Here is a 230686-nt window from a genome sequence, read left to right as displayed (position 1 = left end):
AAAGATGCTGATTTAGGTGAGTATTTTTCCTTTGCCCACCAAGAAGTGATCGTGGCAGAAGATTTTGATGAGGTGATCCAACAGCAAGACATTTTTCAAGTGATGCTAGGCTCAGGGAAAGAAGACTACGCCAAAGTGATGGCAAATACCACGGAGGCGAAAATCACCGCCTGGTGGGATCGCGCAGTCGATATTATTCCAGCCAGCAGTGGGAAAGGAAGCGGCATTGCCAAAATGCTGGCTTACTATGGCTTGGATAAATCTGAAGCCATTGCCTTTGGCGATGGCAACAATGACATTGAGATGCTGGAGGCAGTCGGCTGGGGTCTCGCAATGGCCAATGCTTCGGATGAGTTAAAAGCAATCGCCGATGAAGTGATCGGTCACGTAGCCGAGGAAGGCATTTATCATTACTGCTTAGAAAACGGGCTGCTGGGTGAAGTCGTGCAGTGATAGGCAATGCTTCAGTTGCTGTTGCCCGTTAAGAACATGCGCAGCCAGGATCGCTACTGCGTGTCTGTTTGATCAAATAAAAAAACTGTTTCCGAAGTGCATTAGAGAAACAGTTTTTTTTATATAGTTGTTTAGCAATGTGTAAGGTTTACAGCGCCTCCACTGCTTCGATCGCCTGATAGACTTTTTCGGGTGTGATCGCAGGATCGATCAAAATAAAGGTTTCTTCTTCTTTGACAGCATAGGTCAGAACCGAGGCGAAGTAATCCCGATCAAGGCGTGTCACGTGGAGATCCTTCAGCTTCATTGGCAAGTGCAAAGCTTCGTAAAATGGCCGTAATTCTTCAATCACATCAAAATTATTGGTATAGGCAAGCTGGACCCAAATGCAGTAGGCGACTTTATTGCCGTGCAAGACACTATGAGTCTCACTCAAATAAGACAAGCCGTCATGCAACGCATGCGCACCAGACGTGCGGCCAAATTCGACTGCAAAACCACCAACTTCGCCTGCCAAAGCAATGATCGCATCGGTGATGCGGGCAAAGGCGGGGGTCAGCTGCCCGACTTCTAGGTCTTTGACAGCTTGGATCGCATCGGCAATCAACAAGTCTTTGATCAAAAGAGCGCTTTGGAAACCTAGCCGTACTAAGGCAGTCTTGTCGTCTTCTGCCATGTTGCGGACGATGGCTTCCATTTCATAATATTTGGCTAACGTATCAGCGATCCCAGCGATAAAGTAATCAACGGGTGTGGCTAGTAAAAAACGGGTGTCGACGATCGTCATGTAGGCACCTTTTTTGGCATAGTCGATTTTACAAATCGTATGATCAGGGTAATAGGCGACGATCACCGGGGTGAAGGGTGCACAGTTGGAAACCAATGTAGGGATCACGATCAATTCTGCGCCAAGGGTTTGGGCGGTGATTTTTGCTGTATCAGCGACCTTGCCGCCGCCGATTGCCACCACGGCATCCGCTTGCTGGATCGCTTCAGCTAAGGCTTGCGCATTTTCATAACTCGATGATCCATCGTAGCGGTAGATCGGGTAGTCAAATGAATGGGGGTAATAGGCTGAAAACACATCGAATGACTGCTCCCCAGTGATCACAGCAACTTCTTGGAACTCACTTAAATACTCTGGCAAATCAGCTAAGACCCCATCGCCAGTAATATATCGATTAGGACCTGGACGGACTTCATTGGCTAACATCAAACAAACACTCCTTTATAATCGTCAGAATTTTCTAATCAGTGTATCGCGAAAATGCCCTGATTGTCAATTTCCTTTTGGCAAAAGAAACAGAAAACAGCCGATCTGCCTTGGGAGCAAATCGGCTGTTAATGATAAATCGGGAGGCATGCTCCAAAAATGTTAGGCCCAGTTTTGGCGAATAAAGCCAGCTCGACCGGAGCCTTCGCTATAAGCATTGTAATGGGCTGCATTTTTCTTGTAAAAATCTTGATGGTAGTCTTCTGCAGGATAAAAAGGTTCTGCTGGTTCGATCTTCGTTACGATCGGACGGTCAAAGCGGCCGCTAGCTTGCAACTGCGCCTTTGAATTTTCCGCAACCGCTTTTTGTTCTTCACTATTGTAAAAAATCACTGGACGATAGGAATCACCACGGTCGGCAAACTGACCAAACGCATCCGTGGGGTCTGTCTGCTGCCAATAGATGGCAACCAATTCTTCATAAGAGATGACCTCAGGATCAAAGGTGATCTCAACTGCTTCGGTGTGACCGGTGGTTCCTGTCGTTACTTGTTGGTAGGTTGGGTTAGGCACATGGCCGCCAGTAAAGCCAGAAACCACTTTGAGGATGCCTGGCTGCGAGTCAAAAGGTTTCACCATGCACCAAAAACAACCGCCAGCAAAAATTGCCGTATCTTTCATAGGTATTCCTCCTTTGCTTCTATGGTATGCTTCTAGTAGAGAAAAACAAGAGATATGCTTAGAAAACAGGGCAATGAAGAAAGGAAGTTTGCATGGAAAGTATTTTGATTTTACTTCGAGGTAATTCTGGCAGCGGCAAAACCACTATTGCCAGAGCTGTTCAACACATTTTCGGTGAGAAAGCAGTGTTGATTTCACAAGATGTTTTTCGCAGAGAAATTTTTTGTGTCAAAGATAGCCCCAATAATTTAGCAATCGGTTTGATGAAAGAAGCCGTCTTGTATGCGAAGGGGAAAGTGCCATTGGTACTTGTTAAAGGAATTTATTCTCGTGAAAAATACCAAGACTTTCTCGACTTTCTGATTCAACTCTTTCCCGAAAGTAATCTCGTTTATTATTTTGATCTTTCTTTTGAGGAAACGGTCAAAAGACATCAGACCCGAATGCAGCGAGACCATTTTTCCGAGGAGAACATGCGTGAATGGTGGCTTGAGCGTGACTTGCTTTTCCCGCAGGAGTCTTTAAAGGAAAGGCTGATTAAAGAAGGGCAAACGATAGCAGAAACGGTCAATCATATCATGGCTGACTATGAAGAAATAAGAAGGCGGGATTGACTGTGGCGCTAATCATTGAACAAGGAAACGAGCAAGAATTGGCTGCTTTAGAATCAGCGTTAACAGCGTATACAAAGCACCAAAAACCATTTACGCAAACAGAAACCTATCAGAGCTTCAGTTGTGTAATCAAAAAAGAGGGGATGGTGATTGCTGGTGGCATTGCCTATGCCTCGATGTATCACATCGGTTATCTTGACACCCTGTGGGTCAAAGCATCCGAGCGGGGGAAAGGGTATGGTAAGCAGATTCTTACTGCTCTTGAACAGCAGCTGAAAGCATTTGGCTGTGAAAATTGTCAGACGGCGACCTTTGATTTTCAAGCGCCTGATTTTTATCAGCGATTGGGCTATGATGAAATTGGGAGAATCGCCCATACGCAAAATCAGCTAACAGAAATTTTTCTAGTAAAGAAATTACATGATTGATTCCAAATTAATTCTCAAATAAACCTTTGAACAAGGAAAAAACCAATGAAAGAGAGGCACAACCAATGTTAGATAAATCAATTCCATATGCAGAAATCTGGATGAAGCGAGCGCACAAAAGCACACCGATCCAGCCTGTTCAATCCGATAACTATTCATTACGCAGCTACCAAGCAGGAGACGAAAGGCACTGGGCACGGATTGAAACATCCGTCGGAGAGTTTGACAATGAGGCCGAGGCATTGGCGTATTTTGAAAAAGAATTTATGCCTGAGCAAGCACAGCTAGGACAGCGAATGTTTTTTGCCCTTGATCAATCAGGTACACCGGTCGGTACGGCTACCGCTTGGAAAAAAGCCAAGCAAGATGGCACACCGGTTCCACTAGTCCATTGGGTAGCAGTAATGCCGCAAGCTCAACGTCAAGGGATCGCTCGCGGCTTGGTCACGCAAGTCGTTTCTGTCTTGGAGGCAGCCAACGAACCGATGTATCTTCATACGCAAACCTGGAGCCACGCAGCAATCACGCTGTATCAGCAGCTTGGTTTTGTGATCATTGCAACGGATATCAATGGGAATGAAAATCCAGAATATTCGCTGGCTTGTCAAGTATTGGCAAAAGTTGCTCAAAAAGCCAGAAACGAGTAAGAGATGGCGGCGGCAAAAAATCCGTTAATTTTTCGTAAAACTCTTGCGTAAAAGGCGGCAGGTGTCGAATTTAAGTCTGTAAAAATTCTCCTTTTTCAAGTATAATACCAAAGGAGTATGAGGAAGGATGGGCGAGATGGCACAGCTTTTTTTTAAATATGGCGCAATGAATAGTGGGAAAACGATCGAGATATTGAAAGTTGCTCACAACTATGAAGAACAAGACAAACCAGTCGTGATCATGACAAGTGGATTGGACACCAGAAGCGGTGTGGGAAATGTTTCGAGCCGCATCGGCTTAGAACGAGACGCGATCCCGATTTTTGATGAAACGGATCTGTTCCATTTGATCAAAGACCTCGGTTACAAACCTTATTGTATTTTGATCGACGAAGCACAGTTCCTAAAGAAGCATCACGTGCTGGCTTTCACCAAAATCGTGGACGAGTTAGGTATCCCTGTGATGGCCTTTGGTTTGAAAAATGATTTCCGCAATGAATTATTTGAAGGCTCAAAATACTTGTTGCTTTACGCAGATAAAATCGAAGAGATGAAAACCATCTGCTGGTTCTGTCATAAAAAAGCAACCATGAACTTGCACTATATCGACGGAAAACCCGTTTACGAGGGCGACCAAGTACAAATCGGCGGTAACGAAGCGTATTATCCTGTTTGCCGCAAACATTACTTTCACCCGGGAATGAAAAAAGAAGGAGAATAATCAATGTACGATCAGTTACAAGCAATCGAAGACCGTTACGAAGCATTAGGCGAATTACTAAGTGATCCAGCCGTGATCTCTGACACCAAACGCTTCATGCAGCTTTCAAAAGAAGAAGCCAATACACGGGAAACGGTGGAAGTCTACCGTCGTTACAAAGAAGTTGTTGAGGGAATCAAGGATACCGAAGAAATGCTTGGGGAAAACCTTGATGCGGAAATGGCAGAGATGGCCAAAGAAGAACTCTCTGACTTGAAAAAAGAAAAAGATGTTTTAGAAGAACGCATCAAAATCTTGTTATTGCCAAAAGATCCGAATGATGACAAAAACATCATCATGGAGATCCGTGGTGCAGCAGGCGGCGATGAAGCAGCCTTATTTGCTGGCGATCTTTTCAATATGTATCAAAAATATGCGGAAAACCAAGGCTGGAAAGTCGAAGTCATGGATGCCAACGTCACTGGGATCGGTGGGTACAAAGAAGTCATCATGATGATCACTGGCGACAACGTCTTTTCAAAATTGAAATATGAGAGCGGCGCCCACCGAGTGCAGCGGGTACCGTCTACCGAATCACAAGGCCGAATCCATACGTCTACGGCAACGGTCGTGGTTATGCCCGAAGCTGAAGAAGTCGAAATCGATATCGCAGACAAAGATATTCGGACCGATATTTACCATGCCTCTGGTGCTGGTGGTCAGCACGTCAACAAAACAGCTTCTGCTGTTCGTCTGACGCACTTGCCAACAGGGATCGCTGTTGCGATGCAAGATGAGCGTTCACAGCTGAAAAACCGTGAGAAAGCGATGAAAGTCTTGCGGGCACGGGTCTATGACCAAATGCAGCAAGAAGCACAAAGTGAATACGATGCAAACCGTAAATCAGCAGTGGGTACCGGCGATCGTTCTGAACGGATTCGCACCTATAACTTCCCGCAAAACCGCGTAACAGATCACCGTATCGGGTTGACTATTCAAAAATTGGATCAAATTTTAGCTGGAAAACTCGATGAAATTGTTGATGCACTGATCGTTTACGATCAAACATCAAAATTAGATGAGATGCAAAATGGCTAAAACCTATCGAGAAGTCCTTTCACGGGCTTCTTCTTTTTTAGAAACGAAAGGGCTGGACGGGTATGCGATCCAATACCTGTTTTTACAGCGAAAAAACTGGCAGCAACTCGATTGGCTGCTGCAGATGGACCAACCCATCTTAAGGGAAGATGAGGCACAGATCGCAGCAGATCTTGAACAGCTGTTGCAGCATGAACCACCGCAATATTTATTAGGGTATGAAGAATTTTATGGGCATCGCTTAAAAGTGACCCCTGCAACCTTGATCCCGCGTCCAGAAACCGAAGAGCTGGTGGAAAAGTGTTTGGCAAAATTACCAGCAGATCAGCCGCTGCGAGTCGTAGACATCGGCACAGGTACTGGAGCGATCGCCATTGCCTTGAAATTAGCACGTCCCCAGTGGGCCGTGAGTGCCGTGGATCTTTCAGCAGAGGCATTAGCCGTTGCTAAAGAAAATGCGGCAGCCTTAGGCGCGGAGATTCGCTTTTTCCAAGGAGATACCTTAGAGCCCGTGGCAGATCAGCAATGGGATCTGATCGTTTCCAACCCACCGTATATCAGCGCTGAAGAGTGGCCGCTGATGGATATCAGCGTAAGAGAAAAAGAGCCTAAAATGGCGCTTTTTGCACAAGAACAAGGATTGGCGATCTATAAGCAATTGGCACAGCAAGCACCGAATTGTTTGGCGCCTAACGGGCAAATGGCGCTAGAAATCGGCTTTCAGCAAGGATTAGCTGTTCAACAGCTTTTTGCAGCCGCTTTTCCCAACAAAGAAGTCACTGTAGTAAAAGATCTTGCGGGTCAAGACCGGATGGTGTTCGTCAGTCATCCACAAGAAGTGGATAAATAAATTTTTTTTGCTACAGAAAAATTGCAAAAACCTTATGAAATGAACGACTTCTAAATAAACCGAGTTATAAACAGGGTTATCCACACTTGACAAACGACTTATCCACAAAATGTGGAAAAGAAACGAGAAAATGTTGATAAGTGTGGAAACTTCTCAAAAAAGGATGTGGATAAATTGTGGAAACAAAAATTTTTGATCAAACACAGTTGAACGAAGCAGCAGCTATTTTAGCTGAGGGGGGATTGGTGGCGTTCCCGACGGAAACCGTCTATGGACTAGGGGCTAGCGCGCTTTTGCCCACGGCTGTTGCGCAAGTATATCAAGTCAAAGGGCGACCTAGTGACAACCCTTTGATCGTTCATATTGCCGAGCCAGAGCAGTTGGAACCGTTTGTGGATAACAAGCATCCTTTTGCTGATAAATTGATGGAAACTTTCTGGCCTGGGCCCTTAACCTTGATCTTTTCGATCAAAAAAGACAGTTTACCTAGCATTGTTACTGGCGGCTTATCCACAGCGGCGTTTCGGATGCCAAACAACACCAAGACGTTAGCGTTGATCAAAAAAGCCCAACAGCCATTGGTTGGCCCTAGCGCGAATACTTCTGGTAAACCAAGCCCAACATCAGCTGCGCATGTTCAGCATGATCTGGCAGGCAAAATCGCTGGCATCTTGGATGATGGGGTGACGCAGATCGGTGTCGAATCAACGGTCTTAGATTTGAGTGACCCAACGGCGCCGCCGATCATCTTACGTCCTGGTGCGATCTCTAAAGAACAGCTTGAAGCAGTTTTACAAACAAAAGTCCTCGTCGATCAGCACTTAGTAACAGAAAGTGAAGCACCCAAAGCGCCGGGCATGAAATACAAGCACTATGCACCGAATACCAACGTCATGATGGTCAATGACCAAGATTGGCCGGCAGCCATGGCTTGGGCAAAAGAACAGCAGTTTAAGGTAGGGGTTTTAGCTGGACCAACGATCGCCGAGCAAGTCCGCTTTGAAGCTGCAGCCATCTATTTATTTTTTGATGACAGTGTGGAAGCCGCGACAAAAGGGCTGTTTGCTGGTTTACGGGCGTTAGATGAATCGATTGCTGAGTTAGATGTCTTATTTGCACCCACGTTTCCAGAAAGCGGCTTAGGGGCTGCTTATATGAATCGGTTGAAAAAAGCTGCAAATCAAAGTTTCTTTCAAGAAAATTAGCAAAAAACCAGAATTCATTATAGGTAGCTTATGAAGAAATGTGATACAATGCTACCATTAAGGTAAAGGGGTGTTGTAAGCATGGATTATCAAACGTTTGATCCCGAATTGTGGCAAGCGATCGAAAAAGAAACGAATCGTCAACAAAACAATTTGGAATTGATTGCGTCTGAAAATATCGTTTCAGAAGGTGTAATGGCTGCGCAAGGTAGTATTTTGACAAATAAATACGCTGAGGGTTATCCAGGTCGTCGTTACTATGGCGGTTGTGAATTTGTTGATGTGGTAGAAAACTTAGCAATTGAACGGGCGAAAAGTATTTTCGGTGCGGCATATGCCAATGTTCAACCGCATTCTGGTTCTCAAGCCAACACAGCAGCTTATTTAGCGTTGATCGAAACAGGCGATACAGTATTAGGGATGGATCTTTCCGCAGGCGGTCATTTGACTCATGGCTCACCAGTGAATTTCAGCGGCAAGACCTATAATTTTGTTAGTTATGGTGTTGATCCTGCAACAGAAGTCATAGACTACAATGTCGTTCGTATTTTGGCGCGTAAGCATCAACCGAAACTGATCGTTGCTGGTGCCAGTGCTTACTCACGTACGATCGATTTTGCGAAGTTCCGTGAAATCGCTGATGAAGTTGGCGCAAAATTGATGGTGGATATGGCGCATATCGCTGGTTTAGTAGCGGCTGGTCTTCATCCAAACCCAGTTCCTTATGCGGACATCACGACTTCTACGACCCATAAAACATTACGCGGCCCTCGAGGCGGCTTGATTTTAACAAATGATGAAGACTTAGCGAAAAAAATCAATAGTGCCGTTTTCCCTGGTATCCAAGGCGGCCCATTAGAGCACGTGATCGCAGCGAAAGCTGTTGCTTTTAAAGAAGCACAAGATGAGTCGTTCAAAGAGTACTCTGAGCAAGTCATCCGCAATGCACAAGCAATGGCGAAAGTCTTCAACCAAGCACCACAAGCCCGCTTGGTCTCTGGTGCAACAGACAATCACCTATTATTGATCGATGTGCGCGGCTTTGATTTGAACGGCAAAGAAGCAGAAGTTTTGCTGGATCAAGTCAATATCACCGTCAATAAAAACTCGATTCCTTTCGAATCATTAAGTCCTTTCAAAACGAGTGGAATTCGCGTGGGGACACCAGCGATCACTAGTCGCGGCTTTAAAGAAGAAGATTGTGTCGAAGTGGCGAAATTGATCGTCAAAGTTTTAGAAAAACCAAATGATGAAGCCGTTTTGGCAGAAGTAGCGGCGCAAGTCAAAGAATTGACGGACAACTATCCACTTTATAAAAATAAATAAAAGGGGACTGTGACAGAAGTTAAGGTCAGACAAGACGTCTCACGCTTTTTTCCTGCGCTACAGCTCTTTGATCACCGAAAGTGAAAAAGGGGCTAGAATGAACGCAGAGGCGTGTTTCATGCCGTCTTGTCTCCTTCCTTCTAACGCAATCCTTTTTTTGAGGAAAAGCAGTATTGCCTGTGGCAGATGGTTGTAACAAGAGCCGATTTGCTTTAAAATAAGAGAAAAACCAAAGGAGATTTTTTTAAATGGGTAAATTTCAAGTAATCGATCACCCGCTGATCCAACACAAATTAACAATGATCCGCGACAAGAACTGTGGAACAAAGGTTTTCCGTGAAGTTGTTAATGAAATCGCAATGTTGATGGCGTATGAAGTGTCTCGCGACATGCCGCTTGAAGATCTAGTGATTGAAACACCAATTGAAGAATCAACACAAAAAACACTATCTGGTAAAAAGGTAGCGATCATTCCGATCCTGCGTGCAGGTCTAGGCATGGTTGATGGTATCCTTGAATTGATCCCAGCCGCAAAAGTTGGCCATATCGGGATGTACCGTGATGAAGAAACGCTAGAACCACACGAATACTTCGTAAAATTACCTGAAGATATCGATGAACGTCAATTATTTATCGTTGACCCAATGTTAGCTACGGGCGGTTCAGCGATCATGGCGATCGACGCACTGAAAAAACGCGGCGCTTCAAACATGAAATTCGTCTGCTTAGTTGCAGCACCAGAAGGCGTGAAAGCATTGCAAGATGCCCATCCAGATGTTGACATCTATACTGCAAATCTTGATGAACGCCTAAATGAACACGGCTATATCGTTCCTGGTTTGGGCGATGCCGGTGACCGTCTATTCGGTACAAAATAAATCAATACAAATAAGACAAAGGCAACTGAAGTTTTGCCTCGTCAATGATGCCATGGAAGAAGATCGACAGCCAAAACGGTTCGATCTTCTTCCATGGCTTTTTTTGAGCTTTTCATAAAATCAGACAATGAAAAAAGGAGAAAATCAACTGATTTTCTCCTTGCATTAAACGGGTTATAGTTTGGTTAATTGTTTGTAATTGATGATCAATACACCATTACTTTGCGAAACTAATTTCTGGTTTTCTGGGGTTTCGTTCAGCTCGACCACCGCAGAGTTTTTCAACTGCTTTGTGATGGTACCAGTTTGTTTCTTCCCATGGAACGTGAACATGACAGGAGTAGCGACCTCAAACGTTGAACCTTCTTGTGACGGGACAATTGTTGTTTCGAATTTACCAAATGTTGCCATGTAAAAACCTCCTTGATACTTCTATTATATCACAATTTTCGGAAAATTTCAGTAAGTAGATTTTTTTCAGCAGACCTCTTTACAAAACAACCGTTTTTGCATATAATTTTCTTTGTGCCATACAACGCCAGCTTAGCTCAGTTGGTAGAGCAACGCACTCGTAACGCGTAGGTCACAGGTTCGAATCCTGCAGCTGGCATAAGAAATGAAAAACCATGAATCTTCTTTTAGAGGATTCATGGTTTTTCTTTTGCATGCGATAAGTAATCTCAATTTTTCCTGGTTTACCCGGTAACTGTTTTTATTCGCCCATTAGCATTACATGGCATGTCCTATTTCGCACACGATTTTGATCGAAATCAACAAAATAGATATAGCCTACGGAACCGATCTCTAGCTTGCCGTTACTTAAAATAAAACTTTCGCTTGCACCGAAAAAACTCGAGCGAATATGTGCATCGCCGTTTAAAATCGTTGCTGGATCTGTTGGGTAGTTTGGATCGTCCAGACTCATCAAAAATTCTAAATGCTTTGGTCCAGGATAACGGTAATCGGTATTTTCTGATAACTCACGAGGAATAATCTTATCGAGAATTCGGTTTAAATCAACTTGAAGAAATTCATCTCCGTTAAAGTCTGTATCATGCATGTATTCTTCAAAGATAACCGAACAGGTCGTATGAGGAGACTGTACGAGACAGATTCCATTTGAAATTCCACTTTTTTCAACCATCGTTTTCACTTCTTCTGTGATGTTGTGGTAAGACACTCGATTCCCGTTAGAAGTTAACGTCAGTTGCTCTTTTAAAAATTTCACAGTGTTAATCCTCCTTTTTATACTTCACCGCTTGTTTGATCATTTCTGTAAGGGTTTGAACTGGATCTTCTGCTTGCACAATGCCGCTTGTCCCACCAGTGCCATCAGCCCCTGACGACAAAGCTTTTTCAACATCGGCAGCACTAGATATACCAGCTGCCTGCAGAATTAGGATTTCTGGATCAATTTCACGAACAACACGATTTGTTTCCGTCATGTATTGAAGATCACTGGTTTGTCCTGTCCCAATTAGTTCTGTTGGCTCGCAAACCATCACATCGGGTTTTAGGGAAGCTGCGGCTCTTGCTTCAGTCAATGAATTCGCACAAACAATTGTTAAAATACCCAATTCATTTGAGCGTTGCATCGCTTTAGTCAGTTCTTGCAATGTCATGGGGTGTTCAGCATGGTTTAAAAAGGTAGCTTCAGCTCCGGCTTCTGCCACTGCTTCGGGTAAAACATAGCCCATTCCACGACCAATTTCGATTCCGTCTAAATGTTGGACAGTGACGAATAAATGTGTTGTTGCCTGTTTAATTAAAGAAACGTCTGCATGCTGAACAGTAAATAGAATGTCGATGTCATACAAAGATGACAACTCATCAGCAGCTTTTGCCAATGCCAATGCTTGTTTTCCATAAAGATAGGCTTTGGGATTGATGACAAAGAATGGCGTTCTTAAAGTTCTTTTTTTCATTAGCTTTCTCCTTCACGATAAGGTTTGGTATGAAAGACTGTAAAATAGTGCTCGAGTGTCTTGGACATTCCATTGCTTGCTGAGTGAAGTAGATCGAAATAGTCATTTGGTTGATTTTTGTGAATTTCATTCATAGCAGCAGTGACGAAGTCCGTAAAAATATTTATTTTACGGATACCTTCTAAGGCACATTTTTCAAGGTTTTCATCGCCAGAAGAGGATCCGCCATGCAGAACAAGAGGAACATTGACGGCATGGTGAATTTCATTTAAAACGTCAAAATTTATTTTGGGTATCCCTTGATAATGTCCGTGAGAGGTGCCAATAGAAACTGCCAACGAATCAACACCGGTTAATTTGGCAAATGCAACAGCCTCAGAAGGTTCTGTGTAAATAGATTGACTATTTACGGCTGATTCCAGACTGTTTTCCGACCCAACGTGCCCGATTTCCGCTTCAACAACGACACCATTTTTATGAGCGTAATCGGCGATCTCCTTTGACCGACGGACATTTTCTTCGAATGACTCCTCAGAAGCGTCGATCATTACGGAAGTAAAACCTAAATGAATGGCTCTTTTGATGTCCTCTTCATCGGTACCGTGATCTAAGTGCAAAGCGATAGGTGTAGTGCTTTTTTTTGCTAAAAATTTTCCAATCATGGCAGCCTCTTCTAAAGTCAACATGTTCACATGAGATTGAGCGAAGGCCAATATCAAAGGTTTGTTCAAACTTTCAGCAGTTTCCGCGTATGTTCTTGCACTAGTTAAGTCGAAAAAATTTGCTGCGGGTAATGCATAATTGTGTTTTTCTGCATGTGCGAATAGTTCTTTTGTTGTGACCAACATAGGGCATTCTCCTTATTCTTTGATTTTCTTTTCGATTTCCGCGTACATTTCTTCTGTACCAATCCCTGTTAAGAGTGGCAGCCCCATAATTACGCGATCTTTGATTGAGTCTGGAACAACCGTTGTACTCACCACGATGTCATAGTTATCAATTTTATTCATCTCATCTGCCACTTTGGATTGATACAGTTTCACTTGATCAGTCATCCCTTTTTCTTTCAGCCATTCTTTTACCTTATTTGTTACAATTGTTGAAGTTGCAACACCTGTACCACACATAATCAGTAATTTTTTCATTATCATTTCCTCCTATTATTTCGATGTTTGTTTCTTGGGACGAATTTTATTTACATAAATCAATCCAAACAAAACAGAGACGCCAATTATGGCTAAACCGCCCCAGCTTAATATTTTGGTTAAGCCGACATAAAGGAATGTGGTCCATAAACCACCTTCAGCCATAGCAGTGATCATAGAGTTTCCTTGTAGATCAAAGTTTGCGGATCGAGCAGCAGTAGTGACAAGCGGTGCTGCCCACGAAGTAATATATAGAATGCTTACCATATAAATCGTTCCAGCAATTACTGTTCGAATAATGTTTCCTCCAAAAACAGCAGCCATCAAGCAAATCAGAAAGGGAATAGTTGCTAAATCACCAAAAGGCAAGGTCGTATTGCCTGGTAGAACTACGGCTAACAAAATAGTGATCGGAACTAAAAGCAATGAGGAAGATAGGACAGCTGGATGACCAACCGATAATGCTGCATCCATACCGATGTAAAGCTCTCTTCCAGGAAACCGTTTTTTGACGAATTCATTTGCAGATTCAGAAATAGGCGTTAGACCTTCCATCAGTAAAGCCACCATTTTGGGCATCAAAACCATCACAGCGCCTGTTTGGACGGCTAATTGACCGACACCTGCTGTGTCATATCCGGCAAGTATTCCCATGATGAGACCAATCAAAAAGCCCATAACAGTAGAGTCACCAAAGACACCAAATTTTTTCTGAATGGTTTCTGGATCTGCTTTCCAATCTTTTAGTCCTGGAATACGATCAAAGAGCCAATTCATCGGTAGTGCAAAGATGAATCCTGGTGCGGCGGTACCATGAGGAAAAGTAATATTAGGAAACCCGTAGAACTTATTAATGATCGGACCTAAAATATCTCCCATTAAAAGAATCATCATCAAATAGATGACGGTCGCCGCGATTCCCATTGCAAAATCTCCAGTGAGGGCATAAATCAGAGAAGAGATGAAGGCTGCGTGCCAAATATTCCAAATATCTACATTCAATACTTTGGTTAGCCCTAAAATGATGAGTAGAACATTTAGGACCACACCAATCGGAATCGCAAGACTTCCTAAAATCGTCCCGTAAGAAATTGCCGCTGCGGCAGGCCATCCGACATCAATCGTTGTCAGATTTAATCCTAAACGTTCAACCATATGCTGTGCTGCGGGACCCAAACTGCTGCTTAGAAGGTCAATCACCAAATTCAATCCAACAAACCCAACGCCAACAGTTAAAGCTGAAGTAAAAGCTTTGCTAGGTTTTGTCCCCAAAATTATTCCAAAAATAAAAATTAAAATCGGCAAAACAACGATTGAACCTAGATCAACGAACCACTGTAATGCATTTAACATAATTGTTCCTCCTTTTTATTGCAGTCCATTTCTTTCAATAATCGAAAGATACTCTTCTTTAGTCGTTACTGAGGATAAGGCATCCAAAACCCCGGGTGTTTGAAACATAGAGATAAGATTTTGCAGCATACCCAATTGCTCATGTGGTTCCTTCAGTGCAAGCATGAACAACAGGGATACATCGATTTTCTTTTCTTGTGAACCCATTTCAATAAATGAAAGGGGAGAGGCAAGTGACATAAAAGCGACTTGGGATCGTAAAACAAATTTGCTGTCCGTGTGTGGGATCGCTACCCCAATGCCGTTAATTTTTAAACCTGTAGGAAAGGTTTCTTCTCGCTGTACGATATTTTGATAGAACTGATCATTTACACAATGAGTTTTGATGAGTTCGTCTGCTAATAGTCGAAAAGCTTCCTCTTTTGTTTTAGAATCTTTTTCAAGTAACACGATTTGGTGATCAAAAAACATGATCAATTTCCTCCTCTTAACAATCTTTGATACAGTTCTTCTTGCGTTTGACTATTAACGATCCATTGAATTTCTTCGGCTGAGTTAAACAATCCGTAAATCGAAGCGATCAACTCTTTTGCCTCGATCATGTTTTCTTCAGCAATCGCAAGCAAAACAATTAGTTGGATTTTTGTGTCTCCCCAAGTAATTGGCGCATCGAGGGTGAGAAAAGCAAGTTTTGTTTCTTTCACTGTATGTGGATCAGCATGTGGAATGGCTACTCCCGTCTTTAAGCCAGTGCTTCCTAGTTCCTCTCGTTCAAATAGAGAATGCTTAAATTTTGTTGTAACAAGCTTTTTTTTCAGATAATCATCTGCTAAAAAATCCAGTACATCTTTTTTTGTTCGAAACTTTTTTTTGACGAAAAGGAAAGTAGGATCTAAATATTTTTGTAATAAAGTCGTTTTCTGGTATTTTTTTGAGTAAAAATTTTTCTCATTCTCATTAAGATTAGATATCTTTGCTGAGATTCTTCCTATTTCTTCGGTAGTAGGAAGCGGCGAAATATAAATAACTGGCGGTGCTGTAATGTCCAATGGAATAGTTGATATGATCAGATCAACAGTCTCAAGAGATGTACTGGCCAGTTTACTTAAAGGAATGATCTCCAATACGGTATCAGCCGCGATCGTCTGTTTGATACGGTTAAAAATCAACTCCGATGTAGCAAAACCTGATTGGCAAACAATTAGTATATGGTTAGTAATTTTTATCTTTTCAAAGGCTAACTGAAAATGGATCGTCAGAAAAGAAACTTCGTCTTCTGTTAATAAGATTTGAAATCGCTCCTCTAAATCTCCAATTGCATATTTGGTCAATGTATACATTGTTGAGTATTGTTTTTTGATACTTTTTATCAGTGGGTTTTTCAATAAAATGCCTGTCTTTGATCGATGGATCATGGGAACGATATGAGCCAATAATGTTTGCAGTAATAATTTATCTTGTGTCAGATCTGCGTTTAACATATGTGACATTTTTTGAATAATTTGTTTCGTACAATTTGTGATAGTAGATTCGTGAGGCTCATCCATTTGTCCAAAAGGTTCGATACCGTGTGCTAATAACAGGGAACATACATATTGAATATCTGTATCACTAAATTGAACAGGTAGTTGCTGTTGGATCATTTCAGAAAAATCAACCGCGATCATATAGAATTTCATTCGTCTAAGTTCGTCAAATACTAGATGCTCTTGTTTTTCAATGTGTTTATCTATAAGAAGTCTTGAAAGAAAAATTCGCAATGAAAGCTTCAAGGATTCAATAGAATAATTATTGACTGGATGGCCGATTGTTTGAGTCATATCTGAGACAAATTTCTTCGTTAAATCGAGTACCTTAGAGTCAAAGAGATTGTTGACCAAAAGATTTTCACTGGCTTTGGCGTCGGTATACTTCTCTAAAAAAGATTTGAATACGTTTTGAGTAGCAGATTCAACTGAGGTTAGTTTGAGTCCGCTTGTAGTCATTTTTGTAGATACGTGATGGAATCGACAGAAAGCAACGATTTCATCAACATCTTTCTTTATTGACTGGTTGCTAATATAAAAATATTCAGAGAATTCCTGATAGTGCATTGGCTTTGCTGAAAACAGATAGTTAGCGAAAATAAAGATTTTACGATAATTAGGCGAAAATAGTTCGAGTTTAGTCTCTTTTTTTGCTAACAATCGATATCCATTCTGTTTCGCTGATTCAGAACCAGATAAAAAGATTCCTTTTCTTGGTACTTTTTTGATAGCTAGTCCCGAATCTTTTAGTTTCTTTTCTAAAGTCGTTAAATTGTTATAAACTGTTTTTTGGGATACATTTAACTGCTTTTGAAAAAAAGAGGCAGGGCGAAACTCCTTTTGTTCTAATAGCAATTGCAACAGTAGCTGTTCTCGATTACTTAAAATCATTGGTTCACCTCCGGAAGCGCTTCCTTAATTGTATTCTAGTGAAATTATATGGTGGCGTAAATAACATTTCATTACCACATTAATGTGGTAAATACGATTGTCGTATATCAATTTATATTTTGTAAAAAGTAGTCATTTGTTGCTATTTATTTGAAACGGAAACTAGGCGGGGATCTATCATGGAGTTAAAGTTGCTTTATTCTGTTAGATAGAGCAAAGATTTATCAAAAATAAAGAAGAATACATAGAATAAGGTATTTGATTAATAAGAAGAATGGACGAATTCAGCGATTATTTCGTTGTAATTCTAAACAATTTTGGATTGTTTTTAACCCTCTTTTCCCGAAAATCATTAAAGTTTCTAAATTTTTTGTGAATGCTCATGGACAATCCTTTCTTTTCTCCTCAATTATCACTATAATGGATAAAGATTCTACAGAAGAGAGTGTGGACATGGAAAATTCACGAATAAAAACGAACGATAATCGAATTGACTACGGTGTGATTCTACCCGTATTTTTATTATGTCTGATTGGTTTGGCGTCCCTGTATGTGGCGCTGACACACGATCCGAATAATCCGAATATGCTGCGAATGTTAGGGTTTCAAGCTTTATGGTATGTGTTAGGCGTTGTTGCCGTGATCATTATCATGCAGATCAAATCAAAATGGCTCTGGAAATTGACGCCCTATATTTATGGGGCTGGGCTAGCCGTTATGCTGGCGCTGCTGAAATTTTACAACCGGACGATGGCTGCCTCGACAGGGTCGAAAAACTGGTTTAGTTTTGGTCCCTTTACCTTGCAACCTTCAGAATTGATGAAGATCGCCTATATCATGATGTTGGCGTTAGTCGTCACGCAGCACAATGTCAAGCATCGGGAACGGGATCTGAAAACAGATGGGTTACTGATTGCAAAAATGTTAGCCGTCACGATCCCAGTCCTGATCCTGATCACCTTACAAAATGACTTTGGTACGATGTTGGTCTTTCTAGCGATTTTCGGTGGGGTCTTCTTGATGTCAGGAATCTCATGGCGAATCATCGTGCCAGTGATTGCGGCATTTGTGATTCTCGGCGGTGGAACGATTTTCTTAGTGACTACCGATGTTGGTCGCGAGTTTCTGTACAATACAGGAATCTTTAAAGAATACCAATTCGCCCGTATCGATTCGTGGCTAGATCCTTTTCATGATACCCAAGGGCAATCCTTCCAATTGGCGTATGCTCTGATGGCGATCGCCTCTGGCGGGATGTTCGGGAAAGGATTTAATGTCAGCGATGTGTATGTACCAGTCCGAGAATCCGATATGATTTTTTCGGTGATCGGTGAGAATTTTGGGTTTATTGGCAGCGCGTTTGTCATTTTATTGTATTTTATTTTGATTTACCGAATGATCCGCGTATGTTTCGATACCAACAATGAATTTTATGCCTACTTGGCAACTGGGATCATTATGATGATTCTCTTCCATGTGTTTGAAAACATTGGCGCAAACATCGGTCTCTTACCGTTGACGGGGATTCCACTGCCGTTTATCAGCCAAGGAGGATCTGCCCTATTAAGCAATATGATTGGGATCGGTTTGATTTTATCGATGCGCTATCAAGCTGAGACCGCACCAAAAACACTTTAAGGAGTTCACATGATTACATTTTATTGGTACCCAAAATGCAGTACATGCCGAAATGCGAAGCGTTGGTTAGAAGAGCACGAGATTCCTTTTGAAGCGATCGATATGGTAGCTACACCGCCTCAACCGGAACAATTGCTGGCTTGGATCCAATCAAGCGAAGCACCGTTAACCCGTTTCTTTAACACAAGCGGCATGAAATACCGTGAATTGCAATTAAAAGAAAAAGTGCCGACCATGACTGCCCAAGACGCAGCCGATGTGCTGGCAACCGATGGTATGTTGATCAAGCGCCCACTGCTGGTTAGCGGCGACCGCTTTTTGATTAATGGATTTAAAGAAAATGAATATGAAGGAGTCTTACTAGAATCATGGAAAAGAAATGCTTAAGAAAAAAAGATAATTTGTGGGTTTTGTTTAACGGGAAAGAATATTGTGTCGGTTTAACAAAAGAAGCGCAAGAAGAACTTGGTGCGGTCACGTTTGCTTCGATTCAAAAAGCAGGAACTGCTTTAAAACAAGGAGAGACCCTTGTTGAGCTGGAAGCGGAAAAAGCAGTCAGTGAATTTCCAAGTCCATTGACGGGCGTGATTTCTTCCGTAAATGAAAAAATCGATCAATCGATTGATACCTTAAATGATGAAGACGAAATGAACGCTTGGCTGGTTAGCTTCAAAGAGGTTGACCCAAGTCAATTTGAAGCCTTGTAAGTCAAAGCTGTAAAAACGACTATTTTTTCAAAAAGAATTGACAGTCGGATAAGACGTTGCTATAATTTGCTCAATAAATGAATGCTTTGAAAAGAAGAGTACATGTTCTTAACGTACACAGAGAGCCCTGTTTGGTGCAAATGGGCAACGGAGAGAGGATGGAAGATGGTCTTTGAGCATGATAGGTGAGTGGAAACAAGCCTATCACGGGAGGCACCCGTTACAGTGCAGCAGTATGCGAAGCAATTCAAGTACTGAGCGAGGCTGTTGATGCGAATCGACAGTAAATCAAGGTGGTAACGCGGAAGTTGTGCTTTCGTCCTTTGTAACAGTATAATGTACAGAGGATGAAAGCTTTTTTTGTGTTTAACCAACCAAAGAGGAAAGATGGGAATAACATGGCATTAATCGAATTGTCGCATGTAAAAAAGTCATTCGGCAAAAAGCAAACGGCTGTCCACGCCGTCAATGATGTTTCACTGCAAGTGGAAAAAGGCGATATCTACGGAATCGTCGGTTACTCTGGTGCTGGGAAAAGTACATTAGTACGTTTGTTGAACGGCCTAGAATTGCCGACAGCAGGAGATGTAGTCATTAACGGTCAAAACATTTTGGCATTGAAAAACAAAGAATTGAGAAACTTCCGCAAAAAAATCGGCATGATTTTTCAGCACTTTAATCTTTTATGGTCTCGAACGGTGGCGGAAAACATTGAATTGCCATTGGAGTTGGCTGGCGTTGAAAAAGCAAAACGCCGTCAACGAGCGCAAGAGCTGATTAAATTAGTTGGGTTGGAAGGACGGGAGAATGCCTATCCGGCACAATTGTCTGGCGGACAAAAGCAAAGAGTCGGGATTGCTCGTGCACTAGCGAATGAACCAGAAATTTTGCTGTGTGATGAAGCAACGAGTGCGTTAGATCCACAAACAACAGAAGAAGTGTTGGATCTCTTGCTTTCCATCAATAAAAAATTGCATTTGACGATCGTCCTGATTACCCATGAAATGAACGTCATTCGCAAAATCTGCAATAAGGTCGCGGTGATGGAGCATGGGCAGATCGTGGAAGAAGGGTCAGTGCAATCGGTTTTCCGTAACCCACAGCAGGAAGTGACCAAACGTTTTGTTCAGCAAGATTTGGAGCCAGAAGAAGATGCTGAAGAATTACGGCAAGCCTTCTTACGAGAAAATCCGCAAGGGCATTTAGTGACCTTGACTTTTACACAAGACAACGCCAATGAACCAGTGATTTCACAAGCAATCCGTCGCTTCCAGATCGATGTCAATGTCGTTTACGGAAAGATCCAACAAACCAATGAGGGATCCTTTGGCGGCTTGACGGTTTTATTGACAGGTGAAGCAAGTGAGATCGAAAAAGCGATCGCCTTTTTCAAAGAGCAGCAAGTAGGCGTGGAGGTGATTGAACGTGGATAAGTCATTTGTAGAAACCTATTTTAATTTTGAAAAGGTCGACTGGGCCAATATGCAGCAAGCAACCCTAGACACCTTGTTTATGACTTTCTTCTCCATGGTTTTAGTGGTTGTGATCGGTTTACTTCTAGGATTGGCGCTTTATTCACTAGGGCGTAAACAAACAGCGGGAGCCAACATTTTCTATAACGTGGTTTCCATCATCAGTAACGCCTTTCGCTCAACGCCATTCATGATTTTGATGGTCTTGATCATTCCGTTTACAACGTTATTAGTCGGTTCGTTCCTAGGGGCAAAAGCAGCGATCCCAGCATTAGTTTTATCGGCGGCACCGTTTTATGCTCGGATGGTGGAAATTGCTTTTCGTGAAGTCAATCCTGGTGTGATTGAAGCAGCGGAAGCGATGGGCGCTAGCTACTGGGAGATCATTTATAAGATCGTGATTCCAGAAAGTGTTCCGGCATTGATTTCAGGGCTGACGGTCACAACAATCTCAATGATTGGTTATACTGCCATGGCAGGCGCGATCGGTGCCGGCGGGCTAGGCGCTTTGGCTTGGCAAGAAGGATTTCAACGTGGAAATTACACTGTTACGCTTGTTGCAACAGTGATTATTTTAATTATCGTTTTCATTATCCAAGGAATCGGCGATTTCCTTGCGAAAGCCACCGATAAACGGTAAATGAAACGAAGAACAAAAAGTGGAAAATATGGGAGGAAATGGATATGAAAAAGATTTTTGGTATTGCAACAACCTTATTGTTAACTGCCGCTTTAGCAGCTTGTGGGACAGGCTCAAATTCAGGAAGCTCTGACTCATCTGCGGCTGAGGGAGAATCAACAAAATTAGTGATCGGTGCATCAGTTACGCCTCATGCGGAAATTTTAGAACAAGCCAAACCTTTACTAGCAGAAGAAGGCATTGATCTTGAAATCAAAACCTTCGATGATTATGTGTTGCCAAACAAAGCATTGGAAAATGGCGATATCGATGCCAATTACTTCCAACACATTCCTTACTTGAACAAACAAATCGCAGACAATGGCTATGATTTTGTCAATGCTGGTGCGATCCATATCGAGCCAATGGGTCTTTACTCAAAACGAATCTCTGATATTTCAGAACTAGAAGATGGTGCAACGGTTCTTACTTCCACTTCTGAATCTGACTGGGGTCGTATCCTAACGATTTTACAAGATGCTGACTTGATCACTTTAAAAGACGGCGTTGATACAGAAACGGCAACCTTTGATGATATTGCTGAAAATCCGAAAAACTTAGAATTTAAACATGACGTCGATCCATCTCTTTTGGCGACTGCTTATCAAAACGACGAAGCAGACCTAATTGCCATCAATGCGAACTTCGCATTCGGGATCGATTTGAACCCAGCGGATGATTCTGTTTTATTAGAAGCGGATAATTCGCCTTATGTCAACGTGATCGCTGTCCGCAGTGGTGACGAAGATAGCGACAAAATCAAGAAATTGATCGAAGTGCTGCATTCAGACGAAATCAAAGACTTTGTGGAAGAGCAATGGCAAGGTTCAGTGAAAATCGTTGATGCTGACGCAAAATAATTCACTGCCAACTAAATGAACCTCAAAAGAGCGTGTCGCTACTTAAGCGGACGCTCTTTTTTTTGCGGAAAGGCAATGATCGGTTGGAAAAAAGAGAGCTCTTGCCAAATGCATTCATAGAGTAAGGGCAACTCGGGATGCTTTTTTAAGAGTTTTTCGTAATGGGGAAGCTGAGTCAAAAAAGCCTGGACCAAGCGTTGGGAACGTTCAGATAGGCAAGGATTTAGTGGCGGATAGACAAATAAATTGCCTTCCAGTAAGGCGCCCAAAAGATGGGCTTGGAAAATTTTCGACAAAAGCACTTCTAATGGCTGCTGGAGCGGATGCTCCGACAAAATCGGCGTGATGATTCGTCGCAAAAGGAAGGCTTCTTCTGTTGGCACATAAAAAGGCTCCAGTGTTAGCAGCTGTTGCCACAAAAATAAATAGCTGCGTTCACCAACTAAATAAAAACGCGGTACAAAACATGTTGGATAAACTTGCTGAGTAAACGTGGCGGGGGTGTTGGGATAAAAAGCGTTTGCGCGCAACTGATGAATCTGCTTCAGTTCTTGAAACGCTTGATTGGGGGAAAGCGTCGGGCTTGCTAAGAGGGTGAGTCGAAAAATCACATAACGCAGTTGCCGTTCATTGCCAGTAATCAAAGGAAAACTGCGACGGTCGATCCTTAGATGATAAGGTGCCAAAAAAAAGGAAAAGGACAAAAAGCGCCGATGCAAACTGGAGGGGCTCAGGTAATACCGCTTGTGGAGGTCCGCAAAGGAAATGGTCGGCATTTTTAACAGTAACAAGAGCAACTGATAGTTTGTACTTTTATTAAACAATGCAGCAAGCATTTCTGTATGGGGGAAGTTTTTGCTGGCTAGGGGCTGCTGCAAATCATGAAAGGCACGAATGTGTCCTTGCTGCACATCATAATGGAAGGAAGGGTCCTCGTTTAAACAACTGGACAGTAGCCGACGGATCGTTTTGACGGAAAGATTTTGGTCGGCAGCAGCTTTATTCAAAGGAAGGGGATTTTCGCTCAAGAGCATCGTGGACAGACGCAGCATTTGCATAATATCTTTTTCAAGGATATTTTTCAAAACCAGGCACCTCTTTCAGCTGAATTTTGCAACTGTCCTTATTATAAGGGAACTTCACACGTTATTTTAACACATAAAAAATAGTCAATAAAACGTAATAAAAAACGGGGGATTCATTGGTTGCTTCCTCGAACCCTGTATATTATAGAATTAAATGAGAGGAAGGAATCAAAAAAAACCACCTTTTAAAATAAAAAGGTGGTTTTTTATGTAAGTAACGTTATAAAAAGAGAAACACGAAGCGCTGTTAACGAGTCTCGCTAGGCAATAAAATCGTTTGCCGCTGCCCATCGTCATACACATAGACTTTTTGAGGATAGAGGTCGGAATAACGGTAAGGCAGATCAACGCCGAGTTCGATTTGACTTTGTGCTTGAGAAAAAAGCAGTGTGACACGACCGTGATTGTTTTGGACTTCAAAGGTGAGCAGATTTGTCAACGGAATAAACCCTTTTAAATCGAGATCGATGATTAACCAAATACTATCGATTAGTTCGCCAGGCAGTGTTTGAACAATCCCGCCAGAAGCGTAGCGGCTGCGGTGATCATCAAATGTTTCAAACATAAAAACCCCTCCTTCAAGTAGGCTTGCCAATAACATCAAATTTGTCTATTTATCATAATGAAGAACCGTCAAAAATGCAACTACTTCTGCTTTTCTTTTTGGTCAGCGACGCATTTTAACTATTTTCTTAAAAATTTGTTGGGTTGGCTGGACCAAGCTTTCCCATGGCGTCTTTCAGTGGAAAATAGTCAGTTGCAGCTCACCAGCTCTTCGTAAGAATGAAAAAGACTCTTAAAGGAAAAGCCCTTCAAGAGTCTTGCATTTCTTAGAAGTGTCTGTTGATTGAAGACGTGATCTTAAGAACGATGTTCTATGATTATTCTTCGTCTTCACCGATAACTGCTGGTTCAGCAGCTTCGCCAGCTTCTTCATCTTCAGAGATTTCTTGTGGTTCAGTAACCGCAACGATTTGTTCTTCTGGATCGGTCACGATCGTGTACTCGTCGTTCTTAGGCAGATCAGCCACTGTTAATGAATCGCCGATCTCTAATGACGTTACATCGATCTCAACACGTTCAGGCAATTTGTCTGGTGTTGCTGATACAACGACTGTATACAAGTTTTGTGCTAGAACACCACCAGCTTTGACACCAGCAGATTCGCCAATTAAGGTTACTTCTGCTTCTACTTCTGTTTCTTCATTCATATCGACAGATAGGAATTCAACGTGGGTTAAATTGCGTGTGAAGGTATCTGATTGATACTCTTTGATCAGTGTATTGACTTTTTTGCCTTCTAAACTGATCGTGATTACGGTATTCAATCCATTTTCACGCAAGATTTTTTCTAATTCTGCTGCATTGACAGCAATCGGTGTGCTTTCTACTTTGTACCCATTGACAATTGCAGGTACTTTTCCTTCGTGGCGCAACTTGTTCCGTAAAGAACGTGGGCGAACTTCTCTTTTCGTAACTTCTAATGATACTGACATAACTCAATTCCTCCTAAAATTTTCTCGTTAATAACGAGATTTTTTATGCAAATTTTGTTAACTCTGCACATTAAGTGGTACGTGAGTGAAAACACGCAAAAGGGCAGTTGTGTACACAACTGCCCCAGAAAGTTTTGGTTCAACTTTTCTCCACCAGGTCATAACGCTGTGTATGAGAAACTATATTTACTTTACTCTTTAACCTTACGCAAAAAGACAAAGAAAGTCAAATCATTTGAAATCCTGGCAGTTTCCTTTCGCTAGATCCTGAGCTATAATAGCCACTATGGAGAAAAATTTATGCGTTTAGATAAAGTGATCGAGCAACAATTGAATACTTCTCGGAAAGAGATGAAACGGTTGTTTCAGCAAGGAAAAGTCCTCGTGGACCAAAGGATTGAAGGGCGACCTGAGCGCAATGTCGATAGCGCCATCCATCAAATCATCGTTGCGGGTCGTCAGTTGGAGACGCAGGAACGCTATTATATCGTCAACAAGCCCAATGGTGTTGTTACAGCGAATGTTGATCAACAGCACCAGACAGTGATCGATTTGATTGCACCAAAGGACCAGCACCCAGATCTTTATGCCGTCGGTCGATTGGATCGGGACACGGAAGGGTTGGTATTAGTTACGACGAATGGTCAGTTAGGCTATGACTTGCTGCATCCCACCAAAAAGGTGACCAAGCGATATGAAGTGGTGGTCAATGACTTGGTGACTCCTGAAGATGTGGCGGCATTTGCCACAGGGATCACCTTTCATGGTGGTGTCACTTGCAAACCAGCTGCCCTAACGATCATCGATGCCCGAGCGGATCGTTCCTTTGTTTCGTTAGAAATTGCTGAAGGCAAGTTCCATCAAGTGAAAAAGATGTTTTTAGCCCGAGGGAAAAAAGTCATTCAGCTGAAACGAACAGCGATGGGTTCGCTAGTTCTACCAGATGATTTAGCAGTGGGGAGTTATCGCTCGCTGACGCAAGAAGAATTAAAAGGACTGGCGGCGCATTTCCGCTGAGAAAGAGGGAGAAAATGAAGTACAAAACATTATTATTTGATGTCGATGACACGATCCTCGACTTTCAAGATACCGAAGATCAAGCCTTAAAAGCACTATTTGAAGCTCATGGCTTGGAAATGACCCCAGAGCGCAAACAAAGCTATCAAACGATCAATCATGATTTGTGGCAGCAGTTTGAGCAAGGGAAAATCACGAGAGACCAAGTCATCAATGAGCGTTTCGGCTTGTTTTTTGAAACGCAAGGCATTCAGGTCGATAGTCCAGCAGTTGAATTGGCGTACCGAGAATTTCTAAATGAAGGACATAAACTGTTAGACAACAGTGATGAGGTCTTAGCGGAGTTGGCGCAGCATTTTGACCTATACGTGGTGACGAACGGGGTTTCTGAAACCCAATACCGCCGCTTGGAAGATGCCAAATTAAAGCCGTATTTTCGCGATATCTTTGTTTCAGAAGATACAGGGTATCAAAAACCAATGAAAGAATATTTTGACTATGTGTTTGCTCGCATACCAAACGTTAAAAAACAAGAAACAGTCATCATTGGCGATTCACTGACTTCAGATATCTTAGGCGGACAACTGGCAGGGATCGATACGATTTGGTTCAATCCAAAGAAAAAAAACAGTGGTGAGATTCAGCCTACTTATGAGATCGAACGTTTGCAGCAATTACTTCCTTTATTGCAGCACTGATTCCACAGAAACAGTAGTAATTTGCCAAATTTTCGCTATAATAGAACCAGTGTGAATTTTTTAAGATGAAAGAGGTTAATTGAATGACGAATGGCAAGCCCATTATTATTGGTGTGACAGGTGGATCAGGTAGTGGAAAAACAAGCGTGAGTCGGGCGATCTTTAATCATTTCCCCAATCATTCTATTATGATGCTTGAACAAGACTCCTACTATAAAGACCAAAGTGATCTGAGCTTTGAAGAACGGTTGAACACCAACTATGACCATCCTTTTGCATTTGATACTGATTTGTTGATCGATCACTTGCAACAACTGCTTGCATATCAAACGATCGAAAAACCCGTCTATGATTATGTCGCGCATACCCGCAGCGAAGCAACGATCATTCAAGAACCCAAAGAAGTCATTATCTTGGAAGGGATCTTGATTCTAGAAGATGAGCGATTGCGTAATTTAATGGATATTAAACTTTATGTTGATACAGACGATGATATTCGAATCATTCGCCGAATCAAACGTGACATGGAAGAACGTGGCCGGACATTGGATTCTGTGATCGAACAATACTTGACGGTGGTAAAACCGATGTATCATCAATTCATCGAACCGACCAAACGGTATGCCGATGTCATCGTACCAGAAGGCGGCGAAAACCACGTAGCCATCGATTTGATTACGACCAAAGTAGCGACCTTCTTATCCTAAGTTTTTTTATCCATCAATTGGAATGTTTCTATTTGAAAAGTAACAATTGATTCATGAAAAACTGCTGATAGGCACTCTTTCTTGAGAAATGCTTATCAGCAGTTTTAATTTTATAAAAAACAGTAGTATTCCGACTAGTTTTATGGTAAAGTAATCCTCATGCGACGAGTCGAGAAGGTCTAGCATTAGCTGACCAGATTGATAGCAGAGGCACACCGCGTAAGCAACCTACCGGATTTGTAGGGTGTCGGAATATTCCTTTTGTGGAGATAGGGTATTCTACTAGCAATAGTACTGTGAGTAAAGAAAGCTGTGAACATTTTTGTTCACAGCTTTTTTTTGTTCATTTAGGTGAGAGAACAGCGATAAATGGTGGAAGACTCTCCCCAAGGATGGTAGCCCGTTCCGATCGGTTCAAAAGCAAATTTCTCATAAAAAGTAGAAAGATCCGTACATAGATACAGAGAATCAAAACCAGCTCCAGCAGCACGTTGCTTGGCTGTTTCGATCAAAAGGCGGGCACCGCCTTGGCCACGCCACAAAGGGTCCACATACAAGGCGCAAAGCCAAGGGGTCAAATCCATCCGACTGATGAAGTCGTTGGGGATCAAGCCACCGCAGCCGATGATTTGATAACGTCCGTCTGCTGCGATTTCTTCGTTGACCAGCAGCAGCCATTGCGGCAAAGGATTTGCTGAAAAACTATGGGTCAGGCTATCCTCATAAACCATGAGGGAGTCGGGACCAGCCCACTGTTTTTTGAAGTAACGAATGGCTTCTGCTAAGTAGTCAGGGTGTTCTTTAAGGGTGATGACCTGCATTTGTTTTTCTCCTTTATCCTTCTTTAGGTAAACGAATCTGAAAAATAACCCCTCGTGGCTGCAAATCTTTGACCTGGATTTGTCCCTTGTGCTCTTCAACGATTTGCTTGGCGATCGCTAAGCCTAAACCATAGCCGCCGGTCTCTTTGGAGCGGGAACGATCCTCGCGGTAGAAGCGGTCAAAGATACGGGCTTTTTCTTCATCGGAAATGGCTGGTCCTGTGTTTTTGACCTCGATCAGCCATTGCTTGTTAGAAATCTCCGATAAGAGGGTGATTTTATCACCGCTACTCGTATATTTTAAGGCATTATCTAGGAGGATCACGAGGACTTGATGGATTTTCTTTTGGTCAAAGCAAGCGGTCGTTTTGGCAAAGTTTTCGACAACAAAGTGTTTTTGATCCAATTCGGCAATTTCTTTGAAAGGTTTGACTAAGTCATCGATAAAAGGAGCTAGCTCGATGGTTTCTTTTGTCAAAAGCAATTGATTGGAATCACTGCGGGCGATCGTCAGCAAATCCGCCGTTAATCCAGTCAGCCGCCGAGTTTCCGCTAACGCTTGTGCGATGCTTTCAGATTCTTCAATGATCGTATGATTGGGCTTGGTAAACAGGCGTTCCAGACTGTTTTGAATGATCGTCAATGGTGTGCGCAGCTCATGGGATGCATTTTCGACAAATTCCTGCTGTTTTTTCCAGGAGGCTAAAATGGGGCGCATGTTCAAGCTGGAAAGCAAATAGCTGATCCCGATCGAAAGAATCCAGAAAAAGATCATCGATAAAATCAAAATCGTTTGGAAATTGTTCATCGCATTTTTGATTTGGTTAGTGTTCGCCAAGACTTGGATATAGCCGACACCAGCATCATTTGTTGGTGCTTTGGTGGTGATCGAACGAAACAAAAGGGTCTCTTCTTCCTCTGACAAGGACTGATCCACCACTGAAAAAGATGTGATACTGTCTAAGTGGCTTGTATCTAAAGATAAACTTGCCAGTTGTGAAAAGCGGCCGCCCAAGGTCTGCTTGTTTAATATCTCACCGTCTTCAGACCAGAGAATCAACTGGGTATTGAAGCGATTGGTCCCAGGGATCTTTGGCATGGCACTATCTGGTGGCAATACCTCTAGATTGGATTGCGAAGCGCTGATCTCTGCTTGGATCAAGCGGGTATCTTTGACTGCTTGTTCCAAAGAAATGTCGGTTTGCCGATAAGCCGATTGGTTGAACAATTGGAGGACGATGGTTCCTAAAAGTAAGAAAACCAACGCAAAGGCACTGACATTTAGGAGAAAGGAGTGCAGCCGTTGTCTCTTAGAGCGTTCTTTATTCATAGACTAGGCTCCTTGCATAATATAGCCGACATTTCGCAACGTACGGATCTCTTTGTCGATCCCTGTCTGGCGCAAGTGTTTCCGCAGATTGCTCATATAGACTTCGACGACAGTCAAGGTCGTTTCTGAATCAAATCCCCAGATGCGATCAAAAATCTGTTCCTTAGTCAAAATAATGTTTCTATTTTGTAGAAAATAAAGCAGCAGCTCAAATTCTTTCCCTTGGATCGGCAAAAGCTGCCCTTGGTAACTGACCTCATTGGTGCCAAGGTTGCACAGCAATCCGTTATATTCCAGGGTATTTTCATTGAACAAACCTAAGGAGCGTTTTAGCAACGCTTTGATCCGCATCAATAATTCTTCCCGATAAAAAGGCTTGGTCAAATAATCATCTGCCCCTTTTTGAAAACCAGTCACTTTGTCTTCTAAGCCGTCTTTGGCTGTTAAAATCAGGACGGGTGTTTGGAGTCCTTTTTTTCTTAGGGCAGAAAGCACCTCATAACCGTTCATCTCTGGCATCATCAAGTCGAGAATAATCAAATCATAGATCCCCGTTTCTGCCTCGTATAAGCCTTCACTGCCATCATAGGCTTGTGTGACGTCACCGATCTCGCTGACGATTTCTTTCATATTATCAGATAATGTTTTGTCATCTTCGATCACTAATAGTTTAATCATGTTCCCACCTCTTTAAGGATAAGAATAGCACGAATAGCATAAAAAATGCTTAAAAAAACTGTTTTGCCTTAAGCTGCATTTAAGATAGCTGCCGTAAATTCAGTGCATGGATTTCAAGGGAGGAACATTTTTATGAAATTGAAAAAAGTCTTTCAAAGAAAAGAGACAAAATATTTAATAGCCAAGGAGCAATTTCCTGCATTTCTTGCTGAGCTTCAGCAAAGAATGGCGATCGATGAATATGGGCAGCACACGATTATGTCCTTGTATTACGATACCCACGATTACCGCTTTATTCGTCATTCGATGGACAAACCGAAATACAAAGAAAAATTTCGGGTCCGCAGCTATGGCATACCGACAGAGCAGCAGTTGATTTTTTTAGAGATCAAAAAGAAAGTCAATGGCGTGGTCTACAAACGCCGAGTCCCGATGCCCTATGCTGACTATTGCGGCTGGTTGCAAACAGGGGTCTTGCCGTCAATGGCAGAAGCACCACAAATCGCTGCAGAGATTCACTGGCTATTTAAGCAAAACCCAGACTTGCTGCCGAAAGTGTTGATTGCCTATGATCGCTTGTCGCTGTTTATTGATGATGATAGTGAATTTCGCGTGACATTCGACCAAAACATTCGCTTTCGCACCTATGATCTTATGTTAGGTTCTGGCAGTGAGGGGGCGCTGGTAGCACCTGAAATCGGGGTGTTGATGGAAGTGAAAGCCCTCGGCGCTTATCCGTTATGGTTTGTGGAGCTGTTGAACAAATACAGCGTGCGCAAAGGGAGCTTTTCGAAATATGCCCAAACGTATCAACGGCATTTGTTCAAGAAGGAGGAATGGTTACATGTTATCTAGTCTGTTTTCGGGCGATACGAGCACCCTGGAATGGCGTAGCTTATTGATCTGTATCGCCGCCTCATTGCTTTTAGGAATATTGGTAGCTGCGATCCATATGATCCGCAATGTCTACACAAAAAACTTCGTCATTACCTTGGCGGTCTTACCGATCCTCGTTCAATCCGTGATCATGCTAGTCAACGGCAATCTTGGCACAGGTGTGGCGATCTTAGGCGCCTTCAGTTTGATTCGTTTCCGCTCGGTTCCAGGAGGGTCTAGAGAGATCACCAGCGTCTTTTGGTCGATGGGGATCGGTCTGGCAACTGGGATGGGCTATGTCGGCTATGTCGTGATTTTTTCCATCATCGTGGCGCTTTTCTTGACCCTTTTATACACGGTGCCCTTTGGCGATCGACAAGCCACGAGTGAACGAGAACTGAAAGTCACGATTCCAGAAGATTTGGATTATCCGCAACTATTCGATGATCTCTTTGAAAAATATACGCATTCTGCCAAACTGACATCGGTTCGAACGACCACGATGGGGAGCTTATATGAGTTGCGTTATCAGTTGCTGTTAAAAGACCAAGCGCAAGAAAAACAAATCATTGATGAAGTTCGGGTTCGTAATGGCAATTTACCCGTTGTTTTAGGCAAGCTCACCGCTAACCGCGATGAGCTGTAGAAGGAGGAACCTCTTATGAAAAAACTCATTTATCCGCTCTTACTCTCATCGCTGCTCCTAGGCGCTTGTGGGCAAACCGATAAAACCGATAGTAGTAGCACGAGCAGCAGCTCCAGTTCTGCAGCGGCTGTTTCAGGTTCTGCCGCAGTGACCAACGTTGCAACGACTCTTGATGATGCTACGGACTATTATGGCAGTTACGAAGAAGAAGACGTGGATGCCTCCTACGATGAGGCGACCGCCACGCAACTTGAATTGAATGACGGCGATACGACGGCTGTTGATGGCGTTGCAGTGGAAGACCAAACGGTGACGATCACGCAAGCTGGTACTTATGTCGTCAGCGGTTCCTTAAGTAATGGTCAACTGGTTGTCAACGTCAATAAAGAAGAAAAAGTCCATCTGATCTTTGCGGGTGTCACGATCACCAATGAAGACGGGGCGGCAGTCGTCATCGAACAAGCAGAAAAAGTCATCACGACCTTAGCCAGTGATACGACAAATACTCTGATAGATGGCAGCAGCTACACCTTGGCGGAAGGTGAGACGGAACCAGATGCCGCTTTTTATAGTAAAGAAGATTTGTCCATCAACGGTGATGGAACGTTGGTTATCACAGGAAATTACAGCAACGGGCTGCGCAGCAAAGATGATTTGGTTTTAGCTGGTGGCACGATTGAGATCACAGCGAAAAACAATGCCATCAAAGGAAAAGATTCCGTGTCGATCTTGGCAGGGAACTACACACTGAACACCACTGAAGGAGATGGCATCCAAGCGAATAATTCGGAAGATGCGGAAAAAGGCTACGTTGCGATCGATGGCGGTACCTTTACGATCCAAAGTGGTCGTGACGGCATCCAAGCAGAAACGAATTTGAGCATCCAATCAGCCGATCTCACGATCAAAACGGCTGACGGGGCACAAAGCCAGTCGCTAGTGACGGATGAAAGCTACAAAGGATTGAAAGCTGGCGGTGTGATGACCATCAGCAGCGGTACCTTTGCGATCGATAGTGCAGATGATAGCCTGCATGCCAACGATACGATCAACATCACAGGTGGTACGATCACTGCCAGCAGTGGTGACGACGGCATACATGCGGACAATGAATTGACGATCTCCGATGGGACGATTGCTATCGAAGAATCCTATGAAGGACTAGAAGCAAGTGTGATCACGATTGCTGGTGGCACGACACACGTCGTGGCTAGCGATGACGGGATTAATGCCGGTGGTGGCAGTGATACGGAGGAAACCACTGGCCAATTTGGGCAAGACAGCTTTGGTGGCGGTCCTGGCGGTGGCGATACCGCAGATGACAGCAAACAAATCATAATCACTGGCGGGACGTTGGTGGTCGATGCCGAAGGGGATGGATTAGACAGTAACGGCAATGTCACCATGAGTGATGGGGTCGTCATCGTAAATGGTCCAACGACCGGTGGCAATGGCGCTTTGGATTATAACGGGACGTTTGAAATCACTGGCGGTGTCTTGTTGGCTGCTGGTACGACCGATATGGCCATGAATGTCAGTGGAGGAAGTCAACAGTCGATCGGGATCAGTTTCGATCAAACCCAAGCAGCAGAGACCCTTGTGACCTTAAAGGATAGTCAAGGACAGACGATCTTGTCCTATGCACCAAGTAAAAGCTACCAACATGTGGTTCTTTCTAGCCCAGATTTGACGGATAGCAGCTATACATTGGTCAGTGGGGGAACGAATGATGCGCAAGCTGTTTCTGGTTATTATGCTGGTGGGACCCTTAGTGATGGGACGGAATTAGGAACGTTGCCCGTCACGGAAACGATCGCTAACTTGACCCAATCAGGAGCGACAGCGACAACCAATCAAATGGGCGGCGGCTTTGGCCGTTAGTTGAAGGTTCATCGATCATTCCCTGGGGGTCATTAATAAAACGTGCAGATCGCAGAAGACAGCTGCGGTCTGTTCCAACGTTTTGAAAAATCAGGGGAAGATTTAAGTTCAATTTAAGCTAAGGTTCTTATAGTCGAAATACAATAATTTGCCATTCAGGAGGAACAAAGATGAATTTTTTGAAACGAGGTCTCCAAAGTTTATGGGCGAAAAAAGGCCGGAGCCTGTTGCTGATCGCCGTATTTTCTGCAATCTTGATTTTTGTATTGGCGGGTCTGACGATTCGCAGTGCGGCACTAGTAGCGACTGAAAATGCCCAGAAAAGTGTTGGCGCAACTGTGACGTTGCAAGCAAACCGCGAGCAGGCTTTTCAGCAAAGGAGCTCTTCTTCTGACAGCGATGACCAAAGCACCCGACCAGATCCAGGGAGTTTTCAATCGACACCAGTAGCGATTACTGATGCCCAAGCGATCGCCGATTTAGACGGGGTTGCTTCATATAGTTTTGAAGTCAGTACCTCGGCTGATGCCGTCAGCGGGATCGAACCGATCTCTAGCAGTGACTCCTCGACAGAGTCAGAAGCAACCGATAGCAGCGAGTCGGGGCAAATGGGCGGTATGCCAGGAGGTATGCCTGGTGGGAGTATGAGTACAGGTGATTTCCAAATCACTGGCGTATCAACCAGTGCGGCGTATACGACTTTTTCGGAAGGAACAGCGACGATCACGGATGGAGAAGGAATTACTTCTGAGGACGAAGGCACAAACCAAGTCTTGATTGAATCCTCACTAGCTGAAGCGAATGATTTAGCGGTCGGAGATACGTTTTCAATCACTGATGCAGAGGACAATGAAGTAGAAGTGATGGTCAAAGGAATCTATGAAACGAGTGAAGTTGGCAACAGCATGAGCCAAATGTTTAACTTTCTCAACCCAGCCAACACGATCACTGCCTCTTATACCCTTGCCAATACGTTGAGCGGCAATGAGGACACCATTGATTCAGCAACCTATACCTTGAGTGATCCGTCTGCGATGACAGCATTCGTGGAAGAAGCGGAAGGGTTGATCGATACAGAAACCTACAGCATTCAAACCAACGATCAAATGTATCAGTCGATGCTGACACCATTGAATAATGTCGCTAGCTTTGCAAAAAATATTATTGTGTTAGTTGCTGCTGCCGGTATCATTATTTTGACGTTGATCGTGATGATGTCGATTCGGGAACGTCGCTATGAGATTGGTGTATTGCTCTCTTTAGGCGAGTCACGGGCTAAAGTGATCCTACAGTTTTTCACAGAGATTTTTGTCTGTATGGTGTTTGCTTTAGGGATCGCGGCCGCTAGCGGCAATCTTGTCGGTAATGCCGTCGGAGAGCAATTATTGGCACAACAAACAGAGACAACGACTGATCAAGCAGCCACTGAAAACGCTGGTCCTGGAGGCGGGGAGATGCCGCAAATGGGCGGAAATCGTGGTGGTTCTTTCCCATCCTTCACCCAATCAGCAGAAGTGGAGTCCTTGGAGATCACCGTTTCCCCTCAACAAATTGGTTTATTGGCATTACTCGGTCTAGGGATCAGTTTTGGCTCGATCTTACTCTCTTCCGCGGGCATTTTGCGGTTGAATCCGAAAAAAATCTTGGTTTCTTAGGAGGAACGACATGACATTACGAACAGAACAATTAGGATATTGGTATCAAAGCGAAGCAGAAGCGCTGTTTCGTGACGTTGATTTGACCTTTGAACCTGGCAAGATGTATGCGATCTTAGGTTCCAGCGGATCGGGGAAAACAACTTTCCTGTCACTGATCACGGGCCTAGATACACCGAAAGAAGGAAAGATTTTCTACAATGAAGAAACGTTAGCAAAAATCGGATTGCGAGAATACCGCCGCAAAGATGTTTCCATCGTGTTCCAAGCGTATAATCTATTGCCTTATATGTCGGCACTGGACAATGTGATCACAGCCATGGCGATCGCGAAGTCGCAGCAAGCCGATAAAAAGGCCTATGCTTTAGCCAACTTAGCCAAAGTTGGCATCACGGAAGAGCTGGCACTGAAAAAAGTGACCCAATTATCGGGTGGGCAACAGCAGCGGGTCGCTATCGTTCGCGCGTTGTGCTGTGAACATGAGCTGATCGTAGCCGATGAACCGACTGGAAATTTGGATGAAACGACATCTAAAGAAATCGTCAAACTGTTTCAAGAAATTGCCCATGAGCAAAAAAAATGTATCATCTTAGTGACCCATGAACAAGAGGTAGCAAAGGCTTGCGATGTCGTTTATGAGCTAAAAGAACGAGCATTTTCTAGAATTGAAGGATAAGCTTTACTTATGGCAACTGCTAGTTAGTGAGACAAAGATCGTCATTCTTATCCCCTCATTGAGCAATACTGAAATGAAAATACTGCAAAGTCTGCTTGCATCTTCTAGGTGCTCCTCTTACAATAGAAGTAATTGTAAACGAAGAAATTTGTGAGAGGAGCAAGCAGATGCGGCTTTTTATTGACGGCGACGGTTCGCCGGTGAAAAATGAAGTGATCGAGCTGGCTCAGCAGTATCAGCTGCCGGTAGTAATCGTGACCAGTGTCGATCATTATACGACCAAAGACTATCCCGCCCACGTTCACTTTGTCTATGTCGACAAAGGCTCGGATCGCGCGGATTATGAAATCGTGAAGGAAATAGAACCCGGCGATTTTCTCGTCACCCAAGATTATGGCTTAGCTTCGTTAGTCTTGCCCAAAAAAGCACGAGTTTTTCACCATAACGGTATAGAGTATTTGCCAGAAACGATCGATTTTTTATTAGGTCAACGCTACTTAGGTGCGCAGATGCGTAAAGCAGGCAAGCGCACAAAAGGACCGAAGCCCTTTACGAAAGAGGATCGGGAAGCCTTCAAACGAATCTTTGAAAACGAATTGCGACAGATCCTTGCAAAATAAGCACCCTCAAGACCCAGCTTCTGCATGAACCACGGGAATTGAAGGTGCTTATTTATTTCTTGCGAAAACGATCATAGAAGTATTTGCTGACTAAAGCCACGATCGCGAAAAATGCTAAGGTATATCCGAAGATCCCCATCTGATGGACGAAGGCTCCTTGTTGCGGGCTGGCGACCACCAATAAGGAAGAGCCAAGGATGACCGCAGCTAGAATAATACCGATCACCAGTCGATTGACCATCTGATCAAAGCGATCCAATAGCTGTTTTTGTTCGCGGATCTCTAAATTTAACCGGTGTTTACCAGTGGCAAAAGTGTCTAAGACAGCCAAGGTCCGATCAGGAAGATGGCTAAGTGCCCGCAAGCTTTTTGCGGTTGCCAAGGCGCTTTTTTTCACCTCGTCTTCAATACTCAGCTGCTGTAAGAAATATTTTTGTGCAAAAGGCTGAGTGACTTCCATCATTGATAATTCGGGGTCTAAGGCTTTGATCACACCTTCCAAGGTGCCAAAAGCCTTAATCAGCAAGGTGATGTCTCGATGCATCTGCAGTTGGTTATCATGGCAGATTGTGATGACTTCCCCCATCACTTTTTGCAAGTCGATATCCTTTAGCGGCATATTATAGTAGTTTTCAACAAATTTTTGAAGATCCTGATAGAAGGCGACTTCATCAAAGGAACTGCCGCTGCTGTTGCACAAACGCAAGACAGCTTTGCCGACTTCTTGGGTGTCTTGGGTATACAAAGCAATCAATGCATCAGCTAAGCGACTGCGTAATGACTGATCCAAGTGTCCCATCATCCCAAAATCTAAGAAAATCACTTGGTAAGGCGGCATAACCGCTTCTTCTTGCCATTTCAATGAATAATCAACACCGCCGAGGACACCGACGCGCTGTTTGACTTGGAATGGTTTTGGTCGATTGGCTTGATCTGTGAAGACATGTAAAAAAAGATTGCCAGGATGCGGATCAGCGTGAAAGAAGCCATCTTCAAAGACTTGCTTCATAAAGTTTTCGACTAATAGCGTTCCCACTTGTTTTTTCACTGCTTTCACGGACTGATTGTCATAAACGATATCTTGATTGCTGCGGGTCAGCAAGCAGTTCAAACTTTCACCGGCCATGTAATCCATGACTAATACTTTTTGGGTGCACCATTCGGGATAAACTTTTGGCAATGCCAATTGCGGGTTTTGGTGATTGTTTCGGTAGAATTCCTGCGCATTTTTCATCTCTTGCAAAAAATTCGTTTCATTGGCAAGGGATCGTCTGACTTCGCTTAACACGCTTTTTAAATCCACCACATTGGCTTCTGGAATTGCACGAACTAACGGTAGAGCCTTTTCAAAAAGATCGAGATCTACTTGAATCGCCGCAATGATTCCCGGATGCTGCACTTTGACGATCACTTCTTTGCCGCTGATCAAGTTTGCTCGGTGGGCTTGTCCGATGGAAGCTGAGGCGACTGGGATTTCATCAAAAGCGGAAAAAACTTCCGTTAGTGGCTGCTGTAGTTCTGCTTCCAGCAGTGCTTTGACCTTGGGAAATGGATCGCTTTTGACATTGTCTTGTAACTGCTTGAAGGCATCAACGAAAGTGCTGGAAAGCAGGTCATTGCGGACCGAAAGCATCTGCCCGATTTTGATAAATGTTGGTCCTAATTCTTCAAACGCTTGACGCACCATTTCGGGATGCTGCTGTTTGCTGATATTTTGAACGACTTTGTATTTCAAAAAGACTTGAAGGATTTGTTTTAATCGTCCTTTTCTAGAAGGAGCAGTTTGTTCTGTCATAGGTCCCACCTCTTTAAACGTGCCGTGATATATTCATAGTACTGACAAAATGAAAAACATTCAACTAACGACTGTGTAAGCTTAAAGAAATTTCTGCAAGATTTAATGCCGGTTGGTCGATTTTGTGCTAAAATGTGGAAGACTTAGTTTGGTAGAATCAATGAATACAGGAGGAAATTCTTTTGAAAATCATTTTATTATACGGGGGACGCAGTGCAGAGCATGAGGTATCACTGTTATCCGCTTTTTCAGTTGTTAATGCTGTATATTATAATTACTACCAAGTTCAATTAGTAATGATCACTAAAGAAGGACGCTGGTTAAAAGGCCCATTATTGTCTGAGGCGCCAACGTCACCAGATACTTTGGCATTGACCAACGAAGAGACCAAAGGGGAAGAAATTTCACCTGGGGCAATCTATGAAAAAGACGCGATCGTCTTTCCATTGCTCCATGGACCAAACGGCGAAGACGGCACGATCCAAGGGTTTTTAGAAACCATCGGAATGCCTTATGTCGGTGCTGGTGTCTTGACTAGTGCCTGTGGGATGGACAAAATCATGACCAAGTACATCTTGCAAGCTGCGGGAATTCCGCAAGTTCCGTATGTACCAGTCTTGAAAAATGCGTGGAAAGAAAATCCGAAAAAGATTTTCGATCAATGCGAAGGCAGTCTACTTTATCCGATGTTTGTCAAACCAGCCAACATGGGATCAAGTGTCGGTATCTCGAAAGCCGAGAACCGCGAAGAACTGCAAAATGCGTTGCAAGAAGCGTATCGCTACGATACCCGAGCGATCGTTGAACAAGGAATCGAAGCCCGTGAGATCGAAGTCGCTGTTCTTGGAAACGAAGACGTGCGGACCACCATGCCGGGAGAAATCGTAAAAGATGTTGCGTTTTATGATTACAATTCCAAATACATTGACAACCGAATCGAGATGCAGATTCCTGCGCAAATTCCCGAAGAAACACAAGCCAAAGCCCAAGAGTTTGCGAAAAAAGCCTATACGATGTTAGGCGGCAGTGGATTGAGCCGTTGTGATTTCTTTTTGACCAATAAAAACGAGCTCTTTTTAAATGAGCTAAACACGATGCCGGGATTCACTGAATTCAGCATGTACCCATTGCTATGGGAAAAGACCGGATTGCCGTATGGTGATTTGATTGAAGAATTGATCCAATTAGGGATGAATCGTTTCAACCAAAGACGTTCTTTCTTGACGAATGTGGAAGAAGCAGAAGTTGAAGCAGAGAATGAAAAAGAAGCAGAATAAATAGCAGGAAGAAAGCCAGCTCAACTCAAGGAAAATACTTGAAGCGATCTTGTGCTTTCTTTTTTTGTAAAAAAGGAGCGAAACTGATGAATTTTACTGTAAAAGAAGCCGCTGCCGTATTTGGTCAGCCAATTGAAAATGAGACACCACTTGCCTCTGTGGAGTTTGACAGCCGTCTAATCAAAGAAAACAGTCTTTTTGTTCCCTTGGCGGGGACTCGGGATGGACATGAATTTGCCCAACAAGCCAAAGACAATGGTGCGATCGCGACATTGTGGAGTCATCCCACCATCCAACCACCGCAAGGCATCCTTGTGATACCCGTCAAGGATACTGTCAAAGCGTTCCAACAGTTAGCACGAGCCTACAAAGAAAAACTTGCGCCAAAAATCATCGCTATTACCGGAAGTAATGGGAAAACAACCACAAAAGATATGGTAGACGCGGTTATGGCACAAAAATACCAGACCTACAAAACTCAAGGTAACCATAACAATGAACTAGGCGTGCCTTTGACTATCTTGCATGCACCAGAAGATACGCAAGTGTTGATTTTAGAAATGGGAATGGACCATGCAGGAGAGATCGAAGTCCTTTCGCGCTTAGCAGAACCTGATGCAGCGGCGATCACTTTGATTGGCGAAGCCCACATTGAAAACTTAGGGTCCAGAGAAGGGATCGCCAAAGCCAAAATGGAGATCACCGCAGGATTGAAAAAAGACGGCTTCTTTATGATGCCGGCGGATGAACCATTGTTAGACCCCTTTGTTCCTAACTTGACGCAGCCCATTGAAACTTTTGGCTTAACAGAGGGAGATCTGCAAGGAGACATCGTAGAGGAATCGCAAGATCAAACGATTTTTACGGTAGCAGGTAAGACTTTTACCTTACCGGTATTAGGCGGTTATAATGTCAAAAATGCCTTGATCGCGATTGGTTTAGGACGTCATTTTGGTGTATCAAATGAAGCCATCAAGGAGGGCTTGGCGCATTTTCAATTAACGAAAAATCGGACCCAATGGGTGACTGCCGGTAATGGAGCAGCGATTTTGAGCGATATTTACAATGCCAATCCGACTGCCATGGGTCTCGTATTGGATAGTTTCCGCAAATTGCCGTTAGAAGGAAGACGGATCGCCGTATTGGCAGATATGCTTGAATTAGGACCAGATTCTGCACAAATGCACGAGCAGATGGCCGCACATTTAGATGACTCGTTCCAACTAGTTTTTCTTTATGGCAAAGAAATGCAAGCATTGCAAAAACGACTAGCTCAGTCACCACTTGCTGACAAGGTGCGCTATTTTGCGACAGATGAAAAACCACAACTGATCGCCTCCTTAAAGGAAACTTTAGAACCTTCCGACAGCTTGGTAATCAAAGGGAGCAATGGCATGGGCTTGAGCGAAGTCGTTGATGCACTAAAAGGAATGTAAAGCGGAGTTGAAATCTTGCTGAAACTTTCAAAACGTGTTATACTTATCTAACGCCGAAAGATGAAGCACAGAATGATTACTGTAAAAAACATTGACGTTTTGAGATAAAATGATGGCTGAGACAAACAACACTTGTTTTAGCCTTTTATAATGCCTTCGTGAAGCGGTTTTTCGGTACCGAGAGAAAGATAAGAGTAAATGGGACTACTCTTGTGTTTCTGAAGAACTAACCTACGCTTCGATGATAGAAAAACAGGCATCGAAAAGATGACCAGCCTAGGAGGATCCATTTGAAATTTAAAGATCTAGAATTATCCAACGAATTATTGACTTCTGTTGAGCGTGCCGGCTTTGAAGAAGCAACACCCATCCAAGAAGCAACGATTCCATTAGCCTTAGCAGGCAAAGACGTGATCGGTCAAGCACAGACCGGTACTGGTAAAACCGCCGCATTTGGTTTGCCAATGTTAGAAAAAATCGACCCAGCGAACCATCAACTACAAGGATTAGTGATTGCCCCAACCCGTGAATTAGCGATCCAAACCCAAGAAGAATTGTATCGTCTTGGTAAAGACAAAAAAATTCGCGTTCAAGCAGTTTACGGTGGAGCCGATATCGGCCGTCAAATCCGTCAATTAAAAGATCGTCCCCATATCGTAGTTGGTACGCCAGGACGTATGTTAGACCATATCAACCGCCACACCTTAAAATTAGGTACGGTTGAAACGCTTGTATTAGATGAAGCAGACGAAATGTTGAACATGGGCTTCTTGGAAGATATTGAAAAAATCATCAGCCAAGTGCCAGATGTTCGTCAAACGTTGCTATTTTCAGCAACAATGCCGCCAGCAATCAAAAATATCGGCGTGAAATTCATGAAAGAGCCTGAACATGTTCAAATCAAAGCCAAAGAAATGACCGCTGATTTGATTGATCAATATTATGTTCGCTCAAAAGATTATGAAAAATTCGATGTCATGACTCGTTTGTTGGATGTGCAATCACCAGAATTGACGATCGTTTTCGGTCGTACGAAACGTCGTGTTGATGAATTGGCACGTGGTTTAGAAGCTCGTGGCTACAAAGCTGAAGGCATTCATGGGGACCTTTCTCAACAAAAACGGATGAGCGTTTTACGTTCATTTAAGAGTGGTCAATTAGATATCTTAGTTGCCACAGACGTAGCAGCTCGCGGATTAGATATTTCTGGTGTTACACACGTTTACAACTACGATATCCCTCAAGATCCTGAAAGCTATGTTCACCGGATCGGACGTACAGGTCGTGCCGGAAAAGGCGGAATGTCAGTGACTTTCGTTACACCAAACGAAATGAGCTACTTGCATGTCATTGAAAACTTAACGAAAAAACGGATGACACCAATGCGCCCACCAACCGAAAAAGAAGCTTTTAAAGGTCAATTAGGTGCCGCAATCGAATCTGTTGAAACAAAATTGGATGAAAATGGTTTGGATAAATACTTGCAAGCAGCCGACGATCTTTTGGAACGTTATTCTGCACAAGATTTAGCAGCACTGCTTCTAAAAACAATGGCGAAAGATCCAGCTGATTTAGAACCAGTCAAAATTACACCAGAACGCCCATTACCTCAAGGAAAAAAATCATTCAATAAAAACGGACGTCGCAGCAATAACAGCAATGGCGGCAATCGTAACCGCAAAGAAAACGGTGGGAACCGTGGCGGCGGCAACGGCAATAAAGCCCGTGGTAACTATTCAAAAGATGGTGCCCGTAAAAACAATCGCCGTAGCAACGACAAAAAACGCGGTTTCGTTATCAGAAATAACCAAGACTAATTGAGTTTGTGGACCTTGTAAGGAAACTTGCAAGGTCTTTTTTATATAAAAAACAAATACGAGTGATTGAAAATCTTAATCTCCGTATAAACTCGTCAGATTTGAATGGTAATTCGCCATTTTTTTGGTAGAATGGTAACTAGCTAAACAAGGGCCAATTCCAATTTGGAAACCCCTATCTTAAGTAAAGGTAGCGAGAAGAATGATTAAAGGAATCGGGATCGATGCAGTCGAGCTGCCTCGAATGAAAGAATTAATTGAAAAAAAACCTCAGTTTATAACGCGTATTTTAACGGAGAAGGAAGCAAAATTATTTGCCCGTTTGCCCCTGAAACGTCAGGTAGAGTTCCTCGGGGGGCGCTATGCCTGCAAAGAAGCGTTCTCGAAAGCTTGGGGGACGGGGATCGGCAAAGTTTCTTTTCATGATATTGAAGTCTTGACCAATGAATTCGGTGCACCGATCGTTACCAAAGCACCGCACCCTTTAGAAAAAACGTTTGTCAGTATCACCCATACAAATGATACTGCCTTTGCACAAATTATCTTAGAATTATCGGATAGTGAGTAACCTGAGTGGAAGTCGTCACTTGGTGAAAAAACTACGATACTTTATGGACGAACAGCCGACTACATAAAACCAACTTAATTTGTTTGTCTGATCAAGCATTAGTAGAAAGAAGGAACTGGAAATGGTGGTTGCTTACCATAGACCAACGAAAGCGATTATTGATACGACCGCGATTACTGAAAACATCAAAAATGAGATTGCTCACTTACCAAGCGAGACGTTTCTTTTTGCGGTGGTAAAAGCCAATGGGTACGGACACGGAGCGGTACAAACTGCTCAAGCAGCCAAAGAAGGCGGTGCAGCCGGTTTTTGCGTTGCGACGATCGATGAGGCGATCGAATTGCGAGAAGCAGGAATCACTGACCCGCTGCTGATTTTAGGGGTTGTGAACGTGCAAGATATTCCCTTACTTGCAGAATACGATTTTTCTTTTCCAGTCGCTTCGATGGACTGGTTGGTAGAAGCCGGTACTTATTTGGAGGAGAATCCTGTAAAGACACCGCTTAAAGTACATGTCAAAGTGGATACCGGCATGGGGAGAATCGGTTTTTTGACCCCAGAAGAAGTGCTTCAAGCCGTTCTTTGGTTGGAAACTCATCCCACATTTGATTGGGAAGGAATCTTTACCCATTTCTCCACAGCCGATCAAGCTGATACAACTTATTGGGAAACACAGCACCAGCGGTTTAAAGAAGTCTTAACTGTTTTGCCTTATTTGCCGACATATATACATACAGGCAATAGCGCGACCTCCTTGTGGCACAAAGAGGCCGTTGGGAATATGGTCCGTTTTGGGATCGCGATGTATGGATTGAATCCGTCAGGTCATGCATTGAAGGAACCATTTTCCTTAAAACCAGCCCTTTCACTTGTTTCTGAACTGATCCAAGTGAAATTACTTGAAAAAGGAGCGGGGATTGGCTATGGTGAGACATATATCACGCCCCGTCAGGAATGGATCGGCACTGTGCCTATCGGTTATGCGGATGGCTGGTTACGAAAAATGCAAGGCTTCTCACTCTTAGTAGAAGGCGAACCTTGTGAAATCGTCGGTCGGGTGTGTATGGATCAACTGATGATTCGTTTGCCGCGAGCCTTTGCTGTCGGTACAACGGTCACGTTGATTGGTGAGAATCATGGGAAACGAATTACGATGCAGGATGTTGCAGACCAGTTAGAAACGATTCACTATGAAGTAGCGTGCACCCTCTCAGCAAGGGTTCCGCGAGAATATAAAAGTTAGGGTGGTCCTATGGTAAAAAGGGGAGATATTTATTTTGCCGATCTTTCACCAGTCGTTGGATCGGAGCAAGGCGGAATACGACCGGTCTTGATCATTCAAAATGACTTGGGCAATCACTTCAGTCCCACCGTGATCATTGCGGCGATCACGGCAAAAATGGCGAAGCCGAAATTACCAACCCACATTGGAATTTCCGCTTCTTGCACAGGGATTGGCAAAGACTCCGTCATTTTGATGGAACAGATCCGCACGATCGACAAAAGTCGGTTGAAAGAAAAAGTTTGTCATTTAGACGATAAAGTGATGTGTGAAGTCGATGCTGCTTTGATGATCAGTATTGGTGTGGAGCCGACCTTTGCTACATCAACGATCGAGGTGTAAAACAAGCAATGGGGTATGTAGTATTAATAGTAGTTGTCATTTTATTGATTCTCTTTACTTATAAACATATTCGCCGTTTTCTTTCAGAAACCAAAAAGCGCAACGAAACCATGGAACAAGGGTATTACCTTGTCAGTCATACATATGAAGAGAAACGGGAACAGACCCATTATTACGGCGTTTTTCAACAAGGAGACAAAGAACTGATATTAGAAATGTCACTCCATCTTTATTTACAGCTACAGCCACCGCAACGAGGGATGTTGACCGCCAAAGAAGGCCAAGTCCTTTCTTTTGAAGGGTGATCATGTGAAGAAAGCAATGCCCATGAGAGAGTATCTCTTCAAGGAAAAGCAAACAAGCAGGAAAGAGCTGCTCCATTTATTTCACAGGAGTTGGTTCATTCGCTGCTTGTTTTTTATGACTAAAATGTTTGTGAGAGCTATTTCAAGTAAGATGGCGTGATGGATGGGAACATTGAGCGTCGAAAAAAATGATCAACCAGCGCAGTAGAGCAACGGTTTCGCTTTGACAAACAACCAAGGTACGGTTGCTTTTCACAAAGAATTCAGTTATAGTATGTAGCGACTAGTTTGAAAAGAGGGAAAAAAGTGAACCCATCGATTTATGGACTTACCAAATCAGATCTATCTTTGTGGATAACTGAACAAAACGAAAAGAAATTTCGAGCCAACCAAGTGTGGGAGTGGCTCTATGAAAAACGAGTAACCAGCTTTGAAGAAATGACCAATTTACCGAAACCTTTGATTGAGAAACTGACGGCAGCCTTTGTGATCAATCCCCTGAAGCAGATGGTGGTACAAGAAGCCAGTGATGGGACCGTCAAGTATTTATTTCAATTGCCCGACAATCACATGATTGAAACGGTCTTGATGCGTCAAGAGTATGGCATGTCGGTTTGTGTGACAACCCAAGTCGGTTGCAACATCGGCTGTACCTTTTGTGCCAGTGGGTTATTAAAGAAACAGCGGGATTTAACGGCAGGCGAGATCGTGGCTCAAATCATGTTAGTACAACACTATTTTGATGAACGCAACGAGGGAGAACGGGTCTCTCACGTAGTCGTCATGGGGATCGGCGAACCCTTTGATAACTATGACAATGTGATGCATTTCTTGCAGATCATTAACGACCCAAAGGGTTTAGCGATCGGTGCGCGGCATATTACCGTGTCAACCAGCGGCTTAGCGCATAAAATCAAAGAGTTTGCGGAGAACGGCTTGCAAGTGAACCTAGCGATTTCGCTGCATGCCCCAAATAACGAAGTCAGAACCTCCATGATGCGGATCAATCGGAGCTTCCCGATTGAAAAACTGATGGCAGCGGTCGATTATTATTTAGAAAAAACCAATCGTCGCATCACGTTTGAGTATATCATGCTGGATCATGTCAACGACCGACCGGAACATGCCCGTCAGTTGGCAGCATTATTGAAGGATAAAAAGAAATTGTCTTACGTCAACTTGATTCCTTATAACCCAGTGAGTGAGCATGACCAATATGCTCGAAGTAAAAAAGCCGATGTGTTAGCTTTTTATGACATTTTAAAGAAAAACGGCATCAACTGTGTGATTCGTAAAGAACATGGGACAGATATCGACGCAGCATGCGGACAGCTGCGAAGCAAACAAATGAAAAAAGAAGCTTCTGCTTCTTAAACACAAAAAACCAAAAGAAGGACTGCACAAGCGCAGTTCTTCTTTTGGTTTTTTATTATCTAAGCAATTAAAAAACGCCTTAAAGAAAGCGTATTCCTGTAAAGAAAATTCAAAAAACATTGTTTTACAAGAAAAAAATAGATTATACTAAAAGCTGGTATTCATTAAAAATAACTTACTGTGAAAGGATGATTTGATGGAATGGATTAAATTAATTGGTATTCTAGTTATTTTAGTCGGCTTTTTGCTGAAGCTAGATACTATTGCTGTCGTAATCGTTGCTGGTTTTGTCACCGCGCTTGTGTCGGGGATTTCTGTTGTTGATTTTTTAACAATGTTAGGAGAAGCGTTTGTCAATAATCGACTCGTTACACTGTTCTTACTGACACTACCGATGGTCGGCTTGTCAGAACGTTTTGGCTTGAAGCAGCAAGCAGTCATATTGATTGAAAAGATCAAAGGCTTAACACCAGGGAAGTTCTTAAGCTTGTACTTGTTTATTCGAGAACTTGCTGGCTTTTTCTCTATTCGGATCCAAGGACATACACAATTTATCCGCCCGATCGTTAACCCGATGGCGCAAGCTGCTGGGGAAAACAAATTTGGGGAACTGGATGAAAAAGATCAGGAAAAAATCAAAGCTCGGGCTGCCGCTAACGAAAACTTCGGGAATTTCTTTGCGCAAAATACCTTTGTGGCTGCTTCTGGTGTGCTATTGATCGTAGGAACATTGCAATCTCTTGGCTACGATGTGGCAGCTAGTTCGATCGCGCAAGCCTCATTGCCGATCGCATTGATCGTCTTAGTCATTGCTACATTGTCGAACTTGCTCTTTGATCGTAAATTAGCAAAAAAATATGGCAAGAAGGAGGACAAATAGATGGAAGGAATCGTTAACGGATTACTGGAATTCTTTTATATCTTGATCGGATTGCTGTCGATCATGACGGCTGTACGGGTTTTTCGTGAAGCGGATCATCCCACCCGATTAGGCACCTCTGCTTTTTGGTTACTGCTAGGGATCGTCTTTGCTTTCGGGAATTTCTTGCCGTATCTTGTGGACGGTATTTTGATCGTTTTGATGGGCTGTTTGACCTTCTTCAAACAAGTGCAGATTGGTAAAATCGTGGACGTGGATGATGAAAAAGCAGAAGCATCGGCTAAACGGATCGGTAGTACGATCTTCGTGCCATGTATCAGCTTAGCATTGATCGCTGTGGTGATTTCTTATACACCATTAGGAGGCCAAGTTGGAATCGGGATCGCATCGATCTTAGCGCTCTTGTTGGCAGTCGTGTTGACTTCCGCTAAACCGAAAACAGTGCTGGACGATTCCGACCGGATGCTTCGTCAAGTCGGAACTGCCGGTATCTTGCCGCAGTTATTAGCAGCACTAGGTGTCATTTTTAACGCTGCTGGTGTCGGTGATGTGATTTCTCAAGGAATCTCTGGTGTCGTGCCAGAAGGCAATCGTTTTATCGGTGTCGTGGCTTACTGTTTAGGAATGATGATCTTTACTATGATCATGGGAAATGGCTTTGCGGCATTTACCGTTATTACCGCAGGCATCGGTGTACCTTTTGTGATGGCTCAAGGCGGCGACCCAGTCGTTGCTGGTGCGTTGGCTATGACCGCTGGTTTTTGTGGCACATTGCTGACTCCGATGGCAGCCAATTTCAACGCACTGCCAGTGGCCTTGTTAGAGATGAAAGACCCCAATGGTGTCATTAAAGCACAAGCCCCAATTGCTTTATTATTGTTAGTGATCCACATCGCTTTAATGTACTTTTGGGCATTTTAGTGGTAAAACAAAGAGGGAAGGATGATGGAAATGAAACTACTAATTACCGGATTTGATCCATTTGGCGGAGAAGCAATCAATCCTGCCTTAGAAGCAGTGAAATTACTGCCAGATACAATTCATGGTGCACAGATCGTGAAAGCAGAGATCCCTACTGTATTTGGGAAATCAGCAGCGATCGTCGCAGAGAAAATTGAAGAGATCCACCCAGATGTCGTTTTAAACATTGGCCAAGCGGGTGGACGGTTTGCCATCTCACCAGAACGAGTGGCGATCAATGTAGATGATGCCCGGATTCCTGATAACGAAGGCAATCAACCCGTCGATGAAGCGATCCAAACAGAAGGGAAGCCTGCTTACTTCACACAACTGCCGATCAAAGCAATGGTAGAAAACATGAAAAAAGCAGGAATACCGGCAGCCGTTTCTAATACTGCTGGAACCTTCGTCTGCAACCACATCATGTATCAAGTACAATACATGATCGATACAAAATACCCTGAAATGAAGGGTGGTTTTATCCACGTGCCGTTTATTCCTCAGCAAGTCGTCGATAAAGCAGGACAGCCTGCAATGAGCATCGAAGACATCGCCAAAGGATTGACTGCAGCGGTGGAAGCCATCGTTGATTATGCCGACAAAGAAGATCTAAAAGCAATTGGCGGCGCGATCCATTAATCATTGAAGGACATCCTTTCGGGGATGAAACAAATGTCTTTAAGGCGAGAAGACCTGATCAGCAAGCATGCGATCAGGTCTTTTTTTGGTCTGTTCTGATAAAAATCATTGGCGATTTCTGTATATTTACCCTTCTATCAGACATTTCTCATTTTGACGGATCAAATGAAAAAGAAAGACAGAAAATGAATGTAAGTTACATTTAACCATGTTTTTTTATTATTTTTTTTGCTTTATTTCTTATAAATAAAAAAAGGAAAAATAGCATTTAACGAATGTTTGATGAGAGTAAGGTAAGTAAATACCAAGAAAACTTTCTGTCAGAGGTGTTTTTTATCGAAAAAAGGATTGCTTTTTTAATAATTATTAATTAAAATCTTATCTAACTTCAGAAATCGCATGATTATTCTGAAAATTAATTCAATTAAGGGGTAGGACAGGATGAAGAATAAATGGGCCTATGGTTTAGTGGCTGTGTGTGGCGTGGCGTTAGCCGGTTGTACAACGGGCGGAACAAATAGTTCAAGCAATGACACAGCAGCAAGCGGTGACAGCAGTGCAGAACAAGTGTTTAACATAGTGGTTTCACAAGAAATGCCAAGTGCGGATCTCTCATTAGCAACCGATACGATCAGCTTCAGTGCATTGAACAATGTATATGAAGGACTGTATCGTTTGGATGCTGACAGTACACCACAACCTGCTGGTGCAGCTGAAGCAGCTGAAGTTAGCGAGGATGGACTGACTTACAAGATCAAATTACGTGAAGATGCGAAATGGTCAAATGGTGACCCTGTTACAGCAGCGGATTACGTCTATGGCTGGCAACGGACAGTCAAACCTGAAACAGCATCAGAATACGCGTATCTATTTTCACCAGTTAAGAACGCAGATGCCATCACAGCAGGCGATACGGATCCATCAGAGCTAGGCATCAAAGCAGTGGGGGATTATGAATTAGAAATCACCCTAGAAAAAGCAACACCTTACTTTGACTACTTATTAGCATTCCCATCCTTCTTCCCACAAAATCAAAAAGTGGTAGAAGAAAATGGCGATCAATATGCGTCAACCAGCGACAATGCCGTTTACAATGGACCATTTGTCTTGACTGGGTTTGATGGACCAGGAACGGATACGGAATGGGCTTATGAAAAGAACGACCAATATTGGGACAAAGATACTGTTAAATTACAAACGATCAACGTAAGCGTCGTGAAGGAATCCTCAACTGCCTTGAACCTTTTCCAAGATGGTCAAGCAGATGATGTCATCCTAACAGGTGAATTAGCGCAACAAATGGCTAACGATGAAGCCTTTGTTTCTCAACCAGAAGCAACGACTTCTTACCTAGAATTGAACCAACGTGATGAAGATTCACCTTTCCGTAACGAAAACTTACGTAAAGCGATCTCTTATGCGATCGACCGTGATGCCTTAGTGACATCGATCTTAGGGGATGGTTCGATTGCTTCAACTGGGTTGGTACCAGAAGGCATGACCTTCAGCCCTGGTGATCATACAGACTTCACGGAAGCAGCTGGCAGCGTCATTGAATACAATGAAGAACAAGCCAAAGAACATTGGGAAAAAGCCAAAGAAGAATTAGGGATCGATTCATTAGAATTTGATATCTTAGCTTCTGATACAGACTCAACGAAGAAAATCATTGAGTACTTGCAAGATACGATCGAAAAAACATTGGACGGTGTGAAAGTCACGTTAAGTCCAGTACCATTCTCTGTTCGTTTGGATCGTTCAAACGCTGGTGATTTTGATACAGTAATGGGCGGTTGGGGTGCTGACTATGCCGATGCAAGTAGCTTTACAGACTTGTTTACGACAGGCAATTCATACAACCGTGGGCAATGGAGTAACGAAGAATACGATGCAGCCGTTGAAGCAGCGGGTACAACCAATGCCAATGACCCTGACAAACGTTGGGAAGATCTAGTCAATGCAGAAAAAATCATTATGAATGAACAAGGTGTCATTCCAGTTTATCAAAAAGCGGAAGCACACTTACGTGCAACAAAAGTCAAAGGTGTTGTTGCTCACGCAGCGGGCGCACAATACGACTACAAGTGGACATCAATCGAATAATCACGAGTAGTTGACTTGAAATGCCGAAGAAAAGGCTGGGACAATTTCTTGTCTCAGCCTTTTGCTTCTCATTTCAATGAGTAAAACTATAAGAATGAAATTAACTAGTAGCAATCATTAAAAAGAGCAATGAAAGGAATAACAAGAAGACACCAGGCCATAACCAAAAGGCGTAGCTCTGTTTGCCGACTTGGGATAATTTCAGATAATCTGTTTTATTTTTGGAAAAAGCTTTCTTCATGGAGTATTGAAAATGGTCAAAGAAACCAGAAGCAAATACCCATAAAAAACCGCCAATGATCAAAAAGAACAGCGCCCACAAGAAAAGGGCATCTGAAAGAGCTGCTATGGAAAATTCATTTTTTATGGCTAACCATCCGCCAGAAATTGCGAGGCATAGGAGGGGTATGAGCCCACTACTTTTTTTTATTTTCATGATCTGACTCCTTTTTAATGATTCGTACTATGTTAATTTACATAATTATTGAATAGAAGTCAAAATACTTAAGGGGGAAACTGCGTGAACAGCTTTTTGAAATATTTATTGAAACGAGTGTTCTACATGGTCTTAACATTATGGCTGATTGCCACGATCACCTTTTTCTTGATGCAATTTTTGCCAGGAACACCATATACGAATGCTGAAAAATTAAGTCCAGAACAAATTGCCTTGCTAAATGAGCAAGCAGGATTGGACAAACCGATCATTACCCAATATTGGCTTTATTTGACCAATTTACTAAAAGGTGACTTTGGAATCTCTTTCCAATTTAAAAACCAGCCAGTAGCGAATTTATTATCAGGAAGAATCGGACCTTCACTGCAACTAGGGCTACAAGCGATCATCTTTGGTACGTTCTTTGGGATCATTTTAGGAACGATCTCTGCGATGAAACAAAATACTTGGATCGATACAACGTCTACCTTAGTGGCGATCTTAGGACGTTCGATCCCTAACTTTGTCTTTGCCGTGTTGCTGCAATACATTTTTGCCATCAAACTAGGGATCTTACCGATTGCTAAGTGGGAGACTTTTGCCAGCACGATCCTACCGACCGTCGCCTTGGCGATGTCGCCATTAGCGGATTCCGCCAGGTTTATTCGAACCGAGATGGTGGAAGTGCTGCATAGTGATTATGTCGAGTTGGCACGAGCAAAAGGGTTGAGCCGCTGGGAAATTGCCTTCAAGCATGGTTTGCGGAATAGTTTGATTCCGTTATTGACGCTGTTAGGACCGCTAGCTGTCGGTTTGATGACGGGTTCTCTTGTCGTAGAAAATATTTTTGCGATCCCAGGTATCGGTGAACAGTTCGTAAAATCAATCATGACCAATGACTATCCAACGATCATGGCGGTAACAATTCTTTATTCCGCGATGTTGGTCTTTGTTATTCTTGTTGTTGATATTTTATATGGAATCGTTGATCCGCGGATCCGAGTTTCAGAAGGGAGTCGTGGCTAATGGCAGAGAAACCTTACACAGCAAATGATGTTGCTGCCATCGATGCAGCCAAATTTCAACCGTTACAAAAAAATACCAATGAAGAGCGTGAAGCGATCGCAACCCCTTCATTAACGTTTTTCCAAGATTCATGGCGTCGTCTGAAAAAGAACAAAGCCGCTGTTTTCTCAATCATTTTGCTGCTGATCATTATCGCGATCTCAATCATTACGATTTTTGTCTCGCCACATGATCCAACTGCGCAAAATGTGACCTTTACAAATCTGCCGCCGAAAATTCCTGGTATCAACATCAATGGCTTAAACGGCTATGCGATGGTGGGAGGCGAGCTAGTAGATAAGTATGCAGCTGCCAATGTTCCTGACGGGACGTATTTCCTTTTAGGAACGGATGGCTTGGGTCGTGACCTACTGAGTCGTCTATTTGTAGGAACACGTATTTCCTTGTTGATCGCGTTTATCGCGGCAATGCTTGACATCATCTTTGGTGTAACCTATGGCCTGATCTCTGGTCTTTTAGGTGGACGGATCGATAATGTGATGCAACGTTTTCTAGAAATCTTATCTGGTATTCCCAACTTAGTGGTAATGATCTTGATGTTGGTGGTTTTTGAACCTGGGATCTTCTCGATCGTGGCAGCAATGGCGATCACTAACTGGATTCCAATGGCGCGGATCGTACGGGCCCAAACGATGAAACTAAAAGATCAAGAATTCGTTTTAGCCGCAACGACGCTGGGGGAAAGTCGCCTCAAGATTGCGATGAAACACGTATTACCGAATATTTCCAGCGTGATCATCGTACAAATGATGTTCAGTATCCCCTCGGCGATTTTCTTCGAGGCCTTCCTAAGCTTTATTGGGCTAGGATTAAAACCACCTTCAGCATCTTTAGGGATGTTACTAAGCGATGGCTACAAAACCTTCTTGTTCCTGCCTTACCAAATGTGGGTACCAGCTGTGACCTTGTCTGTGATTATGATTGGGTTCAACTTGCTGGCAGACGGTTTGCGTGATGCCTTTGATCCGAAAATGAAAGAGTGATTGCTATGAAAAAAGTCTTAGAAGTGAAAAACTTAGAAATTTCTTTTGACACCTTTGCTGGGAAAGTCCAAGCGATCCGCGATGTCAGTTTCGATCTATACAAAGGAGAAACCTTGGCGATCGTGGGCGAATCTGGGAGCGGCAAGTCCGTGACGACCCGCAGTATCATGGGGTTGTTAGCCAGCAATGCCAATGTCGATAATGGCCAGATCCTCTTCAATGGGACGGACATTTTGAAAAAATCCGAAAAAGAACTGCAAAAAATCCGTGGCAAGGAAATCGCCATGATTTTCCAAGATCCAATGACTTCATTGGACCCAACGATGCCGATTGGCAAGCAAGTGGCAGAATCATTGATGAAGCACAACAAAATCAGTAAAAAAGAAGGCTTGCGACAAGCGTTGGAACTATTGAACCTTGTCGGCATCCCGAATGCTGAGAAACGCTTGAAAAATTATCCGCATCAATTTTCTGGTGGTCAGCGGCAGCGGATCGTCATTGCGATCGCGTTGATCTGTTACCCGCAGATCTTGATTGCAGATGAACCAACGACTGCATTGGATGTAACGATCCAAGCACAAATCTTAGAGTTATTAAAAGATATCCAGAAGAAAATCAATTCGTCCATCGTCTTCATTACCCATGACTTAGGGGTCGTTGCCAATGTGGCGGATCGGGTGGCCGTGATGTACGGTGGGAAAATCGTCGAAGTGGGGACCGCAGAAGAGATCTTCTATAACCCACAACATCCATACACTTGGGGCTTGTTAGGTTCGATGCCGACGTTAGAAGGAACAGGCGATCGCTTGTACGCGATTCCTGGTTCACCTCCAGATTTGTTAGATCCGCCAACAGGTGATGCTTTTTATCCACGGAACGAGTTTGCCTTGCAGATCGATGCTGAACAGCAACCGCCATTCTTTGACGTCTCACCGACGCACAAAGCGGCCACTTGGCTGTTAGCGCCACAAGCACCGAAAGTGACTCCGCCGGATGAGATCTTGATTCGCTGGAAAAAATTCCAAGAAAAAAATACTCAGGCATCTGTCTAAAGGAGGAGAAACGGTTGGAAAAAGTTTTACTTGAAGTAAAGAATCTCAAACAATATTTTAACGTTGGCCGCAAAGACGAAGTCAAAGCCGTCGATGATATCTCCTTCCAAATCTATGAAGGAGAAACCTTTGGTCTAGTCGGTGAATCTGGAAGCGGAAAATCGACGACTGGACGGACGGTGATTCGCTTGAATAACCCTACCGGAGGCGAAGTTCTTTTTGATGGACAAGATGTTATGAAAATCAAAGGCAAGAAACCGCTGGCTGATTTTCGCCGGGAAGTTCAAATGGTCTTCCAAGATCCTTATGCTTCCTTGAATCCACGGATGAAAGTTCGGGACATTATTGCCGAAGGGATCGATATCAACGGATTAGCCAAAAATGAAAAAGAACGCAATGATCGGGTGGATGAACTTTTGCGAACGGTCGGACTAAACCCAAGTCACGGGACCCGTTATCCCCATGAATTTTCAGGTGGACAACGTCAGCGGATCGGGATCGCCCGCGCGTTAGCTGTCGATCCAAAATTCATCATCTGTGATGAACCGATCTCGGCATTGGATGTTTCGATCCAAGCCCAAGTCGTCAACTTGCTGCAAGATTTGCAAGAAGAACATAAATTGACGTACTTGTTTATCGCCCATGATTTATCGATGGTCAAACACATCAGCGATCGGATCGGCGTGATGCACAACGGCAAACTGCTAGAAGTAGGCACCAGCGATGAAATCTATCATTACGGGGTCCATCCGTATACTGAAAGTCTTTTATCAGCGATTCCGCTGCCAGATCCTGACCATGAGCGTCAACGCAAGCGGATCAAATACGTCAGCGAACCAAACGATAACCAAGAACGAGCAATGGAAGAGATCGCACCAGGACATTTCGTTTATGCCACGAAAAAAGAAGCCAAGATCTATCAAGAAAAGTTAGCACAAAAAAAGGGGAACTAGCGTCAAAGGTATAGGGAGTGTTAGGAGGAGATGAAACTGGGTGTTTTAAAAGCATACAAATTTCGGATCTATCCTAATGGACAGCAAAAACAGTTTTTCATCGAAACCTTCGGCTGTGTACGTTTTACGTACAATCAACTGCTGGAGGCAAAGATGGAGGAGCTGGCCAACAATGAAGCAAAGCAAGGGTTGACGCCAGCCAAACTAAAAAAGGAGTATCCTTTTTTGAAGGAGACCGATAGTTTGGCATTGGCGAATGCACAACGGAATCTGGACCGAGCGTTTCGAAATTACTTTCAAAAGCGGGCTGGCTTTCCAAAAATGAAAACCAAAAAAAGTATCTGGCAATCGTATACCACCAATAATCAGCAGCACACCATTTATTTTGAAGACGATCAAATCAAGCTGCCAAAGCTTAAAACATTGGTTCCCGTAAAAAAGCATCGGGCGATCAAAGGCAAGATCAAATCGGCAACGATCTCAGCAAAAAACAACGAAGAGTTTTACATCTCGATCCTTTGTTTGGAAGAGATCCCGCCATTGCCGAAGCAGCAAGCCTCTGTCGCTGTTGTTTATGATCCGCAGCAGTTGGTCAAAGCCAACCAGCCGATACCCATAACCTGTGAGCATGCCATCCAAACGAAGCAAAAGCTGACGCGAGCAGAACGCAAACTTCAGGTGAAAGCGACGGCGGTCAAACGGAAGAAAATCCTTTTGACCCAGGCGCGAAATTATCAGAAGCTAAAAGGAAAGGTCGCTCGCCTTTATCGTTTTCACTGCTGTCAAAAGCGGGAATTCATCGATCAAGTCAGCTACCATCTCGTAAAACAGTACGATACGATCTATTTGGAACAAATCGCAGAAGATACGGTTTTAAAAGCTGGTCATTACAGCATCAGTGATTGGCATCAATTCGTTCGCAAAATCCAGTACAAAGCGCAGTGGTACGGCAAAGAACTGCGGTTTGTCACGTTGGATACGCAGGACCAACAGAAGCTAGAACGGCTCTCAGGCGAAATGAGCAGCTGAGCCGCTTGAACTGGAAGGAACGCCAGGGATCGCCTAGGGTATAGAAAAAATCTTTCTGATTTTTGTTTCTAGGAACCACGTTCACTAATTATGATTAACCAGCAACCCCCTGCCAAACTACGGTCTGACAGGGGGTTGTATTTTTTTACATTTTGTCACCTAAAAATGCGTCATTTAAGCGATAGATCTTTGAGGGACGCCCGATGCCGACGGGCTTTTCGCCAACTTCCGTAAAATATTGGAGCATGGATTTTTTGAAGTTGGAATGATCGATCATTTTAAAATCGATCCCTAAAAACTTGGCGAATACTTTACGGGCTTCCGTGATCGTAAAGTCTTTGCCTAACACGAGCAGCACTTGTGGCTCGTGTTCCATCTTGTTGGCAACCCGTTTGAAAGCTTTGAGGATGATCGCGCTGTGGTCAAAAGCCAACGTATCTTTTCCAACAGAGGCGCCAGTCACTAGGTCAAGAATGATCTCGATCTCGCCGCTGGTCAAATAAATTTGATTGGCTTTTCTTTCTAAAGAGAACCAGCGTACTTGGTTCGCATCGTCACCGGCACTTAAGGGTTCTTCACCGATAAAAGCCAAATAGCTGACGGTTATCACCCAACCGCGAGGATCGCGATCTGGGGTGCTGAAGGTATGCAGCTGTTCGATGTTTTGCTTGGAGATGGTGACCCCGATCTCTTCTTGCGTCTCACGGATCACACTTTGCCCCGTCGATTCATTGGGATTGACGAAGCCTCCCGGCAATGCCCAAGAATTACGGAAAGGGTGGCCTTTTCTTTGGATCAGCGCAATTTTTAATTGTTCTTCTTCTTTGTTGTAACACATCAAAACCATATCGACGGTTACGGAAGGTTTCTCGTATTTCGGCTGATCTTGCGCCTGATACCATGTAAGAAACTCTGCTTCTGACGCTTCTTTTTCATAGTAGTGTTTTTCAGCTGATTTTGAGGTAAATTCTTTCATTGGTTTCTCCTGCCTTAGATAAAGTAAGTAGCTGAACGCGACGGTTTTCCTTAACGGAAAAAATAAGGAACGATCAAATTAAGGAAAAATAATGCGAGATAAAGCCAAGAAGATGGCGGGTGTTCTTTGAGTGCTGAATAGCCCCAAAGAGCGATCCAGAGCAAAAAAAGCACACGGAGGACTGCCACCGCTGTTGCAAAGAGCGCAGCATAATCATGGCTATTGAAGTACGCAAACAAAAAGGGGTAACTTGTGGTTGAAAAAAGCAAGTGTCCCACAGAAAGCACAGTTAAAAGCAAAAAATGCTGTTTGTTTTTTCGAGTCATAGCGTTCCTTTCTATAAGTGAAGTCTTCCTCATTATAGCAAAAGAAGCACCTGTTAATCAAAGACCGTCTGCAAGAAGCTTTTTCAGATCCTTTTTCTCAAAAAAAGCAATAAATGACTAGAAATGCTGCTGAAAAGGCACGAAATAGGTATACTAGAGGAAAGAAGGCGAGCCGCAGAGAATTCTTTCGAGAGGGGGAAAAGAGGTGAAGACGATCAAGTTTCTCGTTTTTCTATTACTGTTGTTGATCATTAGTGGCTGTACCGGTTTCCGTCAGCTGCAAGAGCAGCCGACGGATTTGATGGTTGGGCAAAGTGTCAATCGAAGCCCTGCCGATACGTTTATGGGGCCCCCATCCCCTCAACAAGCAACCCTTCGTCTGGAAGTGGAAACCAGCACAGCAACATCCGGACGCTTCAAACTGTACAATCATTCCGATCAGAGGGTGATCTACGACAACTATTTTGCAGTGGATGTTTTCGAGGGGGATGAATGGCGGGAGCTCCTTTTTAAAGAAGACGTGGTTTTTCAAGACATCGGTCATTATGCCTCTGCCCACAGTCAAACAACTTTACTAATCAATTGGTCGAAGTATTTTGGCACCTTGCCGAAAGGAACCTATCGCTTGATCAAAGAAGTGACGATTGAAGAAGAGGGACCACAAACGCTGATGGTAGAATCTATGATCGAATAAGCGCTAGTTGCCGCTTGTAAGACACAAAACGATCAGAAAAAAGAAGCAACTCCCTCACTAGCACCCTTTCTATCTAAGCAAGATTCTTCCCCTAGAACATTGAAGTGAACGGCTATCTGCGCTATGATAACTAGTAGAAAAGAAATGCTCAAATCTGCTGGTTTATTTGCTGCGTGTTAAGGACCAAAACGATTCCTTTGTTCCTTGTAGACCATGGAAAAAGGTCTTAGGTTATCCGCTTTTTTGATTAAAATTATAGCATTTTTGGGTTGCGAACTGTATACTACCTAAGTATACACTTTACTAGTGAAAAGGAGGACTTGCGTCCATGGCTGAAAAAGAAACATTCTATATTACGACGCCAATTTATTATCCAAGCGGCAAGCTGCATATCGGGAATTCTTACACGACGATCGCTTGTGATGCGGTAGCACGATACAAACGATTGATGGGCTTTGATGTCTTTTATTTGACGGGTGTCGATGAGCACGGTCAAAAAATCGAGAAAAAAGCAGAAGAACTTGGCGTAGATCCGCAAGAATACGTCGACAAAATGGCAGCTGACGTCAAGAAACTATGGAACACACTAGACATCAGTTACGATAAATTTATCCGCACAACGGATGATTACCATAAAAAAGCCGTTCAAAAAATCTTCCAGCAATTGCTTGATCAAGGAGATATCTATCTTGGTGAATATGAAGGGTGGTATTCCGTTTCTGATGAAGAATACTTTACTGAAACGCAATTAGCAGAAGTTTACCGAGATGAAGAAGGCAAAGTCATCGGCGGTAAAGCACCAAGCGGTCATGAGGTAGAATTGGTGAAGGAATCTTCTTATTTCTTCCGCATGAGCAAATATGCCGATCGTTTGGTTGAATACTATGATGAGCACCCAGAGTTCATTCAACCAGAATCACGTAAAAATGAAATGCTGAATAATTTCATCAAACCTGGCTTAGAAGACCTGGCTGTTTCCAGAACGACCTTTAAATGGGGTATCCCAGTCACTGCTAGTCCTGAACACGTGGTGTATGTGTGGATCGATGCGTTATCCAACTATATTACGGCATTAGGCTATGGCTCAGACGACGATTCCTTGTTCCAAAAATACTGGCCAGCTGACGTGCATATGGTTGGGAAAGAAATCGTGCGTTTCCATACGATCTATTGGCCAATCATGCTGATGGCATTAGACTTGCCATTACCGAAAAAAATCTTTGGCCATGGCTGGTTGATGATGAAAGACGGCAAGATGTCGAAATCTAAAGGCAATGTCGTTTATCCAGAAATGTTAGTGGAGCGCTACAGCTTAGATGCGTTGCGTTATTACCTCTTACGAGCGGTTCCTTTTGGCAGCGATGGTGTGTTTACACCAGAAGATTTCGTTTCTCGTTTGAACTACGATCTAGCCAATGATTTAGGAAACCTGTTGAATCGGACGATCGCTATGATCAATAAATATTGTGATGGCTTAGTGCCAGATTATGCCTCAAAAGTGACGCCTTTTGATAGCGAGCTGTCAACGACTGCTGCCAATGTTGTTGGTCGTTACCATGAAGCCATGGATAAAATGGAATTCAGTACGGCATTGTCAGAAGTATGGACGTTGATCTCCCGTGCCAACAAATACATTGACGAAACTCAACCATGGGTGTTAGCCAAAGAAGAAGAAAAGCGCGCGGAATTAAACAGTGTAATGGTTCATTTAGCGGAAAGCTTACGCATCGTTGCGATCTTATTGCAACCGGTGATGACAGAAACACCAGCCAATATTTTCCAACAATTAGGATTGGCTTCTGTTGCCATGGATCTGAAAGATTTACGCTTTGGTGAATTTCCAAGCGGCACGAAAGTCGTTGCCAAAGGCACACCGATTTTCCCTCGTTTGGAACTTGAAACAGAAGTAGCCTACATCCAAAAGAAAATGGCTGAAGGGACGCAAAGTCCAGAAGAAACAGTCAAATGGAATCCAGAAGAAACCACATTGCAATCCGAAAAAGCCGAGATCAAATACGAAGACTTCGACAAGATCGAATTAAAAGTGGCAGAAGTCGTTGACTGTCAAAAAGTCAAAGGCGCCGACAAGTTGCTGCAATTCCGCTTAGCTGCGGGAGATGATCAAGATCGTCAAATTTTATCGGGGATCGCTGAATTTTATCCAGAACCGCAAGATTTGATCGGTAAAAAAGTCGTGATCGTTGCTAACTTGAAACCGCGGAAAATGCGGGGACAAGTCAGCCAAGGAATGATCCTTTCAGCAGAAGACAATGACGGTCGTCTGCAAATCGTGGAAGCACCAAAAGGCATGCCAAACGGCTCGATCATCGCCTGATTCTTAGGAGAAATCCTTCTGCTAGTTTCAGCAAAATTAAAATTGCCAGACCTGAAAAGTTTTTGTATAATGTAGGTTATTGACATGAACATGAGGGAGTAATTGGCGGATTTTATCTGCGGCAGTATCACCATCCTGAAAGAAATTTCTGGTGCTGTCTTAAACAGTGAGACTTATGTATGCTTAGACAGTGCATACATAAGTCTATTTTTTTTCATATCATGTACAATAAAGGAAGAGTAAATATAAAAGGAGGAGAAACATGTCAGAAGAAAACAAAAAGGAACAGCTATCGCAGGCGTTTTATGCGCAAGAAGCGCAGCATGTTCTGGAAGAAATGCAAACAGATGCCAATGGATTAACGAACGATGAAGCACAAAAACGCTTATCTGAGTACGGTCCCAACGAATTAGAAGAAGGCAAAAAGAAATCGATGGTACAAAAATTCTTTGAACAATTCAAAGATTTGATGATCATTGTTTTGCTAGCGGCGGCGATTATCTCAGCAGTCGTTTCCCATGAAGTCGTGGACTCAATTATTATTTTAGCAGTTGTCATTATCAACGCGATCATGGGTGTCGTTCAAGAGGCGAAGGCGGAGCAAGCAATCGAAGCACTAAGAGAAATGTCTACACCAAATGCCAATGTGTTGCGTAATGGTCATACCGTCACCATCAAGAGCGATGAATTGGTGCCGGGGGATATTGTCCTATTAGAAGCTGGCGATGTCGTACCGGCAGATTTACGCCTTTTAGAAGCAAGTTCTTTAAAAATTGAAGAAGCTGCTTTGACCGGTGAGTCCGTACCAGTCGAAAAAGAATTGACCGTCATCGAAGGGACGGATGTCGGGATCGGCGATCGCGTCAATATGGCATATTCAAACAGTAATGTGACCTATGGCCGCGGCAAAGGGGTCGTGGTCAATACAGGGATGGGAACTGAAGTTGGGAAAATCGCTGGCATGCTGGCTAGCGCCCAAGAAACCGAAACACCGTTGAAGCGTAACTTAAATGAACTAGGAAAATTCCTGACGATCGCCATCATTATCATTGCAGTGATCATGTTCTTTGTTGGAACGATCTTTAACAATACGTCATGGGTCGACATGCTATTGACGTCGATCTCATTAGCAGTAGCGGCGATCCCAGAAGGGCTGCCAGCGATCGTAACGATCATCTTAGCCTTAGGTACGCAAGTAATGGCGAAACGAAATGCAGTGATCCGTAAATTGCCAGCGGTTGAAACCCTTGGGGCAACCGATATTATCGCTTCTGATAAAACTGGTACGTTGACGTTGAATCAAATGACCGTGGAAAAATTGTATGTCAATGACAAGCAACATGCTGCTTCAGAAGATATTCCGTTAGATAACATGGCATTAAAAGTCATGAACTTTGCCAATGATACAAAATTTGGTGAAGAAGGCAACTTGATCGGTGATCCGACCGAGACCGCATTGGTGCAATTCGGGATGGATCAAGGATTCCATGTGCGTGATCTTGTCAATCAAGAACCACGGGTAGCAGATCTGCCATTTGATTCTGACCGAAAACTTATGAGTACGATCCACCAACAAGAAGACGGTCGCTATTTAGTTGCTGTCAAAGGCGCACCAGATGTCTTGCTAGGCAGAACCTCAAAAGTATTATTGGACGGCCAAGAGCTGCCGATGACCAATGAAGAAAAAGAAAAAATCTTATTCAACAATACCGATATGGCAAAACAAGCACTGCGGGTATTGGGGATGGCCTACAAATATGTAGACCAAGTACCAGAAAACTTAGAATCAGAAATCGTCGAAAATGATTTGGTCTTTGCTGGCTTAGTCGGAATGATCGACCCAGAACGGGCAGAAGCAGCCGATGCGGTACGTTTAGCCAAAGAAGCTGGGATTCGTCCAATCATGATCACCGGAGACCACCGCGATACAGCTGAAGCCATTGCGGGACGTTTAGGGATCATCAAACCGGGCGATGATGATGCCGTCTTGACTGGCGCTGAACTCAATAAAATGAGCGAAGAAGAGTTTGCCCAAAAGGTAGCGAACTACTCAGTCTATGCACGGGTATCACCTGAACATAAAGTTCGGATCGTCAAAGCTTGGCAACAAGAAGGCAAAGTCGTTGCCATGACTGGTGACGGGGTCAACGATGCACCGTCACTGAAGCAAGCCGATATTGGTGTCGGCATGGGGATCACAGGTACCGAAGTTTCTAAAGGTGCTTCCGATATGGTCCTAGCAGATGACAACTTCGCTACGATCGTCGTAGCAGTGGAAGAAGGACGAAAAGTCTTCTCCAATATTCAAAAAGCGATTCAATACTTGCTAGCCGCTAACCTAGGGGAAGTTTTGACCTTGTTCTTAGCAACCTTGTGGGGTTGGGACTCGCTATTGCCGATCCACTTGCTTTGGATCAACCTAGTAACGGATACATTCCCAGCAATTGCTTTAGGAATGGAGCCTGCTGAAAAAGATCTAATGAAACATGCACCGCGGGGACGCAGTTCCAACTTCTTCTCTGGTGGTGTGATGAGCAGTATCATCTACCAAGGGATCTTAGAAGCGGCAACCGTGCTGTTCGTTTATTGGTCAGCGATCCAATGGCCCGTTCACAATACGTACGATGCGATCCATGCCGATGCCTTAACGATGGCCTTTGCCACGTTAGGATTGATGCAGTTGTTCCATGCCTTCAACGTCAAATCGATCCATCAGTCGCTCTTTAAAGTAGGGGCATTTAGAAACAAAGCCTTCAACTGGGCGATCCTGTTGTCCTTTGCGTTGATGCTGGTGATCTTCATCGTGCCAGGATTAAATGATATCTTCCGTGTTGCACACCTTGACTTGTATCAATGGGGCATCGTTTTAGGGGCCTCCTTTGCGATCATTCCAGTCGTTGAGATCGTCAAAGCGATCCAACGAGCAATGGGACGCAAATAAGCCAAAAATAAACGGAAAAACAATCAATGGTCTGCTGTCCTTCTCTCTGGGCAGCAGGCCTTTTTTTGCTGGCTTATTTTCGATAAACCCTGCGGCTGTTACTTGACCTTTTCATTTGCAGTAAGAAACGGTAAAATAGGAGATAATAACAAAGAAAGTAGGGGACCCACTGTGCGACCAAACTTAGGTTTTTATGTACAAACAATCAACGATCTTGTCAAAGAAACAGAAGCGATCGGGGAGAAAATGAATCCCAATTATGAAGAGATCCGCAAAGCGATCGACGAGAAGAAAGAAGCCGAGGTAACACCTGAGCGGCTAGCTGAGATTACCAGAATTTTTAAAGAAGGCACGGACAAATACCGCTTGATGCTGGAAAAAATCAGCAAATTACGTCCCCCAGCGAATGTGATGGGGATCCATAAAAAATTCGAGCGGGCGTATATGAAATATGTTGCTGGCTGTGATGAGATGATTTTGAGTCTCGATAACAAAATCGACCAAGAAGCCTTTGATGCGGCAGAAGCCAAGCAAGATGAAGCAACCGACGAAATTTCTTTTGCCATTCAACGGATGACGGCTTTATTGTTAAAAAAATGATAAACATTCAAGTTAAACAAGAGTTATTTAATTTAACTGTTATGTTTTTCACATGTAAAGTTTTTTTATCGGAGGTATAATGAATTCACAACCAACAACCTTTTTATTTTTCATTTTACTCCTTTTGCCATCAGGACTAACCAACCTGATGGTTTTTTTGTGTTTCAAGTGTTTTTTAATGAAACGTTTCCAGCAATAACGGGTTTAGTTTGTGAATAAAATATAAAGGAAAAGCAGCAGGGGGTACTGAACTTGCGCTTTTTTGCCGATCAATGCTATACTTAGGGCACTATTAAACGAAATGAGGGATCCTCCATTGAAAAATTAACCAATTTGTTGAAAGCTGCATGAAACTGTTCCTCCAAGGGGATAGTCTGCAGATTTTCAGGATTGGTTGACTTTTTCGATGGGGGATCTTTTTGTGTACCTCTAAAAACTGATTCTGAAAATAGCTTTAGGTCTACTCTATTCCGTGAATAGAGACGAGGTATATTTATGTCGAATATCAGTATTAATCATTTAACTTTTGGCTTTGACAGCCAGGAACGGTTGCTTTTTGAGGATGCCAACTTGAACCTTGATACACAATGGAAATTAGGGTTGATTGGTAGAAATGGTCGCGGCAAAACGACCTTGCTGCGTCTGCTGCTCAATGAATTGCCTTATAGCGGCTCGATCACCCATGAGCAGCAATTCGTTTATTTTCCCTTACCTGTCGCTGACGATAAGCAACTGACGCTTTTTGTTTTACAGGAATCTGGCGAATTTGAGCAGTGGCGTTTGGAACGGGAATTGAACCTGCTGCAGCTTGATCCAGAAGTTCTTTGGCGGCCCTTTGCCACTTTATCTGGCGGCGAGCAAACGAAAGTCCTGTTGGCGCGGTTGTTCGTTGATGAAGAGAATTTTCCTTTGATCGATGAACCAACCAACCATTTGGATGTGACCGCTCGCGAACATGTTGCCCGCTATTTGCAGCAAAAAACCGGGTTTATCGTTGTGAGCCATGATCGACAGTTTGTCGATGAAGTCGTCGATCATGTATTGGCGATCGAAAAAAGCCGCTTGGTGCTGTACAAAGGGAATTATTCAGTCTATGAGCTGCAAAAGCAGCAAAAAGATGCGTATGAGCAAGAACAAAACAGCAAGTTGAAAAAAGAAATCGGTCGTTTGAAGCAGACGGCAGCCGAGAAAGCGGAGTGGTCCCGAGGACGCGAACGGGACAAATTAGGGTCGCCGACCAAAAAAGGCAGCGGGGCAATCTATGATACGGGGGCGATCGGTGCCCGAGCGGCACGGACCATGAAGCGCTCGAAAGCGATCGTTAAACGGATGGAAGATCAAATTCAAGACAAGTCTGCGTTTTTAAAAGACATTGAGTGGATTGATCCTCTGAAAATGACTCCGCTTGTTAGCCATCATGATGTGTTGCTGGAAGCAGAGCATTTTCAGCTTGGCTATGAGCAGCCTTTGTTTAAACCGCTGACGTTTGCGATCCGTCAAAAAGAGCGCTTGGGGATTCAAGGGGCCAACGGATCTGGCAAGTCCAGTTTGATTGCGAGTATTTTAGGTACTTTCGATGGACAGCAGACTGGGACGATCAAAACAGCCCATGGGATCACCATCAGTTATGTCCGACAAAACTACGAGGACAACTGTGGGATGCTGACAGAATTTGCCCAAGAGCATGGCTTGAATTATCAAGATCTGCTAAATAACTTAAAAAAGCTTGGCTTGGAAAGAGCTGTCTTTCAAACGCCGATCCAGCAAATGAGCATGGGGCAGCGTAAACGCGTGGAACTAGCCAAATCATTAGCGACACCAGCAGAATTGTTTATCTGGGATGAACCGCTAAATTATTTGGACGTCTTCAATCAGAAGCAATTAGAGGAAGTGATCCATTTGGTGGAGCCTTCTATGCTAATCATTGAACACGACCGTTATTTTCTTGAGCAAGTTTCAACGAAATTGCTGACGCTGACGGGTGACTGAGGCGAAGGATAGAATGAAAAAGGATGATTGTTTTTTAAATAATCATCCTTTTTTTTGTTATTTTAAAAGAAGAAATACTGATGGTCTTAGTAAACAATTACTAAACGTGCTTTTGGACAAAAAGTCGCGTAAAAATAGTGTTAACATCAATGGATACTAAAGGATTGATAATTTTTACCCGTTTTTCATGAAAATTTTCTAAAAACGTTAAAATGTTCGTGTTTACTGGCTAGAAACTGCGTTGTTTGGCTCATTGTTTTCTCATTAAAAGGTAAATTAATTAAAAATTCTTTCATAATTCCCAATGATTTTTACAAAACATTTACAATAATGGTATCGAATAAAAACATTCGTTTGTTATGATTAAAATCGAATTTCTTTGAGCGTTTGACCGAAACATCAAGAGTTCGTTTTTTTTGTGACTTGAAATGCCAGTCAACTATTCGGAGGAAAAAGAGAAAATGGAGGGGCAGTTTTGATAGAAGTAGTCGGGTTGAAGAAGGTTTTCGATAATAAGTTTGAAGCCTTGAAAGCAGTAGATTTTACAATAGAAAAAGGCGATTTGGTTTGTTTGTTGGGACCAAGTGGTTGTGGGAAATCGACGATATTGAATTTGATCGCGGGGTTGTTGAGTCCCACCGATGGTGATATCCGCTTTAATGGTTCTTCCGTTGTTAAGACCGAGCCAAAAGACCGCAATATCGGGTTTGTTTTTCAGAATTATGCCCTTTATCCCCATATGACTGTTTTAGAAAATGTCATGTTTCCACTGACAGTCGGAGAGAAAAAGATCAAGAAAAACGAAGCACAGAAAATTGCTGAAAAGTTCATGAAACTGACCAATATTGAAGAGTTAAGTCAGAAAAAACCAGGAACCCTTTCTGGGGGACAGCAGCAACGGGTAGCGATCACGCGTGCCTTGGTGCAAAGTCCAGAAGTCTTACTACTGGATGAACCATTAAGTAACTTAGATGCCCGTTTGCGCTTGAAGATCCGTGAAGAGATCCGTCGGTTAGTCAAAGAAGTGGGCATCACCACGATCTTCGTGACCCATGACCAAGAAGAAGCTCTTTCTATCAGTGATAAGATCATCTTGATGAACGAGGGGATCATTCAACAAAATGATGATCCGCAAAATCTTTACTTAGAACCAAACAATCTTTTTGTAGCGAAATTCATCGGTAATCCAATCATCAACATCTTGCCAGTAGAAGTCAAAGATGGCCAAATGATCCATCCTGCCTTCACTGTACCAGTTGACCGTTTTACTGACCTTCGCTTCAAGAAACCATTAACAGACGGCCAATACACGTTAGGCATTCGTCCAGAAGATGTGCTGACCACCTTGCAAGCAGGTTTGTTCCAAACGGAAGTCAAGAGTGTGGAGCTGATCGGACGAGAACGAATCTTGAACTTTGATCTGGCTGACAAACATATGAAATCGATCGTTAGTATTGAAGAAATCATTGAAGAAGGCGCGCAAGTGTCATTTGATTTTCATTACAAAAAAGCCTTTATCTTTGATGAAAAAGGAGAGCGGGTCTACTAATGTTCAAAAAAAATTATAACCCTGAGAACCAACCGAAAGCATGGCTGTTTTTACTGCCTTCATTGGTCATTATTTTCTTATTCAGTGTATATCCGCTGTTTCGTTCCTTCATCATGAGTTTCCAAAAAGGAACCTTGATTAACCAACAGTATGCTGGGCTTGAGAACTATCAAAGGGTTTTAACGGACCCAGTCTTCTTTCGAGCACTGCAAAATACGGCGCTCTTTGCTTTTGCGGTCGTACCGATCGCGTTGATCCTTTCTTTAGCGATTGCGTGGATCATTTTTGAAAAAGTCAAATACAAAAGTTTTTTTGAAACGATCTTTTTTATGCCTTATGTCACGAGTACGATTGCCATCGGGATCGTGTTTCGCTACTTTTTCAATGGCTCTTACGGGATCATCAACTATTTGTTGAGTCTTGTCGGCATTCCACCAGTCAACTGGCTGGATAATGTCAATATGAGTATGACGACCTTGATCATCTTTGGCGTTTGGACGAGCCTCGCCTTCAACATTATTATCTTGTTGGCAGGAATGCGCAACATCGACAAAGAACACTACAAAATCGCAAAAATGTTTGGCGCCACCGATGGCGAGATTTTTCGGAAAATCACCTTTCCGCAGTTGATCCCGACTTTTGCCTTCTTGTTAACGGTCAATCTGATCAGTGCCTTTAAAGTCTATACTCAAGTATATGCCTTGTTTGGCGGACAGCCAGGGATCGCCCGCAGTGCAACCACGGCAGTCTTTTATATTTATGACAAATTCCATATCGCCGGACGTCCGGGGATTGCAATGGCGGCAACCGTGATCTTGTTCATCATTATTTTGCTCGTCACCTTTATCCAAAATAAACTTTTGAAGAAAGTGGGCGAATAAACGAATGAAAAAAATTGTCACGATTGTTTCGATGCTGTTTTTAGCAATTTTAGCAGTGATCACGCTGTTTCCCTTTGTCTATATGATTTTAGCTGGTCTAATGACCTACAGTGAAGCAACCAGTATTCCACCGACGATCATGCCAGAGTCTTTCCAGTGGAGCAACTACGGGGAAGTTTTTACCCGAGCACCGTTTTTACGCTACTTCTTTAATACGGTCTTCGTTTCCGCGGTGACGACTATCGCGACGCTGATCACTGCGATTCTAGCTGCCTTTGCATTGACTAGTCTTGAATTCAAATACAAACGGTTAGTTATCGGATTGATGATCTCGTTATTGATGGTTCCTTATGAATCGATCATTTTCACCAATTACAATACGATTGCGCGAATGGGCTTATTGAATACGTATAGTGCGTTGATCATTCCCTTTCTGACCAGTATTTTTTACATCTATTATTTAAACGGTTATTTACAAAGTATTTCTAATACCTTTTATAAGGCAGCCAAAATTGACGGTGCCAGCGACCTAGCTTATATCCGCCGAATTTTGATCCCCATGTCTAAACCAGCCTTGGTGACAGTCGGGATTCTGACGTTCATCTCTAGCTGGAATTCTTTCTTATGGCCGTTGTTAGTGACGAATGAGAAAAAATACCGTCTCTTAAATAATGGATTGGCTGCCTTTACCACAGAAAGCGGCAGCGATGTTCATTTACAGATGGCGGCAGCGACCTTGACCGTCATTCCAATTCTGATCATTTACTTGATCTTTAGAAAAGAAATTATCAAAGGAGTGGCTAAAGATGGCATCAAAGGATAAAACGACGATTACCTTTCATAGCGGGATCTTAACGATTGGAGGGACCGTCATCGAAGTTGCGTACAAAGATGCCCATATCTTTTTTGACTTCGGTTCGGAGTATCATCCAGAAACACCCTTACCAGATGAAGAATTACAAACGTTAGTTGCGCATCGCTGGATACCAGAACTGAAAAATGTCTACGATCCACGCTTAGATTACACGTACCAAGGAAGCGAAACGAAAGAATACCAAGAAACAGCAGTTTTTCTTTCCCACGCCCATCTGGATCATTCCAAGATGATCAACTTTTTAGACCCAAATATTCCTATGTACACCTTGAAGGAAACCAAAGCGATCCTCGAAGTGTTGAATCAAAAAGGGGACTTCTTGCTGCCCGTTCCTCATGAAGAAAAAAGCTTTGTCCGTGAATTGATCGGCTTAGAACCTCATGATGTGATTCGGGTCGGGGAAATCGAAGTCGAGATCATTCCAGTTGATCATGATGCGTACGGTGCGGCAGCTTTGTTGATTCGCACGCCAGATCATTTTATCGCTTATACCGGTGATTTGCGTTTGCATGGCTATCATCCAGAGCGTACCAAAGAATTCTGTCAGTTAGCCAAACACACGGATTTATTGATGATGGAAGGGGTCAGCATCAGCTTTCCAGAAAGAGAACCGGACCCCAAAGTGATCACAGTGGAAAGTGAAACAGAATTGATCGAGACCTTCGTGCGTTTGGTCAAAGAAAATCCCCAACGACAAATTACCTTCAATGGCTATCCAGCCAATGTCGAGCGCTTTATGGCGCTTGTTGAAGCCGCGCCGCGGACGGTTGTTTTAGAGGCGACGCAAGCTGCTTTGTTGAAAGAAATTTTCAATAAAGATGTACCGTTCTATACGATCGATGATCAAGTACCAGCGACTCTCGATCCAGCCTTCGCCATTTCTTATCAGGCATTATGTGCCGACACGAGCCAGTACCTTTGGCAAGCAGTCGCGCATTTTGAAAACTTGCAGACGGGTGGTTTGTATATTCACAGTGATGCGCAGCCGTTAGGCGATTTTGATCCAGCTTATCAAGTCTTTTTGGATCAATTGGCAGCACTGGAGATCGAATTTGTCCGTTTGCCAAACTCGGGACATGCGAAACCAGCTGATTTAGATCAGATCATTGCATGGATCGAGCCCCAACGATTGGTTCCAATCCATACGCTGAAACCAGAAAATCTGGTGAATCCGTATGGTGAAAGAATATTGCCGCAACGCGGTGAAAAAATTATTTTAGAGTGATAGAGGAGAGGAAAAAATGAAAACAAAGAAACTTGCATTTGCAGCAGCTGCAGCCGCGACATTGGTATTAGGGGCTTGTGGAAACAACAACGATTCATCTGGTTCTACGGAAAGTGATGAAATCGTTACAGAACTAAGCGAAGATACGACTGTCACCTTTTGGCATGCAATGAATGGTGCGCAAGAAGAATCATTGACGAAATTGACCGAGCAATTCATGGACGAAAATCCAAACATCAAGATCGAATTGCAGAACCAATCAAGCTATCCTGATTTGCAAGCAAAGGTGAATTCAACCTTGCCTTCACCAAAAGATCTGCCAACTATCACCCAAGCATATCCTGGTTGGTTATGGAATGCTGCCCAAGATGACATGCTAGTTGACCTTGGCGAATACATCAACGATGATACTATCGGTTGGGGTGACCAAGAAGAGATCCGCAGTGCCCTTTTAGATGGTGCACAAATCGACGGCGTGCAATACGGGATTCCTTTCAACAAATCTACAGAAATGCTGTTTTACAATGCAGACATGTTAGACGAGTATGGTATTGACGTACCAACAAACCTGGAAGAATTAAAAGAAGCTTCTCAAGAAATCTACGAAAAATCAAACGGTGAAGTCGTAGGTGCTGGTTTTGACTCATTAAACAACTACTATGCCATCGCAATGAAAAATCAAGGCGTTGATTTTGACAAAGACTTGCAACTAGACAGCGATGAATCAAAAGATGTCATCAACTACTACCTAGATGGTGTCAAAGACGGCTACTTCCGAATCGCTGGTTCTGACAAATACTTGTCTGGTCCATTTGCCAACGAGCAAATCGCAATGTATGTCGGCTCAATCGCAGGGGAAGGCTTTGTTAAAAAAGATACCGAAGGCAAATTTGAATATGACGTAGCAGCTCGTCCAGAACCAATCAACTTGCAACAAGGAACTGACTTGTATATGTTCAACAGCGCAACACCAGAGCAACGCACTGCTGCTTTTGAATACATGAAATACTTAACTTTGCCAGAAGCGCAAAAAACATGGGCGATCGATACCGGCTACATGCCAGTTGTTGAATCTGTTTTGGAAAGCGATGAATACAAAAACAATCCTGAAACAAAAGTCGCTGCCAAATTAGAAGATGCAACCAAAGAATTGTTCTCGATCCCAGTGATTGAAAATGCTGATCCTGCTTACAATGAAATGCGTTCAATCATGGAAAACATTTTGTCTAATACAGATCAAGATGTCGATCAATTGATTGAAAACGCAAAACCACAATTAGAAGATGCTTGGAACCAATAATTCTGAATTTCTTCGTCAAACTAGGGTATAATCAGGGAAACACCTGAGAATGAAAGACAAAAGGGTTTGTGCCATAAGATTTGAAGACACAAGAAAGCAGAAAATGCTGGCTTTCGAGGGTTTTCGACTTATGCGCATGCCCTTTTGGTCTATTGAGGGGAAAAGGAGTCTTTTGAATGAAAATCACGTTTTTAGAAACGAGCGATATGCATGGCTATGTTTATCCAACCAATTTTGCCGATGACACGGAACAAGGATTCGGCGTGGCAAAAGTTGCTACCAAAATGAAAGAGCTACGTCAAGCAGCCACCGGACCGGTCGTAACGATCGAAAATGGCGACTTTATCCAAGGCTCGCCCTTAAGCTATTACATCGCCAAAAGTCAGCACTCCGTTGCCGCATTGACCGCTGTCGTCAACCACCTAGACGTTGATGTCCATGTCTTAGGCAATCATGAGTTCAACTACGGTCTGCCTTATTTGCAAGAAGCGATCGCCAGCTACCAAACACCAGTACTCGCAGCGAATATTTTAAATGAAGCGGGAGAACCATTCTTTGGCCAAGCTTACACCATCATTGAAAAAGAAGGGGTAAAGATCGCGATCTTAGGAATGGTGACGCCATATATTCCTCATTGGGAACAGCCTGCGACGATTCGCGGGATGCAGTTTGTCAGCATCGTTGAGACAGCGAAAAACTATGTGCCTTACTTAAGAGAAAAAGCCGATATCGTTGTCGTCAGTTACCATGGCGGTTTCGAGCGTGATTTAGTCACTGGAGAACCGACCGAATTATTGACTGGTGAAAATGAGGGCTATCAATTATTGCAGGAAGTCTCAGGAATCGATGCGTTCTTCACAGGACACCAGCACCGTGAGATCGCCACAAAAATCAATGGTGTCCCCGTTGTACAGCCCGGTTATCGTGGAAGCTTTATCGGCGCCATCGAATTGACGGTTGAAAAAAATCAGACAGGGGTTCATGTCACAAACAGTACGGCTGCGTTGATCCCTGTTGCAGATGCTGTCCCAGATCAAGAGACGTTGGCTTTGTTAGCACCCATCGAAGAAGAATTACAAACCTGGCTAGATCAGCCGTTAGGCAAAGTCAGTGGGGATATGCGAATCACCGATCCGATGGGGGCACGCTTGAAAGAGCACCCTTATATTGAATTTATCAATCGTGTTCAGATGGCTGCCAGCGGCGCCAAAATTTCTGGTACTGCTCTTTTCAACAATGAGGGCAAAGGCTTTGGCGCAACCATCACGATGCGAGATGTGATCACTAATTATATTTACCCAAATACGTTAGCTGTAGTCAAAATAACAGGTGCCGAATTAAAAGCCGCTTTAGAACAAACGGCGGATTATTTAGCCGTTGTTGACGGTCAGATCATCTTCAATCCTGCTTTTATTGAGCCAAAGCCGCAATATTATAACTACGATATGTATGAAGGCATCGAGTATACGATCGATCTTAGTCAACCCGTCGGTCAGCGAATCACCCGCTTGGACTTTGAAGAAAAAGCCATTGCGATGGATCAAGAATTAGAGATCGTCATTAACCAATACCGTGCAGTAGGTGGCGGCAACTACGCCATGTTTTCTGCCGAAAAAATCGTTCGTGAGATTCAAGTCGATATGACGGAACTGATTGCTGACTATTTAAAACAGCATCCTCAAATCGAAGCTACGACGAATCAAAACTTTCTAGTGACGTTATAACAGTAAAACGGGGGCGTGACATAAGTTAACTAGTTACGCTCTCCAAAATATAAGGAGCACTCGAAAATCATGTGATTTTTCGAGTGCTCCTTGTTTTTTTATTCATTTTGGGTAGTTCAAGTACCTATTTTTGTCAATTTCATCATATTGATTGCCGTAATGAGTAAACCCGTCTGTTTTCTGACTTTTTCTAAGCCCCTAACCGTGTATCGAGTGAAACCCAAACAAGCCTTCATAAATCCGAAGACTGTTTCCACGTCGATCTTTCTCCGACCATATATTTTTTGAATTTCAGGCGTTGATAAGCGCTCTTTTTGTTTTTCTTTATGGTATTCCCAAGACGGATTTACAGTGATCTTTCTGCGATTCCCCTTTGGGGTTAAGGCTTCAGGAATGAGCGCTTGGTTCGCATCCGTTTTTTCTGCTTGATATTCTTTAAAATCTCGGACAAAGCCATCCGCATCTGTTCGTTGACGGTAAGCATGAAAATTGAATCGTACCCCTTTGGGGTCGATGTAAAAGTCTTCCTTAGGCTCATAATCCCAATTCATTACTTTCCGATCATCTGTCTGCCATTTCTTGCTTTGTTCTTTAAACATCGTTCCATAAGGAATCAGTGCAGTATGTTGGGGAAGTTCATCTTCTATATAGCGGTAATTGCTTTCTGAACCATAGCCTGCATCGGCGACCAAATAATGAGGGGACTTTTGTGCAATCTTCATCTTTTCCAGTAATGGTTTTAGTGTCTTAGTGTCTGTTGGGTTTTGAAAGACATCGTAGCCGAGTACAAATTGATTACAAGTAGCGATTTGCAGGTTATACGCAGGCTTAAGTTGTCCATTTTTCATAGGGTCTTCTTTTAGGCGCATGAATGTCGCATCATGATCAGTTTTTGAATAACTGTTTCTTGTCCCATAAGTAGAAAACTGCGTTTGATGTTCCAGAACTTTTTCTCGTTTTGTATTTAATTTGCGTACTTGGCTTTTCAACGTTCGTCGTTGTTGTTTCGCTGGATTTGGCGAAAGACGTTTCGTTGCCTCAACTTCTTTTTCTAGTTCTTCCAGACGTAGTTCCATCCGTGTTAACAGTTCATCTATCATGTCTACTGTCAAGGTCGTCCCTTCGGGAATCTGTTTCAGGGCATACGCTTCTCTTAGTTCCGTCATCATAGTAAGCAGTTTTTCGCGATTCATTTGATCGAATCGGATCGTGTTTTTCTTCCAGACAAAGCTGTACTTATTCGCATCTGCCAAGATTTTTGTACCGTCAATAAACAACGCATCATCAATCAGATTCCGTGCACGCAGATACTCTGTCAACTGATCTAAGCCTTTATTGGTCAACTCCTGCACATCGTTAGATACACAAAAACGGGCGATCGTTCGATAAGTCGGAACCCGTTCTTGCGTCAACCAGCGAGCATAGAGGTTTTCTTCAGCTAAGCGTTCAATCTTGCGACTTGTAAAGGTTTCTCGCGTATACGCAAAAAGAACCAACTTCAACATGGCACCTAAATCATATTCTCTTGGTCGACCAAAAAGATAGGGGTCATTAATCTGAAGCGCTTCAACCAGTTCATGGATAAAAACGGCGACATGATTTTCTTTTGGAGAAAATGAAGTAGATAGATCCAAAGTGAGTTGATTCATGTTATAATTAGTATACATTTTGTTTAGTCCTTTCAGGATTAAATGATGGGGCATTGGCGGCAACCGGTGCTCCTTTTTATTTTACCCAAAAAACCGCAAGAAATGAACGATTTCTCGTCATTTCTTGCGGTTTTCTTCTATGGACTTATGTCACAGTCCCGTTTCTTAATTTTCTACATTGCGTACATAGTCATCAAAGTATTTTACCAAATCCGCTTTGACTTGTTGATAGTCTTCTTCGGAATAGGCTTTGTCTTCTAGTTTTGCTTCGAAAAACGGCATGGCCAATTCTTCTCGTAAACGATCCAACACTTGTTCTTGGTTCATAACGTCACCTTTTTCACATTTGATTTGATTTCATCATAACAAATGAAATGAGGCTGTCAATGCTTCGTAAGTGTCTTTCATTTTTTCTAAACGATTTTTTAAAGAAACAAAATCATCGTCATCATGAAAAAGGACTTGTTTTAATTCAAAATAATAGATCTCAAAAGCATCAAAGAAAGCAATGACTTCCGCTGTTTGCAGCTCTTTGGCAGTATCGCAGCGAATATAGGCTTTTTCAGCGATCGCATACGTTTCTGCAGTCGTTAATAGGACCAATGATTCATTGTATTTGCGGCTCGTCACTAGTTCAAAGGTTGATTGACATTTATTGTAGATATTAGAAAAATCTTTGAGCACAAGTTCCTTTGGTGTTTTATCAAACATGGGGGAATCCTCCAAAACTTTATTTTTTGAATAAGACGCAGACACATTCCGGTGCGTAGATGTCTTTTTCTAAGACAGTCAATTTGCCAGTGGCTTCATCGCGTTTGTATAACGTTAGGTTATCAGAATTTTGGTTGGCACAAACGAGATAATCGTTTGTCGGGTCCAAATCGAAGTCGCGAGGGAAGTCGCCTTCAGTCGAGATTGATTGAACAAAAGTCAGGCCAGCGCCTTCATCGGTTACTTCAAAAACAGCGATTGAATTATGGCCGCGATTTGAGCTGTAAACAAAACGGCCATCGTTCGAGATACGTACCGCAGCGCCACTGTTGAAATCCGTAAAGTCTGCAGGGATCGTTGGCACCTTTTGGATATTCTCAAAACTGCCATCTGCTTCATTGTAGCGTAAAACAGTCAATGAGCTGTCTAATTCGCCCACTAAGTAAGCGTATTGGTTAGTTGGATGGAAGACCAAGTGACGTGGGCCAGTTCCGTCTTCTGCCACGTAAACGGCAACTTCTGTCAGTTTGCCATCTTCTGAAATATCATAAGTATAGACACGGTCCGTTCCAAGGTCACAAACTGCTAAACGTTGGTCTGGTGTTAAGTCAGTATAGTGGACATGAGGTTTGTCTTGGTTTTCATGAGAGCCGACGGGTTCATCATGGTAGATGCTGTCCGTTGCTTCGATGCTGCCATCCTCTAGAATTTTATAAACATTCACTTCACCTTTATGGTAGTTGGCACCATATAAAAGCTGACGGGTTTCATCAACTGCTACATAGCAAAGTGGTGCGCCTTCTTCCGTTGCGGTATTCAGCAAGGTAAAGTCTGGGGTATAAGCAGCTGCGCCGCCGTTGCCATCTACTTCTGTGACGCTGTAAACTGCTTCTTTTTTACTGCGGGCAAGATAAGTCGGACTTTTTTCTTCCGCGCATAAGGTCAAATCGGTCAGTGTTCCTTTTTCCGTATCTAAAGCGATCGAATAGATCCCTTTACTTTCGCGACGAGTGTACGTACCTAAATAAATCGTTTGCAACATAAAAAAACCTCCTAATAGTTTCATTCCTATTTAATTCTACCATAGAATGCGGTTTTGGGCGGGTAGAAAAACTCTTTATGTTATAATAAACAAGAAGATAGAAAGGGGAGTTTGTCATATGAAAAAAGGGACGATCAAAGAAATCGGTCCACAAGCGATCGATTCGCAAGAAAGAATGATCATCTTTTTTGGGGAAGAAGCGACCGACACACTGCGAGAATATTCAGTCATTCAAACGATTCCTGATTCGCAAGCGTTAGTCGTCACAAAAGGGGACCAGATCACTTTTGGTGATCAGACCTATCAAGTCCAATATGTAGGGACGGTCGTAAACCAAATCCTGCAAACGATCCAGCATGTGACCTTTGTCTTTGACGAAGTGCCGGCTGAAGATCAGCTTTCAAGTGCGATTTATTTAACGCCAACTGTTCTGCCGAAACTAGAAGTCGGCATGCAGGTGACGTACGACTAGGAGGCAAAGAATGTCATGAAAGAAACGCAGAAAAAGCCGCATTCCTGGTTTTGGAAATGGTTTTTAAACAATCAAGCAGTGACCAGCTTGCTGGTCATTTTATTGATTCTCTTGATTTTGCTGCTCTTTACGAAAGTGTCGTATTTGTTTGAACCCGTCTGGCAATTTTTAGCCATCGTCGGATTGCCAATCATTTTGGCGGGGATCTTGTATTACTTGATGAACCCCACCGTCGACTACTTAGAACGCAAGGGAATCAAACGAATCTACAGTATTTTTGGTCTCTTTATTTTAGTGGTTGGTCTGATCGTCTGGGGTGTGGTGGTGATCATCCCTAAGATCCAAGAGCAATCCATGAGCTTTGCGGATAATTTGCCAGGCTACTTGACGATCATCGAGAATAAGGTGAATGAGATTCTCTCTGATCCAATCTTCTCGCAAGTCCAAGAGCAGATCGAAGCCTCCAATGAGAAGCTGATTTCTTCTTTGACGGATATCGTCCAAAACCTTTCCCGCAGCACGATTCAAAATCTAGGCAGTTTCTTCGGCGCCGTTGCAACGATCGTTTTAGCGGTCATTACCATGCCATTTATTTTGTTCTACCTACTGAAAGATGGCCGTAAACTAGCCCCTTATTTTGTTAAATTTCTGCCAACCAAAATGCGCCAGCCATCACTGGTCGTCTTAAAAGAGATGAACGATCAAGTATCCTCCTATATTCGGGGACAACTGACGGTGGCGTTTGCGGTCGCAGTGATGTTTATGATCGGGTTTAGTATCATTGGCTTAGATTATGCCATCACACTGGGGATTGCAGCGGGATTTCTAAATTTAATCCCTTATTTAGGATCTTTTTTGGCCATGATCCCTGCGGTCTTTTTAGGAATCGTCGGTGGACCCGTGTTACTGATCCAAGTGCTGATCGTCTTTGTCATTGAGCAGACCATTGAAGGCCGCTTGATTTCGCCATTAGTTCTAGGAAACGAGTTGTCGATTCATCCTGTCACGATCCTGTTAGTCCTCTTGACTTCAGGAAAACTGTTTGGCCTTGTTGGGGTCATTTTAGGGATTCCTGTGTATGCGGCAGCTAAAGTGGTCATTACCCATGTGTTTGAATGGTATACGCGGGTTTCCTCCTTGTATAAAGAGGAAGAACCGATCCCCGAAGCGCCACCAGAGAACACCCCAGAAGTGTAGCAGCTTCGAGTGTAAAAGAGCCCATACGTATTATCTACGGTACAGCCTTTTTCTGTGGGCTGTACCTTTTTTATGCGGATAAAAGAGCCAGCAATCATTGGAAAGTAACGGAAGATTTACACCCTATGAACGATGATTTGTGAGAAAGCGACAGCTCTTTATTCAATAGAAAGAGCGAGGGATAGTGGCTTGGATCCAATTGACTTCGAAGGAACAAAAGAATATAATCGATTTATATAAAGAGTTTATATAACGAAACTTGTGCTTAAGGAGGGCAATGAATGCCGAAACAACGAATAACAAAGGAAATGGTGGTTGATGCCGCCTTTGAGATTGCTCGAAAAGGCGGTATGGAGCACGTGATCGTCAAGAACATTGCCGAGAAGTTAGGCTGTTCAGTCCAGCCCATTTATAGTTACTGCACCAATATGGAGGGCCTGCGAACAGAGGTAGAGCAGAAAGCACGGCAATTTTTACAAGCGTATCTAGAAGCCCATAGCGACCCCCAGGATCTGTTTCGCAGTACCGGACACGCGTATTTGCAATTGGCGAAAGAAGAACCCCATATTTTGAGTATTTTTGTCTTACAAAAAAGAGCGAATGTTTCGTCATTAGAAGATCTGTATCAGTTGGAGACGAATCCTCAAGTAGCCCAAAGGATTGCCGCCGATTTGACTATCAGTATAGAAACCGCCAAACAGCTACACATGCATATGCTCATTTACACGATCGGAATCGGTACGATTTTCTCAGTAACGACACCTGGTATTCCACTAGATGAAATCTATGCACAACAGGAAAAAGCGTACGAAACGTTTTTAGAACAAGCAATAGCTGGCACAAAACCATAAGGTGCAGTCCTAACTGCAGAGAGGAGTTCCCCCATGAAAAACGGCATTATTGTTTATCAATCGAAATACGGCGCTGTCAAAAAGTATGTCCACTGGCTTCAAGATGCAACAGGTTTTTCCAGCCTAGAAACCCCAAAAGCGAAAATAGCTGAAGTAATGGATTATGACACAATTATCTTCTGTGGGGGAATCTATGCATCGGGTATTGCTGGACTGTCCTTTTTAAAAAAGAATACCAACCAGCTAAAAGACAAAGAGATACTTATCTTTTGTGCGGGAGCCTCTGCTCCTGAAGAAGATGTTGTGAAAAAACTCAAAGAACAGAATCTCACGGGTCCGCTAAAAGACATCCCCCTTTTTTACGGCAGAGGACAATGGCAGGAAAGCAAAATGAATTTCTTTGATCGAAACTTAGTGAAAATGTTAAGAAAAGCTGCGGCTAAGAAAGCGCCTCACACCTATGATCCGCAGATGAAGGCGCTCATGGAAGCCAACGGACAAGATTGTGATTGGACAGATAAAAAGTACTTGGGTCCGTTGGTGGATTATTTGGAGCAGGGACTGTTTCAATAGTAAAGGCCAATTGCAGCTCAGCTGATTTTTCTTTTGTAGTAGTATAGGGGAGAGAATCATCATTGGGAAGCTGGCTCTTTTTCCCATTCACATCCTTCCAGAAAAGTTATAACGAATCGATCGACAACTACATGAGAATTGTTGGCTTTACTGGGATGATCGTTTGAATAGGCAATTAACCACCATACACAGGACCGGCTTTTCTGATTAGTACTTATTAAGAAATCTCTCAAAATGAAAACGTTCTTATAATCAGGTGTTATGATAGAAAGGAACCTTCATAAAAGGGAACAAATTATTAATTGTACTGAGAGAAACGAAGATGAATGAAGCACACAATGAATTCGTAGATTATAAAAAAGCAACCGCTCTTTTTGCAACAATGGGCTGGCAAATGCCAGACCACCAACCCCAAATCGTTCTCAGGCCATCACTTGATGCGGATTTTCGTTTTGAGAAGCAACAGATCATTGTCTCAACTCCTGAGAAGGTCTATCCTGCTACAACGAAATATTGGCGAGATTTCTTTACTGATCAATTGCGGGAAGGCTCATATGCGGCGGCTATCCCCGAACGTTGCTTAATGATCGATATTGGTCGCAAATTTTACTCCTTGATGGATTTAAAAGCTGTCGTTCGTAGTATGGCTTGTTTCCAGTTTACCCATCTACAGCTACACTTTTCCGAGAATGAAGGATTTCGCATTGAATCAGAGCAATTTCCAGAAATCGTTTCGGAGGAGTATTTGACCAAACAAGAGATCCGCGAATTGATCGCATATGCCCACGAACATCGCATTGCCATCATTCCGGACTTTGATTCTCCCGGTCATCTGCGGCAAGTGTTGGCTCAAAAGCCCGAGTGGCAATTACCGACAGCCGATGGCACGCGTGATGATCGAGCACTGAACATTTTGGATTCAGAAGCGGTAGCTTTTATTCAGGAAGTTTATCGGGAATATGCGCAACTGTTTGAAGACAGCACCTATTTTCATATTGGTGCCGATGAGTTTATTGATTTTGATCATTTAGAAAACTTTCCGCAAATGATCGAAGCAGCCCGTGAGCGCTATGGAGAAAAAGCCAGTGGAATCGAAGTCTTTATTGATTACGTCAATGAGCTGGCGGCCTTTGTTGAAAGTCTCGGCTTTGTTGTGCGGGTCTGGAATGATGGGTTTTACCGCTTGAATCGCCAAGAGCAGACAACGTTGACGGAGAATTGCCAAATCTCCTATTGGACCCGTTGGAACCAGAATATGGCGCCGGCAGATGTCTTTTTTGAAAAAGGCTATACCATGATCAATCACAATGATAATTTTTTCTATTATGTCTTAGGAGAAGCGGCAGGCTATACTTATCCAACCTACGAAAAAATCAGCAATGAATTCCAGTTGACGACGTTTGCCAATGGACAACAAGTTGCACAGGAACAGCTTGCCCAAACACAGGCGATCGCTTTATCCGTCTGGGCGGATGTACCTGAGGCTCAGACTAGTCGTGAAGTGATCCAAGCGATTTTTTGGCTCCAAGCGGCCATCGCACAAAAGGTGTATCAAGAAAAAGACCGCCCAAAAGCTGCGTATCAAAAACTATTTGATTCGTGGGTAGTCTCGTATTTGGAGGAGGAGCAATGAGGAAAGTAGTCGCGAGCAAGGAGAAAACAGGAGCGGATTCTATCTAGCGAGACGGAGTAAGAATGAATGCAACGTCCAGTTCATTCTACAATGGGGATCATTGCTTAGCATAAAAAAATAGAGGCTGATGACATTCAGCCTCTTGTCTTTGATTGGTAAAAAACGTTTCATCAATGGGTAGAGTCATCGCTTTAATAAAGAGTAGGAGGCTATAGCTCCCTAACATTTTACAAATACTTCTCACGAAAATCAGCGATGGCTTGGCGTGACGCATAGATATTTCGTGCCAGCTTTTCATTTTTACTTAAAAAGACATAGAAAAGGACATCGACCGCTAATAGGTGGGCGATGATTGAATTGGTAGCGGCACTCCGCTGGTTGGCTTCTTTGGAACGGGACACTTGCAGGGGAACATCCGCCAACTTCGTCAACGGATTGCTGCCAAAGCGGGTGAGTGACAGGATCGGAACGCCAAGATTTTTAGCGATTTCGGCTAAGTGAACCATCTCAGGCGTGTGTCCACTGTTGGAAATGACCCAGACCAGACTTTTTTTCTCGTTTTTGACAAGTTGCGGCAACAAGAGATTGTAGTCATTTTCAAACACGACGATCTTGCCTAAACGAGTCCATTTTTGTTGGATATCTTGTGCGATCAATGAGGAAGCACCGATTCCGCAGACAAAAATGCGTTCACGAGTCGCGATCAGTTCAGCGGCAGCCAACATCAGCTGTTCTTCTAATAATTGGGCCGTCTCATTCATGGTCACCTGGGCATTGTGGCTCAATTTTGAGGTGATGGCATGAAAGGGCTCGTTTAATTCAACATCGGCATAGCCTAAATGCTCATTGGCATTGTGGCGCAAGCCGGATTCGGCAGATAATTGTATTTTTAAATCTGTCAAACTAGCAAAGCCGGTTTTTTTCGCAAAACGTACAACGGTTGGTGCACTGATCCCAGTGGCTTCTGCTAATTGACTCGCAGTCATCGACGGCACTTTTTCAGGATTGGCCTCCATGAATGCGAAGAGTTTCTTCTCAGAAAGCGATAATTCATTTTTCATGCTCTCGATTCGGGAAAGAACGCTCATCCTTACACTTCCTTTAGATAGAGTAGTATCCTAAGTATAACATAAGTTTTGGAGGAGCTTTCAAAAGAAACGAAAAGAATAGGTAGATAAACTTGCTTTTTTACTTAGAATCAAGTAAAGTAATTACGTGTGAAAAGCACAGTACCTGTTACTTGGTTTAACGAATCACCAACGTTTTACTCAGTCGCAGGGGAAAAAGAAAAAGAGGTGAAAAACATGGCAATTTCAAAAGAACGCAAAAACGAAATCATCAACAAATTTGCACGTCATGAAGGAGATACTGGTTCTCCAGAAGTTCAAATCGCTGTTTTAACAGAAGAAATCAACCATTTGAACGAACATGCACGTATGCACAAAAAAGACCACCATTCATACCGTGGGTTGATGAAAAAAGTTGGACATCGTCGTAACTTATTAGCTTACCTACGTCAAAAAGACGTACAACGTTACCGCGAATTAATCCAAGCTTTAGGATTACGTCGTTAATCAAACAAAGAAAAGTGAGGTTCAACCCGAATCTCACTTTTTTGCTATGAATTACTGCGACTGAGCGGCGCAAGCCGCACAGAGCAGATGATGAATAGTACTAGGCGAGAGCAGCGAGCGTAGTGACCAAGCAGCGGAATCACTGCGACTGAGCGGCGCAAGCCGCACAGAGCAGATGATGAAACCTACTAGGCGAGAGCAGCGAGGGTAGTGACCAAGCAGCGGAATCACTGCGACTGCATTGTCGGCTAAAACAGCTGATGCAGTCTGACAGGTAAGCTCGAGCCATCTAAAAAGTGAAACACCAAAATAGCGGCCTTTTGACTGGTGAATCAAAAAGCGCAGCCAAAAAGAATTTTGGGTCCTTGTAAGCAGCATCCTACTAACCAAATGAAAGCAGCGGAACGCCATTCCGATTTTTTCATTTGTTTAGTAGTGACTTGCTGGGATCCGATGAAAAGGAGCAGAACATGACAGAAAAACAAGTATTCAAAACAACTTGGGGCGGCCGCCCATTAGAAGTAGAAGTTGGCCAATTAGCCAAGCAAGCAAACGGAGCTGTATTGGTTCGTTATGGCGACACGGTTGTCCTAAGTGCAGCGGTTGCATCTAAGGAAGCAAAAGATACCGACTTTTTCCCATTAACGATCAATTACGAAGAAAAAATGTATGCCGTAGGGAAAGTACCTGGTGGCTTTATCAAACGTGAAGGACGTCCAAGTACGGAAGCAACCTTGACTGCCCGCTTGATCGACCGTCCGATCCGTCCAATGTTTGCGGAAGGCTTCCGTAATGAAGTACAAGTTACAAACATCGTAATGAGCGTTGAACAAGATTGTACGCCTGCAATGGCAGCAATGTTAGGTTCTTCTTTAGCGTTATCTATTTCAGATATCCCGTTTGACGGACCGATCGCTGGTGTCGATGTCGGTCGGGTCAATGGCGAATATGTCTTGAATCCAACAGTAGAACAAGCAGAACAAACCGATATCGAATTGACAGTAGCTGGAACGAAAAAAGCCATCAACATGGTTGAATCAGGAGCGAAAGAAGTTTCTGAAGAAGACATGTTAGGTGCGTTATTATTCGGCTTTGATGCTATCAAAGAATTGGTTGCCTTCCAAGAAGAAGTTGTCGCAGCTGTGGGCAAACCAAAAATGGAAGTCAAATTGTTACAAGTAGATGCTGACTTGAAAAAAGAAATTTTCGACGGCTACTACCAAACAATGAAAACTGCTGTTATGACGGAAGAAAAATTGGCTCGTGAAGACGAGATCGATAAAGTCAAAGACACAGTGAAAGAAGTGTATGCAGAAAAATTTGCTGGACATGAAGAGGAAGCACAATTCTTGAAAGAAGTGAAACAAATCGCAGAAGATCTTGAAAAAGATGTGGTTCGCGAATTGATCACCATCGACAAGATTCGTCCGGATGGCCGTCAATTAGACGAAATCCGTCCATTGGCATCAGAAGTTGGCTTATTGCCACGTGTTCATGGTTCTGGTCTATTTACTCGGGGACAAACCCAAGCGTTGTCTGCGTGTACGTTAGCACCTTTAGGTGAACACCAAATCATTGATGGATTAGGGGTTGAAGAATCAAAACGATTCATCCACCATTACAACTTCCCTCAATTTTCTGTTGGTTCGACTGGTCGTGCTGGCTCACCAGGACGTCGTGAAATCGGTCATGGTGCATTAGGCGAACGTGCCTTAGCACAAGTGATTCCTGATGAAACAGACTTCCCTTACACAATCCGTCTTGTTGCAGAAGTATTAGAATCAAATGGTTCTTCTTCTCAAGCAAGTATTTGTGCAGGAACCTTAGCATTGATGGATGCAGGGGTACCAATCAAAGCACCAGTTGCAGGTATCGCAATGGGACTTGTATCTGATGGTAAAAACTACACGATCTTAACGGATATCCAAGGCTTAGAAGATCACCTTGGCGATATGGACTTTAAAGTTGCTGGAACCAAAGATGGGATCACTGCGTTACAAATGGATATCAAGATCCAAGGAATCACTGAACAAATCTTGACAGAAGCATTAGATCAAGCGAAAAAAGCACGGATGGAAATCTTAAATGAATTGACATCAACATTGGCTGCTCCTCGTGAAGAGTTAAGCCAATACGCACCGAAGATCGAAATGATCCAAATCGATCCTGCGAAGATCAAAGATGTAATCGGTAAAGGCGGCGACACCATCAATGGCATCATTGATGAAACTGGCGTGAAAATCGATATCGATCAAGACGGAAAAGTTTCGATTGCTTCTGCTGATGCAGAAATGATCCAAAAAGCCATCAAGATCATTGAAGAATTGACGAAAGAAGTAAAAGTTGGCGAAGTGTACCTTGGGAAAGTTGTCCGTATTGAAAAATTTGGTGCGTTTGTCAACTTGATCAAAGGCAAAGACGGCTTAGTTCATATTTCACAACTTGCGAACGAACGGGTCAACAAAGTGGAAGACGTTGTCAAAGAAGGCGACGAAATCTTAGTGAAGGTTACAGAAATCGACAAACAAGGTCGTGTGAACCTTTCAAGAAAAGCACTATTGAACGAAGACAAAGCAGAGAAAAAATAAGCTGCTACTTCTAAATCATAAGCAAAGTCTAGGAAACTGGACTTTGCTTTTTTTGTGTCTAAGTAGCAGCTCTTCAAGAGGGTCTTACTTGACAGGAGTTATTTTTTGCGTTACCGCGAAAAATAAGAGATAATTCAGAATATTGTCTTTGCTATGCAAGCAATAATTCTAAGATGTCAAACGCATCTTATTTAGGATAAGGAGTACGATATGAAACAAACATTTCCAACCGATTTTTTGTGGGGAGCATCGATTTCCGCGCACCAAACCGAAGGGGCGTATCAAACCGACGGTAAGGGACTGAGTGTCCAAGATACTCGTCCAAGAGACAACCATGAGATCGCAGATTTTACAGTGGCTGTCGACCATTACCACAAGTACAAAGAGGATATCGCCTTGTTAGCAGAAATGGGGATCAAAATTTTCCGCTTTTCGATCGCTTGGTCGCGAATTTTCCCAGAAGGGCGCGGTACTATTAATCAAAAAGGCTTGGATCATTACAGCGATGTCATTGATGAATTGCTGAAACACGGGATTCAGCCCTTTGTGACGCTGAACCATTTTGACTTGCCGCAAGCATTGGAAGAAGAAGGCGGCTGGACAAAACGCAGCACCGTTGAGGCATTTGCCGCATATGCCAAAACGCTGTTTACAGCCTATGGGGATCGAGTGACGCATTGGCTGACGATCAATGAACCAAATATCATGCTGCTGGTGGATCAAAAAATATTAGGGAAAAAGATTCCATTATCAGAAAAATACCAGCAATTTCATCACCTGATGATCGCTGAAAAATATGCCTTCGAAGCGTGTCATGAAATCGTTCCAAATGGCAAAATCGGACCGGTGCCGAATATTTCGTTGGTCTATGCGGCGACTAGTCGACCAGAAGACAACCAAGCAGCGTTGTACTTCAACAGTGTCCGGAACTGGGCTTACCTTGATTTTGCCTGCTTCGGTCGTTACAACACGGTCTTTCAAGATTATTTGAACCAAAACGGGCTCACGATTGACTTTGGTCCGGAGGATGAGGCGTTGATGAAACGGGCGCTGCCTGACTTTGTCGCGATGAACTTCTACACCACAGTGACAGTGGAGCAGCCGACGGAAGCCGGGGATATGAAAAACGGTATCAGCGATCAGCAAAGTGAAGACATTATGGAGCGTGGTTTTTACAAAGGGTTCACCAATACGTTCTTGAAGAAAAATGCCTTCAATTGGACCATCGATCCCTTGGGGCTGAAAACGACGTTGCAGACTCTTTATGATCGTTACTACTTGCCGATCATCATTACCGAAAACGGCTTAGGGGCAGAAGATCATCTAGAAGCAGATGGCACGGTTCATGATCCGTACCGTATCGATTATTTGTCGCAGCATATCAGCCAATGCTTAGCCGCGATCAATGCTGGGGTGGATCTGATCGGATACAGTCCGTGGTCTGCCATTGATTTGATCAGTGTACATGAGGGGATTCGAAAACGGTATGGCTTCATTTACGTGGATCGCAATGATGCACAGGAAAAAGAACAAAAACGAGTGAGAAAAGACAGCTTTTATTGGTATCAAAAGCTGATTGAAGAAGGGGCGATCCCTTCGTTGGAGGAGTAACGATGACAAGTGTTTTTACCTTTTTAGAAACGCGTTTGATGCCGCCTTTGAATAAGTTGGCGAATTTACGCTTTATTCGCGCAATCATGCAAGCAGGGATCATTACGGTCCCTTTTACGATCGTCGGATCGATCTTTTTGATCATCAATAATTTACCGCAGATCATTCCACCACTGGCTGGCTTTTTCGAACAAACGATTTTACGATTTTCACCGCTTTATAGTGTCGTGACCACGATGTCTGTCGGCTCGATTGCTGTTTTTTATTGTTTAGCAACAGGGTATTATTTAACTGAGATTTATCATAAAGAAGATCATTTGACTATGAGCAGTTTTGTAGGGGCGTTATTAAGCTTGTTTGCCTTTTTAATGACGATCGTCCAAGTCGATATCACAGATGGTGCAGCTCAATTGCTGCAGTCAGAAAGCGAAACTGCCATTGTTTACAATGGAATCGCCATAGGCGGTTGGATCACACGCTTTAGCGGGGTAGGCATCTTTATTGGGATCATCACCGCAGTGCTTGCTACGGCGGTCTATCGTTTTTGTGTAAGAAGAAAGATCACCATCCAGATGCCTGAAGGAGTTCCCGATGGAGTCAGCAAGGCATTTGCGTCATTGATCCCAGCGATTTTGATCGCCTTTTTGATGGTGGCGATCAACGGGGTACTGGCGGTTTTCCACACGGATCTTCACGGATTGCTGTCCAAACCATTTGAATTCGTGAAAGAGTTGACGGGTTCTTGGTTAGGAATCATCGTGATTATGCTCCTTATCCATCTCTTATGGGCAGTGGGGGTTCATGGGACGGCTGTTATTAAAAATAGTTTCATCAATCCCATCCTGTTGGTGGCTCTAACAGAAAATATCGATGGTGCCAATAATATTTTTGCTGGGGATTTCGTGAACATGTATATTTTTATGGGCGGCGCAGGAAGTACGCTTGGATTGGTTTTATTGATGCTGTTTGTGGCAAAATCACAACAGCTCAAAGTCTTAGGAAAAGCAGCGATCTTACCAGGGCTTTTTAATATCAATGAACCAGTGATCTTCGGGGCACCGATCGTCTACAATCCGTATTTGATCATCCCCTTTATCATAACCCCTTTGATCAACGTCACGATTGCTTACTTTGCTAGCTCATTTGGCTTTGTCGATAAAGTCATTACTGGGATTCCTTGGATCTCGCCAGTCGGAATTGGGGCGTTTTTAGGAACCGGTGGTGATTTCCGAGCCATCCTGATCGCTTTGATCAACTTAGGGGTTTCCATTCTCTGCTATTATCCATTCTTTAAGATGTACGATGGCAAACTCTACACGGAACAACTTGCCAATCACGCATAAATAGGAAAAACAGCAAAACGCCCGTTGATGGACTTCTAGTGAAGTGCCAACAACGGGCGTTTTTCTAATGCAAGTAGTGATCACGTATGCAAAGACTGTTGATACAAGACGCAATCATCACAATCTTTGCGAGTTGGTTTGGCTTGCTGGGGTGTTTCTTTGTGTAATGGCAAAAGCATACGCAACCCGTTTAAGATAACTAAGATCGTGCTTCCTTCATGACCCACGACCCCTAGAGGCAGCGTGAGAAATTCAAGGAAGTTTGAAGCGATCAGCAACAAGATGACGCTGATAGAAAAGACGATGTTTTGTTTGATGATCCGCTGTAATTTTTTAGCCAAACGGTGACTGTCGACCAAGCGCAGCAAATCATTTTTCATCAAGACGATGTCCGCCACATCCATTGCGACGTCGGTTCCTTCGCCCATCGCGATCCCCACACTTGCGGTCGCTAAGGCGGGGGCATCATTGATCCCATCACCGACCATCGCATTGATTTTGTAGGTTTCTTTCATTTCTTTGATCCGAGTGGTTTTCTCATCAGGCAGGCAATCACTTTCGTAGTCAGACAAGCCGATTTCTGCTGCGATCACTTTAGCAGTACCTAAATGATCACCCGTCAGCATCGTCGTGTGAATCCCCTGCTCATTGAAGTAGGCAAGACTCTCACGAGCTTCAGGACGGGGCTGATCCAATAGCGCTAAATACCCTGCTAACACACGGTCACGATTGATATAAATCAAGGTTTTTCCAGCTGCTTTCAATTCGTGGATGCGGGTTTGCTCACTGGCAGCAACAGAGGTTAGATCGACTTCTTTTCCAATCGTCCAATGGGCAGCTTGGTAAGTGGCGGCTAGACCGACCCCCGCTTGTTCTTCCACGGCTAATTCCAACGGCTTTTCATCATGAAAATACGCCAAGATCGCTTCAGCCAATGGGTGATTTGATTGTTTTTCCATCCCGACGATCAGTTGGGGAATAAAGGGTTCATCCAGCAACAGATGGACATCAGTGACAGCAGGTTTGCCGCGAGTCAGCGTTCCGGTTTTGTCAAAAGCGATCGCTTTTACATTGGCAAAGGCATCTAAGGCTTGTCCGCCTTTGCATAAAACGCCCAAACGAGCAGCGTGAGAAATAGCTGCTAAGGTCGCAGGAGTAGCAGAGGCGACTAAGGCACAAGGAGATGCCACCACCAGTAAAACCATACCGCGATAAAAGCTTTCTTGGAACCCCCAATTCGTGAAAAACGTACACAAAACGATCATTAGCGGGACGGCGATCAGGACGATCGGCACATAGATCCGTTCGATTTTCTCTATCAAGGTCGCCGTTTGACTTGGCATTTGCTGTGCTTCTTCCACCAATTGAATGATTTTTGCAAAGCGGGTGTTTTCACTCGTTTGAGTAACTTCAATGTACAATGGCTGCCCGAGGTTGATGGTTCCGCCAAAGACTTCACTGCCTAAACGTTTCTCGACAGGAATGGATTCGCCACTGATGGCCGCCTCATCAACGCTGCTGTTTCCTTGGATCACGATACCGTCGATCGGGATCGCACTGCCTTTTGCCACCATAATCGTATCTTTTAACTGAAGGGCTTCTACTGGTACTTCGACGAGCTCGCCACTTTCAATCATTTTTAAGGCAGTCGTTGGTTGCAGTGCCATTAATGAACTGATTTCTCGCGTACTTTTGTTGGTCGTATATTCCTCAAGGGCACCGCTCAAACAAAAGATAAAGGTCAGCATCGCCCCTTCAAACCAATGACCAATGATACAGGCACCGATGGCGGCTAATGCCATCAATAGATCGACGTTCAACCGTTTGTCGTGCACCAATTCTTGCGTGCCTTCCCAGGTTTGTTTCCAACCACCAGCAAGAATCGCTAACAGATAAGGGACAAAGCTATAAGGAATGGAAAAAGATGCCATAAGAAAGCCAGTTGCCATCAAAAGCAAACAAGCGATCGTTGAAAAAACAGCCGACGATTCTGATTTACTCATAAGAAACGCCTCCTTTTGAATGTAGTCTAGGAATGAAAAACCGATCCTTTTCTCAAGAAATAATCGATTGTTCCTCCCTCAACTTGAGCATAGCACATTCGAAAACAAGATGGTAAAAAAACAACGTACCTGATAATGAAAGTGATTATCAAGTAGCGATTAAATAACGTTACTATCCAAATGATAAATGGAAACTTACTATTATAGAAAAAAGAACACAAAAAAAAGCAGTACAATAAAAAACGAATTGTACTGCTTTTACTTATTTGATGTGGTAGTCAGCGATTGGATCGCTTAACGCAAACTATACTTTGCTAAGGGAATCTGACGTGCTTCACACCACTCTTTGACAGCACCAGAAAAAATCAGCTGAACCTTGGTAAGGTCTTTGGTGCTTGTCTGTCCTGCCATTGTGTAGAGCAGCTGCAGCTGTTCCTTCCATGATTGTAAGGTGGCGATGGTTTCTTCTTTGCCTTTTGACAAAAGCAGCACGAGGATCGTGGCGGATAGTCCTACGCTATCGGCACCAAGGCAAAGTGCTTTGAAGATATCGTAAGCATCCCGAACCCCGCCTGAAGCGATGCGGGTAAAGGGCTGTTGGATCTCATTTGCTTCCAGCAAGGAAATCACGGTGGATTGACCAAAGGTGTCTAAATACGCCAATTCACGTTTTTTTCGACGAGCATTTTCGATTTGAGTAAAACTTGTGCCGCCGCTGCCAGCAACATCAATCGTTTGTACGCCGATCGCCAGTAACTGCTGGATCGTTTCACGGGACATCCCAAAGCCGACCTCTTTTACGACAACCGGAACGGCAACAGAAGCCATCGTTTTTTCCAATAAGGACAGCCATTGGCTGAATTGACGATCGCCTTCTGGCATCACTAATTCTTGCGGTGCATTCAGATGGATCTGCAAGGCATCGGCATCAAAGAGCTCCACTGCCCGCTGTGCATTTTCAACGGGACTGCCCGCGCCAATATTGGCTAATAAGAAGCCGTCAGGATTGGCTTTACGGACGATACGGAAAGAATCGGCGACACTTGGGTCTTTTAAGGCAGCCGAAACTGAGCCGGTTGCCATCATCAACTCACAGGCTTGTGCGATCTCTGCTAACTCTTGATTGATTTTTAAGGTTTTTTCACTGCCGCCGGTCATGGCATTAATGAAAAAAGGGCTGGAAAATGAGCGGTCAAAGACAGTCGTCGCAATTGACACATCAGCCACGTCAATTTGTGGAAACGACTGGTGAACCAAGCGAACTGCATCAAAATCGTTGCTGTGTTCTTTATGGAACGCTTTTGCTAAGGAAACATGTTCATCTTTTCGATTCATGATAGGTCCTCCCGGTAATGGTAAACATGCAGCGGCAAGGGGGTGATCTCGGCTTTTTCCCACGCACTCATCAATGGTAAAATACCGGTTTTTTGGTCAACGATCACGATGCCGCAATCGCCGCCGCCGGCACCGGAAGATTTGGCTGCACCACAATAATTTTCTGCTAGATCACAGAGCTTTTTAAGTGCTGGAGTTTCAATCGGCACACCAGTCAGTGCGGACAACTCCCGCAGGAGCTTTCGATTTTCCATGATCATTTTTTTGATCGTGCGACTGTCTTCATTTAAGAAGCCGTCGATCAATCGATTGACGCAGTCTTTGCTGGCTGCTAAAAAGGCCGCATAGGCGTTTTCTTTTTCTTCTTTGGATTGATAGACTTGATCCACTAAATCAGAGGTGGAGGCAGGAGAGCCTGTCCAGCCAATCAGCAGTCGAAGAGATTTCGGAACCGTCAAGGGACGGATCGATAATCCTGGCCAATCGAAAGCGATCAATTCTGTTAAGGTATGGTCTTTTTGTTTGGTTAAGACCCAGTCGTGATCGAAGGTTGAAAAAGCGATCCAGCCGCCATAGCAAGAGGCCGCAATATCACCGCACGACCCATTGCCTTGAACAGCGAGATGGGCAAGAGCCGCAATTTTGAATTGGGTCAACCGATCCATTTCCATTTGATAGTACAGATTCAATGCTTTGACCGTGGCAACAGTCACGGCACCGCTGGAACCGAGGCCATATTTGCGACCATTCGAGTTATCCAGTTCACTGGTCACTTTTAAATCGTAAAAGGAAAGGGGAATGCCTTTTTCTTGGGCATATTTTTCCGTCAGACGAATGGCTGCCAAAATATAGTGGAACGGGTTATCCCGGTGGTCTAAGACTAATTCGCCTTTGCGACGGGTCCAGCGAATCGGCAGGTCGCTGTATTGGGCAGACTGGATGCTGCCATTTTTACGGGCCTCTTCAACAGTGACCGTGATAAATTGGTCAACGGCAACGATGATTGCAGGATGACCTGGTTCGACAACGGCGTATTCACCAGCAATAAATAGTTTTCCAGGAACGGATAGTTCAATCATTTCGACACTCCTAATCGATGGCTTCTTAATGGCTTCTTAGTTGATGGGGGAAGATTCTTCCACCGGTAAAAAGGCTAATCCTTTGCCCGCATGAGCAGTTACTAATTGTTCTGAGGCAAAGTGAGCACTTAATTCACGTAAAATCGTTTGTTCTTCTTGTTTTTGGCATAAAACTTTGACATTGGGACCAGCATCCATCGTGAAATAGCAAGCCAATCCTTTTTTTCGCAGCATTCGGACACATTCCATAGCTCGTAAAGATTCAGAAGACCAATAAGTAAAAGGTGGTTCGGCGGCTAAGGTCGTTCCATGCATTTTCAAGGCGTTGGCCTCGGTCGTTTCACCTAAAGCAGTAAAGTCTTTTTCGGCAATCGCTTGTTTCATTTTCACGAGATCGCTCGCAGTGGCAGAAAGCCAGCCTGGATAAAAGCTCGATGTTTCAACGGTTCGGCGCATGCCCTCACGACTGGAGACTTCTTTGGCTTGTGCGTTGATCAAAATAAAGATCATACTCAATTCTTCTTCCCAGCCATTCGACGGCACTTGGGTGGCAAAAGAAGTCTCATCGGTGCCTTGATGCCATTCAGCAAAGCCGCCGTAGATACTCCGACAAGCCGAACCAGAACCGCGACGGGCCAAACGGGATAACGCTTGCTCCGACAAGTTTAAGTCCAGTGCTTCACTACAGGCACCCGCCAATGCCGCTAATCCGCTGGCAGAAGAGGCAAGTCCAGCAGCGGTTGGGACGAAGTTTTGACTTTCCACCGTGGCATACCACGGGCAGTCCGCTTTTTTTCGTACCAGATCCAAAAAGTCCGCAACTTTTTTGGTGGCAGCGTCTGTTTGCACCACACCATCCAATGTAAAGCGATCCTGTGTAAAATCGGGTGAAAAAGCCACCGTTGTTTCTGTGTAAAAAGCATCGAGGGTCAGGGACAAACTATTGTTCATCGGTAAAATGAAGGTTTCGTCTTGTTTTCCCCAATACTTGATCAATGCGATATTCGTGTAGGCACGAGCCTTTCCCTTATACATGTTCATAAACTCCTAATCCTTGTATCCATGCCGCACGAGCGCCATCGGACAATAAAATACGGCTGATGTTCTCAGCCTGTTCCTTCGTTTTGGTTAGTGCGATCATACAGCCGCCTCGGCCCCCGCCGGTCAGCTTCGCCCCATAAGCCCCGTGTGCCAATGCTGAGGAAACCAACTGATCCAGTTGCTGATTGCTGACCCCTAACTGCTGCAGTGCCTGATGGGCATTGTTCATGCTTTCGCCTAATATTTCTAATTGATTGGCTATAATTGCCTCTTTGGCTCTTTTGGTTTCGATCCCTAAACGCTGGATCGCTTGACTGGCCAGCTGCTTGCTGGTTTCAAAAAGATGGGCGACACTTTTGACAGCTTCTCTCGTTTGCCCTTTGATGCCAGTATCAGCGACGAGCAAATAACCGTCGATCGTGAGGGGAAACGAAGTGATGGGATGCCCTTTGATAAAGTAAATGGCATCCGTCCCACTAGCTGCTGCAGCATCGATCCCGCTAGGATTGCCGTGAGCGATTTTTTCAGAAAAGTTGACATAGGTCATCAATTCTTCTTTTGTAAAATCTTTTTTGATCCAATCAAAAAAAGCGCGAGTCAGTGCAACAGCGACCGCCGCGCTAGAACCCATTCCCCGTTCAGAAGGGATGGTGCTGACGATGGAGGTTGCAAAAGGACCCGTGTGGAAATCTTGTTGCAGACGATGCAGCAAGTCTTTGACATTTTTTAAGTGGCTGGGGACTTCTTCAAGCAGACCGTGATAGTAACTTGAAATCAAGGTGTTTTTTTCATTTGCTGTGATCTCGACTTGTACTTTTGCTCCCGCAAAAGGGAAAGCAATTGCTGGTTCACCGTAAACAACTGAATGTTCACCCATTAAGATGATTTTTCCTGTAGCTATGCCAGTACCAATTGACATTATTTTCCTCATTTCTTTAGGGAGCTTACCCCACATGATTCATTTATCGTTTGTCAGTCAATTGTAACTATCTCCTGACAAAAACACAATTTAATTAAAGATCCTTTCCTATTTTACTAGAAGAAGGCTCTTTCGTTAAGCATTCCGTATGAGATTTCAAAAAAAAGCAAAAATCTTTAAACTTTTATTGAAAAACTTCTTGATTTGTGCTTCAAAAGTTTCAGTTGACGGCACAAGATATAGTATTGTATAGTTGATATCGCAAATGCAACATACAATATTTAGTGATGAGTGAGTTGGGGGATATGAGCGTGATCGTATTAGCAGGAACGATTGGTGCCGGTAAATCAAGTTTGACCGCATTGATCGCCAATCATTTTGGCAGTCAAGCCTTTTATGAATCGATCGATGACAATGAAGTGTTACCATTATTTTATGCAGATCCAAATAAATATGCGTTTTTACTGCAAATCTATTTCTTAAATAAACGATTTGAAAGTATCAAGCAAGCTATGAAAGACGACAATAACGTCTTGGACCGTTCCATTTATGAGGATTCACTGTTGTTCCATTTAAATGCGGACCTTGGGCGAGCAACCGATACCGAAGTCAAAGTCTATGATGAATTGTTAGCCAATATGTTGGAAGAGCTGCCGTATGCAGCCCACAAAAAGCATCCAGATCTTTTGGTGCATATTCGCGTTTCTTTTGAAACGATGTTGGAGCGTATTGAAAAACGCGGACGGGAATACGAACAATTGACCTTTGATCCTTCGTTATACGACTACTACAAAGAGTTGAACAAACGCTACGATCAATGGTACGAAGAGTACAATGAGAGTCCAAAGATCCAGATCGATGGCGATCAATTCAATTTTGTCGAAGACCCGCAAGCGGCACAGGCCGTTTTAACAATGGTGGAAGATGCTTTGAAAGACGCCCGCAAATAGCAATGGCCGATACAGCCAGAAAAGTCCTTTGATTGGGCTTCTGGCTGTTTTCTTTTATAATAGAAGAAAGCAAGAGTGGAGGATGGACTGTGGAAAACAAACATGTCTTTTATGATGGAAACTATGAATGGATTCAAGTCGACCAGCAAGACGCAAAAAGCGTGATGGCACTACAAAAACAATATCATCTGTCGGATGAGATGCTTACGTATTCTCTAGATAAAAACGAACGCGCACGAGTCGAATACGATGCCGAAGAAGAAGCATTGCTGCTGGTTTTCAACGTACCTCAGCAAGAAAAGCGAGACAATCATTTTGAGACCAGCCCAATGACGTTTATTTTAAAAAAGAAGCAGATCTTTACTTTTGCCTCCCATGATACCCGTTATGTGATTCCGATGATGGAGCGCTTGATCCTGCAAAAGCCGCAGCAAACACCGCTTCACTTTTTGTTTCAAAGCTTATTCTTGATTTCAGGCACGTTTTTTCCGCTAGTCGAAGAAGTCAATAGTGACCGGATTCGCTTGAATCAGCGACTACGGGAAAAAACCACCAATAAAAACCTGCTGCAAATGTCCGATTTGGAAGTTGGTTTAGTCTTTTTAGTGTCTGCCACGAAACAAAATGCGGTCCTCTTGGAGCAGATCAAAGCGTTATCCATTTATCGCTTGATGGATGATGACGAGCGGGAACAGCTGGATGATGCCTTGATCGAAGCCAAACAGGCAGTGGAAATGACGTTGCTGGCTTTTCAAATTTTAGAGCAACTATCTGGAACCTATAATAATCTGTTAAACAATAACTTGAATGATACCATGAAGTTTTTGACCGTTTGGTCCCTCTTATTGACTGTGCCTTCCATCGTCACCAGTTTCTTTGGCATGAACGTTCCGCTGCCTTTTACCAATAGTATTTTCGGTTGGGGGATTGCCTTATTGATCAGTTTAGTGTTATCCGTTTGGATGTTGATTGCTTTATGGCGCAGAATTCGTTAATCGATCACCAAACCTAGACCGGCGGCGATAACCAAGGCTTGTTCTTGATCGACCGTTAGCCCCCGCAATTGTTCAAAGGACAACGCGATCTTTTGAAATTGATTGGTCCGAAAATCTAAAGTTGCTAATTTTGTGTGAAACCAGTTGCTATTGTTCAACTGGTTTTCTTGTAACGTCAAGTGTTTCCAATCCATTTCATAAAACTCACTGTCGTTTAGTTGGCACTGACGAAACAGCATTGTCCGTAAATTGGTGTTGCTAAAAGAAGCAAAGTTCGCCACGCAATCTTCAAAGGTGCAGTCACGGAAATAGCTTTCCGCAAAATTGGTGCCAGTCAATTTACATTGTTTAAAGTGAACCCGATGAAAGCTGGCGCCAAAACATTCCAGATTAGAAAAATCGCAATTTTCAAAGAGAACGTTTTGGCATTCCCACTGACTCAAGCGTGTTTTTTGCATCGTCACTTTCTTGAAATGACATTGCTTCAAGATGAGATTTTTGCAAGCATCATAGCTATAGTCACCGCCTTCGAAGAAAGCACCTTCGAAAAGCAGTTCTTCTTCTAAATAAAAATCCTGTGGCTCTAATGCCGACAATAAGGGCGGTAGTGGCAATACGATTTTTTTCTTCATCAAGATCCCATCCTATCTGTTTTTTCTCTTCAGTATAACACGGCGAATCGCTGCCGCAACAGGTGCGAAAAAGCGGTAGAACATTGTGAATTTTATTCAATCGGTTTGCAGAATGCTTTTATAACAAGGAAAATCCTTAGGTTTAAATACATGATTTTTCACAATCTTTTTACTTGCAAGACGAAAATAATTTTGATATAGAAACTCAACCCGCTGAAAGTGACGTATATCAACGAAAAACTGTCATAAATTTTTAAAATCGCGAAAAAGTTGATAGTTTTCAAATTCACAAGCAAGCTATAATGACAATGTAAACAAAAGGAGGAAATTTTCCATGACAAAAACAGTTATTATCGGTGCAAACCACGCGGGGATTGCTGCTGCCAATACACTATTAGATAACTACAAAGACCAAGAGGTCGTAATGATCGACCGTAATACAAACTTAAGCTACCTAGGTTGTGGGACTGCTTTATGGGTTGGACGTCAAATCGATTCATACGAAGGCTTGTTCTATACAAAACGTGAAGATTTTGAAGCAAAAGGTGCAAAAATCCATATGGAAACAGTGGTTGACCATATCGATTTTGAGAAAAAAGAAGTGCACGCTGTAACCAATGACGGTGAAACGATCGTTGAATCTTATGATAAAGTTGTCATCGCAACTGGTTCTGTACCGATTTCACCAAAAGTACCTGGACGTGACTTGAAAAACATCCATTTCTTGAAAAAATTCCAAGACGGACAAACGGTTGATAAAGAGTTAGCATCAGAAGACGTGAAAAACGTTGCCGTTATCGGTGCTGGTTACATCGGTGTTGAAATTGCTGAAGCAGCAAAACGTCGTGGCAAAAATGTGTTGCTTTTTGATGCAGCAACACGGGCATTGCCAAACTACTACGACAAATGGTTTACAGAAGATATGGACAAAAACTTAGCTGACAATGGCATTGAATTGCATTTCGGTGAATTAGCACGTGAATACAAAGGAACAGAGAAAGTAGAAGCAGTTGTAACAGACAACGGCGAATACCCAGTTGATCTAGTGATCAACGCGATCGGTTTTTTACCAAACAACGAGCTAGGCAAAGATCATTTGGAATTGTTTGCTAACGGCGCGTACTTAGTGGACCGCCATCAACGGACAAGCGATGCAGATGTTTACGCAGTCGGTGACTGTGCAACGGTGTACTCAAATGCTTTGCAACAAACAACGTATATCGCATTAGCAACGAATGCCGTACGTTCAGGGATCGTCGCTGCCCATAATATCGGCGGAACGTCTCTAGAATCAACAGGTGTTCAAGGATCAAACGGGATTTCGATCTTCGGCTACAACATGGTTTCAACTGGCTTGTCAGTCGAAGCTGCCGAACGTAATGGCATGAAAGTGAAATACTCTGATTACGAAGATACCCAAAAACCAGGCTTCATGAAAGAAAATGCGACAGTTAAGATCCGCATCGTCTATGAAGAAGAAACACGCCGCATCGTTGGTGCACAAATGGCGTCACGTACATCTGAAATCGCAATGGGCATCCACATGTTCTCACTAGCGATCGAAGAAGGCGTAACGATCGACAAGATGAAGCTATTAGATATCTTCTTCTTGCCTCACTTCAACCAACCATACAACTACATCACGATGGCTGCATTGAAAGCAGAATAAGAAACACGAAAGTCGGAGCGTATGCTCCGGCTTTTTTTTGAAACAATCATGAAAACTGTTGACAATAAGAGAAAAAAGCAGTATACTATAAAAGTTGAGAAATAAAAGCAGAAGCACCCGCTTCTCGCCTGAGTGAAGATATCGCTGGGCAGAATAGGATTCCTACCATTTATTTGTGTGGAGTACGTGCGGGTTCGTGAAGAACTCGTTTTTTTATTGTCTGATTTCGAATCGACAAGCTTTTCTTTCTCTCAAAAAACTCGGAGGTGAATGACCATAGCAAAGGATATGATGGTAAACGACGGCATTCGTGCACGTGAATTGCGTTTGATTGATCAAAACGGCGAACAACTTGGTGTAAAGAGTAAAGCTGAAGCATTGCAAATTGCAGAACGAGCAAACCTTGATGTGGTATTGGTGGCACCAAATGCTAAGCCGCCAGTAGCAAGAATTATGGATTACGGGAAATTCCGCTTTGAGCAACAGAAAAAAGACCGTGAAGCTCGTAAGAAACAAAAAGTAATCAACATTAAAGAGGTTCGTTTAAGTCCAACGATCGACGTCAATGATTTCAACACAAAATTGCGTAATGCACGTAAATTCCTTGAAAAAGGGGACAAAGTGAAAGCTTCGATCCGTTTCAAAGGCCGTGCCATTACCCATAAAGAAATTGGTCAGAAAGTGTTAGATCGTTTGGCGGAAGAAACTGCTGATTTGGCAACTGTTGAGCAAAAGCCAAAAATGGATGGCCGCAGTATGTTCTTAGTATTAGCACCAAAAAACGATAAATAATGACTCACTGAGTTTCAGTTTAAAGTCAGATAACGAAAGATTTTGAGGAGGAAATTAGTTATGCCAAAACAAAAAACACACCGCGGATTAGCAAAACGCGTAAAACGCACTGGCGGCGGCGGATTGAAACGCTTCCGTGCCTTTACCAGTCACCGTTTCCACGGCAAAACAAAAAAACAACGTCGTCAATTGCGTAAAGCTTCAATGGTTTCAGCTGGCGATTACAAACGTATCCGTCAACAACTAGCACGCATGAAATAATTGCGTAACCCAAGCTTCACGTATACAAACAATTATCGATTTTCATATTAGGAGGAATTATACATGGCACGTGTTAAAGGTGGAACAGTAACTCGTAAACGTCGTAAAAAAGTGCTTAAATTAGCAAAAGGTTACTACGGTTCTAAACACACTCTATTTAAAACAGCAAAAGAACAAGTAATGAATTCATACAACTACGCATACCGCGATCGTCGTCAAAAGAAACGCGACTTCCGCAAATTGTGGATCGCTCGTATCAACGCAGCGGCTCGTATGAATGGCTTAAGCTACTCAAAATTGATGCACGGCTTGAAATTAGCTGAAATCGACATCAACCGCAAAATGTTAGCTGACTTGGCTGTAAACGATGCAGCAGCATTTACTGCATTAGCTGACCAAGCAAAAGACGCTTTAAACCAATAATCAATCGTTGGCAACAACGTTAGCCCCGCTCTTTGAGCGGGGTTTTTTGTTATTGACTTTAGTCAGTTTCGTTCGCGTAGCGTACGAAACAAAAAAACCGCGCGTTTCTACGCGTGGACGAAATAGCTTTAGCGATAAAAAACTCCTTTCGATATACTAATAGTGGCTACCAACCGCATATCAGATCGAAAGGAGTTTTTTTATGTCTAACGACGATAAAAGTTTAGCACATACCAGATGGAATTGTAAGTATCACATAGTCTTCACCCCGAAGTATCGACGAAAAGTGATTTATGGAAAGTTAAGAGTAAGTATTAATCAGATATTAAGAAAATTGTATGAGATGAAAGATGTTGAAATCATTGAAGCTCATGCCATGCCTGACCATATTCATATGTTAGTAAGAATACCACCAAAGATTAGTATTTCTAGTTTTATGGGCTACTTAAAAGGACGAAGTGCAACCTTAATCCATGAAAAACATGCGAATTTGAAATATAAGTATGGGAATAAAAGCTTTTGGTCCAAAGGATACTACGTGAGTACGGTTGGGTTAAATCAAAAAACAATTGAAAAATATATTCGAGAACAAGAAGCAGATGATCGAATAAGAGATAGTATAAGTAAACAAGAGTATGTAGATCCATTTAAATAGTTAAAGAGAGATAGGGCTGTGAGCGGTTGGTGGTCATTTAAAAAGCCCCTTTTAAGGGGCTAGCGAGTGGTGAGCCCTTCTAGGGCTGTTAAAAAGCCACCCGTTTCACGGGTGGATATTTACTTTTTCTCGATGACCGAAGAATGGTTTCTCACTATCTTTCATATGTTTCTTTCCATTAAGCGAAAAATAGATTATACTTTTGAAAGCGTTTGTTTTATTTATCTTACGATTTTTCCACGAACACTGCAGCAAAAGGAGCATACGATGGCAATTGATTTATGGCGGCATTTTAAAAAAGGATTGACGGTATATGTTGGGATTGGAATTGCGGTCTCATTTTTGAGTGCCGCGAATGTTTTTTATTTTCAAAAACTACTCGATTCATTTGGCAAGACACTTGATTGGCCAGTCGTTTTTATCTATGGGTTAACGCTAGTACTGGTACCGATTTTGTCCTATCTTGAGCAGAAACCAAAAACAACATTGCACAACAGCATGTATTTCTATCTCAAAGAACAAGCTTTAGTAAAAATCAGCAAGATTGCCTATTCCGAGTACTTGCAGATCGGCTCTGGAGCACTCTTACAGAAAACTGAAGCGGGAGCAGCGGCTGGCAGAAATATCCATTTGAATTTTTATGGACGCTTGTTTAAAGAATTGCTTCCCGAAACACTGTTTAACTTAGCTTTTATTGCTATGATCGATAAAAGATTGATTCCAGCGATCCTTGTGGGCTATCTAGTGGTGTTTATTGTGACCAATCTGCTTTTGAAAGTTTTACGCTCTCTCAAAGAACGTGCGCTAGTTTCAGAAGAAGCCATGAACAGCACCTTTATTCGCGGATTAACGGAAATGGTCACGTTTCGGATCAATAAGCGGTTTGAAAAAGAGATCGCACAATATAAAAACATGTCTGCTGACACAACAGAACGTTTGACAAAAATGACGATGATCCATGAGTTTTTCTTTGGTTTTTTTGCAGTTTTAGTCGCATTGATCAAAGTCGCAATTGTGGTACTGGCATTTACAAATCAGATTACGGTCAGTTTGGGCGGTTTAGCAGCACTGATTATTTATGTGGATCGAATCTACACGCCTGTTGCAATATTTAACGTGATTTTTGTTCAATACAACTTAGATAAAGTTGCCTTTGCACGGTTAAACGAATTTTTCTATCTGCCAGAGGACAAAGCATTAACACAAGGCGATGCATTGTCTGAGACCATCAACTGCATCACAGTTAAGGATCTATCCGTCACACTTCAAGAAAAGCAAATCTTAACCAATAGCACACTGGAGCTGAAGCGGGGAGCGATTTATGGGTTAGTAGGAGAAAGCGGCGCAGGAAAATCAACGCTGGTCAAAACGATTTTAGGCTTGTATCAGCCGACGACCGGTGCGATCCTGATCAATCACAAAAATTTAGCTGCTTACAACTTAAATGATTTCTATGAGCATATCTTTTATCTATCGCAAGATGCCCCAATCTTCCAAGGAACGCTGAAAGAGAATATTATTTTTGATAAGGAAATCGCAGACGAGGAAATCATAGCGGTATTAGAAAAATGTCAATTAGGCGCATTCTATCAGGCACTCAAGGGAGGACTGTCTGCTGAAATTGGAGAAAAAGGAGCCAACCTTTCTGGTGGGGAAAAACAGCGGATCGCTTTTGCCCGATTGTTTTTCACAAACGCAGAAGTCATTGTCCTTGATGAAGCCACATCTGCTTTAGACGAAACAACAGAAGAAAAGCTTTTTGCAGCGATCAAAGACCAATTGAAAAATAAACTAGTCATTATGATCACCCATCGCCCGAAAAATTTGATTTATGCGGATGAGATCATTGAGTTGAAAAAAACACAGGTTGTAGCGGCTTCATCATAAAAGCAGTTGCACCCTGTATTTTTTGTCAGCGCATCAGTAAATGCGGCAGTGTACTAAGCCATGCGATGATACCGACGATCAAGGTAAAAACCACGACGATGACTGCTGTTGAAAGGAAATCTTTTTTGACGTCGCGCTTTTTTCTAATGGCATCGAGGTCTTGATTTTCCATGAAGGCAACGATCTCTTTATACGTTTTGATATTTTGGGTTTTCTTGATTTTTTCGATCTTTAATGCGGCATACATGGAGACGAGCCAAAAACATAGAGGCGGGACAATCCACCAGTATCCGGGTAAATAAAGAGCAGGCCCAACAGAGAGTGCGGTCAATAGTATAAAAAGCAGCATCATTTTTGTGTAACGATCCATTTCTGTTTTCTCAATCGTTTCTTTCATTTGTTCAACATCCCCTTTGACTAATTCATCTAAAGAAACATCAAATAGAACACTGAGCAATAATAAATTGTGAACATCAGGATAGCTTTTTTCATTCTCCCAATTGGAGATCGTTTGTCGGGAGACATAGAGTTTTTCTGCCAGCCCTTCCTGAGAGAGACTTAATCGTTCCCGATGTTTTTTTATTTGTTTGCTTAAGTTCATTTTATCCGCTCCTTCTACCATTAGTTTAGGCCAATGTCTGCATTCTAACGATCAAATGTCTTTGACAATGCCTTGAAATCAAGTGTCAAAATGTTTTTACAGTTGGGTTTGGGGTGTTTACATAGCAGTACAGCGTTGATTTTCTTCCGTTAACAAGCGACGGTCAACTTGGTTATTGTTTTTTTATAGACATACCTGCTGGTTTCTAAAAAAAGAAAAAAGATGGCGAGTCTTTGCTGATTTTAAGTGTTTGTCCTTGTCTATTATTCATTAATTTCGCAAAGATGGGAAGAGGAGAAGACAACTAAGCGTGTGAAAGATTCATTTTTCCATTAGTGGATCTTTAAAGGTACCTGTGTGTTGAAATGGAGCCATTCAGAAGACACCTCTATTTGTTGGTTCTGTTTTAGAAGAAAATCGACTGTTGGTAAGCATATCACCCCATAAAAACGTCTGCTTTGTGCTATACTGAGGCTTTGTAAAAATAAGTTTGTACAAGCAAGCAGCAACGGTTTTTTCATTGATTGCTTGCAAGAAGGAGCGTATACGCAGTGAAAAAACTAAAGGTTCAAGATTTAATTGCAGTAGGGATCTATACAGCGATCTATTTTCTTTTAATGAGCGTCTGTCTATTGATTTTGCGTTTTGTGATCCCAGGTTTTCATAATTTATTTATTCCAGCAGTCACCGCTTTGTTTTCTGGCATTATCTATCTGATTTTATTGAATAAAGTACCGAAATTTGGCGCAATCACCATTATGGGTACCGTGGTAGGGCTCTTTTTTTTGATTTCAGGACATTTTCCATTGGCCTTTTTGCCCAATATGATTTGTGCCTTAGCAGCTGATTTGATCCAATACAAAACAAAGCTCAAAGGAAACGTTCGCGTACTGGCGAGTTATATCGTCTTTAGTTTTGGCTTGATGGGTCCGATCTTACCCCTGTGGTTTATGAAAAATGCCTACATCGATTCATTAGTGGCTCGTGGAAAAGATGAAACCTACATTGCCGGCGTGTTTGCTCATACCTCCAATTTGATGTTAGGGCTTTGTGCATTGGCGGTTTTGATTGGTGCGGTGGCTGGTTTAGGTATCGGCAGTCGCTTGATGGAAAAACATTTTCAACCAACGATCCAATCGCATAAAGGGTGAGGAATGTGTCGAAAACAAGGTTTGATCCCCGCAGCAAATTAGCGGTGATTCTCTTTGCTAGTTTTACTATGATGGTGACCATCAGCTGGATCGATGAGTTTGCCTTTGTCACTTTCTTGCTGCTGCTATTTATAGTCAGCGGCTTTTGGAAAAAAGGCTTGCTGCTCTATGGCGTGTTTGTCTTGCTGACAATGGCAGATAGTTTTTTGTTTCGCCAAGGCAACCACGTACTAATCGTGTTGCTGGATTTCTTTTCCGTCGGTTATCGCCGCTTATTGCCAACGATCATGGCGGCGGCTTTTGCCATTAGCGGGACGAAAAACAGTGAGTGGATGGCTGCGCTGCAAAAAATGCACGTGCCCAACGTATTATTAGTCCCGTTGGCAGTCTTATTTCGTTTTTTCCCCACACTGGTACAAGATTTCAAAAGTATTCGCCAAGCGATGCGCTTTCGCGGCATCTCGCTGTCGGCAGGATCGATCTTGCTTCATCCGCTGCAAAGTGCGGAGTATTTTTTGATCCCATTACTGATGTCGGCTGAAAAGACCGCAACCGAACTGTCCGCTACGGCCCTGGTTCGCGGGTTAGCATCAGAAATTCCCCATACCACCGTCCACGAACTGAAGCTGCGCTGGTGGGATGGCTTAGTCTTTTTAGCATTAGGCGGCTTTATCGTGAAAAGGATGTGGCTTGGATGATCACATTAGAACAAGTGTCAGTGAAACGAGAAAATCGGACCGTATTATCTGAGCTCTCTTTGACGGTCGCAGCTGGGGAAGTCATCGTTTTGTGCGGCGCTAGCGGCAGCGGAAAATCGACCTTGCTCAATGTTTTGAATGGCTTGATCCCTGAGCTGTATCCCGCCGAAGTGCAAGGAAAGATCCGTGTCGGAGAAACAGACTTGCCAGTTGCCGATTTCTCCCATTATGCCCAGACGATTGGCGTCGTCTTTCAAAACCCCAAGACGCAATTTTTCACCACGGATGTCTATTCGGAGTTGGCTTTTTCGATGGAAAATGCGGGCGTCGCACCAGAAAACATTCGGCAGCGAATCACCGAAGTAGCACAGCAGTTTTCCCTGACCCCATTGCTTGATGCTAGTGTCTTTGACCTATCTGGTGGGGAGAAGCAGCTGGTTGCTCTCGCTGCAGCCACGATGTTGCCCCATGATGTGTTCTTATTGGATGAGCCTTCCAGTAATTTGGATCAAGAAGCGATCCAAAAGTTGACTCAAGGATTGGCTTCTTTAAAACAACAAGGGAAAACCATTGTGATCGCCGAACACCGCTTGGTGTATTTGGCGCCACTGGCAGATCGCTTCTGTCTATTAGAAGCAGGACGATTGCGGGCGTCTTATCCAGCAGCTCAGCTTTTGTCACTATCAGAGGAGGCAATTCACGAGTTGGGATTGCGAAAAGTAGGCGAGGCGGCATTGGAAACTCAGCACTGCCGAGAATCTTTGCCAGAAAAGTCTGGATTAAGGGCAACGCATCTGCAGATCAAGCAATCGAAACGCTCAGCAAACAGCAGGAATTGGGCGCTCAACTTGCCTGAACTACAATTGCCGACGAAGCAAGCTGTGGGGATCGTTGGACCAAATGGTGCTGGCAAAAGTACGTTGGTGCAAGTCCTGTCAGGATTGAAAAAATGCCCAGAAGCAGTATTTGCCATCAATGGACAAAAGCGGACCCAAAAGCAGCTGCTGCAGGAAAGCTTTCTTGTGATGCAGGATGTGAACTTGCAGCTGTTTTTTGAAACGGTGGAAAAAGAGCTGCTGATCAAAGCCCAAAAACCAGCGCGTTTTGAAGAAATTGTCTCATTGTTGCACTTAACACCACTCCTTGCCCGACATCCGCAAAGCTTATCGGGTGGGGAAAAACAACGAGTTGCCATCGGCAGTGCCCTGCTTTCTGGTAAACGCTTGTTGTTTTTCGATGAACCAACGAGTGGGTTAGATTTGCAGCAAATGGAAGAAGTCGCAAAACTGTTGCGAACAGTTGCCAAAGAAGTTGATTTATTAGCGGTGATCAGTCATGATCGTGAGTTTTTAGCTGAAGCATGTCCTTACGTGCTTCAACTCCAACAAGGGGAACTCGTTGGCGCGTATCAGCTAGCAAAAAATATGGAATAAATGAAAGACGGAGTGGACCTTGGTTCATGCCGTCTTTTTTGTTCGAACATGAAAAAATCTTCATGATTTTTTTCTTTCAATCAGTTAGGAAGTTTCGAAAAAATCCGTTATGATAGAAGCAAAACAGGAGGAGGAGCGCATATGGCCTTGAAGATCTTGCTAGTAGAAGACGAAGAAAGTTTAGCCAGTTTTATTCAGACCGAATTGACTTTTGAGGGATATGACACGGTCTGGGCCAAAGATGGGCAAGAGGCATTGACCTTATTCAATCAGCAAGCAAATGTCTTTGATCTGATTTTATTGGATTGGATGCTGCCAATCTATGACGGCATCACAGTGGCGCGGCGGATACGTAAAGAAAGCGACATCCCGATTTTGATGATGACCGCCAGAAATCAAACCGCCGATGTGGTGACGGGGCTTGATGTCGGATTAGATGATTATTTAACGAAACCTTTTGAAATCGAAGAACTGTTTGCCAGAATTCGGGTAATCGAGCGACGGTTGCAACGAGAAGCCAAACAACAAAAGAACCAGCAAAACCAATTAGTGGCGGGGGAACTGATGATGGACATCGCCAAGCACTTGGTTCAGGTTGCCGGTGAAACCATTGAGTTGACGCCCAAAGAGTTTGGGATTTTATATGAATTGATGAAAGAACCCGAGGTAGTCAAAACGAGAGATGACCTGTTGAATGAGATTTGGGGCTATGAATACGACGGCCAAACGAATGTTGTAGATGTCTATATCCGCACACTGCGGAACAAGCTGGATGTTTGCGGCAAAGGCAAAATGATCGCAACCGTTCGTGGATTAGGCTATGTCTTGAGGACCGATCATGAAGAATAAATCAGCCAACCAACGTAGAAAAACAGCCCAATTTCAATTGACGAACCGCTTTTCCTTGATTCTCTTTGGTCTGCTGATTCTCTTCAATCTGTTGTTTATTTTATTATCCGTAGGTTATTTGTTTGAACATATCGAAAATCGTGCCAGCAACATCCTTGAAGCCATCGAAAAAGGTGAGGCATCAGGGGATGCCTGGGACTTTCTCGTCAATGCCTATGTCTCGGCAGATGAAGAAGACGCCCTGCAAGTGATCTTAGCCGATGGCAGTGTCGTTTCATCAGAAGATGCGGAAGAGATTTTTGCCGATATCAATCAAGGGCGAGTGATTCCTTTTCTCGAAGACATCGTTTTTACAGAGGAGGGCATCTATTACACGAAAACCCAAGAAGTCGATGGGGATCAGGTGACGATCGCTATCAATGGGGAGGATAGTGTGGAATTAGCCTATGGCCTCTTTATGATCAGCAGTTTCTTGAATCTGATCGCTGTTGTCGTGGGCAGTCTGCTGATTTATTGGAGTGTCGGGAAATGGAGTCAGAAGCTTACGGGTATGGCGCAAGAAATTGCTGCCATTGAACAAAGTCGAACAGGAGAACTGACGGTTTCTGAAGAGCCCATCGAGATTCGTTCGGTGGCATTGGCCTTTAATAAATTATTGAAAGAACAGCGAGAGACGATCGAGCGGGAAAAACGGTTCGTTGCCGATGCTTCCCATGAGCTGCGAACACCTTTAGCTGCGATTCGCGGACATGTCCAATTGATCCAGCGGCGTGGAACCAAACATCCCGAAGTCATTCCTTCCTCAATGGCGTTTATCGACAAAGAGTCGAAGCGTTTGGAAACATTGAGCAATCAATTGTTGGACCTAGAAAAAAATCAATCCCAAGATGAAATGACCTTTGTTGATGTTTCCCAGATCGTCCGAGAAGAGTGTGAAAAACAAGCGACGATCGTTCCGCAATCGATTGAATATTTTGTGGAGAACCAATGTATGAAACGTGGGCATAAACGTGACTTCCAGCAAATCATCCAAAACCTGTTAGAAAATGCCGCGAAGTATTCACCTGCCGATCAGCCGATTCATGTGACCTTGACGCAAGAGCAGAGACAGATGTCTTTGACCGTCGCCGATTTTGGCATTGGGATTCCCGATGATAAGAAAGCCTTGATTTTCGAACGGTTCTATCGAGTAGAAGATTCTCGTTCCAGCCAGATTGCTGGTTCAGGCATCGGGCTTTCACTGGTAAAACAGCTGGCAGACAAGTATCATGCCAAAATTACCGTGACAGACAATCAACCGCAAGGCAGTATCTTTAAACTTGCCTTTCCAAATGAAAGAGAAAGATGAAGATTTTTTTAGATTTTCTTCAAGCATTTTTGATTCTTTTTCATGAGGAACTTGTTATTCTAAATATATAGAAAAAAGGAATACACAAACAATTGGAGGAATGAAACATGAAAAAAACAACTATTTTATTCGGAATTGCCGCATTAGGATTATTGGCAGGATGTACACAAAACAACACTGGAAATTCAGAACCTGCGCAAAACAGCAGCTCAAGCACAGCAGTTGCCTCATCAAGTGAAACAACGTCGTCACAAGCAACAGACAGCTCTTCAAGCAGTGCAGCGATCGCCAATGGCGGCTTACCTACGGTGACCGTAGAAGAAGCGATCCAAATATTCCAAGACAAATACCCAGATGCAGCGATCACTTCGATTGATTTGGATACTTCTTTTGGCAATTACTTCTACCAAGTAGAAGGCGTGGATGACACGAATGAGTTTGAATTAAAGATCGATGCAGAAACCAAAGAAACTTCTGAAGAAAGAACGGAAAAATTGGATGCCGATGAACAAAACGGTGTCAAAAAAGATGCCGATCAATTGGACCTAACCAACTTGCTTTCATTGGAAGAAATTTCTGATATCGCCGTGAAAGAAGCTGGCGGTGGTCAAGCAACAGATTGGTCATTAGACAAAGAAATGAATGTAACTTATTGGGAAGTCAAAGTAGAAGATGGCAACAAACAAACAGATGTGAAAATCAATGCCCAAACAGGTGAAGTACTAGAAACCGAATTGGATGACTAATCCTGTTTCGCAGTAAAAAAGATAAGCCGCTATCGTCTATGCGCAAAAGACGATAACGGCTTATTTTTTTACGTATGCTGTTTGACTTCAGTTAACGGTTTGACGCGACCACCAATTTTATCTGCAAATGCTTCGGACTGCTTCCGATCTTCAAAGACCCATAACTTGTCTGGAATTTTTTCACGAGTGCGACGACCATCTTTGCCAATGTAACCATGCAAAACTTTAATCACGTACATCGCCATCATCCTTCCCTGAAATTACTTTTGATTATACGAAAGCCGTTTCAAAAAGCAAGGATTTTGACTTAAATGAGTGATCAGAATTGATTATTCCCCTGACAGGGCAGCATAATCAGCAAATCGTTGATGGATTTCAGGAAAACTACGCTTCAGCTGCACGATGCGATTGGTCTCTTTTGCTAAAAAACAATGCTTTGAAGTCCCCGTCGTTGCCAACTGACCATCACTAGTTTTGTAGATCTCATAGCGAAAATCCAAACGCGTGCCAGTATATTTGTCGACCAAAACATCGATTCGCACCTCATCTTCGTAACGAATCATCGTTTTGTATTGCGCACTGACTTCCAGCACGGGAACGATCAAGCCCGCTTCTTCGATGGTATGATACGGTAAATCCAAAAACGCGAGTAATTCCACGCGGGCTTCTTCAAACCAGCGGATATAATTGGCGTGATGGATGATCGCCATTTGATCGGTCTCATAGTAGTGTGGTTGACGGATATAGCCTGAATATAAAGACATAAAAACAGCTCCTTTCATAGAAACAAAACCTTCGTTATTCAGCATAACGCAAAAAGGAAGAAAAGCAAACAGAAGGAGAGCTTCTTTGCGTTGGCCACTAGAGAAAATGCTACTAGAGAGCAGCGGAGTGAAAAAGACAGTGAAACACCTTGACTTTTTCATAGCTTTCTTGTAGTTTATAGATAATATCAAAAATCAGTGAAGGATCGAGTACTTTATTCTATTCCTTAAAAGAGAAAACTGCCCCGGCTGAAAGCAGTTTAGGACGTGTAAAGGAAAGACAATCTGGAGATGAACAGAAGAAAAGCTGTTCCGTGACCGAGCGTTAATCGAGCGAAGGAGAAGAACATTTCTCGAATTTAGGTGGTACCGCGTGTAATCAAAACTCGCCCTTGTATAAAAAACAAGGGCGAGTTTTTTGCTGTGAATCACTGCGACTGGTCCGCAAAGCGGAACAGAGCAGATGATGAACAGTACTAGGCGACCACAGGGAGCGTAGTAACCGAACTAGAAATCACAATGATTGGCTTGCGGAGCAAGACAGAATAGATGATGAACAGTACTAGGCGACGGTAGGGAGCGTAGTAACCAAACTAGGAATCACAATGATTGGCTTGCGGAGCAAGACAGAATAGATGATGAACAGTACTAGGCGACGTAGGGAGCGTAGTAACCAAACTAGGAATCACGTTGATTGACGCAGGAAGTGAGAAATGAAAGCTGTACCTGGCATTTTTGCTTTGTTCAATTGCAGTCGAAGCCAACGAAACCATGACCAGCAACCAACGGCAAAGAGCGCAATAACCCAAAAGTCAAACACGAGAACAACCCACCCACATCAATGAGCAACAAGCAATAGGTGAATAAGCAAACAAGCAATGAAAGCAAAGAACATGGGCAACCATGAAACAAATAGGAGGATGCATACGATGAGTTACCAACGTCCAAAAGGAACCAACGATATTTTGCCAGGAGAATCCGAAAAATGGCAATTTGTGGAAGAAACAGCACGCTTAGTGTTTCGCGATTATCAATTCAACGAAATTCGGACACCGATTTTTGAGCACTTTGAAGTGATCGCCCGCAGTGTCGGGGACACAACGGATATCGTTTCAAAAGAAATGTATGATTTCTACGATAAAGGAGAGCGTCATGTGACGTTGCGTCCAGAAGGCACCGCACCGATCGCTCGTTCTTATGTCGAAAACAAACTATTCGGACCAGAACATACGAAGCCTTATAAAGTGTTTTACATGGGACCAATGTTCCGTTATGAACGTCCGCAAAAAGGCCGTTTGCGTCAATTCCACCAAATCGGTGTCGAAGTTTTCGGTTCAGCAAATCCAGCGACCGATGTTGAGACAATGGCGATGGCAATGGATTTTTATCGTCAATTAGGACTGAGTCAATTGCGCTTGGTCATCAATTCATTAGGCGATAAAGAAACACGCCAAAACTATCGGCAAGCGTTGATCGATTATCTAGCGCCCCATGAAGCGGAGCTTAGTGAGGATTCAAAACGCCGCTTGCATGAAAATCCTTTGCGGGTCCTTGACAGCAAGGACAAGCGAGACCAAAAATTCGTGGCGGATGCACCATCGATCCTAGACTACTTAACACCAGATGCCAAGGCACATTTTGAAACCGTAACGAGTATGCTGGATGCGTTGGAGATCCCTTATGAGATCGATTCAAATATGGTGCGCGGTCTGGATTATTATACCCACACGATTTTTGAGATCATGAGTGATGCACCAAAAATGGGGGCGCAAGCCACCATCTGTGCCGGCGGTCGTTACAATCATTTAGTGGAAGAGCTAGGCGGACCAGAAACACCTGGTTTTGGTTTTGCTTTAGGGATCGAACGTTTATTGATCACTATGGAAGCCGAAGAAGTTGTGATTCCTGCTTTGAATGAGTTAGATGCGTATGTGGTTGGTTTGGGACAAGAAACCAATTTAGAAGCGTTGAAAGTCGTGCAAGCGATTCGTAATTTCGGTTTTTCTGCCGATCGTGATTTCATGGATCGTAAAGCCAAAGCCCAGTTTAAATCTGCTGATAAACAAGGAGCACGGTTGGTTCTGACTCTAGGCGAAACAGAATTAGCAGAACAAGTGATCAATATCAAATCCATGGCAAGCCGTGAAGAAAAACAATTTTCGTTAGCGGATCTTTATGCCCGCTTCGATGAGATCTACGATGAAATGACAACCAAAATGTTTGAGTGAGGAGAAAAAGAATGACAAAACGTACAGTATATTGCGGGTTAGTAAATGAGACCCATTTAAACCAGACAGTAACTCTAAAAGGCTGGGTGCAAAAGCGCCGTGACTTAGGGGGCGTGATCTTTATTGACTTGCGCGACCGAGAAGGGATCGTGCAAATCGTCTTCAATCCTGAGGTTTCGAAAGAAGCCTGGGAAATCGCGGACAAATGCCGCAGTGAATATGTGTTAGAAGTAACAGGTCAAGTCATCAATCGTGCACCAGAAGCCATCAATCCGAAAATGGTGACAGGTGCCTATGAAGTGATGATCAGCGAAATCACGATTTTAAACACTGCAAAAACACCAGCCTTCTTGATTGAAGATGATCAAACCGTTGGCGATGAGATTCGCATGAAATACCGTTATTTAGACTTGCGTCGTCCAAAAATGACGAACAACATCGTGATGCGGGCGAAAACGACGCAAGCGATCCGCAATTTCTTAGATACGAACGACTTCTTGGATATCGAAACACCTTATCTAGGAAAATCAACACCAGAGGGTGCGCGGGATTATTTGGTTCCTTCACGGATCTATCCAGGTCATTTCTATGCGTTGCCGCAATCACCACAAATTTTTAAACAGTTATTGATGGGTGCTGGCTTCGATCGCTACTATCAAATCGTACGTTGCTTCCGTGACGAAGATTTGCGGGGCGACCGTCAACCAGAATTTACCCAAGTCGATATCGAAACCTCTTTCTTGACGGCAGAAGAAATCCAAACCTATACGGAAGAGCTGTTGGCAAAAGTGATGCGAGAAGTCAAAGGCATCGAAGTTACCTTGCCATTCCCACGGATGACCTATGATGAGGCAATGGGACGCTACGGCAGTGACAAACCAGATACACGGTTTGACATGGAGCTTATCGACTTATCAAAAGTTGTGAAAGACGTTGATTTTAAAGTCTTCCAAATGGCTCTTGAAAAAGGCGGCGTTGTGAAAGTCTTGAACGCCAAAGGGGCTGCAGACAAATACTCCAGAAAAGACATGGACAATCTAGGCCATTACGCTGGTCAATTTGGTGCCAAAGGATTGGCATGGGTCAAAGTTGAAGAAGATGGATTGAAAGGACCGATCGCTAAATTCTTGACAGAAGCGACCGACGCGATCATTGCAGCAGCCAATGCGGAAGTTGGCGATATTCTGATGTTTGGTGCCGATTCCTTTGAGATCGTTTCAGCAACATTGGGGGCGATCCGTAATAAATTAGGAAAAGAATTAGGCTTGATCGACGAGAGCAAATTCAACTTCCTATGGGTCACTGACTGGCCGCAATTTGAATACGATGAAGAAGCAGGCCGCTACGTTTCTGCTCACCATCCATTCACATTGCCAAAAGAAAGCGATCTGCCGTTGTTAACGACAGACCCTTCAAAAGTCTATGCGCAAGCCTACGATATCGTGCTAAACGGTTACGAGCTAGGTGGCGGATCATTGCGTATCCATACACGGGAAGTGCAAGAGCAAATGTTTGAAGCGCTAGGCTTCTCACGTCGCGAGATGCAAAATCAATTTGGCTTCTTATTGGATGCTTTGGATTATGGGTTCCCACCACATGGCGGCATCGCCCTTGGGTTAGACCGATTAGTGATGCTCTTGGCTGGCGAAGAAAACATTCGCGAAGTCATTGCTTTCCCTAAAAATGGGAAAGCAGCTGATCCAATGTCTCAAGCGCCAAGTACCGTTTCGCCAATGCAATTGTTTGACTTGAACATCGATGTAACAACGGTTGAAGAAAACGAATAAGCGTTAAACCATGATGAAATGAGTGATGAAATAGAAATTGGTGAATGAATGAAAAAAGTTCATGAGAATTCATCCATTTCTTTCATTGCTCGTTTCTTTTTTTATGAGCTGAAGTATAATAAAGGCAAATCAAAAAAGTGAGGCTATGAAATGCAATGACTCCTCTGTTTAAATGGCTCCCTCATCCAGAATACGCCAACAAACTTTCGTTTTCGATCGTCTATGCGCTGCTGGCATCGATTGCGGTTAATTTCTTCTATCAACCAGGTAATATTTATTCCAGCGGCATTACGGGTGTCGCTCAGATCATCACCACGATCTCAAGAGAAGGGCTCGGATTTTATATCCCCTTGTCCCTTGCGCTATTATTGTTGAATGTGCCATTATTTTTTCTAGGTTGGTTTAAGATCGGCCACAAGTTTACGATTTTTACTGGAATTACTGTTTTACTCACCTCCTTATTCGTGCAAATTTTGCCCGAAGAAACCGTTACGACGGACCCGATGATCTGTGCGATTTTCGGTGGTGCCATCAACGGGGTGGGGATCGGCTACGCCTTGAAGAATGGTCTTTCTTCAGGAGGGCTGGATTTTGTCAGCATTGCCATCCGCAAACGGACAGGGAAGACGATCGGCTCGATATCGATTTTCTTTAACATTGTTATTTTGTTCGCCGCAGGGATCTTGTTTGGCTGGCAATATGCGTTGTATAGTGCGATCGCGATTTTTGTCAGTGGAAAAGTGACGGATGCGGTCTTTACGAAGCAAAAGAAAATGCAGGTGACGATCATCACCCGCAACCCAGAAGAAGTCATTCAAACGATCCAAAAACATATGCGGCGAGGGATTACCATCATCAATGAAGCCGAAGGGGCGTACAAGCATGACAAACAAACGGTTTTGCTGACGGTAGTGACACGCTTTGAACTGCCGATGCTGCGCAGTGCCATGAAAGAAGCCGATCCAAAAGCCTTTGTCAGTATTGCAGAAAATGTCCAGATTTTGGGTCGCTTTTATGAAGAAGAACTGTGAAAAAGGAGTTGAAAAAAGTATTTCTTTATAGAAGTACTTTTTTTTCGCCAAAAATTAATTTTTTTGAAATATAGCAGATGTTGCTAGCTTTATATGGGGGATTTCTGGTAAATTATGAGAGTATGGAATCAATAGCGTTCATGCTGAAATTGTTTTTTTATGAAACAATTGGATCAATTAGAGAAAAGTGGTTGAAAAATGAATAAACGTTTAAGCACAAGCCGCTATATTACCGGGTTTGACGGCATTCGAACCTTGGCAGTCATCGGCGTTATTTTATATCATTTACTACCTACTCATATGCGAGGCGGGTATTTAGGAGTTCCAGTATTCTTTGTCGTATCAGGTTATTTAATCACTGACTTGCTGAGGCAAGAGTGGGATCAAAACGGCAAAATCAAAGTCAAAGATTTTTATGTTCGGCGGATGAAACGGCTCTATCCAGGAATGGTGGTGATGCTGCTTATCTCAGCAGCGTATATCACGTTGTTCCAGCGAAACCTGTTGAATAATTTGCGCGGGGTTTTTGTTAGCTCGTTGCTTTATTACAACAACTGGTGGCAGATCAATCATGGGTTATCCTATTTTGATCGGTTCGGTAATGAATCCCCCTTTACCCATCTGTGGTCGCTGGCTGTGGAGGGACAGAACTATCTGATTTGGCCTTTAGTATTTATTTTGCTGATGAAAATCGGCAAGCAGAGGCATCGCGCCTTTAAATTTACTGCCGCAGTCACGATTTTGTCGGCAATTCTGTTAGCAGTCCTTTACACACCAGGCGCTGATCCGACACGGGTCTATTATGGAACGGATACGCGGCTCTTTTCGATCTGGATGGGGAGTGCCTTAGCATTCATTTGGCCAAGTACCCATTTGAAGAAAGAGATACCGCAAAAAGCCAAACGGGTCTTGAATATCTCTGGCTTTGCTTCCTTGGCTGGTCTGATCGCAGCGTTCTTTTTCTTAGATGATCATTTGACTTTTGTCTATTATGGCGGCATGTTCTTGATCAGTATCCTATGTACGATTCTTGTGGCAGTCACCGCTCATCCCGGAGCCAGCTTGAATCGGGTATTGAGTAATCCGATTTTCAGTTATATCGGCAAGCGCAGTTATGGGATCTATTTGTATCAATTTCCAGTGATGATTTTTTACGAAGCAAAAGTGGGGAATATCGGGGAGAACGTGCTGATGCACACGTTAGTGGAACTATTCTTGATCTTGTTTATCAGTGAATTGTCCTATCGGTTTATCGAAAACCCAATGCGTAAATTCCAGTACAAAGACACATTCAGAACGGTCCGCGGTTGGTTCAGTAAACCGATTTTTAGTTGGAAAAAACCGTGGTTAGTGCCCAGCTTACTGATTACCCTCGTTGCTTTGTTTGGCGTCGTGACCGCACCGACGAATTATGTCGATGCCCAGCAGCAGCAGTTGAAAGACAACATTGCGGCCAATAAAAAAGCGGCAGAGCAATCGCAAAAAAATGCGAATGCTGAAGGCAATGAAGCAGACGATGAGGCGAACACAAGTGAAGATGAAAAAAATATCATGGAAAAATATGATTTAACAGCAGCCCAAGTGAAAAAAGCAGAATCTCTTGAAATCACGGCTTTTGGTGATTCCGTGATGCTGGATGCAACGGCTGACTTGAAAGAAGTCTTTACCCAAGCGGTAGTTGATGGGGATGTTGGGCGCCAGCTGTATGCGAGCCCTGAATTGATCAAAGACTTGAAAGAAAAAAATCTTTTGCGGGATACCGTCCTTGTGGGGCTAGGGACGAATGGTTCCTTTACAGAAGCCCAATTTGACAGCTTTATGAATGAGATCGGTGATCGCAAAGTCTACTGGATCAATGTGCGGGTACCGACACAGCGTTGGCAAAATGAAGTCAATCGGATGTTGGAGCGCATGGCGGAAAAATACGACAATATGACCTTGATCGATTGGTATGATTTGAGTAATGACCAAGAGTCATGGTTCTATGAAGATCGGGTCCATCCAAATCCAGATGGCATGGATCAATACGTGAAGCTAGTTGCCCAAACGATTTTACAAGAGGAATAAACAAGAAAAAGACAAACCTTACGCAATCATAAGGTTTGTCTTTTGTCTTAAACGGTGCTTTGTAAGAGCATCGTTTTTTAATTCTTTTCTATCACCGTTAATAGTGAGTCAAACAAAATCGCACTAGAAGCCGATCCGGGATCGATATGACCGATGGCACGTTCACCAACATAAGAGGCACGGCCTTTTTTAGCAACGAGTTCTTTGGTATGTTCTTTCGCTGCTTCGATCGTGTCTTTGGTCAATTCCCCTTTTTTCAAGGCTTCTGCGACAGGTTGCCAGACATCGACCATCGTTTTGTCTTCAAACTCAGCTTTTCCCCGCATTTTGATGCCCGTCAAACCTTCTTCAACGATCGTACCTAATTGTTCAAAGGAGTCGATCGTTTCTAGTTCCTTCGTTGCTTTGGTCATATTCATAAACGCCGAACCATAAAGGGGACCCGAAGCGCCGCCGACTTTTGAGATTATTGCCATCGAGAAGACTTTAAAGGTATCACTGATCGTCGTTGGCTGTTGTTTGGCATAAGCTTCTTGATAAGCAGCTACGCCGCGTGCCATATTGTTGCCATGGTCCCCGTCGCCGATCGGTGTATCTAAATCGCTCAAATAGGCTTTGTTTGCTTCGATTTCTTTTGTGAAGGTATCTAACCATGCTTGCACCATTTCTGTTGTCAATTGCATCTCTATTCGCTCCTTTACCAGGCTATTGTTGTGACGGCTTCATTTAACGCATCGGTGTGATCCGTTTCGCTGAAGTCGATCAAGGTCAGTGAAAGTCCCTGCATATCGATGGAAGTCATGAAATTGCCGACTTTATGGAAGGAGACAGGTATGTCTTTTTCTGCGAGTAATTTCGCGACATCATTGGCAAAAACGAACAGCTCCATTTGCGGCGTACCACCCATACCGTTGATCAAGACACCGACTTTTTCTGGGGTCTTTTCATAATCCGCTAAGATTTTTTCCACCAACTCTTGTGCTAGTTCACGTGAGGGTTTCAGTTTTTCACGACGGTAACCAGGTTCGCCGTGGATACCCACGCCATACTCGATCTCATCATCGGCTAAGTCAAAACCTGGTTTCCCAACTTCAGGAACTGTTGCCGCTTTTAATGCGACCCCAATGGTTTTGATCGATGCAACCAAGGCATCGCCCAGTGTTTTTAATTCGCTTAAGCTGGCACCATTACGAGCAGCTGCGCCTAAAATCTTGTGGACTAAGACCGTACCGGCAACTCCTCGTTTGCCAGCAGTATAGGTGCTATTTTCAACAGCGATATCATCATCCACGACCACGATCTCCGTCGTGATCTCTTCCATTTCTGCCATATCTTTGGCCATCTCAAAGTTCAAGATATCGCCAGTATAGTTTTTGACGATCAACAAGACGCCTTGTCCTTGATCAGAATCTTGGATAGCCGTCAAAATCTGGTCGGGGGTCGGGGAGGTGAAGACATCGCCTAAAACGGCGGCGCTAAGCATCCCATCACCGACAAAGCCAGCATGCGCCGGCTCATGTCCGCTCCCACCGCCAGAAACAAGACCGACTTGTTCTTTTTGATTATTCTTAGCGATCACCCGTGAGTCGGCGACTTGATGGACCAGTTCAGGATAACTGCCTACGATACCAGCCAACATTTCTTCTACGATCATTGAGGGATCATTAATGATTTTTTTCATGCTTCATGCCATCCTTTCTCGGCTGCTTTTTTTGCTTCTGCAACGATTTGTGCCAAATCATCACTGAAACCAGCGGTGATCGCTGCAGCAAAGGCACCTTCCACCAGCGGCGCGTCGATCAGGTGATAGCGTTCTTGTTGCTGAGGTTCCAGCATGTCGTATGCAAGTTCGGCATTCAAAACGGCACTGCCTAGATCGGCAAAGACTAAGATCAGTTCAGCGTCTGCGGATTCGTTGACGGCATCCACGATTTTCGTGGCGTCAGAACCCAGCTCTCCTTCTGCTGTCCCGCCTAAAGAATAGATCGTGACTGACTCGCCGTCAGCCATTTCTTCGATCATCTGTTTTAATCCTTCGGTGAGTTGCTGACTGTGAGAAACGAGTAAAATACTTTTTTTCATCCAATTTCACCAACACTTTCTGATTAAATTTGGCTGTTTGACAAGGGGGTTGCCTTTTCCAAAGAAACACCGTCCTTGTTGAAACCGCCTACAGGTTCAGTATACCAAATTTCTTTCTTCTTGTATGGTTGCACCTATGGAGAGGACAAAAAAACAGCATCGTCTTTCTGGACAAAGCAAGAAAGAGCGATGCGGTAAAATCAATTAGGATTGTTTAACGAGCACTTTGGCTGAAAAGCGCTTCGTTAGGAAAGAAAGCCCCACGTACAGGCAGATGTTCAATGCCATCATGCCAAGGAAGTAAGGCAATGTTACGGCGGTCAAGAAACCGACTTCCAGCAATCCGTGGAAAAGCATTGCTGCGACATAGATCCCCACGGTAGTGGTAATCGCTAAGAACAATCGCAATGGATTTAACGGCAAGCAAGCGCGAATCACAGCGATACAGCTGATCCCGATCAACAAATAGTACAACAAGGTCGTCGTATCAAATTGCGACCAACCGTAGTCGGTTTGTAAAAAGCGGATCGCAAAGTAATTGACTAACACCAACAAGGCATTTGGTAATGCATTGAGTAAGACCGTCGGCAAGTAGCGCCCCTTGATCGGTGCTTTGTTTTCTTCAAAGGAAAGGAAGAATGATGGATAGCCTTCAATTGCTAAGTCGATCAATGTGATTTGGATCGGCAAGAACGGAAAGGCGCTGGATGTCAGGATACAAACCAAAGAGAGCAAGAAGCTGTAAATCGTCTTGATAAAGAAGATCCCCGACGCTTTGGTGACGTTATTGACGACGCGGCGTCCTTCAAATAAAACATCTGGCAACGTAGTAAAGTCAGAATCCAATAAGACAAAGTTAGCGATTTGACGAGCCGCACTGTCGCCAGCAGCCATCGCAATACTAACGTCGGCTTCCCGCAGCGCCAACACGTCATTGACGCCATCGCCCGTCATAGCAACGGTCCGGTGATTGGCTTTTAATTCTTGGACAAGCAGTTTCTTTTGTTCAGGGGTCACACGACCAAAGACCGTATAGCGTGTCGCAGCTTCTCGGACTTCTGCTTCGGTCGTTAAGGTAGAAAGATCGATAGCTTGATCGGCATTCGCAAGACCTGCACGATGGGCGATCGCAGCGACAGCTATTGGATTATCGCCAGAGATTACCTTTAGATCGATGCCTTGATCGGCTAAGTAAGCCAAGGTTTCTTCAGCGTTTTGGCGGATGATATCAGATAAAATCAAGACTGCCACCGCTTGTGCATTGCTTGGGTCAAAGGATGCTGGCGCTTTTGGATCGGTCTCTACGGCTAAAATCAACACTCGCAGACCTGCTTCTTGCGCTTCTTTGACTTGCGGCAAGGCAGCAGAGCCAGCGACTTTTTCAGGTGCGCCAAGATAGACATTTCCTAGATGTTCAAAAGCTACAGCACCCCATTTGCGCTGTGAAGAAAAGGCAGCGACTTCGATCGGCTGATGATCCGTTAGCTCAGGGCAGCCTTGACGCAATGCTTGCATCGTCAAATTGTTATCTGTGCTGGCTGCCAAATAATTCCCTAAGAGCATGTTAGGGTCGCTGTCGGCTTGGAGAGGAACGATCGATTCGAGAACCATATGGCCTTCCGTCAACGTCCCCGTCTTATCCAGACAAAGGGTATCGACATGCGCTAAGGTTTCAACGGCATACATGTCTTGGACCAAAATCCGTTTTTTGGCCAATTTAATGACACCTGTCGTCAAGGCGATACTGATCAGCAGGACAAGTCCTTTTGGTAACATTCCTAATAAGGCAGCGGCAGAAACGACGACGGATTCCTTGATTCCAGCATCTCGCATCATAAAGGCTTGGAAGAACAAGATCACCCCTAAAGGAACGATCACATAGCTAGTGAATTTGGACACACTACGGATCGAAGCAAGCAGCTCAGAGCGGATCGGTTTGTGGACCTTCGCCTCATTGCTTAGTTTCGCTGCGTAGTTTTCAGCACCGACATGAATGACTTTTCCTGTCACTTCACCGCTGACGATGAAACTTCCTGAGAGTAAGGAAGCACCTGCTTCTTTGACAACCAGATCGGCTTCACCAGTCAGCATCGCTTCATTGACTTCGACTAGTCCAGAAAGCACCGTCATGTCAGCGGGGATTTGGTCCCCAGCACCAAGAATGACTGAGTCTTCTAAGACCAATTCTTTGGCTGAAATCTCATGGGTTTGACTATCTCGAATCACTCGTACCGTTTGCGGTGAAACAAGTGAGAGTTTTTTTACTAAATTACGTGCGTGCAATTCTTGGCTGATCCCAATGGTGATATTCACAAAAATAATCGCTAAGTAGAACATGTTGGAATAGGCGCCTACGGCAAATAAAAAAACGCCAATCAATAGGTTGAGAAAATTGAATAACGTCAGTAAATTGTCCTTGATGATCGCAGCAGTTGATTTACTGGTTTTGGTTTCATAATCATTGTGCAGCCCCTCTTGGGTTTTCTTGGCGACTTCTGCTGCAGTCAAGCCGGTGGGTAATTGAGTCATAAGCATCTCCATTTCATTTGTTCATTTCTTTCTGATTCCTTTATCTAGTCTAGCATTCGAAAAAGGCAATGCAATCGTTGCGAGGAAAATAGCGATAAAATTAATTAAAATCTTAAACAATCAACACGTGTTCTTTTAAAGAAAGAAAAAAAATGGGGGAACAAACCGCACCATCGACTTTTTTCTGGTGCTTACGTATAATAGGGGAAGAGAAAAAGCCGAGAAGCAGATGCTTAGCGGACAAAAGAGGGTAGCGAGCATGTCTTTAAAAGAAAAAATTATTGCAGAAAGCAAGCGGCTTGGCATCGACAAGATCGGGTTTGCTTCAGCGGAGCCGTTTTTGGCATTGGAGCCTTCCTTGCGGGAACAAAAAGCCAAGGGCCATACCTCTGGTTTTGAGCATCCCGTGATCGAAGAGCGTATCTATCCTGAACGGACATTTGAAAATCCGCAAACGATCATTGCGATCGCTTTAGCTTATCCGACAAAAATCAAAGAGAAAGTCCCGCGGGATGAAAAACGTGGCATGTTTGCCCGTGCCTCGTGGGGCATCGATTACCATGATATTTTGCGAGAACGGTTGGATCGCTTGATCGCCTTTATCAAAGAACAAGCGCAAACGATGGAAGAACAAGTCGAATGGCGTTTCGCACCGCAAGTCGATACAGGGGAATTGGTGGATGTGGCGGCAGCGCAGCGGGCGGGTCTTGGCTTTATCGGTCGTAATGGCTTGCTGATCACAGAAGAGTTTGGTTCGTTTGTTTATCTCGGGGAGATCGTCACTAATATCTCTCTTGAACCAGATGAAGAAGTCCCGTTTGGTTGTGGGGATTGCATGCGTTGTGTGACGGCTTGCCCCACCAAAGCGTTATTGGGCGATGGTCGGATGAATGCCCAGCGCTGTTTGTCCTATCAAACCCAGACGAAGGGCATGATGCCAGAAGAGTACCGCAAAAAGATGCATAACGTGATTTACGGTTGCGATATTTGTCAGCTGGTCTGTCCTTATAATCGGGGGAAGGACTTCCATTTTCATCAAGAGATGGAGCCTGAAGTCGATACCGTTTATCCAAAACTGCAACCGATGCTGTCTTTATCAAACAAAGCCTTCAAAGAACAATTTGGCCATCTATCTGGCTCTTGGCGGGGGAAAAAACCGCTGCAGCGTAATGCCATCATCGCCTTAGCCAATGTGGGAGACCGCAGTGCCTTGCCAGCGATTTGGCGCTGTGCGACAGAAGACGTTCGCCCAGTGATTCGAGGAACGGCTTATTGGGCCATTGGTCAGTTGGGCGTCAAAGAACCAGAGATGTGGTTAGAGCGACTGCAACGATGCGCAGAGTTAGAACCCGAAGAAGAAGCACAGCAAGAATTGCAACCTGCCATCGAACGATTGCAAGCAGTCATTACCAAAAAGCAGGAAAAAGAGCTATAAAAAAAGCAAAACGTGCCCGTGGCCGTTTTGCTTTTTTGTTTAATCTAGTACGTCATCACTTTCAACGATTTCTTCTGAATCGAGTTCAAAATCTGGTGCTGGATGCACACGCTCAGGCAGCTCCATTTCTAACTCGCCTTCTTCGGTGTATTGGTTGTCGGTATCGGCAACGTCAACTAAAATTTCTTCAGGAAGCTCTTGTTCTAACCGATAGCCTTCTGCATGACGTGCATCGAGTAATTCCAAAAGATGTTGCCACTCGTCTTTCGAGATCACTACGACGTCAATGCCATCTTTGTTTTGTACCTCTACAACAGAGGAAAGATCGGTGCCGACCGTTTTAATGATCGATTCCAACGACCATTTACTCGTTTCTAAGTCAATTTTTTGTGCCATAAGAATTACTCCTTTTTTGAGAAAAATTTTGTCCTACCTTAATTGTAACGGGAAAGTTGCAGAAAACAAAATAGCTTGATTGGGAATCGTCCCTAATATGCGCAAGAACATTTGCACAGCGGCTTTAACCAAGGTAAGATAAGAGCAAGAAGGGAAGGAATAAAAATGACAGAAAAACAGACATTTCATGTGAATGGGTATTTAGCACTGGTTGTGCTGATCGGGTTATTAGTTGGCGGCGGTTATTTGTTTTATCATGGGTTCGTAAATGAGAGCGTTCTCGAAATCGTTCTCAGTATTCTTTTATGGATCGTTTCGTTTCTTTTCCTTAGTTCGTTAACGATCGTACAGCCCAACCAAGCCAAAGCGATCCTCTTTTTTGGGCAATATTTAGGGACCATTAAAGACAACGGCTTGTTCGTGACAACCCCCTTAACCCAAAAAATCAATGTTTCATTGAAAGTCCGTAACTTTAACAGTTCGCTGTTGAAGGTCAATGATTCAGACGGAAACCCGATCGAGATCTCGGCGGTGGTGGTTTTTAAAGTCGTAGATACGGCGAAAGCATTGTTTGATGTCGATTATTACCAAGATTTCATTGAGATCCAAAGTGAAACAGCGATTCGTCATATTGCGACGCAATACCCGTATGACACGTTCAATGACGATGATCTGACGTTGCGAGGCAATACCAATGAAGTTTCTGAAGAACTGGCAAAAGAATTGCAAGAACGATTGGCTGTTGCTGGGGTCGAAGTCATAGAGACCCGCTTAAATCACCTCGCGTATGCGACTGAGATCGCTAGTGCGATGTTGCAGCGCCAACAAGCTAAAGCAATTTTATCAGCACGGCAAATCATTGTTGAAGGGGCCGTCTCCATGACACAAATGGCGTTAGAACAAATCGAAGACGGACAGGACATCAATTTCACAGATGACCGCAAAGTCCAACTGATCAATAATTTATTGGTGTCGATCATTACCGATAAAGGCACGCAGCCGGTGATCAATACGGGCGATGTCAAAGAGAAAGGAGTGTAGCATTTGAAGAAACTTTACATCAAACAGAAGGTTTTCAGCATTGGCGAAAAATTTACCGTCACCGATGATTTACAAAACCCTCGCTATTATGTCGAAGGCAGTTTTTTTAAGATCCCGAAAAGTTTTACGATCTTCAATGAGCAGCAGCGACCGATCGCGGAGATCACCAAAAAAGTGTTCAGTTTATTACCGAAATTTTTTGTGGAAGTCCACGGCCAAGAAGCGATCGTTTTAGAAAAACATTTCACATTTTTTAAAGCCCGCTATTCCATCAGTGCAGAAGGCATCGATGTGGACGGCAATTGGTGGGATATGGATTTTGTGGTCAACCGCAACGGCAAACGGATCGCAGAGATCCACAAAAAATGGATCTCTTGGGGCGATACCTATGAAGTTGTGATCTATGAAGAAGATCTAGATGACCTGATCATTGCATTAGTGGTAGCCATCGATCGCGTCAAAGCAGATGATGCCGCAGCGTCAAGTTCAGCAAGTAGTTAGAAAAAAAGGAGCGATGTGCATGTTATACGGTTCGATTGAAGCAGGCGGCACAAAATTTGTGTGCGCCATTGGCGATGAAGAAATGACAATCAAGGAAAGAGTGAGCTTTCCGACAACGACACCTGAGGAAACAATGCCTTTAGTCATTGGTTTCTTCAAACAATACCAAGCAGATTTAGCAGGGATTGGGATTGGCTCATTTGGGCCCATCGATATCCATCGCGATTCTGCCACTTATGGGTACATTACCTCGACCCCGAAATTGGCATGGCAAAATTTTGATTTCATCGGTACCATGAAAAAAGAATTTCCGATCCCGATTTCTTGGACAACAGATGTCAATGCGGCCGCCTATGGTGAGTATGTCTTTGGCAGTGGCAAAGGATTGAGTAGTGTCGTTTATTACACGATCGGTACAGGTGTTGGCGGCGGTGCCTTACAAGAAGGGCGCTTTATCGAAGGCTTTAGTCATCCAGAAATGGGGCATATGCTGGTCGTCCCTCATCCAAAAGATGACTTTGCTGGCAGCTGTCCATTTCATGGCAACTGTTTAGAAGGGATGGCTGCTGGACCCGCCATCGAAAAACGCTTAGGGAAAAAAGGTCAAGAGGTTGCAGAAGATGATCCTTATTGGGAAATCGAAGCCTCCTATATTGCTCAATGTGCCTACAATACAACCTTGATGTTTTCTCCAGATGTGATCATTTTTGGTGGTGGTGTGATGAAACAACGCCATATGCTGCAAAACGTCCACGACGCATTTGCAAAATTGGTCAATGGGTATGTTGAAACACCTGAGTTAAGCAAATATATCGTGACCCCAGCATTAGAAGACAACGCTGGAACCCTCGGTTGTTTGGCATTGGCTCGAGAAGCGGTCTTACATTCATAAACGAAAAAGGGATCATACTCTTCGGGTATGATCTTTTTTACAGCGTATCAGTGGCGCTTTTGGCGACTTTTTGTATACTTAAGCTGAGGTGGAAAAGAATGAAATTAGCTGTTCGAAAAAGAAAAATCGGGAATATTCCGGTCTTAGAAGTCGTACCTGAAGAAATGATTTATGAGCCGCTGCCATTGATTATTTACTATCATGGCTGGCAGACGAGTAAAGAATTAGTGTTGACACAAGGCAGAAAGTTGGCTAGAGAAGGTTTTCGGGTGGTCTTGCCAGATGCAGCCAATCATGGGGAGCGCAAGACCCAGCTATCGGAGATTCCTTCTTTAACTTTTTGGCAAAGTATCCAAACCAATCTATTTGAGTTTTCTTACTTAGTCGATTTTTTTGAAAACCTTGGTTTGGTCAACGGTCAGATCGCAGTTGGTGGAGTCTCTATGGGAGGGATGACCACGTGCGGTTTATTGTGTCAGCATCCAGAAATCACAGCGGCAGCTTGTATCATGGGTTCTCCTTCCATGTTGAAATACCGTGACCGCATCCAAATGCACGCTGGCGCTGCTGGGTTCTTTGTACCCGAGGATTATGGTCAGCTTTTAAGCTGGATGGATGCTTACGACCTGTCTTCTCAACCAGAGAAATTGGGACAGCGTCCTCTTTTGTTTTGGCATGGTACCCAAGACGAGAAAATTCCTTATGGTGATGTGGAAGCCTTTGTGGCAGAAAATCCAGAAGCAAATTTGCAGTTTATCTCGCGAGAAGAACGCCATCTGGTACGTGGAGAAACGATGGATCAAGTCACAGCTTTTTTCGTGGCAGAGCTCAATCAAACCAATCCATGACACGGTTTGCGCAAGGAAAAAGATTGTGTGAAAAGGTACAAGCATAAAACTCGTTTTTTGTCACGTGATAACCTATACTGTAGGGTGCAAAAAAAGGAGGAATTGGTTTGACATACCGCGTTTTATTATTTTATAAATACACAACAATTGAAGATCCGGAAAGCTTCGCCAAGGAGCATTTAGCATTTGGAAAAGAAATTGGCATCAAGGGCCGTATTTTAGTAGCCAATGAAGGGATCAATGGCACACTTTCTGGAACGGTTGAAGCAACGGATCGCTATATGGAAAAAATGGAAGCTGATCCCCGTTTTAAAGGGATTTTTTATAAGATTGACGAAGTAGAAGAACATGCGTTTAAAAAGCTATTCGTTCGTCCGCGTAAAGAATTGGTTTCATTGAACCTTGAAGACGACATCGATCCATTAGAAATGACTGGAAAATATTTAGATCCTAAAGCGTTCAAAGAAGCGTTGTTAGATGAAGATACCGTGGTGATCGATGCCCGTAACGATTATGAATATGATTTAGGCCATTTCCGAGGAGCCGTTCGTCCCGATATCCGCAGCTTCCGTGAGTTGCCGCAATGGATCATCGATAATAAAGAAAAATTCATGGATAAAAAAGTCGTTACTTATTGTACTGGTGGTATCCGTTGTGAAAAATTCTCAGGCTGGCTGCTGCGAGAAGGCTTTGAAGATGTGGCCCAACTCCATGGCGGTATCTTTGCTTATGGGAATGACCCAGAAGTTCAAGGTGAGCTTTGGGATGGAAAAATGTACGTCTTTGATGAACGCATCAGTGTGGAAATCAATCATGTAGATAAAAAAGTCATCGGCCGCGACTGGTTTGATGGGACACCTTGCGAGCGCTATGTAAACTGTGCCAACCCAGAATGCAATCGCCAATTCTTAACTTCTGAGGAAAATCAGGCTGCCCATTTAGGTGCCTGCAGCTATGATTGTGCCATCCACGAACACAACCGTTACGTGGAGCAACATGGAATCACAGAAGCAGAAAAAGCTGAACGGTTAAAAAACTTTGCAACAAAAAATGAAACAGTCACTGCCTAAACCGACAACTGTTTCACAGGAAATGAAGGATTAAAAGAGTCGCACGTGAGTCCGAAAACTGGCTTAGCTCAGTCAGTTTTTCCACCTTCCGTGCGGCTTTTTTGAATGGACAGAATTGGAAACGATTGTTTTTTAATTATCTGAAAAATCTAACTATTCCAATTGTTCTTTTTTCTTTCCTATCGAGAAAAAACGCAAGGCTCTCGCATATTTAACGATTTTAGAGTAAACTATACCTAATTGTGGAAGAGGAAAGAGGAATTCAGATGAAAATTGTTATTGCTGGTGCAGGTGCTATGGGCAGCCGTTTTGCTATTATGCTAAAAAGAGGCGGAAATGACGTCACGTTAATCGACGGCTGGCCTGCGCATATCGAAGCGATCCGTGAACACGGATTACGAGCGAACTTAAACGGTGAAGAGATCGCAGTCCCTTTTTCGATCTATTCGCAAAATGAGATCCCAATGACTGTACAAGCAGACTTGATCCTGGTCTTTACTAAAGCGATGCAACTGGATCAAATGATGCAAACGATCAAACCGATGATCGGAGAGCAAACGAAAGTCTTATGCTTATTAAACGGGATCGGTCATGAGGACACGATTGAAAAATATGTCAGCACGGATAAAATCTTTTTAGGAAATACCATTTGGACGGCGGACTTGATTGGTCCTGGTAATGTTCGCTTGTTTGGGGATGGTTCTGTAGAACTGCAAAACATCGAACCGGGGAAAGAAGAAGATGCCCGTCAATTGGCGGCAGTCTTGGCTGATGCTGGGTTGAATGCGTCTTATTCTGAGAACATCCGTTACTCCATCTATCGCAAAGCCTGTGTCAACGGCACCCTAAATGGCTTGTGTTCGATTTTAAATGTGAATATTGCCCAATTCGGACAAACCTCAACGGCGCGTGCGATGGTCCAAACGATCGTGGAAGAATTTGCGGCAGTTGCTGCCCATGAATCTGTTGAACTGGATGTATCCGAAGTAGTCCACCATATTGAAGAAACCTATGATCCAGAAGGCATCGGAATGCACTATCCATCCATGTATCAAGATTTGATCAATAATCATCGCAAAACCGAGATCGATTATATCAATGGCGCAATCTCGCGAAAAGGCCGCAAGTACCAAGTGCCAACGCCTTATTGTGACTTTTTGACTCAAATGATCCATGCTAAGGAAGATATTTTAGCAGCAGAATAACCTAAGTAAATCTATTCTAAAAATGCAAAAACGGCGTATCCTTTTAGGGTTCGCCGTTTTTTTGTCCATTTATTGAAAATGTGTTGCTGTAGAGTGCATTCAAAGTTGACGCTATTGAGCAGGCAGATCCGCCATAAACCGTTCGCTACCTTGAAATACCGCTAATTGATTGACACCAAAGGAACGCAATAGATCGCTCATCGCTGCAAAATCTAACCGATAGTCACTGGCTTTATGGGCATCAGAGCCGAGGGTGAACAATTTACCACCGACACTTTGATACAGCGGGATAGCATATTGATAAAGGTGGGCATTTTGATAGGGGCCAAAGCTCTTCGCGTTGATTTCCATCGCTAAGTCACGGGCAACGATTTTTTTGAAGATCGTCGTTAACTCTGTTTCAAAATGGGCGGCCAATTCCTCAGCTGTAAATTGGAAACGACGCAAGCCATAATCAAAGTGGGTCACGATGTGCCCGTCAGAAAACGAGTCCAACACGTGGGCCATTTGGTCAAAGTATTGTTTGGCGACTGCAAATTTGTCCTTGTTCAACACGGCATCGTCCATATAATCAAAGGTACCGTTTTGATGGATACTGATCAATTTCAAGTCATAGGGATGGCTTTCAAGATAGCGCAAGATTTCTTGTTCTTGACCAGGCACGACACCAATCTCGATGCCTTTTAAGAGTTTCGTCGCTGTGGTCTCTTGCAGCTTCTGGTGGGTATTTACTAGTAATTCATAGTCAGGAATATCATCACGGAATCCCGAATAGGGGTTCTTCAAATCGAAATGATCTGTCGCAACGAAGTAGGCAGGCTGGTAAGCAAGATAATTCTCAAACTGTTCATCTGAATCAAAAGACAAAAATGTATGCAGATGTTGATCATAATAATTCATAAACAAGACTCCTTTTCTTGAATACGATACCACAAAAAAGCAGAAGAAACTATGATTGGCTGAGAAAAGGTTTTCTCTTGGACAATTTTTCGCTTATAATAAATAAGAATAGAGCGAAGGAGTCGGTCAGCCATGAGTATGTACCTTGAAATTCCTGAATTTGAAAGTGAATTTCGTTTTCGAACGTTTCTAAATGATGGGTTGACCATCGTTTACCCCCATGTCCATAAAGAAATCGAGATCATTTACGCTAAGCGCGGCACGGTCAATATTGGTGTTGACGATATGATCATTGAGTTGGAGGAAGGGGATCTGTATCTTTTTTCCAGCGGGCAACCCCACTATTTTCTAGCATCGCCTGAGAGTGAACGCTATGTCTATCAATTTGATATGAAGCTTTTTGAAGAGCCATTGCTTCGAGAAAATGAAGTATCCTTGATGACACTCTTTGAAGAAGGGGAGCCCCACAGCAAAAATTGGCCAACGAGTTTTACGGAAAAAATAACAGGTCTCTTGATCGAGTTGTATCAGTTGGAAGAGGAAAATGTCGTTGGGAAGCGTTATTTGACTCTCGGGCTGCTTTACCAGTTGATTGGGGAGTGCTATCAAAGTTTGCCAAAGCGCAAACAAGCCGTCAATCCGCTAAAACGAACGGCCGCACAATACAAAGAAACCTTGCAGCGTCTGAATGATGTCTTTGAGTACATCGAATCTCATTACCAAGAAGTCTTGACGATGGAGGACACCGCAAGACATGTAGGGTTTAGTCCCCATTATTTCACGCGTTTCTTTAAAACCAATACTGGCAAGACCTTCATGCAGTTTTTGACGGAATACCGCATCAATCAAGCCAAATTTATCTTGGCAAATGAAAAGATCCCCATGGCAGAAGTCGCTGAAAAAGCAGGTTTTGCCAGTGTTAAAACATTTCACCATGTCTTTAAGGAAGCCGTTGGTCAATCACCGTTGCAGTACCAGAAACAACTGAATCAAAATTGAGAGAAACAGCCGATGAGCCTTTGCTTGTCGACTGTTTTTTTGTCAATTTGGCACTATTTTTTTCTCGATAGTGTTTTTTTAAGCGCTTTGCATAAATTGTGGAGTGGTTCTTTTTGTTAAAGTTTCATAAGATAATTTTCGGGAATTTTTTCAATGGAAACTGGGAAGAACTGCTTTCGATGTTTCGCTATAATGAGGGGGTAGAAAATAATAAGCGTTTTCAGGAGGAAAGATATGACAGTTAAAGTTGGAATCATTGGGTGCGGTGGGATCGCAAACGGCAAGCACATGCCTGCCTTGTCTCAAGTAGAAGAAGTAGAAATGGTTGCCTTTTGTGATCTGCTGGTTGAACGTGCAGTTGAAGCGAAATCAGCGTTTGGGACCGAAGATGCCCAAGTATTCAGCGATTATCAAGAAATGTTGGCACAAGCTGATCTAGATGTGATCCATGTGTGTACACCAAACGCCTCACATGCTGAGTTGACGATTGCCGCACTAGAAGCGGATTGTCATGTCATGTGTGAAAAACCAATGGCAAAAACAGCGGCAGAAGCCAAAGCAATGATCGAAGCAGCTAACCGAACAGGGAAAAAACTCACGATCGGCTACCAAAACCGTTTTAGAAAAGATTCTCGTTATCTTCATGAAGTGTGCGCCGAAGGACAGTTAGGAAACATTTATTTTGGGAAAGCTCATGCGATTCGTCGTCGGGCTGTGCCAACTTGGGGTGTTTTCCTTGATGAAGAAGCGCAAGGCGGCGGTCCGTTGATCGATATTGGTACCCACGCATTGGATCTGACCTTATGGATGATGAACAATTACAAACCAAAATTTGTTGTCGGAAAAGCGTATCATGAGTTGTCGCAAACCAAAAATGCCGCAAATGCTTGGGGCCCTTGGGATCCAGAGAAATTCTCAGTAGAAGATTCGGCCTTTGGTTTTGTGGTCATGGAAGATGGCGCAACGATTTTCTTAGAAGCTAGCTGGGCGCTCAACAGCTTGGATGTGAAAGAAGCCAAAACGACACTGATGGGCAGCAAAGCGGGTGCGGATATGAACAACGGTTTGACCATCAACGGAGAAGACCACAGCTTGCTGTATGAAAAAAATATCGAACTTGAAACAGGCGGCGTTGATTTTTATGAAGGAAACGGCGAGACGCCAGAAATTTTAGAAGCACAATCGTGGATCCATGCGATCATCAACGATACCGAACCAGTGGTCAAACCTGAAGAAGCAATGGTCGTGACGGAAATTTTAGAAGCGATCTACAAATCATCGCAAACCGGTGAGCCAGTCTACCTATAAGAACTGCTGGAAGAAAAGGAGCGAGCATAAATGACAAAACCGAAAATCGCTTTACAGCTTTGGAGTATTCAAGAGGACTGCAAGACAGACCTTTTTGAAGCGTTGAAAACAGTAAAACAAAACGGCTATGACGGTGTTGAATTTGCCGGTTATCATGGACACAGTGCTGCTCAGATCAAAGAAATGCTTGAGCAGTTGGATTTGGCGGTCGCGGCTTCCCATATCCCGTTTGAAGCATTGCGAGATCGTTTTGAAGAAACCGTCGCTTTTGAAAAAACGATTGGCAATCAACGGATCGTCATTCCGTATGCCAGTTTTGATTCTTTGAAAAAATGGCAAGCCTTTGCTGCGGAGCTGACCCAGATCACCCAAAAGTTGCAAGCAGAAGGGCTGACTTGCTACTACCACAACCATGCCCATGAATTTACTGAAGTTGCTGGAGAATCTATGATCGATGAACTGATCAAAGACAATCCGCAACTGCGTTTGGAAGCCGACCTTTACTGGTTAGCCTTTGCAAACGTGGCTGTTTTACCTTGGCTAAAGGAACGCGAAACGAAGGTCGGTTTGGTTCATATCAAAGATATGCAAGAGCAGCCGCAGGAAAGCACCGAGATCGGCAATGGGATTTTACCAATCAAGTCGTATGTAGAAGCAGCTAAAGCATTAGAACTACCATGGCTGATCGTCGAGCAGGAAGCGTTTCAAAAATTCGCTCCTTTAGAAGCCAGCGGGATTGATTATCTGCAATTAAAAAACATCGTAGAGGAGGTCTACCAATGATCCATGTTACGGTATGGAACGAGTTTCGTCATGAAAAAACGAATGAGACCGTCCAAAAAATGTATCCAGAAGGAATCCATGGTCAAATTGCCAAGTTTTTAGAAGAGGATGATTTCCAAGTGCGAACGGCGACCCTTGATGAACCAGAACACGGGTTGACGGAGCAAGTATTGGCTGATACGGATGTGTTGGTTTGGTGGGGCCATATGGCGCACGAAGAAGTCGATGATGCTATCGTTGCTCGTGTGCAGCAGCGTGTATGGGAAGGAATGGGACTGATCGTCTTGCATTCTGGTCATTTTTCGAAAATCTTTAAAAACTTGATGGGAACGTCGTGCGATTTGAAATGGCGGGTAGACGATCAGCATGCACGGATCTGGAATGTCAATCCAAGCCACCCAATTGTTGAAGGAGTCGGCGAATGGATCGAACTAGAGCAAGAGGAAATGTATGGCGAGCACTTTGATATTCCAGCGCCGGATGAATTGATCTTTGTCAGCTGGTTCCCTGGTGGTGAAGTTTTCCGTAGCGGCTGTACATTCCGCCGTGGGAATGGCAAGATCTTCTATTTCCAGCCTGGTCATGAGACATTCCCAAGCTATTACAATCCCAAAGTGCAAAAAGTGATCCAAAATGCGGCTCGCTGGTGTGCACCAACAGAAAATCGTTACCCAACATATGGGCATTTTCAAGCAATTGAGGAGGAAAGAAAATGAAATTAGGTGTTTTTACCCCGTTATTCAATCAACTTAGCTTCGAAGAAATGATCGATGAAGTAGCGAAAAAAGGGCTGCAAACCGTCGAGATCGGTACCGGTGGTTCTCCAGGCAATGCCCACTTAGACATTGACCGTTTACTAGCAAGTGAAGCAGAGCGAAAAGAATACTTAGCGAAATTAGCTGATAAAGGATTGGAAATCTCAGCTTTGAGCTGTCACAACAACCCAATCTCTCCATTAAAAGCAGAAGCGCAAGAAGCCGATGAACTTTTGCGCAAAACCATCAAATTAGCCAGCTTAATGAATGTACCTGTTGTGAACGGATTTTCAGGCGTTTCAGGCGGAAATGCAACAGATACACAAGTCAACTGGCCAGTATTGCCATGGCCAACGGAATACGATGACAATTATAATTATCAATGGGAACAAAAACTGATTCCTTATTGGAAAGGCATCAACACGGAAGCAGAAGCGGCTGGTGTTAAAATTGGGATCGAACTTCATGGCGGCTTTTTGGCACATACCCCTTATACGATGTTGAAACTGCGGGATGCTGCGGGGAAAGCCATCGGCTGTAACTTGGATCCAAGTCATTTATGGTGGCAAGGGATCGACCCAGTGGCAGCGGTCAAAATCTTAGGGGAAGCCGATGCGATCCATCACTTCCATGCCAAAGATACGTATTTGGATCAAGACAATATCAACATGCATGGCTTGACGGACATGCAGCCATATAGCAATGTCAAAACCCGAGCTTGGACCTTCCGTTCAGTCGGTTGCGGCCACAGCTTACAAGTCTGGTCAGATATTATTTCTGCGCTTAGAATTTATGGGTATGATTATGTCTTGAGTATTGAACATGAAGATCCAATCATGTCCATTGATGAAGGACTGACTCGTGCCATCAGTAACTTGAAGACGATTATGATCCGTGAAGAAGCTTCATCCATGTGGTGGGCATAAGAAGAAAACCGAGGAGTGTCAGACATGAGTGCAATCAATTTTGCAGTAATCGGATATGGCGGCATGGGTGCGTACCATGTCCACAATATCTTACCAAATGAAAACGAACGAATCCACATCGTAGGAACTTACGATATCAATGAAGAACGTCAAGCGATCTCCCAAGAAAAAGGCCATAAGATCTTTAAAAGCTATGATGAAGTCTTAGCCGATGAGACGATCGAAGCAGTATTGATCGCCACACCTAATGACTTGCACAAAGAGTTATCGATCGCTGCGTTGAAAGCAGGCAAACATGTTGTTTGCGAGAAGCCTGTTGCGCTGAATACTGCGGAACTAGATGAGATCGTGGCGGTTGCCCAAGAAACTGGCAATACCTTTATGGTTCACCAAAACCGCCGTTGGGATCCTGATTTTCTACTTGTACGCGAACTGTACCGTAATGGACAGATCGGTGATTTGTTCCAATTAGAGTCACGGGTCCAAGGGGCAAACGGCATCCCAGGAGACTGGCGCCATGTGAAAAAACAAGGTGGGGGAATGCTTTTAGACTGGGGCGTTCACTTGCTGGATCAAATGCTATGGCTGATCGACAGTCCAGTGAAAGATGTTAAAGCGGATCTTAGCTTTGTGTTGGGGGAAGAAGTCGATGATGGGTTCTTCGCTTTGATTACCTTTGAAAATGGGGTCAAAGCAATCGTGGAAGTTGGAACTTCCAATTACACGCAATTGCCTCGCTGGTACATCAAAGGCACAGAAGGAACAGCCACCATCACCGATTGGGATTTAAATGGGGAAATGGTGCAAGCAACAGGTCGCGAAGATGTGGCAGCACCAAAACCAGTCCAAGCAGGCGTCGGCTTGACGAAAACGATGGCACCCCCATCGGAATTGGCAGCCAAAGAAATTCCTTTCCCGAAAGCCGAAGCGGATTTTGAACCTTTCTACAAGAATTTTTACAACGTTGTACGCAACGGTGCCGAACCTATCGTTAAAAACGAAGAAGTCCGAGCAGTGATGCAGTTGATCGAACGCATTTTTGCTACAGCGTAAGAGATAGAGGAAGCAGCTCTTTATCCATGTAACCGAACGAGTGCGAGAAGCAAAAACTGGGAGAGAATGATGTTCATTCTGTCCCAGTTTTTTTATTTCTTGACATCATAAGTGACCCATAATCATGTGAAGGGGAAACAATTTTCAAAAGAAGCTTTGGTTAAGGTACTTGATGTTCAGTTAAAGAATACTGTTTTGAATGGTTTGGGTTAGTAGGATCACTCGAGGTACCTCGATCTATACGCTTATTGGTTAGATAAGCGAGGCGATAGCTAGGCAAGTTGTCGCTAACCCACACGCTTGGAAGTTGCAACAAGCGCACAATAGTCACTCTTACCGCAAATAGGGGTGGCTATTGTGCTACATATGTTTGAACTTCTCACGTTTTGCGTGGTTTTTTATCCTTGAAAATTCCCAACTCCTACCGCCATAGCCTAAAATTCCATGTATAATAAAGAAAACGACCGTTTTATTTGGCGAAGGGAAAAGAAAAAGCAAAAGAGGTGCGAACTATGAGGATGAATCAAGAAAAGCTGACTTCATCAAATGGGAAGGATCAGCTTTTTGTCAAAACGTGGCTGCCAGAAGAACAGCCGAAAGCAGTCGTGCAAATCGTTCACGGAATGATCGAACACATTGAACGTTACCACGAGTTTGCGGAATGTTTGACTGCGCAAGGCTATGCGGTGGTCGGTCATGATCACTTAGGGCATGGGCAATCCGTGAAAGAAACACAGGCCTATGGGCATTTTGGTGAAAAAGAGGGCGCCAACTATTTAGTGGCAGATGTGGGAGTGGTCCATCAGTACGCAGCTGCTTGCTACCCAGACCGACCATGCTTTATCTTAGGGCACAGTATGGGGTCTCTGGTGTTGCGGAATTATTTGTTTAGTCAGCCACATCCATTGTCAGGAGCGATCATCATGGGCACCACGATGGAAAAAGCCGTGCTGATGCAAGGAGGCAAACTTGTCACGAACTTGTTGCGCCCGTTTGCCGCTCAGCAATGGCCTTATCACGTAATGGAACAGCTGGTTTTTGGCCAGCACAACCGGCGTTTTCGTCCCAATCGGACCGCCAAGGATTGGTTGACCAGTGATCCGCAACAAGTGGATCGCTACTTGAAGGACCCTTACACGCAATTTCATTTTTCCTTAGCGGCTTACAAGGATCTCTTTACATTGACGCAAACTGCCAGTGATCCGGATCAACTGCGCAGGATTGATCCAGAATTGCCGCTGCTCTTGATTTCAGGTGCAGATGATCCTGTGGGGCACTATGGCAAAAGCGTCCGCCAATTGGCTCAGCAGCTGAAGCAAAATGCTGACGTGACGATGTATTTGCTTGAGCAGGGCCGGCATGAGATTTTGAATGAGCGCAATCGCGAGATCGTTTACAATGAAATTTCTCGCTGGCTGTTTGAAAAAATGCCGAAATGACGAACGTTAAGAAATTGGTAGTCTTTTCTGAAAATTCAAAATTATTTTCTCTTTTAAGGCTTTTTTCATTTTCGGCTATCTGTTATAATGATTTTCACATCTAACATAAAGGAGAGATTTTTTGTATGACAGTTTATAACTTTTCAGCTGGTCCTGCCGTATTGCCCCGTCCCGTATTGGAGAAAGCACAATCCGAACTTTTGAATTACCGCGGAAGTGGGATGTCCGTTATGGAGCTGAGTCATCGGTCCTCCTTGTTTGAAGCGATCATTAAAGATGCAGAAGCACTTTTACGAAAATTAATGGGAATTCCTGAAAACTATCAGGTACTGTTTTTACAAGGCGGCGCGAGTCTCCAATTCAGTATGATCCCTTTAAATCTTGCACAAAACAAAAAAGCCTTATACGTAAATACCGGTTCTTGGTCGAAAAAAGCTATTGAAGCAGCAAAAGCGCTTGGAAACGTGACGGTGGAAGTTGTTGCCTCTAGTGAGGATCAAAACTTTACCTATATTCCAGAAATTTCAGAAGATGCGATCGATCAAGAAGCGGCTTATTTGCATATCACCACGAACAACACCATTGAAGGGACGGCCTTTCAAACGATTCCGCAGGCTGGCGACGTGCCGATCGTAGCGGATATGTCCTCAAATATTTTAGCCAATGACTATCGCGTAGAAGACTTTGGTGTGATTTATGCTGGGGCCCAAAAGAATATTGGTCCTGCAGGGTTGACGGTAGTGATCATCCGAGAAGATTTACTCAATGATGATGCTGTCTTCGCTCCAATGCTGGATTATCGTCTACAGGCTAAAAATGACTCATTGTACAATACACCACCAACGTATGCTATCTATATTGCTAAATTGGTGTTTGAATGGTTGGAAGAATTAGGCGGCATTCCTGCCATTTTAGAACAAGACCGCCAAAAAGCGGCGCTTTTATACGAAACGATCGAAGCCTCTGCTCTTTACAGTAGTCCTGTGGCTGTTGATAGCCGTTCACTAACGAATATTCCTTTTGTGACAGGGGATAAAGCATTAGATCAGCGCTTCAATGAAGAAGCTGTCAAAGCTGGCTTTGAGAACTTGAAAGGGCATCGTTCCGTTGGAGGAATGCGAGCAAGCTTGTACAATGCCTTTCCATTAGCTGGCGTTCAAGCGTTAGTCGACTTTATGAAATCATTTGAAGCGGAGGTCAAATAAATGTTCCAAATCAAAACATTCAATGCGATCGCACCAGAAGGATTACAGCGTTTAGAAAAAGAAAAGTATGCCATCAACGAAAGCGACCAACCGCAAGGGATTTTGCTGCGCAGCCAGAAATTGCACGATTACGCTTTTCCTGAAAGTGTCTTAGGTATTGCCCGTGCAGGGGCTGGGACCAACAACATTCCCGTCAAAGCATGTACTGAAAAAGGGATCGTCGTCTTTAATACGCCAGGCGCCAATGCCAATGCGGTCAAAGAATTAGTGATCGCTAGTCTGCTCTTAAGTGTCCGTCCGATTTTACGAGGTGCCCAATGGGTCCAAACCTTGAGCGGTGATAATGTGGAAGAACAAGCAGAAGCGCAAAAAAGTCAATTTGCTGGAACAGAGTTAGAAGGCAAAAAGTTAGGAATCATCGGCCTTGGTTCTATTGGAGCGATGGTCGCCAACGATGCTTATCGTCTAGGGATGGAAGTAGTCGGTTATGATCCTTACGTGTCAGTGGATACTGCTTGGACGATCTCTCGTCGGGTCAAGCGTGCCAATGATATTGCGGAAGTCTTTTCAACCTGTGATTTTATTACGGTTCATGTGCCGCTAATGGAAAACACGCATCATCTCGTCGGGGAAGCCGAACTTGCGAAAATGAAACCAACAACGAAGCTATTCAACTTTTCTCGTAAAGAAATCGTCGATACAGATGCCGTTTTACGTGCGTTAAAAGCTGACCGTCTAGCGGGCTATACGACTGATTTTGCGGATGAACAATTGCTGCACAATGAAAAAGTCCTCGTCTTGCCGCATTTAGGTGCATCAACAGAAGAAGCCGAAGTCAACTGTGCCAAAATGGCAGCCCGAACATTGAAAAAATTCTTGGAATTTGGAACCATCAAGCGCTCAGTGAATTTTCCAAATGTTGAGATGGCTTTTCATTCGCCTTATCGTCTGACGATCATCAATCGCAATGTACCGAATATGTTAGGTCAGATTTCATCGATCATTGCGGAATCTGGAATCAATATCGACAATATGCTGAATCGTGGACGGGAAGACTTTGCTTACACCCTAGCCGATGTCGCTTCTGAAGATGAAGCCTTATTGAATCAATTAGCCGATAAACTGCGGGAGAACGAAAATATCGTTCGTGTACGGGTCATCAAGAATCAGGAGGTTGGGTATTAATGGTTCAAGTATTTCCGTTTAAAGCCATTCGTCCAGAAGCCTCATTGGCAGAAAAAGTGGCCGAGCTACCGTATGACGTGGTCAATTCACAAGAAGCCGCAGCGTTTGCGCAAGGCAATCCTTACAGCTATTTCCACATCGACCGTTCGGAGATCGACTTGCCAGGAATCGATCCTTATGATCCACAGGTGTATCAAAAAGCGGCGGAAAATCTTGCATCTTTTCAAGAAGAAGGCTGGTTGATTCAAGAAACGGCGCCCGCATATTATTTGTATGAATTGACGATGGCTGGTAGAAGCCAAACGGGGCTTGTCGCCTGTACCTCGATCGATGATTACGTCGCTGGGAAAATCAAGAAACACGAGTTTACCCGTCCAGAAAAAGAAATCGATCGGATCAATCATATTCTGGCATGTGATGCCAATACAAGTCCGATTTTCTTGAGCTATCGCCAACCAGCAGCAGTCAAAGAAGCGATCGATGCGTGGCAAGCAGAGCATGCGCCAATCTATGATTTTGTCAGCTATCATGAGGTGCAACATCGTGTTTGGCTGATCGATGATCCAGCGCTAGTCGCCTCTTTTGCCCAGCAGTTTCAAGCTGTAGATGCCCTTTATATTGCGGATGGGCATCACCGCACAGAGTCAGCAGTCAAAGTCGGCTTGCAAAAGCGAGCCGATGGCCAAAGCAGTCAAGAAAGCGACCGCTTTTTAGCGATTTTATTCCCAGAAAATGAATTAGCGATTTGGGAATACAATCGGGTTTTGCGGGTACCAGTGCCAGAAAACTTTTTTGAGCAGGCAGCCCAGCATTTTACGATTCGAGAAACTACAAGGAAGAAACCAGCGCAACGTGGTTCGATTCATCTGTACCTAAACCATGCGTGGTGGGAGTTGACCATCAAGCCGGAAGCTGTGCCGCAAGATGCGGTAGGACAGCTGGATGTGTCGCTTTTACAACAATACGTGCTGGCTGATATTTTCGCGATCCAAGATGTGCGGACAGACAAACGCATTGATTTTGTCGGCGGAATTCGTGGTCCAGAAGAATTGGAACGTTTGGTAGATAGCGGAGAATGGACATTGGCCTTTTCCATGTATCCAACGCAAATGGCCGATCTTTTGGCAGTCGCCGATGCGGGAGAAATTATGCCGCCAAAATCAACTTGGTTTGAACCAAAACTGTTGAGCGGTCTGTTTTTACATGATTTAGAAACGAATTAACCAAAAAAAGCTTACGAGGCTAGCTCGTAAGCTTTTTTTCTATTAGAAGTTGCCGAGTGTTTCGATGATCAAGCGGACATTCAAGACCGTCAGTGCAAGGGCACAGATCCAGCCTAAGGTAGAGACCCATAGCGGATTCTTGAAGCGTTCCCCCATGATTTTTTTTGAGCTGGTAAAAAGAACCAACGGAATCATCGAAACGGGTAAGGCGATGCTTAAAAAGACTTGCGAATAGATCAGCAGATCGTCCAAGGCTTGTTCGTTACCGCCAAAGTAAATCGTACAAAGCAAAACGGGGATCACCGATAAGCCACGGGTGATCAGACGTCGCGCCCAAGTAGGGATCTTCATATGGATAAATCCTTCCATCACGACTTGCCCCGTCAGTGTCCCAGTGATCGTTGAATTTTGACCAGATGCCAAGAGCGCCACGGCAAACAGAACGCTCAAGACTGGACTGGCGACAGCACCAGCAATGGAGGAATCTTGCAAAGCATCAAACAGCGCGGAGAAGGTGCCGACTTCTTCACTATGACCAAAGAACAAGGCACTTCCTAAGATCAAAAGCAGGCAATTGACCAAAAAGGCAGCGGATAATTGGATATTGGAATCCCAAGTAGCGAACCGCACGGCCGTTGCCACTTCTTGGGTATCGCTGCGATCGATTTTTCGTGACTGGGAGATCGAAGAATGCAGATAGAGATTATGCGGCATCACAGTCGCACCAACGATCCCCAACGCCATTGTCAGCTGCCCATGGTTCAAGACTTGCTTTTGGGGAATAAAGCCTTGCAAGACAGCAGGCAAATTTGGTTGAGCAATAATGACTTCGTAACAAAAGACCAGCATAATGACCAAAATCAGTGTCATGACGATCGCTTCGATTTTTCGGAAACCCAATTTCATTAAAAAGAGCAGAAGCAGTACATCGAAAATCGTTAAGATGACCCCAACTAATAAAGGTAAGCCGAATAGTAGATTGAGAGCGATCGCTCCTCCGATCACTTCCGCGATATCCGTTGCCATGATAGCCAATTCGGTGACGATCCACAAGACAAAGCCTAAGCCTTTGCTGGTGTGTTTACGAGTTGCTTGCGCAAGGTCCATCTGGGTCACGATCCCTAGCTTGGCTGCCATGTATTGCAGCAGCATAGCGATCAAACTGGAAATCAAGATCACAGAAAGTAAGAGATAGCCATATTCAGCACCGCCACCGATCGAGGTGATCCAGTTTCCTGGGTCCATATAGCCCACGGCTACCAATGCCCCAGGACCAGAAAACGCTAAAAGATTGCGCCAAAAGCTACCGTTTTTTGGAATGGCAACTGTATTATTTATTTCTTCCAAGCTAGGACCGTTGGCCGCTTGGATCAATTTTTTTTCTTCATTCATCGTTTCACGTCCTATCTTTTTAGGTATACCTAAAAACAAATCTATTGTATTCCTCATTTATGAATTTTTCAAGAGAAACCTTTTGGACGTCAGAAGGAAGGACAAAAAAACAGCAGCCAAAGGAATGGCTGCTGTCTGTTAGGTTTTTTATAAAATTAGTCGGCGCGTAAAGCGATCGCTGCATCTTTTTTCGCTGCCATTCGAGCTGGTATGTGGCCGCCGATCATCGTTAGGACGGTGCTGACGGCAATCAAGATCAGGCCGTGGACTGGATTTAATTGAGCAACATTTTCGAGATCAGTCATACTATATAAGATCGCGTTGATCGGGAATGTGGCTAACCAAGCAATCAGGACACCTAAAGCTCCTGAAGCGATCCCTAAAATACAGGTTTCGGCATCAAAGACGCGGGTGATGTCTTTTTTACGAGCACCTAATGCTTTTAAGACCCCAATTTCTTTCGTACGTTCTAGCACAGAGGTGTAGGTGATGATACCGATCATGATCATGCTAGTTACCAAGGAGATTCCTGCAAAAGCGATCAAGACGTAGGTGATGGCATCCATCAAGCCACCAGTCAATTGAGTCATCGTACCCGCTAAATCGGAATAAACGATTTGGTCTTCTTTGTCTTTGCCTTTGTTGAAGTCATCCAAGTAATCAAGGATTTTTTCTTTGGCACTGAAATCATTCGGATAGATCATAATGCTGTTTGGTAAATCACTGCCGCCAAGATAAGCGATCAATGAATCTTTGGCACTTTCGTCAACGGGTTCATTCGTCATCACGTTGGTGTCGCTGTCTTTTTGGGCTTGGACGATCGCTGAGTCTTGGTTTTCTTTGATGACTTCTTGCGCGAGGGCATCACTGTAGGCAATGCCAGTTGACAGCAAGTTCATCGTAGAGTTTTGCTTGATACGTAAGATTCCGCTGATCGTTAGTTCTTTGTTGCCGCTGTTATCGAAAACTTCATTTAAATCTTGATTTGGAATGAAGTTTCCAGTTGGTAATTCGGTGTAAAAGGCATCATTAGACGCCAATGTGATTTTTGTTCCCACGATATCGTCGAAGGACACCTTGTCGCCATCTTCAATGTCAAAACCGAGATTGATCAATGCATTGACATTCGTTACGTTGTTTTCATCGACGATCAAAACGACATCTGTGCTAGCACTTGGGTAGCTGCCTTCTAAAAGGTCGTAGTTGTCTTTTAAGAAATTGCCGTTATCCTCTGATAACTGCTCGGGGAAAGTCGAAACCCCAATCCCGGTGGAGGCACTCATGGCAGACATCATGGCATTGGTCTGTTCATTGTCAGGTGATGCATTGGAGAAGCTGACTTGTTCCACAGTATCATCGATCTTACGGAAAAGGTTCAAGGAAGTGGAACGAGTGTAGCCGATATTGTTGCTTAATTCAGGATCAATGTCGTTGATGTAATCGAGAAACTCTTGATCGATTTTATTGATATGGGTTGCACGATCTGCATCACTTAATTTGGCAGTGACCTCTTTATCTGAAGGGAAATCTTCAGATTTCTCCCGCGTTCCCATGGCTGATGGATCTTGTTCAGTGGCTACTTGCGAGATCGTGATCGGAAAACGAGCTAATGTTTCTGACTGGGTATTGTCGATTTGTTTTTGGAATCCCGTTGACAGTGACAAAACAATGGCGATTCCGATGATCCCGATACTAGAAGCAAAGGCTGTCAAGAAGGTGCGCCCTTTTTTGGTGCGGATATTGTTAAACGACAAACGTAAGGCAGTCATGAAACTCATTTTTGTGTGTTTTAATTCGAATTGGTCTTTCTTTTGTCCTTCGACATGAGGGTTCGAATCTTTAATGATTCGTCCGTCTTTGAACTCAATGATCCGTCCAGCGTATTTGTGCGCCAATTCAGGATTATGAGTAACCATGATGACCAATTTTTCTTTTGATAGTTCTTGGATCAGTTCCATGATTTGGACACTGGTCTCTGAATCCAAGGCACCTGTTGGTTCATCACAAAGAAGGATATCAGGATCATTTGCTAAGGCACGAGCGATCGCTACCCGCTGCATTTGACCACCAGAAAGCTGATTTGGTTTTTTGTGCATATGCTCAGCTAAGCCTACACGCGTCAAAGCATCGGTTGCTTTGGCGCGTTTTTCTTCTTTTGACACACCGCTCAAGGTCATCCCAAGCTCGACGTTGTCGATGATGCCTAAATGACTGATCAAATTGTAGCTTTGGAAGACAAAGCCGATCGAATTGTTCCGATACGCATCCCAGTCACGATCTTTAAAGGATTTCGTTGATTTGCCGTTGATGATCATATCACCAGAATCGTAATTATCTAAGCCGCCGATCACGTTCAACATGGTTGTTTTCCCAGAGCCGCTTGGCCCTAAAATGGCAACAAACTCTTGTTTACGAAAGGCGACGGAGACACCATCGAGGGCTTTTGTAGTACTGGCGCCAACCGTATAATACTTCTTGATATCTTTTAATTCTAACATGCTGTCACTCTTTTCTTGCCGTTTTCACGATTATTTTCATTATGTAACCACGCTATCATAATGGTTAACAAAAATCAACGATTATCATTGTTTAAACAAATAATTTATACTAAACTAAAGACAGAAAAGAGGGAGAGTATGGAAAAAGCGTTAGGAACATTCAATATGGCGGTATTTGCGGAAATCTTTTCGCTGATGGGAAACATATTGTTTGAAGAAATCGGTCTGGAAGATTTAAAATTGACCAAAATGGAAATCTTGGAACTCGTGGTGATCTCTAGTAATGAAGGAATCACGATGTCCGAGTTGGCCCAGCAAATCGGTACGTCAAAAGTCCAAATCAGTCGTTCGATCTCGGGGTTAGAAAAGGCTGGCTTTGTGGTCCGCAAAACCAACGGCGTCAATCGCCGCAACGTCAATGTTTATTTGGAAGAAGCTGGGAAGCAGTTGTTTGTCCAAAAGAAAAAACAAGTGGAAGACCGCTTGAATGCCAAAACCGCTCAAATGGCTGCAGAAGATATCCAGCAGTTGAGTCAGTCGTTGACGGAGGCAGTGGGGATCTTGCGGAAATATGACATTTTACGGACTGGCAATCAATGTGAGAAAAATACGCCGTTTGATTAAAAAAGGGCGAAGCAATCGTTTGCTTTTCAATTGCTGAATTAATTTCATATTAACTTATATTATCGATTTTTTAGATAAAGCAACCGATTGCGTTTTTCTCTTGTTTTGACTTCTGATTTGTGCGACAATGAGTATATCAAACAAGTCAAAGGAGTCTGCTATGAATACTACTGCCATTTATCATCGTCCCGAAAGTGAATTTGCGTATTTGTACGAGAAGGATAAAATGCATATCCGTTTGCGTACCGCCCGTCAAGACGTCCGCCATGTCCAGCTGCTTTGCGGTGATCCTTACACACTGTATAAAGAAGCTTGGTACCAGCAAAGAATTGAAATGAAAAAAATTCTTTCCACGGACTTGCATGATTATTGGCAAGTATCGGTCGGAGCAGAATTCCGCCGTTTGTCTTACGGCTTTTCCATCGAAAGTTACGATGGGTTGCATGTCTTTTATGGAGACCACGGGGTCTATCCTTTTGAGCAGCAATATTTAGAAATGAACAACAATTATTTTCGGATGCCTTACTTCCAAGAAGCCGATCGTTTCAAAATTCCCGAGTGGGCAAAAGAAACCGTTTGGTATCAAATCTTCCCTGAACGCTTTGCAAATGGGGACCCATCAAATGATCCAGAAGGTGTATTGCCCTGGGGCTCAAAAAATCCCGATCGCCAAGACTTTTTCGGCGGGGATCTGCAAGGGGTCATCGATCATTTGGATTACCTCGTCGATCTAGGCATCAATGGAATCTACTTCTGTCCGATTTTTGAGGCCTATTCGAATCACAAGTATGATACCATCGATTATTTAGCCATTGATCCAGCGTTTGGAGATAACGATACCTTTAAACGCTTAGTGGAGGAATGCCACAAACGCGGCATTAAAGTCATGCTAGATGCTGTGTTCAATCATATGGGGGATACTTCGCATCAATGGCTAGATGTCATCAAAAACGGCAAAGATTCGCCCTTTGCTGATTGGTTCCACATCAATGAGTTTCCTGTCAACTACAAAGAAGGGGAAAACTTTGAAGATGCTTATGACATCACCTATGATGTGTTTGCCTTTACGCCGCATATGCCAAAACTCAATACAGAAAATCCCGACGTGCAAGATTATTTGTTGAAGATCGCTCGTTATTGGATCGAAGAGTTTGATATCGATGCTTGGCGCTTGGACGTTGCCAATGAAGTCAGTCACCACTTCTGGAAAAAATTCCGCCAAGTGTGTGATGATGCCAAAGATGATTTTTATATCCTTGGGGAAATTTGGCACTCTTCTCAACGGTGGTTACAAGGCGACGAGTTTCATGCAGTCATGAATTACGCCTTTACGGATGCAATCATTGAATATTTTGTCAAAGACGAGATCTCCATGACGAAAATGGTCTCGGAATTAAATAACCAGCTGATGTTGTATCGGGAGCAAACCAACCAGGTACAGTTCAATATCTTGGATTCTCATGATACCCCACGCTTGTTAACTTTGGCTCGAGGAGACAAAGACTTGATGCGCCAAGTGATGGCCTTTACGTATCTGCAACAAGGCGTTCCTTGCCTGTATTACGGTGATGAGATCGGTTTGACCGGCGATATGGACCCGGATTGCCGCAAATGTATGATTTGGGAAGAAGAAAAGCAAGATCGTGATCTCCTGCATTTCACTCGCTCATTGATCAGCATTCGCAAAGACAACCAGAAAGTCTTATCAGAAGGTTCCTTGAGTTGGAACTGGGTTTCGGAAGAGGATGGACTGATCATTTTCGAACGAGAGTTAGGGGCACAGCGGATCATCGGTATTTTCAATACGGGCGATGACCAAATCACCCTTTCTCGTCCTGATTCGATCCTGATGGAACAGTTTGTCCAACTGGAAGATGAAACGATGATTATTGATAACAAAGGCTTTGCTATCGTGAAAGTAAACAACGAAGAATCGAATGAAGCATAAAAATGAGGCAAGAATTGCATATGCAATTCTTGCCTCATTCAATGTTTTGGGTATTTTTAATTTCCCCATGCACGTTGGAAAGAATCTTCCCCAAAATTCCTTCTGTCGGTATTATATCCTATAACACCTGAATGTGACAAATGATAACCCTTAAATATAGGTAGATTTTTTCTGCAAAGGGTAAAAAGATTAAAAATTTAGACAGTATAACCTTCTTTTTGCGCTTCTTTCCACGAAAGGTCTTTTCTTTTTTACAAGATATGATAAACTAGTAAAAATGTATTTTTATTCGAGGAGTGATTTGATGAGTACAGGGTATCACGTAGCAGTTGTCGGGGCTACCGGCGCAGTAGGAACAAAAATGATTGAGATGTTGGAGAAGACCACGTTGCCGATCAAAAAAATAACGTTGTTGGCATCCAAACGTTCTGCTGGGAAGACCCTTGTGTTCAAAAATGAACCGCTCGTTATTCAAGAGCTGACCACAGATTCCTTTGCAGGCGTCGATATTGCATTGTTCAGTGCCGGTGGCGGCATTTCAAAACAATTTGCTCCAGAAGCAGTCAAACACGGTGCAGTCGTGATCGACAATACCAGTCATTTTCGGATGGACCCGAATGTTCCTCTAGTCGTTCCTGAGGTGAATCCTCATGCATTAGCGCAACATAAAGGAATCATTGCCAATCCGAATTGTTCAACGATTCAAATGATGGTGGCGTTAGAACCAATTCGTCAAAAAGTCGGTTTATCGAGGGTCTTGGTTTCAACGTATCAAGCAGTTTCAGGTGCTGGCGCCCAAGCCTTGGCTGAATTGACTCGTGAATCTCAAGAATTATTAGCTGGCAAAGCCGCTGATGAACTAAACCCTGAGATTTTACCAGCAGGCAGCGACAAGAAGCACTACCCGATCGCGTTTAACGCCTTGCCGCAAATCGATGTTTTCGCCGAAGAGGATTATACTTACGAAGAGTGGAAAATGATCAATGAAACGAAGAAGATCATGGAAGATACGCAGATCAAAGTAGCAGCTACGTGTGTTCGGATCCCTGTGTTTAGCGGTCATTCAGAGTCGATTTATATCGAGACCAAAGACCATGCTAGTGTTGAGGAAGTCAGACAGTGGATCAGCGAAGCGCCAGGAGCCGTCTTGCAAGATGATCCAAGTCAACAAGTGTACCCGCAAGCTTTGACCAGTGTGGACAAAACAGAAACCTTTGTTGGTCGGATTCGCAAAGATTTGGATGTCGAAAACGGCTTGCATTTATGGGTCGTTTCTGATAATTTGCTGAAAGGTGCGGCATGGAACTCCGTTCAAATCGCCGAAAGCCTGCATCAGCAAGGATTAGTTCATGTGTAAACCATAAGTTTTTCAGAAAAGTGTGGTGAATGCCACGCTTTTCTTTTTTTTGTTGTATAATAATAGGGACGGCTTATGCTTGGGAAATAATACAGTAGAAAAAAATTAAGAGGTGAATAAAAGTGGAAACGATAAAAATCATTCCTCTTGGCGGTGTACGCGAAAACGGAAAGAACATGTACATTGCTGAAGTTGGCGAGGATATATTTGTGCTGGATTGCGGTGTCCGTTATCCAGAAAATGAATTATTAGGGATCGATACAGTGATTCCAGACTTCACATATTTAGAAGAAAATGCCGACCGTGTGGCGGGTGTCTTCTTGACCCATGGGCATGCAGATGCGATTGGTGCATTGCCTTATTTCTTGGAGAATATCCAAGTACCAGTCTTTGGGACCGAGTTAACGATCGAACTAGCAAAATTGACCGTGAATAAAAATGAAGCTACCAAGCGCTTCAAAGATTTTCATGTGATCGATGAACATTCGGAGATCGACTTTGGTCATGCGACCATCAGCTTTTTCCGTACGACCCATTCTATCCCTGATTCTGTTGGGATCAGCGTCAAAACAGAAGCTGGCAATATCGTTTATACAGGAGATTTCAAGTTTGACCAAACAGCGATCCCTATGTATCAAACCGATTTTGGCCGCTTAGCGGAAATTGGAAAAGAAGGCGTCTTAGCATTGCTAAGCACCTCTTCAAATGCCGAAAATCCAACGCCGATCGCTTCTGAATTGACGATCCAAGATGAAGTTTACGACAATATCCGTTATTGGGAAGGTCGAATCATCGTTGCTAGTGTTGCCAGCAATTTGCAACGGGTGCAACAAGTATTAGATGCGGCGTTTCGTTCTGATCGCAAAGTCGTTTTGACCGGGCAAGATTTTGGTCGGATCATCAAAACGGCCATGAAGTTAGGGAAATTAAAATTACCTGCCGAAGACTTGCTGATCACCCAAAAAGAAATGAAAAAATACTCAGACGAACAGTTGCTGATTTTAGAAACAGGTCGTATGGGTGAACCAATCAAAGCGTTGCAAAAAATGGCCAACGGCTCTCACCGGACGCTGCGCATCAAAGAAGGAGATCTTGTTTACATCACAACGACGCCGACAACGGCAATGGAAACTGTGGTTGCGAAAACGGAAGATATCATCTATCGCGCTGGCGGTACCGTAAAACAGATCTCGGATAATTTCCGTGTTTCTGGTCATGCCAACCCGAATGATCTGCAGCTGATGTTGAATATGATGAAACCGAAGTACTTTATCCCTATTCAAGGCGAGTACCGCCAATTAGCCGCCCATGTGGACTTGGCGCAAGAAGTCGGGATTCCGATGAAAAATATCTTCATTACTGCTCGTGGAGATGTGTTAGAGTACAAAAAAGGCGAAATGCTTGCCGCAGGTGCGGTCCCAGCTGAAAACGTCATGATCGATGGGATCGGTGTCGGTGACATTGGGAATATTGTCTTGCGAGACCGCAAAGTCTTATCTGAAGACGGAATCTTCGTTGCGGTAGTGACGATCAATCGTCGTGAAAAGAAAATTATTTCTGCACCACAAATCACTTCTCGTGGATTCGTCTACGTGAAAGCCAGTCGCGATCTGATTCGTGAAAGTGGCGAGATCGTGGAAGAAATCGTAGAAAAACACCTTCATGATGAAGAGTTTGAATGGAGCAAATTGAAACAAGATATCCGTGATCGTTTGAGTCGTTTCTTGTTTGAACAAACCAAACGCCGTCCCGTCATCTTGCCGGTCATCATGGAATCAAGCCAAAGAAATCGCAACCGTAAATAATTCGTTTTGACCTACTGACAAAAGCAGGTGAAAGAATAGCCGTTTGACGGCCGATTTCTTTTCACCGAAGCTTTTGTCTTTTTTTTATGTAAGAAAACAGGTGGCGTTTTTTTTACAAAATGACCCTTATTTTGGTCGTGATGAGCAGATAAGGATTGACGGCGAATGGATTTCGATCAATAATACAAAGTTGTCCCCCTAAGACTAGAGGAACAAAACAAGCAAAGAGAGGATGGTCGATTTGTGAATAGTTATCAAGAAAATCCCATAGTACAACAGAGAAAGTGGTGGATTCTCATTGCTGTTTCGATGTTTACCTTTATGTCAACACTGGATGGGAGTATCGTAAATATCGCTTTGCCGACGATCTCGGCAGATATGGGTGTCCCTATGAATCAAGCGGAGTGGGTCGTATCCGTCTACTTGATGATCGTTTGTGCCTGCCTTTTGTTATTCGGTAAGGTAGGGGATAGTTGGGGCAAGATCAAAGTATTCCGCTTGGGGATGCTGATCTTTATTATCGGTTCGCTGTTATGCGGGTTTAATCATTCCTTAGCATTTCTGCTATTTGCCCGAGTCGTGCAAGCGATCGGAGCCAGCATGACGATGGCGACAAATACCGGAATCATTACTGAAGTTTTTCCTATGAGTGAACGAGGACGTGCCTTAGGGATGATTGGTGCCTTTGTTTCGTTAGGATCCATCGCCGGTCCTGGATTAGGCGGAGTGATTTTGGCGCATTTTTCTTGGCCGTTTATTTTTTGGATCAATGTTCCAGTCGGTATTCTGACAATGATTGCTGGAGAAAAGGTGTTGCCAAAAGATATCACCATGAGTCATGATTCCATCGATAAAACCGGGTTTGTGCTGTTTTCAATTGCAATTATCAGCTTCTTCGGCGGCATTTTTCTTGGACAAGAGCGTGGCTTTCTAACGTGGCTGCCGCTGCTGTTGGTGGGGATCGCCTTAGTGGCATTCATCGTCTTTTTGCGAGTAGAAGCGCGTGTGAGCAAACCGCTGATTACCTTTGGGATCTTTCGTAATAAAATTTTCACCATGAGCCTGATCACGGCGTTGCTGATCTTTTCTGCAAACTTTTTTGTCAATGTCGTGATTCCCTTTTACTTGCAAAGTGCCCGAGGCTTAACGCCGAGCGTGGCAGGAATGCTGATGATGGTCTTTCCTTTGATGATGGTCATCGGTTCACCACTTAGCGGCTATTTGACCGACCGTGTAGGACCGGAGATCTTGGTCTTAGCTGGCTTAGCGTTGCTGTCCATCACTCAGCTGATGTATATGTTTATGAATCAGCATACGCCGATTTGGTACTATGTCGTCGCTACTGCCATCATGGGGTTAGGCAATTCGTTGTTCCAATCCCCCAACAATACGATGGTGATGAGCAGCGTCACCAAAGAAAATCTTGGGGTGGCAGGTAGTCTAAATTCCTTTGCCCGTAACTTGGGCATGGTCTTAGGGATATCCTTAGCAACGACGATTCTTTATGCCGCAATGAGTCAAGCCTATGGGAAGCATGTGACGACCTATATCGCAGGTCGGGCAGATATTTTTGCCTATGGCATGAAAATCACCTTCTTTGGGGCGTTCCTTCTTTGTATCACGGCGTTATTCTTAACAGTCTGGCGCATCTATAAACAAGGCGGACGTAAGAAAACGCTATGATCGCTTGAAGTCATCAGGTCGAACTGTTCTATTCCTTATTCAGAAAGGGTAGAACAGTTTTTTTGTTTTTCTTGACAAGAACCAGAAAAAGGACGGATGTAATAAAGCTGCCAGAATTTGTGCTTTTGGATTTCTGGCGTTATCTGTTATAATGAAAAATATTAGACTGTATTACTTAGATGGAAAGGGGAATGTTGTATGAAACTTACGTATCACGGACACTCGGTGCTTGCTATCCAATTAGCGGATGGCCAAAAATTGTTGTTTGACCCTTTTATTACTGGAAATGCTCTGACTGATTTGGATGCAGACACAGTGGAAACCGATTGGCTTTTGATCACGCATGGTCATAGCGATCATATTGGGGACATGGTGCCGATCGCCAAAAGAAATGAAGCACCAGTGATCAGTGTCGTTGAAATTTGCCGCTATGCAGCCCGCAAAGGCGTTGCTGAGACGCATGGCATGAATATGGGAGGCTCTTTTGAGTTTCCGTTTGGCAAAATCTCAATGGTGGAAGCGAAACACAGCTCTGGTCTTGAAGAAGACGGAACGATGATCTATATGGGCAATCCAGTGGGGATCATTTTAGAAGCAGAAGGCAAAACCATCTACCACGCTGGCGATACTGCCCTCTTTAGCGATATGGCGATGATCGGTGAACGTTTCGACATCGATGTGGCGTTTTTACCGATCGGGGATAATTTTACGATGGGCGTTCAAGATGCTGCAACAGCAGCGGCGCTTTTAAACGCGAGCAAAGTAGTACCGATCCATTACAATACGTTTCCAATGATCAAGCAAGATCCGCAAACCTTCGTGAATTTATTGCCGGCAGGTGTGGGCCAGATCCTTGCAGTCGGTGAGACATTAGAAGTTTAAGCAACAGGAAGATTCGTAGTAGGAATAGGGGATAATTATGGCGACAAAACACGACTTGATTTTAGCGCATATCGAGAATCTGCCTGTAGGCGATCGCATCTCGGTGCGGGGAATCGCAAAAGACTTGAATGTCAGTGAAGGAACAGCCTATCGGGCGATCAAAGATGCGGAAAATATCGGCTTGGTTTCAACGATCCAACGTGTGGGAACCATTCGGATTGAACGGAAACTAAAGAAACACATTGAAAAACTAACTTTTGGCGAAGTCGTCCAAATCATTGAAGGCGATGTTTTGGGCGGCGCAGCCGGATTAGACAAAGACTTGAACAAATTTGTTATCGGCGCCATGAAGGAATCGGCAATGGAACGCTACATCACGCCTGGTTCCTTAGTGATCGTCGGAAACCGTAACGAAGTCCACAAGTTGGCATTGGAAGATGGCGCAGCCGTCTTGATCACGGGGGGCTTTGAAACCTCAGAGGAAATCTGTCGCTTAGCAGACGAATTGGAGCTGCCGATTTTACAAACGACCTATGACACCTTTACCGTGGCAACGATGATCAACCGTGCCTTGAGCGACCAGCTGATCAAAAAGGACATCATGCTGGTGAGTGACATTTATATGCCATTGGAAAAAACCAAGTATCTGCACACCTTTGATACGGTCAAGGATTACAAACTGCTTTCGGAGTCTACCAACCACTCCCGCTATCCAGTCGTCAACAAGAATATGCGGGTCGTTGGGATCATCACAGCCAAAGATGTCCTAGAAAAGCCTGACACGCAGATCATCGAACGAATCATGACCCGGGAACCACGGGTCGTAAAAAAAGAGATGAGTGTGGCCTCTGCCAGCCATCAGATGATTTGGGATGGCTTAGAAGTGATGCCCGTCGTAGCAGATGACCTTTCTTTGATTGGGATCGTTACACGCCAAGACATCATGAAAGCGATGCAGATGGTCCAACGACAAACACAAATTTCAGATACGATTTCAGACCAAATCTCGGGACAGATGCAAGTCATCGAACAAGATTTTGAAGGGAACAAATTGCCGCAGCCGCATTTCAGCTTTGCGGTGACGCCTCAAATGGTCAATGAAGTCGGAACGATCTCTTTTGGTGTCTTGAGTGAAGTGATCGCGAATACGGCAAAACGTACCATGCAGTTGAATCAACGGCGCAATAGTTGGATCGAGCAAGTCAATCTGCATTACTTCCGTTTGATCCAATTAGAAAGCGAGATCATCATTCAACCGAAGATTCTAGAACTGGGGCGACGTTCGGCGAAAATCGATATCGAAGTATCGATCGAAAATTCCTTAGTAGCAAAAGCGATCGTGGTATGCCAAGTAATGGAACGTCCATAAATCATCGAAAACGGCACTTATGGAAAAATTTTAGAGAGAAAGTTGAGACCATTCATGAAGGTACAAGAAGAAATACTTGCAACAATCAAAGCATTCGACCGAATCATTATCCATCGGCACCAACGCCCTGATCCAGATGCATTAGGATCACAAGTGGGCTTGGCAGAAATTTTACGAGCTAGTTTTCCCGAAAAAGAAATCTATCAAGTCGGCGGACCCGTTGAAGGATTGGATTACTTGGCGCTGATGCAGACGATCCCTGATGATTTGTATAAAGGAGCGTTGGTGATCGTTACAGATACGGCCAATGCACCACGGGTCAGTGACCAACGCTATGATCAAGGGGCGAAATTGATCAAAATCGATCATCACCCTAATGATGAGCCTTACGGAGAGCTGGTCTGGGTCAATACGAAAGCCAGCAGCTGTAGTGAGATGATCGTTTCGTTTTGGCAAATGTTTCAAAACGAGCTGACGATGACACAAGAAGCGGCTCGTCTGCTGTATGCGGGCATCGTTGGTGATACTGGACGGTTTTTATATCCGGCAACGACAGCGACAACGCTGCGCTTAGCGGCTGAACTATTGGATTACGGTTTTGATGCACCGAAGATCAATCGGCAATTGGATCAAGTCTCTCGCAGTGTTGCTCGCCTTTCAGGGTATGTCTACGAAAACATCGAGATCGATGAGATTGGTGCTGGCAAAGTGATCCTATCACAAGATTTGCAGCAGCGTTTTGGCGTAGTGGATTCGGAAACCTCAGCAGTCGTTTCCTTACCAGGGAAAATCGACGAAGTGATGGCTTGGGCGATCTTTGTCGAACAACCAGAAGGCTATTATCGGGTGCGGATGCGTTCGAAAGGTCCAGTGATCAATGAGATCGCCAAACGCCATCATGGCGGCGGACATCCCCTTGCCAGTGGAGCAAACGCAAAAGACCTTGAAGAAGTTGCCCTAATCTATCAAGAGATCCAAGCAGCGATCAAAGAATTTCAAGCAGAATAAACACTTTTACAAGAACATTTGCCAATAGAAAAAGGGCGTGCCAAAAGCTTTCGGCACGCCCTTTTTTAGACAAAACGCAGCGCAGGCTCATCACTGAACCCGCACTGCGTTTTTATGTTTATATTTGAGAAAAGCGCGGTTTAGCCCCGTAGATCGTCTAAAAATTCGGTTTTGCTTTTCGTTTTCTCGTCTTTCATTTTGATGACTTTGGCTGGTGAGCCAGCAACGACTGCGCCAGCAGGGACATCTTCAGTCACCACAGAACCGGCAGCGACGACTGCACCTTCGCCGACACGGACGCCTTCAAGGACGACGGCATTTGCACCGATCAAAACATTGTCTTCAATGATGACTGGGCTTGCTGAAGGTGGCTCAAGAACGCCAGCCAAGACAGCACCAGCGCCAATATGGGCTTTTTTTCCAACGGTTGCTCGGGCGCCTAAAATCGCACCCATGTCGATCATGGTTTCTTCACCAACGACGGCACCAATGTTGATCACGGCCCCCATCATGATAACGGCATTTTTTTCAATGATGGCTTGGTCACGGATAAAGGCACCTGGTTCGATACGGGCATCGACTTTCGTCAAGTCCAGCAAAGGGATCGCTGAGTTGCGGCGATCATTTTCCAGATAGTGATCGGTGATTTTGTCTTGGTGCACGGTTAAAAACTCAGCCACTTTTTGACTGTCACCAACCACGAAATAGAAAGTGCCGTTACCAAACAATTGGATGCCATCTGCTTGGACGTTACTAAGATCTCCATTGATATAGACTTTTACAGGTGTTTGTTTATTTGCTTCTTTGATGTATTTTGCTAATTGATAAGGATCGGAAAATTGTAATTCTGTCATGAGAGACCACCTTTACTTGTCGATTAGATTTTGCATGGAATAAAAACCAGCTGGTTGGTCGGCTAAAAATTCCGCTGCTTTTAGCGCACCATTGGCGAAGATTTCGCGGGAGAGCGCTGTGTGTTTTAATTCAATGATTTCATCCTGCCCAGCGTAGATGACAATGTGTTCTCCAGGGATCGTTCCGCCGCGAACGGCATGGATGCCCATCTGCTTGCGGTCATTTACTAGATCACTGCCTTCACGCCCGTAGAGATACTCTTTTTTCGTTTCGCAGCTGTCATTGATACTATCTGCCAACAGCAAAGCTGTACCACTTGGTGCATCGAGTTTTTGATTATGATGCTTTTCGATGATCTCAATGTCAAAGTCAGCTTCTAATGCGGGGGTGATACTTTGTAGTGCTTTGATCAGTACATTGATCCCCAACGACATATTGGCAGAATAAAAAACTGGGATCACTTTAGCAGCCAACGGCAGCATCATCTGCGTGTCTTCCGTCAAACCAGTTGTAGCAACCACGATAGGCAGCTGCTGTTCGACACAATAGTTCAATAAGGCAGGGACATTGCTATAATGAGAAAAATCAATCACCAAATCGATCGGCTGCGTGATTTTTTCTGGACGATCATAGATTGGAAAGGGACCATCTAATTGCTCGGTACGATCCAATCCGGCGGCCACTTCTAACTGAGGGTGCTTTGCGATCAGGCTTTGCAACACTTTGCCCATACGACCGTTTGCACCGCTTAATAAAATCTGTTTCACCAAAAACTCCTCCTTACAGCAATCCGTAATTGGTCATTTCTTCTTCTAAATGAACGAGGGTCGCATCTTCTGGGACACCCAAAGGCAAACGATAATGCAATTCGCATTTGCCTAGCAAGGAGACCGCTGCTTTGATCGGCACAGGATTTACTTCACTGAAAATCGCATCGATCAACGGTTTTTGTCGCAATTGCTCTTTGATGGCGGCTTTTACATCACCATTTAAGAAATCAGCAACGAGTTGTGCCGTTTGTTTCGGAGCGATATTGCCGATCGTTGAAATCACGCCAGAGCCACCTAAAGCTAGAATTGGGGTTACTTGATCGTCATTTCCTGAATAGATCGCAAAGTCATCATCCGCAAGACGAGCGATTTCTGCGATTTGCGAAATGTCGCCGCTGGCTTCTTTGATGCCTTTGATATTAGGGATTTTTTTCAGTTCTGCCACAGCTTCAGGTGTTAAATTTAAGCCGGTTCTTGAGCTGACGGAGTATAAGATCACTGGCAGCTCAACGCTTTGACAGATTGCTTCATAGTGAGCGACTAAACTTTTCTTGGTCGCTTTGTTGTAATAGGGTGTTACAACCAATAATGCGTCAGCACCAACGCGCTGTGCTTCTTTTGAAAGATGGATCCCATGTTGGGTGTTGTTGGAGCCTGTTCCGCCGATGACGGGGATTCGACCAGCAACTTGTTTTACCACCGCTTCGATCACCGCGATATGTTCTTCATCGTCTAACGTGGATGCTTCACCGGTCGTACCGCATGCAATGATTGCATTCGTTCCTTGCTGCACATGCCACTCCGCTAACTCCTTCAGCTTATCGAAATCCACCGAACCATCTTGAAGCATAGGGGTGATCAACGCAACGCCAGAACCTTTGAATATTGTCAAACTACGACACATCCTTTCAACCAATTTATTTTTCGTAACTCTACGTATAAGTGTACCAAAACGAGGGGTAAATTTTTCAATAAAAATCGAAACATTTCGACAATTTATACTATAGATTATTCGAATTATATACTATAATATTAAACAATATCAATGAAAAACTGAATATTCGTTGGTTTTTATGGATATTTTTAAAAGGAATGAATAGAAAGGTGTTTTAACATGCAAGTATCGCAAGCAGTCAAAGAATTAACCGAAGACGTGGTTCGTTTTCGTCGTGAATTACATACAATCCCTGAATTAGGGTTAACTGAGTTCAAAACAAAGGAATACTTGCTGCGTCAGTTGCAATCCTTTGGGATCAAAGAAATCTATCCAGTGATTGAAACCGGCTTGATTGCGGTCTTTCGCAGCGATCGCCCAGGAAAGACGCTGGCCTTTCGAACGGATATCGATGCACTACCGATCAAAGAAGAGACAGGTGTTTCCTTTGTTTCCAAACATGAAGGGAAAATGCATGCCTGCGGTCATGACGGCCATATGGCAACGATGCTAGGGTTCGCTAAATATTTGGCAACACATCCTGAAGTGATTCGTGGAACGATCGTTTTGATTTTCCAACCAGCCGAGGAAAGCCCCGGTGGCGCTCAATTGATGATCGATGAAGGCATCTTACGAGATTTTGGCGTGGAAAAAATCGTGGGGCTGCATGTCTTCCCAGACTTTCCCGAAGGAGTCATTGCGAGCCGGAAAGGTCCGATGATGGCCCGTAACGGCGAGATCAATCTAACGATCAACGGCACGAGTGCCCATGGTGCCCAGCCTCATCAAGGACATGATGCAATTTTAGCCGCGGCTGCGATTATTCAAGGATTGCATTCGATCATTTCACGCAATATCAGCCCGCTTTCTGCTGGGGTCATCACTTTTGGGAAGATCCATGGGGGAGATGCGGAAAATATCATTCCCGGTAAGGTCGTTTTAAAAGGAACGATGCGGGCGTTTGAAGATGAAGTCTATGAAACGATGACGCGCAGAATCACCACCGTCGCACAAGAAATCGCCAAAGGATATGATTGCACGGCAGATGTCGAATTCGAACATCTTTATCGTGTCGTGGACAATGATCCTGAGATGGTGGAAGTGTTGGAAAAAGTGGTCGGGGAGAGCTACCGAGAAACACCACCATATATGTTGGCAGAGGATTTTTCGATGTACCAAAAGGAGATCCCAGGTGTCTTTTTCTTTGTGGGTACCCGAAATGAAGAAAAAGGCTATGTCCACCCTTTACACAGCAGCAAAATGAATTTTGACGAAAAAAATCTATTGCAAGGCATCGAATGCTACGTTCGTTTGATCGAGGCGTTGAACGAGCCAACAGACAAGGAGTAAAGCGATGGCAAAAGAAATCAAGAACAATCACTTATACATTGACGGTTGTGATACCGTTGAGCTGGCAAAAACCTTCGGAACCCCCCTTTACGTGTATTCCGTTTCGGAAATTCGCGAAGAATGCCAAAAGATTCAGGCGCAGTTTTTGACGCGCTACAGCAAGACACGGGCAGCCTATGCCGCTAAAGCTTTCTGCACCACAGCAATGCTGCAAGTGATCAAGTCAGAAGGACTCTCATTAGACGTGGTTAGCGGTGGAGAACTGTATACAGCGATCCAAGCTGATTTTCCAGCAGAACACATCGAGTTTAACGGCAATAATAAATCGATTGAAGAATTAGCAGCCGCCCTTGATTATGGCGTAGGACGGATCATCGTTGATGGCATTCAAGAAGTCGGCTTGATCCGCGCGTTATGTCAAGAAAAGCAAGTCGTTGCTAAAATTTTGTTGCGCATCACACCCGAGGTTTCGGTCAGCACCCATCAATTTATCTCGACCGGACAAAAAGATTCGAAATTCGGGATTCCTTTAGATGAAGAAATCTTATTTCCGTTAGTGGAAGAAGTGATTCAAGCACCTGAATTGGATTTCTATGGCCTGCATTTTCATGTCGGCAGTCAATTGTCGGACAATCGCTCACATCTAGCGGCAGTTGATGCGGCTTTGGCCCTTGTCCAAACCATTCATGAACGCTTTGATTATTGGATCAAAGAACTAAATGTTGGCGGCGGCTTTGGCGTTCGATACACAGATGCAGATATTCGCCAACCCTACAGCTACTTTTTAGATCCTGTGATGGAAAAAATCGACGCCTTTTATGCGCAGCACCAGAGCGAACGTCCGACCATCGTTATTGAACCTGGGCGCAGTATCGTCGCAGAAGCAGGTATCAGTTTGCACACCATCGGCAGTATCAAGACATTGCCGGGAATCAGAACATACGCCAGCATTGACGGTGGCATGACAGACAATATTCGTCCGGGTCTTTATCAGGCAACTTACACTGGGATCTTAGCCAACCGCGCTTCCGAAGCTGCGACACAAAAGATCACCATTTCTGGCAAAGCTTGTGAGAGCACGGACATCTTAGTAAAAGACCTTGCATTACCGCCCGTTGAAACTGGGGATCTGTTTGCTACGTTCGCAACAGGAGCTTATGGCTATTCGATGGCCAGCAGCTACAATAATTTACAGATTCCTGCAGTCGTCTTTGTGGAAAACGGCCAAGCGGAATTAGCCGTTAAACGCCAGTCCTACGAGCAAATGCTGCAAAATGAAGTGGTTCCTTCGTTTCTAAAAGAGGGAGCTTCCAGCAAGTAAAATTTTGAAAAGCAGGTGACAACATGACGATTCCTTATACAAAAATGCAAGGTGCAGGAAATGATTTTATCGTAATCGATAACCGCACATTGAAATTCTCCCATGAACAACTGTCGCAATTTGCTGCTCAGGTTTGCCATCGGAAATTTTCTGTTGGCGCGGATGCAGTCATGGCTGTGGATTTTCCCACAGGAACCGCTGATTTTCGGATGCGGTTTTACAATGCTGATGGGACCGAAGCAGAAATGTGCGGCAACGGCGCTCGCTGTATTGCCCGTTATGCCTTTGAGAAGGGAATTGCTGGCGAGCAGATGACCATCGAAACAGTTGCTGGCGATGTCCCCGCATGGCGCTTGTCGGCAAAACACTACAAAGTAACCTTGAATCCACCCACCGTGACTACATTTGATCAAGCGTACCCGAATCCAATGGTTTCATTCGTGGACTATGTGGAATTGGGTGATCCAGGAATCCCTCATGCGGTGGTTCACTATCCTGGTCTGGCAGAAACTGAGTTGGAACAGCTGGCTGAACTTGCCAAAGAGATACGCTATTGGGAGGTTTTTCCCAAAGGGGCGAATGTCAATTTCTATGAAGAAGATGACAAGGGTGATCTGATCGTTCGCACGTATGAACGAGGGGTGGAAGGTTTTACCTATGCGTGCGGCACAGGTTCTGGTGCCACTGCGTATGTCGTGACCAAACGTCACCAGCAATCGGCAGCGAATGTCTTGCTGCACGTGTTGGGTGGCGAGTTAACGGTAGAAGTTGATGTTGATCAGGGCGCATTAGAATTGATCGGCGATGCGGTTATGGTATCTGAAGGCTTGATTTTAGATGAGAATTTGGCTCTGTAAACACTGTGAAAATTATTGCAAAAAGATGATATTTTCGTGAAAAAAAGAATTGACATTCATTTGAGGCTATCGTATAGTTAAACACAACTTAAAAACACGCGATGATAAGAAGAGTAAGTCAGTTTCGATTGGATCAGAGAGCTCGGATTGGTGAGAAAGAGCACAGCCGTTTGACTGAAGATGGCCTTGGAGCGTTTGGACGTGAGCAAAAGCAAGCGTGCAGCGGGATTGCCCGTTACAGCAAAGCAGTTGATAAACTGATAAGGTTGGCAGCTTGTGCCAATGAATTAAAGGTGGTACCACGAACATGGTTGTTTCGTCCTTTCTCTATGATGGAGAAAGGACGTTTTTTTATTATAAAAAGGGGGAACTAAAAAATGAAACAGTTGAAAAAGGGAATCGTTGGGTTAGTTGCTGCTGCTGTCTTAATTACATTGGCAGCTTGTGGCAATACTAGCAGCACAGAGGATACACAGTCTGCTGAAAACAGTGTAGATGCAGTGGAAGAAAAAGTCGTTGGAGTGGCACCAGGACCATATGGCGATATGGTGACAGAGATGATCTCTCCATTACTGGAAGAAAAAGGGTATCAACTAACGACCAAAGTGTTTAATGATTATATTCAGCCGAACAATGCCTTGGCGAATGGCCAAATCGATGCCAATTTGTTTCAGCATACGGCCTATCTAGAAAAATTTTCGGCAGATAACCAGTTATCTCTTACGGCATTACAAAAAGTGCCAACATTGGGAATGGGCATCTATTCGAAGCAACTGTCCAGCTTGGATGAGTTAGCAGACGGGGCGACTGTTTCGATTGCCAATGATGCCTCAAATTTAGCTCGGACCTTGCAACTGTTAGCTGCCAATGAGTTGATCACCATCGCAGACAATATCGACGAAACGAAGGCAACGGTGAATGATATCGAAGAAAATCCGAAGAATCTGACATTTAAAGAATTAGACGCAGCCCAATTGGCTCGTTCGTTAGATACAGTCGATTTAGCTTTAGTACCAGGAAACTTCGCTTGGGCAGCTTCTCTTGATCCTGCAGATGCTTTGGCGTTGGAGTCGTTGAAAGAAGAATATAAAAATGTCTTTGTGGTGTCCACCGAAGAAGAAGACAGTGATTTTGCTAAGGCAGTTACGGAAGTATTAGAAAGTGATGCATTTAAAGAAGCGATTGCCGAATCACCGTTCAGCAACTTTGATCAACCGAAATTTTGGACTGAGTAAGAAGGGCATATCTTATGGCAAAAATAGAAGTAAAACAAGTATCAGTGACATTCACTCATAAAAAACAAATCAAAAAAGCAGTGGATTCCGTTGATTTTTCCGTTCAAGCTGGAGAAGTATACGGGATCGTCGGATTGAGCGGGGCTGGGAAAAGTACCTTGGTTCGTACGTTGAATCTACTGCAGGTGCCCTCTAGCGGTCAAATTCTGATTGATGGTCAAGACATCACGCAAGCCAAAGGCAAACACTTGCGTGAAGTACGACAAAAAATCGGGATGATCTTTCAGCATTTCAATCTGATCCATAATCGAACCATCAAGGAAAATTTAGCCTTTGCTTTGCGCGCTGGTGATTATCCGAAAGATCAGCAAGAAGCGAGGATCAAGGAACTGTTGGAAATGGTGGATCTGCCTCACAAAATTCACGAGTATCCGAATAATTTGTCTGGGGGAGAAAAGCAACGAATCGGCATTGCACGAGCGATTGCCAACGAACCTGAGATTTTGTTGTGTGACGAAGCTACCAGTGCGTTAGATGTTGAAACGACTGAAGAAATTTTGAAATTATTGATCCGAATCAAGGAACAGACAGGCATCACCATCGTCTTTATCACTCATGAATTGGATGTTGCCCGTAAGTTTTTTGATCGGGTGGCAGTGATGGAAAAGGGGCGCATCGTTGAAGAACAAACGACCTATGGCTTGTTCAGTCAGCCTAAACAGCCTATTACGAAAAAACTGGTAGGCCGCTACTTGGATCTGACGCTTCCTGAAGAGATTCTAGCATCTTTCACGCAAGGTGACTTGCTGGAATTGCGCTACCAAGGTGAGTATACGTTAGAACCGCTGATTTCGACTGTAGCGAAAGCCTACGATGTGTCGATCAATATCATCCATGGGAAAATTGAGTATATCAAAAAAGATGTGATCGGTATTTTGTATATCTATTTGACGGGACCTGCCGAAGAAGCAGCAAAAGCCCAAGAACACTTAGCTGCGAACGTCTTTTCTCTAAGAAAGATAGGTGAGAAAAATGGCTGAAACGATTGAGATTTTAAAAACAAACCTGCCTCAAGCACTATGGGAAACATTCTTTATGGTGGGGACCTCAGCAATTATAGGAGTAGTTTTCGGCTTATTAATTGGATTAGTCCTGTTTTTAGTCGGCAGTAACCTTTTTCATAAAAATATTTTCTTGCATCATCTGGCCGATTTTGTCGTCAATGCAATCCGTTCGCTGCCATTTTTGATCTTATTGATTACGCTGATTCCGTTATCAGCGATGCTGATCGGTGATCCTTATACCCCAGCGGGTGGTGCGATTGCTTTATCGATTGCCGCGATTCCTTTTTACGCCCGAATCGCTGAATCCGCATTTGCCGAAATCGACTATGGCGTCCTTGAAGCCAGCGTCGCTTCTGGAGCATCGACGGGACAGATCGTTCGCGAAGTGATTTTACCAGAAAGTCTGCCAGCTTTGATTCGTGGATTTGTGCTAACTTTGATCAGTCTTTTAGGCTACTCAGCGATGGTGGGAACAATTGGCGCAGGCGGCATTGGCGATTTAGCAATTCAGTATGGTTATTATCGCTATGAAACGGCGATTTTGATTGTGGTGATTCTCCTGCTGATTCTTCTGGTACAAATCATCCAGTGGGTCGGCGATGCTTGTGCGAATCATTTCTCAAAATAATATCCAACGCTTTGTAGTTCCTTTTCGAATACACTTGAGTTATCGCTTCTGTTATTACTCTACAGAAGCGATTTTTTTTACTTACAGGTCACTGATTTTTGGTTGCACCTCTAATGGTTTTTCGGTATGCTGATGGTGAGTTGTTTTTTTACAGCGAAAATTATATTTTAAAGGAGCAACACTATGACTCAAATTCCTAACTGTCCAAATTGCCAATCTGAATACGCTTATGAAGACCGTGGGCTGTTTGTTTGTCCTGAATGCGGAAACGAATGGCAAGAGCAACAAGCGATGGAAGAAGCACCCGTATATAAAGATGCCAACGGCAATATTTTAGTCGATGGCGATACAGTAACGGTCATCAAAGACTTGAAAGTCAAAGGCGCATCTGGCGCCATCAAACAAGGAACGAAAGTGAAAAACATCAAATTAGTCGAAGGCGACCACAACATTGATTGCAAGATCGATGGCTTCGGCGCAATGAAACTAAAATCAGAATTTGTAAAAAAAGGTTAAAAACAAAATCTTCCAGTCATCTTCATAATTTTTTCACCACTTTAATGGTAAAATAAGGTCAAAGATTAAAAGGGGGAATTTTATCGTGTATGGTATGGGCGGATACGGGTTCGGCTTTTTTTATGACCCGACTTTCATTCTTGTAATTATCGGTATGGTGATTTCGCTAGCAGCGTCAGCGTACGTCAAAAGTACCTTTAACAAATATGACAAAGTCAGAAGTAAAAATAATATTACCGGCACAAAAGCGGCGCAGTACATCTTGCAAAGCCAAGGAATCAATAATGTGGGTGTGCAAGCGATCGCTGGTGATTTGACGGATAATTACAATTCTGGCAACAAAATGCTGAGTTTATCGCAATCCACTGCACAATCAACTTCGGTAGCAGCAATCGGTGTTGCGGCCCATGAGTGTGGACACGCAGTCCAAGATGCCAAAGGTTATTTTCCTTTGCGTTTGCGTCATGCGATCGTACCGATCGCTAATATCGGAACCAGCATCTCGATCCCATTGATTTTGATTGGGGTCCTATTACGAGGATCGTTTCTGATCAACTTAGGCTTGTTGGCTTTCTCATTGGCGTTTATTTTCCAATTAGTGACCTTGCCAGTCGAGTTCGATGCCTCAAAACGGGCGATCCGTATTTTGGCAGATGGTGGCTTGTTAACAGAAGATGAAGTACCACAAGCAAGAAGAGTGCTCTTTGCCGCAGCGTTGACGTATGTCGCAGCTGCCGTAGCAACCTTATTGCAGCTCTTACGTTTGATTATTTTATTCGGTAATAACAACCGTCGGAATTAGAAAATGGAAACAAATAATAACAAAGTGGCTCAATCAAGATTTCTTGGTTGAGCCGCTTTTTGTATGGAATATTATGATTTAACGAAAACTTTTGACAGGTGCTCTGTCCAAAAATCAGTAAAATCTTTGATGGTTCCATCTTTATTTAGCTGTGCCTGTTCAAATACTGATTTATTCTTACCGAATGGATCAATTGCGATAATTGTTCCAATCCCAGCACGCTTGGCAGCAAGCAAACCTGAATAAGCATCTTCGATAACAAGACAATCTGCAGGAGCTAAGCCCAATTTGCCAGCCGCTTTAAGAAAAATATCCGGTTGCGGTTTTCCAGGAAAAGAGCCATCGTCATAGACGATCTTATCCCAATCAAACCAGCGAGCTAAATCGAAAGTATCAAAATAAAAAGCAACATTCTCTTTAACAGTAGCGGTGGCGATCGTTAATGGAATCTGCTGGTCAGTCAGCTGATCAAGAGTCGCTTCAAGCCCCTTTGTCAATTGGAGATCGTTCTTATTTTGCAAGCAAAGCATACGATAATAGCTTTCTTTTTCTTCTGACAATACGGCGATCTCAGAGGCGGTCAAATGTTCTGAAATGAAATGTTTTAAAATCTCCGTATTCGTTCGACCATGGATATTTTTTAAAATATCCTCATCTGATAAACCATCTTTTGTATGATCATGAATCATGTGCAGCCAAGCAGCTTCATGTAGATGAGAGTCCAAAAACATTGTTCCGTTGAAATCAAAAATAATCCCTTTCATAGTTACGCTCCTATAGTGGTATTTTCGGTTGAATCAGCAATTTGCAGATCGACATATTGTGCATAGTGCTCTTGAACCTCTCGCGAGATCTGGCGATCCGTAATGAGTAAATCGAAATCATGTAAATTATAAAACACATAAAAATCATCGCGATTGAACTTTTTGTTATCAACGAGCAGATATTTCTTGCGAGAATTATTTAATGCGATCTGCTGCGCTTCTCCTTCTTCTGTACTGTAAGTAGAAATTGCTTCGTTGTGAACGCCATTTGAACTGATAAATGCTTTTGTAAACTTTAGTCTTCTTAAATTGTCGTTGGTGATTGGTCCAACAAATGCGCCGGTATTTTTACGGAAATCACCACCAATTAGTAAAATTTCTGGTCCATCTGCTTGCGCAAGAATATCAAAAACCGGGTAATTGTTTGTAATAATCCGAATTTTCTTGTTCAGTAAATGGGTCGCCAAAAGTTCGATTGTTGTACCTGGTCCTAAAAAAATTGTTTCGCCTTCTTGAATTGAGGAGGCTGCTGCGGCAGCAATTTCTTTTTTTTCTTGAATCTGCAGAGTGGCTTTTTCGGTGTGAGAAAGTTCTTGATCTAAAGTGTAGGAAAGACTTTGCGCCCCTCCATGGACACGTAGCAGCTTGCCCGATTTTTCTAATTCATCTAAATCTCTGCGAACGGTCATATCAGAAACATCTAATTGATTGATGATTTCATTAACGGTAAGGATTCCTTTTTTATTGACCATTTCTACGATAGTAAACAATCTTTCTTTTTTCAGCATCGTCTTCACCTCTAATTTAAGGATAATCTACCATATAATCGGATAACAGTCAATCTGTTTCAAACAAAAACAAACAATTATTTGCGTGATACATGTTTATTTCAATGGTTTTTATCATTTTTTTCGATTTTTGTGATTATTTATGTTTGTTTTTGTTGACAAATGTTTTGGATGCGATTACAATTCAATCAGTTAGAAAGTGTGGAAACTGATTATAGATTTGAGGAGAGATGTACATGCTTAAATTACCAGAAGATTTTATTTTTGGTGGAGCCACAGCAGCCTATCAGGTTGAAGGAGCCACTAAGGAAGGCGGCAAAGGCGCTGTTGCTTGGGATGATTTTTTAGAGGAACAGGGTAGATTCAGTCCCGATCCGGCAAGTGATTTTTATCATCAATATGCAAAGGATATTGAATTGTGTGAACGATTTGGTGTGAATGGGCTAAGATTATCCATTGCATGGAGTCGAATTTTTCCTGATGGTGATGGGGAACCGAACCCAGAAGGAATCGCTTTTTATCATCGTGTGTTCGAAGAATGTGCGAAAAGAAACGTAACGCCGTTTGTGACATTGCATCATTTTGATACCCCTAAACGTTTGTTTGACCAGGGAGATTTTTTGAATCGAGAAACAATAGAAGCATTCGTTTCCTATGCCATTTTTTGTTTTCATGAATTCAAAGAAGTGAAAGTGTGGAGTACCTTTAATGAAATCTATCCTGTTGCGACCAATCAATATTTGTTAGGCGTTTTCCCGCCAGGAATCAAATATGATTTTACAAAAATCATCGCCTGTCTTCATAATATGATGGTTGCCCATGCACGTGTAGTGAACTATTTCAAAGAAAACGAACTTCCAGGCGAAATCGGTGTCGTTCACTCATTGGAGACGAAATATGCGGCAACAGATGCTCCAGAAGATAAGCATGCAGCCTTTTTAGACGATGCATTGTCGATCCGCTTCTTATTAGATGCTACTTATTTAGGCTATTATTCAACTGAAACCTTGACTGCTCTTGATGAGATATGTGAAGCAAATCAGGCCAGCTATCATTTTCCTGAAGAAGATTTTGTCGAATTGAAAAAAGCCTCCACGCGTAATGACTATTTAGGGATCAATCACTACCAATGCCATTTTGTCAAAGCTTACGATGGAGAAAACGCGATCCATCATAATGGCACGGGTGAAAAAGGGACCTCTGTTTATAAAGTGAAGGGGATCGGAGAACGCATTTATAAAGAAGGAATTCCTCGAACAGATTGGGACTGGCTGATTTATCCAGAAGGGCTTTATGACTTGTTGTTGCGAATTAAAAGCGATTACCCGCATTACAACAAAATCTATATCACTGAAAACGGCATGGGGTATAAAGACCAGTTTGAAGATGGCATCATTATGGATCAGCCGAGAATCGACTATTTGAGAGTCTATTTGGAATCCTTAAGCAAGGCGATAACAGCTGGGGTAAATGTGAAGGGATATTTTTTGTGGTCGCTTATGGATCTTTTCTCATGGACAAATGGGTATAACAAAAGGTATGGCTTGTTTTATGTTGATTTTGAAACCCAGAAGCGTTACCCGAAAGAGTCAGCATACTGGTACAAATTAGTTAGTGAAACCAAAACGATTATTTAATAAGTAATAATGGAGGAAGAAAAGATGAATAAAGAGGAATTACAAATGCTTGGTTTTGAGATCGTTGCTTATTCAGGGGACGCTCGCAGTACATTATTGAAATTATTGAAAGAAGTAAGACAAGGGAACTTTGAGCATGTTGATTCAGCACTGAAAGAAGCCGACGAAAATTTAACCCTTGCACACAATTCGCAAACGAAAATTTTAGCGGAAGAAGCATCGGGAAAAGAGATGGAGATGGGATTCATTTTTATCCATGGACAGGATCATTTAATGACCACTTTGTTGCTGAGAGATCTGATTCAAGACTTTATTGCACTGTACAAGCAGAATCAAGGATAGGAGAAGAACGCTATGGATGGAATCATTAAACAAATCGAAAAAGGGAAACCGTTTTTTGAAAAAATCTCACGCAATAGTTATCTGGGAGCCGTTCGTGACGGATTTTTAACAGCGATGCCGGCTATTTTATTCTCAAGCATATTCATTTTGATTGCTGCGGTTCCTGAGATTTTTGGTTACCAATGGCCTGAAGCTGTCTCCACTTGGTTGTGGAAAGTCTATAATTATTCGATGGGGGTTGTAGGGTTACTTGTTTCAGCAACCACTGCTCGCTGCTTGGCTGATTCGATGAATCGCCGCTTACCGAAAAACAAAGTAATCAACACGACTTCTGTGATGCTGGCTTCTGTGGTAAGTTTCCTGTTGTTAAGCGTCTCTCCAATCGAAGGCGGATTTTCAACGGAATACATGGGGACAAAGGGGCTTTTGGCGTCCTTTGTCGCTGTATTTTTAACAGTTAATTTATATAAGTTTTGTGTGCTGAAAGATATTACCATTAAGATGCCTAAAGAAGTTCCTGGTACGATTTCGCAAACCTTCCGAGATATTTTTCCTTTCTCTTTTTCAGTATTTGCGGCCGTTTTAATTGATTTAGGTATTCGGCAAATTTTCCAAATCTCATTTGCAGAAGCAATCATTACTGTGCTGCAGCCATTATTCACAGCAGCCGACGGTTATTTAGGAATCGCTATTATCTGGGGAGCGATGGCGCTATTTTGGTTTGTCGGTGTTCATGGACCGTCGATCGTGGAACCAGCAATTGCAGCAATTATCTATGCCAATGTGGAAACCAATCTGCAATTGTTCAATTCCGGTGAGCAAGCTTCAAAAGTACTGACAGTCGGTTTAGGAAATTTTGTAGGAACTATGGGAGGAACTGGGGCCACATTGGTCGTTCCTTTTATCTTCTTACTCTTTGCTAAGTCTAAACAATTGAAGGCAGTCGGGAAAGCTTCCTTTATTCCAGTAAGTTTTGCTGTCAATGAACCATTGTTGTTTGCAGCACCCATGATTTTGAATCCTTATTTTTTCATTCCGTTTTTGTTAACACCAGTTGTAAACGTTTGCTTGTTTAAGTTTTTTGTCGATGTGCTAGGCATGAACAGTTTTATGTACGTTTTACCTTGGGCAACTCCGGCACCGATCGGTTTGGTTCTAGGAACAGGCATGGGGGTGTTAGCCTTTGTTTTAGCAGCGGTTCTAATCGTCGTTGACTTCCTGATCTATCTACCATTTTGTAAAGCATACGATGCTGTTTTAGTAGAGCAAGAAGCACAAAAAGCGGAAGTGATCGCAACCGAAGAAGGTGCTTCTGCTGCTATACGTGAGGAAGTACCTGTGGCAGCGAGACAAATTATCAGCGATACAAATAAAGAAATCAATGTGTTGGTGCTTTGTGCTGGAGCAGGGACAAGTGCGATGTTAGCTAATGCTTTAAAAGAAGGTGCATCTGAATCGAAAGCACCGATCAGTGCAATGGCGGGTGCTTATGGTTCTCATTACGAAATGCTGAAGGATTTTGATATGGTGGTCTTAGCACCGCAAGTCAATTCTTACTATGATGATATCAAAGAAGATACCGATCGCTTAGGAATCAAGCTGGTTGCGACAAAAGGAGCAGAATATATCGGATTAACGAGAGATCCTGAAAAAGCCGTTCAATTTATTCTGAGCCAATTTCAATAAAGGAGGAGCAAATGAATGAAAAAGGGAGCTTGGTTGCGTAAAGTCGCTTTATTTGCAGCTGTGATAGGGACTTTGGGGGCTGTTTCAAAAACAGTTGAAGCATCTGCCAGCGAGTTTATTCGCGGAGCAGATATTTCAATCTTGTCAGATATGGAAAAATCTGGTGCAAAATATTATGAAGATGGTATTTCAAAAGATGCCTTAGAGATTCTAAAAAATAATGGTGTCAACTATGTTCGACTGCGTTTGTGGCAGGATCCTTATAATAGTAACGGAGAAAGTTATGGGGCAGGGACAAATGATCTGGAAACGACGATTGCCCTTGCAAAACGAGCAAAAAGTCTTGGACTCAACGTGTTGCTAGATTTCCATTACAGTGATTTTTGGGTTGATCCTGGGAAACAGAATGTTCCTAAAGCGTGGCAAGATCTGACCTTTGAAGAAATGAATACGGCATTGTATGACTATACAAAGAACGTTCTGTCGGAAATGAAGCAGCTAGACGTTTATCCTGATATGGTTCAGATCGGCAATGAACTGAATAGTGGCATGCTCTGGCCTTATGGCAAGTCTTGGGGAGAAGACGGGGGAGAGTTTGATCGATTGGCTACTTTTTTGAAGTCTGGTGTCCAAGCTGTTCGAGACACTCAACCTAAAACAACTCCAGTAATGCTCCACTTAGCTGATGGTGGCGATACAGGAGCATTTACTTGGTGGTTTGATGAAATCACCAGTCGGGGTGTGTCATTTGATTTAATTGGAGTATCGTATTATCCGTATTGGCACGGTTCAATGAATGAACTTCAAACCAATATGAATACGATCAGTCAACGGTATGGCAAAGAAGTGATCGTAGTTGAAACAGCTTATGGGCATACAACAGCGAATGCAGATACTATGCCAAATGCCTTTGGCGAAGCCGAAGCAGCGGCGGGGGGATATGAACCAACGCCGTCAGGACAAGCAGAGTATTTGCTGGATCTAGCCGATCGTATTCAAGCGGTGCCGAATGATCGCGGGGCGGGCTTCTTTTACTGGGAACCTCTTTGGTACAACGGAAACGTGAGTTGGGCAACACAAGCAGGTATGAATTATCTCGGTGTTCAATCCACTATGGGAAACGAATGGGACAACCAGGCGATGTTTGATTTTGCTGGAAACGCCTTGCCAAGCTTGCGTGCGTTTAAACAAGCAGGGACGCAAACAAATCTGGTTAAAAATGCAAGTTTCGAGAGCGATGGACCAACGACCAGTCCTTCTGATTTGCAAACGTGGTTTCAACAAGGAACAGCTGAAGGTACGATCAAAACGGAAGCAGGGACTTTTTTTGGAGACTACAAATTAACTTTTTGGAAGGACCAAGCTTACGAGGCATCAGCTTATCAAAATATTAGTGGCATCAGCGATGGAACTTACACATTGAGTGCCTACGTAATGTCTGGGGGAGAGTTTGATACCAATCAGTTATATATCAAAAATTATGGTGGAGCGGAACTAAATACTGCGGTTGATAAAACCAGTGAATGGACAAAAATTACAATCAAAGACATTCCAATTACAACAGGTGTTTGTGAAATCGGGGTTTATAGCAAGGCTTCAGCAAATGCTTGGACGAACGTTGATTTTGTTTCGTTGGTGAAACAATAGTCTAAGGATTGCTGCGATTGATCCTCAGAGCTCCCTTTCAACCGCATCACTAGCGTAGAAGGCAGGAATCGAACCTGCACCTCGTCTTTGCCAAAAATAACCAGAAATACGTTCCGATCATTTTTACCAAAACGAGTAAAGCGCCAGACTTCATCTACACTTTGTATTATGCCAAAGAGAGTTCAACGATTTCGTAAGAAGCAATGAAAAATTTGCAAAAAGTTGTGCAGAAAACATGAAGGTTGTTTAAGAAAGAATAACCATAGAATTTAGTCGAGAAAAAGAAGGAACCAGCTGTATCAATAAGTAAAGCGGTTTGTCTGGAAACTTCGTTTTTTTCTGAAAAAATCAAATAAAGTTTTCTTGACATTTGCTAGGTGAGAATGTATCATTCTGTTTGGGCACTCTTTACAAGAGTCAGAAAGTGATTTAGAATTTTCGCTCCCTATTCATTTATGGATAGGGAGCTTTTATTATTTTCTAAATGCTTTTCCTGTAAAATAGATTAAAGGAGTTTTTCAGTTTATGACAAAATATATTTTTGTAACCGGCGGTGTGGTTTCTTCTATTGGTAAAGGGATCGTAGCAGCATCATTAGGACGTCTGTTGAAAAATCGCGGCTTGAAAGTAACGATTCAAAAATTCGATCCGTACATCAACGTCGATCCAGGAACGATGAGCCCATACCAACATGGTGAAGTATTCGTAACCGATGATGGAGCAGAGACCGACTTAGACTTAGGTCACTATGAACGCTTTATCGATATCAATTTGAACAAATACTCAAATGTAACAACTGGAAAAATCTATTCAGAAGTTTTGCGGAAAGAGCGTAAAGGAGAATACTTAGGCGCGACTGTTCAAGTGATCCCGCATATCACCAACGAGATCAAAGAAAAAATCATGCGGGCAGCCAAAATGACTGATTCAGATGTGATCATTACAGAAGTCGGCGGTACAGTAGGGGATATTGAATCATTACCATTTCTAGAAGCTTTGCGTCAAATGAAGGCAGACGTAGGTTCAGACAATGTGATGTACATCCATACGACGCTGATTCCTTATTTGAAAGCAGCAGGCGAAATGAAAACCAAACCGACACAACATAGTGTGAAGGAACTGCGCGGCTTAGGGATTCAACCAAATATCTTGGTCGTTCGGACAGAACAACCCGTAGGACAATCAACGAAAAACAAATTGGCACAATTCTGTGACGTGGCACCAGAAGCCGTGATCGAATCTCGTGACGTTGAGACCCTTTATTCGATCCCATTGGCACTGCAAGCGCAAGGCATGGATCAAATCGTGTGTGATCATTTGAAACTGACTGCACCAGCTGCTGACATGACCGAGTGGCAAGCATTGGAAGAAAAGGTACTGAATTTGAAGAAAAAAGTACGCATCGCATTAGTCGGAAAATACGTGGAATTGCCAGATGCTTATCTATCAGTTGTCGAAGCTTTGAAACATTCTGGTTTTGCCTTTGATGCTGACATCGAGATCGATTGGATCAAAGCCCAAGAAATCACACGAGAAAACGTGGATTCTTACTTAGGTGAAGTAGACGGTATTCTCGTTCCTGGTGGATTCGGTGATCGCGGGATTGAAGGAAAAATCGAAGCGATCCGATATGCTCGGGAAAACGATGTGCCATTCTTAGGGATTTGTCTAGGGATGCAAATGGCTTGTGTGGAATATGCCCGCAATGTCGTTGGCTTGGAAAATGCCAATTCCGCAGAAACCGATCCTGAAACAGCCAACAACATCATTGATTTGATGGCTGACCAAGAAAACATCGAAAACTTAGGTGGGACATTGCGCTTAGGCTTGTACCCATGTAAAGTGAAAAAAGGCACCAAAACAGCTGCAGCTTATGACGGAGAAGAAGTTGTTCAAGAACGTCACCGTCATCGTTATGAATTCAACAACAAATACCGTGAAATCTTTGAAGCAAACGGGATGGTTTTCTCAGGTGTATCACCAGACAATCGTTTGGTTGAGATCGTTGAGATCCCAGAAAACAAATTCTTCGTGGGTTGCCAATTCCACCCAGAATTGATTTCTCGTCCAACTCGCCCACAACGCTTGATCAAAGCCTTTGTTGGAGCTTCATTGGATAACCGCCAACCATAATAATCGCTAGCGGCAAACCAAGCAATGAATGTGCGAAACTCCTCATCTCAAGATGGGGAGTTTTTTTGAGTTGCGCCATCCCAGTAGTCCGTAAAAGGTTGAAACTTGCATGAGCGTTGGTAGAAGGTATCCATTTCTGCACACAAAAAACTTCCGTCAAAACGACCGGAAGTTTTTGGCTGATGCATTATTTTTTTCGCTAGCAGTTTGAATGAAATCCGCCAGCGGGAAACCCATGTTGATTTGCTGGTGCCTAGAGAGGATTATTCTTTTAGCTTATACCCTTGATCTAAGAGCATTTCCTCTGTACGTTCCATGCTGATCCCATTTTCGGTGTTTCCTTCGAAACTAACCCCAGGCAATTGTTTCGCTGAATCATAATCCAACTCATCATAATTGATGGTCAATGATTCAGTCGCTTCACTATCTGTATAGTCGAGGGAATAGTCCAACCCTTTGACTTGCTGATACTGTTCTGCAATCGGATCAAGCACGGTTTGTGCTTCTTCTTTAGTCGTTACCCCGATCGCTGAATAAGGCATGACATTGTTCGCAGTCTGAGTTTTTACTTTATCGCCTTCATAAGTGAAGACCAGTTCCATCGAAACCCCATTTTGATCCATTGTGAATGTTTTGGTTTCTTCCTTGGCCCCCGAGCTACAGCTTGCCAAGAAAAGAACTCCGATGACTGCCAAAAATCCAATAAGCGCTTTTTTCATTTTATCCCTCCTTTTTTACATAATAATATAGCCGCTTTCACAAGGCTATTCTTATGCTCAAAAGAGAAGAAGAAAGGATTTGCTGGAAGATTATGATAAAATAACGAAAAAATATGTGAAATTTTTCTCGAATTTTCACATGCCGATTTGTTATCTAACGACCACAGACAGAAGAGCAAAACCTTACAGAATCCTAGACTTTCAGAAAAGATGATGAAAATGCTGGATTTTTATATTTGTGCAATCTTTTTTTGAAAAGAGAAATTCCTCTTTTTAGTAGCAAATACCGCAAATCTTTGCTAAAATAGCATTGTCGGTTAAGCATTGCTTAACAAATAAAGTTTTTCAAAACTTAGGAGGAATTTTTTATGCCAGTAGTATCAGGAGCTGAATTCTTAAAAGCTGCTCGTCAAGGCGGATATGCAGTCGGCGGATTCAACACAAACAACTTAGAATGGACACAAGCGATTTTAAAAGCTGCTGAAGCGAAAAAAGCGCCAGTTCTAATCCAAACTTCAATGGGTGCTGCCAAATATATGGGCGGATACAAAGTTGCTAAAGACATCGTTACAAACTTGGTTGATTCAATGAACATCACTGTTCCAGTTGCAATCCACTTAGACCACGGTGATTATGATGCAGCAATGGAATGTATCGAAGTTGGTTACACTTCTGTTATGTTTGATGGCTCTCACTTACCATTTGAAGAAAACTTGAAATTGGCTAAAGAAGTTGTCGAAAAAGCACACGCAAAAGGCGTTTCTGTTGAGTGTGAAGTTGGTTCAATCGGCGGAGAAGAAGATGGAATCATCGGTTCTGGCGAATTAGCTGACATCGAAGAATGTAAACAAATGGTTGCAACTGGTATTGATTACCTAGCTTGCGGAATTGGTAACATTCACGGTCAATACCCTGAAAACTGGAAAGGCCTTGCTTTTGACCACTTACAAGCAATCGCTGATGCAGTAGGTTCTGATGTACCATTAGTATTACACGGTGGTTCTGGTATTCCTCAAGACCAAATCGAAAAAGCAATCTCAATGGGTGTTTCTAAAGTAAACGTAAATACTGAATTCCAATTATCATTTGCTAAAGCAACTCGTGAATACATCGAAGCTGGCAAAGATAAAGAAGGTAAAGGATTCGACCCTCGTAAATTATTAGCACCAGGTGTTGCTGCAATCGTTAAAGATGCAGAAGAACACATCGACTGGTTCGGTTCAGCTGGTAAAGCTTAATCTTAATCAAAGATCAAAACTCTTAGAATCACCGATTCTAAGAGTTTTTTTGCTTTCCAAGAAAATATTCTTGATGCGGGGATCAAAAATATCCTGCATCTTTTTTCTTTGAGTGATCTGTGCTAAAATTGGAATGATACACATAAATTAAAAAAGAGTATAGGTGGAATTCCATGAAAAAAATTGTCATCAACGGCAATCGTCCCTTAAAAGGTGAAGTCACCATTAGCGGCGCAAAAAACAGTGCTGTCGCATTGATCCCGGCAGCGATCTTAGCTGATTCACCGGTCATTTTAGAAGGAGTGCCTGACATTCAAGATGTGCACTCATTAATTGAGATTATCGAAATCATGGGTGTGAAGACCCATTTTGAAAACAATACGCTAGAGATCGATCCGACAAACATCGTTTCGATCCCGATGCCTAACGGAAAAATCAATAGTCTACGAGCTTCTTACTATTTCATGGGGGCATTGTTGGCGAAGTTTGGTGAAGGCGTCGTTGGATTGCCTGGCGGCTGCTTCTTAGGTCCGCGACCAATCGATTTGCATATCAAAGGCTTCGAAGCACTTGGCGCAAAAGTCACCAACGAACATGGTGCTATGTATTTGCGTACCGAAGAAGAAGGCTTGACTGGCGAACGGATCTTCCTAGATATGGTCTCCATCGGAGCAACCATCAATGTGATGCTGGCAGCAGTAAAAGCCAAAGGCAAAACGATCATTGAAAATGCCGCACGAGAACCTGAGATCATTGATGTTGCGACCCTTTTAAATAATATGGGGGCGAAAATCAGAGGTGCAGGTACCAATGAAATTCGTATCGAAGGCGTGGAAGAATTGCACGGTTGTCGCCATTCCATCATTCCAGACCGGATCGAAGCAGGAACCTACCTTTCTTTAGCCGCAGCAGCGGGGGAAGGCATTACTGTCAAAAATGTGATTTATGAGCATTTAGAAAGCTACATTGCGAAATTGGAAGAAATTGGCGTACGAATGGATATCAGCGAAGATGAAATCTATGTGCATCCCTCAAAAGACTTGAAACCAGCGACTGTGAAAACCTATCCTTATCCAGGATTTGCCACAGACCTGCAACAGCCGATCACACCATTATTGCTAAAAGCAAACGGAACATCGGAGATCATGGACACGATTTACGCCAAACGGGTCAACCATATTCCTGAATTAGCACGAATGGGCGCACAAGCAACGACAGAAGGCAACATGATTTTTGTTAGCGGACCGAGCCAATTGCACGGAGCAGAAGTTGTCGCTTCTGATTTACGAGCAGGAGCTTGCCTTGTCATTGCCGGATTGATGGCGACTGGCACGACCAGCGTCTTTAATGTCGAGTATATTTTGCGCGGCTATGATCATATCATCGAAAAACTAACGGCTCTTGGAGCTGATATTCAAATGATAGAGGAGTAATTATGAGCGATTATCTTACGATGGCAGAGTTGGAAAACAAAACCTTAAAAGAGATCTACACCTTTGCCAAAGAGTTTCGAATTCCTTATTACAGCCAGATGAATAAAAAAGAATTGTCATTGGCTGTGATACGGGCGCAGGCGGAAAAACAAGGCTTCTTTTATATGGAAGGAATCTTGGATATCGTAGGCCAAGAAGGCTACGGTTTTTTACGCCCAATCAACTACGGACCGAGTGCAGAAGATATCTATATTTCTTCATCACAGATTCGTCGGTTTAGTTTGCGTAATGGTGATAAAGTCGCCGGTAAGGCGCGCCCGCCCAAGGAATCTGAGCGCTATTATGGATTGATGCACGTTGAGTCTGTTAATGGCAAAGATCCAGAAGATGCCAAAGAGCGTCCGCATTTTCCAGCGCTGACGCCGCTTTATCCGAATCGTCATTTAAAATTAGAAACAACGTCAGGACGCCTTTCTACGCGGATGATCGACATGCTGTCGCCAGTGGGTTTTGGACAACGGGGACTGATCGTTGCTCCGCCTAAAGCTGGGAAAACCAGTATCTTGAAAGAAATTGCCAATGGGATCACTGACAACTATCCTGAGGTGGAATTGATCGTTCTTTTGATCGACGAGCGCCCAGAAGAAGTGACTGATCTGGAACGCAGTGTCAAAGGAGATGTTGTTTCTTCAACCTTTGACCTGCAGCCTAGCAACCATACCCGTGTTTCTGAATTGGTACTAGAACGGGCGATGCGTTTGGTAGAAGACAAGCGTGATGTCGTGATTCTGATGGATAGTATCACTCGTTTGGCAAGAGCCTACAACTTAGTGGTACCTCCAAGCGGACGTACACTAAGCGGCGGGATCGATCCAGCTGCTTTGTACAAACCAAAGAAATTTTTTGGTGCTGCCCGTAATATTGAAGAAGGCGGCAGTTTGACGATTCTTGCCACCGCACTGGTGGATACCGGCAGCCGCATGGATGATGTCATCTATGAAGAGTTTAAAGGAACCGGCAATATGGAGCTGCAGCTTTCTCGCAGCTTAGCAGAACGTCGGATCTTCCCAGCGATCGACATCAAGAAATCTGGTACCCGTAAAGAGGAATTGCTGATGAGCAGCGAGCAATTGGAAGAAACCTGGCGCTTACGCAACAACATGTTGGGGGATTCCTTGGAGTTCACAGAACAATTCATTCAATTCTTGCGTAAAACAAAGAACAATGAAGAGTTTTTAGCGGCTTTTCATGATGTCCATTTCGGAGACAAACGGCAAAAAAGAAATATAAAAAGATAATTGCATCTAAAAACCAAACATGGTAAGATAGTCATGTTGTAAAATCGACAAATCAACTCTGGTGAAGCAAATGAGCCAGGGCAAAGGAGAGAAGAAGAAATGAAACAAGATATCCATCCAGATTATCATCCAGTTGTATTCATGGACTCAACTACTGGTTTCAAATTCTTATCAGGTTCTACAAAGAATTCTCAAGAAACTGTTGAGTGGGAAGACGGCAACACGTATCCATTGATCCGTGTCGAAGTAACTTCTGATTCACATCCATTCTACACTGGACGTCAAAAATTCACACAAGCAGACGGACGTGTGGACCGTTTCAACAAAAAATACGGTCTCAAAGACAACAACGCTGCAGAATAAGACAAACATTGTCCAAGGGCTGTTTTATCAGCTTTCTAGAGGTTTTCCTATTTATAGGGAAACCTCTTTTTTTTACATTTGACTACCCCATTGACTACCCCTAGTATTTTTATCTGGATCTGGGCTGCCGTTTGCCATGAAGTTTGCAAAGTCATGAGCAGTTTTTTCTTTTCTTTGTTCAGTTACGTGAGCATATATGTTCATAGTAGTTTTAATATCAGTATGGCCCATTCGTTCCTGCACGTCTTTTATTGAAACACCTGCTTCAAATAGTAAACTACAATGAGTATGTCTAAATCCGTGGACAGTCATTTTAGGCAAATTATTTTCTTTCAGGATTTTCGAAAGATTATGGTTCAGGTAATCTAGATAAAGCGGTTTGTTTTCAGTAGAAGGGAATAGCAATTGCTCTTGAGATAATGAGTTTATGCCAAACTGAAAAAGAAATTTTTGTTGGTGTAATTTCCATTTTTTTATCAGACCCAGCGTTTCATCATCCAAAGAGATAGTACGAATACTTTTTCTTGTCTTCGGCGGCTGAAAAACTAACTCCCAATTCTGAATAGTTGCTAGAGTTTGTTTGACGGTAAGAGTTTTTTTATCGAAATCAATATCTTTCCAACGTAATGCATGCAATTCTCCTTTGCGAAGACCCGTATACCCAAGAATTCGAAACATCACAAATAATTGTTCTGAATAATTTTCTTTTACCACCGACAAAAAAGTAAGCAACTGTTCACGATCATAGAAAGGAGCGATGTAGTCCTCTTCATCTACTTTTTGCAGTTTCTTAGGTCGAATTACACCATCCATTGGATTATTATTGAGTAACCGGATATTGATAGCATAATTGAATACTGATGTCGTGATACCGATTAAGTTGGAGTATTTTTTATAGTAACTAAACCAATGGTTTACTTGTTTTTGACAAAATTGAATAGTAATCTTACTCATTCGAATATGACCAAATAAAGGGAGAATGTGTTTGTCTATCGCAACTTTTTGAATAGTGTAAGTACTAGCTTTGACTGTGTTTCTGTATTGTTCTAACCAAATATTGCATACTTCTTCAAATGTTTTTGTTGTTTCAGTGATGAAATCAGGTTCTTTTGATTCTAGTTGTAAACGAGCAAGTGCAAGCTTTGCCTCTTGCTGTGTTTTAAACCCTCGTTTCGTTGTTCGTTTCTTTTTACCAGAAATAGGGTCAACGCCTAAGTATATCTGAAACATATAGGCGGTAGATCCATCTTTCTTCTTATACTTTTTTATCATTATTTATCGTCCTTTCTTGCCCGCCAGCATGTAGAACGAGGTGGCATCACTCCTTTCAATTTGGTATAATTATGTACAACAAATAAACATCAGTTTTTTGTTAGCACGCTCCTTGTCTGCCAAGAAAGAGGGGCGTGTTTGTTTTATTTCAGTATAGCAGTGGCTAGCGCTTGCTGAATTTGAGTAATACTTTTATCTTTTTTGAACTGGAGGCTTTGAGCAGGCTCAACAGCACCTGAAATCCAAATCTTCAATTCTGCATCTAAATCAAAATGCCCAGCTGTTTCTACGCTAAACCTTGAGATACTTTTATAAGGAAATGTTTTGTAATCTACTTTTTTTCCTGTTATACCTTGTTTATCTACTACAATTAGGCGATAGTCGGTAAACACAATCAAGTCCCTAACTAATTTGAAAGCTAAATCAATATTTTCATTAGGCATAAGAACAGCTGACAACTCTTTTTTTACCTCTTCATGTTTTATGTCGGTTGCATTGCCAAGTATACCATCAAATAATCCCATTTCATTTTCTCCTTTATTTAGTTAATCATTTCAAAAGAATCCACCACTACAGCAGGAACTGTAATTTCTCCACCTAAAGCAGAAGTATAAGTATATTCTCCAAAAGATACTCCACGAATAGTAATATAGTCATCTTCTAAAAGTCGATTATTCGAAAGCTGATCTTCGGAAATTTCAATTAAAATTACTTGATCATAGTTATCATCTATAGCAAATCTGAATTGTGATTGATCATCACCTTTAATAACTTGAATAATCCTTCCAGAAAACTTAACTTTTTCTGCTAAATATGTGTCTGGATTACGAGCGAGATTTTCAAACGTAACACCAGTATCGTAACTAGCTTTTTCTTCTTCAGCAGCTTTTTTTGCAGCTTCTTCAGCTTCTTTTTTCTTTTTCTCAGCGGCTTCTTTTTCAGCTTGTTCTTTTGCAGCTGCTTCTTCAGCAGCTTTTTTCTCAGCTTCAGCTTTTTGTTTTTCTTGCTCTTTTCGTTTCGCTTCAACTTCATCAGCTGCCTTTTGAAGCTCAGCTTTAGATTTTATGGATACCTTTTCATTTGTGGTGCCATCTGTTAATTCAAAATCCTGAGTTTCTGTTTCAGGTAAGGGAACAGTGATGCTAAAGCTTCCATCTTCACTAGGTGTTATTTCTTTTACTAGTTCGCCACTTGTTGTAATTGTAACAGTCTTTTGTGGATCTGCTTTTCCAGCTAAATGAAAATTGTTGTTTTCTAAATAATAAGCAGGACGTGATACATAGAGTGCTATTGATTCTGTCGTACTTTCAGAAGTGCTGTTTTCAGAACTTTTGATTGTGCTACTATTTTCTGTTGTAGTTTTTGCATTTGAAGTACATGCGCCCAAAAACATTGTAGAAAGTAATAACCCTATTACTACTTTTTTCATTTCTTTTCCTCATTTCTTTGATATAATAATTTTGTAATGTCTCAGAAATGAGCTAGCCTATTAGAAGTAGCCGCTTCTATAGGCTCTTTTTTATCCAAATACTTTTAGAGATTCAACAAAGATAAATTCATTGTCAAATGTAAACTTAAAGTTACGATGGTAATGATATTTTCCATACTTATTGAAGTAATGAATGAGAGTATCTTCAAAGAATTCTGGTGTTACATTTAGGTGTTCACTGCATTCATAAATATTATTACAACCATTTAAAGCACAATCTAAAAGATCGTCTAAAGTTATTAATAGTTCAATTCCATATCTTCTAGCCTTCCATTCTTCCTTCCAAGCATCAGGATCTTTATAATTAAGAATATTTCCAATGGATCTTTTATGATGCCCGAATTCTTCAGCCAAGACAACTTTCTTTTTTCTATTTGATTTAGTTTTGTCTAAGTAGATACGGTTATTTCTATAAAGACCAGTATATCCAGTATCCTCTTCTAATGTTAACTCGATAACTGGTACTTCTGTATTAACTTTATCTAAAAGGTTTTCAAAATCATTCATAAACAACCCTACTTACCATCAAAACTTTTATCAGCCTCATCAAGATATCTATTAAGATCCTCAAATTCTTTTTTAGTTATTTTTTTATTAGGATCATCCGAATGAGCGGCTATAGTAAAAATCTCCTTATTCTGTTCGTTAAGTTTAAACTTGGCAAAGTTATAAACCTCATCTTGCTTTTGAATATCTAATTGGTTATATATGTTCAATAATTTATCTTGAGGTTTTTCTGTCCATCCCATTAAATATCCGGGAGTTGTATCTAGAGAGATCGCTAACTTTTCAAGTACTTCGGTAGGAAGTTTCTCTATTTCCCCTTTTTCATAACGGAAGATGGTAGATCTTGAAACACCTAATTTAGATGCCAAGTAATCAGCATTATATCCTAGTTCCTTCCTTCTCTGCTTTATTCTTTCTCCCACTTCCATTTGAATACCTCCATAAGTTTTCTTTAAATAAATATTATCAGATGTGTTGCAAAAATGCAACTGATTAATCGCATAAATGCAACAAATGTGTTGACAAATATTTTTGTCGCTTGTATTATAAAAGTGTGAGTTGCATTAATGCGACAAAAATAGGAGGTGAAAACATGCCAGTTGATGTTGAAAGATTGGATGAAATTATCGAACAAAGGAACACAAAGCAAAGAGTAGCCGAGTTAATTGGTGTAAATAGAAGTACTTTCTATAGAAAATTAAAAGGCGAGGGAAAAGGTTTTTCTGTAGAAGAAGCTCAGAAGATCACAGCAGTTGTTCCATTATCTGGAGAAGAAGCAGTTCAAATTTTTTTTGGTAACAAAGTCGCAAAAACGCTACAAAAAGAACATAATTAATCTAATATAAAGTGAGGTGATTAATTTGGCAATCATTTCAGCACCAATAGAAATACCAGAATCATTTGGGGAAGAATTAGCAGCAGTTATTGCTGCTAAGGTTCTTCAAAAGGTAGGAGAATCGATCAAAGCTGAAGACCTTCCACCATATCCAACGAAGAAGCAGGTGAAACAAATTCTCCGGATTGGTGAAGAACGGATTAACGAATGGATCATTGAGGGATTACCACAAATACCTTTTGGTAAGGAAACCAGATTTGACCGTGAGGACATAAAAAGATTCCTAAACAATAAAAAAATCTAATGCCCGCCAGCATGTAGAAATAGGAGGAATCAAATGAAATACACATTACCCCAAGAACTACTGATACATGATCTTGTCAAAGAAAAAATAAGAATCTTGCACGATTAACTTAATGATAGGAAAAGACCGCTAACCGAGACACAACGAGATTTATCGATTCGTGAACTGCGGAGTTATCAGGAGTTAATTTATCAGAATCAGATAAATAGAACGATGGAAGTGAGGTGAGGAAGGTGGATAACTATTTGGAACGTATAACTATCGCTTTAGAAAGTACAGCAAAAAGCCTCAGTATTTTGGCAGAAGATACCAAGGCTAATAAAGATTTAAAAATAGAGGTATTGGAAAATCTTGAAGGTATGGAAAAAACAATTAGTGAATTGCAAGAGAATCCATTTAGTTTAAATAAAGGGAATTAAACTCTTGATTTTGATTGCGTAATCCAGAATTAAATCAACTCTATCTTTAAATTTAGTTTCCATAATGGCTATGGATTCAGTGCGCAAAGTAATTCTTACTATCGTGTCTCCTGCAGGAACACCAGTAATTAATTCATGCTTTCTTAATTCAAAACACGTTGATTTTACATCTTCCCTTGGCCATTCGGGCATAATATCTCGATGTAAATCATCTAGATTGCCAAAGTATATTGCATCTTTTTTTAAAGAACCAGCTTTGCGTTTCTCAACATATGATTTGTACATTGAGGTCAGCAAAAACTTGGCATCATTTGTAAGCAAATCTAAAGTTCCCATTTAAATTCCCCCTTAACAATAATTCAGCCGACCACTGACTGATAAGGAGATTATACCAAAGAAAGGAAAGTTTATATGAATAAAAAATGGTTAGCAACACTCCACAACAATCCATTGTATAAAGCACGTCAATTACAAGGGATTGCTTATGCCAGCTTATTGTTAAACGGTATTTTGTTAGCTATTTGTTTCCTATTAATGATTGGAGGGTAACTAGATGTTTAAAGAGAGAGAAATTATTTTCACAACTAATCGAATGTATGTTAAGCCATACACTCAAAAAATTAAGTCGATTATCTGGAATAAGTTTGAATCGACATGTGAAGTAGAGGATCGTTCATTTGATAGCGATGAGACACCAACAATTGCTTTATATTTCGTTGTTTCAGATGACCAGTTTCAAAAGTTATAAATGGCCATCCCAAATTTGCTACCGGATCTGGTTAAAAAGGGCGGAATCCAGTATGAGTGAAAGCTGCAGGTGATGTAAATGTTGTCGAAGGCGATCGAGTATTTGGAAAAAATGCCTGCAATTGTGATGCAGGTTCGTATGAGAAAACGTGGCGAGAATTATGTATACAGTATTGAAGCGAAAACTGAACGAGGTAGAGTAGAAACATTTCAGTTGCGTGGAAGGACATTGTATCACCATATTTTTCATCTGGGAAAACCAACCGAAGAAAAGGTTCTTTTCCAGTTTTCAGAACAATAAAAAAAGCCGCCAAAATTGGCGACTTCTGAGAATGGTATTTCTTATCTCCGACAAGATAAGTATACCATCCTCAGACTATTTTTGCAAAAAACGCTGCTATTTCGGCGTTTTATCGTCCTTGTATTAGATACTAACTTAACGGACGTAGAAAATTCTGGGGTGTTTGTCATGAAGAAATCATTTGTTAGAGAACGCAGAGTGGAAGCAGGACCTTATAAAGAAATCCGACTTTACAGTAGGACGATCGAGCAGGAACGAAAATGCAGAGAACCCAGAGGTAGGAGGAAAAAAGTAACTGGTTTATCTCAAGCAAGATGGAATCAAGCCCAAAGTAAAAGAAAGGCTGCATTGTTTCTATATGCAAACTTTGGAGAGAAAGATTACTATGCTACGTTCACTTATTCCGATCAGTTTCTACCTGAAAAGCCTGCTGATGCAAAGCGTGATCAAGAAAACACTTTGAAAAAACTAAAAAGACTCTATGAGAAAGAAGGGTTCGAACTCAAGTACATGTGGTTTACCTCTTATCAATACGATGAGGAAGTAGGCTATATCACTCGAATCCATCACCACATTGTTTTAAACAATGGACCATCAAGGGATGCAATCGAGAGCGTTTGGTCTAAAGGGCGAGGAAAGAAGAAGCAGCCTCTTGGTAGAAGGCAAGTGCAAAACATTCAATACGATTCAGATGGGATGCAAGGCTTGGTTAATTATTTAACTGGTCAAGAGAAATGGGAAAATCGCCAGTGGAAGAAAGGTAAAAAGCGATGGTCCAAGAGTCGAAACCTGAAAGAACCACATGAAACCACCAATGATGATTATTGGTCATTTAGAAAACTAGATAAATTAGGTATGTCCAACGATGATGGAGCAGAGGAGATTCTTAAGAGGTTTCCTCAATACCGGATTTTAGGAGATATATTGAAAATCTACGATGAGGATCGTGGATGGTATTTCAAAATCGAACTGTTCAGAAATGATGATGGATAGAGAAAGAGGTAGAAATGGAAAATAAACAGACGTATCTGGTCGCCTGCTTTGATAAATCAGATTGTATCGACATGATGCAGGAAGTCTTTTTGATGTTAAACATTGATGATCAAAACAAAGGGAAATTTTCTCCATGTATTAAAACATTGGAAATCAAATCAGAAGAAAAGGAAATCCGGTTTCTTCAAAATCAGCAAATTTGCGATGCTGCATCAAACAAATTAAATGATCATTCAGCATATGCAGGAATAGTTAAGAGTGATTGCTATTCACAATTCGTATGCTTTGAAGATAAAGCACACTATGAGCGCATTTACCGAAGAACATTAGATACATTTGGGCAAAACGATAAAAAAGGATTTATTACTGAACTAATGAAGAAAGTAGGTAGAAACGATGTCTTCAAGAAATTACCAAAATAGAGTCAACAATGATTTGGGCGATATCTTTGAAAAAATGATTGATCAAGGATGTTGGTACTACAGAACAAAAGAAATTGCTTTAATTGAAAAAACGCCTGAACCGTTTCGTGTGAAGCAGATACTCGGCGATGGCAGAATGATCGTTTATCCAATCGGGAAAGCTCAACCAGATTACAAAGGAACTCTATGGGATGGACGTGCCATTGTTTTTGAAGCAAAGATGACCACAACGGATCGACTAAAAAAATCAGTGATCACACAAAATCAGGCGGCCTTGTTGGATCTCCATCAAAAATTAGGAGCGATGGCAGGTGTTTGCTGCATGATCAAAAAGATCGTTGGGTTTATCCCATGGAGTGATTGGCAGAACATGAAAGCAAAATATGGACGACAGTACATTCTTGAAGAAGAGTTGGAAGAATATCAGGTTGCTACGCCGGGCTACATCGATTTTCTGAATAAAACGAATTGGTGATCCTATGGATGAAAGAATAACCAGTTTCAAAGTAGCACGTGTCGAATTCACCATGTTTTGCGAGATACGAGGATGGACGGTTGAGTATTTTTCTAACAATCCCAAGAATTACCGTCAATACTATGCAAGATGTTACGTTCCGGAGAAGGCAGATACCTATCATTTTATTATTACACTTGCAGGGAAGTACTATCGCCTTCTCGGAAATAAGAAGTGGGAACCTTATGAATATGTGTATAAGCCAGCAGATGCAGGAGGTGATCAACATGAAACAGAACCAACAGGCGATGAAGCAGAAAGAACATGAAAAAAAGAAGCGTCACAGAGAACGTGCTTTAAAACTACAACGATTACTTTATCTATCTAACCTTGATGATCGAGAGATTGATCCATTAATTGAGGACGAGCGAGAAGCATTACGTGTTGAACTCTGGAGAGGGGAGCAATCCCATTTGCGAATTGTAGAGGTTCTTTACAAAGGCGAAGTGATTTTCACAGGTACTCGGAAAGATGTATGTCGGAAGTGTAAAAAAGCAAATCGAACGATGAGTGATTTATTACGTTATGGTCATGAAGATAAACAAGGAAGGACTTACCGCTATAAGGATTGGAGTGGAACCATTGACGAGGTGGTTGATTACGATTAATCAAAATAATTGGAGGGAAATTCATGAATGAGTTAGTTGAATTAGTAGAACGATGGTCTAAAGAAAAAGGATTGGATAAAGCAGATTCTAGCAAACAAATGTTGAAAGTTGTCGAAGAAACTGGTGAAGTTGCAGCTGCATTAGCAAGAAACGATCAAGATGCATTACGTGATGGTATTGGCGATGTAGTAGTAACCCTGATCATCTTGGCAATGCAAAATGATATGGATTTATACGAGTGCTTGAATTTTGCTTATGACGAAATCAAAGGACGGACTGGAAAGATGGTCAATGGTGTTTTCGTTAAGTCCAGTGACCTGTAACAATTCCAGAATCGGAAGAAATAACGGAAATGGAGGACTATATGAAAACATTTAATATCAGCTGGGAGAGAAAGCAGCAAGTATCTATAGATATCGAAGCTGAAACTATCGAAGAAGCTTACGATAAATGGAATAACGGTGATTATGAAGGTAAAGCTGATGTGGATGATGAGGATATACTATCTAATTATGTTGACATAGATGGAGATTCTTATTATTTAGATCACTTTGAAAAAGCCAGATTTGGGAGTCAGTAATCCACCAAGATTGATAAAGCTTGGGCAGACAATTATCCAAAAAAAAATTGACCTATGCTAGGAGTGTAAGAGACGTAAAAAATATACCAAAGGCGTAGTAGTCCATCACGTAGTAGAAGCATGGGAAAACATTACGCTTTCTAGCAGAGATTAACTTAGAGCTAATGTTCAATGGGTGTCACAAGAAGAACATCCAGAACTCAGTCGTGCTAAGACAAAAATGAGCCCAAAGTAAATATAGTTGAATTCTATGCAAAGATCAAAGAAGATTACCAAATCAACCGCAGCCCTCTTACTTCGGAAAGTTTTTTTAAGGGCTAAAGAAGAACGGTACAGTCTTTCCTTCGTAAAAACACCGCTTTTCAATTTTTTTTAAAAGCTTCTAGGTGATTCTTATCATCGGTTTGAATAATGAAATCTATAGAATTATCGATACGATCTTCTGCGCTTGTTTTTAAATAGGGAACATGAAGATCCATCCTTTCCTGATAAGTGTTTTTTTGTTTAATTGAGTAGCGACTACAAAAAATTGAAATTAAATAATAAATGGGATGGAAAAAATTTAGGTTAACTTGAGCCTTTTTAAACTTATCTAAATTATGATCATTTTCAATCAGCATATACCTGCTATTTCCAAAATCCGAGAAAATAAAAACAGTAGCAAAGTTATCGTCTACAATTAGATTCTTAAATGATAAGTACCTTTTTAATATAGAGAAATTAAAAGTTTTACTTCTGTTTTTTAGTTCATTGATTAATATAGGGACGCGAACAATAGCATTGCTTTTAACATCAATATAGTATAGCGGCTGAGAGGAATACACTTGATTTTCTTTAAAATCAATTATGTATACGAATCCCCAGTTTGCAGGTAGATTGCCTACATTCTGAATCAAATATGAAAATACTCCAATAAATGTATCTTCTGTAATATCTTTATATTCCTTTCTTTTCCATTTGGAAAATTCAAATGGAACGTTACTTGTAAATACGTGTTTGTGCCAAAAAATTGATAAGTTAGGATTCGATCTGTTATCTCTTTTTATCATCATGTAAAAGGTAAATATAGATATTAATAGTGGTAAAAAATTGATAATAGTTTCTAACATAATTCCACTCCTTTAACTGTTTACTACAAATATAACAAAATTATTTAAGGGAAGAAAGGTAATAAAATACCACAATCAGCGAAAATAGTAAAACTTCAGTTGTTAGACGTTAATTCGACGAAATCGGAAATCAATCTTTATTTCATTTCTTCTCAAAGAACTCATAGATTAGTATGAAAACAAAGTAGCCTAAAAAAGAGCCGGAAAAATAGCAGCAAAATTCAATAGTGTAGAACTTCTGAATGAAAATTCAGGAAACGTAATAGCGAAAATAAACATTATTATAAAACAAGTTAAAGATATATAGAAACTTTTTTAGAAATTTCATTGTAATGCTCCTGTATAAAGAATATATCACCCTATTTTTATAAAGTGAATTTGAAATAAGTAGGAATTTCATCAAACGACGAAATAAAAGAATAAAAAAAAGCCAAATTTATTGGCTTTATAAACTATTCCAAAATCCTTTAGCAAATCCAGTGAAAAATTCAATAATTACTGGTATAGAAATAGAGATGCTTAAGATAATGAAAGAAATTTTCTGAACGGTATTTAGTTTATCAAAGAAATTATTTTTTTGAAACAAAAGTATTAGTAAACTTACCAATCCGATTATGCTGAGTATATCTAAAAAAATTGCCATTTAATCACCTCAAAATAAAGGATAGCATATTCAAGTCTTAAACTAAATATTTATTGCGAAGAAATTTTGATAAACAAAAATTAATTACGCAATCGTCAGCGATAGCAAACAGGAGGGATAAAATGATACCAAAATTTAGAGCGTGGGAACCAGATACGAAATTTATGAATGATCAAGTCCGAGTGACGAGTAACCGATTCGGCGATGGTGAGGTTTTGGTTGAGGCTACCGATGGTTTTGGTTGGATAGAAGTGAAACCAGAGTATCTCATGCAATCAACAGGCTTGAAAGACAAGAACGGCATGGAGATTTTCGAGGGAGATATAGTAGTAATTAAGTATTCTGAACATGGATATCACTACTATGAAAAAATAGTTTTCGAGAATGGAACTTTCACAGCAGGGGATGAGGATTGGCTATATAACATCAAAGATTATTGCGGTGTATGTGGCAATATCTACGAGAACCCAGAACTATTGGAGCCAGCCAATGAAATTTAATCATTATACAGTACTAGCTATGATATCAATACTGCTGACGATCGCAGGCTTGAGTTGGCTATCCTATACAATAATTGACCAACAAAAGCAGATAGTGAAGCTAGAACAGCAACTGCAGTATGAGCAGATGAAGTACAAGATTATTATTAACGATCCGTTAGTCAGGGATGCGATGGAAGCAGGGGGATAAATGATGGACTTTGCAGTGTTAGTAGTCGTAGCATTTTTTGCCACAGTATTCGCAAGTGTGATTTTCGGTAAAGAATTAGATGAAAAGGAGAAGCAAGCCATTGCCAAAGAAAAAACCGAAAGTAAAAAAGAAGAAGCGTAAGTTACTAGAAAAAGCCAAGGCGAACGGAACCATAAATAAAAAAGTCCTTGGTAAGACCTTGAAGAGTTTGATCATTGATGAAGAACATCAACATGGCTCACATTTTGATAAATAAAAAAGCCACTACCTTTTGGGTAAGTGACCTGTGACAAGACTATTTTACCATAAAGGGGTGGCGTTTGTGAGATTTCAATGGCTTAAAAACTACCAAGACTTAGAAGAACAAATACTCTTCATGAAATGGAATCTTAACAAGAGTAGGTTGGAATTGGATCGATGGGTCAACGGTGATTTAGCAAACGTGCGCCTTGAAAAGAATTCAAGATCATCATCGTTAGAAGAAAACATCAGAATCATAGAGAATGAACTTGCGTTGCTTGAAAAAGAAAAAGTTGAACTGTTGGAATTGATCGATTCCTTCAGTGGGGCAGACGTCCAAATTGTAAAGTTAAAGTATATTGATGACATGGATGTTTATGATATAGCAGATGCTACAGGCTACAGCGTATCTTATATCAGAAAGCGCCATACAGAGATTCGCAAGACATTATCATTCGTGGATGAGTATGAGGCACGGCGAGAGGAACGCTTGAAGAAGCAAGAAGAAATTGATTATTATTCAGCAGACCAAGATCAATTAAGCTTGTTTTGACATTGCCACAAAATGCGACCTCAAAGCCTGTGTATATTTCTTGATTTAAACGGGTTATAGTAATAACGTAGAAGAAACGGAGAGTCGGTTATTGGGCTACTCACACTAATCCAAATACCGAAAGGGGGCTAATCCCTCATCGCTTTACTTCTTTGACGGATACGAAAGACAGCACAATTTTTTGAAAGAGGTGGATCATCTCATTTCAAAATTCGCTAGTGTTGTCTTTTTGTTATTGCTTTCATTTGTTGGAAATTGTATGATTTCCTTGGATGGAGGTGAGAGAAATGGAATGGTGGAACTTATGGGTACCGTTTTTGGGAACTCTAATAACTTTAATTGTCAATGTGATATTAAATAAGAAGCAAGCTAAAGATAATGAAAAGATGAATTTGGCTCAAAAAGAAAACGAAAAAAATATGCTCGTTCAAAAAAATGATTTTGAAAAAATAATGGTTAAGCAAAAAATTGATGCAGATTTAAAAGCTAAAGCAAGGATTGAATGGATTAGTCAAGTTAGAGAACTAGTGTCTACATATATTTCTGAATTATCAAAACTAGAATTGATATTAGAAAAAATGATTAAATCTGCCGCTTTAATGAATGCATCTGATTTAGGTTTGAATCCTCCCGATAATCCGAGTGACCTATCTATTTTTTTTGATGAAAATGTAGTTTTAATTAAACAAAGCAGAATTTCCATAAATGAGTATTCAGAAAAAGTCTTACTGTATTTTAGCGAAAAAGAGGAACATCAAGAAATTGAGGACGCAGTTACGATGATTCCCAAATCACTTGGAAATTTTGAAACACTTGTAGATAACAATTTTCCAGTCCAATTAAAAATCAAAATTTTGCTTGATACTCAGAATGATTTAAAAGGCAATATTGCTGAAATTAGAAGTATATTTCGTAAATATTTAAAAATCGAGTGGGATAAAGCTAAAGAAGGAAAATAAAATACAATCCAATATTATTCACTAAGTCACTCAATGAGAGTGGCTTTTTATTTTGTCCAAAAGGAGTGATAGAAATGAAGAAACCGCAGGACCATAAAAAGAAATCTGTTCCAGAAAAACAAGATGACTTCATCAAGATGCTAACTCAGTTACGAGAAGAGAAGGACATGGATGCTATTGCTGATCTGTTCTGGAAAGTCATCACGGCGTACGGATTGAAGGTAGATGAACTTGCAGCACTGAATTATTACATGATGAAGCGATCACTTGAGGCACCTGTCAACTCAACGTTTATAAAAGAACGTATGAACCTCGATGTTACACAGCTAGGAGTAGATGGAATATTACAAGTGCAAAGAGCCTTGGTAAATGTTTATGTTGAGCAGTTAGCCAAAGAACAATGATACCTGTTGTTAAAACCAAAGCGGATCGAGCTAGGTTTTATGGATCGACTAAGTGGAGAAATCTAAGGCAGGCAATACTTGAAAGGGATCATTATGAATGCCAGTGGTGTAAAGCAGAAGGCAGACTGACTACACAGTATGATTCGATACTGGAAGTCGATCACATCAAAGAGTTACAAACAAATCCAGAGCTTGCGTTTGATCCAGACAATCTAAGAACGTTATGCAAGGACTGCCACAACAAGCGACACGATCGGATGAACTATCGTGGGCAACCAAAGAAAAGAAAGTGGGACGATGAATTTGACATCTTATAACACACTAAAGGAATACGTTGAAGACGGAAGGTACACTATTATTGTCGCTCCAAGAAATAAATCTTTGATGACTAGAATTAAGGAACTATATCCCGAAGCAGTAGTAACAACCTCTAATGCTGATGGTATTGGTGGAAAAAAACTACTGGTTGATAAATTGGCAGCGGATGGATTAGGTCTTAAGTCAGCATTGCTTAAGTACAAAATCGTAGATGTAGTTTACGAAAATTTCACTAAGCAATTCGTTGAAGGCGGCAATGTGACTGTTCACTTTTCTTCGAAGCTACATGAGGGATGGGAGAAGGCGTTTAATCAAATTAAACGAACTACCAGTGAAAGTTTAAGGAGTTCTTTTATTGGATATGCAGCAGGTACTCATGCTCATCCTTACAAAGAACAAGGTGATGAAGAATACATGGATTATTGCAGGCTGTTTTTCGAAGGTGATGTTTGGAAACAAAAGCGACAGGATATCTTGGACTCGAAGAAACCATTAACCAAAGAGGATGTAAGCTTTGATTTAAACGTGAAAGTTCCAAAGCTTTACATTAAAGGCCAAGAGGTTGGGGTTGTATCAATGACGAACCACTATGTAACAAGCCATGCATGGGGGAAGGGAACCAATGTGGCTACATTTATTTATGTGACTAATGATGACCCTAAACAGAAAGTATTATCTATTGATCGAATCACTGGGGAGGTACTGAACCAATGAGCAAAGAAACATCTACAACCAAAGATCAACAAGTAAAATTCTTGAACGAAACACTTAAAAGATTAGATTCATTTAAACGAGCGGTTGCCAGCGGAGAAATAATCATGGAAGATGCAATGTTTCAAGATGAACATAATGCACCAACGATTGATGAAGCTGGCGGTCGGAACATCTATATGCGAATCGATTATCACTTAGGTGAACAAGATGCAGAATGAATGGTGAGAAATCTCTAAATTGGGATAGCTCACCACTTTTATTTTAAAACGTTGATATATAAGACCCCCGGTCGAAATGTTTCGCATCAAATCCCCACTCGAGGGAACCGGTGGGAGGGGTCAACTGTCCAAATTTACGACTAAAATTTCTTTGCTAGGGGGGTGAGAGCCTTTGAAGATGTCAGATTTAAAGAAACAGTTGCTAAGACAGATTGATGTAAACGATCAGATGGAACTTGAAAAAGTTGAGAGATACCTTGATTTAGTTAAGCTTTATCGAAAAATGGATAAAGCTGTTAAGCAATACGGACCAATTGTCGAAGGCTTTAACGGCACTCAAACGTATCTTAAAACTAACCCAGCAATCGCTCAAAAAGTTACGATTTCTCGTGCAATTATTGCCCTTGGTAAAGACCTTAACCTTGATGATTTGAACGGTAAAGTAGTCACTGATAATCAAGATGATTACGATGAGAGTGATCTAACATGATTCATCAAAAACACGTTGATTACTATATCGAGCAATTCAAATCAGGAAAAATAAAGTTTAACAAAGAGCGAGCAAATTTAATTGAGTATTTAGAACGTGATGTTCTTAGTCGAGATGATGTTTACTTCGATGATGTGATGATTGATAAGTGCATTGCTTATGGTGAGAAATGGTATTTCCCAATGCAGCCCTTCCAGAAGTTCTTAATCGCATTTATCTTTTTTTATTTCAAAAAGAATGACCGGAATGTTTACCGTAAGTTTCTTTGGATGTTTGGTCGTGGCGGAGGAAAAAACGGGTTGTTATCTGTGGTCCTAAACTTTCTGCAAACCGAAATGCACGGCATCATGGACTACAACATTTCGATTGTAGCAAATAGTGAGGATCAAGCGAAAACTTCATTCGAAGAGATATACAATACAATCAAGCGGAATAAGACTTTACAAAAGGCTTTCGAATATGGCAAGTCTGTGATCACCAGCAAAAAGACTGGAAGCAAGATAAAATTCCGTACTAGTAATGGCGATACAAAAGATGGATTACGTGATGGAGCAGTAGCTTTTGATGAAATCCATCGATATGAATCGAACAAAGATGTAAAAGTCCATATCAGTGGGCTTGGTAAACGTCCGAACCCGAGAGAGTTTTATGTGGGTACTGACGGTTATGTTCGTGAGGGATTCTTGGACAACATGAAAGAAAAAGCGAAAAGAGTGTTAAGCGGTTCAGTCCGTTTCAATGCTCTTTTTCCCTTCATTTGCAAACTGGACTCAGAAGATCAGGTCAATGATCCTGATAACTGGGAATTAGCCAATCCTATGTTTCATCAGCCACTGTCAGAGTATGCGGACAATCTTTACGAAACTGTTATGGAAGAATACGAGGATTTGGAAGACGATCCAAGCAACCGAGAAGAGTTCATGACAAAACGTATGAATTTACCTGTCACAGACTTAGAACGATCGGTAGCTAGTCGTGAAGAGATTCTGGCAACAAACAGACCATTACCAACAAACCTCATCGGCAAACAAGCCATTGGCGGCTTAGACTATGCCAGTCTGCGTGATTTCGCCGCTTGTGGGCTTTTGTTTCGTGATGAGGATGATTATGTATTCAAGACCCATTCGTTCGTTAGAAAGCAATTTGTGGATATTTACTATGGGTATTCTCGTAAGGCTTCTGAAACTACAAAAGAAAAATTTGCACCGATAAGGGAATGGGAAGAAAAAGGGTTGCTGACGGTCATAGATGGGCCCACAATCGATCCTAAAACAGTTGTCGGATGGTTTGTTGAACAACGTGAGAAATACGGCATAACGAAAATAGTAGCCGATAATTTCCGGATGGATTTATTGCGGCCATTGTTTTTGGAGGAAGGATTTGAAATCGAAGTGATCAGAAATCCAACAGCTGCTGATAATTTACTAGCGCCAAGGATTGAAGATGCATTTGCCAATAATCACATTATCTTTGGTGATAATCCATTGATGCGCTGGTATACGAACAATGTGCTAGTTAAGACTAACGGTGATGGAAATAAATCCTATAAGAAGAAAGAAGAGGTTCGTCGTAAGACAGACGGTTTCAAGGCTTTTGAATACTGCCTATGGCGAGCAGATGAAATCATTGACTACGACTATGATGATGCTTTTGACATGTTGGATGAAATTGAATTCTAAAAAAATGAACAGGAAAAAGTTCTCTATCCTGTTCATTAGTTTTTTTAAAAGATGTTTTGATTTATCCATTTCCACTGATCTTCTGTAAGCCAACCATTTTTGTTATTGACTACTTCAATAATGATCATTTTGTCACCATTATCTAAGTATTGTTTTAGTTTTTCCATCATTTCTGATGGTGTTAAATCAGAAGTAAATAAAAAAGCTGATTCCCAATACTTGCAGCAAGCGCTGCTCAACTCACCCTTAAATAGTTTAATAACTTCCTCGTATTTCTGTCCAGGACTATTTAAATCGTAGGTTGCTAAGTATGCTTTAGTCATCATTATATCCTCCTTATATTTATTTCAGCTTGTGCATAGCTGATTAATTTATTATATCACTTTTGGTAATGCTTACAATTAATATAAGAGAAAGCGAGTGATCATTATGTATAAACCTCAATATCTAAACGTGGAGCGAAAAACGAAAAACGTAATGGCTGGCAACACAGTTTATTTCACTAAAGTAACTACGACGCCTTTGGGTTACAAGAAGAAACCACCTGAACAGATTCCAAATAAATCGGGTAGACGATTTGCCGGAAAGTGAAGGTGATCCTGAAATCTCGCATTTATGCGTTAAATAAAAATAATAGAAAAGGAGTGGTTTTCGTGGGAGAAGAAAAGAATCATGGGAATGTGACAATTAACTTAAAAATCAAGAAAACTATCTATTTGAAAATCTTGCAAATTAAAATTGTTAGTTTCTTTAGTAAGAAAAAAGCAGAAGAAATGTACAACAATTTGGATGGCAATGACTTTGTTAAATTAAAGTCAATCGTATAAGTAACATCTACTAAAAAATATGGAGAGTGTGAATTTTATGGATGAGAAAGCATTTATTGAAAGATGTCGAGAATTGGTTGAAGAATATGCAATCATACATCTGGACAAAAGTGATCACGAAGTAACTTTTGACGTATTTGTAGTCTGGCAAGTTAAGGTGCTTCAAAATAATAAAGCTTTACTAAGAACTACTATTTCTGACGGGATGTACTATGAAATTACCTACAACGGTGACAAAGATGAACTTTATTTTGATGCATATAAGAAATTCGAAAATAAATGTATTCCGTTTTAAAAATTGCTCAAAACATCTTGCCCGATTGAAAGGTGGTGAAAATATGTGAGTTTATTTGATGTCTTTAAGCAGTCCATACGTAATGAAGAACCCTCAGACTGGATTCCAGATCTCGTCTATGGTGATGATGAATCCGCTCGAGCGTATCTGAAAATCATGGCAAAGAACACAGTGCTAGATTTTGTAGCAAGGACAATGTCCACACTGGAAGTAAAGTTCAAAAACAAAGATGGTACTGCTGACTGGGAATACATTTTGAATGTTCGACCCAACAATGATATGTCGGCTGCAACGTTCTGGGAAAAGTTTTTCTACCGACTTATGGACGACAACGAAGTGCTGGTCATTTTTACTGAAGATAACCAATTGCTGATAGCTGATGATTTTTCTCGTACAGAATACGCCGTTTATGATGATGTGTTCACTGGAGTAACAGTAAAGAACTATGTGTTTCAAAAAAGCTTCAATATGTCAGATGTGATCTACATTGAATACAACAACGATAAACTTGATCGTTTTACAAAGGGCTTGTTCGAAGACTATTCCGAGTTATTTGGGCGAATCATTGAAATTGCAATGCGAAACAATCAAATTCGTGGATCGGTGTCTATCGATTCGACCGGAAGTATTAACGAAGAAAAAGGAAAAGACGGCAAGACACGAAGTCAAAGATTACAAGAGTATATTGACAAGGTCTACAATGCATTCAAAACAAAATCCGTAGCAATTGTAGCAAAAATCAAAGGATTCGAGTACGAGGAATACACCAACAAACAAGGGGTTTCCAATCAGTCACTGGATGAGCTAAACAAAATGAAAACATCGTTGATCGATGATGTAGCCAACGCCATAGGAGTTCCTACGGCGCTTATTTATGGTGAAAAAGCTGACCTTGATTCTAACCTTCAAGCCTTTCGGAAGTTGTGTATCGCACCACTGATGAAGAAGCTTCAGGATGAATTAATGGCGAAAATCATTACAAAAAAAGAATACAAGAACGGTGAGCGTATCAAAGTTTCTAAAGTATTACCTGTCAGCATTCTGGAAAATGCCACTCAGATTGATAAGATCGTTTCTTCCGGAACGTTCTTGCGTGATGAAGTGCGTGAAGTGACTGACTATGATCCGTTGCCGAATGGCGAAGGACAGCAACTGATTATGACTAAGAACTATGAAAAAGTAACGAAAGGGGGTGAGAACAAAAATGCCGAAAGTTAAAAAAGTACCGTTTCAATTTACCAACGAGATCCAAAATGGAAAGCACATTCTCACCTTGAGTGGCAATGTCCAAAAGAAATATTGGCGTGATGATGATGTCATTAATGCGAAAGATATCCGAGAATCACTGGATACAGTCACAGATGATATTGTGATCAAACTAAATAGTCCTGGCGGCGATGTGTTTGAAGGGATTGAAATTTACAACTACCTAAAAGATCACCCATCAAATGTCACTGTCGAAGTAACTGGTTTGGCAGCTAGTGCAGCAACTTTCATAATTGCTGGCGCTGACGAAGTGATCATGAATGTTGGCACTTCATTGATGATTCACGAAGCTTCAACATTCGCATGGGGTAATAAACAGGATATCCAAAAAACATTGAACGCTTTGGAAACGATCGATGATTCTATCTTGGCTATTTACTCAGACAAGACCGGTCAATCAGCTGATCAGTTGCGTGAATGGATGAATGAAGAAAAATGGTTCACGGCAGACGAAGCAGTCGAATTCGGATTTGCTAATTCTGTAAAACGTGCCGAACCTCAAGAAGAACCGCAAGATATTGCATCAATGATCCAAGATGCCGTTGCAGTTGCTATGGCTAGTTTAAGTCAACCTGTAACAAATCAAGTGGAACAAGAACCAAAACCAAAATCATTAATCGCACGATTGCGAAAAGGAGAATAAACTATGTTAAAAATTACAGACAAAACTGCAGATGCGAAGAAAGTCTTTAACGCTATTTCTGCAAAAGAAGATGCAACACCTGAACAAGTAAACGACGCTTTAGAAGCTTATGTCACTGCGATTGCAGAAGATGCAGGATCGCAAGTACGTGCTGAATATGAAGAATTGAAGAACGTCACTGACAACCAAATCCTTCAATCACGTGGCATTCCAGTTTTAACAGCAGAAGAAACTAAATTCTACAATGAAGTAGAAAAAGCCGGTGGCTTCGACAAGGACATTACATGGCCAGTGACGATTTTCGAGCGTGTATTTGAAGATCTTCAAAAAGAACATCCTATTTTACGCCTAGTGAATTTCACACCTACTGTTGGTTTAACTAAAACAATTCGTTCTCGCCGCAAAGGGGTTGCCGTTTTCGGTCCATTGCATAAAGATCTTGAAGGGCAATTAGATGCTGAATTCGGAGTGGAAGAAGCAACACAGATCGCCTTAACTGCGTTCTTCTTAATTTCAAATGACACGCTGCATTTAGGTGCTCGATGGATTAACCGTTATGTACGCCTTTGCTTAACAGAAGCGGTTAAAGATGCTTGGGCAACTAAAATTGTTACTGGTACCGGTAAAGACGAACCGATTGGTTTGTTGAAAGATTTAGATGGAGCCGTTGTTGGTGGGGTTTATCCGGATAAAGCCAGCGTTGGTACTTTGACATTCAAAGATGCACCTTCGATGGTTACTGAATTTGCAGCTGTTATGAAAAAAATGGCTTCTTACAAACATTCAATTGGTACTGGTGACACAAATGCTATTGATGAAACACGTGTGGTTGACGGTAAGATTTACTTAATTATCAACCCAGTCAACTACTACGATATTGTTGCACGGCTAACGATCCAAAATGCAAATGGGGTATTCGTGACGAACATGCCATTCATTTCCCCTGATCACATTATCCAATCGGTTGATGTTCCTGTGAACAAGCTAATTGTATTTATCGAAAATGGCTATGATGCTACTCAGTCTCAGCCTGAAAAGATTTCTGAATACAAAGAGACGTTTGCGATGAAACGTGCAACCCTTTATGCCATTGACATGTTGGGTAACGGTAAGCCTGTTGATAATTATGCAGCACAAGTCTATGACATTGCTATTCCAACTAGCGGTGGCTCGGGGGAGTAACAACGCCTAACGCTCGTATGGCGACTGTAGCCTATTCTAGCCTTACGGTTCCAGAACTAAAAGCGTTGTTAGACGAGCGTGCAATTGATTATGCAAGCAACGCTAAGAAGCAAGATTTAATTGATCTATTGGAGGGATAACGAATGAACGATCCAGTTTTTATTGATGAATTCAAAGATCGCTTTCGTATTTTTCATTCATCCGAAGATGAAAGTATTGGCAAACAACTGGAAAGTGGGTTTGCCGATATCAAATCAATTATTGGAGAGTTTGATCCTACAAAGTATGAAAAGGGCAAAGAATTAGTCTATGAGCGCACTCGTTATTTAAGGAACGAGGCGCTCGAATACTTTTACGACAACTTTCAGATGATGATCATGGACGCTTCAATTGACTTGGTAGGTGATCAAGTTGCCGATTAAAACAAAATATGAAAGACCTGAAATTGTAGCCGGTGATTTGAATACGCCGGTTACTTTTTTTGAAGTAAAACCAAACGATGGACCTGAACCGGGTGAACAAGACCACAAGAAATTGTATTACTGTACTTGCTTGGTCTACAATCCTTCTTCTAAGGATAGAGATATTCTTAGCGGCAAAGGAACAAAAAAAGCTGTCACTATCAAGATTCGAGATCCATTCACAGACTATTTGCCAAACAATGCGCATAAAGTAGTCTTGGATGATTTCCGATACAAAGATGATGTATGGGATATTGTAGATTTTGCGCCTGATGTTGAGAATAACGATTTTCTTAAAATCATCTTGGGGGTGACTTCATGAGCGTTTCAGTTAAAGGCGTGGATGAGATTCTAAAGAATCTCGAAGCCAATCTTGGGCCTGCAAGAACCAATCGAATCGTAAATAAGTCGCTTAAGAACTATGGGCAAAAACTGCAGCAAGATGTGCAGGAGGCGGTATCCAGTTACATGGATACTGGTGAAACTCATGACACAGTAATTGTTTCCGGAGTGAAAAAAGGGCCGCCTAAAACGATCGAAGTTGGTTGGGGTCGAGGTTCAAGATGGCGCTTAGTGCATTTGAGTGAGTTTGGCTTTACTCGGTTTGGCAAGTACATTAGCCCTAGAGGGATGGGAAAATTACAAGGGGTTGTTGATAAAACAGAAGGATCTGCATTTGAAGAGATGCGGTCAGAATTGGAGGAGTTAGCACGATGAAAGATATGATGATGGAAGTCTACAATGTTTTATCTGCTGATCCTACGATTGCAAAAGAGGTGACTGCAAAGAACATCAAATTCTATGAAGTACCTGAAAGCTTCGATTCGACCAAACCTTTTATTATCATCGATACACCACTTGGGCCGCCAACTAGTGCTTACTATGCAGCCAACAAAGAGATGTCGCAAACGTTCAGTTATCAAATTAACGTTGAAACTCAATCAAGGATTTTGACGAAAGAAATTGCTAAAGCAGTGAAAGCTGCGATGTGGAAATTTGGTTATGCTCAGTTAAGTGGTGGGCTTGACGAATATTTCTCAGAAACAAAACGCTTTGTGGATGCAAGACGTTATCGAAAAAACACACAAATTCATGACACTGATTATTAATCGGTGTCTATTTTATTAGGAGGAATTTATAAATGGAAACTTATGGCTTTGATAAATTATCGGTTCGAAAACTTACTACAGCTTTAGAACCAGATACAACAGCGGAAATTCACATTTTAGAAGGTAAACAAAAAGAAGGTGGACCTACTGCCTTCGACTTAACAGGGCTATCCAAAGAAGCGGTGAAAGTATTTGCCGGTAACGTTGAGTATTACTTGTCCAAAAAAGGTACCGGATCAGTAGCTGCAAACTTTGGTTTACTGGATGTGCCTGTAGAAGTTGAACAAGAAATCTTAGGATTGATCAAAATGGCGGAAGGTATTGACGGTTTCGGTGATGAAACGGATCCTCCTTATATGGCTGCAGTCGCTGAAGCAGAAGATTTATATGGTGAACCAGTTGCTTTTGCTATGGTAGCCGGGTCGTTTAATCGTGATGGTTTTTCATTGGCCACTAAAAACGATGAAGACTTTACACCAGAAGCGGGCGAGTATGTTTACAACGCAATCTCTCGAAAAATTACCATTGGTGAAAATGATAAAACTGTTAAAGTCTTACGTGCATTTGGGACGGCTGCAGTCGCTCAACTAAAAACTGCCGTTCTTGGTGGCGCTGTTACACCTCCAAGTGGTGGTGGACAGTAATATGACAAAGGTTAGTCTTCGGACTAGCCTTTTTATTTTTTGATTAATAGGAGGAATTATACATGTCAGAAATTGGAAAAGAAATCAGATTGGATCTAATGATCAATGGAACAAGAAAGACCTTCACACAAAGCCACGTACCGTATTCAAAAGCTTTAGATTACACGGATGGTGAAGCAAAACTTTTCAAGAAGGATGACGAAGGCAATGATATTGCTCCTCCGGCTAGGGAGCTTACAGAATTCCGAGCTGAGTTTGTAGCCGGCTTGTTTGATGATAAAGATTTAACAGGCACTGTCCTTTTAGATGGGATCGATGCATGGGACAGAGATTTGATCATGGAAATCATTATGTATCGTGTTTTAGGTTACGAGAAAGACGTGAAAGAATCAGATCCAACTGACAAGAAAGACCCAAAAGGAAAAAAGGACGGAAAATAAGTTCGTCCGATCATCATGAGTTACAGGTAGACGTTGTGAGATCGATATTGAAGATTTATCCCAGTTGGACAATCAATGACGTTCTGAATACAGATACACTGTACCTTTATGAAATTATGTTTAAACAAACGCCAAAAGGAAAGAAAAACAAGAAAAGAAAAGAAATCAAGCCGTTGGCTGATTTAGTGAAAGGGGGCGGATGATTTGGCTGGTGCAACTCCATTAGGAAATATGGTCATAAAGCTAGGTTTGGATGATGCTGATTTTGGGAAAGGCGTTGCTAATTCTAAAAAGCAAGTACAATACCTAGCAAAAGAAATGCAAGCAAATATGAAAGTTGCTGACTTGGCAGGAAACAAACTTGGCAAATTAGGTACTCGATACGATAGTTTAACACAGATTATCAAAGCACAAGAAAATCAAGTGACCGCCCTCAAGAAAGCCTATGATGGTTCATTTGTTGATGGTAAAGCTACTGACTCCACGAAACGGCTGGCTAACCAATTACAAGATGCTAACGGTAAACTGGCAAACTATAAGCTACAGTTACAAAATACCGCAGGAGCGATTGCTGACTATCAAATCAGAAATGAAGGTTTAACTGGTTCAATCAATAAAGCAAGCGATGTTTTAATAAACAACGGCAAAAGACTAGGGGACATAGGATCTAGTTTGACAAAAGGCTTAACTGTACCTATTGCGGCTGGTGTGACTGCTGTGACTGCCGCTGCTATTAGTTGGGAATCAGCATTTGCTGGTGTAAAGAAAACATCAGACGAAGTGGTGGATAGCAATGGTAATGTTGTTTATTCATACGATGATCTTGAAGCGAGTTTAAGAAATCTTGCAAATGAACTACCGTCAACCCATAGTGAAATAGCTGCTGTTGCCGAAGCTGCAGGGCAGCTGGGGATCCAAACAGACAATGTTTCTGCATTTACTAAAGTAATGATCGATCTAGGCGAGTCAACAAACATGAGCGCTGAAACAGCTGCTACTGAGTTGGCTCGTTTTGCTAATATTACTCAAATGTCACAAGACAAATTTAGTAACCTTGGATCTGCATTGGTTGACTTAGGTAATAATTTTGCAACAACAGAATCTGAAATATCGGCGATGGCATTACGGCTAGCAGGTGCCGGCGCTCAAATTGGTATGTCCGAAGGGGATATCTTAGGTTTTGCGGCCGCTTTAAGTTCTGTTGGTGTAGAAGCAGAAGCAGGTGGATCAGCATTTTCTAAAGTCATGATCAACATGCAGTTAGCTGTTGAGAAGGGAACAGGCGCCTTTGAAGAACTGAAATCTCATGCGGACGATCAGGGTGTATCGTGGGAGCGCCTTGTTTCGGCCGTTCGAAATGGTGGAAAAGAATTAACTGGCGTATCCAAGGAAATGGGCTTTACATCTGCTGAACTCAAAAAGATGTACAAAGAAGCTGATAATTCAAAAACAAGCTTAGAACAGTTCGCCGATGTCGCTGGAATGACGAGCGATAAATTCTCAGATATGTTCAAATCTAATCCATCTGCAGCAATTATGAAATTTGTTGAAGGGCTAGGAAAAGCAGAAGAACAAGGATCGACAGCAATTAGTGTTCTCGACGAGATGGGAATAACTGAAGTTCGATTAAGAGACAGTTTGCTGCGTGCAGCTAATGCCAGCGGAGTATTTGCTGGGGCGGTAGAAATGGGTAACAAAGCATTCGGAGAAAACACCGCTCTTGCTGAAGAAGCTGGTAAGCGTTACGAGACAACAGAATCCAAACTTAAGATGCTGAGAAACGAAGCAGTTAACGCTGCAATTGATTTGGGCGGTCCGTTTGTTGATGCATTAAGAGATGGATTAGAATCTAGCAAGCCTCTTGTTGAGCAACTAGGAAAACTTGCAACTGCCTTTAGTGAAGCTGACCCTAAAACCCAACAAATGATTGTTAAATTGCTGGCAGCAACAGCTGCAGCAGGTCCATTGCTATCAATAACTGGTAAGTTGAGTGGTGGCATTGGAAGTCTCGGGAAATCGTTCATTGATTTGAGTGCAAGCATGGCTAAGAAAAAAGCCATTGATGAGGTGAAAAAATCTTTTGCTGATGGAGACATTTCCGCAGCAACCTTTCTTAAAACTTTATCAGGAGGATCGGGGACGGTCACGAAATTCGGTGCTGCCGCAAGTGGCGCTGCTGGATCGAGTGGTATAGGGGCTATGGCAGCAGCGTTGGGGCCATTAGGTCCGCTTATTCTTGGTATCGTTGGTGTTGGTGGTGCTCTTGCAGTTGGGTATGGTGCATGGAAATTATTCGGTGAAGAAGCTTGGAATTCTAGTCAACGTGTCCAACGTTGGGGAACTGATGTTGGAGAAGCCGTTGATGGTACCTTAACAAAAGTGCAGGATAATACGCAAAAAGCATCAGGGCAATTCGGTTTAATGGCAGATGGATTTGCCACTAACTCTGACTCTATGATTTCAAATTTTGAGAAAATAGGACAGACAATTGAAGACAGCCTTGTGAAGAAAGTCGAGGGCTTGGATAAATTAATAAAAGAACTTCCTGAATCTGTTAATTCTTCTGTCAGTGAAATGGTAGAAGACGAAAAAGTTAAGGCGGAATCTGCATTACAAACAGTTCAAGAGAATACCGCAAGAATCACAGAGATAAAGAAAGCAGCTAGTAATAGCAATCGAGAGATTAGTGTATCTGAAGCAAAAATTATTCAAGATCTGGCGAAAAATACAACTCAAGCATATGTTGAAACTTTAGATGTTTCTGCAAATGAGAAGAAAAAAATACTTGCAGCCATGAACGCAGATGTAGCAAATGCAACAGAGGAAGAAGCAAAATTGTGGTTGCAATCTTTAGGTAAGCAAAGGCAGATAGCCCAGCAAAATGCAACTTTAAGTAGACAAGAAAAAGAAAAGTACTTACAAGATTTGGGATACAAATTAGATGGCGAGTTCGCTAAAAAATTTCTGGCGGCTTGGGATGAGATAAATTCAACGACTGTAAAAGGTTTTGATTCTCAAATGGAAACGATTCTTAAAAAATATCCTGAATTGCAAAATGAGGTCTCTCTTGCAAACGGTCAACTAATTTCGAGTATGGGTGATTATGCTGATAGCGCAATTGCAGAAAACGAAAAAATCCTAAAGAGCGCTTCTGACTTATCAAGAGAATTGGCATCAAATGCAGAAAAGAATGCGGAAAAAATCTCTTGGACTGCATCAGAATCAAGTAAGGCTGGTAAGAAAGCAGCTCAAACTTGGAATGATTTAGTTTTTGATGAAAAGACCGGAGAAGTTAAATCCAATGTTGCAGAGGTCGTTACAGAAGCTACTAAAGATTCCCTAACGTGGAATAATTTGAAGCTAGTAGTCCATGATGCCGACTTAGATAGTAATGCAAAAGACGTTATCGGTGAAGCTGCAATTGCTAATGGTTGGTGGGACGGTATGGCTTGGTCTGATAAAAAAGCAGTTCTACAGGACGAATTCTCAATAACAATGTACAAAGCATTAGAAGACTCGGGAAAATGGGCAGAGATGTCATTTGATGAGAAAAAGGCATTCCTCTACTCTAATACTCCTGAAGTCATGGCAGAAACAATGCTTAATTTGGGAATGTGGGAGCAATTTCAACCCCAGATTAAAAATTTGAATGCTGAAAATTATGATCTCTTAAATGCATTAAGCTTTTCGAAAACTTCATTGAACGAGTATAACGCACTAGATCCAGAAGTTAAAAGATTGATAGCAGAAGATCCAGCAACCTTAACGGTTAGTCAATCTAAGAAAATGCTAGAAACATACAACAGTGTTTCTCCAGAACTAAAAAGATTATTGGGAGACAATACAAATGTAAATAGCATATTGGCAAACTCTAAGAGCAAAATCAATGATTACAATGCTACTGGCGTTGGTGCGAAACATTTACATGCAACAGCAGATTATTCTGAAGTACTAAGAGCGAAGAGTGAAATTGCTCAAGTATATAGCAAAAATGTGGTAATTGATGTTGAGTATCGTGGGAGAAGAACAGGACAGACAGCTATTCCAAATGCCAAAGGAACAAATTACCACCCGGGTGGAGATATGATCGTAAATGATCAATCAGGACCATTATACAAAGAGTTGGTTCAGTTCCCTGGTCAGGCTCCATTTATACCTCAAGGTCGAAATGTGTATATTCCCAATGCTCCTGCAGGAACGAAAGTTGCTCGAGCTAGTATCACCAAATCGATCATGCGGCGCTTGGGCATTCCAAAGTATGCTGACGGCGTGGGTATTCCGGAAGATTCTTCATTGGTTCGGAACTTGAGAAGTATGAGTCCATTTGTAGAGCCAACATCAACTACGATTGTTAATACGCAAGACTATACGGATCGATTGGATCAATTAATTAAAATTATGAAGAATTTTGATAACAGCCTTAAAAATCTTCAACTTGTAGTAGATAAAAAAATAATGGGTACAGTTGCAAATGAGCAACAAAATCTAAGAGAAATGGTGATCAAAACAGTTAGGGGGGAAGCTAGATGAAGTCAGATGTGCTTATAAAGTTTGGTTCGTATGAACTCACAAAAAATATGGACTTAATAGTGTCGCCGGATTTCTCTATTCTTCCTCTATCAGATACCGAATTGGAAGAATCGGAAAACGATAAAAAGCTATCGCTGAAGTTTCAAATGGAGTCTGATGATTTTGTACAATCCAGAGATGAATTAGCTTTAGCATTGTACGGTAAAAAAGAAAACAAATTGACCATCTCTATCTTTGAGAATAGATATTGGTTAATGAGTGTGGAAGATAGCACATCATTTGTTCGCAGTATGGATTCAAGAGATACGATTGATGTTGAGATAGAATTTAAGCTGAGCAAGAACCGCTCCTTTTCCACAGTAATTGAAACATTTTCGACTAAATTAAATTCAGAAAATGTTCTCGAATTTGAAATTAATAATTCAGGGACAGTACCTGTGCCTGTTGACTATCGTATCAAATTAAAAAAAGAGAGCGGCTTTATCGGTTTGGTTTCAGAATACGGCGCAATGCAATTCGGTTTAGTAAATGAAGCAGATGGGACGATGGTTGAAAGTGATAAAAGCAAACAATTGACCAATAATACAAATGGTAATTTTGACAATTGGACTAATGGGACGACTTTCTATCAAGATCAGAATAAAAAGTCTGTAACAACAATGAGTGCAAATGCCACATATGGTTTAGGCATATTACCAGCTAGTTTTTCAAATACGGCCAACAGTAACTTCTTTGGAGCAATCAAAGAGATTCCATTAAGTGAGTCCGCAAGAAACTGGTATTTGTGGGCGCAAGCGTGGTTTGAAACCGGAAGAATGGGCCAGACAGGTATGTGGACACTTGCGATTGTCGATGAACAAAACAAACCGATTGCTGCTTACATTTTGAGAAAAGGGGATACCACTGGGAACAAGGCACAGTGCTATTTTTGGCTGAATGGTAAGATTGTAAAAACGTTTGATTTTACTGCTTCTTATTGGGAGAAGGATAATCCGTATGGATCAGAATCAAAAAACGCTCGCAGAAATCCTTTTGATATTCGAAAAGAAGGAAATCGTGTTCGCTTTTTCTGGAGAGGATCATATTATTACTATACTGATTCAGCCATAGAAAATGTCAAGGCAAGTAAAGTTCAATTCTTTGTGGGACAGTTCAAAGGAAGGAACACATCAACGCAAAAGGTCACACATATGTATATTAACAATTTAGCCTTTACTAAGTTAAATGTTGAGACATGGCGTGATGATCCGAATCGATTTCCCAATAACTCAGAAATTTTCATTAGTGGATCAGAGACATTACTGTACTTGAATGAAATGCCCAGACCAGACGATGAAATCAGAGGTTCGACTTGGTTTAAGGTTCCTCCGGGACTCACGACTGTTCAATTATTATTATCCGATTTTGCGGAAGTCGAAACCGCAACTGCAGAATTAAGGAGGGAATACTTGTGACAACTGAAAATGTACGGATTGCTGTTCGAGATGCGCAGGATTCTCAAACCTTGGCGTTTATGGATAATTCCGCACCTAATGCGATTCACTTCGACCAGGCGGATCTAACCCGTTTCTTTGAAGGGGACTCGACTGTCTTACAAATGCGGTTTAATAAAAAACACGATCGAGCCAACGCCATTCGAGAAGGGTCAAAATTAGCTTTTATCTACAAAGGAAAAGACTATTGGCTAAATATTATTACAGCAAAAGATGTTAGTCATCAGCGAGAGTTGATGGCTTTTTCTTTATCGCTTGAGCTGAACAAAGAAAAAGTTGGTTTTTATGCTGCAAATACTGCTATGGCTTTTGTGGAATATCTGAAGAGTATTGATTTTGAACAAACATTAACGATCGGTATCAATGAGATTGCAGACAAGAAACTCAAGCTTGATTGGGATGGGGACCAATCGAAACTCGGTCGTCTCTATTCGTTAGCAAATAAATTTGATGCAGAGATTTCATTTGAAACTATCCTGAATGACGATTATTCTTTGAAGCAACAAATCATTAATATTTACAAAAAGCATGACGAGAGTAATCAAGGGATTGGTCAAGATAAAACTGCTACTACTCTTAGAGTTGGTAAGGATTTAAAAGTGATCAATCGTAGTGCGTCCCTTGAAAATTTCTATTCCGCTATTCGAGGAACCGGTAAAGATGGAATTAGTATCAATGATATAGAATTTGAAGAACTTGATGCAAACGGAAATGTGCTTTACTTTAGCAAAAAAGGTCAAGATGTGATTTGGGCTCCTCAAGCAAGGGATGCTTTTCCATCAAAAAATAATCCGGGCAATGATGGCTATCTAGTCGAGAAAAAAGGCGAGACTGAATATACCACTGTAGAAGCGTTAAAAGGCTATCTGCTCTCAGAGCTTAAAAAAAATAGCAGCGTGTATGTTGATTATGAAACAGAGGGGCATTTTGATAGTGATCCGGGGGATACCTTCTCACTGGAAGATTCAGTTTACTATAGTCCACCGCTTTACCTTGAGGCGAGGGTATACGAACAAACTGAGTCTTTGGTATTGGGGGATTTTTCAAGTGACAAAACAACCTTTTCCAACTTTGTTGAAAAAACCTCAGAAATAGATTCCTCATTACTTGCTCGCGTTCAAGCATTGATAGAAGCAAATAAAGTCTTTGCGTATGAAATAATTACTAGTGATGGAGTTACTTTCAAAAATGGATTCGGCAGTACCACATTAACTGCTCGTGTTAGAGATAGTATCAAGGATGTAACAGATAACTTTAGTCTGAAATGGTATAAAGATGGCACTTTGTTTTCAAATACCAAGACAGTGACGATCAATGCTGCAGATATCGAAGAAAAGGCAGTCTTTCGTTTTGAAGTAGCAGACGATTCGGGGAATGTGCGTGGTGGTGCTGAGGTGACGGTTACCAATATTGATGATGGTAAGAAAGGAGAACCAGGCGAAACATACTATCCACATAAAGGGTGGTTGATGGCAGACGATACCTTTACCAAGGTTTATCCGAACGAGAATTTAATATTGGGTAGTATATCACCTTCATCGCTAGTTGGAACAAACTCAGCTAATCAAGGTATGTATCCATATCGCTTTTCTTTCGGTGCTCTTAAAAATATTCCTGCCAAATTGGGAGATGCTGTGGTTATTGCTTATGATTGGGAAGTTCTAGGAGATGACGTTGCAGGTACCTTCCTTCCTCAATTTGGAAACACACCATACTCTATCGCGAATAGAGAATCTTTTACTGTGACGAATACTAATAAAAAAGGAACTTCATCTTTTATAACCTCGGTTGCAGCTTCTTGGTTGGCGAGTACGGCAGTAGCTGTAAATCTTGGCTTTAGGGCTGATAATTTGAAAGGCACTCTAAAAATCACTAATTTCAGATTTTTGATATCCGATGTTGATTCAGGTTGGCTTCCATCTCCATCCGAAGACTACGAAAATGCCTATCCTAAATATGAAGGATTCTATTCAGATACGAATGTAGAAGGCTCAGACAATCCTGACGATTACAAACCATGGACACCATTCATGGGACCACAAGGAAAAGACGGTTATACACCGGTAAAAAATGTTGATTATTTTGACGGACAACCCGGTCAAAATGGGAAGAGTGCTTATCTATGGATAAGATACTCTCAGAATGCCGATGGATCAGGAATGACTACAGATCCAGCAAATGCTAAATATACAGGTTATGCTACAACGGAAACGAACGTTGCACCTACTAGTCCAAGCGTTTATAAGTGGCAACAAACGAAAGGCGATCCTGGTATTGGTATTCCCGGAGAACCAGGACCAGACGGAAAGACGTCATATCTGCATATCAAATATTCGAATGATGGCGGATTGACTTTTACGGGAAATGGCGGAGAAGACGGTGGGGATTATATTGGGCAGTATGTTGATTTTACGGAAGCAGATAGTACAAAGCCAAGTGATTATACGTGGTCATTGACGAAAGGTTCCAAAGGGGACAAAGGTGATCCTGCACCACTCATTTCTTTATCAGGTTCAACACAAGCGATCACAGTTGATAAAGATGGAAAGATCACTCCAGCTTCTAGTTTTGCGGTGATCGGAACTGCAGTGAACACCGCTATCTCAAATTGGACGTATAGTCTAAACGGTGGGAATTTTGGTTCAGCTGTGCCGACTGGTGTTACTCGATCAGGTAATACGGTTACGATTAATCCAGTTACTGCGACATTTGATACATTCACCATCAAGGCGGCTGATTCGACTGTGAGCGATGTATTCACCATTTCTAGAATCAAAGACGGTGGAGAAGGACCTCCTGGATCAGATGCTTATACTGTGTTTCTTACGAACGAATCCTACACCTTTGCTGGATCAACAACTGCAGCATTGGCTGGATCAACAAAAACAGAAGTGATCGTATATAAAGGCATCAATAAAATTACACCTACTAGCATTACTGTAGGAACTAAGCCGACAGGACTCTCCTCTAGTGTGAGTGGATCAATAATCACATTAACAGCTACAACTGAATTAGTATCAAAAAGCGGTATTGTACCGATCACAATCATAGCTGATGGCAAAACATTCACGAAGCAGTTTTCTTACGCTCTATCTTTACAAGGGGCAACAGGAAATACCGGCAAAGGGGTTACTGCAGAGGAAATCAGCTATGCTATTTCTCAAGATGGAACAACTCCGCCAACGTCTGGATGGTCAGGGACAAGACCCACACCTAAAGCGGGCTGGTATATGTGGACAAGAACAAGGTTCAAATATACGGATAATACCTACAGTGCTTATTTCTATCTTGTCGCTCAACAAGGAAAAGATGCGATCATCATTTCTGCCACAGCACCAACTAATCCAGCAAAAGAAGACTTGTGGCAAGATCCAAATGACACAACAAGTACAGTGTACAAATGGGACGGCACAAAATGGATACATTGGGGGATTTCAATTGATAACTTGATTGCAAGTAATGTGCAAATTGAAAATGGCGTGTTTAAACGTGTGGAAGGTGCGCTGATTGTTGGTTCAGAGTTTTCAAATCCCTACACACGGAGATACGATGATGGAACAATAAAAATTGGTGAACTAACCATCAAAGACGCAGAAACCAGAAATGCTGGAGTTATTCGTAATTCATCTGGCGTAATCATTCAATCCTACGAACAAGTGATCAGTGATCAATTTATCCATATGTCCAGATATGAAGGAAATTCAATTGGAGACCAAACAAAACTTATCGCATCAGCTTCCATGACTTTTGATTTGATTCAATTGAACAATCGAGAGGCAGGGTTTGCTGGATCTCTGTCTGCTGAAATGCTCTATGATACCGGATGGCTTAAAGTGACCAGATTAAAAGGGACTGCTGGTGATATCTATTTAAAACGTTACATGAACAGGATTCTAATTCGATTCGATCAATTTGTTTGGAATGGTTCAGCCAATGGAGCAAGCACCAGCAACGCTGTTGCCATTCTTCCAGACAAGGTAAGAGAAGGGTTTCCACAAATGTTTACCGTTCCAGTCTGGATTGAAGGGAATGCGACTGAAAAATTCCAAGTTGAAAACGGTCGTTTGTACAAGCTATCGAATAACAGCGGAAACAGTCGGATCACAGCAGTAGGTGAGGTATATATCTAGGAAGGAGGGAAACAGATGGTTATTTCATCAATCTCGTTTATTTATGACAATGCGGGCAATGTTTCTGGTTATTCGGTTTCAGTGTCGAGCAAGAAGAAAGGCATGTCTTTTCAGTCAGAAGTGACGCTAGCGAAAGAGGATTTAGATCTCAGCTTCGTAAATGAAGCAGTCAAAGCAAAAATGTTACAAATGATAGAACAAGAGCAGCCAGAATAGGTTGCTCTTTTAATTTATTGGAAAGTAGGTGGCATATGTTAAACGTAGGGGAGTTAGCAACTTGGGCGGGTTGGATTATGACAATCGTGGGAATGCTGGCATTTGTAATCAAACCAGTAATGTCCAATTTTACAAAAATTTCCGACAATCTAACTAAACTGGCTCATAATTTAGATCTTTTAACAAGAGATTTAGAAGCAAGTAAATCTGATCGTGTTGCAATTCATGATGAATTAAAGCGACATGATGAGCGCTTGGATAAACACAATGATCGATTGATTGAGCATGGGGAACAATTAAAGTCTTTATGGAAAGAAAGAGGGAAATAATATGAATCTGACGAACAAGCAATATGATTTAGCAAAAAAAGTTTTAACCGTTGGGGTGCCAGGTATCACGGCGTTTATCGTAACTCTAGGTGGTTTATATGGATTCTCGACAGAAATTATTGTTGGAACGATCACGGCTGCTGCAACTTTAGCTGGTGTGTTCTTGAATATCGCTAGCAGCCAGTATCAAGATGAACAAAAATCAGATTTTGGTGATGGACAAGAGTTTACCGACAAGAAGGAGTAGCCGATTGGCTGCTTCTTTTTTTTAGAAAGGATGATTGATATGAATTTCATCAAATACGAGTATATCAATATTAATGAGTACTCAAGACCAGGTATCAGGAATAACGGTATTGATGGTATCGTTATGCATTACACCGCCAATAGCGGTGGCACCGCAAGCAATCACAAGAACTATTTTAATAACCTAAAAGGAACCTATGCTTCTGCTCAACTGTTTATAGATGATATTGAAGCACTCTGTATCATTCCTTTAAATGAAGTTGCGTATCACGCCAACGAAATCAGCAAATACAATGCAGATGGTTCACGCTATCGTCCGCTGTATTCTAAGATAGGCAACGCCAACTATTCAACGATCGGTGTTGAAATGTGCCTAGACAAGAATGGAAACATTACGGAAAAGACATTCCAAAATGCTGTGAAGGCCGTTAAAGAATTGATCGCCATTTATCCTCATATTACGAGAGAGAAGATTTGGCGCCACTTTGACGTAACAGGCAAAAACTGTCCAGCTCCTTGGGTGGCAAAACCAAGTGAATTCGAACGATTCAAGAACGCAGTTTTCAGCAATACAAGCAACAACACACAAGCAAACACACCACAAATTCAACCAAAGAAAGTAGGAGAAACCATGTTACTATTTAGAAATCAAAATGATCCGAAAGTTTACTTTTTGACAGGAAACAAATTTACTCATGTGAAAACAGAAGGCGACTTGAAGAAAATCCAAGCGATGATGGAAAAAGCAGGCTATGAAACTTGGATTCACACAGATCCAGTTCAAGTTGCGTATCTCCGCAAAGTAGCAACAGAAGTATAAAAAATTGCCCACTCAAAATAAAAAAGTGGGCGTTTTTTTTATTAATAGGACAAAGAAAGCTTTCAATTAAATTGTTTGTTTTGATTTGCAGCCGATAGTTCCTTTACAATAAAACTTAGAAAAAAGAGGAATTAGATGCGATTTTTCGAGTGATCGAAAAGCGAAAACTATTAATCTGTTTTTTATTCCCTCTCCTTTTAGTTCATTAGATAAAGGGTTGAGTGTACTATCAAATTTCCTGTCAGAAATCCATTTTTTAATTCGTTTATGTTCAATTAGAAAATCATTTCTATGAGCCTGTCTTCCTGAGAACAGAAGGAACCAAACATAGTAACGCTTAATAAAGTATTTTAAGTAGGCATCTGATTGACCATGTGCAGCTTCAATTAACTTATCTAATAAGAAAAGAATATCAATATCTTTATTAAAACCTTTTTGACAAGTATTTGAGATACTGTGGCCATTAAAATACCAATTATATCCGACATAATCAATTGACACTATTTTTTTGGTGTTGCTGAATACTTTTAAATTAAAGTAAACATCTTCACCAATTGGATAATCTAAGAATAAGATATTGTTGTCTATCAAAATCTGGCGATTATAAATTTTTGCCCACGGCGCAAGAATAACATATTTTCCCCAATCACAATCCCGTGGAAAATCAGAAAACATGATTTTGCTTTTGTTCACACGCTTATAACCACCGATTACCAAATCAGCATCGTTCTTGATACAATTATCAATAAATGTCTGAATGTAATCCTTCTCAATATAATCGTCGTTATCTATAAACATTATGAATTTCCCGGTCGCTACTTTTATTCCAAGATTTCTAGTTTTAGATACACCTTCATTGATTTTTGTAATAACTTTTATTCTTGAATCTTCCATTTCTTTTTCTTTTAGGATCTCTAAGCTGTTGTCAGTTGACCCATCGTTAATTAACAGTAACTCAAAGTTTCTAAACGTATTCGCAGTTATTGAATCAATGCATCGAGTCAAATGTTCTGCAGCATTATAAATAGGGACAACAATTGTGAGTGAGGTTACGGTCGACATTTTTTCACCTTTTATTCTGAAATAAGTTTCTTTTAATAAAAAATAGCACTCAGAGTAAAAAAATACAACTTACAGAATTGTCACATAACGATCAGGCAAAAGGTGAGTTAATTTAATTGATTTTAGAATTGCTCATGCAAAGAGTGGATTTTTTTGTCAGCAAAAATAATCTTCTTCCTTGCTGTTAAAATGCTTCTAATGTAGAATTTTCTGTGACGACATAAAATCGTCAATGAAGAGTATCATGTCTAAAAAATTGATAAAAAGTTAAAGATGCGTTAGATTTGTATTAGAGGTGATTCTATGAAAGTCGATAAATTACATTACAGAAAAGTAATTAATAGTGCAAAACACCTAGAGTACAATGCGATAAGATACTTTCAGTCTTTTTCTGATCATAGTAACATTGAAACAATTAATGAGGAAATAGACTATTTAATTAAAAATGATGTTTATCATAAGATAGTACGTACATCTCGAAAGTCGTTTTTGGGAGATAAAATATTGATCAGAAAAAACTTCGAGCAGGATTTTAAACTTTTAGAGAAGTATGCAGCTTTTTTTAACCAGCATGAAATTTGAAAAACAATACTCATAAAAACTTTTCATTTAATTATGTTACTCCTCTATGAAGATGGTTGGTTTTTATAAATAAATAGCCCGCTTCAGCGGGCTTGTACATAGATCATATTCATTTCACTTGCAGTAACCAAGTTTATCCTATAGATTAGTATATGCGTGCAATACTCTACGAGGAGTATTAGGCGGTAATGCTTGGGGAAGTGTGCCTAGTACTCTTCGATTTTTTTATTTTAGCATTATTTCAATGTAATAGATATTATTGATTAGAAAACCGTCATAAATTTGTTGAGTTTGATTATTAAAAGATGTATTGTAGACTCATACCCAAAATGTTTATTTTTCGTTTACTCTTTCGAGATCCACTCTACGCAGGATAGGGTGGATTTTTTTTGAAATAAAAACTATGTTCTTGTAGAATGGAATTATAGCCTTGACCGGGGCTATTTCATTTTATATCTTTTTTCAGGCCCACTCTCCTTGAGGGTGGGTTATTTTATGCAAACAAATAGCCCACTTCGGCGGGCTTGTACATATACACATAAAAATTTTGAGGAGTTGATTGATGTGACTACCAAAGAATTAAAAGCATTGATTGAGCAATTTGAAGATAAAGACGAAATAGAATTTTGTGCAGCGACGTCCGAAGGGAATGGCTACTTTGATGAAATCTTCTTAGGGAAAGTCACTCAAAAAGCAAAAGAAGGTGAAGGTATCCAAACGATCGAACTATACTTTGGTTGCTAAGCTATCAAATACTTAGAAAAAGGTGGGTAAATTGGCTAATAAAGATTTATTAAAAATAAAAAAAGATTTAATTGAAAAGAGCAAAGGCTCTGAAAAAGTTAAAGTGACCGAAAACCAAATAAAAAGCATAAAGACTATAAATAAAGAAACCTTTCTGTATTTTCAGTTTTTTCAAGAGTGAATTAATAATATTGATATCCAGAATACTATGGTGTAATATAAATTCAACCAACCAATTCAATTTTTTTGTTATACTTCTTTTGGTCCACTCTATTTTGTAGTTAACTGGCTCAAAGCAACTTACTAAGTGAAAAGAGGAAATTTAAAATGAAAAAAATGTTAGTATTAATGTCTTTTCTAGCAATTTTATTGGCTGGCTGCGTTCAGAAAAGTGTCTCTTCTAATGAGTCTAGAAATTCTAATGAAATTACAACCGATACTTCTTCTACCTTAAAAAGCAAAGAAAGCACAAATGATTCTACGACAGATGAGAAGCGATCGATTGATACATCTGAGGTTTCTGCTACTGTAAAAAATACAGAATCAACAATGGAGTCTTCTTCTCAATCAGAGAAAGATAATTCACTAGAAGGTTATTCTGACGATCAAATCGAATATGCTCGCGTATGGTTAGCAACTATGGGAACCACATATAAGAAAGATCTAGAAGACCCCAATACAGGATTTGAATTACATGTGCGTAAAGAATCTGCAGGATACCCTGTTAATCCATATGCTGAAGACAGTGTTACTTTTCCGGAGGATACTGTTATACTCAGCGCTAAATACGCATATCAAAGTTTAGTTATTTATTCTAGTAATTATGATGGAACTATTACGAAATATCCAGTTCCTGGTCATTTTCAAAATCAAGAGGAAAACACGAGAGAAGGATCTCAAAAAATTTTGGATGGTGCTACCATAGTAGCCATTCCTACAAGTAATCCAGAAGATGTCAAAGAACTAATTAATGTAATGCACATAGATAATTAGTCTCTCTTATAGATAACTAGGACCTGCTTGAAAAGTCATCCTGAAATCACAAAAAAATAGCATTTTATTCAAAAAAATTAGAATTTTGTTTTGCGATGATTTATTCTTAACATTTCTGAATTTTTTAATAGAATTTCAGTTTTCAAACACGCTCGAGTTTCAGTATAAAAAAGACCCTAGCGAAAGCTAAGGTCTTTTTTTATTGTTTCCATTCACCTGTTCTTAAGTCTATTAGTTCTTCCAATTTAAGAACAGATTTAAAACTTTCATTGTATTCATTATTTCTTGTTTGCTCGTCGAGCTTAAATGATAAATTGTAATAATCACCATTTTTCTTTTTTAGTATTAAATTATTTTCTATCAAAAAATTTATTATCTTTTTTTGCCGATCAAGATCATCGATCTCAAGAAAGAAACATGCAACTCCATTACCATCTTTGCGTGGCATACTACTTAATTTTGCAGTGCTAACAATTTCCTCAACAACACTTTTTTCGCAATATGATCTAATTGTGTCTCTCGCATCAAAGAAGTTAAAGAAAACCATCCATTTTCCTGTTTTAAATTTATCCATACTCTTTCCGGAAGTGAAATATTCCCAATTAGCTAAAATTACGTTATCCATATTTTTACCTCCTTTTAATAAGAGTAACACTTATAATAAACGATTACAATATCGTGTGAGATCGTTTTCGTTCAGTTTTATAGATTGAGAATGAAAAAAGTTATTTATTGTAAATATTTGAAAAGGGAAGTAATTTCACAGAAAAAAACCTGTGCTCTTTAGAGTATGGATCCTTTATTCATTGCTTCAAATTCAATCATAATCTTCGTCTTACCAATCACCGAATACTTCCTAACAACAAATTGTTTCCTACTATTATACTCACCAGCAACCACAATCTGCATTCCTTCATCCACTTCGGCTAAGAAATTCAAACTATGCGCCGCAATCAAGCAGTTAACATCATCCAAAGAAAACCGCACCAAAGGGGTCTTGCTCATCTTCAACACACGTATCTTCGATACATAGCCTTTCATCGATTTCATAACAATCGCCTCCATAGTGTTGTACATAATAGCAGCAATCCGTTTTGCCTAAAGTGACAGCAACATAAAACTCGACACATTTTGCACCGAATAAAGCTTCCTGTGACTCAGAAACACTGTCCGGAAATTCATTTATAAACCCAAAGAGAGATAGGTAGCCCTGTTCGTATTGAGTAATAAGATTCATATCAGTTACCGCCAGGTCTATATATTTCATTAGGATCGTACTTCCTAAGTATCTTATCTTGTGTTCTGACATGATCAAATAAATAATCTTCGCCATCGACCTTGAATACAAACGCCAGTTCTTCCGGATATCCGCTATAACTGCTGGGGATGGTAAAGTACGGCTTACCATAATTTTGCATAGTCTTAGCAAACTGTTCATATAGCAGGTGCGCTGGCCCCATACGTTGAACAAACTCATAGTAGTAGCGCTCAAGTGCGTAGGTTCTTTGGTGTGCTAAAGGTATTTGCATAGCAATCACTCCTTACAAGAATTATACGAACGTTTGTTCTTGTTGTAAAGCGAACAAAAGGTAAAGAAAAAAGCCTAACACAGGCTTTGAAAACTATGTATGTTGGTTCGTATCATGCTGGCGGATTGACTACCCCTTGACTACCCCGAAAAGAAAACAAGGGAATTTATAGAGTATATTACAATACTAAAAAAGCTGAATTTAAGCTAAGTGAGAAATACTAGACCTTATTAAAAAATTCAAAGATATGAAATACGGTCTCAAAGACACAAACGCTGCAGAATAAGACAAATAACTGCAAATGTTGTTTCGACAACATTTCAGAGGTTTCCCTTTTACGAGGGAAACCTTTTTTGTTTTTATAGGTAATAGACACGCAACTGCTAAAGCGAAAGAAACCATTCAGAATCTGTTACAAGTAAAGTAAGAGGACTCAATAGATCAGTAAGACAAGAATGTGGAAATTAGCACTATAACGAATCCTATCTAAAAATTTTCTTAAATGAAGCAGTGATCAAGAGTGATTTGTTTTAACCTTCGATTGTTATTGAATATTCAAGCTTCAATTGACTTTTAGCTTAAATAAAATTATCATTAAATTAATAATGTCCCTATATAAGTTTATTATTTTGACTTATTTCACCGAATTCAAACGATTTTTTGAGAAAAGTAGATTTTTCCTCTCTTAAGAACCAGTTTTATTCTACATAATTAAAGACCACTTACTAGCTAAGCTTTAACTAATCACATCCAAAACAATCAAGAAAGGAAGAGACATGTTTTCATTTAAGAAAAAGAAGGAAGTTATTAATTTACCAGAACTAAGCAACTTTAATGAACGTACATACCCGAAAAAATTGAAAAAGATTGTGGCTCAATTAGAAACCTGTAAATCTGAGGATTTGAATTATATTGCTGAATGTATTTTACAAAAGATGGGATATACCGTCCAAAACATCGATGGTTACAAAGATGGTGGTATTGATGTGTATGCTTTTTCTAATAATAAAAAGGCAATAGCGGTCCAATGTAAAGCTTGGAATCCGCAAAAGACAACGGAGCGGATCAGTAAGCCACTCGTTGCCGCATTTAAATGGATTTTTCCAGACAAAGGGTTTCCCAATGGGCTTTTCATCACTACACATTTTTTTACAGATCAAGCATTAGAAATAGCCGGTGATAATCTACTGTTGGTTGACAGAAAAAAGCTGATTGAGCTGCTTGCGCATTTTTATCCAGAAATGATCAGTGAGTTATTTTATTATAAAACCTTGACTGAATTAGAAGAATGCAAGAGTTGTAAAAATGGGAAGAAGTTGAAACTTTATAATAAGAAGAAACGCAACTATTACTATATCTGTGAAACATGTGGAGAGTATAGCTCGTTTAATTATTCATCATGAAAAAAAACAAGAGAAAAGCGTAATGAATGAACGGATATCCGTTATTCATTACGCTTTTTTCGCGACTTATGTCACAGTCATTTTTTTTCTCAAATTAATTTTAACAAATGTGTCCTATACGTCGGGTGTAATGACTAAAACAGCCTCGTTTGTTTCGGTAGGTTCGTAGCCAGCTTCCCGTGTTTTTGACGACTTAAAGTGTATTTGAATAGAAGAAAACGTAAGAAATGGCAATCAAGCAAACCAACAATAAACCAGAGAGTGACAGAAAAAGCAGCATGATTCGTTTCTTCTTCAATCCAAGTACAAGTATCACTACATTCAATAGAAAGAAAACAAGTAAAATCGCTAAATATTCCATAACTGGTCCTCTTTTACGTTTTTATTTATCTTACCAGAGATTGGCTGCTTTTCCTAGCAGAAATTGGCTGAAAATGGCTTATTCAAGCGTCTTTCAAAATACTGTAAGTTAAATGAATTAAGGAAAACCAAGAGAACTTTTATGGCTCTGAGACGCTTGCGGCTTGTTTTTGCCAAGCATCATATTTTAACAATAAGTACTCGATCACAAAGAAAAGTGTGGCGGTCGTTTCAAAGGGAGCGATCGCATTTTCGGTTGACTGGATCTCTGGATTTAAAAAGAAAATCGTTTCAGAACAGAGTTTAGAAACCGTTGAGTTTCTCAGCTTCGTGATCCCGATCGTGTTGATGTTGCGCTGTTTCAGTTGCTTTGCTAGTTTGACAACGGTGGGTGACTCACCATTTAAAGTAATCAAAATCACTAAATCATTTGGCTCGATGATGCGATAAAATTGTTCATTGACTGAGATCGCACCAAAATCGTAGACAAGTAGTCCATTAGGCAAAAATAAGAGTTTCATATAATTGGAAACAAGGTTTTGAATGTCCCCTGAACCATAGACAAAGATTCGTTTGGCATGAGCCATCATCTTGCACAATGCTGTAAAATCTTTCTTTTTTAAATTTTCAATCGTTTGAATATGATTGTCGAGAATTTCGCCTTCAATCTCAGAGAGTAGGGCATTTTCTTGTTGTACCTCGTTCTTTAAATGGTATTTGAATTCTGAAAAGCCATCAAAGCCGATTTTTTGACAAAAGCGCATAATCGTCGTCCTAGAAACGATGCACTCCTTGGCTAAATCATTGATGGACATTGCCAAGCAGTGCTTTTTGTGAGTTGTGATGTAGGACCAGATCAAAAAGTCATTCTCGGTTAATCTTGACTGGTAGGTAGTGATACGGTCTTGCAGCATAGGCTATCTCCTCATTTTATCTCTCCATTGATTCTGTGTGACAATTCACATTTTATGTGAAAAAAACCTTTCAAATGTGAGAAACTTTTAAACAACGGAAAAGGGTTTCATAGCATCATTTTAATAGTAAAATGAGAATCAGTAAAGCGCTTAACTAAAAACGTGAAGGACGAAAAACTATGATGAAAAAAATACAAAGGTTCGGCGGAGCGATGCTGGCACCGGTCATGCTGTTTTCCTTTTTTGGGATCGTTATCGGCTTTTCTCTGCTGTTTTCGAATCAAACGATCATGGGGGACATCGCAGCACCGGATACCCTCTGGTTCAAATTTTGGAATGTGATTGCAGCAGGAGGCTGGACACCCTTCTTCCAATTGCCACTTCTATTTGTAGTAGGGCTGCCGATCAGTCTAGCTAAAAAATACGCCGCCCGCGCTACGATGGAAGCACTCGTTACTTATATCGCTTTTAATTATTTTGTAAATGCAATTTTAACTTTGTGGCCAGAATCATTTGCGGTGGATTTAGCTCAAGGGGCAACTGCTGGTTCTGGGTTGACATCGATTGCGGGAATCATCACCTTAGATACCGGCATGATGGGCGGCTTGCTGATTTCGGGAATCGTTGTCTATCTCCACAATCGCTTTTATGAAAAAGAATTGCCAGAAATGCTGTCGAATTTCAGTGGCTCAGTCTTTGTAACCATGATTTCCTTTTTTGCCATGGTTCCTTTGGCAGTACTCATGTGTTTTGTCTGGCCAGTTATCCAAGAGGGAATGAGAAGCATGCAAGGCTTTTTCATTGAATCAGGAAACTTCGGTGTCTTTATTTATCAGTTCTTGCAAAAAATACTGATTCCAACAGGCTTGCATCACTTTGTTTATGCACCGTTTGCCTATGACAGTGCGGTTGTCGAAGGGGGAATGGCCGTTTATTGGGCCTCCCACATTGGCGAGTTCCAAACTACTGCGTTTTCGCTGAAAGAGCTCTATCCGTTTGGCGGTTTCTCACTATCAGGAATGTCGAAAGTCTTTGGAACGGCAGGTCTGAGTTTAGCGATGATCCAAGCGGCTCGGCCTGATAAAAAGAAAAAAGTGATCGCATTGATTGCACCGGCAGCATTGACGGCTATTTTGACCGGAATCACTGAACCAATCGAGTTTACTTTCTTGTTTGTTGCACCAGCATTATGGTTTGTTCATGCTTTACTGGATGCTTCGATCGCCACAATCTCCTATGCTTTCGGGGTTGTCGGGGACTTTGGCGGCGGATTGATCAACTGGTTAGGTCTAAATTGGCTGCCCTTGTGGAAATTTCACAGTTCAACTTATATTACCCAAATCATTATCGGGCTGATTTTTACCGCTATCTGGTATTTTGTGTTCTCCTTTATGATCAAGAAGTTCAACTTAAAAACGCCTGGACGTGAGGATGATACTGCAGCAATGCAGTTGTATACAAAAGCAGATTATGACAACAAAAAGCAAGATGAAAAATTACCAAAACATGTGCGGCAAGCACAGGCCTATATGCACTTGGTAGGTGGAAAAGACAATGTCATTGATGTAACGAATTGTGCGACACGCCTGCGTTTGACTGTTAAGGATGCCGCCAAAGTTGCAGATAGTACGCAGTTTCAAGAAGCAGGTGCCTCAGGACTGGTCAACCCGGGAAATGGCGGCATTCAAATCATTGTAGGATTAACGGTACCAACGGTTAGAGAATCATTCGAAGAACTAATGGCCGAATAAAACAGAATCACAAGGAGGAACAAGTACCATGAGTAAGAAAAAAAGTTCAATTTTAATTGCAGGTGGCGGAAGTACCTATACACCATCGCTGGTTATGATGTTATTAGAAAGTCAAGAGCGCTTTCCAGTTAGAAAAATCAAATTCTATGACAACGATGAAAAGCGTCAAGAAACCGTAGCAAAAGCTTGTGCAATCATTATTGCTGAGCGAGCGCCAGAAGTGCAGTTCGAATATTCAACCGATCCAAAGGAAGCTTTTACGGATGTGGATATCGTGATGGCACAGCTTCGTGTCGGCAAATATGCTATGCGGGAACAAGATGAGAAAATTCCTTTCAGGCATAATGTTGTCGGACAAGAGACCTGCGGACCTGGTGGTTTAGCTTATGGCCTGCGCTCGATTGGACCGATCTTAGAACTAGTCGACTACATGGAAAAATACTCGCCAGATGCCTGGCTTTTGAACTATTCTAACCCAGCAGCAGTCGTTGCCGAAGCGACCAGAAGATTCCGACCAAATTCAAGAATCATCAATATTTGTGATATGCCAGTTTGTTTGGAAGATATCATGGCGCGAGTGATTGGGTTGAAGGATCGGAAAGAATTTGAGACGAGCTATTTCGGCTTGAATCATTTTGGTTGGTGGACCAGCATCAAAGACCATGACGGCAATGACTTAATGCCACAAATCAGTGCGCATGTTCAAAAGTACGGCTACACCGAACAAACACAAAAAGGCCAGCATAAAGAAAGCAGTTGGCTGGAAACGATGTGGGCGGCTAAAGATCTGCACGAAATTGAACCAGAATTTTTATCGAATACCTATCTGAAATATTATTTGATGGCTGATGAAACGGTGGCTCATGCGGACAAAGAGTATACCCGTGCCAATGAGATTATTGACGGACGAGAGAAGTATGTGTTTGATGAATGCCGACGAATCGTTGCAAACAACACAGCAGTTGATACAACATTTGCCTCAAACGAACATGCGTCCTTTATTACAGACCTTGCTTGCGCACTAACCTTTAATACGAAAGAACGCATGATTCTTATTGTTGAAAACAACGGCGCAATTGCCAACTTTGCCCATGATGCAATGGTGGAACTACCTTGTCTAGTTGGAAAAGATGGCTACGAAGTCTTGTCGATCGGTGATATTCCAACATTCCAAAAGGGATTGATGGAGCAGCAGATCGCATCTGAAAAATTGGCAGTTGATGCTTGGGAACAAGAGTCTTACCAAAAATTATGGCAGTCCTTTACTATGAACAAAACTGTACCAAGTGCGAAAGTCGCCAAAGAAATATTAGATGAAATGATTGTGGCGAACGAACCATATTGGCCAGAACTAAAATAGGTCCAGCAGGTAAAAGGAAAGGGATCGGCTGAAGGAATTTCCTTCAGCCGATCATAAACAAAGAATGGAAATCAAACACAAATTTCAAGTAATCTATTTTGTTCAATATGCAACGATGGCGATTTTGATGACACAAATCGTTCCTTTTTTAACTGAGCAAGGCTATGATGCGCTTGAAAGAGGCTGGTTTTTAGCCTCCTACAGCATCACGACAATTCTTTTTCAGTTAGTGATCGGCTATTATTCGGACAAGAGCAAACGATTAAAACGTATTTCGATGCTTCTGATGATCTTTCTGGTTTTCTTCTCCATTAGTTTTTATTGGTTAGGAAAAGACCACTGGCTGATCCATCTTCTGGTATTGGCTATTGCGGGTGGATTAGCCAATACAACAGCAACGGTGCTCGATAACTGGGTATTATCGGAGTCCAGTACTTCAAAAAGAATTGCTTCAATCAAAGCAAACGGCTCTTTAGGGTGGAGTATGATGAGTGTCTGCGTGCCATTCTTTTTATTTTCCAATAATTATCGCTGGTTTAGTTTGCCGCTGCTCCTCTTTTTGCTTATCAATTATACATTTTCACGAACGATCCCAGAGAAAAACGCCTTACCGCAAAAGCAAGGAACAGCAACAAACAGCGGTGTCTCGCTGGCAGACATTCTTCTGTTATGCAAAGACCGACGCTTTTTGGTTTATACGGGACTGTTCTTTCTCTTGTACTTGACAATCGTTGCGAACAATACGGTCGTTATCGACAAGCTGATTACAATGGAAAGAGGCAGTGAATTTGTTGGTCTGAAATGGTCGATCCAATCCTTTTGTGAAATTCCAGCGTACCTTTTGCTGAATCGCATGATTGCTAAATGGAAAAATGAGCGCTTGATTTTGATTGCAGGCATATTTTTAACCTTACAATTTTTTGTCTATTGGCTTGCTAGTAGCCCATTCTTACTTTTGGCAGCCAGTTTTCTGCAGTTTTTCACTGTACCGGCATTTACCATCGGCAGTCGAATGATTATCAGTGCTATTACACCGCCAGCTGTTTTTTCTTCTGGACAACTGATATCGATCAGTGTGTACATTGGTGCGGCATCGTTTCTTTCGCCATTAGCTGGCGGCTTTCTTTCGCAGGTGCTGTCCCTCGATACTGCCATCTTTATCTTTGGTTTATTGCCCTTCGTAGCTTTTCTTATCTATTCTAGCTGTCAGAGAACACTGTCGGCAATCTAAGGAGGAATTACGGATGCTTTTTAAAAGAAAAATAGAAATTTGTGCACCGGCAACAGGCCGACTGCTACCGATCGAAGAAGTACCAGATGAGGTATTTTCGTCTAAAATGATGGGAAATGGATTTGCCGTTTCTCATCATCACGGAAAAATCTATGCACCAGCAGCCGGGACGGTTCGAACGATTTTTCCAACACAGCATGCCTTAGCCGTTGAGTTGGTGGATGGCCGTTCCCTTTTGATCCATATGGGAATTGAAACAGTGGCGTTAGCAGGGGAGCCCTTCACGATCGCGGTCCAAGAAAACCAGTCAGTCACGACAGGTGAGTTGCTGGCAGAAATGGATGTAGCAGCAGTTGAGGAAATGGGCAAAGAGACCATGGTGATCGTTGTCTTCATGGAGGAACAAGGCGGGAATTGCCTGCGAACAGATGGCGATATTCAGCAAGGAGAGGCTGTTTTTCACTTGAAATAACCGAATAAAAAAGGAGCGCATTCTCTTAGTTTCAAAGAGAGGCGCTCCTTTTTCTTTACGAACCCGTAGAAATATAATTCTTCAAACCTACTCGCCAAAAGAAGAAGGCGGGAAAGGCAAAGAGTAGACAAACCAAGGGTGATAAGATCCACCAAGGATTAGTTACGCGACCAATGACATACAGAAACGGATAATACTGAAACCAAGCCATCGGCACGACGTAGGTCAATAAACGCAAGACGTGTTTTCCGTAGATACTGAAGGGGTAGCGGCCGAACTCGCGGGCACCATCGGTAAAAATATTCATAAATTCAAGTCCTTGGATCGTAAAGAAGGAAATGGCGGCATACACTAAGAACAATAGGGCGAAAAAGAGGGCGCCGCAGACGATCATCAGAAAAAGAGTCAGGACATTTCCAAAATGCCAAGCAATTCCACTATTAGGAATCGCATAAGCAAACAACAGCAAGGCTTGAATAAAACGGCCGAGACGCGAGAATTCCATTTTGGAAGCTAAGACTTGAAAAATCAAGGAGCGAGGGCGCACGAGTGCTCGATCGAACTCGCCATTACTGATCATTTGCGGAAAAAGATCGAACCCGCGAAAGAAGCATTCCGCAATCGAAAAGGCAAACAAAACCGTTGCAAAGGAAAGTAGGACTTCCTCAAAGGTAAAGCCATCCACTTGATGAAACCGGGTAAACATAAACCAAATGCCTAAAAAAGCAGTAAAGTAGCCTAGAAATTGTCCCAAAGCGGTTAACACAAAGGAAACTTTATACTGCATCTGACTTTTGAGATGGATACAAAAATAATGCCAATAAACCATATTCCTTAACCTCCTTGCACAACGACACGTTTGAGCGCCTGCTGCAGCCAAATTTTTCCGATCACGATCAAAAGTACGAGCCAAAAGGCTTGTAAGAGCAATGCTGAAACCAGCGCCAAGTCAGTCAGATCCCCGTTGTAAATTCGCAGCGGGACGTTTTGCATGGAAGCAAAAGGCAGTAGTTCCACGAATTGGCGAAAAGGCTGCGGAAAGAAAGGCAGAGGAATGACCCCACCAGCTAAAAATTCACCGATGGAGCTGATGACGACCCGCACCCCGATGGAGGATAATGTATAAAAAGT

237 protein-coding genes, 1 tRNA gene and 4 other annotated features (2 of these 242 running past the window's edge) are annotated in these 230686 nt (G+C 42.3%); of the genes, 175 read left to right on the top strand and 63 right to left on the bottom strand.

From position 1 onward, the window contains the following. Positions 1 to 453 carry the 3' portion of an HAD family hydrolase gene (locus tag IGK14_RS14645; RefSeq protein ID WP_325167323.1) on the top strand. It extends 342 nt beyond the left edge of the window, so only the last 453 of its 795 coding nucleotides appear in the window; the start codon falls outside the window, past its left edge; it ends in the stop codon at positions 451 to 453. A gap of 148 nt (positions 454 to 601) precedes the next feature. Here the strand turns inward: IGK14_RS14645 and IGK14_RS14640 are convergent, their stop codons facing one another. Both IGK14_RS14640 and msrA read right to left on the bottom strand, forming a co-directional pair. Continuing rightward, on the bottom strand, positions 602 to 1666 hold the full coding sequence (locus IGK14_RS14640) for an iron-containing alcohol dehydrogenase family protein (protein ID WP_142962454.1): 1065 nt from the start codon (positions 1664 to 1666) through the stop codon (positions 602 to 604). A gap of 162 nt (positions 1667 to 1828) precedes the next feature. Next, on the bottom strand, positions 1829 to 2347 hold the full coding sequence (gene msrA / locus IGK14_RS14635) for a peptide-methionine (S)-S-oxide reductase MsrA (protein WP_010749071.1): 519 nt from the start codon (positions 2345 to 2347) through the stop codon (positions 1829 to 1831). A gap of 92 nt (positions 2348 to 2439) precedes the next feature. Here msrA and IGK14_RS14630 point away from each other — a divergent pair, with 92 nt between their 5' ends. The 9 genes from IGK14_RS14630 to upp all read left to right on the top strand — a co-directional run bounded on the left by IGK14_RS14630 (position 2440) and on the right by upp (position 10093). Beyond that, positions 2440 to 2961 carry an AAA family ATPase gene (locus IGK14_RS14630; RefSeq protein WP_010749072.1) on the top strand — a complete coding sequence of 174 codons (522 nt, stop codon included), beginning with the start codon at positions 2440 to 2442 and terminating at the stop codon, positions 2959 to 2961. Positions 2962 to 2963: 2 nt separating this feature from the next. Continuing rightward, a complete protein-coding gene (locus IGK14_RS14625) occupies positions 2964 to 3389 on the top strand; it encodes a GNAT family N-acetyltransferase (RefSeq protein ID WP_010749073.1) in 426 nt (141 codons plus the stop codon). A 65-nt stretch (positions 3390 to 3454) separates the two neighbouring features. Continuing rightward, a complete protein-coding gene (locus IGK14_RS14620) occupies positions 3455 to 4036 on the top strand; it encodes a GNAT family N-acetyltransferase (protein WP_010749074.1) in 582 nt (193 codons plus the stop codon). Positions 4037 to 4172: 136 nt separating this feature from the next. After that, the gene (locus tag IGK14_RS14615; protein ID WP_005227882.1) at positions 4173 to 4757 is read left to right on the top strand and encodes a thymidine kinase; all 585 of its coding nucleotides are present in this window, start codon (positions 4173 to 4175) and stop codon (positions 4755 to 4757) included. A gap of 3 nt (positions 4758 to 4760) precedes the next feature. Further along, the gene (prfA, locus tag IGK14_RS14610) at positions 4761 to 5834 is read left to right on the top strand and encodes a peptide chain release factor 1 (protein ID WP_438712534.1); all 1074 of its coding nucleotides are present in this window, start codon (positions 4761 to 4763) and stop codon (positions 5832 to 5834) included. Next, the gene (gene prmC, locus IGK14_RS14605; RefSeq protein ID WP_010749075.1) at positions 5827 to 6684 is read left to right on the top strand and encodes a peptide chain release factor N(5)-glutamine methyltransferase; all 858 of its coding nucleotides are present in this window, start codon (positions 5827 to 5829) and stop codon (positions 6682 to 6684) included. Before prfA ends, prmC begins: the two co-directional genes overlap by 8 nt. A gap of 176 nt (positions 6685 to 6860) precedes the next feature. After that, the gene (locus IGK14_RS14600; protein WP_010749076.1) at positions 6861 to 7889 is read left to right on the top strand and encodes an L-threonylcarbamoyladenylate synthase; all 1029 of its coding nucleotides are present in this window, start codon (positions 6861 to 6863) and stop codon (positions 7887 to 7889) included. Positions 7890 to 7970: 81 nt separating this feature from the next. Then, positions 7971 to 9215 carry a serine hydroxymethyltransferase gene (gene glyA / locus IGK14_RS14595; protein WP_010749077.1) on the top strand — a complete coding sequence of 415 codons (1245 nt, stop codon included), beginning with the start codon at positions 7971 to 7973 and terminating at the stop codon, positions 9213 to 9215. Between the two features lie 248 nt (positions 9216 to 9463). Then, positions 9464 to 10093: a uracil phosphoribosyltransferase gene (gene upp, locus IGK14_RS14590; RefSeq protein ID WP_005227894.1), complete on the top strand. Its 630-nt coding sequence runs from the start codon at positions 9464 to 9466 to the stop codon at positions 10091 to 10093. 174 nt (positions 10094 to 10267) lie between these two features. Here upp and IGK14_RS14585 read toward each other — a convergent pair whose 3' ends face one another. Continuing rightward, positions 10268 to 10504 carry a hypothetical protein gene (locus IGK14_RS14585; protein WP_005227896.1) on the bottom strand — a complete coding sequence of 79 codons (237 nt, stop codon included), beginning with the start codon at positions 10502 to 10504 and terminating at the stop codon, positions 10268 to 10270. A 126-nt stretch (positions 10505 to 10630) separates the two neighbouring features. On the opposite strand from IGK14_RS14585, the gene IGK14_RS14580 reads away from it, so the two are divergent. Next, a tRNA-Thr gene (locus IGK14_RS14580) sits at positions 10631 to 10703 on the top strand. Positions 10704 to 10805: 102 nt separating this feature from the next. Here IGK14_RS14580 and IGK14_RS14575 read toward each other — a convergent pair. Genes IGK14_RS14575 through IGK14_RS14545 form a run of 7 tightly spaced genes read right to left on the bottom strand, consistent with a single transcriptional unit; the run spans position 10806 to position 16933 of the window. After that, positions 10806 to 11321: a YjbQ family protein gene (locus tag IGK14_RS14575; RefSeq protein ID WP_005227898.1), complete on the bottom strand. Its 516-nt coding sequence runs from the start codon at positions 11319 to 11321 to the stop codon at positions 10806 to 10808. Between the two features lie 4 nt (positions 11322 to 11325). Further along, positions 11326 to 12018: a triose-phosphate isomerase gene (locus tag IGK14_RS14570; RefSeq protein WP_142962455.1), complete on the bottom strand. Its 693-nt coding sequence runs from the start codon at positions 12016 to 12018 to the stop codon at positions 11326 to 11328. Continuing rightward, positions 12018 to 12866 (bottom strand): class II fructose-bisphosphate aldolase, encoded by an 849-nt coding sequence (locus tag IGK14_RS14565; protein ID WP_010749079.1) that lies wholly within the window; start codon positions 12864 to 12866, stop codon positions 12018 to 12020. Before IGK14_RS14565 ends, IGK14_RS14570 begins: the two co-directional genes overlap by 1 nt. 12 nt (positions 12867 to 12878) lie before the next feature. Beyond that, positions 12879 to 13163 carry a PTS sugar transporter subunit IIB gene (locus tag IGK14_RS14560; protein WP_010749080.1) on the bottom strand — a complete coding sequence of 95 codons (285 nt, stop codon included), beginning with the start codon at positions 13161 to 13163 and terminating at the stop codon, positions 12879 to 12881. 15 nt (positions 13164 to 13178) lie between these two features. After that, entirely contained in the window at positions 13179 to 14516 is a 1338-nt protein-coding gene (locus tag IGK14_RS14555) for a PTS galactitol transporter subunit IIC (protein WP_010749081.1), read from the bottom strand. Between the two features lie 15 nt (positions 14517 to 14531). Continuing rightward, positions 14532 to 14987 (bottom strand): PTS sugar transporter subunit IIA, encoded by a 456-nt coding sequence (locus tag IGK14_RS14550; protein WP_010749082.1) that lies wholly within the window; start codon positions 14985 to 14987, stop codon positions 14532 to 14534. A 2-nt stretch (positions 14988 to 14989) separates the two neighbouring features. Continuing rightward, positions 14990 to 16933, bottom strand: coding sequence for a BglG family transcription antiterminator (locus IGK14_RS14545; RefSeq protein ID WP_010749083.1), 1944 nt, complete (start codon positions 16931 to 16933; stop codon positions 14990 to 14992). A 453-nt stretch (positions 16934 to 17386) separates the two neighbouring features. On the opposite strand from IGK14_RS14545, the gene IGK14_RS14540 reads away from it, so the two are divergent. The 6 genes from IGK14_RS14540 to IGK14_RS14515 all read left to right on the top strand — a co-directional run bounded on the left by IGK14_RS14540 (position 17387) and on the right by IGK14_RS14515 (position 22289). After that, positions 17387 to 18571, top strand: a complete 1185-nt coding sequence (locus IGK14_RS14540) for an FtsW/RodA/SpoVE family cell cycle protein (protein ID WP_010749084.1) — start codon at positions 17387 to 17389, stop codon at positions 18569 to 18571. 9 nt (positions 18572 to 18580) lie between these two features. Beyond that, positions 18581 to 18958: an arsenate reductase family protein gene (locus IGK14_RS14535; protein ID WP_010749085.1), complete on the top strand. Its 378-nt coding sequence runs from the start codon at positions 18581 to 18583 to the stop codon at positions 18956 to 18958. Continuing rightward, positions 18940 to 19278 (top strand): glycine cleavage system protein H, encoded by a 339-nt coding sequence (locus IGK14_RS14530; RefSeq protein ID WP_010749086.1) that lies wholly within the window; start codon positions 18940 to 18942, stop codon positions 19276 to 19278. The genes IGK14_RS14535 and IGK14_RS14530 overlap by 19 nt, the downstream gene beginning before the upstream one ends. Positions 19279 to 19355: 77 nt before the next feature. Then, positions 19356 to 19605, top strand: a binding site (T-box leader). 71 nt (positions 19606 to 19676) lie between these two features. Continuing rightward, a complete protein-coding gene (locus tag IGK14_RS14525) occupies positions 19677 to 20711 on the top strand; it encodes a methionine ABC transporter ATP-binding protein (RefSeq protein ID WP_005227918.1) in 1035 nt (344 codons plus the stop codon). Further along, complete coding sequence (locus tag IGK14_RS14520; protein ID WP_005227919.1) at positions 20704 to 21390, top strand: methionine ABC transporter permease; 687 nt, start codon at positions 20704 to 20706, stop codon at positions 21388 to 21390. The genes IGK14_RS14525 and IGK14_RS14520 overlap by 8 nt, the downstream gene beginning before the upstream one ends. Before the next feature lie 44 nt (positions 21391 to 21434). Next, positions 21435 to 22289 carry a MetQ/NlpA family ABC transporter substrate-binding protein gene (locus IGK14_RS14515; protein ID WP_010749087.1) on the top strand — a complete coding sequence of 285 codons (855 nt, stop codon included), beginning with the start codon at positions 21435 to 21437 and terminating at the stop codon, positions 22287 to 22289. Positions 22290 to 22327: 38 nt separating this feature from the next. Here IGK14_RS14515 and IGK14_RS14510 read toward each other — a convergent pair whose 3' ends face one another. The 3 genes from IGK14_RS14510 to IGK14_RS14500 form a co-directional block, all read right to left on the bottom strand. Beyond that, entirely contained in the window at positions 22328 to 23374 is a 1047-nt protein-coding gene (locus IGK14_RS14510) for a helix-turn-helix domain-containing protein (RefSeq protein ID WP_010749088.1), read from the bottom strand. 247 nt (positions 23375 to 23621) lie between these two features. Further along, positions 23622 to 23939 (bottom strand): DUF960 domain-containing protein, encoded by a 318-nt coding sequence (locus IGK14_RS14505; protein ID WP_005227922.1) that lies wholly within the window; start codon positions 23937 to 23939, stop codon positions 23622 to 23624. Positions 23940 to 24255: 316 nt separating this feature from the next. Further along, positions 24256 to 24870: a 50S ribosomal protein L25/general stress protein Ctc gene (locus tag IGK14_RS14500; protein WP_005227923.1), complete on the bottom strand. Its 615-nt coding sequence runs from the start codon at positions 24868 to 24870 to the stop codon at positions 24256 to 24258. A gap of 300 nt (positions 24871 to 25170) precedes the next feature. On the opposite strand from IGK14_RS14500, the gene IGK14_RS14495 reads away from it, so the two are divergent. The 3 genes from IGK14_RS14495 to udk all read left to right on the top strand — a co-directional run bounded on the left by IGK14_RS14495 (position 25171) and on the right by udk (position 27292). Beyond that, positions 25171 to 25887: a 16S rRNA pseudouridine(516) synthase gene (locus IGK14_RS14495; RefSeq protein WP_010749089.1), complete on the top strand. Its 717-nt coding sequence runs from the start codon at positions 25171 to 25173 to the stop codon at positions 25885 to 25887. A 14-nt stretch (positions 25888 to 25901) separates the two neighbouring features. Then, positions 25902 to 26585, top strand: a complete 684-nt coding sequence (locus tag IGK14_RS14490) for a YjjG family noncanonical pyrimidine nucleotidase (protein WP_010749090.1) — start codon at positions 25902 to 25904, stop codon at positions 26583 to 26585. Positions 26586 to 26668: 83 nt separating this feature from the next. Continuing rightward, complete coding sequence (gene udk / locus IGK14_RS14485; protein ID WP_005227927.1) at positions 26669 to 27292, top strand: uridine kinase; 624 nt, start codon at positions 26669 to 26671, stop codon at positions 27290 to 27292. 347 nt (positions 27293 to 27639) lie between these two features. Here the strand turns inward: udk and IGK14_RS14480 are convergent, their stop codons facing one another. From IGK14_RS14480 to IGK14_RS14470, 3 genes are read right to left on the bottom strand one after another with little or no spacing between them, the layout of a single operon-like run. Then, a complete protein-coding gene (locus tag IGK14_RS14480; RefSeq protein ID WP_010749091.1) occupies positions 27640 to 28113 on the bottom strand; it encodes a GNAT family N-acetyltransferase in 474 nt (157 codons plus the stop codon). Positions 28114 to 28126: 13 nt separating this feature from the next. Next, positions 28127 to 29443, bottom strand: a complete 1317-nt coding sequence (locus tag IGK14_RS14475) for a sensor histidine kinase (protein ID WP_005227932.1) — start codon at positions 29441 to 29443, stop codon at positions 28127 to 28129. Positions 29444 to 29446: 3 nt separating this feature from the next. Further along, positions 29447 to 30121 (bottom strand): response regulator transcription factor, encoded by a 675-nt coding sequence (locus tag IGK14_RS14470; protein WP_005227933.1) that lies wholly within the window; start codon positions 30119 to 30121, stop codon positions 29447 to 29449. A 132-nt stretch (positions 30122 to 30253) separates the two neighbouring features. On the opposite strand from IGK14_RS14470, the gene IGK14_RS14465 reads away from it, so the two are divergent. From IGK14_RS14465 to IGK14_RS14440, 6 genes are all read left to right on the top strand, one after another. Further along, positions 30254 to 30976 (top strand): polyphosphate polymerase domain-containing protein, encoded by a 723-nt coding sequence (locus IGK14_RS14465; protein WP_010749092.1) that lies wholly within the window; start codon positions 30254 to 30256, stop codon positions 30974 to 30976. Continuing rightward, positions 30966 to 31643, top strand: a complete 678-nt coding sequence (locus IGK14_RS14460) for a DUF4956 domain-containing protein (RefSeq protein WP_005227945.1) — start codon at positions 30966 to 30968, stop codon at positions 31641 to 31643. Before IGK14_RS14465 ends, IGK14_RS14460 begins: the two co-directional genes overlap by 11 nt. A gap of 15 nt (positions 31644 to 31658) precedes the next feature. Continuing rightward, positions 31659 to 33524, top strand: a complete 1866-nt coding sequence (locus IGK14_RS14455) for a carbohydrate-binding domain-containing protein (protein ID WP_142962456.1) — start codon at positions 31659 to 31661, stop codon at positions 33522 to 33524. A 170-nt stretch (positions 33525 to 33694) separates the two neighbouring features. Beyond that, positions 33695 to 35179 (top strand): ABC transporter permease, encoded by a 1485-nt coding sequence (locus IGK14_RS14450; RefSeq protein ID WP_010749094.1) that lies wholly within the window; start codon positions 33695 to 33697, stop codon positions 35177 to 35179. 10 nt (positions 35180 to 35189) lie between these two features. After that, the gene (locus IGK14_RS14445; protein WP_010749095.1) at positions 35190 to 35855 is read left to right on the top strand and encodes an ABC transporter ATP-binding protein; all 666 of its coding nucleotides are present in this window, start codon (positions 35190 to 35192) and stop codon (positions 35853 to 35855) included. A 167-nt stretch (positions 35856 to 36022) separates the two neighbouring features. Then, positions 36023 to 36475: a YaiI/YqxD family protein gene (locus IGK14_RS14440; RefSeq protein WP_010749096.1), complete on the top strand. Its 453-nt coding sequence runs from the start codon at positions 36023 to 36025 to the stop codon at positions 36473 to 36475. 52 nt (positions 36476 to 36527) lie between these two features. Here IGK14_RS14440 and IGK14_RS14435 read toward each other — a convergent pair whose 3' ends face one another. Next, on the bottom strand, positions 36528 to 38270 hold the full coding sequence (locus IGK14_RS14435) for an ABC1 kinase family protein (protein WP_010749097.1): 1743 nt from the start codon (positions 38268 to 38270) through the stop codon (positions 36528 to 36530). Positions 38271 to 38452: 182 nt separating this feature from the next. On the opposite strand from IGK14_RS14435, the gene IGK14_RS14430 reads away from it, so the two are divergent. From IGK14_RS14430 to IGK14_RS14375, 12 genes are all read left to right on the top strand, one after another. Beyond that, positions 38453 to 39547 carry a D-alanine--D-alanine ligase gene (locus IGK14_RS14430; RefSeq protein WP_142962457.1) on the top strand — a complete coding sequence of 365 codons (1095 nt, stop codon included), beginning with the start codon at positions 38453 to 38455 and terminating at the stop codon, positions 39545 to 39547. 86 nt (positions 39548 to 39633) lie between these two features. Beyond that, positions 39634 to 40983, top strand: coding sequence for a UDP-N-acetylmuramoyl-tripeptide--D-alanyl-D-alanine ligase (locus IGK14_RS14425; RefSeq protein ID WP_010749099.1), 1350 nt, complete (start codon positions 39634 to 39636; stop codon positions 40981 to 40983). A gap of 290 nt (positions 40984 to 41273) precedes the next feature. Then, positions 41274 to 42800: a degradosome RNA helicase CshA gene (gene cshA / locus IGK14_RS14420; RefSeq protein WP_010749100.1), complete on the top strand. Its 1527-nt coding sequence runs from the start codon at positions 41274 to 41276 to the stop codon at positions 42798 to 42800. 202 nt (positions 42801 to 43002) lie between these two features. After that, positions 43003 to 43368 (top strand): holo-ACP synthase, encoded by a 366-nt coding sequence (gene acpS, locus IGK14_RS14415; protein ID WP_010749101.1) that lies wholly within the window; start codon positions 43003 to 43005, stop codon positions 43366 to 43368. Between the two features lie 121 nt (positions 43369 to 43489). Next, a complete protein-coding gene (alr, locus tag IGK14_RS14410; RefSeq protein WP_010749102.1) occupies positions 43490 to 44611 on the top strand; it encodes an alanine racemase in 1122 nt (373 codons plus the stop codon). 9 nt (positions 44612 to 44620) lie between these two features. Beyond that, entirely contained in the window at positions 44621 to 44992 is a 372-nt protein-coding gene (locus IGK14_RS14405) for a type II toxin-antitoxin system PemK/MazF family toxin (RefSeq protein WP_005227961.1), read from the top strand. An 8-nt stretch (positions 44993 to 45000) separates the two neighbouring features. Continuing rightward, positions 45001 to 45297, top strand: a complete 297-nt coding sequence (locus IGK14_RS14400) for a hypothetical protein (RefSeq protein WP_010749103.1) — start codon at positions 45001 to 45003, stop codon at positions 45295 to 45297. A 306-nt stretch (positions 45298 to 45603) separates the two neighbouring features. Next, entirely contained in the window at positions 45604 to 46671 is a 1068-nt protein-coding gene (gene rlmN, locus IGK14_RS14395; protein WP_010749104.1) for a 23S rRNA (adenine(2503)-C(2))-methyltransferase RlmN, read from the top strand. Between the two features lie 196 nt (positions 46672 to 46867). Further along, on the top strand, positions 46868 to 47551 hold the full coding sequence (locus IGK14_RS14390; protein ID WP_010749105.1) for a DUF969 domain-containing protein: 684 nt from the start codon (positions 46868 to 46870) through the stop codon (positions 47549 to 47551). After that, complete coding sequence (locus IGK14_RS14385; protein WP_005227977.1) at positions 47552 to 48472, top strand: DUF979 domain-containing protein; 921 nt, start codon at positions 47552 to 47554, stop codon at positions 48470 to 48472. A 30-nt stretch (positions 48473 to 48502) separates the two neighbouring features. After that, the gene (pcp, locus tag IGK14_RS14380; RefSeq protein WP_005227979.1) at positions 48503 to 49150 is read left to right on the top strand and encodes a pyroglutamyl-peptidase I; all 648 of its coding nucleotides are present in this window, start codon (positions 48503 to 48505) and stop codon (positions 49148 to 49150) included. 441 nt (positions 49151 to 49591) lie between these two features. After that, positions 49592 to 51253 (top strand): peptide ABC transporter substrate-binding protein, encoded by a 1662-nt coding sequence (locus IGK14_RS14375; protein WP_010749107.1) that lies wholly within the window; start codon positions 49592 to 49594, stop codon positions 51251 to 51253. Between the two features lie 100 nt (positions 51254 to 51353). Here IGK14_RS14375 and IGK14_RS14370 read toward each other — a convergent pair whose 3' ends face one another. Beyond that, positions 51354 to 51689 (bottom strand): DUF3899 domain-containing protein, encoded by a 336-nt coding sequence (locus tag IGK14_RS14370; protein ID WP_005227990.1) that lies wholly within the window; start codon positions 51687 to 51689, stop codon positions 51354 to 51356. A gap of 84 nt (positions 51690 to 51773) precedes the next feature. On the opposite strand from IGK14_RS14370, the gene opp3b reads away from it, so the two are divergent. From opp3b to IGK14_RS14345, 5 genes are read left to right on the top strand one after another with little or no spacing between them, the layout of a single operon-like run. Further along, positions 51774 to 52715, top strand: a complete 942-nt coding sequence (gene opp3b / locus IGK14_RS14365; protein WP_005227991.1) for an oligopeptide ABC transporter permease — start codon at positions 51774 to 51776, stop codon at positions 52713 to 52715. Then, entirely contained in the window at positions 52715 to 53758 is a 1044-nt protein-coding gene (locus tag IGK14_RS14360; protein ID WP_005227994.1) for an ABC transporter permease, read from the top strand. The genes opp3b and IGK14_RS14360 overlap by 1 nt, the downstream gene beginning before the upstream one ends. Next, positions 53758 to 54810 (top strand): ABC transporter ATP-binding protein, encoded by a 1053-nt coding sequence (locus IGK14_RS14355; protein ID WP_216593164.1) that lies wholly within the window; start codon positions 53758 to 53760, stop codon positions 54808 to 54810. Before IGK14_RS14360 ends, IGK14_RS14355 begins: the two co-directional genes overlap by 1 nt. A 14-nt stretch (positions 54811 to 54824) precedes the next feature. Next, the gene (locus IGK14_RS14350) at positions 54825 to 55763 is read left to right on the top strand and encodes an ABC transporter ATP-binding protein (RefSeq protein WP_005227998.1); all 939 of its coding nucleotides are present in this window, start codon (positions 54825 to 54827) and stop codon (positions 55761 to 55763) included. Between the two features lie 30 nt (positions 55764 to 55793). Next, the gene (locus IGK14_RS14345) at positions 55794 to 56792 is read left to right on the top strand and encodes an RNA-guided endonuclease TnpB family protein (RefSeq protein WP_010749109.1); all 999 of its coding nucleotides are present in this window, start codon (positions 55794 to 55796) and stop codon (positions 56790 to 56792) included. Positions 56793 to 56937: 145 nt separating this feature from the next. Here the strand turns inward: IGK14_RS14345 and IGK14_RS14340 are convergent, their stop codons facing one another. Both IGK14_RS14340 and IGK14_RS14335 read right to left on the bottom strand, forming a co-directional pair. After that, positions 56938 to 57768 carry an NUDIX domain-containing protein gene (locus tag IGK14_RS14340; protein WP_005228002.1) on the bottom strand — a complete coding sequence of 277 codons (831 nt, stop codon included), beginning with the start codon at positions 57766 to 57768 and terminating at the stop codon, positions 56938 to 56940. Positions 57769 to 57818: 50 nt separating this feature from the next. Further along, a complete protein-coding gene (locus IGK14_RS14335) occupies positions 57819 to 58094 on the bottom strand; it encodes a hypothetical protein (RefSeq protein WP_010749110.1) in 276 nt (91 codons plus the stop codon). 205 nt (positions 58095 to 58299) lie between these two features. Between IGK14_RS14335 and IGK14_RS14330 the strand changes: the two genes are divergently transcribed. The 11 genes from IGK14_RS14330 to IGK14_RS14280 all read left to right on the top strand — a co-directional run bounded on the left by IGK14_RS14330 (position 58300) and on the right by IGK14_RS14280 (position 74206). Next, positions 58300 to 58788, top strand: coding sequence for an immunoglobulin-like domain-containing protein (locus IGK14_RS14330; RefSeq protein WP_010749111.1), 489 nt, complete (start codon positions 58300 to 58302; stop codon positions 58786 to 58788). Positions 58789 to 59116: 328 nt separating this feature from the next. Continuing rightward, entirely contained in the window at positions 59117 to 61123 is a 2007-nt protein-coding gene (gene metG, locus IGK14_RS14325) for a methionine--tRNA ligase (protein ID WP_005228005.1), read from the top strand. Positions 61124 to 61385: 262 nt separating this feature from the next. Next, positions 61386 to 64064, top strand: a complete 2679-nt coding sequence (locus IGK14_RS14320; protein WP_005228006.1) for a cation-translocating P-type ATPase — start codon at positions 61386 to 61388, stop codon at positions 64062 to 64064. A gap of 171 nt (positions 64065 to 64235) precedes the next feature. Further along, positions 64236 to 64664 (top strand): hypothetical protein, encoded by a 429-nt coding sequence (locus IGK14_RS14315; RefSeq protein WP_005228008.1) that lies wholly within the window; start codon positions 64236 to 64238, stop codon positions 64662 to 64664. Positions 64665 to 65159: 495 nt separating this feature from the next. Further along, entirely contained in the window at positions 65160 to 66653 is a 1494-nt protein-coding gene (gene abc-f / locus IGK14_RS14310) for a ribosomal protection-like ABC-F family protein (RefSeq protein WP_010749112.1), read from the top strand. A 475-nt stretch (positions 66654 to 67128) separates the two neighbouring features. After that, positions 67129 to 68202 (top strand): ABC transporter ATP-binding protein, encoded by a 1074-nt coding sequence (locus tag IGK14_RS14305; protein ID WP_005228012.1) that lies wholly within the window; start codon positions 67129 to 67131, stop codon positions 68200 to 68202. Continuing rightward, the gene (locus IGK14_RS14300) at positions 68202 to 69083 is read left to right on the top strand and encodes a carbohydrate ABC transporter permease (RefSeq protein ID WP_005228014.1); all 882 of its coding nucleotides are present in this window, start codon (positions 68202 to 68204) and stop codon (positions 69081 to 69083) included. The genes IGK14_RS14305 and IGK14_RS14300 overlap by 1 nt, the downstream gene beginning before the upstream one ends. Before the next feature lie 4 nt (positions 69084 to 69087). Continuing rightward, positions 69088 to 69906 carry a carbohydrate ABC transporter permease gene (locus IGK14_RS14295; RefSeq protein WP_005228015.1) on the top strand — a complete coding sequence of 273 codons (819 nt, stop codon included), beginning with the start codon at positions 69088 to 69090 and terminating at the stop codon, positions 69904 to 69906. Beyond that, entirely contained in the window at positions 69890 to 71182 is a 1293-nt protein-coding gene (locus tag IGK14_RS14290) for an MBL fold metallo-hydrolase (RefSeq protein ID WP_010749113.1), read from the top strand. The genes IGK14_RS14295 and IGK14_RS14290 overlap by 17 nt, the downstream gene beginning before the upstream one ends. 16 nt (positions 71183 to 71198) lie before the next feature. Further along, a complete protein-coding gene (locus tag IGK14_RS14285) occupies positions 71199 to 72482 on the top strand; it encodes an ABC transporter substrate-binding protein (RefSeq protein ID WP_010749114.1) in 1284 nt (427 codons plus the stop codon). A gap of 176 nt (positions 72483 to 72658) precedes the next feature. Next, positions 72659 to 74206 (top strand): bifunctional metallophosphatase/5'-nucleotidase, encoded by a 1548-nt coding sequence (locus IGK14_RS14280; protein ID WP_010749115.1) that lies wholly within the window; start codon positions 72659 to 72661, stop codon positions 74204 to 74206. Positions 74207 to 74322: 116 nt separating this feature from the next. Here IGK14_RS14280 and IGK14_RS14275 read toward each other — a convergent pair whose 3' ends face one another. The 4 genes from IGK14_RS14275 to IGK14_RS14260 form a co-directional block, all read right to left on the bottom strand. Further along, positions 74323 to 75873, bottom strand: coding sequence for an IS1182 family transposase (locus tag IGK14_RS14275; RefSeq protein ID WP_034696319.1), 1551 nt, complete (start codon positions 75871 to 75873; stop codon positions 74323 to 74325). Between the two features lie 147 nt (positions 75874 to 76020). Continuing rightward, positions 76021 to 76182 carry a hypothetical protein gene (locus IGK14_RS14270; RefSeq protein ID WP_010749117.1) on the bottom strand — a complete coding sequence of 54 codons (162 nt, stop codon included), beginning with the start codon at positions 76180 to 76182 and terminating at the stop codon, positions 76021 to 76023. A gap of 33 nt (positions 76183 to 76215) precedes the next feature. Beyond that, a complete protein-coding gene (locus tag IGK14_RS14265) occupies positions 76216 to 76566 on the bottom strand; it encodes a hypothetical protein (RefSeq protein ID WP_005233740.1) in 351 nt (116 codons plus the stop codon). Positions 76567 to 76585: 19 nt separating this feature from the next. Then, the gene (locus tag IGK14_RS14260) at positions 76586 to 77608 is read right to left on the bottom strand and encodes a lactonase family protein (protein WP_010749118.1); all 1023 of its coding nucleotides are present in this window, start codon (positions 77606 to 77608) and stop codon (positions 76586 to 76588) included. A gap of 118 nt (positions 77609 to 77726) precedes the next feature. On the opposite strand from IGK14_RS14260, the gene IGK14_RS14255 reads away from it, so the two are divergent. From IGK14_RS14255 to IGK14_RS14235, 5 genes are all read left to right on the top strand, one after another. Beyond that, positions 77727 to 78080 (top strand): PTS glucitol/sorbitol transporter subunit IIA, encoded by a 354-nt coding sequence (locus tag IGK14_RS14255; protein ID WP_005228025.1) that lies wholly within the window; start codon positions 77727 to 77729, stop codon positions 78078 to 78080. A gap of 15 nt (positions 78081 to 78095) precedes the next feature. Then, the gene (locus IGK14_RS14250) at positions 78096 to 79277 is read left to right on the top strand and encodes an AI-2E family transporter (RefSeq protein WP_010749119.1); all 1182 of its coding nucleotides are present in this window, start codon (positions 78096 to 78098) and stop codon (positions 79275 to 79277) included. Between the two features lie 281 nt (positions 79278 to 79558). Beyond that, complete coding sequence (locus tag IGK14_RS14245) at positions 79559 to 80128, top strand: TetR/AcrR family transcriptional regulator (protein WP_010749120.1); 570 nt, start codon at positions 79559 to 79561, stop codon at positions 80126 to 80128. Positions 80129 to 80161: 33 nt separating this feature from the next. Then, a complete protein-coding gene (locus IGK14_RS14240; protein ID WP_010749121.1) occupies positions 80162 to 80701 on the top strand; it encodes a flavodoxin domain-containing protein in 540 nt (179 codons plus the stop codon). A gap of 322 nt (positions 80702 to 81023) precedes the next feature. Continuing rightward, positions 81024 to 82334 (top strand): family 20 glycosylhydrolase, encoded by a 1311-nt coding sequence (locus IGK14_RS14235; RefSeq protein WP_010749122.1) that lies wholly within the window; start codon positions 81024 to 81026, stop codon positions 82332 to 82334. A gap of 227 nt (positions 82335 to 82561) precedes the next feature. Here IGK14_RS14235 and IGK14_RS14230 read toward each other — a convergent pair whose 3' ends face one another. After that, positions 82562 to 83422, bottom strand: a complete 861-nt coding sequence (locus tag IGK14_RS14230) for a MurR/RpiR family transcriptional regulator (protein ID WP_005228070.1) — start codon at positions 83420 to 83422, stop codon at positions 82562 to 82564. Positions 83423 to 83638: 216 nt separating this feature from the next. Between IGK14_RS14230 and rpsO the strand changes: the two genes are divergently transcribed. From rpsO to celB, 4 genes are all read left to right on the top strand, one after another. Further along, positions 83639 to 83908 carry a 30S ribosomal protein S15 gene (gene rpsO, locus IGK14_RS14225; protein WP_005228072.1) on the top strand — a complete coding sequence of 90 codons (270 nt, stop codon included), beginning with the start codon at positions 83639 to 83641 and terminating at the stop codon, positions 83906 to 83908. Positions 83909 to 84378: 470 nt separating this feature from the next. Then, the gene (gene pnp, locus IGK14_RS14220) at positions 84379 to 86496 is read left to right on the top strand and encodes a polyribonucleotide nucleotidyltransferase (protein WP_010749123.1); all 2118 of its coding nucleotides are present in this window, start codon (positions 84379 to 84381) and stop codon (positions 86494 to 86496) included. A gap of 210 nt (positions 86497 to 86706) precedes the next feature. Beyond that, on the top strand, positions 86707 to 88107 hold the full coding sequence (locus IGK14_RS14215; RefSeq protein WP_010749124.1) for a glycoside hydrolase family 1 protein: 1401 nt from the start codon (positions 86707 to 86709) through the stop codon (positions 88105 to 88107). A gap of 2 nt (positions 88108 to 88109) precedes the next feature. Beyond that, positions 88110 to 89450, top strand: a complete 1341-nt coding sequence (gene celB / locus IGK14_RS14210; protein WP_010749125.1) for a PTS cellobiose transporter subunit IIC — start codon at positions 88110 to 88112, stop codon at positions 89448 to 89450. A gap of 80 nt (positions 89451 to 89530) precedes the next feature. Here celB and IGK14_RS14205 read toward each other — a convergent pair whose 3' ends face one another. The 5 genes from IGK14_RS14205 to mvk form a co-directional block, all read right to left on the bottom strand. Further along, entirely contained in the window at positions 89531 to 91453 is a 1923-nt protein-coding gene (locus tag IGK14_RS14205) for a heavy metal translocating P-type ATPase (protein WP_010749126.1), read from the bottom strand. Between the two features lie 294 nt (positions 91454 to 91747). Beyond that, on the bottom strand, positions 91748 to 92788 hold the full coding sequence (gene fni, locus IGK14_RS14200) for a type 2 isopentenyl-diphosphate Delta-isomerase (RefSeq protein ID WP_010749127.1): 1041 nt from the start codon (positions 92786 to 92788) through the stop codon (positions 91748 to 91750). Continuing rightward, positions 92785 to 93867, bottom strand: coding sequence for a phosphomevalonate kinase (locus tag IGK14_RS14195; RefSeq protein ID WP_428210809.1), 1083 nt, complete (start codon positions 93865 to 93867; stop codon positions 92785 to 92787). Before IGK14_RS14195 ends, fni begins: the two co-directional genes overlap by 4 nt. 36 nt (positions 93868 to 93903) lie before the next feature. Further along, positions 93904 to 94902, bottom strand: a complete 999-nt coding sequence (gene mvaD, locus IGK14_RS14190; RefSeq protein WP_005228088.1) for a diphosphomevalonate decarboxylase — start codon at positions 94900 to 94902, stop codon at positions 93904 to 93906. Then, positions 94895 to 95827: a mevalonate kinase gene (gene mvk, locus IGK14_RS14185; protein ID WP_010749129.1), complete on the bottom strand. Its 933-nt coding sequence runs from the start codon at positions 95825 to 95827 to the stop codon at positions 94895 to 94897. Before mvk ends, mvaD begins: the two co-directional genes overlap by 8 nt. Before the next feature lie 305 nt (positions 95828 to 96132). Here mvk and IGK14_RS14180 point away from each other — a divergent pair, with 305 nt between their 5' ends. Both IGK14_RS14180 and IGK14_RS14175 read left to right on the top strand, forming a co-directional pair. Then, positions 96133 to 96777, top strand: coding sequence for a deoxynucleoside kinase (locus IGK14_RS14180; protein WP_010749130.1), 645 nt, complete (start codon positions 96133 to 96135; stop codon positions 96775 to 96777). A gap of 89 nt (positions 96778 to 96866) precedes the next feature. Beyond that, positions 96867 to 97772 carry a magnesium transporter CorA family protein gene (locus IGK14_RS14175; protein WP_010749131.1) on the top strand — a complete coding sequence of 302 codons (906 nt, stop codon included), beginning with the start codon at positions 96867 to 96869 and terminating at the stop codon, positions 97770 to 97772. Here the strand turns inward: IGK14_RS14175 and IGK14_RS14170 are convergent. Further along, positions 97769 to 98404, bottom strand: coding sequence for a pentapeptide repeat-containing protein (locus IGK14_RS14170; RefSeq protein WP_010749132.1), 636 nt, complete (start codon positions 98402 to 98404; stop codon positions 97769 to 97771). The genes IGK14_RS14175 and IGK14_RS14170 overlap by 4 nt on opposite strands. 334 nt (positions 98405 to 98738) lie before the next feature. Between IGK14_RS14170 and nox the strand changes: the two genes are divergently transcribed. The 6 genes from nox to IGK14_RS14140 all read left to right on the top strand — a co-directional run bounded on the left by nox (position 98739) and on the right by IGK14_RS14140 (position 104091). After that, positions 98739 to 100073: a H2O-forming NADH oxidase gene (nox, locus tag IGK14_RS14165; RefSeq protein ID WP_005228102.1), complete on the top strand. Its 1335-nt coding sequence runs from the start codon at positions 98739 to 98741 to the stop codon at positions 100071 to 100073. Positions 100074 to 100172: 99 nt separating this feature from the next. Continuing rightward, positions 100173 to 100296: a sequence feature (ribosomal protein L20 leader region), on the top strand. Positions 100297 to 100343: 47 nt separating this feature from the next. Then, positions 100344 to 100865: a translation initiation factor IF-3 gene (infC, locus tag IGK14_RS14160; protein ID WP_005228103.1), complete on the top strand. Its 522-nt coding sequence runs from the start codon at positions 100344 to 100346 to the stop codon at positions 100863 to 100865. Between the two features lie 60 nt (positions 100866 to 100925). Beyond that, positions 100926 to 101126 (top strand): 50S ribosomal protein L35, encoded by a 201-nt coding sequence (rpmI, locus tag IGK14_RS14155; protein ID WP_003128650.1) that lies wholly within the window; start codon positions 100926 to 100928, stop codon positions 101124 to 101126. 63 nt (positions 101127 to 101189) lie between these two features. After that, positions 101190 to 101549: a 50S ribosomal protein L20 gene (rplT, locus tag IGK14_RS14150; RefSeq protein ID WP_143112441.1), complete on the top strand. Its 360-nt coding sequence runs from the start codon at positions 101190 to 101192 to the stop codon at positions 101547 to 101549. Positions 101550 to 101751: 202 nt separating this feature from the next. Beyond that, on the top strand, positions 101752 to 102204 hold the full coding sequence (gene tnpA / locus IGK14_RS14145) for an IS200/IS605 family transposase (protein WP_010750015.1): 453 nt from the start codon (positions 101752 to 101754) through the stop codon (positions 102202 to 102204). A gap of 267 nt (positions 102205 to 102471) precedes the next feature. Beyond that, the gene (locus IGK14_RS14140; RefSeq protein ID WP_010750014.1) at positions 102472 to 104091 is read left to right on the top strand and encodes an ABC transporter ATP-binding protein; all 1620 of its coding nucleotides are present in this window, start codon (positions 102472 to 102474) and stop codon (positions 104089 to 104091) included. A 25-nt stretch (positions 104092 to 104116) separates the two neighbouring features. Here the strand turns inward: IGK14_RS14140 and IGK14_RS14135 are convergent, their stop codons facing one another. Then, positions 104117 to 104692 carry a helix-turn-helix transcriptional regulator gene (locus IGK14_RS14135; RefSeq protein WP_010750013.1) on the bottom strand — a complete coding sequence of 192 codons (576 nt, stop codon included), beginning with the start codon at positions 104690 to 104692 and terminating at the stop codon, positions 104117 to 104119. 551 nt (positions 104693 to 105243) lie between these two features. Between IGK14_RS14135 and IGK14_RS14130 the strand changes: the two genes are divergently transcribed. The 6 genes from IGK14_RS14130 (at position 105244) to IGK14_RS14105 (ending at position 110917) form a co-directional block, all read left to right on the top strand. Next, on the top strand, positions 105244 to 105843 hold the full coding sequence (locus IGK14_RS14130; protein ID WP_010750012.1) for an MptD family putative ECF transporter S component: 600 nt from the start codon (positions 105244 to 105246) through the stop codon (positions 105841 to 105843). Next, positions 105840 to 106541 (top strand): energy-coupling factor transporter transmembrane component T, encoded by a 702-nt coding sequence (locus IGK14_RS14125; protein ID WP_010750011.1) that lies wholly within the window; start codon positions 105840 to 105842, stop codon positions 106539 to 106541. The genes IGK14_RS14130 and IGK14_RS14125 overlap by 4 nt, the downstream gene beginning before the upstream one ends. Continuing rightward, on the top strand, positions 106538 to 107974 hold the full coding sequence (locus tag IGK14_RS14120) for an ABC transporter ATP-binding protein (protein ID WP_010750010.1): 1437 nt from the start codon (positions 106538 to 106540) through the stop codon (positions 107972 to 107974). The genes IGK14_RS14125 and IGK14_RS14120 overlap by 4 nt, the downstream gene beginning before the upstream one ends. Positions 107975 to 108115: 141 nt before the next feature. After that, on the top strand, positions 108116 to 108823 hold the full coding sequence (locus IGK14_RS14115; protein WP_010750009.1) for a response regulator transcription factor: 708 nt from the start codon (positions 108116 to 108118) through the stop codon (positions 108821 to 108823). Further along, a complete protein-coding gene (locus tag IGK14_RS14110; protein WP_010750008.1) occupies positions 108813 to 110171 on the top strand; it encodes a sensor histidine kinase in 1359 nt (452 codons plus the stop codon). The genes IGK14_RS14115 and IGK14_RS14110 overlap by 11 nt, the downstream gene beginning before the upstream one ends. A 107-nt stretch (positions 110172 to 110278) precedes the next feature. Next, positions 110279 to 110917: a PepSY domain-containing protein gene (locus IGK14_RS14105; RefSeq protein WP_010750007.1), complete on the top strand. Its 639-nt coding sequence runs from the start codon at positions 110279 to 110281 to the stop codon at positions 110915 to 110917. Between the two features lie 68 nt (positions 110918 to 110985). Here IGK14_RS14105 and IGK14_RS14100 read toward each other — a convergent pair whose 3' ends face one another. Both IGK14_RS14100 and IGK14_RS14095 read right to left on the bottom strand, forming a co-directional pair. After that, positions 110986 to 111156, bottom strand: coding sequence for a hypothetical protein (locus IGK14_RS14100; protein WP_008379536.1), 171 nt, complete (start codon positions 111154 to 111156; stop codon positions 110986 to 110988). A gap of 90 nt (positions 111157 to 111246) precedes the next feature. Further along, positions 111247 to 111681 carry an acyl-CoA thioesterase gene (locus IGK14_RS14095; RefSeq protein ID WP_008379539.1) on the bottom strand — a complete coding sequence of 145 codons (435 nt, stop codon included), beginning with the start codon at positions 111679 to 111681 and terminating at the stop codon, positions 111247 to 111249. A gap of 189 nt (positions 111682 to 111870) precedes the next feature. After that, positions 111871 to 112078, top strand: a binding site (T-box leader). A 532-nt stretch (positions 112079 to 112610) separates the two neighbouring features. Between IGK14_RS14095 and hisS the strand changes: the two genes are divergently transcribed. The 4 genes from hisS to IGK14_RS14075 all read left to right on the top strand — a co-directional run bounded on the left by hisS (position 112611) and on the right by IGK14_RS14075 (position 118794). Beyond that, the gene (hisS, locus tag IGK14_RS14090; protein ID WP_010750006.1) at positions 112611 to 113909 is read left to right on the top strand and encodes a histidine--tRNA ligase; all 1299 of its coding nucleotides are present in this window, start codon (positions 112611 to 112613) and stop codon (positions 113907 to 113909) included. An 11-nt stretch (positions 113910 to 113920) separates the two neighbouring features. Beyond that, positions 113921 to 115696 (top strand): aspartate--tRNA ligase, encoded by a 1776-nt coding sequence (gene aspS, locus IGK14_RS14085; RefSeq protein WP_438712507.1) that lies wholly within the window; start codon positions 113921 to 113923, stop codon positions 115694 to 115696. Positions 115697 to 115851: 155 nt separating this feature from the next. Continuing rightward, the gene (locus tag IGK14_RS14080) at positions 115852 to 116727 is read left to right on the top strand and encodes a YitT family protein (RefSeq protein WP_010750004.1); all 876 of its coding nucleotides are present in this window, start codon (positions 115852 to 115854) and stop codon (positions 116725 to 116727) included. A gap of 198 nt (positions 116728 to 116925) precedes the next feature. After that, positions 116926 to 118794, top strand: a complete 1869-nt coding sequence (locus IGK14_RS14075; protein ID WP_008379546.1) for an acyltransferase family protein — start codon at positions 116926 to 116928, stop codon at positions 118792 to 118794. A gap of 77 nt (positions 118795 to 118871) precedes the next feature. Here IGK14_RS14075 and dhaL read toward each other — a convergent pair whose 3' ends face one another. The 4 genes from dhaL to IGK14_RS14055 all read right to left on the bottom strand — a co-directional run bounded on the left by dhaL (position 118872) and on the right by IGK14_RS14055 (position 123405). Then, positions 118872 to 119477 carry a dihydroxyacetone kinase subunit DhaL gene (dhaL, locus tag IGK14_RS14070; protein WP_010750003.1) on the bottom strand — a complete coding sequence of 202 codons (606 nt, stop codon included), beginning with the start codon at positions 119475 to 119477 and terminating at the stop codon, positions 118872 to 118874. 14 nt (positions 119478 to 119491) lie between these two features. Continuing rightward, complete coding sequence (dhaK, locus tag IGK14_RS14065; protein ID WP_010750002.1) at positions 119492 to 120475, bottom strand: dihydroxyacetone kinase subunit DhaK; 984 nt, start codon at positions 120473 to 120475, stop codon at positions 119492 to 119494. Further along, a complete protein-coding gene (gene dhaM / locus IGK14_RS14060) occupies positions 120472 to 120876 on the bottom strand; it encodes a dihydroxyacetone kinase phosphoryl donor subunit DhaM (protein ID WP_005228160.1) in 405 nt (134 codons plus the stop codon). The genes dhaK and dhaM overlap by 4 nt, the downstream gene beginning before the upstream one ends. Positions 120877 to 121080: 204 nt before the next feature. Further along, positions 121081 to 123405 carry an HAD-IC family P-type ATPase gene (locus tag IGK14_RS14055; RefSeq protein ID WP_010750001.1) on the bottom strand — a complete coding sequence of 775 codons (2325 nt, stop codon included), beginning with the start codon at positions 123403 to 123405 and terminating at the stop codon, positions 121081 to 121083. Between the two features lie 259 nt (positions 123406 to 123664). Here IGK14_RS14055 and queG point away from each other — a divergent pair, with 259 nt between their 5' ends. Next, positions 123665 to 124840, top strand: coding sequence for a tRNA epoxyqueuosine(34) reductase QueG (queG, locus tag IGK14_RS14050; protein ID WP_005228165.1), 1176 nt, complete (start codon positions 123665 to 123667; stop codon positions 124838 to 124840). A 39-nt stretch (positions 124841 to 124879) separates the two neighbouring features. Here the strand turns inward: queG and IGK14_RS14045 are convergent, their stop codons facing one another. Continuing rightward, positions 124880 to 125236, bottom strand: a complete 357-nt coding sequence (locus IGK14_RS14045) for a hypothetical protein (RefSeq protein WP_005228172.1) — start codon at positions 125234 to 125236, stop codon at positions 124880 to 124882. A 165-nt stretch (positions 125237 to 125401) separates the two neighbouring features. Between IGK14_RS14045 and IGK14_RS14040 the strand changes: the two genes are divergently transcribed. From IGK14_RS14040 to IGK14_RS14015, 6 genes are all read left to right on the top strand, one after another. Beyond that, positions 125402 to 126277, top strand: coding sequence for an SPFH domain-containing protein (locus IGK14_RS14040; protein WP_010750000.1), 876 nt, complete (start codon positions 125402 to 125404; stop codon positions 126275 to 126277). Positions 126278 to 126280: 3 nt separating this feature from the next. After that, on the top strand, positions 126281 to 126778 hold the full coding sequence (locus tag IGK14_RS14035) for an LURP-one-related/scramblase family protein (RefSeq protein ID WP_005233908.1): 498 nt from the start codon (positions 126281 to 126283) through the stop codon (positions 126776 to 126778). A 19-nt stretch (positions 126779 to 126797) separates the two neighbouring features. After that, positions 126798 to 127670 (top strand): fructokinase ScrK, encoded by an 873-nt coding sequence (scrK, locus tag IGK14_RS14030; RefSeq protein ID WP_010749999.1) that lies wholly within the window; start codon positions 126798 to 126800, stop codon positions 127668 to 127670. A gap of 98 nt (positions 127671 to 127768) precedes the next feature. Then, positions 127769 to 128518: an alpha/beta fold hydrolase gene (locus IGK14_RS14025; protein ID WP_010749998.1), complete on the top strand. Its 750-nt coding sequence runs from the start codon at positions 127769 to 127771 to the stop codon at positions 128516 to 128518. A gap of 107 nt (positions 128519 to 128625) precedes the next feature. Next, positions 128626 to 129588, top strand: a complete 963-nt coding sequence (gene trhO / locus IGK14_RS14020; RefSeq protein ID WP_010749997.1) for an oxygen-dependent tRNA uridine(34) hydroxylase TrhO — start codon at positions 128626 to 128628, stop codon at positions 129586 to 129588. A 266-nt stretch (positions 129589 to 129854) separates the two neighbouring features. Continuing rightward, entirely contained in the window at positions 129855 to 130793 is a 939-nt protein-coding gene (locus IGK14_RS14015) for a 2-dehydropantoate 2-reductase (protein ID WP_010749996.1), read from the top strand. A gap of 111 nt (positions 130794 to 130904) precedes the next feature. Here IGK14_RS14015 and IGK14_RS14010 read toward each other — a convergent pair whose 3' ends face one another. Further along, the gene (locus IGK14_RS14010; RefSeq protein ID WP_060791485.1) at positions 130905 to 131693 is read right to left on the bottom strand and encodes a PHP domain-containing protein; all 789 of its coding nucleotides are present in this window, start codon (positions 131691 to 131693) and stop codon (positions 130905 to 130907) included. A gap of 132 nt (positions 131694 to 131825) precedes the next feature. On the opposite strand from IGK14_RS14010, the gene IGK14_RS14005 reads away from it, so the two are divergent. The 10 genes from IGK14_RS14005 (at position 131826) to IGK14_RS13960 (ending at position 142569) form a co-directional block, all read left to right on the top strand. Then, positions 131826 to 132692: an AraC family transcriptional regulator gene (locus IGK14_RS14005; protein WP_010749994.1), complete on the top strand. Its 867-nt coding sequence runs from the start codon at positions 131826 to 131828 to the stop codon at positions 132690 to 132692. Positions 132693 to 132926: 234 nt separating this feature from the next. After that, positions 132927 to 134000: a Gfo/Idh/MocA family protein gene (locus IGK14_RS14000; protein ID WP_005228203.1), complete on the top strand. Its 1074-nt coding sequence runs from the start codon at positions 132927 to 132929 to the stop codon at positions 133998 to 134000. A 30-nt stretch (positions 134001 to 134030) separates the two neighbouring features. Then, complete coding sequence (locus IGK14_RS13995; protein ID WP_010749993.1) at positions 134031 to 134783, top strand: sugar phosphate isomerase/epimerase family protein; 753 nt, start codon at positions 134031 to 134033, stop codon at positions 134781 to 134783. After that, positions 134780 to 135499, top strand: a complete 720-nt coding sequence (locus tag IGK14_RS13990) for a ThuA domain-containing protein (protein ID WP_010749992.1) — start codon at positions 134780 to 134782, stop codon at positions 135497 to 135499. The genes IGK14_RS13995 and IGK14_RS13990 overlap by 4 nt, the downstream gene beginning before the upstream one ends. Then, positions 135496 to 136464, top strand: coding sequence for a sugar phosphate isomerase/epimerase family protein (locus tag IGK14_RS13985; RefSeq protein WP_005228209.1), 969 nt, complete (start codon positions 135496 to 135498; stop codon positions 136462 to 136464). Before IGK14_RS13990 ends, IGK14_RS13985 begins: the two co-directional genes overlap by 4 nt. A 24-nt stretch (positions 136465 to 136488) precedes the next feature. Beyond that, positions 136489 to 137517, top strand: coding sequence for a Gfo/Idh/MocA family protein (locus tag IGK14_RS13980; protein WP_010749991.1), 1029 nt, complete (start codon positions 136489 to 136491; stop codon positions 137515 to 137517). Between the two features lie 512 nt (positions 137518 to 138029). Continuing rightward, positions 138030 to 138956, top strand: coding sequence for an alpha/beta fold hydrolase (locus tag IGK14_RS13975; protein ID WP_010749990.1), 927 nt, complete (start codon positions 138030 to 138032; stop codon positions 138954 to 138956). A gap of 125 nt (positions 138957 to 139081) precedes the next feature. Then, positions 139082 to 140161, top strand: coding sequence for a 3-phosphoserine/phosphohydroxythreonine transaminase (gene serC / locus IGK14_RS13970; protein ID WP_010749989.1), 1080 nt, complete (start codon positions 139082 to 139084; stop codon positions 140159 to 140161). Beyond that, the gene (locus IGK14_RS13965) at positions 140162 to 141346 is read left to right on the top strand and encodes a phosphoglycerate dehydrogenase (RefSeq protein ID WP_010749988.1); all 1185 of its coding nucleotides are present in this window, start codon (positions 140162 to 140164) and stop codon (positions 141344 to 141346) included. Then, positions 141346 to 142569, top strand: a complete 1224-nt coding sequence (locus IGK14_RS13960) for a DUF1015 domain-containing protein (RefSeq protein WP_010749987.1) — start codon at positions 141346 to 141348, stop codon at positions 142567 to 142569. The genes IGK14_RS13965 and IGK14_RS13960 overlap by 1 nt, the downstream gene beginning before the upstream one ends. Before the next feature lie 42 nt (positions 142570 to 142611). Here the strand turns inward: IGK14_RS13960 and IGK14_RS13955 are convergent, their stop codons facing one another. Continuing rightward, on the bottom strand, positions 142612 to 143961 hold the full coding sequence (locus IGK14_RS13955) for an Nramp family divalent metal transporter (RefSeq protein WP_010749986.1): 1350 nt from the start codon (positions 143959 to 143961) through the stop codon (positions 142612 to 142614). A 155-nt stretch (positions 143962 to 144116) separates the two neighbouring features. Beyond that, positions 144117 to 146459, bottom strand: a complete 2343-nt coding sequence (locus IGK14_RS13950) for an ABC transporter ATP-binding protein/permease (protein WP_010749985.1) — start codon at positions 146457 to 146459, stop codon at positions 144117 to 144119. Positions 146460 to 146597: 138 nt separating this feature from the next. Between IGK14_RS13950 and IGK14_RS13945 the strand changes: the two genes are divergently transcribed. From IGK14_RS13945 to IGK14_RS13910, 8 genes are all read left to right on the top strand, one after another. After that, positions 146598 to 147083, top strand: a complete 486-nt coding sequence (locus tag IGK14_RS13945) for a MarR family winged helix-turn-helix transcriptional regulator (RefSeq protein ID WP_010749984.1) — start codon at positions 146598 to 146600, stop codon at positions 147081 to 147083. A gap of 160 nt (positions 147084 to 147243) precedes the next feature. Continuing rightward, entirely contained in the window at positions 147244 to 149031 is a 1788-nt protein-coding gene (locus tag IGK14_RS13940) for a glycoside hydrolase family 13 protein (protein WP_005228237.1), read from the top strand. A gap of 304 nt (positions 149032 to 149335) precedes the next feature. Further along, a complete protein-coding gene (locus IGK14_RS13935) occupies positions 149336 to 150388 on the top strand; it encodes an aspartate-semialdehyde dehydrogenase (RefSeq protein WP_010749982.1) in 1053 nt (350 codons plus the stop codon). 122 nt (positions 150389 to 150510) lie between these two features. Next, positions 150511 to 152193 (top strand): ribonuclease J, encoded by a 1683-nt coding sequence (locus IGK14_RS13930; RefSeq protein WP_010749981.1) that lies wholly within the window; start codon positions 150511 to 150513, stop codon positions 152191 to 152193. Between the two features lie 243 nt (positions 152194 to 152436). Continuing rightward, positions 152437 to 153876: an MFS transporter gene (locus tag IGK14_RS13925; RefSeq protein WP_010749980.1), complete on the top strand. Its 1440-nt coding sequence runs from the start codon at positions 152437 to 152439 to the stop codon at positions 153874 to 153876. Positions 153877 to 154074: 198 nt separating this feature from the next. Next, positions 154075 to 154758: a metal-dependent hydrolase gene (locus IGK14_RS13920; RefSeq protein WP_005228247.1), complete on the top strand. Its 684-nt coding sequence runs from the start codon at positions 154075 to 154077 to the stop codon at positions 154756 to 154758. A 37-nt stretch (positions 154759 to 154795) separates the two neighbouring features. Continuing rightward, positions 154796 to 156127, top strand: a complete 1332-nt coding sequence (locus IGK14_RS13915) for a DRTGG domain-containing protein (RefSeq protein ID WP_005228249.1) — start codon at positions 154796 to 154798, stop codon at positions 156125 to 156127. Positions 156128 to 156181: 54 nt separating this feature from the next. Beyond that, the gene (locus IGK14_RS13910; protein ID WP_010749979.1) at positions 156182 to 157135 is read left to right on the top strand and encodes a DHH family phosphoesterase; all 954 of its coding nucleotides are present in this window, start codon (positions 156182 to 156184) and stop codon (positions 157133 to 157135) included. Positions 157136 to 157275: 140 nt separating this feature from the next. Here the strand turns inward: IGK14_RS13910 and dapD are convergent, their stop codons facing one another. Genes dapD through dapA form a run of 3 tightly spaced genes read right to left on the bottom strand, consistent with a single transcriptional unit; the run spans position 157276 to position 159652 of the window. Further along, positions 157276 to 157989, bottom strand: a complete 714-nt coding sequence (gene dapD, locus IGK14_RS13905; protein WP_010749978.1) for a 2,3,4,5-tetrahydropyridine-2,6-dicarboxylate N-acetyltransferase — start codon at positions 157987 to 157989, stop codon at positions 157276 to 157278. A 12-nt stretch (positions 157990 to 158001) separates the two neighbouring features. Next, a complete protein-coding gene (gene dapB, locus IGK14_RS13900; protein ID WP_005233953.1) occupies positions 158002 to 158757 on the bottom strand; it encodes a 4-hydroxy-tetrahydrodipicolinate reductase in 756 nt (251 codons plus the stop codon). A gap of 13 nt (positions 158758 to 158770) precedes the next feature. Then, positions 158771 to 159652 carry a 4-hydroxy-tetrahydrodipicolinate synthase gene (dapA, locus tag IGK14_RS13895; protein WP_008380503.1) on the bottom strand — a complete coding sequence of 294 codons (882 nt, stop codon included), beginning with the start codon at positions 159650 to 159652 and terminating at the stop codon, positions 158771 to 158773. A gap of 222 nt (positions 159653 to 159874) precedes the next feature. Between dapA and IGK14_RS13890 the strand changes: the two genes are divergently transcribed. From IGK14_RS13890 to IGK14_RS13855, 8 genes are all read left to right on the top strand, one after another. Continuing rightward, entirely contained in the window at positions 159875 to 161044 is a 1170-nt protein-coding gene (locus tag IGK14_RS13890; protein WP_005228259.1) for a M20 metallopeptidase family protein, read from the top strand. A gap of 4 nt (positions 161045 to 161048) precedes the next feature. Next, on the top strand, positions 161049 to 162365 hold the full coding sequence (lysA, locus tag IGK14_RS13885; RefSeq protein ID WP_010749977.1) for a diaminopimelate decarboxylase: 1317 nt from the start codon (positions 161049 to 161051) through the stop codon (positions 162363 to 162365). A gap of 23 nt (positions 162366 to 162388) precedes the next feature. Further along, a complete protein-coding gene (gene dapF / locus IGK14_RS13880; protein WP_010749976.1) occupies positions 162389 to 163222 on the top strand; it encodes a diaminopimelate epimerase in 834 nt (277 codons plus the stop codon). Positions 163223 to 163314: 92 nt separating this feature from the next. Next, positions 163315 to 163549: a binding site (T-box leader), on the top strand. A gap of 50 nt (positions 163550 to 163599) precedes the next feature. Further along, complete coding sequence (locus IGK14_RS13875; protein ID WP_010749975.1) at positions 163600 to 164457, top strand: MetQ/NlpA family ABC transporter substrate-binding protein; 858 nt, start codon at positions 163600 to 163602, stop codon at positions 164455 to 164457. 14 nt (positions 164458 to 164471) lie between these two features. Continuing rightward, complete coding sequence (locus tag IGK14_RS13870; RefSeq protein WP_010749974.1) at positions 164472 to 165497, top strand: methionine ABC transporter ATP-binding protein; 1026 nt, start codon at positions 164472 to 164474, stop codon at positions 165495 to 165497. Next, the gene (locus IGK14_RS13865) at positions 165490 to 166149 is read left to right on the top strand and encodes a methionine ABC transporter permease (RefSeq protein WP_010749973.1); all 660 of its coding nucleotides are present in this window, start codon (positions 165490 to 165492) and stop codon (positions 166147 to 166149) included. The genes IGK14_RS13870 and IGK14_RS13865 overlap by 8 nt, the downstream gene beginning before the upstream one ends. A 183-nt stretch (positions 166150 to 166332) precedes the next feature. Beyond that, positions 166333 to 166665 (top strand): zinc ribbon domain-containing protein YjdM, encoded by a 333-nt coding sequence (locus tag IGK14_RS13860; RefSeq protein ID WP_010749972.1) that lies wholly within the window; start codon positions 166333 to 166335, stop codon positions 166663 to 166665. A 94-nt stretch (positions 166666 to 166759) separates the two neighbouring features. Beyond that, the gene (locus tag IGK14_RS13855; protein WP_005228270.1) at positions 166760 to 167467 is read left to right on the top strand and encodes a zinc metallopeptidase; all 708 of its coding nucleotides are present in this window, start codon (positions 166760 to 166762) and stop codon (positions 167465 to 167467) included. Between the two features lie 71 nt (positions 167468 to 167538). Here IGK14_RS13855 and IGK14_RS13850 read toward each other — a convergent pair whose 3' ends face one another. Beyond that, positions 167539 to 168231, bottom strand: a complete 693-nt coding sequence (locus tag IGK14_RS13850) for an HAD family hydrolase (RefSeq protein WP_010749970.1) — start codon at positions 168229 to 168231, stop codon at positions 167539 to 167541. Positions 168232 to 168233: 2 nt separating this feature from the next. Next, positions 168234 to 169019, bottom strand: a complete 786-nt coding sequence (locus IGK14_RS13845) for a DeoR/GlpR family DNA-binding transcription regulator (protein ID WP_010749969.1) — start codon at positions 169017 to 169019, stop codon at positions 168234 to 168236. Positions 169020 to 169255: 236 nt separating this feature from the next. Between IGK14_RS13845 and lacG the strand changes: the two genes are divergently transcribed. From lacG to IGK14_RS13820, 5 genes are all read left to right on the top strand, one after another. After that, positions 169256 to 170656: a 6-phospho-beta-galactosidase gene (gene lacG / locus IGK14_RS13840; protein ID WP_010749968.1), complete on the top strand. Its 1401-nt coding sequence runs from the start codon at positions 169256 to 169258 to the stop codon at positions 170654 to 170656. A 24-nt stretch (positions 170657 to 170680) separates the two neighbouring features. Continuing rightward, entirely contained in the window at positions 170681 to 170998 is a 318-nt protein-coding gene (locus tag IGK14_RS13835) for a PTS lactose/cellobiose transporter subunit IIA (RefSeq protein ID WP_010749967.1), read from the top strand. 12 nt (positions 170999 to 171010) lie between these two features. Continuing rightward, positions 171011 to 172684, top strand: a complete 1674-nt coding sequence (locus tag IGK14_RS13830; RefSeq protein ID WP_438712492.1) for a PTS lactose transporter subunit IIBC — start codon at positions 171011 to 171013, stop codon at positions 172682 to 172684. Between the two features lie 15 nt (positions 172685 to 172699). Beyond that, positions 172700 to 174331, top strand: coding sequence for a glycoside hydrolase family 53 protein (locus tag IGK14_RS13825; protein WP_010749965.1), 1632 nt, complete (start codon positions 172700 to 172702; stop codon positions 174329 to 174331). Positions 174332 to 174856: 525 nt separating this feature from the next. After that, complete coding sequence (locus tag IGK14_RS13820; RefSeq protein ID WP_060791466.1) at positions 174857 to 176464, top strand: CTP synthase; 1608 nt, start codon at positions 174857 to 174859, stop codon at positions 176462 to 176464. Positions 176465 to 176727: 263 nt separating this feature from the next. On the opposite strand, the gene IGK14_RS13815 is transcribed toward IGK14_RS13820, so the two are convergent. Next, positions 176728 to 177183: a YehR family lipoprotein gene (locus tag IGK14_RS13815; RefSeq protein ID WP_005233973.1), complete on the bottom strand. Its 456-nt coding sequence runs from the start codon at positions 177181 to 177183 to the stop codon at positions 176728 to 176730. A 368-nt stretch (positions 177184 to 177551) separates the two neighbouring features. Here IGK14_RS13815 and IGK14_RS13810 point away from each other — a divergent pair, with 368 nt between their 5' ends. The 4 genes from IGK14_RS13810 (at position 177552) to IGK14_RS13795 (ending at position 181515) form a co-directional block, all read left to right on the top strand. Continuing rightward, positions 177552 to 178421: a class II fructose-bisphosphate aldolase gene (locus IGK14_RS13810; RefSeq protein WP_005228297.1), complete on the top strand. Its 870-nt coding sequence runs from the start codon at positions 177552 to 177554 to the stop codon at positions 178419 to 178421. Positions 178422 to 178594: 173 nt separating this feature from the next. Further along, positions 178595 to 179854 (top strand): UDP-N-acetylglucosamine 1-carboxyvinyltransferase, encoded by a 1260-nt coding sequence (locus tag IGK14_RS13805; RefSeq protein ID WP_005228299.1) that lies wholly within the window; start codon positions 178595 to 178597, stop codon positions 179852 to 179854. 2 nt (positions 179855 to 179856) lie between these two features. Continuing rightward, positions 179857 to 181152 (top strand): transcription termination factor Rho, encoded by a 1296-nt coding sequence (rho, locus tag IGK14_RS13800; protein ID WP_005228301.1) that lies wholly within the window; start codon positions 179857 to 179859, stop codon positions 181150 to 181152. A gap of 99 nt (positions 181153 to 181251) precedes the next feature. Continuing rightward, on the top strand, positions 181252 to 181515 hold the full coding sequence (locus IGK14_RS13795; protein WP_008380527.1) for a type B 50S ribosomal protein L31: 264 nt from the start codon (positions 181252 to 181254) through the stop codon (positions 181513 to 181515). Positions 181516 to 181587: 72 nt separating this feature from the next. Here the strand turns inward: IGK14_RS13795 and IGK14_RS13790 are convergent, their stop codons facing one another. The 5 genes from IGK14_RS13790 to IGK14_RS13770 all read right to left on the bottom strand — a co-directional run bounded on the left by IGK14_RS13790 (position 181588) and on the right by IGK14_RS13770 (position 185211). Further along, complete coding sequence (locus tag IGK14_RS13790; protein WP_438712488.1) at positions 181588 to 182787, bottom strand: tyrosine-type recombinase/integrase; 1200 nt, start codon at positions 182785 to 182787, stop codon at positions 181588 to 181590. 143 nt (positions 182788 to 182930) lie between these two features. Then, positions 182931 to 183311 (bottom strand): PH domain-containing protein, encoded by a 381-nt coding sequence (locus IGK14_RS13785; protein WP_087627993.1) that lies wholly within the window; start codon positions 183309 to 183311, stop codon positions 182931 to 182933. 17 nt (positions 183312 to 183328) lie between these two features. After that, entirely contained in the window at positions 183329 to 184216 is an 888-nt protein-coding gene (locus tag IGK14_RS13780) for a hypothetical protein (RefSeq protein WP_438712487.1), read from the bottom strand. 90 nt (positions 184217 to 184306) lie between these two features. Continuing rightward, on the bottom strand, positions 184307 to 184783 hold the full coding sequence (locus IGK14_RS13775; RefSeq protein WP_195960753.1) for an ImmA/IrrE family metallo-endopeptidase: 477 nt from the start codon (positions 184781 to 184783) through the stop codon (positions 184307 to 184309). 8 nt (positions 184784 to 184791) lie between these two features. Beyond that, positions 184792 to 185211, bottom strand: coding sequence for a helix-turn-helix domain-containing protein (locus IGK14_RS13770; RefSeq protein ID WP_438712484.1), 420 nt, complete (start codon positions 185209 to 185211; stop codon positions 184792 to 184794). Positions 185212 to 185375: 164 nt separating this feature from the next. On the opposite strand from IGK14_RS13770, the gene IGK14_RS13765 reads away from it, so the two are divergent. From IGK14_RS13765 to IGK14_RS13755, 3 genes are all read left to right on the top strand, one after another. Then, positions 185376 to 185618 carry a helix-turn-helix domain-containing protein gene (locus IGK14_RS13765; RefSeq protein WP_231472537.1) on the top strand — a complete coding sequence of 81 codons (243 nt, stop codon included), beginning with the start codon at positions 185376 to 185378 and terminating at the stop codon, positions 185616 to 185618. A gap of 25 nt (positions 185619 to 185643) precedes the next feature. After that, complete coding sequence (locus IGK14_RS13760; protein WP_087627989.1) at positions 185644 to 185922, top strand: helix-turn-helix domain-containing protein; 279 nt, start codon at positions 185644 to 185646, stop codon at positions 185920 to 185922. Positions 185923 to 186155: 233 nt separating this feature from the next. Continuing rightward, on the top strand, positions 186156 to 186341 hold the full coding sequence (locus IGK14_RS13755) for a hypothetical protein (protein WP_271802171.1): 186 nt from the start codon (positions 186156 to 186158) through the stop codon (positions 186339 to 186341). Here IGK14_RS13755 and IGK14_RS13750 read toward each other — a convergent pair. Continuing rightward, on the bottom strand, positions 186324 to 186677 hold the full coding sequence (locus IGK14_RS13750; RefSeq protein ID WP_200126861.1) for a hypothetical protein: 354 nt from the start codon (positions 186675 to 186677) through the stop codon (positions 186324 to 186326). The two genes, IGK14_RS13755 and IGK14_RS13750, sit on opposite strands and share 18 nt — an antisense overlap. Before the next feature lie 75 nt (positions 186678 to 186752). On the opposite strand from IGK14_RS13750, the gene IGK14_RS13745 reads away from it, so the two are divergent. The 9 genes from IGK14_RS13745 to IGK14_RS13705 all read left to right on the top strand — a co-directional run bounded on the left by IGK14_RS13745 (position 186753) and on the right by IGK14_RS13705 (position 190506). Beyond that, complete coding sequence (locus tag IGK14_RS13745; RefSeq protein WP_170927549.1) at positions 186753 to 186890, top strand: hypothetical protein; 138 nt, start codon at positions 186753 to 186755, stop codon at positions 186888 to 186890. Between the two features lie 4 nt (positions 186891 to 186894). After that, positions 186895 to 187089, top strand: coding sequence for a hypothetical protein (locus tag IGK14_RS13740; RefSeq protein ID WP_438712482.1), 195 nt, complete (start codon positions 186895 to 186897; stop codon positions 187087 to 187089). Positions 187090 to 187557: 468 nt separating this feature from the next. Continuing rightward, positions 187558 to 188382, top strand: coding sequence for a rolling circle replication-associated protein (locus IGK14_RS13735; RefSeq protein WP_438712480.1), 825 nt, complete (start codon positions 187558 to 187560; stop codon positions 188380 to 188382). Between the two features lie 14 nt (positions 188383 to 188396). Continuing rightward, positions 188397 to 188804 carry a hypothetical protein gene (locus IGK14_RS13730; protein WP_438712478.1) on the top strand — a complete coding sequence of 136 codons (408 nt, stop codon included), beginning with the start codon at positions 188397 to 188399 and terminating at the stop codon, positions 188802 to 188804. Beyond that, positions 188779 to 189279, top strand: a complete 501-nt coding sequence (locus tag IGK14_RS13725; RefSeq protein ID WP_438712476.1) for a Holliday junction resolvase RecU — start codon at positions 188779 to 188781, stop codon at positions 189277 to 189279. The genes IGK14_RS13730 and IGK14_RS13725 overlap by 26 nt, the downstream gene beginning before the upstream one ends. A gap of 4 nt (positions 189280 to 189283) precedes the next feature. Then, on the top strand, positions 189284 to 189586 hold the full coding sequence (locus IGK14_RS13720) for a hypothetical protein (RefSeq protein WP_179190931.1): 303 nt from the start codon (positions 189284 to 189286) through the stop codon (positions 189584 to 189586). Next, positions 189546 to 189926: a hypothetical protein gene (locus IGK14_RS13715; protein ID WP_438712473.1), complete on the top strand. Its 381-nt coding sequence runs from the start codon at positions 189546 to 189548 to the stop codon at positions 189924 to 189926. The genes IGK14_RS13720 and IGK14_RS13715 overlap by 41 nt, the downstream gene beginning before the upstream one ends. A gap of 23 nt (positions 189927 to 189949) precedes the next feature. Next, a complete protein-coding gene (locus IGK14_RS13710) occupies positions 189950 to 190249 on the top strand; it encodes a MazG-like family protein (protein ID WP_438712471.1) in 300 nt (99 codons plus the stop codon). A gap of 41 nt (positions 190250 to 190290) precedes the next feature. Then, positions 190291 to 190506 (top strand): hypothetical protein, encoded by a 216-nt coding sequence (locus IGK14_RS13705; RefSeq protein ID WP_034878341.1) that lies wholly within the window; start codon positions 190291 to 190293, stop codon positions 190504 to 190506. A 362-nt stretch (positions 190507 to 190868) separates the two neighbouring features. On the opposite strand, the gene IGK14_RS13700 is transcribed toward IGK14_RS13705, so the two are convergent. After that, positions 190869 to 191615 carry a hypothetical protein gene (locus IGK14_RS13700; protein ID WP_413118586.1) on the bottom strand — a complete coding sequence of 249 codons (747 nt, stop codon included), beginning with the start codon at positions 191613 to 191615 and terminating at the stop codon, positions 190869 to 190871. 765 nt (positions 191616 to 192380) lie between these two features. Here IGK14_RS13700 and IGK14_RS13695 point away from each other — a divergent pair. The 11 genes from IGK14_RS13695 (at position 192381) to IGK14_RS13645 (ending at position 198523) form a co-directional block, all read left to right on the top strand. Then, positions 192381 to 192758, top strand: a complete 378-nt coding sequence (locus IGK14_RS13695) for a YopX family protein (RefSeq protein ID WP_010748236.1) — start codon at positions 192381 to 192383, stop codon at positions 192756 to 192758. After that, a complete protein-coding gene (locus IGK14_RS13690) occupies positions 192748 to 192948 on the top strand; it encodes a hypothetical protein (RefSeq protein ID WP_438712469.1) in 201 nt (66 codons plus the stop codon). The genes IGK14_RS13695 and IGK14_RS13690 overlap by 11 nt, the downstream gene beginning before the upstream one ends. A 3-nt stretch (positions 192949 to 192951) precedes the next feature. Next, positions 192952 to 193089 carry a hypothetical protein gene (locus IGK14_RS13685; protein WP_438712467.1) on the top strand — a complete coding sequence of 46 codons (138 nt, stop codon included), beginning with the start codon at positions 192952 to 192954 and terminating at the stop codon, positions 193087 to 193089. A gap of 181 nt (positions 193090 to 193270) precedes the next feature. Next, positions 193271 to 193741, top strand: coding sequence for a hypothetical protein (locus IGK14_RS13680; protein ID WP_231435122.1), 471 nt, complete (start codon positions 193271 to 193273; stop codon positions 193739 to 193741). 287 nt (positions 193742 to 194028) lie between these two features. Beyond that, positions 194029 to 194700, top strand: coding sequence for a hypothetical protein (locus IGK14_RS13675; RefSeq protein ID WP_438712466.1), 672 nt, complete (start codon positions 194029 to 194031; stop codon positions 194698 to 194700). Positions 194701 to 194774: 74 nt separating this feature from the next. Continuing rightward, positions 194775 to 195104: a hypothetical protein gene (locus IGK14_RS13670; RefSeq protein WP_438712465.1), complete on the top strand. Its 330-nt coding sequence runs from the start codon at positions 194775 to 194777 to the stop codon at positions 195102 to 195104. Beyond that, positions 195101 to 195421 (top strand): HNH endonuclease, encoded by a 321-nt coding sequence (locus tag IGK14_RS13665; RefSeq protein ID WP_438712463.1) that lies wholly within the window; start codon positions 195101 to 195103, stop codon positions 195419 to 195421. Before IGK14_RS13670 ends, IGK14_RS13665 begins: the two co-directional genes overlap by 4 nt. Next, positions 195372 to 196136, top strand: coding sequence for a hypothetical protein (locus IGK14_RS13660; RefSeq protein WP_438712462.1), 765 nt, complete (start codon positions 195372 to 195374; stop codon positions 196134 to 196136). Before IGK14_RS13665 ends, IGK14_RS13660 begins: the two co-directional genes overlap by 50 nt. Next, on the top strand, positions 196133 to 196354 hold the full coding sequence (locus IGK14_RS13655) for a hypothetical protein (RefSeq protein WP_438712460.1): 222 nt from the start codon (positions 196133 to 196135) through the stop codon (positions 196352 to 196354). The genes IGK14_RS13660 and IGK14_RS13655 overlap by 4 nt, the downstream gene beginning before the upstream one ends. Before the next feature lie 178 nt (positions 196355 to 196532). After that, positions 196533 to 196844, top strand: coding sequence for a P27 family phage terminase small subunit (locus tag IGK14_RS13650; RefSeq protein WP_147735977.1), 312 nt, complete (start codon positions 196533 to 196535; stop codon positions 196842 to 196844). Beyond that, complete coding sequence (locus tag IGK14_RS13645) at positions 196841 to 198523, top strand: terminase TerL endonuclease subunit (RefSeq protein ID WP_438712458.1); 1683 nt, start codon at positions 196841 to 196843, stop codon at positions 198521 to 198523. Before IGK14_RS13650 ends, IGK14_RS13645 begins: the two co-directional genes overlap by 4 nt. A 44-nt stretch (positions 198524 to 198567) precedes the next feature. Here the strand turns inward: IGK14_RS13645 and IGK14_RS13640 are convergent, their stop codons facing one another. Continuing rightward, positions 198568 to 198846, bottom strand: a complete 279-nt coding sequence (locus IGK14_RS13640) for a hypothetical protein (protein WP_438712457.1) — start codon at positions 198844 to 198846, stop codon at positions 198568 to 198570. A gap of 330 nt (positions 198847 to 199176) precedes the next feature. Here IGK14_RS13640 and IGK14_RS13635 point away from each other — a divergent pair, with 330 nt between their 5' ends. From IGK14_RS13635 to IGK14_RS13545, 19 genes are all read left to right on the top strand, one after another. Continuing rightward, positions 199177 to 199350, top strand: a complete 174-nt coding sequence (locus IGK14_RS13635; RefSeq protein WP_200127913.1) for a hypothetical protein — start codon at positions 199177 to 199179, stop codon at positions 199348 to 199350. A 37-nt stretch (positions 199351 to 199387) separates the two neighbouring features. Continuing rightward, a complete protein-coding gene (locus IGK14_RS13630) occupies positions 199388 to 199645 on the top strand; it encodes a DUF6275 family protein (RefSeq protein ID WP_438712455.1) in 258 nt (85 codons plus the stop codon). A gap of 45 nt (positions 199646 to 199690) precedes the next feature. Beyond that, positions 199691 to 200863 (top strand): phage portal protein, encoded by a 1173-nt coding sequence (locus IGK14_RS13625; RefSeq protein ID WP_438712454.1) that lies wholly within the window; start codon positions 199691 to 199693, stop codon positions 200861 to 200863. Continuing rightward, a complete protein-coding gene (locus IGK14_RS13620; RefSeq protein WP_216448668.1) occupies positions 200850 to 201554 on the top strand; it encodes a head maturation protease, ClpP-related in 705 nt (234 codons plus the stop codon). Before IGK14_RS13625 ends, IGK14_RS13620 begins: the two co-directional genes overlap by 14 nt. Positions 201555 to 201557: 3 nt before the next feature. Further along, positions 201558 to 202736 carry a phage major capsid protein gene (locus IGK14_RS13615; RefSeq protein ID WP_438712451.1) on the top strand — a complete coding sequence of 393 codons (1179 nt, stop codon included), beginning with the start codon at positions 201558 to 201560 and terminating at the stop codon, positions 202734 to 202736. 17 nt (positions 202737 to 202753) lie between these two features. Continuing rightward, positions 202754 to 202876, top strand: coding sequence for a HeH/LEM domain-containing protein (locus IGK14_RS13610; RefSeq protein WP_438712450.1), 123 nt, complete (start codon positions 202754 to 202756; stop codon positions 202874 to 202876). Between the two features lie 3 nt (positions 202877 to 202879). Beyond that, complete coding sequence (locus tag IGK14_RS13605; protein ID WP_148394780.1) at positions 202880 to 203158, top strand: phage gp6-like head-tail connector protein; 279 nt, start codon at positions 202880 to 202882, stop codon at positions 203156 to 203158. Beyond that, a complete protein-coding gene (locus IGK14_RS13600) occupies positions 203148 to 203519 on the top strand; it encodes a phage head-tail adapter protein (RefSeq protein WP_196044599.1) in 372 nt (123 codons plus the stop codon). The genes IGK14_RS13605 and IGK14_RS13600 overlap by 11 nt, the downstream gene beginning before the upstream one ends. Then, positions 203516 to 203914, top strand: a complete 399-nt coding sequence (locus IGK14_RS13595) for a hypothetical protein (RefSeq protein ID WP_438712448.1) — start codon at positions 203516 to 203518, stop codon at positions 203912 to 203914. Before IGK14_RS13600 ends, IGK14_RS13595 begins: the two co-directional genes overlap by 4 nt. Next, positions 203911 to 204306, top strand: coding sequence for a hypothetical protein (locus tag IGK14_RS13590; RefSeq protein ID WP_147735961.1), 396 nt, complete (start codon positions 203911 to 203913; stop codon positions 204304 to 204306). Before IGK14_RS13595 ends, IGK14_RS13590 begins: the two co-directional genes overlap by 4 nt. A gap of 32 nt (positions 204307 to 204338) precedes the next feature. Further along, positions 204339 to 204950, top strand: coding sequence for a phage tail protein (locus IGK14_RS13585; protein WP_010749279.1), 612 nt, complete (start codon positions 204339 to 204341; stop codon positions 204948 to 204950). Positions 204951 to 205012: 62 nt separating this feature from the next. Continuing rightward, on the top strand, positions 205013 to 205390 hold the full coding sequence (gpG, locus tag IGK14_RS13580; RefSeq protein ID WP_438712446.1) for a phage tail assembly chaperone G: 378 nt from the start codon (positions 205013 to 205015) through the stop codon (positions 205388 to 205390). A gap of 204 nt (positions 205391 to 205594) precedes the next feature. Beyond that, positions 205595 to 209920, top strand: a complete 4326-nt coding sequence (locus IGK14_RS13575) for a phage tail tape measure protein (RefSeq protein ID WP_438712444.1) — start codon at positions 205595 to 205597, stop codon at positions 209918 to 209920. After that, positions 209917 to 211374, top strand: a complete 1458-nt coding sequence (locus tag IGK14_RS13570; RefSeq protein ID WP_438712442.1) for a phage tail family protein — start codon at positions 209917 to 209919, stop codon at positions 211372 to 211374. Before IGK14_RS13575 ends, IGK14_RS13570 begins: the two co-directional genes overlap by 4 nt. Next, the gene (locus IGK14_RS13565; RefSeq protein ID WP_438712441.1) at positions 211371 to 215543 is read left to right on the top strand and encodes a hypothetical protein; all 4173 of its coding nucleotides are present in this window, start codon (positions 211371 to 211373) and stop codon (positions 215541 to 215543) included. Before IGK14_RS13570 ends, IGK14_RS13565 begins: the two co-directional genes overlap by 4 nt. A gap of 15 nt (positions 215544 to 215558) precedes the next feature. Beyond that, positions 215559 to 215759: a hypothetical protein gene (locus IGK14_RS13560; protein WP_231436007.1), complete on the top strand. Its 201-nt coding sequence runs from the start codon at positions 215559 to 215561 to the stop codon at positions 215757 to 215759. Between the two features lie 35 nt (positions 215760 to 215794). After that, positions 215795 to 216088: a hypothetical protein gene (locus IGK14_RS13555; RefSeq protein WP_438712439.1), complete on the top strand. Its 294-nt coding sequence runs from the start codon at positions 215795 to 215797 to the stop codon at positions 216086 to 216088. 1 nt (position 216089) lies between these two features. Beyond that, positions 216090 to 216335: a phage holin gene (locus IGK14_RS13550; RefSeq protein WP_010748261.1), complete on the top strand. Its 246-nt coding sequence runs from the start codon at positions 216090 to 216092 to the stop codon at positions 216333 to 216335. A gap of 39 nt (positions 216336 to 216374) precedes the next feature. After that, positions 216375 to 217154, top strand: coding sequence for a peptidoglycan recognition protein family protein (locus tag IGK14_RS13545; protein WP_438712437.1), 780 nt, complete (start codon positions 216375 to 216377; stop codon positions 217152 to 217154). A 66-nt stretch (positions 217155 to 217220) separates the two neighbouring features. Here the strand turns inward: IGK14_RS13545 and IGK14_RS13540 are convergent, their stop codons facing one another. Then, positions 217221 to 218216 (bottom strand): glycosyltransferase family 2 protein, encoded by a 996-nt coding sequence (locus IGK14_RS13540; RefSeq protein ID WP_438712436.1) that lies wholly within the window; start codon positions 218214 to 218216, stop codon positions 217221 to 217223. Between the two features lie 303 nt (positions 218217 to 218519). Here IGK14_RS13540 and IGK14_RS13535 point away from each other — a divergent pair, with 303 nt between their 5' ends. From IGK14_RS13535 to IGK14_RS13520, 4 genes are all read left to right on the top strand, one after another. After that, entirely contained in the window at positions 218520 to 218798 is a 279-nt protein-coding gene (locus IGK14_RS13535; protein WP_196044736.1) for a hypothetical protein, read from the top strand. Positions 218799 to 219293: 495 nt separating this feature from the next. After that, positions 219294 to 219542 carry a hypothetical protein gene (locus IGK14_RS13530; RefSeq protein ID WP_438712433.1) on the top strand — a complete coding sequence of 83 codons (249 nt, stop codon included), beginning with the start codon at positions 219294 to 219296 and terminating at the stop codon, positions 219540 to 219542. 31 nt (positions 219543 to 219573) lie between these two features. Then, on the top strand, positions 219574 to 219723 hold the full coding sequence (locus tag IGK14_RS13525; protein ID WP_438712431.1) for a hypothetical protein: 150 nt from the start codon (positions 219574 to 219576) through the stop codon (positions 219721 to 219723). A 146-nt stretch (positions 219724 to 219869) separates the two neighbouring features. After that, on the top strand, positions 219870 to 220535 hold the full coding sequence (locus tag IGK14_RS13520) for a hypothetical protein (RefSeq protein WP_142967340.1): 666 nt from the start codon (positions 219870 to 219872) through the stop codon (positions 220533 to 220535). Between the two features lie 199 nt (positions 220536 to 220734). On the opposite strand, the gene IGK14_RS13515 is transcribed toward IGK14_RS13520, so the two are convergent. The 3 genes from IGK14_RS13515 to IGK14_RS13505 all read right to left on the bottom strand — a co-directional run bounded on the left by IGK14_RS13515 (position 220735) and on the right by IGK14_RS13505 (position 222064). Then, positions 220735 to 221160: a hypothetical protein gene (locus IGK14_RS13515; RefSeq protein ID WP_142967341.1), complete on the bottom strand. Its 426-nt coding sequence runs from the start codon at positions 221158 to 221160 to the stop codon at positions 220735 to 220737. Between the two features lie 158 nt (positions 221161 to 221318). Next, complete coding sequence (locus tag IGK14_RS13510; RefSeq protein WP_142967342.1) at positions 221319 to 221585, bottom strand: hypothetical protein; 267 nt, start codon at positions 221583 to 221585, stop codon at positions 221319 to 221321. A 188-nt stretch (positions 221586 to 221773) separates the two neighbouring features. Continuing rightward, positions 221774 to 222064 carry a DUF5960 family protein gene (locus IGK14_RS13505; protein ID WP_142967344.1) on the bottom strand — a complete coding sequence of 97 codons (291 nt, stop codon included), beginning with the start codon at positions 222062 to 222064 and terminating at the stop codon, positions 221774 to 221776. Between the two features lie 776 nt (positions 222065 to 222840). Between IGK14_RS13505 and IGK14_RS13500 the strand changes: the two genes are divergently transcribed. Continuing rightward, positions 222841 to 223467 (top strand): restriction endonuclease, encoded by a 627-nt coding sequence (locus tag IGK14_RS13500; RefSeq protein WP_010749962.1) that lies wholly within the window; start codon positions 222841 to 222843, stop codon positions 223465 to 223467. Between the two features lie 227 nt (positions 223468 to 223694). Continuing rightward, complete coding sequence (locus IGK14_RS13495; RefSeq protein ID WP_016608418.1) at positions 223695 to 223940, top strand: hypothetical protein; 246 nt, start codon at positions 223695 to 223697, stop codon at positions 223938 to 223940. Between the two features lie 27 nt (positions 223941 to 223967). On the opposite strand, the gene IGK14_RS13490 is transcribed toward IGK14_RS13495, so the two are convergent. After that, entirely contained in the window at positions 223968 to 224741 is a 774-nt protein-coding gene (locus tag IGK14_RS13490; protein WP_438712428.1) for a MurR/RpiR family transcriptional regulator, read from the bottom strand. A gap of 179 nt (positions 224742 to 224920) precedes the next feature. Here IGK14_RS13490 and IGK14_RS13485 point away from each other — a divergent pair, with 179 nt between their 5' ends. From IGK14_RS13485 to IGK14_RS13470, 4 genes are all read left to right on the top strand, one after another. Continuing rightward, on the top strand, positions 224921 to 226492 hold the full coding sequence (locus IGK14_RS13485; RefSeq protein ID WP_010749960.1) for an alpha-glucoside-specific PTS transporter subunit IIBC: 1572 nt from the start codon (positions 224921 to 224923) through the stop codon (positions 226490 to 226492). A gap of 28 nt (positions 226493 to 226520) precedes the next feature. Beyond that, on the top strand, positions 226521 to 227852 hold the full coding sequence (locus IGK14_RS13480; protein ID WP_010749959.1) for a 6-phospho-alpha-glucosidase: 1332 nt from the start codon (positions 226521 to 226523) through the stop codon (positions 227850 to 227852). Positions 227853 to 227916: 64 nt separating this feature from the next. Further along, positions 227917 to 229083 carry an MFS transporter gene (locus tag IGK14_RS13475; RefSeq protein ID WP_010749958.1) on the top strand — a complete coding sequence of 389 codons (1167 nt, stop codon included), beginning with the start codon at positions 227917 to 227919 and terminating at the stop codon, positions 229081 to 229083. Between the two features lie 13 nt (positions 229084 to 229096). Beyond that, positions 229097 to 229555 (top strand): PTS sugar transporter subunit IIA, encoded by a 459-nt coding sequence (locus tag IGK14_RS13470; protein ID WP_081116043.1) that lies wholly within the window; start codon positions 229097 to 229099, stop codon positions 229553 to 229555. Positions 229556 to 229610: 55 nt separating this feature from the next. On the opposite strand, the gene IGK14_RS13465 is transcribed toward IGK14_RS13470, so the two are convergent. Both IGK14_RS13465 and IGK14_RS13460 read right to left on the bottom strand, forming a co-directional pair. Then, entirely contained in the window at positions 229611 to 230384 is a 774-nt protein-coding gene (locus IGK14_RS13465; protein WP_438712425.1) for an ABC transporter permease, read from the bottom strand. A 5-nt stretch (positions 230385 to 230389) separates the two neighbouring features. Next, positions 230390 to 230686: the 3' end of an ABC transporter permease gene (locus IGK14_RS13460; protein ID WP_010749956.1), read on the bottom strand. It continues 507 nt past the right edge of the window; the window shows 297 of its 804 coding nt (coding positions 508–804); its start codon lies off the right edge, out of view; the stop codon is at positions 230390 to 230392.

The sequence above is a fragment of the Enterococcus sp. DIV0970a genome (genome assembly GCF_051711265.1).
Classification (GTDB): domain Bacteria; phylum Bacillota; class Bacilli; order Lactobacillales; family Enterococcaceae; genus Enterococcus_D; species Enterococcus_D casseliflavus.
This window is presented reverse-complemented; position numbering and strand designations above follow the sequence as displayed.

Excerpts from the sequence above, each read along its gene's own strand:
- IGK14_RS14640 (WP_142962454.1), bottom strand. The coding sequence starts at position 1,666 with ATGTTAGCCAATGAAGTCCGTCCAGGTCCTAATCGATATATTACTGGC.
- msrA (WP_010749071.1), bottom strand. The coding sequence starts at position 2,347 with ATGAAAGATACGGCAATTTTTGCTGGCGGTTGTTTTTGGTGCATGGTG.
- IGK14_RS14630 (WP_010749072.1), top strand. The coding sequence starts at position 2,440 with ATGGAAAGTATTTTGATTTTACTTCGAGGTAATTCTGGCAGCGGCAAA.
- IGK14_RS14620 (WP_010749074.1), top strand. The coding sequence starts at position 3,455 with ATGTTAGATAAATCAATTCCATATGCAGAAATCTGGATGAAGCGAGCG.
- IGK14_RS14615 (WP_005227882.1), top strand. The coding sequence starts at position 4,173 with ATGGCACAGCTTTTTTTTAAATATGGCGCAATGAATAGTGGGAAAACG.
- prfA (WP_438712534.1), top strand. The coding sequence starts at position 4,761 with ATGTACGATCAGTTACAAGCAATCGAAGACCGTTACGAAGCATTAGGC.
- prmC (WP_010749075.1), top strand. The coding sequence starts at position 5,827 with ATGGCTAAAACCTATCGAGAAGTCCTTTCACGGGCTTCTTCTTTTTTA.
- glyA (WP_010749077.1), top strand. The coding sequence starts at position 7,971 with ATGGATTATCAAACGTTTGATCCCGAATTGTGGCAAGCGATCGAAAAA.
- upp (WP_005227894.1), top strand. The coding sequence starts at position 9,464 with ATGGGTAAATTTCAAGTAATCGATCACCCGCTGATCCAACACAAATTA.
- IGK14_RS14585 (WP_005227896.1), bottom strand. The coding sequence starts at position 10,504 with ATGGCAACATTTGGTAAATTCGAAACAACAATTGTCCCGTCACAAGAA.
- IGK14_RS14570 (WP_142962455.1), bottom strand. The coding sequence starts at position 12,018 with ATGAAAAAAAGAACTTTAAGAACGCCATTCTTTGTCATCAATCCCAAA.
- IGK14_RS14565 (WP_010749079.1), bottom strand. The coding sequence starts at position 12,866 with ATGTTGGTCACAACAAAAGAACTATTCGCACATGCAGAAAAACACAAT.
- IGK14_RS14560 (WP_010749080.1), bottom strand. The coding sequence starts at position 13,163 with ATGAAAAAATTACTGATTATGTGTGGTACAGGTGTTGCAACTTCAACA.
- IGK14_RS14555 (WP_010749081.1), bottom strand. The coding sequence starts at position 14,516 with ATGTTAAATGCATTACAGTGGTTCGTTGATCTAGGTTCAATCGTTGTT.
- IGK14_RS14550 (WP_010749082.1), bottom strand. The coding sequence starts at position 14,987 with ATGTTTTTTGATCACCAAATCGTGTTACTTGAAAAAGATTCTAAAACA.
- IGK14_RS14545 (WP_010749083.1), bottom strand. The coding sequence starts at position 16,933 with ATGATTTTAAGTAATCGAGAACAGCTACTGTTGCAATTGCTATTAGAA.
- IGK14_RS14540 (WP_010749084.1), top strand. The coding sequence starts at position 17,387 with ATGGAAAATTCACGAATAAAAACGAACGATAATCGAATTGACTACGGT.
- IGK14_RS14535 (WP_010749085.1), top strand. The coding sequence starts at position 18,581 with ATGATTACATTTTATTGGTACCCAAAATGCAGTACATGCCGAAATGCG.
- IGK14_RS14530 (WP_010749086.1), top strand. The coding sequence starts at position 18,940 with ATGGAAAAGAAATGCTTAAGAAAAAAAGATAATTTGTGGGTTTTGTTT.
- IGK14_RS14525 (WP_005227918.1), top strand. The coding sequence starts at position 19,677 with ATGGCATTAATCGAATTGTCGCATGTAAAAAAGTCATTCGGCAAAAAG.
- IGK14_RS14515 (WP_010749087.1), top strand. The coding sequence starts at position 21,435 with ATGAAAAAGATTTTTGGTATTGCAACAACCTTATTGTTAACTGCCGCT.
- IGK14_RS14505 (WP_005227922.1), bottom strand. The coding sequence starts at position 23,939 with ATGTTTGAAACATTTGATGATCACCGCAGCCGCTACGCTTCTGGCGGG.
- IGK14_RS14500 (WP_005227923.1), bottom strand. The coding sequence starts at position 24,870 with ATGTCAGTATCATTAGAAGTTACGAAAAGAGAAGTTCGCCCACGTTCT.
- IGK14_RS14495 (WP_010749089.1), top strand. The coding sequence starts at position 25,171 with ATGCGTTTAGATAAAGTGATCGAGCAACAATTGAATACTTCTCGGAAA.
- IGK14_RS14490 (WP_010749090.1), top strand. The coding sequence starts at position 25,902 with ATGAAGTACAAAACATTATTATTTGATGTCGATGACACGATCCTCGAC.
- udk (WP_005227927.1), top strand. The coding sequence starts at position 26,669 with ATGACGAATGGCAAGCCCATTATTATTGGTGTGACAGGTGGATCAGGT.
- IGK14_RS14480 (WP_010749091.1), bottom strand. The coding sequence starts at position 28,113 with ATGCAGGTCATCACCCTTAAAGAACACCCTGACTACTTAGCAGAAGCC.
- IGK14_RS14475 (WP_005227932.1), bottom strand. The coding sequence starts at position 29,443 with ATGAATAAAGAACGCTCTAAGAGACAACGGCTGCACTCCTTTCTCCTA.
- IGK14_RS14470 (WP_005227933.1), bottom strand. The coding sequence starts at position 30,121 with ATGATTAAACTATTAGTGATCGAAGATGACAAAACATTATCTGATAAT.
- IGK14_RS14465 (WP_010749092.1), top strand. The coding sequence starts at position 30,254 with ATGAAATTGAAAAAAGTCTTTCAAAGAAAAGAGACAAAATATTTAATA.
- IGK14_RS14460 (WP_005227945.1), top strand. The coding sequence starts at position 30,966 with ATGTTATCTAGTCTGTTTTCGGGCGATACGAGCACCCTGGAATGGCGT.
- IGK14_RS14455 (WP_142962456.1), top strand. The coding sequence starts at position 31,659 with ATGAAAAAACTCATTTATCCGCTCTTACTCTCATCGCTGCTCCTAGGC.
- IGK14_RS14450 (WP_010749094.1), top strand. The coding sequence starts at position 33,695 with ATGAATTTTTTGAAACGAGGTCTCCAAAGTTTATGGGCGAAAAAAGGC.
- IGK14_RS14445 (WP_010749095.1), top strand. The coding sequence starts at position 35,190 with ATGACATTACGAACAGAACAATTAGGATATTGGTATCAAAGCGAAGCA.
- IGK14_RS14440 (WP_010749096.1), top strand. The coding sequence starts at position 36,023 with ATGCGGCTTTTTATTGACGGCGACGGTTCGCCGGTGAAAAATGAAGTG.
- IGK14_RS14435 (WP_010749097.1), bottom strand. The coding sequence starts at position 38,270 with ATGACAGAACAAACTGCTCCTTCTAGAAAAGGACGATTAAAACAAATC.
- IGK14_RS14425 (WP_010749099.1), top strand. The coding sequence starts at position 39,634 with ATGAATTTTACTGTAAAAGAAGCCGCTGCCGTATTTGGTCAGCCAATT.
- acpS (WP_010749101.1), top strand. The coding sequence starts at position 43,003 with ATGATTAAAGGAATCGGGATCGATGCAGTCGAGCTGCCTCGAATGAAA.
- alr (WP_010749102.1), top strand. The coding sequence starts at position 43,490 with ATGGTGGTTGCTTACCATAGACCAACGAAAGCGATTATTGATACGACC.
- IGK14_RS14405 (WP_005227961.1), top strand. The coding sequence starts at position 44,621 with ATGGTAAAAAGGGGAGATATTTATTTTGCCGATCTTTCACCAGTCGTT.
- IGK14_RS14400 (WP_010749103.1), top strand. The coding sequence starts at position 45,001 with ATGGGGTATGTAGTATTAATAGTAGTTGTCATTTTATTGATTCTCTTT.
- IGK14_RS14390 (WP_010749105.1), top strand. The coding sequence starts at position 46,868 with ATGGAATGGATTAAATTAATTGGTATTCTAGTTATTTTAGTCGGCTTT.
- IGK14_RS14385 (WP_005227977.1), top strand. The coding sequence starts at position 47,552 with ATGGAAGGAATCGTTAACGGATTACTGGAATTCTTTTATATCTTGATC.
- pcp (WP_005227979.1), top strand. The coding sequence starts at position 48,503 with ATGAAACTACTAATTACCGGATTTGATCCATTTGGCGGAGAAGCAATC.
- IGK14_RS14375 (WP_010749107.1), top strand. The coding sequence starts at position 49,592 with ATGAAGAATAAATGGGCCTATGGTTTAGTGGCTGTGTGTGGCGTGGCG.
- IGK14_RS14370 (WP_005227990.1), bottom strand. The coding sequence starts at position 51,689 with ATGAAAATAAAAAAAAGTAGTGGGCTCATACCCCTCCTATGCCTCGCA.
- IGK14_RS14360 (WP_005227994.1), top strand. The coding sequence starts at position 52,715 with ATGGCAGAGAAACCTTACACAGCAAATGATGTTGCTGCCATCGATGCA.
- IGK14_RS14345 (WP_010749109.1), top strand. The coding sequence starts at position 55,794 with ATGAAACTGGGTGTTTTAAAAGCATACAAATTTCGGATCTATCCTAAT.
- IGK14_RS14340 (WP_005228002.1), bottom strand. The coding sequence starts at position 57,768 with ATGAAAGAATTTACCTCAAAATCAGCTGAAAAACACTACTATGAAAAA.
- IGK14_RS14335 (WP_010749110.1), bottom strand. The coding sequence starts at position 58,094 with ATGACTCGAAAAAACAAACAGCATTTTTTGCTTTTAACTGTGCTTTCT.
- metG (WP_005228005.1), top strand. The coding sequence starts at position 59,117 with ATGGCTGAAAAAGAAACATTCTATATTACGACGCCAATTTATTATCCA.
- IGK14_RS14320 (WP_005228006.1), top strand. The coding sequence starts at position 61,386 with ATGTCAGAAGAAAACAAAAAGGAACAGCTATCGCAGGCGTTTTATGCG.
- abc-f (WP_010749112.1), top strand. The coding sequence starts at position 65,160 with ATGTCGAATATCAGTATTAATCATTTAACTTTTGGCTTTGACAGCCAG.
- IGK14_RS14300 (WP_005228014.1), top strand. The coding sequence starts at position 68,202 with ATGTTCAAAAAAAATTATAACCCTGAGAACCAACCGAAAGCATGGCTG.
- IGK14_RS14295 (WP_005228015.1), top strand. The coding sequence starts at position 69,088 with ATGAAAAAAATTGTCACGATTGTTTCGATGCTGTTTTTAGCAATTTTA.
- IGK14_RS14290 (WP_010749113.1), top strand. The coding sequence starts at position 69,890 with ATGGCATCAAAGGATAAAACGACGATTACCTTTCATAGCGGGATCTTA.
- IGK14_RS14285 (WP_010749114.1), top strand. The coding sequence starts at position 71,199 with ATGAAAACAAAGAAACTTGCATTTGCAGCAGCTGCAGCCGCGACATTG.
- IGK14_RS14280 (WP_010749115.1), top strand. The coding sequence starts at position 72,659 with ATGAAAATCACGTTTTTAGAAACGAGCGATATGCATGGCTATGTTTAT.
- IGK14_RS14275 (WP_034696319.1), bottom strand. The coding sequence starts at position 75,873 with ATGTATACTAATTATAACATGAATCAACTCACTTTGGATCTATCTACT.
- IGK14_RS14270 (WP_010749117.1), bottom strand. The coding sequence starts at position 76,182 with ATGAACCAAGAACAAGTGTTGGATCGTTTACGAGAAGAATTGGCCATG.
- IGK14_RS14265 (WP_005233740.1), bottom strand. The coding sequence starts at position 76,566 with ATGTTTGATAAAACACCAAAGGAACTTGTGCTCAAAGATTTTTCTAAT.
- IGK14_RS14260 (WP_010749118.1), bottom strand. The coding sequence starts at position 77,608 with ATGTTGCAAACGATTTATTTAGGTACGTACACTCGTCGCGAAAGTAAA.
- IGK14_RS14255 (WP_005228025.1), top strand. The coding sequence starts at position 77,727 with ATGAAAAAAGGGACGATCAAAGAAATCGGTCCACAAGCGATCGATTCG.
- IGK14_RS14250 (WP_010749119.1), top strand. The coding sequence starts at position 78,096 with ATGAAAGAAACGCAGAAAAAGCCGCATTCCTGGTTTTGGAAATGGTTT.
- IGK14_RS14245 (WP_010749120.1), top strand. The coding sequence starts at position 79,559 with ATGCCGAAACAACGAATAACAAAGGAAATGGTGGTTGATGCCGCCTTT.
- IGK14_RS14240 (WP_010749121.1), top strand. The coding sequence starts at position 80,162 with ATGAAAAACGGCATTATTGTTTATCAATCGAAATACGGCGCTGTCAAA.
- IGK14_RS14235 (WP_010749122.1), top strand. The coding sequence starts at position 81,024 with ATGAATGAAGCACACAATGAATTCGTAGATTATAAAAAAGCAACCGCT.
- IGK14_RS14230 (WP_005228070.1), bottom strand. The coding sequence starts at position 83,422 with ATGAGCGTTCTTTCCCGAATCGAGAGCATGAAAAATGAATTATCGCTT.
- rpsO (WP_005228072.1), top strand. The coding sequence starts at position 83,639 with ATGGCAATTTCAAAAGAACGCAAAAACGAAATCATCAACAAATTTGCA.
- pnp (WP_010749123.1), top strand. The coding sequence starts at position 84,379 with ATGACAGAAAAACAAGTATTCAAAACAACTTGGGGCGGCCGCCCATTA.
- IGK14_RS14215 (WP_010749124.1), top strand. The coding sequence starts at position 86,707 with ATGAAACAAACATTTCCAACCGATTTTTTGTGGGGAGCATCGATTTCC.
- celB (WP_010749125.1), top strand. The coding sequence starts at position 88,110 with ATGACAAGTGTTTTTACCTTTTTAGAAACGCGTTTGATGCCGCCTTTG.
- IGK14_RS14205 (WP_010749126.1), bottom strand. The coding sequence starts at position 91,453 with ATGAGTAAATCAGAATCGTCGGCTGTTTTTTCAACGATCGCTTGTTTG.
- fni (WP_010749127.1), bottom strand. The coding sequence starts at position 92,788 with ATGAATCGAAAAGATGAACATGTTTCCTTAGCAAAAGCGTTCCATAAA.
- IGK14_RS14195 (WP_428210809.1), bottom strand. The coding sequence starts at position 93,867 with ATGATTGAACTATCCGTTCCTGGAAAACTATTTATTGCTGGTGAATAC.
- mvaD (WP_005228088.1), bottom strand. The coding sequence starts at position 94,902 with ATGTATAAGGGAAAGGCTCGTGCCTACACGAATATCGCATTGATCAAG.
- mvk (WP_010749129.1), bottom strand. The coding sequence starts at position 95,827 with ATGTCAATTGGTACTGGCATAGCTACAGGAAAAATCATCTTAATGGGT.
- IGK14_RS14180 (WP_010749130.1), top strand. The coding sequence starts at position 96,133 with ATGAGCGTGATCGTATTAGCAGGAACGATTGGTGCCGGTAAATCAAGT.
- IGK14_RS14170 (WP_010749132.1), bottom strand. The coding sequence starts at position 98,404 with ATGAAGAAAAAAATCGTATTGCCACTACCGCCCTTATTGTCGGCATTA.
- nox (WP_005228102.1), top strand. The coding sequence starts at position 98,739 with ATGACAAAAACAGTTATTATCGGTGCAAACCACGCGGGGATTGCTGCT.
- infC (WP_005228103.1), top strand. The coding sequence starts at position 100,344 with ATGACCATAGCAAAGGATATGATGGTAAACGACGGCATTCGTGCACGT.
- rpmI (WP_003128650.1), top strand. The coding sequence starts at position 100,926 with ATGCCAAAACAAAAAACACACCGCGGATTAGCAAAACGCGTAAAACGC.
- rplT (WP_143112441.1), top strand. The coding sequence starts at position 101,190 with ATGGCACGTGTTAAAGGTGGAACAGTAACTCGTAAACGTCGTAAAAAA.
- tnpA (WP_010750015.1), top strand. The coding sequence starts at position 101,752 with ATGTCTAACGACGATAAAAGTTTAGCACATACCAGATGGAATTGTAAG.
- IGK14_RS14140 (WP_010750014.1), top strand. The coding sequence starts at position 102,472 with ATGGCAATTGATTTATGGCGGCATTTTAAAAAAGGATTGACGGTATAT.
- IGK14_RS14135 (WP_010750013.1), bottom strand. The coding sequence starts at position 104,692 with ATGAACTTAAGCAAACAAATAAAAAAACATCGGGAACGATTAAGTCTC.
- IGK14_RS14120 (WP_010750010.1), top strand. The coding sequence starts at position 106,538 with ATGATCACATTAGAACAAGTGTCAGTGAAACGAGAAAATCGGACCGTA.
- IGK14_RS14115 (WP_010750009.1), top strand. The coding sequence starts at position 108,116 with ATGGCCTTGAAGATCTTGCTAGTAGAAGACGAAGAAAGTTTAGCCAGT.
- IGK14_RS14110 (WP_010750008.1), top strand. The coding sequence starts at position 108,813 with ATGAAGAATAAATCAGCCAACCAACGTAGAAAAACAGCCCAATTTCAA.
- IGK14_RS14105 (WP_010750007.1), top strand. The coding sequence starts at position 110,279 with ATGAAAAAAACAACTATTTTATTCGGAATTGCCGCATTAGGATTATTG.
- IGK14_RS14100 (WP_008379536.1), bottom strand. The coding sequence starts at position 111,156 with ATGTACGTGATTAAAGTTTTGCATGGTTACATTGGCAAAGATGGTCGT.
- IGK14_RS14095 (WP_008379539.1), bottom strand. The coding sequence starts at position 111,681 with ATGTCTTTATATTCAGGCTATATCCGTCAACCACACTACTATGAGACC.
- hisS (WP_010750006.1), top strand. The coding sequence starts at position 112,611 with ATGAGTTACCAACGTCCAAAAGGAACCAACGATATTTTGCCAGGAGAA.
- aspS (WP_438712507.1), top strand. The coding sequence starts at position 113,921 with ATGACAAAACGTACAGTATATTGCGGGTTAGTAAATGAGACCCATTTA.
- IGK14_RS14080 (WP_010750004.1), top strand. The coding sequence starts at position 115,852 with ATGACTCCTCTGTTTAAATGGCTCCCTCATCCAGAATACGCCAACAAA.
- IGK14_RS14075 (WP_008379546.1), top strand. The coding sequence starts at position 116,926 with ATGAATAAACGTTTAAGCACAAGCCGCTATATTACCGGGTTTGACGGC.
- dhaL (WP_010750003.1), bottom strand. The coding sequence starts at position 119,477 with ATGCAATTGACAACAGAAATGGTGCAAGCATGGTTAGATACCTTCACA.
- dhaK (WP_010750002.1), bottom strand. The coding sequence starts at position 120,475 with ATGAAAAAAATCATTAATGATCCCTCAATGATCGTAGAAGAAATGTTG.
- dhaM (WP_005228160.1), bottom strand. The coding sequence starts at position 120,876 with ATGAAAAAAAGTATTTTACTCGTTTCTCACAGTCAGCAACTCACCGAA.
- IGK14_RS14055 (WP_010750001.1), bottom strand. The coding sequence starts at position 123,405 with ATGACTCAATTACCCACCGGCTTGACTGCAGCAGAAGTCGCCAAGAAA.
- queG (WP_005228165.1), top strand. The coding sequence starts at position 123,665 with ATGTCTTTAAAAGAAAAAATTATTGCAGAAAGCAAGCGGCTTGGCATC.
- IGK14_RS14045 (WP_005228172.1), bottom strand. The coding sequence starts at position 125,236 with ATGGCACAAAAAATTGACTTAGAAACGAGTAAATGGTCGTTGGAATCG.
- IGK14_RS14040 (WP_010750000.1), top strand. The coding sequence starts at position 125,402 with ATGACAGAAAAACAGACATTTCATGTGAATGGGTATTTAGCACTGGTT.
- scrK (WP_010749999.1), top strand. The coding sequence starts at position 126,798 with ATGTTATACGGTTCGATTGAAGCAGGCGGCACAAAATTTGTGTGCGCC.
- IGK14_RS14025 (WP_010749998.1), top strand. The coding sequence starts at position 127,769 with ATGAAATTAGCTGTTCGAAAAAGAAAAATCGGGAATATTCCGGTCTTA.
- IGK14_RS14015 (WP_010749996.1), top strand. The coding sequence starts at position 129,855 with ATGAAAATTGTTATTGCTGGTGCAGGTGCTATGGGCAGCCGTTTTGCT.
- IGK14_RS14010 (WP_060791485.1), bottom strand. The coding sequence starts at position 131,693 with ATGAATTATTATGATCAACATCTGCATACATTTTTGTCTTTTGATTCA.
- IGK14_RS14005 (WP_010749994.1), top strand. The coding sequence starts at position 131,826 with ATGAGTATGTACCTTGAAATTCCTGAATTTGAAAGTGAATTTCGTTTT.
- IGK14_RS14000 (WP_005228203.1), top strand. The coding sequence starts at position 132,927 with ATGACAGTTAAAGTTGGAATCATTGGGTGCGGTGGGATCGCAAACGGC.
- IGK14_RS13995 (WP_010749993.1), top strand. The coding sequence starts at position 134,031 with ATGACAAAACCGAAAATCGCTTTACAGCTTTGGAGTATTCAAGAGGAC.
- IGK14_RS13990 (WP_010749992.1), top strand. The coding sequence starts at position 134,780 with ATGATCCATGTTACGGTATGGAACGAGTTTCGTCATGAAAAAACGAAT.
- IGK14_RS13985 (WP_005228209.1), top strand. The coding sequence starts at position 135,496 with ATGAAATTAGGTGTTTTTACCCCGTTATTCAATCAACTTAGCTTCGAA.
- IGK14_RS13980 (WP_010749991.1), top strand. The coding sequence starts at position 136,489 with ATGAGTGCAATCAATTTTGCAGTAATCGGATATGGCGGCATGGGTGCG.
- IGK14_RS13975 (WP_010749990.1), top strand. The coding sequence starts at position 138,030 with ATGAGGATGAATCAAGAAAAGCTGACTTCATCAAATGGGAAGGATCAG.
- serC (WP_010749989.1), top strand. The coding sequence starts at position 139,082 with ATGACAGTTTATAACTTTTCAGCTGGTCCTGCCGTATTGCCCCGTCCC.
- IGK14_RS13965 (WP_010749988.1), top strand. The coding sequence starts at position 140,162 with ATGTTCCAAATCAAAACATTCAATGCGATCGCACCAGAAGGATTACAG.
- IGK14_RS13960 (WP_010749987.1), top strand. The coding sequence starts at position 141,346 with ATGGTTCAAGTATTTCCGTTTAAAGCCATTCGTCCAGAAGCCTCATTG.
- IGK14_RS13955 (WP_010749986.1), bottom strand. The coding sequence starts at position 143,961 with ATGAATGAAGAAAAAAAATTGATCCAAGCGGCCAACGGTCCTAGCTTG.
- IGK14_RS13950 (WP_010749985.1), bottom strand. The coding sequence starts at position 146,459 with ATGTTAGAATTAAAAGATATCAAGAAGTATTATACGGTTGGCGCCAGT.
- IGK14_RS13945 (WP_010749984.1), top strand. The coding sequence starts at position 146,598 with ATGGAAAAAGCGTTAGGAACATTCAATATGGCGGTATTTGCGGAAATC.
- IGK14_RS13940 (WP_005228237.1), top strand. The coding sequence starts at position 147,244 with ATGAATACTACTGCCATTTATCATCGTCCCGAAAGTGAATTTGCGTAT.
- IGK14_RS13935 (WP_010749982.1), top strand. The coding sequence starts at position 149,336 with ATGAGTACAGGGTATCACGTAGCAGTTGTCGGGGCTACCGGCGCAGTA.
- IGK14_RS13920 (WP_005228247.1), top strand. The coding sequence starts at position 154,075 with ATGAAACTTACGTATCACGGACACTCGGTGCTTGCTATCCAATTAGCG.
- IGK14_RS13915 (WP_005228249.1), top strand. The coding sequence starts at position 154,796 with ATGGCGACAAAACACGACTTGATTTTAGCGCATATCGAGAATCTGCCT.
- IGK14_RS13910 (WP_010749979.1), top strand. The coding sequence starts at position 156,182 with ATGAAGGTACAAGAAGAAATACTTGCAACAATCAAAGCATTCGACCGA.
- dapD (WP_010749978.1), bottom strand. The coding sequence starts at position 157,989 with ATGACAGAATTACAATTTTCCGATCCTTATCAATTAGCAAAATACATC.
- IGK14_RS13890 (WP_005228259.1), top strand. The coding sequence starts at position 159,875 with ATGCAAGTATCGCAAGCAGTCAAAGAATTAACCGAAGACGTGGTTCGT.
- lysA (WP_010749977.1), top strand. The coding sequence starts at position 161,049 with ATGGCAAAAGAAATCAAGAACAATCACTTATACATTGACGGTTGTGAT.
- dapF (WP_010749976.1), top strand. The coding sequence starts at position 162,389 with ATGACGATTCCTTATACAAAAATGCAAGGTGCAGGAAATGATTTTATC.
- IGK14_RS13875 (WP_010749975.1), top strand. The coding sequence starts at position 163,600 with ATGAAACAGTTGAAAAAGGGAATCGTTGGGTTAGTTGCTGCTGCTGTC.
- IGK14_RS13870 (WP_010749974.1), top strand. The coding sequence starts at position 164,472 with ATGGCAAAAATAGAAGTAAAACAAGTATCAGTGACATTCACTCATAAA.
- IGK14_RS13865 (WP_010749973.1), top strand. The coding sequence starts at position 165,490 with ATGGCTGAAACGATTGAGATTTTAAAAACAAACCTGCCTCAAGCACTA.
- IGK14_RS13860 (WP_010749972.1), top strand. The coding sequence starts at position 166,333 with ATGACTCAAATTCCTAACTGTCCAAATTGCCAATCTGAATACGCTTAT.
- IGK14_RS13855 (WP_005228270.1), top strand. The coding sequence starts at position 166,760 with ATGGGCGGATACGGGTTCGGCTTTTTTTATGACCCGACTTTCATTCTT.
- IGK14_RS13850 (WP_010749970.1), bottom strand. The coding sequence starts at position 168,231 with ATGAAAGGGATTATTTTTGATTTCAACGGAACAATGTTTTTGGACTCT.
- IGK14_RS13845 (WP_010749969.1), bottom strand. The coding sequence starts at position 169,019 with ATGCTGAAAAAAGAAAGATTGTTTACTATCGTAGAAATGGTCAATAAA.
- lacG (WP_010749968.1), top strand. The coding sequence starts at position 169,256 with ATGCTTAAATTACCAGAAGATTTTATTTTTGGTGGAGCCACAGCAGCC.
- IGK14_RS13835 (WP_010749967.1), top strand. The coding sequence starts at position 170,681 with ATGAATAAAGAGGAATTACAAATGCTTGGTTTTGAGATCGTTGCTTAT.
- IGK14_RS13830 (WP_438712492.1), top strand. The coding sequence starts at position 171,011 with ATGGATGGAATCATTAAACAAATCGAAAAAGGGAAACCGTTTTTTGAA.
- IGK14_RS13825 (WP_010749965.1), top strand. The coding sequence starts at position 172,700 with ATGAAAAAGGGAGCTTGGTTGCGTAAAGTCGCTTTATTTGCAGCTGTG.
- IGK14_RS13820 (WP_060791466.1), top strand. The coding sequence starts at position 174,857 with ATGACAAAATATATTTTTGTAACCGGCGGTGTGGTTTCTTCTATTGGT.
- IGK14_RS13815 (WP_005233973.1), bottom strand. The coding sequence starts at position 177,183 with ATGAAAAAAGCGCTTATTGGATTTTTGGCAGTCATCGGAGTTCTTTTC.
- IGK14_RS13810 (WP_005228297.1), top strand. The coding sequence starts at position 177,552 with ATGCCAGTAGTATCAGGAGCTGAATTCTTAAAAGCTGCTCGTCAAGGC.
- IGK14_RS13805 (WP_005228299.1), top strand. The coding sequence starts at position 178,595 with ATGAAAAAAATTGTCATCAACGGCAATCGTCCCTTAAAAGGTGAAGTC.
- rho (WP_005228301.1), top strand. The coding sequence starts at position 179,857 with ATGAGCGATTATCTTACGATGGCAGAGTTGGAAAACAAAACCTTAAAA.
- IGK14_RS13795 (WP_008380527.1), top strand. The coding sequence starts at position 181,252 with ATGAAACAAGATATCCATCCAGATTATCATCCAGTTGTATTCATGGAC.
- IGK14_RS13790 (WP_438712488.1), bottom strand. The coding sequence starts at position 182,787 with ATGATAAAAAAGTATAAGAAGAAAGATGGATCTACCGCCTATATGTTT.
- IGK14_RS13785 (WP_087627993.1), bottom strand. The coding sequence starts at position 183,311 with ATGGGATTATTTGATGGTATACTTGGCAATGCAACCGACATAAAACAT.
- IGK14_RS13780 (WP_438712487.1), bottom strand. The coding sequence starts at position 184,216 with ATGAAAAAAGTAGTAATAGGGTTATTACTTTCTACAATGTTTTTGGGC.
- IGK14_RS13775 (WP_195960753.1), bottom strand. The coding sequence starts at position 184,783 with ATGAATGATTTTGAAAACCTTTTAGATAAAGTTAATACAGAAGTACCA.
- IGK14_RS13770 (WP_438712484.1), bottom strand. The coding sequence starts at position 185,211 with ATGGAAGTGGGAGAAAGAATAAAGCAGAGAAGGAAGGAACTAGGATAT.
- IGK14_RS13765 (WP_231472537.1), top strand. The coding sequence starts at position 185,376 with ATGCCAGTTGATGTTGAAAGATTGGATGAAATTATCGAACAAAGGAAC.
- IGK14_RS13750 (WP_200126861.1), bottom strand. The coding sequence starts at position 186,677 with ATGGGAACTTTAGATTTGCTTACAAATGATGCCAAGTTTTTGCTGACC.
- IGK14_RS13745 (WP_170927549.1), top strand. The coding sequence starts at position 186,753 with ATGAATAAAAAATGGTTAGCAACACTCCACAACAATCCATTGTATAAA.
- IGK14_RS13740 (WP_438712482.1), top strand. The coding sequence starts at position 186,895 with ATGTTTAAAGAGAGAGAAATTATTTTCACAACTAATCGAATGTATGTT.
- IGK14_RS13735 (WP_438712480.1), top strand. The coding sequence starts at position 187,558 with ATGAAGAAATCATTTGTTAGAGAACGCAGAGTGGAAGCAGGACCTTAT.
- IGK14_RS13730 (WP_438712478.1), top strand. The coding sequence starts at position 188,397 with ATGGAAAATAAACAGACGTATCTGGTCGCCTGCTTTGATAAATCAGAT.
- IGK14_RS13725 (WP_438712476.1), top strand. The coding sequence starts at position 188,779 with ATGTCTTCAAGAAATTACCAAAATAGAGTCAACAATGATTTGGGCGAT.
- IGK14_RS13720 (WP_179190931.1), top strand. The coding sequence starts at position 189,284 with ATGGATGAAAGAATAACCAGTTTCAAAGTAGCACGTGTCGAATTCACC.
- IGK14_RS13715 (WP_438712473.1), top strand. The coding sequence starts at position 189,546 with ATGAAACAGAACCAACAGGCGATGAAGCAGAAAGAACATGAAAAAAAG.
- IGK14_RS13710 (WP_438712471.1), top strand. The coding sequence starts at position 189,950 with ATGAATGAGTTAGTTGAATTAGTAGAACGATGGTCTAAAGAAAAAGGA.
- IGK14_RS13705 (WP_034878341.1), top strand. The coding sequence starts at position 190,291 with ATGAAAACATTTAATATCAGCTGGGAGAGAAAGCAGCAAGTATCTATA.
- IGK14_RS13700 (WP_413118586.1), bottom strand. The coding sequence starts at position 191,615 with ATGTTAGAAACTATTATCAATTTTTTACCACTATTAATATCTATATTT.
- IGK14_RS13695 (WP_010748236.1), top strand. The coding sequence starts at position 192,381 with ATGATACCAAAATTTAGAGCGTGGGAACCAGATACGAAATTTATGAAT.
- IGK14_RS13690 (WP_438712469.1), top strand. The coding sequence starts at position 192,748 with ATGAAATTTAATCATTATACAGTACTAGCTATGATATCAATACTGCTG.
- IGK14_RS13685 (WP_438712467.1), top strand. The coding sequence starts at position 192,952 with ATGGACTTTGCAGTGTTAGTAGTCGTAGCATTTTTTGCCACAGTATTC.
- IGK14_RS13675 (WP_438712466.1), top strand. The coding sequence starts at position 194,029 with ATGGAATGGTGGAACTTATGGGTACCGTTTTTGGGAACTCTAATAACT.
- IGK14_RS13670 (WP_438712465.1), top strand. The coding sequence starts at position 194,775 with ATGAAGAAACCGCAGGACCATAAAAAGAAATCTGTTCCAGAAAAACAA.
- IGK14_RS13665 (WP_438712463.1), top strand. The coding sequence starts at position 195,101 with ATGATACCTGTTGTTAAAACCAAAGCGGATCGAGCTAGGTTTTATGGA.
- IGK14_RS13655 (WP_438712460.1), top strand. The coding sequence starts at position 196,133 with ATGAGCAAAGAAACATCTACAACCAAAGATCAACAAGTAAAATTCTTG.
- IGK14_RS13650 (WP_147735977.1), top strand. The coding sequence starts at position 196,533 with ATGTCAGATTTAAAGAAACAGTTGCTAAGACAGATTGATGTAAACGAT.
- IGK14_RS13645 (WP_438712458.1), top strand. The coding sequence starts at position 196,841 with ATGATTCATCAAAAACACGTTGATTACTATATCGAGCAATTCAAATCA.
- IGK14_RS13640 (WP_438712457.1), bottom strand. The coding sequence starts at position 198,846 with ATGACTAAAGCATACTTAGCAACCTACGATTTAAATAGTCCTGGACAG.
- IGK14_RS13630 (WP_438712455.1), top strand. The coding sequence starts at position 199,388 with ATGGATGAGAAAGCATTTATTGAAAGATGTCGAGAATTGGTTGAAGAA.
- IGK14_RS13620 (WP_216448668.1), top strand. The coding sequence starts at position 200,850 with ATGCCGAAAGTTAAAAAAGTACCGTTTCAATTTACCAACGAGATCCAA.
- IGK14_RS13615 (WP_438712451.1), top strand. The coding sequence starts at position 201,558 with ATGTTAAAAATTACAGACAAAACTGCAGATGCGAAGAAAGTCTTTAAC.
- IGK14_RS13610 (WP_438712450.1), top strand. The coding sequence starts at position 202,754 with ATGGCGACTGTAGCCTATTCTAGCCTTACGGTTCCAGAACTAAAAGCG.
- IGK14_RS13605 (WP_148394780.1), top strand. The coding sequence starts at position 202,880 with ATGAACGATCCAGTTTTTATTGATGAATTCAAAGATCGCTTTCGTATT.
- IGK14_RS13595 (WP_438712448.1), top strand. The coding sequence starts at position 203,516 with ATGAGCGTTTCAGTTAAAGGCGTGGATGAGATTCTAAAGAATCTCGAA.
- IGK14_RS13590 (WP_147735961.1), top strand. The coding sequence starts at position 203,911 with ATGAAAGATATGATGATGGAAGTCTACAATGTTTTATCTGCTGATCCT.
- IGK14_RS13585 (WP_010749279.1), top strand. The coding sequence starts at position 204,339 with ATGGAAACTTATGGCTTTGATAAATTATCGGTTCGAAAACTTACTACA.
- gpG (WP_438712446.1), top strand. The coding sequence starts at position 205,013 with ATGTCAGAAATTGGAAAAGAAATCAGATTGGATCTAATGATCAATGGA.
- IGK14_RS13570 (WP_438712442.1), top strand. The coding sequence starts at position 209,917 with ATGAAGTCAGATGTGCTTATAAAGTTTGGTTCGTATGAACTCACAAAA.
- IGK14_RS13560 (WP_231436007.1), top strand. The coding sequence starts at position 215,559 with ATGGTTATTTCATCAATCTCGTTTATTTATGACAATGCGGGCAATGTT.
- IGK14_RS13555 (WP_438712439.1), top strand. The coding sequence starts at position 215,795 with ATGTTAAACGTAGGGGAGTTAGCAACTTGGGCGGGTTGGATTATGACA.
- IGK14_RS13550 (WP_010748261.1), top strand. The coding sequence starts at position 216,090 with ATGAATCTGACGAACAAGCAATATGATTTAGCAAAAAAAGTTTTAACC.
- IGK14_RS13545 (WP_438712437.1), top strand. The coding sequence starts at position 216,375 with ATGAATTTCATCAAATACGAGTATATCAATATTAATGAGTACTCAAGA.
- IGK14_RS13540 (WP_438712436.1), bottom strand. The coding sequence starts at position 218,216 with ATGTCGACCGTAACCTCACTCACAATTGTTGTCCCTATTTATAATGCT.
- IGK14_RS13535 (WP_196044736.1), top strand. The coding sequence starts at position 218,520 with ATGAAAGTCGATAAATTACATTACAGAAAAGTAATTAATAGTGCAAAA.
- IGK14_RS13530 (WP_438712433.1), top strand. The coding sequence starts at position 219,294 with ATGCAAACAAATAGCCCACTTCGGCGGGCTTGTACATATACACATAAA.
- IGK14_RS13520 (WP_142967340.1), top strand. The coding sequence starts at position 219,870 with ATGAAAAAAATGTTAGTATTAATGTCTTTTCTAGCAATTTTATTGGCT.
- IGK14_RS13515 (WP_142967341.1), bottom strand. The coding sequence starts at position 221,160 with ATGGATAACGTAATTTTAGCTAATTGGGAATATTTCACTTCCGGAAAG.
- IGK14_RS13510 (WP_142967342.1), bottom strand. The coding sequence starts at position 221,585 with ATGAAATCGATGAAAGGCTATGTATCGAAGATACGTGTGTTGAAGATG.
- IGK14_RS13505 (WP_142967344.1), bottom strand. The coding sequence starts at position 222,064 with ATGCAAATACCTTTAGCACACCAAAGAACCTACGCACTTGAGCGCTAC.
- IGK14_RS13500 (WP_010749962.1), top strand. The coding sequence starts at position 222,841 with ATGTTTTCATTTAAGAAAAAGAAGGAAGTTATTAATTTACCAGAACTA.
- IGK14_RS13495 (WP_016608418.1), top strand. The coding sequence starts at position 223,695 with ATGGCAATCAAGCAAACCAACAATAAACCAGAGAGTGACAGAAAAAGC.
- IGK14_RS13490 (WP_438712428.1), bottom strand. The coding sequence starts at position 224,741 with ATGCTGCAAGACCGTATCACTACCTACCAGTCAAGATTAACCGAGAAT.
- IGK14_RS13485 (WP_010749960.1), top strand. The coding sequence starts at position 224,921 with ATGATGAAAAAAATACAAAGGTTCGGCGGAGCGATGCTGGCACCGGTC.
- IGK14_RS13480 (WP_010749959.1), top strand. The coding sequence starts at position 226,521 with ATGAGTAAGAAAAAAAGTTCAATTTTAATTGCAGGTGGCGGAAGTACC.
- IGK14_RS13475 (WP_010749958.1), top strand. The coding sequence starts at position 227,917 with ATGGAAATCAAACACAAATTTCAAGTAATCTATTTTGTTCAATATGCA.
- IGK14_RS13470 (WP_081116043.1), top strand. The coding sequence starts at position 229,097 with ATGCTTTTTAAAAGAAAAATAGAAATTTGTGCACCGGCAACAGGCCGA.
- IGK14_RS13465 (WP_438712425.1), bottom strand. The coding sequence starts at position 230,384 with ATGGTTTATTGGCATTATTTTTGTATCCATCTCAAAAGTCAGATGCAG.